At 59.7% G+C, this 230,686-nt stretch carries 227 protein-coding genes, 3 tRNA genes and 1 pseudogene (1 of these 231 cut by a window edge); 60 read left to right on the top strand and 171 right to left on the bottom strand.

Annotated features, from left to right (window positions below):
• From truB to rimP, 6 genes are all read right to left on the bottom strand, one after another.
• Positions 1-753, bottom strand: partial view of a tRNA pseudouridine(55) synthase TruB gene (gene truB, locus Q8M73_07615; GenBank protein MDP2288419.1) — the 5' portion only. The gene continues 138 nt to the left of window position 1, outside the view; 753 of the gene's 891 nt are visible here — the first part of the coding sequence; its start codon is at positions 751-753; its stop codon lies off the left edge, out of view.
• Positions 750-1,187, bottom strand: a complete 438-nt coding sequence (gene rbfA / locus Q8M73_07610) for a 30S ribosome-binding factor RbfA (GenBank protein MDP2288418.1) — start codon at positions 1,185-1,187, stop codon at positions 750-752. Before rbfA ends, truB begins: the two co-directional genes overlap by 4 nt.
• Positions 1,184-4,015 carry a translation initiation factor IF-2 gene (gene infB / locus Q8M73_07605; protein MDP2288417.1) on the bottom strand — a complete coding sequence of 944 codons (2,832 nt, stop codon included), beginning with the start codon at positions 4,013-4,015 and terminating at the stop codon, positions 1,184-1,186. Before infB ends, rbfA begins: the two co-directional genes overlap by 4 nt.
• 153 nt (positions 4,016-4,168) lie before the next feature.
• Positions 4,169-4,447: a YlxR family protein gene (locus Q8M73_07600; protein ID MDP2288416.1), complete on the bottom strand. Its 279-nt coding sequence runs from the start codon at positions 4,445-4,447 to the stop codon at positions 4,169-4,171.
• Entirely contained in the window at positions 4,444-5,439 is a 996-nt protein-coding gene (nusA, locus tag Q8M73_07595; GenBank protein ID MDP2288415.1) for a transcription termination factor NusA, read from the bottom strand. Before nusA ends, Q8M73_07600 begins: the two co-directional genes overlap by 4 nt.
• A complete protein-coding gene (rimP, locus tag Q8M73_07590) occupies positions 5,429-5,929 on the bottom strand; it encodes a ribosome maturation factor RimP (GenBank protein ID MDP2288414.1) in 501 nt (166 codons plus the stop codon). Before rimP ends, nusA begins: the two co-directional genes overlap by 11 nt.
• A gap of 100 nt (positions 5,930-6,029) precedes the next feature.
• Between rimP and Q8M73_07585 the strand changes: the two genes are divergently transcribed.
• The gene (locus Q8M73_07585) at positions 6,030-6,569 is read left to right on the top strand and encodes a DUF4439 domain-containing protein (protein MDP2288413.1); all 540 of its coding nucleotides are present in this window, start codon (positions 6,030-6,032) and stop codon (positions 6,567-6,569) included.
• Positions 6,570-6,572: 3 nt separating this feature from the next.
• Here Q8M73_07585 and Q8M73_07580 read toward each other — a convergent pair whose 3' ends face one another.
• The 12 genes from Q8M73_07580 to Q8M73_07525 form a co-directional block, all read right to left on the bottom strand.
• Positions 6,573-8,333 (bottom strand): proline--tRNA ligase, encoded by a 1,761-nt coding sequence (locus Q8M73_07580; GenBank protein ID MDP2288412.1) that lies wholly within the window; start codon positions 8,331-8,333, stop codon positions 6,573-6,575.
• Positions 8,334-8,370: 37 nt separating this feature from the next.
• On the bottom strand, positions 8,371-9,204 hold the full coding sequence (locus Q8M73_07575) for a DUF4081 domain-containing protein (GenBank protein ID MDP2288411.1): 834 nt from the start codon (positions 9,202-9,204) through the stop codon (positions 8,371-8,373).
• Positions 9,205-9,228: 24 nt separating this feature from the next.
• Complete coding sequence (ispG, locus tag Q8M73_07570) at positions 9,229-10,383, bottom strand: flavodoxin-dependent (E)-4-hydroxy-3-methylbut-2-enyl-diphosphate synthase (protein MDP2288410.1); 1,155 nt, start codon at positions 10,381-10,383, stop codon at positions 9,229-9,231.
• 33 nt (positions 10,384-10,416) lie between these two features.
• Complete coding sequence (locus Q8M73_07565) at positions 10,417-11,736, bottom strand: site-2 protease family protein (GenBank protein MDP2288409.1); 1,320 nt, start codon at positions 11,734-11,736, stop codon at positions 10,417-10,419.
• The gene (gene dxr / locus Q8M73_07560) at positions 11,736-12,962 is read right to left on the bottom strand and encodes a 1-deoxy-D-xylulose-5-phosphate reductoisomerase (GenBank protein MDP2288408.1); all 1,227 of its coding nucleotides are present in this window, start codon (positions 12,960-12,962) and stop codon (positions 11,736-11,738) included. The genes Q8M73_07565 and dxr overlap by 1 nt, the downstream gene beginning before the upstream one ends.
• A gap of 21 nt (positions 12,963-12,983) precedes the next feature.
• Positions 12,984-14,438, bottom strand: coding sequence for an aldehyde dehydrogenase family protein (locus tag Q8M73_07555; GenBank protein MDP2288407.1), 1,455 nt, complete (start codon positions 14,436-14,438; stop codon positions 12,984-12,986).
• A 3-nt stretch (positions 14,439-14,441) separates the two neighbouring features.
• Positions 14,442-15,647 carry a saccharopine dehydrogenase NADP-binding domain-containing protein gene (locus tag Q8M73_07550; GenBank protein ID MDP2288406.1) on the bottom strand — a complete coding sequence of 402 codons (1,206 nt, stop codon included), beginning with the start codon at positions 15,645-15,647 and terminating at the stop codon, positions 14,442-14,444.
• Between the two features lie 14 nt (positions 15,648-15,661).
• A complete protein-coding gene (locus Q8M73_07545) occupies positions 15,662-16,459 on the bottom strand; it encodes an ABC transporter permease (GenBank protein MDP2288405.1) in 798 nt (265 codons plus the stop codon).
• Complete coding sequence (locus Q8M73_07540) at positions 16,459-17,355, bottom strand: ABC transporter permease (protein ID MDP2288404.1); 897 nt, start codon at positions 17,353-17,355, stop codon at positions 16,459-16,461. The genes Q8M73_07545 and Q8M73_07540 overlap by 1 nt, the downstream gene beginning before the upstream one ends.
• Before the next feature lie 3 nt (positions 17,356-17,358).
• Entirely contained in the window at positions 17,359-18,531 is a 1,173-nt protein-coding gene (locus Q8M73_07535) for an ABC transporter ATP-binding protein (GenBank protein ID MDP2288403.1), read from the bottom strand.
• Between the two features lies 1 nt (position 18,532).
• The gene (locus Q8M73_07530; GenBank protein ID MDP2288402.1) at positions 18,533-19,750 is read right to left on the bottom strand and encodes a spermidine/putrescine ABC transporter substrate-binding protein; all 1,218 of its coding nucleotides are present in this window, start codon (positions 19,748-19,750) and stop codon (positions 18,533-18,535) included.
• 130 nt (positions 19,751-19,880) lie between these two features.
• On the bottom strand, positions 19,881-21,323 hold the full coding sequence (locus tag Q8M73_07525; GenBank protein ID MDP2288401.1) for an aminobutyraldehyde dehydrogenase: 1,443 nt from the start codon (positions 21,321-21,323) through the stop codon (positions 19,881-19,883).
• A 143-nt stretch (positions 21,324-21,466) separates the two neighbouring features.
• Here Q8M73_07525 and Q8M73_07520 point away from each other — a divergent pair, with 143 nt between their 5' ends.
• Positions 21,467-21,934 carry an Lrp/AsnC family transcriptional regulator gene (locus Q8M73_07520; GenBank protein ID MDP2288400.1) on the top strand — a complete coding sequence of 156 codons (468 nt, stop codon included), beginning with the start codon at positions 21,467-21,469 and terminating at the stop codon, positions 21,932-21,934.
• Positions 21,931-23,322: an aspartate aminotransferase family protein gene (locus Q8M73_07515; GenBank protein ID MDP2288399.1), complete on the top strand. Its 1,392-nt coding sequence runs from the start codon at positions 21,931-21,933 to the stop codon at positions 23,320-23,322. The genes Q8M73_07520 and Q8M73_07515 overlap by 4 nt, the downstream gene beginning before the upstream one ends.
• On the opposite strand, the gene Q8M73_07510 is transcribed toward Q8M73_07515, so the two are convergent.
• The 8 genes from Q8M73_07510 to rpsB all read right to left on the bottom strand — a co-directional run bounded on the left by Q8M73_07510 (position 23,323) and on the right by rpsB (position 31,041).
• Positions 23,323-25,209, bottom strand: coding sequence for a propionyl-CoA synthetase (locus Q8M73_07510; protein MDP2288398.1), 1,887 nt, complete (start codon positions 25,207-25,209; stop codon positions 23,323-23,325).
• A 9-nt stretch (positions 25,210-25,218) separates the two neighbouring features.
• Positions 25,219-25,800 carry a potassium channel family protein gene (locus Q8M73_07505; GenBank protein MDP2288397.1) on the bottom strand — a complete coding sequence of 194 codons (582 nt, stop codon included), beginning with the start codon at positions 25,798-25,800 and terminating at the stop codon, positions 25,219-25,221.
• 47 nt (positions 25,801-25,847) lie between these two features.
• Positions 25,848-26,960 (bottom strand): 23S rRNA (adenine(2503)-C(2))-methyltransferase RlmN, encoded by a 1,113-nt coding sequence (gene rlmN, locus Q8M73_07500; GenBank protein ID MDP2288396.1) that lies wholly within the window; start codon positions 26,958-26,960, stop codon positions 25,848-25,850.
• Positions 26,957-27,799, bottom strand: coding sequence for a phosphatidate cytidylyltransferase (locus tag Q8M73_07495; protein MDP2288395.1), 843 nt, complete (start codon positions 27,797-27,799; stop codon positions 26,957-26,959). The genes rlmN and Q8M73_07495 overlap by 4 nt, the downstream gene beginning before the upstream one ends.
• Before the next feature lie 2 nt (positions 27,800-27,801).
• Entirely contained in the window at positions 27,802-28,368 is a 567-nt protein-coding gene (gene frr, locus Q8M73_07490; GenBank protein ID MDP2288394.1) for a ribosome recycling factor, read from the bottom strand.
• Between the two features lie 84 nt (positions 28,369-28,452).
• Positions 28,453-29,241 (bottom strand): UMP kinase, encoded by a 789-nt coding sequence (gene pyrH / locus Q8M73_07485; GenBank protein ID MDP2288393.1) that lies wholly within the window; start codon positions 29,239-29,241, stop codon positions 28,453-28,455.
• Positions 29,242-29,281: 40 nt separating this feature from the next.
• Positions 29,282-30,097, bottom strand: coding sequence for a translation elongation factor Ts (gene tsf / locus Q8M73_07480; protein ID MDP2288392.1), 816 nt, complete (start codon positions 30,095-30,097; stop codon positions 29,282-29,284).
• 92 nt (positions 30,098-30,189) lie between these two features.
• A complete protein-coding gene (gene rpsB, locus Q8M73_07475; GenBank protein MDP2288391.1) occupies positions 30,190-31,041 on the bottom strand; it encodes a 30S ribosomal protein S2 in 852 nt (283 codons plus the stop codon).
• Between the two features lie 290 nt (positions 31,042-31,331).
• Here rpsB and Q8M73_07470 point away from each other — a divergent pair, with 290 nt between their 5' ends.
• Complete coding sequence (locus tag Q8M73_07470; GenBank protein MDP2288390.1) at positions 31,332-31,778, top strand: M23 family metallopeptidase; 447 nt, start codon at positions 31,332-31,334, stop codon at positions 31,776-31,778.
• Here the strand turns inward: Q8M73_07470 and Q8M73_07465 are convergent.
• The 8 genes from Q8M73_07465 to rplS all read right to left on the bottom strand — a co-directional run bounded on the left by Q8M73_07465 (position 31,775) and on the right by rplS (position 38,248).
• On the bottom strand, positions 31,775-32,710 hold the full coding sequence (locus Q8M73_07465) for a tyrosine recombinase XerC (GenBank protein ID MDP2288389.1): 936 nt from the start codon (positions 32,708-32,710) through the stop codon (positions 31,775-31,777). The two genes, Q8M73_07470 and Q8M73_07465, sit on opposite strands and share 4 nt — an antisense overlap.
• 37 nt (positions 32,711-32,747) lie before the next feature.
• Complete coding sequence (dprA, locus tag Q8M73_07460; protein ID MDP2288388.1) at positions 32,748-33,851, bottom strand: DNA-processing protein DprA; 1,104 nt, start codon at positions 33,849-33,851, stop codon at positions 32,748-32,750.
• Complete coding sequence (locus Q8M73_07455) at positions 33,848-35,368, bottom strand: YifB family Mg chelatase-like AAA ATPase (GenBank protein ID MDP2288387.1); 1,521 nt, start codon at positions 35,366-35,368, stop codon at positions 33,848-33,850. The genes dprA and Q8M73_07455 overlap by 4 nt, the downstream gene beginning before the upstream one ends.
• Positions 35,365-35,724 (bottom strand): YraN family protein, encoded by a 360-nt coding sequence (locus tag Q8M73_07450; protein ID MDP2288386.1) that lies wholly within the window; start codon positions 35,722-35,724, stop codon positions 35,365-35,367. The genes Q8M73_07455 and Q8M73_07450 overlap by 4 nt, the downstream gene beginning before the upstream one ends.
• 103 nt (positions 35,725-35,827) lie before the next feature.
• Positions 35,828-36,487, bottom strand: coding sequence for a ribonuclease HII (locus Q8M73_07445; GenBank protein ID MDP2288385.1), 660 nt, complete (start codon positions 36,485-36,487; stop codon positions 35,828-35,830).
• Positions 36,484-37,215, bottom strand: coding sequence for a signal peptidase I (gene lepB, locus Q8M73_07440; GenBank protein ID MDP2288384.1), 732 nt, complete (start codon positions 37,213-37,215; stop codon positions 36,484-36,486). Before lepB (Q8M73_07440) ends, Q8M73_07445 begins: the two co-directional genes overlap by 4 nt.
• Complete coding sequence (gene lepB / locus Q8M73_07435; GenBank protein MDP2288383.1) at positions 37,215-37,868, bottom strand: signal peptidase I; 654 nt, start codon at positions 37,866-37,868, stop codon at positions 37,215-37,217. The genes lepB (Q8M73_07440) and lepB (Q8M73_07435) overlap by 1 nt, the downstream gene beginning before the upstream one ends.
• 11 nt (positions 37,869-37,879) lie before the next feature.
• Entirely contained in the window at positions 37,880-38,248 is a 369-nt protein-coding gene (gene rplS / locus Q8M73_07430; protein ID MDP2288382.1) for a 50S ribosomal protein L19, read from the bottom strand.
• A gap of 198 nt (positions 38,249-38,446) precedes the next feature.
• Here rplS and pgm point away from each other — a divergent pair, with 198 nt between their 5' ends.
• Positions 38,447-40,105, top strand: coding sequence for a phosphoglucomutase (alpha-D-glucose-1,6-bisphosphate-dependent) (pgm, locus tag Q8M73_07425; GenBank protein MDP2288381.1), 1,659 nt, complete (start codon positions 38,447-38,449; stop codon positions 40,103-40,105).
• On the opposite strand, the gene trmD is transcribed toward pgm, so the two are convergent.
• The 12 genes from trmD to Q8M73_07365 all read right to left on the bottom strand — a co-directional run bounded on the left by trmD (position 40,091) and on the right by Q8M73_07365 (position 54,060).
• The gene (gene trmD, locus Q8M73_07420; protein MDP2288380.1) at positions 40,091-40,795 is read right to left on the bottom strand and encodes a tRNA (guanosine(37)-N1)-methyltransferase TrmD; all 705 of its coding nucleotides are present in this window, start codon (positions 40,793-40,795) and stop codon (positions 40,091-40,093) included. The two genes, pgm and trmD, sit on opposite strands and share 15 nt — an antisense overlap.
• Before the next feature lie 13 nt (positions 40,796-40,808).
• The gene (gene rimM / locus Q8M73_07415; protein ID MDP2288379.1) at positions 40,809-41,354 is read right to left on the bottom strand and encodes a ribosome maturation factor RimM; all 546 of its coding nucleotides are present in this window, start codon (positions 41,352-41,354) and stop codon (positions 40,809-40,811) included.
• Between the two features lie 6 nt (positions 41,355-41,360).
• The gene (locus Q8M73_07410) at positions 41,361-41,600 is read right to left on the bottom strand and encodes an RNA-binding protein (protein ID MDP2288378.1); all 240 of its coding nucleotides are present in this window, start codon (positions 41,598-41,600) and stop codon (positions 41,361-41,363) included.
• The gene (gene rpsP / locus Q8M73_07405; GenBank protein MDP2288377.1) at positions 41,600-42,163 is read right to left on the bottom strand and encodes a 30S ribosomal protein S16; all 564 of its coding nucleotides are present in this window, start codon (positions 42,161-42,163) and stop codon (positions 41,600-41,602) included. Before rpsP ends, Q8M73_07410 begins: the two co-directional genes overlap by 1 nt.
• 178 nt (positions 42,164-42,341) lie before the next feature.
• Complete coding sequence (gene ffh / locus Q8M73_07400; protein MDP2288376.1) at positions 42,342-43,859, bottom strand: signal recognition particle protein; 1,518 nt, start codon at positions 43,857-43,859, stop codon at positions 42,342-42,344.
• Between the two features lie 5 nt (positions 43,860-43,864).
• Positions 43,865-46,186, bottom strand: coding sequence for a [protein-PII] uridylyltransferase (locus tag Q8M73_07395; protein ID MDP2288375.1), 2,322 nt, complete (start codon positions 46,184-46,186; stop codon positions 43,865-43,867).
• Positions 46,187-46,202: 16 nt separating this feature from the next.
• Positions 46,203-46,541 (bottom strand): P-II family nitrogen regulator, encoded by a 339-nt coding sequence (locus tag Q8M73_07390; protein ID MDP2288374.1) that lies wholly within the window; start codon positions 46,539-46,541, stop codon positions 46,203-46,205.
• Positions 46,538-47,860, bottom strand: a complete 1,323-nt coding sequence (locus tag Q8M73_07385) for an ammonium transporter (GenBank protein ID MDP2288373.1) — start codon at positions 47,858-47,860, stop codon at positions 46,538-46,540. The genes Q8M73_07390 and Q8M73_07385 overlap by 4 nt, the downstream gene beginning before the upstream one ends.
• A gap of 157 nt (positions 47,861-48,017) precedes the next feature.
• Entirely contained in the window at positions 48,018-48,623 is a 606-nt protein-coding gene (locus Q8M73_07380) for a TetR/AcrR family transcriptional regulator (GenBank protein ID MDP2288372.1), read from the bottom strand.
• Positions 48,616-49,800, bottom strand: a complete 1,185-nt coding sequence (ftsY, locus tag Q8M73_07375) for a signal recognition particle-docking protein FtsY (GenBank protein MDP2288371.1) — start codon at positions 49,798-49,800, stop codon at positions 48,616-48,618. Before ftsY ends, Q8M73_07380 begins: the two co-directional genes overlap by 8 nt.
• On the bottom strand, positions 49,797-53,366 hold the full coding sequence (gene smc / locus Q8M73_07370) for a chromosome segregation protein SMC (protein MDP2288370.1): 3,570 nt from the start codon (positions 53,364-53,366) through the stop codon (positions 49,797-49,799). Before smc ends, ftsY begins: the two co-directional genes overlap by 4 nt.
• A 67-nt stretch (positions 53,367-53,433) precedes the next feature.
• The gene (locus Q8M73_07365; GenBank protein ID MDP2288369.1) at positions 53,434-54,060 is read right to left on the bottom strand and encodes a TetR/AcrR family transcriptional regulator; all 627 of its coding nucleotides are present in this window, start codon (positions 54,058-54,060) and stop codon (positions 53,434-53,436) included.
• 88 nt (positions 54,061-54,148) lie between these two features.
• Here Q8M73_07365 and Q8M73_07360 point away from each other — a divergent pair, with 88 nt between their 5' ends.
• Positions 54,149-55,723 (top strand): DHA2 family efflux MFS transporter permease subunit, encoded by a 1,575-nt coding sequence (locus Q8M73_07360; GenBank protein ID MDP2288368.1) that lies wholly within the window; start codon positions 54,149-54,151, stop codon positions 55,721-55,723.
• Here the strand turns inward: Q8M73_07360 and mutM are convergent.
• The 10 genes from mutM to recG all read right to left on the bottom strand — a co-directional run bounded on the left by mutM (position 55,688) and on the right by recG (position 63,246).
• Entirely contained in the window at positions 55,688-56,533 is an 846-nt protein-coding gene (mutM, locus tag Q8M73_07355) for a bifunctional DNA-formamidopyrimidine glycosylase/DNA-(apurinic or apyrimidinic site) lyase (protein ID MDP2288367.1), read from the bottom strand. The genes Q8M73_07360 and mutM overlap by 36 nt on opposite strands.
• Positions 56,526-57,185, bottom strand: coding sequence for a ribonuclease III (gene rnc, locus Q8M73_07350; protein MDP2288366.1), 660 nt, complete (start codon positions 57,183-57,185; stop codon positions 56,526-56,528). The genes mutM and rnc overlap by 8 nt, the downstream gene beginning before the upstream one ends.
• A 47-nt stretch (positions 57,186-57,232) precedes the next feature.
• Positions 57,233-57,454: a phosphopantetheine-binding protein gene (locus Q8M73_07345; GenBank protein ID MDP2288365.1), complete on the bottom strand. Its 222-nt coding sequence runs from the start codon at positions 57,452-57,454 to the stop codon at positions 57,233-57,235.
• Positions 57,451-58,449: a phosphate acyltransferase PlsX gene (locus Q8M73_07340; protein ID MDP2288364.1), complete on the bottom strand. Its 999-nt coding sequence runs from the start codon at positions 58,447-58,449 to the stop codon at positions 57,451-57,453. Before Q8M73_07340 ends, Q8M73_07345 begins: the two co-directional genes overlap by 4 nt.
• Positions 58,450-58,456: 7 nt before the next feature.
• Positions 58,457-58,630, bottom strand: coding sequence for a 50S ribosomal protein L32 (rpmF, locus tag Q8M73_07335; GenBank protein ID MDP2288363.1), 174 nt, complete (start codon positions 58,628-58,630; stop codon positions 58,457-58,459).
• Positions 58,631-58,642: 12 nt separating this feature from the next.
• Complete coding sequence (locus Q8M73_07330; GenBank protein MDP2288362.1) at positions 58,643-59,254, bottom strand: YceD family protein; 612 nt, start codon at positions 59,252-59,254, stop codon at positions 58,643-58,645.
• Positions 59,255-59,368: 114 nt separating this feature from the next.
• On the bottom strand, positions 59,369-59,884 hold the full coding sequence (locus Q8M73_07325; protein ID MDP2288361.1) for a hypothetical protein: 516 nt from the start codon (positions 59,882-59,884) through the stop codon (positions 59,369-59,371).
• A gap of 87 nt (positions 59,885-59,971) precedes the next feature.
• A complete protein-coding gene (gene coaD, locus Q8M73_07320; protein MDP2288360.1) occupies positions 59,972-60,457 on the bottom strand; it encodes a pantetheine-phosphate adenylyltransferase in 486 nt (161 codons plus the stop codon).
• 3 nt (positions 60,458-60,460) lie between these two features.
• Positions 60,461-61,045 (bottom strand): 16S rRNA (guanine(966)-N(2))-methyltransferase RsmD, encoded by a 585-nt coding sequence (rsmD, locus tag Q8M73_07315; protein ID MDP2288359.1) that lies wholly within the window; start codon positions 61,043-61,045, stop codon positions 60,461-60,463.
• Entirely contained in the window at positions 61,042-63,246 is a 2,205-nt protein-coding gene (gene recG, locus Q8M73_07310) for an ATP-dependent DNA helicase RecG (GenBank protein ID MDP2288358.1), read from the bottom strand. Before recG ends, rsmD begins: the two co-directional genes overlap by 4 nt.
• A gap of 178 nt (positions 63,247-63,424) precedes the next feature.
• On the opposite strand from recG, the gene rpmB reads away from it, so the two are divergent.
• A complete protein-coding gene (rpmB, locus tag Q8M73_07305; protein ID MDP2288357.1) occupies positions 63,425-63,613 on the top strand; it encodes a 50S ribosomal protein L28 in 189 nt (62 codons plus the stop codon).
• A 49-nt stretch (positions 63,614-63,662) separates the two neighbouring features.
• Here the strand turns inward: rpmB and Q8M73_07300 are convergent, their stop codons facing one another.
• From Q8M73_07300 to Q8M73_07290, 3 genes are read right to left on the bottom strand one after another with little or no spacing between them, the layout of a single operon-like run.
• Positions 63,663-64,634: a thiamine-phosphate kinase gene (locus Q8M73_07300; protein MDP2288356.1), complete on the bottom strand. Its 972-nt coding sequence runs from the start codon at positions 64,632-64,634 to the stop codon at positions 63,663-63,665.
• Positions 64,631-65,707, bottom strand: coding sequence for a D-alanine--D-alanine ligase family protein (locus Q8M73_07295; protein MDP2288355.1), 1,077 nt, complete (start codon positions 65,705-65,707; stop codon positions 64,631-64,633). The genes Q8M73_07300 and Q8M73_07295 overlap by 4 nt, the downstream gene beginning before the upstream one ends.
• Positions 65,704-66,729, bottom strand: a complete 1,026-nt coding sequence (locus tag Q8M73_07290) for an NAD(P)H-dependent glycerol-3-phosphate dehydrogenase (GenBank protein ID MDP2288354.1) — start codon at positions 66,727-66,729, stop codon at positions 65,704-65,706. The genes Q8M73_07295 and Q8M73_07290 overlap by 4 nt, the downstream gene beginning before the upstream one ends.
• 52 nt (positions 66,730-66,781) lie before the next feature.
• Here Q8M73_07290 and cofC point away from each other — a divergent pair, with 52 nt between their 5' ends.
• On the top strand, positions 66,782-67,420 hold the full coding sequence (gene cofC, locus Q8M73_07285) for a 2-phospho-L-lactate guanylyltransferase (protein MDP2288353.1): 639 nt from the start codon (positions 66,782-66,784) through the stop codon (positions 67,418-67,420).
• Between the two features lie 42 nt (positions 67,421-67,462).
• Here the strand turns inward: cofC and Q8M73_07280 are convergent, their stop codons facing one another.
• The 3 genes from Q8M73_07280 to leuC all read right to left on the bottom strand — a co-directional run bounded on the left by Q8M73_07280 (position 67,463) and on the right by leuC (position 70,048).
• Positions 67,463-67,840 carry an HU family DNA-binding protein gene (locus Q8M73_07280; GenBank protein ID MDP2288352.1) on the bottom strand — a complete coding sequence of 126 codons (378 nt, stop codon included), beginning with the start codon at positions 67,838-67,840 and terminating at the stop codon, positions 67,463-67,465.
• A gap of 187 nt (positions 67,841-68,027) precedes the next feature.
• On the bottom strand, positions 68,028-68,618 hold the full coding sequence (leuD, locus tag Q8M73_07275; protein MDP2288351.1) for a 3-isopropylmalate dehydratase small subunit: 591 nt from the start codon (positions 68,616-68,618) through the stop codon (positions 68,028-68,030).
• A 32-nt stretch (positions 68,619-68,650) separates the two neighbouring features.
• Entirely contained in the window at positions 68,651-70,048 is a 1,398-nt protein-coding gene (gene leuC, locus Q8M73_07270; protein ID MDP2288350.1) for a 3-isopropylmalate dehydratase large subunit, read from the bottom strand.
• Positions 70,049-70,122: 74 nt separating this feature from the next.
• Here leuC and Q8M73_07265 point away from each other — a divergent pair, with 74 nt between their 5' ends.
• A complete protein-coding gene (locus Q8M73_07265; protein ID MDP2288349.1) occupies positions 70,123-70,824 on the top strand; it encodes an IclR family transcriptional regulator C-terminal domain-containing protein in 702 nt (233 codons plus the stop codon).
• Between the two features lie 47 nt (positions 70,825-70,871).
• On the opposite strand, the gene Q8M73_07260 is transcribed toward Q8M73_07265, so the two are convergent.
• Together Q8M73_07260 and Q8M73_07255 are read right to left on the bottom strand one after the other, a co-directional pair.
• Positions 70,872-70,947 (bottom strand) — tRNA-Glu (locus Q8M73_07260).
• Between the two features lie 59 nt (positions 70,948-71,006).
• Positions 71,007-71,078, bottom strand: a tRNA-Gln gene (locus Q8M73_07255).
• Between the two features lie 130 nt (positions 71,079-71,208).
• On the opposite strand from Q8M73_07255, the gene Q8M73_07250 reads away from it, so the two are divergent.
• On the top strand, positions 71,209-72,009 hold the full coding sequence (locus Q8M73_07250) for a hypothetical protein (protein MDP2288348.1): 801 nt from the start codon (positions 71,209-71,211) through the stop codon (positions 72,007-72,009).
• Here the strand turns inward: Q8M73_07250 and gltX are convergent.
• The 5 genes from gltX to Q8M73_07225 form a co-directional block, all read right to left on the bottom strand.
• A complete protein-coding gene (gltX, locus tag Q8M73_07245) occupies positions 71,974-73,452 on the bottom strand; it encodes a glutamate--tRNA ligase (protein ID MDP2288347.1) in 1,479 nt (492 codons plus the stop codon). The genes Q8M73_07250 and gltX overlap by 36 nt on opposite strands.
• Positions 73,445-74,239 (bottom strand): fumarylacetoacetate hydrolase family protein, encoded by a 795-nt coding sequence (locus Q8M73_07240; GenBank protein MDP2288346.1) that lies wholly within the window; start codon positions 74,237-74,239, stop codon positions 73,445-73,447. The genes gltX and Q8M73_07240 overlap by 8 nt, the downstream gene beginning before the upstream one ends.
• 30 nt (positions 74,240-74,269) lie before the next feature.
• Complete coding sequence (gene cimA / locus Q8M73_07235) at positions 74,270-75,859, bottom strand: citramalate synthase (protein MDP2288345.1); 1,590 nt, start codon at positions 75,857-75,859, stop codon at positions 74,270-74,272.
• 170 nt (positions 75,860-76,029) lie between these two features.
• Positions 76,030-77,157, bottom strand: coding sequence for a branched-chain amino acid aminotransferase (locus Q8M73_07230; protein MDP2288344.1), 1,128 nt, complete (start codon positions 77,155-77,157; stop codon positions 76,030-76,032).
• A gap of 43 nt (positions 77,158-77,200) precedes the next feature.
• On the bottom strand, positions 77,201-78,256 hold the full coding sequence (locus Q8M73_07225) for a 3-isopropylmalate dehydrogenase (GenBank protein ID MDP2288343.1): 1,056 nt from the start codon (positions 78,254-78,256) through the stop codon (positions 77,201-77,203).
• A 154-nt stretch (positions 78,257-78,410) separates the two neighbouring features.
• Here Q8M73_07225 and leuA point away from each other — a divergent pair, with 154 nt between their 5' ends.
• Positions 78,411-80,141 carry a 2-isopropylmalate synthase gene (gene leuA / locus Q8M73_07220; GenBank protein MDP2288342.1) on the top strand — a complete coding sequence of 577 codons (1,731 nt, stop codon included), beginning with the start codon at positions 78,411-78,413 and terminating at the stop codon, positions 80,139-80,141.
• Positions 80,142-80,211: 70 nt separating this feature from the next.
• Here the strand turns inward: leuA and serA are convergent, their stop codons facing one another.
• The 8 genes from serA to Q8M73_07180 form a co-directional block, all read right to left on the bottom strand.
• Positions 80,212-81,795: a phosphoglycerate dehydrogenase gene (gene serA / locus Q8M73_07215; protein ID MDP2288341.1), complete on the bottom strand. Its 1,584-nt coding sequence runs from the start codon at positions 81,793-81,795 to the stop codon at positions 80,212-80,214.
• Between the two features lie 62 nt (positions 81,796-81,857).
• Positions 81,858-82,346, bottom strand: a complete 489-nt coding sequence (locus Q8M73_07210; protein MDP2288340.1) for an A24 family peptidase — start codon at positions 82,344-82,346, stop codon at positions 81,858-81,860.
• Positions 82,347-82,471: 125 nt separating this feature from the next.
• Positions 82,472-83,503: a ketol-acid reductoisomerase gene (ilvC, locus tag Q8M73_07205; protein MDP2288339.1), complete on the bottom strand. Its 1,032-nt coding sequence runs from the start codon at positions 83,501-83,503 to the stop codon at positions 82,472-82,474.
• 48 nt (positions 83,504-83,551) lie between these two features.
• Entirely contained in the window at positions 83,552-84,088 is a 537-nt protein-coding gene (ilvN, locus tag Q8M73_07200) for an acetolactate synthase small subunit (protein MDP2288338.1), read from the bottom strand.
• On the bottom strand, positions 84,088-85,827 hold the full coding sequence (locus tag Q8M73_07195; protein ID MDP2288337.1) for an acetolactate synthase large subunit: 1,740 nt from the start codon (positions 85,825-85,827) through the stop codon (positions 84,088-84,090). The genes ilvN and Q8M73_07195 overlap by 1 nt, the downstream gene beginning before the upstream one ends.
• A 262-nt stretch (positions 85,828-86,089) precedes the next feature.
• Positions 86,090-86,719, bottom strand: a complete 630-nt coding sequence (locus Q8M73_07190; protein MDP2288336.1) for a class I SAM-dependent methyltransferase — start codon at positions 86,717-86,719, stop codon at positions 86,090-86,092.
• 64 nt (positions 86,720-86,783) lie between these two features.
• Positions 86,784-87,692 carry a DUF2510 domain-containing protein gene (locus Q8M73_07185; protein MDP2288335.1) on the bottom strand — a complete coding sequence of 303 codons (909 nt, stop codon included), beginning with the start codon at positions 87,690-87,692 and terminating at the stop codon, positions 86,784-86,786.
• A gap of 107 nt (positions 87,693-87,799) precedes the next feature.
• On the bottom strand, positions 87,800-89,431 hold the full coding sequence (locus tag Q8M73_07180; GenBank protein MDP2288334.1) for an FAD-dependent oxidoreductase: 1,632 nt from the start codon (positions 89,429-89,431) through the stop codon (positions 87,800-87,802).
• A 286-nt stretch (positions 89,432-89,717) separates the two neighbouring features.
• On the opposite strand from Q8M73_07180, the gene Q8M73_07175 reads away from it, so the two are divergent.
• Positions 89,718-90,371: a class I SAM-dependent methyltransferase gene (locus Q8M73_07175; protein MDP2288333.1), complete on the top strand. Its 654-nt coding sequence runs from the start codon at positions 89,718-89,720 to the stop codon at positions 90,369-90,371.
• Here Q8M73_07175 and Q8M73_07170 read toward each other — a convergent pair.
• Positions 90,366-90,755: a DUF302 domain-containing protein gene (locus Q8M73_07170; protein ID MDP2288332.1), complete on the bottom strand. Its 390-nt coding sequence runs from the start codon at positions 90,753-90,755 to the stop codon at positions 90,366-90,368. The genes Q8M73_07175 and Q8M73_07170 overlap by 6 nt on opposite strands.
• Positions 90,756-90,919: 164 nt before the next feature.
• Between Q8M73_07170 and Q8M73_07165 the strand changes: the two genes are divergently transcribed.
• Complete coding sequence (locus Q8M73_07165) at positions 90,920-91,123, top strand: DUF2892 domain-containing protein (GenBank protein ID MDP2288331.1); 204 nt, start codon at positions 90,920-90,922, stop codon at positions 91,121-91,123.
• 97 nt (positions 91,124-91,220) lie between these two features.
• Here the strand turns inward: Q8M73_07165 and Q8M73_07160 are convergent, their stop codons facing one another.
• Positions 91,221-91,889 carry a PIG-L deacetylase family protein gene (locus tag Q8M73_07160; protein ID MDP2288330.1) on the bottom strand — a complete coding sequence of 223 codons (669 nt, stop codon included), beginning with the start codon at positions 91,887-91,889 and terminating at the stop codon, positions 91,221-91,223.
• A 192-nt stretch (positions 91,890-92,081) separates the two neighbouring features.
• Between Q8M73_07160 and trxA the strand changes: the two genes are divergently transcribed.
• The 3 genes from trxA (at position 92,082) to Q8M73_07145 (ending at position 94,459) form a co-directional block, all read left to right on the top strand.
• The gene (gene trxA, locus Q8M73_07155) at positions 92,082-92,450 is read left to right on the top strand and encodes a thioredoxin (GenBank protein MDP2288329.1); all 369 of its coding nucleotides are present in this window, start codon (positions 92,082-92,084) and stop codon (positions 92,448-92,450) included.
• A 50-nt stretch (positions 92,451-92,500) separates the two neighbouring features.
• Positions 92,501-93,958: an FAD-dependent oxidoreductase gene (locus Q8M73_07150; GenBank protein MDP2288328.1), complete on the top strand. Its 1,458-nt coding sequence runs from the start codon at positions 92,501-92,503 to the stop codon at positions 93,956-93,958.
• A gap of 240 nt (positions 93,959-94,198) precedes the next feature.
• A complete protein-coding gene (locus Q8M73_07145) occupies positions 94,199-94,459 on the top strand; it encodes a metal-sensitive transcriptional regulator (protein ID MDP2288327.1) in 261 nt (86 codons plus the stop codon).
• Position 94,460: 1 nt separating this feature from the next.
• On the opposite strand, the gene ilvD is transcribed toward Q8M73_07145, so the two are convergent.
• The 9 genes from ilvD to Q8M73_07100 all read right to left on the bottom strand — a co-directional run bounded on the left by ilvD (position 94,461) and on the right by Q8M73_07100 (position 105,969).
• Positions 94,461-96,308, bottom strand: a complete 1,848-nt coding sequence (gene ilvD / locus Q8M73_07140) for a dihydroxy-acid dehydratase (GenBank protein ID MDP2288326.1) — start codon at positions 96,306-96,308, stop codon at positions 94,461-94,463.
• Positions 96,309-96,383: 75 nt separating this feature from the next.
• Positions 96,384-97,904, bottom strand: a complete 1,521-nt coding sequence (gatB, locus tag Q8M73_07135; protein MDP2288325.1) for an Asp-tRNA(Asn)/Glu-tRNA(Gln) amidotransferase subunit GatB — start codon at positions 97,902-97,904, stop codon at positions 96,384-96,386.
• A complete protein-coding gene (gene gatA / locus Q8M73_07130; protein MDP2288324.1) occupies positions 97,901-99,394 on the bottom strand; it encodes an Asp-tRNA(Asn)/Glu-tRNA(Gln) amidotransferase subunit GatA in 1,494 nt (497 codons plus the stop codon). The genes gatB and gatA overlap by 4 nt, the downstream gene beginning before the upstream one ends.
• Before the next feature lie 2 nt (positions 99,395-99,396).
• Positions 99,397-99,690: an Asp-tRNA(Asn)/Glu-tRNA(Gln) amidotransferase subunit GatC gene (gene gatC, locus Q8M73_07125; GenBank protein MDP2288323.1), complete on the bottom strand. Its 294-nt coding sequence runs from the start codon at positions 99,688-99,690 to the stop codon at positions 99,397-99,399.
• 23 nt (positions 99,691-99,713) lie between these two features.
• Complete coding sequence (gene ligA, locus Q8M73_07120; protein MDP2288322.1) at positions 99,714-101,888, bottom strand: NAD-dependent DNA ligase LigA; 2,175 nt, start codon at positions 101,886-101,888, stop codon at positions 99,714-99,716.
• Positions 101,881-102,903 carry a methionine synthase gene (locus Q8M73_07115; protein MDP2288321.1) on the bottom strand — a complete coding sequence of 341 codons (1,023 nt, stop codon included), beginning with the start codon at positions 102,901-102,903 and terminating at the stop codon, positions 101,881-101,883. The genes ligA and Q8M73_07115 overlap by 8 nt, the downstream gene beginning before the upstream one ends.
• On the bottom strand, positions 102,900-103,985 hold the full coding sequence (gene mnmA, locus Q8M73_07110) for a tRNA 2-thiouridine(34) synthase MnmA (protein ID MDP2288320.1): 1,086 nt from the start codon (positions 103,983-103,985) through the stop codon (positions 102,900-102,902). Before mnmA ends, Q8M73_07115 begins: the two co-directional genes overlap by 4 nt.
• Entirely contained in the window at positions 103,982-105,166 is a 1,185-nt protein-coding gene (locus Q8M73_07105; protein MDP2288319.1) for a cysteine desulfurase family protein, read from the bottom strand. The genes mnmA and Q8M73_07105 overlap by 4 nt, the downstream gene beginning before the upstream one ends.
• A gap of 23 nt (positions 105,167-105,189) precedes the next feature.
• Positions 105,190-105,969, bottom strand: coding sequence for an enoyl-CoA hydratase-related protein (locus Q8M73_07100; protein ID MDP2288318.1), 780 nt, complete (start codon positions 105,967-105,969; stop codon positions 105,190-105,192).
• 80 nt (positions 105,970-106,049) lie between these two features.
• Here Q8M73_07100 and glgX point away from each other — a divergent pair, with 80 nt between their 5' ends.
• Positions 106,050-108,155: a glycogen debranching protein GlgX gene (gene glgX / locus Q8M73_07095; GenBank protein MDP2288317.1), complete on the top strand. Its 2,106-nt coding sequence runs from the start codon at positions 106,050-106,052 to the stop codon at positions 108,153-108,155.
• 2 nt (positions 108,156-108,157) lie between these two features.
• Here the strand turns inward: glgX and glgP are convergent, their stop codons facing one another.
• A complete protein-coding gene (gene glgP / locus Q8M73_07090; GenBank protein ID MDP2288316.1) occupies positions 108,158-110,779 on the bottom strand; it encodes an alpha-glucan family phosphorylase in 2,622 nt (873 codons plus the stop codon).
• 189 nt (positions 110,780-110,968) lie between these two features.
• Between glgP and Q8M73_07085 the strand changes: the two genes are divergently transcribed.
• Both Q8M73_07085 and glgB read left to right on the top strand, forming a co-directional pair.
• On the top strand, positions 110,969-112,984 hold the full coding sequence (locus tag Q8M73_07085; protein MDP2288315.1) for a DUF3416 domain-containing protein: 2,016 nt from the start codon (positions 110,969-110,971) through the stop codon (positions 112,982-112,984).
• Positions 112,974-115,166: a 1,4-alpha-glucan branching protein GlgB gene (gene glgB / locus Q8M73_07080; GenBank protein MDP2288314.1), complete on the top strand. Its 2,193-nt coding sequence runs from the start codon at positions 112,974-112,976 to the stop codon at positions 115,164-115,166. Before Q8M73_07085 ends, glgB begins: the two co-directional genes overlap by 11 nt.
• Before the next feature lie 3 nt (positions 115,167-115,169).
• On the opposite strand, the gene Q8M73_07075 is transcribed toward glgB, so the two are convergent.
• The 4 genes from Q8M73_07075 to Q8M73_07060 form a co-directional block, all read right to left on the bottom strand.
• Positions 115,170-116,072 carry a tetratricopeptide repeat protein gene (locus Q8M73_07075; protein MDP2288313.1) on the bottom strand — a complete coding sequence of 301 codons (903 nt, stop codon included), beginning with the start codon at positions 116,070-116,072 and terminating at the stop codon, positions 115,170-115,172.
• 35 nt (positions 116,073-116,107) lie between these two features.
• Positions 116,108-116,992: an ABC transporter permease gene (locus Q8M73_07070; protein MDP2288312.1), complete on the bottom strand. Its 885-nt coding sequence runs from the start codon at positions 116,990-116,992 to the stop codon at positions 116,108-116,110.
• Positions 116,982-117,737, bottom strand: coding sequence for an ABC transporter ATP-binding protein (locus Q8M73_07065; protein ID MDP2288311.1), 756 nt, complete (start codon positions 117,735-117,737; stop codon positions 116,982-116,984). The genes Q8M73_07070 and Q8M73_07065 overlap by 11 nt, the downstream gene beginning before the upstream one ends.
• An 80-nt stretch (positions 117,738-117,817) precedes the next feature.
• Positions 117,818-118,921, bottom strand: a complete 1,104-nt coding sequence (locus Q8M73_07060) for an ABC transporter substrate-binding protein (GenBank protein ID MDP2288310.1) — start codon at positions 118,919-118,921, stop codon at positions 117,818-117,820.
• A 163-nt stretch (positions 118,922-119,084) separates the two neighbouring features.
• Here Q8M73_07060 and Q8M73_07055 point away from each other — a divergent pair, with 163 nt between their 5' ends.
• The 4 genes from Q8M73_07055 to Q8M73_07040 are packed head-to-tail and all read left to right on the top strand — an operon-like array spanning position 119,085 to position 122,118.
• Complete coding sequence (locus tag Q8M73_07055; protein MDP2288309.1) at positions 119,085-119,558, top strand: Rrf2 family transcriptional regulator; 474 nt, start codon at positions 119,085-119,087, stop codon at positions 119,556-119,558.
• Positions 119,559-119,564: 6 nt separating this feature from the next.
• On the top strand, positions 119,565-120,005 hold the full coding sequence (mce, locus tag Q8M73_07050) for a methylmalonyl-CoA epimerase (GenBank protein ID MDP2288308.1): 441 nt from the start codon (positions 119,565-119,567) through the stop codon (positions 120,003-120,005).
• Between the two features lie 19 nt (positions 120,006-120,024).
• Entirely contained in the window at positions 120,025-120,243 is a 219-nt protein-coding gene (locus Q8M73_07045) for a hypothetical protein (protein MDP2288307.1), read from the top strand.
• Positions 120,244-120,246: 3 nt separating this feature from the next.
• Complete coding sequence (locus Q8M73_07040; protein ID MDP2288306.1) at positions 120,247-122,118, top strand: acyltransferase family protein; 1,872 nt, start codon at positions 120,247-120,249, stop codon at positions 122,116-122,118.
• 3 nt (positions 122,119-122,121) lie between these two features.
• Here Q8M73_07040 and Q8M73_07035 read toward each other — a convergent pair whose 3' ends face one another.
• The gene (locus Q8M73_07035; protein ID MDP2288305.1) at positions 122,122-122,448 is read right to left on the bottom strand and encodes a DUF4235 domain-containing protein; all 327 of its coding nucleotides are present in this window, start codon (positions 122,446-122,448) and stop codon (positions 122,122-122,124) included.
• Positions 122,449-122,450: 2 nt separating this feature from the next.
• Positions 122,451-122,729, bottom strand: a complete 279-nt coding sequence (locus Q8M73_07030; GenBank protein MDP2288304.1) for a hypothetical protein — start codon at positions 122,727-122,729, stop codon at positions 122,451-122,453.
• A gap of 90 nt (positions 122,730-122,819) precedes the next feature.
• On the opposite strand from Q8M73_07030, the gene Q8M73_07025 reads away from it, so the two are divergent.
• Both Q8M73_07025 and Q8M73_07020 read left to right on the top strand, forming a co-directional pair.
• A complete protein-coding gene (locus tag Q8M73_07025; GenBank protein MDP2288303.1) occupies positions 122,820-123,914 on the top strand; it encodes a YihY/virulence factor BrkB family protein in 1,095 nt (364 codons plus the stop codon).
• Between the two features lie 106 nt (positions 123,915-124,020).
• Positions 124,021-124,287: a hypothetical protein gene (locus tag Q8M73_07020; GenBank protein MDP2288302.1), complete on the top strand. Its 267-nt coding sequence runs from the start codon at positions 124,021-124,023 to the stop codon at positions 124,285-124,287.
• A 224-nt stretch (positions 124,288-124,511) separates the two neighbouring features.
• Here Q8M73_07020 and Q8M73_07015 read toward each other — a convergent pair whose 3' ends face one another.
• The 4 genes from Q8M73_07015 to nucS form a co-directional block, all read right to left on the bottom strand.
• Positions 124,512-125,315, bottom strand: a complete 804-nt coding sequence (locus Q8M73_07015; GenBank protein MDP2288301.1) for a GGDEF domain-containing protein — start codon at positions 125,313-125,315, stop codon at positions 124,512-124,514.
• A gap of 73 nt (positions 125,316-125,388) precedes the next feature.
• Positions 125,389-126,153, bottom strand: a complete 765-nt coding sequence (locus tag Q8M73_07010) for an alpha/beta hydrolase (GenBank protein MDP2288300.1) — start codon at positions 126,151-126,153, stop codon at positions 125,389-125,391.
• A gap of 1 nt (position 126,154) precedes the next feature.
• The gene (locus tag Q8M73_07005; protein ID MDP2288299.1) at positions 126,155-126,397 is read right to left on the bottom strand and encodes a hypothetical protein; all 243 of its coding nucleotides are present in this window, start codon (positions 126,395-126,397) and stop codon (positions 126,155-126,157) included.
• An 84-nt stretch (positions 126,398-126,481) separates the two neighbouring features.
• Positions 126,482-127,156 (bottom strand): endonuclease NucS, encoded by a 675-nt coding sequence (gene nucS / locus Q8M73_07000; GenBank protein MDP2288298.1) that lies wholly within the window; start codon positions 127,154-127,156, stop codon positions 126,482-126,484.
• A 53-nt stretch (positions 127,157-127,209) separates the two neighbouring features.
• Here nucS and Q8M73_06995 point away from each other — a divergent pair, with 53 nt between their 5' ends.
• Positions 127,210-127,539 (top strand): hypothetical protein, encoded by a 330-nt coding sequence (locus Q8M73_06995; GenBank protein ID MDP2288297.1) that lies wholly within the window; start codon positions 127,210-127,212, stop codon positions 127,537-127,539.
• Here Q8M73_06995 and murA read toward each other — a convergent pair.
• Positions 127,520-128,797: a UDP-N-acetylglucosamine 1-carboxyvinyltransferase gene (murA, locus tag Q8M73_06990; GenBank protein ID MDP2288296.1), complete on the bottom strand. Its 1,278-nt coding sequence runs from the start codon at positions 128,795-128,797 to the stop codon at positions 127,520-127,522. The genes Q8M73_06995 and murA overlap by 20 nt on opposite strands.
• 101 nt (positions 128,798-128,898) lie before the next feature.
• Here murA and Q8M73_06985 point away from each other — a divergent pair, with 101 nt between their 5' ends.
• Genes Q8M73_06985 through Q8M73_06975 form a run of 3 tightly spaced genes read left to right on the top strand, consistent with a single transcriptional unit; the run spans position 128,899 to position 131,563 of the window.
• Positions 128,899-129,240, top strand: coding sequence for a metalloregulator ArsR/SmtB family transcription factor (locus Q8M73_06985; GenBank protein ID MDP2288295.1), 342 nt, complete (start codon positions 128,899-128,901; stop codon positions 129,238-129,240).
• Entirely contained in the window at positions 129,237-130,946 is a 1,710-nt protein-coding gene (locus tag Q8M73_06980; protein ID MDP2288294.1) for a SulP family inorganic anion transporter, read from the top strand. The genes Q8M73_06985 and Q8M73_06980 overlap by 4 nt, the downstream gene beginning before the upstream one ends.
• A gap of 32 nt (positions 130,947-130,978) precedes the next feature.
• A complete protein-coding gene (locus tag Q8M73_06975; protein MDP2288293.1) occupies positions 130,979-131,563 on the top strand; it encodes a cob(I)yrinic acid a,c-diamide adenosyltransferase in 585 nt (194 codons plus the stop codon).
• 51 nt (positions 131,564-131,614) lie between these two features.
• On the opposite strand, the gene Q8M73_06970 is transcribed toward Q8M73_06975, so the two are convergent.
• From Q8M73_06970 to Q8M73_06875, 20 genes are all read right to left on the bottom strand, one after another.
• Positions 131,615-132,013, bottom strand: a complete 399-nt coding sequence (locus Q8M73_06970; GenBank protein ID MDP2288292.1) for a F0F1 ATP synthase subunit epsilon — start codon at positions 132,011-132,013, stop codon at positions 131,615-131,617.
• Positions 132,014-132,016: 3 nt separating this feature from the next.
• Positions 132,017-133,465: a F0F1 ATP synthase subunit beta gene (gene atpD / locus Q8M73_06965; protein MDP2288291.1), complete on the bottom strand. Its 1,449-nt coding sequence runs from the start codon at positions 133,463-133,465 to the stop codon at positions 132,017-132,019.
• 14 nt (positions 133,466-133,479) lie between these two features.
• Positions 133,480-134,382 carry a F0F1 ATP synthase subunit gamma gene (locus Q8M73_06960; GenBank protein MDP2288290.1) on the bottom strand — a complete coding sequence of 301 codons (903 nt, stop codon included), beginning with the start codon at positions 134,380-134,382 and terminating at the stop codon, positions 133,480-133,482.
• Positions 134,383-134,387: 5 nt separating this feature from the next.
• Positions 134,388-136,022: a F0F1 ATP synthase subunit alpha gene (atpA, locus tag Q8M73_06955; GenBank protein ID MDP2288289.1), complete on the bottom strand. Its 1,635-nt coding sequence runs from the start codon at positions 136,020-136,022 to the stop codon at positions 134,388-134,390.
• A gap of 64 nt (positions 136,023-136,086) precedes the next feature.
• Positions 136,087-136,896 carry a F0F1 ATP synthase subunit delta gene (locus Q8M73_06950; GenBank protein ID MDP2288288.1) on the bottom strand — a complete coding sequence of 270 codons (810 nt, stop codon included), beginning with the start codon at positions 136,894-136,896 and terminating at the stop codon, positions 136,087-136,089.
• Entirely contained in the window at positions 136,896-137,441 is a 546-nt protein-coding gene (locus Q8M73_06945) for a F0F1 ATP synthase subunit B (GenBank protein ID MDP2288287.1), read from the bottom strand. Before Q8M73_06945 ends, Q8M73_06950 begins: the two co-directional genes overlap by 1 nt.
• Positions 137,442-137,496: 55 nt before the next feature.
• Positions 137,497-137,724 carry an ATP synthase F0 subunit C gene (gene atpE / locus Q8M73_06940; GenBank protein MDP2288286.1) on the bottom strand — a complete coding sequence of 76 codons (228 nt, stop codon included), beginning with the start codon at positions 137,722-137,724 and terminating at the stop codon, positions 137,497-137,499.
• Positions 137,725-137,827: 103 nt separating this feature from the next.
• Positions 137,828-138,655, bottom strand: a complete 828-nt coding sequence (gene atpB, locus Q8M73_06935; GenBank protein ID MDP2288285.1) for a F0F1 ATP synthase subunit A — start codon at positions 138,653-138,655, stop codon at positions 137,828-137,830.
• Positions 138,656-138,673: 18 nt separating this feature from the next.
• The gene (locus Q8M73_06930; protein MDP2288284.1) at positions 138,674-138,895 is read right to left on the bottom strand and encodes a hypothetical protein; all 222 of its coding nucleotides are present in this window, start codon (positions 138,893-138,895) and stop codon (positions 138,674-138,676) included.
• 134 nt (positions 138,896-139,029) lie between these two features.
• Positions 139,030-139,437, bottom strand: coding sequence for a hypothetical protein (locus tag Q8M73_06925; GenBank protein ID MDP2288283.1), 408 nt, complete (start codon positions 139,435-139,437; stop codon positions 139,030-139,032).
• Between the two features lie 10 nt (positions 139,438-139,447).
• Positions 139,448-140,569, bottom strand: coding sequence for an MraY family glycosyltransferase (locus Q8M73_06920; GenBank protein ID MDP2288282.1), 1,122 nt, complete (start codon positions 140,567-140,569; stop codon positions 139,448-139,450).
• A 1-nt stretch (position 140,570) separates the two neighbouring features.
• Positions 140,571-141,839 carry a serine hydroxymethyltransferase gene (gene glyA / locus Q8M73_06915; protein MDP2288281.1) on the bottom strand — a complete coding sequence of 423 codons (1,269 nt, stop codon included), beginning with the start codon at positions 141,837-141,839 and terminating at the stop codon, positions 140,571-140,573.
• A gap of 81 nt (positions 141,840-141,920) precedes the next feature.
• The gene (locus Q8M73_06910) at positions 141,921-142,568 is read right to left on the bottom strand and encodes an L-threonylcarbamoyladenylate synthase (GenBank protein ID MDP2288280.1); all 648 of its coding nucleotides are present in this window, start codon (positions 142,566-142,568) and stop codon (positions 141,921-141,923) included.
• Positions 142,569-142,570: 2 nt separating this feature from the next.
• Positions 142,571-143,557 (bottom strand): HemK/PrmC family methyltransferase, encoded by a 987-nt coding sequence (locus tag Q8M73_06905; GenBank protein MDP2288279.1) that lies wholly within the window; start codon positions 143,555-143,557, stop codon positions 142,571-142,573.
• Positions 143,554-144,630 (bottom strand): peptide chain release factor 1, encoded by a 1,077-nt coding sequence (gene prfA / locus Q8M73_06900; protein ID MDP2288278.1) that lies wholly within the window; start codon positions 144,628-144,630, stop codon positions 143,554-143,556. Before prfA ends, Q8M73_06905 begins: the two co-directional genes overlap by 4 nt.
• 108 nt (positions 144,631-144,738) lie before the next feature.
• Entirely contained in the window at positions 144,739-144,957 is a 219-nt protein-coding gene (rpmE, locus tag Q8M73_06895; protein ID MDP2288277.1) for a 50S ribosomal protein L31, read from the bottom strand.
• Between the two features lie 119 nt (positions 144,958-145,076).
• Positions 145,077-146,831, bottom strand: coding sequence for a transcription termination factor Rho (gene rho, locus Q8M73_06890; GenBank protein ID MDP2288276.1), 1,755 nt, complete (start codon positions 146,829-146,831; stop codon positions 145,077-145,079).
• Between the two features lie 154 nt (positions 146,832-146,985).
• Complete coding sequence (gene thrB / locus Q8M73_06885; protein ID MDP2288275.1) at positions 146,986-147,903, bottom strand: homoserine kinase; 918 nt, start codon at positions 147,901-147,903, stop codon at positions 146,986-146,988.
• On the bottom strand, positions 147,903-148,964 hold the full coding sequence (thrC, locus tag Q8M73_06880; protein MDP2288274.1) for a threonine synthase: 1,062 nt from the start codon (positions 148,962-148,964) through the stop codon (positions 147,903-147,905). The genes thrB and thrC overlap by 1 nt, the downstream gene beginning before the upstream one ends.
• Positions 148,965-148,966: 2 nt before the next feature.
• Positions 148,967-150,271, bottom strand: a complete 1,305-nt coding sequence (locus Q8M73_06875) for a homoserine dehydrogenase (GenBank protein MDP2288273.1) — start codon at positions 150,269-150,271, stop codon at positions 148,967-148,969.
• Between the two features lie 187 nt (positions 150,272-150,458).
• On the opposite strand from Q8M73_06875, the gene Q8M73_06870 reads away from it, so the two are divergent.
• Positions 150,459-151,205, top strand: coding sequence for an aquaporin (locus Q8M73_06870; protein MDP2288272.1), 747 nt, complete (start codon positions 150,459-150,461; stop codon positions 151,203-151,205).
• Between the two features lie 19 nt (positions 151,206-151,224).
• On the opposite strand, the gene lysA is transcribed toward Q8M73_06870, so the two are convergent.
• The 4 genes from lysA to Q8M73_06850 form a co-directional block, all read right to left on the bottom strand.
• A complete protein-coding gene (lysA, locus tag Q8M73_06865; protein MDP2288271.1) occupies positions 151,225-152,562 on the bottom strand; it encodes a diaminopimelate decarboxylase in 1,338 nt (445 codons plus the stop codon).
• Between the two features lie 31 nt (positions 152,563-152,593).
• Complete coding sequence (gene argS / locus Q8M73_06860; GenBank protein ID MDP2288270.1) at positions 152,594-154,249, bottom strand: arginine--tRNA ligase; 1,656 nt, start codon at positions 154,247-154,249, stop codon at positions 152,594-152,596.
• Between the two features lie 156 nt (positions 154,250-154,405).
• Entirely contained in the window at positions 154,406-155,311 is a 906-nt protein-coding gene (locus Q8M73_06855) for a polyphosphate kinase 2 family protein (protein ID MDP2288269.1), read from the bottom strand.
• A complete protein-coding gene (locus Q8M73_06850; GenBank protein MDP2288268.1) occupies positions 155,304-156,158 on the bottom strand; it encodes a YihY/virulence factor BrkB family protein in 855 nt (284 codons plus the stop codon). Before Q8M73_06850 ends, Q8M73_06855 begins: the two co-directional genes overlap by 8 nt.
• A gap of 49 nt (positions 156,159-156,207) precedes the next feature.
• Between Q8M73_06850 and Q8M73_06845 the strand changes: the two genes are divergently transcribed.
• Positions 156,208-156,280 (top strand) — tRNA-Arg (locus Q8M73_06845).
• A 2-nt stretch (positions 156,281-156,282) separates the two neighbouring features.
• Complete coding sequence (locus Q8M73_06840) at positions 156,283-156,984, top strand: queuosine precursor transporter (GenBank protein MDP2288267.1); 702 nt, start codon at positions 156,283-156,285, stop codon at positions 156,982-156,984.
• Here the strand turns inward: Q8M73_06840 and tgt are convergent.
• The gene (gene tgt, locus Q8M73_06835; protein MDP2288266.1) at positions 156,960-158,192 is read right to left on the bottom strand and encodes a tRNA guanosine(34) transglycosylase Tgt; all 1,233 of its coding nucleotides are present in this window, start codon (positions 158,190-158,192) and stop codon (positions 156,960-156,962) included. The genes Q8M73_06840 and tgt overlap by 25 nt on opposite strands.
• 75 nt (positions 158,193-158,267) lie before the next feature.
• Between tgt and Q8M73_06830 the strand changes: the two genes are divergently transcribed.
• Positions 158,268-159,743 (top strand): alpha/beta hydrolase, encoded by a 1,476-nt coding sequence (locus tag Q8M73_06830; GenBank protein MDP2288265.1) that lies wholly within the window; start codon positions 158,268-158,270, stop codon positions 159,741-159,743.
• Here the strand turns inward: Q8M73_06830 and Q8M73_06825 are convergent.
• Positions 159,740-160,651 carry a PAC2 family protein gene (locus Q8M73_06825; protein ID MDP2288264.1) on the bottom strand — a complete coding sequence of 304 codons (912 nt, stop codon included), beginning with the start codon at positions 160,649-160,651 and terminating at the stop codon, positions 159,740-159,742. The genes Q8M73_06830 and Q8M73_06825 overlap by 4 nt on opposite strands.
• 35 nt (positions 160,652-160,686) lie before the next feature.
• Positions 160,687-161,871, bottom strand: coding sequence for a DUF697 domain-containing protein (locus Q8M73_06820; protein MDP2288263.1), 1,185 nt, complete (start codon positions 161,869-161,871; stop codon positions 160,687-160,689).
• A gap of 47 nt (positions 161,872-161,918) precedes the next feature.
• Here Q8M73_06820 and Q8M73_06815 point away from each other — a divergent pair, with 47 nt between their 5' ends.
• Positions 161,919-162,467 carry a lytic transglycosylase domain-containing protein gene (locus tag Q8M73_06815; protein ID MDP2288262.1) on the top strand — a complete coding sequence of 183 codons (549 nt, stop codon included), beginning with the start codon at positions 161,919-161,921 and terminating at the stop codon, positions 162,465-162,467.
• Here Q8M73_06815 and Q8M73_06810 read toward each other — a convergent pair.
• Together Q8M73_06810 and Q8M73_06805 are read right to left on the bottom strand one after the other, a co-directional pair.
• Positions 162,457-164,541 carry an alpha/beta-hydrolase family protein gene (locus Q8M73_06810; protein ID MDP2288261.1) on the bottom strand — a complete coding sequence of 695 codons (2,085 nt, stop codon included), beginning with the start codon at positions 164,539-164,541 and terminating at the stop codon, positions 162,457-162,459. The genes Q8M73_06815 and Q8M73_06810 overlap by 11 nt on opposite strands.
• A gap of 25 nt (positions 164,542-164,566) precedes the next feature.
• Positions 164,567-165,937, bottom strand: a complete 1,371-nt coding sequence (locus Q8M73_06805; protein MDP2288260.1) for a L,D-transpeptidase family protein — start codon at positions 165,935-165,937, stop codon at positions 164,567-164,569.
• Between the two features lie 213 nt (positions 165,938-166,150).
• Between Q8M73_06805 and Q8M73_06800 the strand changes: the two genes are divergently transcribed.
• Both Q8M73_06800 and Q8M73_06795 read left to right on the top strand, forming a co-directional pair.
• Positions 166,151-169,828, top strand: a complete 3,678-nt coding sequence (locus tag Q8M73_06800) for a multifunctional oxoglutarate decarboxylase/oxoglutarate dehydrogenase thiamine pyrophosphate-binding subunit/dihydrolipoyllysine-residue succinyltransferase subunit (GenBank protein ID MDP2288259.1) — start codon at positions 166,151-166,153, stop codon at positions 169,826-169,828.
• A gap of 2 nt (positions 169,829-169,830) precedes the next feature.
• Positions 169,831-170,013, top strand: a complete 183-nt coding sequence (locus Q8M73_06795; GenBank protein ID MDP2288258.1) for a DUF6104 family protein — start codon at positions 169,831-169,833, stop codon at positions 170,011-170,013.
• Between the two features lie 5 nt (positions 170,014-170,018).
• Here the strand turns inward: Q8M73_06795 and Q8M73_06790 are convergent, their stop codons facing one another.
• Positions 170,019-170,993 carry a zinc-binding dehydrogenase gene (locus tag Q8M73_06790; GenBank protein ID MDP2288257.1) on the bottom strand — a complete coding sequence of 325 codons (975 nt, stop codon included), beginning with the start codon at positions 170,991-170,993 and terminating at the stop codon, positions 170,019-170,021.
• Positions 170,994-171,036: 43 nt separating this feature from the next.
• Positions 171,037-171,348, bottom strand: coding sequence for a nickel-type superoxide dismutase maturation protease (sodX, locus tag Q8M73_06785; GenBank protein ID MDP2288256.1), 312 nt, complete (start codon positions 171,346-171,348; stop codon positions 171,037-171,039).
• Between the two features lie 79 nt (positions 171,349-171,427).
• Here sodX and sodN point away from each other — a divergent pair, with 79 nt between their 5' ends.
• The 3 genes from sodN to Q8M73_06770 all read left to right on the top strand — a co-directional run bounded on the left by sodN (position 171,428) and on the right by Q8M73_06770 (position 173,017).
• Positions 171,428-171,829, top strand: a complete 402-nt coding sequence (gene sodN, locus Q8M73_06780; GenBank protein ID MDP2288255.1) for a superoxide dismutase, Ni — start codon at positions 171,428-171,430, stop codon at positions 171,827-171,829.
• Positions 171,830-171,965: 136 nt separating this feature from the next.
• Entirely contained in the window at positions 171,966-172,340 is a 375-nt protein-coding gene (locus Q8M73_06775; protein MDP2288254.1) for an anti-sigma regulatory factor, read from the top strand.
• A 17-nt stretch (positions 172,341-172,357) separates the two neighbouring features.
• Positions 172,358-173,017 carry a sigma-70 family RNA polymerase sigma factor gene (locus Q8M73_06770; protein MDP2288253.1) on the top strand — a complete coding sequence of 220 codons (660 nt, stop codon included), beginning with the start codon at positions 172,358-172,360 and terminating at the stop codon, positions 173,015-173,017.
• Here the strand turns inward: Q8M73_06770 and Q8M73_06765 are convergent.
• The gene (locus Q8M73_06765; GenBank protein MDP2288252.1) at positions 173,003-173,428 is read right to left on the bottom strand and encodes a hypothetical protein; all 426 of its coding nucleotides are present in this window, start codon (positions 173,426-173,428) and stop codon (positions 173,003-173,005) included. The two genes, Q8M73_06770 and Q8M73_06765, sit on opposite strands and share 15 nt — an antisense overlap.
• Positions 173,429-173,480: 52 nt before the next feature.
• Here Q8M73_06765 and Q8M73_06760 point away from each other — a divergent pair, with 52 nt between their 5' ends.
• The gene (locus Q8M73_06760) at positions 173,481-174,398 is read left to right on the top strand and encodes a diacylglycerol kinase family protein (protein ID MDP2288251.1); all 918 of its coding nucleotides are present in this window, start codon (positions 173,481-173,483) and stop codon (positions 174,396-174,398) included.
• Between the two features lie 264 nt (positions 174,399-174,662).
• Positions 174,663-174,917, top strand: coding sequence for a WhiB family transcriptional regulator (locus tag Q8M73_06755; protein ID MDP2288250.1), 255 nt, complete (start codon positions 174,663-174,665; stop codon positions 174,915-174,917).
• On the opposite strand, the gene Q8M73_06750 is transcribed toward Q8M73_06755, so the two are convergent.
• Both Q8M73_06750 and Q8M73_06745 read right to left on the bottom strand, forming a co-directional pair.
• Positions 174,909-176,345, bottom strand: coding sequence for a histidine kinase N-terminal domain-containing protein (locus Q8M73_06750; GenBank protein MDP2288249.1), 1,437 nt, complete (start codon positions 176,343-176,345; stop codon positions 174,909-174,911). The two genes, Q8M73_06755 and Q8M73_06750, sit on opposite strands and share 9 nt — an antisense overlap.
• 314 nt (positions 176,346-176,659) lie before the next feature.
• Positions 176,660-177,241, bottom strand: coding sequence for a sigma-70 family RNA polymerase sigma factor (locus Q8M73_06745; protein ID MDP2288248.1), 582 nt, complete (start codon positions 177,239-177,241; stop codon positions 176,660-176,662).
• A gap of 167 nt (positions 177,242-177,408) precedes the next feature.
• Here Q8M73_06745 and aroA point away from each other — a divergent pair, with 167 nt between their 5' ends.
• Positions 177,409-178,701, top strand: a complete 1,293-nt coding sequence (aroA, locus tag Q8M73_06740) for a 3-phosphoshikimate 1-carboxyvinyltransferase (GenBank protein MDP2288247.1) — start codon at positions 177,409-177,411, stop codon at positions 178,699-178,701.
• Between the two features lie 5 nt (positions 178,702-178,706).
• The gene (gene rsgA, locus Q8M73_06735) at positions 178,707-179,735 is read left to right on the top strand and encodes a ribosome small subunit-dependent GTPase A (GenBank protein MDP2288246.1); all 1,029 of its coding nucleotides are present in this window, start codon (positions 178,707-178,709) and stop codon (positions 179,733-179,735) included.
• Here the strand turns inward: rsgA and Q8M73_06730 are convergent.
• Positions 179,729-180,238 carry a hypothetical protein gene (locus Q8M73_06730; GenBank protein MDP2288245.1) on the bottom strand — a complete coding sequence of 170 codons (510 nt, stop codon included), beginning with the start codon at positions 180,236-180,238 and terminating at the stop codon, positions 179,729-179,731. The genes rsgA and Q8M73_06730 overlap by 7 nt on opposite strands.
• Here Q8M73_06730 and Q8M73_06725 point away from each other — a divergent pair.
• On the top strand, positions 180,237-181,034 hold the full coding sequence (locus Q8M73_06725; GenBank protein ID MDP2288244.1) for an inositol monophosphatase family protein: 798 nt from the start codon (positions 180,237-180,239) through the stop codon (positions 181,032-181,034). The two genes, Q8M73_06730 and Q8M73_06725, sit on opposite strands and share 2 nt — an antisense overlap.
• A 57-nt stretch (positions 181,035-181,091) precedes the next feature.
• Entirely contained in the window at positions 181,092-181,526 is a 435-nt protein-coding gene (locus Q8M73_06720; protein ID MDP2288243.1) for a CBS domain-containing protein, read from the top strand.
• Here Q8M73_06720 and Q8M73_06715 read toward each other — a convergent pair.
• Genes Q8M73_06715 through Q8M73_06700 form a run of 4 tightly spaced genes read right to left on the bottom strand, consistent with a single transcriptional unit; the run spans position 181,523 to position 186,973 of the window.
• Positions 181,523-182,887: a cytochrome P450 gene (locus Q8M73_06715; GenBank protein ID MDP2288242.1), complete on the bottom strand. Its 1,365-nt coding sequence runs from the start codon at positions 182,885-182,887 to the stop codon at positions 181,523-181,525. The two genes, Q8M73_06720 and Q8M73_06715, sit on opposite strands and share 4 nt — an antisense overlap.
• A gap of 6 nt (positions 182,888-182,893) precedes the next feature.
• Positions 182,894-185,194, bottom strand: a complete 2,301-nt coding sequence (gene cofH, locus Q8M73_06710) for a 5-amino-6-(D-ribitylamino)uracil--L-tyrosine 4-hydroxyphenyl transferase CofH (GenBank protein ID MDP2288241.1) — start codon at positions 185,192-185,194, stop codon at positions 182,894-182,896.
• Positions 185,187-186,107: a cation diffusion facilitator family transporter gene (locus Q8M73_06705; protein MDP2288240.1), complete on the bottom strand. Its 921-nt coding sequence runs from the start codon at positions 186,105-186,107 to the stop codon at positions 185,187-185,189. Before Q8M73_06705 ends, cofH begins: the two co-directional genes overlap by 8 nt.
• Positions 186,108-186,121: 14 nt before the next feature.
• A complete protein-coding gene (locus Q8M73_06700; GenBank protein ID MDP2288239.1) occupies positions 186,122-186,973 on the bottom strand; it encodes a class III extradiol ring-cleavage dioxygenase in 852 nt (283 codons plus the stop codon).
• Between the two features lie 101 nt (positions 186,974-187,074).
• Here Q8M73_06700 and Q8M73_06695 point away from each other — a divergent pair, with 101 nt between their 5' ends.
• The gene (locus tag Q8M73_06695; protein MDP2288238.1) at positions 187,075-188,394 is read left to right on the top strand and encodes an MFS transporter; all 1,320 of its coding nucleotides are present in this window, start codon (positions 187,075-187,077) and stop codon (positions 188,392-188,394) included.
• Here the strand turns inward: Q8M73_06695 and cysE are convergent.
• Together cysE and cysK are read right to left on the bottom strand one after the other, a co-directional pair.
• On the bottom strand, positions 188,346-189,074 hold the full coding sequence (gene cysE, locus Q8M73_06690; protein MDP2288237.1) for a serine O-acetyltransferase: 729 nt from the start codon (positions 189,072-189,074) through the stop codon (positions 188,346-188,348). The genes Q8M73_06695 and cysE overlap by 49 nt on opposite strands.
• A 17-nt stretch (positions 189,075-189,091) precedes the next feature.
• On the bottom strand, positions 189,092-190,024 hold the full coding sequence (gene cysK / locus Q8M73_06685) for a cysteine synthase A (GenBank protein ID MDP2288236.1): 933 nt from the start codon (positions 190,022-190,024) through the stop codon (positions 189,092-189,094).
• An 88-nt stretch (positions 190,025-190,112) separates the two neighbouring features.
• On the opposite strand from cysK, the gene Q8M73_06680 reads away from it, so the two are divergent.
• Entirely contained in the window at positions 190,113-191,576 is a 1,464-nt protein-coding gene (locus Q8M73_06680; GenBank protein MDP2288235.1) for a DUF2252 domain-containing protein, read from the top strand.
• Between the two features lie 5 nt (positions 191,577-191,581).
• On the opposite strand, the gene Q8M73_06675 is transcribed toward Q8M73_06680, so the two are convergent.
• Positions 191,582-193,207 (bottom strand): MFS transporter, encoded by a 1,626-nt coding sequence (locus tag Q8M73_06675; GenBank protein MDP2288234.1) that lies wholly within the window; start codon positions 193,205-193,207, stop codon positions 191,582-191,584.
• A 99-nt stretch (positions 193,208-193,306) separates the two neighbouring features.
• Here Q8M73_06675 and Q8M73_06670 point away from each other — a divergent pair, with 99 nt between their 5' ends.
• Together Q8M73_06670 and Q8M73_06665 are read left to right on the top strand one after the other, a co-directional pair.
• Entirely contained in the window at positions 193,307-193,969 is a 663-nt protein-coding gene (locus tag Q8M73_06670) for a hypothetical protein (protein MDP2288233.1), read from the top strand.
• Between the two features lie 17 nt (positions 193,970-193,986).
• A complete protein-coding gene (locus tag Q8M73_06665) occupies positions 193,987-195,030 on the top strand; it encodes a cation diffusion facilitator family transporter (protein MDP2288232.1) in 1,044 nt (347 codons plus the stop codon).
• A 15-nt stretch (positions 195,031-195,045) separates the two neighbouring features.
• Here Q8M73_06665 and Q8M73_06660 read toward each other — a convergent pair whose 3' ends face one another.
• Genes Q8M73_06660 through Q8M73_06650 form a run of 3 tightly spaced genes read right to left on the bottom strand, consistent with a single transcriptional unit; the run spans position 195,046 to position 197,500 of the window.
• Positions 195,046-196,335 carry a chloride channel protein gene (locus Q8M73_06660; protein MDP2288231.1) on the bottom strand — a complete coding sequence of 430 codons (1,290 nt, stop codon included), beginning with the start codon at positions 196,333-196,335 and terminating at the stop codon, positions 195,046-195,048.
• 48 nt (positions 196,336-196,383) lie between these two features.
• The gene (locus tag Q8M73_06655) at positions 196,384-196,845 is read right to left on the bottom strand and encodes a DUF1801 domain-containing protein (protein ID MDP2288230.1); all 462 of its coding nucleotides are present in this window, start codon (positions 196,843-196,845) and stop codon (positions 196,384-196,386) included.
• A 43-nt stretch (positions 196,846-196,888) separates the two neighbouring features.
• Complete coding sequence (locus Q8M73_06650; protein MDP2288229.1) at positions 196,889-197,500, bottom strand: malonic semialdehyde reductase; 612 nt, start codon at positions 197,498-197,500, stop codon at positions 196,889-196,891.
• 95 nt (positions 197,501-197,595) lie between these two features.
• Here Q8M73_06650 and Q8M73_06645 point away from each other — a divergent pair, with 95 nt between their 5' ends.
• Both Q8M73_06645 and Q8M73_06640 read left to right on the top strand, forming a co-directional pair.
• Positions 197,596-197,955 carry a GNAT family N-acetyltransferase gene (locus Q8M73_06645; protein ID MDP2288228.1) on the top strand — a complete coding sequence of 120 codons (360 nt, stop codon included), beginning with the start codon at positions 197,596-197,598 and terminating at the stop codon, positions 197,953-197,955.
• Positions 197,952-198,863 (top strand): hypothetical protein, encoded by a 912-nt coding sequence (locus Q8M73_06640; GenBank protein ID MDP2288227.1) that lies wholly within the window; start codon positions 197,952-197,954, stop codon positions 198,861-198,863. The genes Q8M73_06645 and Q8M73_06640 overlap by 4 nt, the downstream gene beginning before the upstream one ends.
• Here Q8M73_06640 and Q8M73_06635 read toward each other — a convergent pair.
• From Q8M73_06635 to Q8M73_06610, 6 genes are all read right to left on the bottom strand, one after another.
• Complete coding sequence (locus Q8M73_06635) at positions 198,860-199,474, bottom strand: heme-binding beta-barrel domain-containing protein (GenBank protein ID MDP2288226.1); 615 nt, start codon at positions 199,472-199,474, stop codon at positions 198,860-198,862. The two genes, Q8M73_06640 and Q8M73_06635, sit on opposite strands and share 4 nt — an antisense overlap.
• A 29-nt stretch (positions 199,475-199,503) precedes the next feature.
• Positions 199,504-200,391, bottom strand: coding sequence for a fructose bisphosphate aldolase (locus Q8M73_06630; protein MDP2288225.1), 888 nt, complete (start codon positions 200,389-200,391; stop codon positions 199,504-199,506).
• A 10-nt stretch (positions 200,392-200,401) separates the two neighbouring features.
• The gene (locus tag Q8M73_06625; protein ID MDP2288224.1) at positions 200,402-201,622 is read right to left on the bottom strand and encodes an FAD-dependent oxidoreductase; all 1,221 of its coding nucleotides are present in this window, start codon (positions 201,620-201,622) and stop codon (positions 200,402-200,404) included.
• Positions 201,623-201,717: 95 nt separating this feature from the next.
• The gene (locus Q8M73_06620; GenBank protein MDP2288223.1) at positions 201,718-202,731 is read right to left on the bottom strand and encodes an NAD(P)/FAD-dependent oxidoreductase; all 1,014 of its coding nucleotides are present in this window, start codon (positions 202,729-202,731) and stop codon (positions 201,718-201,720) included.
• Complete coding sequence (locus tag Q8M73_06615; protein MDP2288222.1) at positions 202,728-203,258, bottom strand: isoprenylcysteine carboxylmethyltransferase family protein; 531 nt, start codon at positions 203,256-203,258, stop codon at positions 202,728-202,730. Before Q8M73_06615 ends, Q8M73_06620 begins: the two co-directional genes overlap by 4 nt.
• A gap of 4 nt (positions 203,259-203,262) precedes the next feature.
• Positions 203,263-204,336, bottom strand: coding sequence for a type III polyketide synthase (locus tag Q8M73_06610; protein ID MDP2288221.1), 1,074 nt, complete (start codon positions 204,334-204,336; stop codon positions 203,263-203,265).
• Positions 204,337-204,434: 98 nt separating this feature from the next.
• On the opposite strand from Q8M73_06610, the gene Q8M73_06605 reads away from it, so the two are divergent.
• Positions 204,435-206,180, top strand: coding sequence for a DUF2207 domain-containing protein (locus Q8M73_06605; GenBank protein MDP2288220.1), 1,746 nt, complete (start codon positions 204,435-204,437; stop codon positions 206,178-206,180).
• On the opposite strand, the gene Q8M73_06600 is transcribed toward Q8M73_06605, so the two are convergent.
• Positions 206,181-206,651, bottom strand: coding sequence for a MarR family transcriptional regulator (locus tag Q8M73_06600; GenBank protein ID MDP2288219.1), 471 nt, complete (start codon positions 206,649-206,651; stop codon positions 206,181-206,183).
• Positions 206,648-207,148, bottom strand: coding sequence for a glutathione peroxidase (locus Q8M73_06595; protein ID MDP2288218.1), 501 nt, complete (start codon positions 207,146-207,148; stop codon positions 206,648-206,650). Before Q8M73_06595 ends, Q8M73_06600 begins: the two co-directional genes overlap by 4 nt.
• 194 nt (positions 207,149-207,342) lie before the next feature.
• On the opposite strand from Q8M73_06595, the gene Q8M73_06590 reads away from it, so the two are divergent.
• The 4 genes from Q8M73_06590 to Q8M73_06575 all read left to right on the top strand — a co-directional run bounded on the left by Q8M73_06590 (position 207,343) and on the right by Q8M73_06575 (position 211,982).
• On the top strand, positions 207,343-208,602 hold the full coding sequence (locus Q8M73_06590; GenBank protein MDP2288217.1) for an ABC transporter substrate-binding protein: 1,260 nt from the start codon (positions 207,343-207,345) through the stop codon (positions 208,600-208,602).
• Positions 208,603-208,730: 128 nt separating this feature from the next.
• Complete coding sequence (locus Q8M73_06585; protein ID MDP2288216.1) at positions 208,731-209,690, top strand: SDR family NAD(P)-dependent oxidoreductase; 960 nt, start codon at positions 208,731-208,733, stop codon at positions 209,688-209,690.
• A 174-nt stretch (positions 209,691-209,864) separates the two neighbouring features.
• A complete protein-coding gene (locus Q8M73_06580) occupies positions 209,865-211,082 on the top strand; it encodes an amidohydrolase family protein (GenBank protein ID MDP2288215.1) in 1,218 nt (405 codons plus the stop codon).
• Between the two features lie 45 nt (positions 211,083-211,127).
• A complete protein-coding gene (locus Q8M73_06575) occupies positions 211,128-211,982 on the top strand; it encodes a thioesterase family protein (protein ID MDP2288214.1) in 855 nt (284 codons plus the stop codon).
• Between the two features lie 12 nt (positions 211,983-211,994).
• Here the strand turns inward: Q8M73_06575 and Q8M73_06570 are convergent, their stop codons facing one another.
• The gene (locus Q8M73_06570) at positions 211,995-212,603 is read right to left on the bottom strand and encodes a class I SAM-dependent methyltransferase (protein MDP2288213.1); all 609 of its coding nucleotides are present in this window, start codon (positions 212,601-212,603) and stop codon (positions 211,995-211,997) included.
• 151 nt (positions 212,604-212,754) lie between these two features.
• Here Q8M73_06570 and Q8M73_06565 point away from each other — a divergent pair, with 151 nt between their 5' ends.
• Positions 212,755-213,300, top strand: a complete 546-nt coding sequence (locus tag Q8M73_06565; protein ID MDP2288212.1) for a flavodoxin domain-containing protein — start codon at positions 212,755-212,757, stop codon at positions 213,298-213,300.
• A gap of 31 nt (positions 213,301-213,331) precedes the next feature.
• Here Q8M73_06565 and Q8M73_06560 read toward each other — a convergent pair whose 3' ends face one another.
• From Q8M73_06560 to Q8M73_06545, 4 genes are all read right to left on the bottom strand, one after another.
• Positions 213,332-214,195, bottom strand: a complete 864-nt coding sequence (locus Q8M73_06560; protein ID MDP2288211.1) for a TIGR03560 family F420-dependent LLM class oxidoreductase — start codon at positions 214,193-214,195, stop codon at positions 213,332-213,334.
• A 4-nt stretch (positions 214,196-214,199) separates the two neighbouring features.
• Complete coding sequence (locus Q8M73_06555) at positions 214,200-215,090, bottom strand: alpha/beta hydrolase (protein MDP2288210.1); 891 nt, start codon at positions 215,088-215,090, stop codon at positions 214,200-214,202.
• Between the two features lie 72 nt (positions 215,091-215,162).
• Positions 215,163-215,327, bottom strand: coding sequence for a hypothetical protein (locus Q8M73_06550; GenBank protein ID MDP2288209.1), 165 nt, complete (start codon positions 215,325-215,327; stop codon positions 215,163-215,165).
• Positions 215,328-215,380: 53 nt separating this feature from the next.
• Positions 215,381-215,872: a MarR family transcriptional regulator gene (locus tag Q8M73_06545; protein ID MDP2288208.1), complete on the bottom strand. Its 492-nt coding sequence runs from the start codon at positions 215,870-215,872 to the stop codon at positions 215,381-215,383.
• 63 nt (positions 215,873-215,935) lie between these two features.
• On the opposite strand from Q8M73_06545, the gene Q8M73_06540 reads away from it, so the two are divergent.
• Entirely contained in the window at positions 215,936-218,017 is a 2,082-nt protein-coding gene (locus Q8M73_06540; GenBank protein MDP2288207.1) for an MMPL family transporter, read from the top strand.
• Between the two features lie 7 nt (positions 218,018-218,024).
• Here the strand turns inward: Q8M73_06540 and Q8M73_06535 are convergent, their stop codons facing one another.
• The 9 genes from Q8M73_06535 to Q8M73_06495 all read right to left on the bottom strand — a co-directional run bounded on the left by Q8M73_06535 (position 218,025) and on the right by Q8M73_06495 (position 226,344).
• A complete protein-coding gene (locus tag Q8M73_06535; GenBank protein ID MDP2288206.1) occupies positions 218,025-219,020 on the bottom strand; it encodes an LLM class flavin-dependent oxidoreductase in 996 nt (331 codons plus the stop codon).
• Positions 219,017-219,439: a hypothetical protein gene (locus Q8M73_06530; GenBank protein ID MDP2288205.1), complete on the bottom strand. Its 423-nt coding sequence runs from the start codon at positions 219,437-219,439 to the stop codon at positions 219,017-219,019. The genes Q8M73_06535 and Q8M73_06530 overlap by 4 nt, the downstream gene beginning before the upstream one ends.
• Before the next feature lie 62 nt (positions 219,440-219,501).
• Positions 219,502-221,103 (bottom strand): CocE/NonD family hydrolase, encoded by a 1,602-nt coding sequence (locus tag Q8M73_06525; protein ID MDP2288204.1) that lies wholly within the window; start codon positions 221,101-221,103, stop codon positions 219,502-219,504.
• Positions 221,104-221,190: 87 nt separating this feature from the next.
• Positions 221,191-221,616, bottom strand: a complete 426-nt coding sequence (locus tag Q8M73_06520) for an MscL family protein (protein ID MDP2288203.1) — start codon at positions 221,614-221,616, stop codon at positions 221,191-221,193.
• 245 nt (positions 221,617-221,861) lie between these two features.
• Positions 221,862-222,590, bottom strand: a complete 729-nt coding sequence (locus tag Q8M73_06515) for a DNA repair exonuclease (protein MDP2288202.1) — start codon at positions 222,588-222,590, stop codon at positions 221,862-221,864.
• A gap of 130 nt (positions 222,591-222,720) precedes the next feature.
• Entirely contained in the window at positions 222,721-223,548 is an 828-nt protein-coding gene (locus tag Q8M73_06510; GenBank protein ID MDP2288201.1) for an SDR family oxidoreductase, read from the bottom strand.
• Positions 223,548-224,114 carry a hypothetical protein gene (locus Q8M73_06505; protein MDP2288200.1) on the bottom strand — a complete coding sequence of 189 codons (567 nt, stop codon included), beginning with the start codon at positions 224,112-224,114 and terminating at the stop codon, positions 223,548-223,550. The genes Q8M73_06510 and Q8M73_06505 overlap by 1 nt, the downstream gene beginning before the upstream one ends.
• 99 nt (positions 224,115-224,213) lie before the next feature.
• Positions 224,214-225,566: a HAMP domain-containing sensor histidine kinase gene (locus tag Q8M73_06500; protein MDP2288199.1), complete on the bottom strand. Its 1,353-nt coding sequence runs from the start codon at positions 225,564-225,566 to the stop codon at positions 224,214-224,216.
• Positions 225,559-226,344, bottom strand: coding sequence for a response regulator transcription factor (locus tag Q8M73_06495; protein ID MDP2288198.1), 786 nt, complete (start codon positions 226,342-226,344; stop codon positions 225,559-225,561). Before Q8M73_06495 ends, Q8M73_06500 begins: the two co-directional genes overlap by 8 nt.
• A gap of 71 nt (positions 226,345-226,415) precedes the next feature.
• Here Q8M73_06495 and Q8M73_06490 point away from each other — a divergent pair, with 71 nt between their 5' ends.
• Entirely contained in the window at positions 226,416-227,087 is a 672-nt protein-coding gene (locus Q8M73_06490) for a DUF2202 domain-containing protein (GenBank protein ID MDP2288197.1), read from the top strand.
• A 46-nt stretch (positions 227,088-227,133) separates the two neighbouring features.
• On the opposite strand, the gene Q8M73_06485 is transcribed toward Q8M73_06490, so the two are convergent.
• Together Q8M73_06485 and Q8M73_06480 are read right to left on the bottom strand one after the other, a co-directional pair.
• Positions 227,134-227,871: an SDR family oxidoreductase gene (locus Q8M73_06485; GenBank protein ID MDP2288196.1), complete on the bottom strand. Its 738-nt coding sequence runs from the start codon at positions 227,869-227,871 to the stop codon at positions 227,134-227,136.
• 148 nt (positions 227,872-228,019) lie between these two features.
• Positions 228,020-228,577 (bottom strand): annotated as a pseudogene (locus Q8M73_06480) (TMEM165/GDT1 family protein).
• 178 nt (positions 228,578-228,755) lie between these two features.
• Between Q8M73_06480 and Q8M73_06475 the strand changes: the two are divergent.
• Complete coding sequence (locus Q8M73_06475) at positions 228,756-229,442, top strand: Type 1 glutamine amidotransferase-like domain-containing protein (protein ID MDP2288195.1); 687 nt, start codon at positions 228,756-228,758, stop codon at positions 229,440-229,442.
• 40 nt (positions 229,443-229,482) lie between these two features.
• Here the strand turns inward: Q8M73_06475 and Q8M73_06470 are convergent, their stop codons facing one another.
• Together Q8M73_06470 and Q8M73_06465 are read right to left on the bottom strand one after the other, a co-directional pair.
• Complete coding sequence (locus Q8M73_06470; GenBank protein ID MDP2288194.1) at positions 229,483-229,956, bottom strand: isoprenylcysteine carboxylmethyltransferase family protein; 474 nt, start codon at positions 229,954-229,956, stop codon at positions 229,483-229,485.
• A complete protein-coding gene (locus Q8M73_06465; protein MDP2288193.1) occupies positions 229,956-230,195 on the bottom strand; it encodes a MarR family transcriptional regulator in 240 nt (79 codons plus the stop codon). Before Q8M73_06465 ends, Q8M73_06470 begins: the two co-directional genes overlap by 1 nt.
• Positions 230,196-230,686: the final 491 nt, after the last annotated feature.

Below are 230,686 nucleotides of genomic sequence, written 5' to 3'. Positions count from 1 at the left end.
CACCATGAGCGAGTCGGGATCCGACACGACCCATCGGGGAAACACGCGTGCGGCCGCATCCTCCAAGGAGATCAATGACTCCTCTGAGATTGCTCCCGAAGCAAGATCTTCGGCTGATATCGCCTCGCTTTGATCCCAGGGACCAAGTCGGGTTCGCCGAAGCGCGGTGAGGTGGCCGCCCAAACTGAGTTCATTGCCAAGATCGCGGGCAAGTGCGCGGATGTACGTGCCGGAACTGCACGTCACCTGTACCTGAAGGTCCAGCCAGAATTCGCCGAACTGATGATCCAGCAGCGCGAATTCGCTGACCTCGACTCTTCGCGGAGGCAATACGACATCTTCGCCAGCGCGCACCCGTGCATATGCCCGCTTGCCATCGACTTTGATGGCGCTGACCGAACTCGGAACTTGCATGATCGTTCCGGTGAGCAAGGCGATGCCTTCCTCGACTGACGAGAGATGCAGCGCAGCCAATGCATCCGAGGATGCCTGGCCGATGAACTCGCCTTCAGCATCATCGGTGCTCGTGCTCTGCCCCAGGCGGATCGTGGCCGTGTAGGTCTTGTCAGCTCCAGAGATGTATCCGAGCAGTCGCGTGGCGCGTCCGACGCCCAGAATCAGGACTCCGGTAGCCATGGGATCCAAGGTGCCGGCGTGGCCGACCTTGCGGGTGCCAAGGATGCGTCGCACCCGACCGACGACATCATGCGAAGTCCAGTCGCTGGGCTTGTCGAGTACGAGCAGCCCGTTCACTCTTCCTCGCCGTCAACCTCACGGGGATGCCGATAGGGGTCGATGTCGCCGGCGTACTTCGCGCTTGTTGCCTGCTCATGCACCCGGGCATCGTCCTCCTGCGCCTTGCGCAGGAGATCTTCAACGTGGCGAGCATTCTCAGGCATCGCGTCAGCGAAGAAGGCGAGCGACGGGGTGAACTTGATCCCGGTCTGCTTGCCAACCTCACTGCGCAACAAGCCTTTCGCAGACTCCAGAGCGATAGCCGTTGCATCGACAGATTCGGCATCGCCAAACACCGTGTAGAAGATCGATGCCTCGCGAAGATCAGGAGTCATGCGTACATCAGTGATCGTGATGAATCCCAGCCTGGGATCCTTCACTCGCTTTTCGAGAGTCTCGGCAACGATGACCCGAACGCGATCCTCCAGCTTGTGCTGGCGCGCCTTGGTCATGACTTCCGCGGAATCTCGCGCATCTCGAAGGTCTCGATGATGTCGTCAACCTTGACGTCTTGGAAGTTGCCCAGATTGATACCGCACTCGAAGCCCTCGCGAACCTCTGTCACATCGTCCTTGAATCGACGCAGGCCAGCCACCGCAACGCTGTCGGCGACCACTGCCCCATCGCGCACAAGGCGAGCCTTGGAGTTGCGCTTGATCTCACCCGTCTGCACAACACAGCCGGCGATGGTGCCGAACTTGGAGGACTTGAAGACCTCACGCACCTCGGCGGTACCCAGCTGCACTTCCTCGTAGATCGGCTTGAGCATGCCGCGAAGGGCCTGCTCGACATCGTCGATGGCGGCGTAGATCACGCTGTAGAAGCGCACATCGACACCCTCATGAGTCGCCAATTCGGCAACCTTGCCCTCAGGTCGAACGTTGAACCCGATGATCACAGCCTTGGAGGCTGCGGCCAGGGTCACATCGTTCTTGGTGATCGCACCGACGCCACGGTGAATGACACGCATCGAGACTTCATCGCCGACATCGATCTTGACCAATGCCTCTTCAAGAGCCTCGACCGAACCGGACACGTCGCCCTTGATGATGAGATTGAGTTCTGCAACCTCACCCTTCTCAATGGACTCAAGGAAGTCCTCAAGTGAACGCTTGACGCGGTTTTTTGCCAGCAGGGCATTGCGCTCACGGGCTTGACGCGTCTGGGCGATCTGTCGGGCGATGCGGTCCTCGGAGACCACGAGGAAACTGTCACCGGCGCCGGGCACGGACGTGAGACCGAGCACCTGAACAGGGAACGAGGGCCCAGCGACCTCAACGACATTGCCCTCGTCATCGTGCATTGCACGAACACGACCAAAGGCATCGCCGGCCACGATGGAGTCACCAGCGCGAAGTGTTCCGCGTTGGACCAACACTGTTGCCACCGGTCCGCGACCACGATCCAGGTGCGCTTCGATCGCCACACCCTGGGCATCCTGATTCGGATTGGCGCGAAGGTCCAGTGCCGCATCAGCAGTCAGGAGCACGGCATCCAGCAAGGCGGGGATACCGATGCCACTGAGAGCTGACACGTCGATGAACATGGTGTCGCCACCGAATTCTTCAGCAACCAAGCCGTATTCCGTGAGTTGACCGCGAACCTTCATCGGGTCCGCACCCTCTTTGTCGACCTTGTTCACGGCCACCACGATCGGCACGCCTGCGGCCTGTACGTGGTTCAGTGCTTCAATCGTCTGAGGCTTCACACCGTCATCGGCCGCGACCACGAGAATCGCAATATCGGTGACCTGCGCGCCACGGGCACGCATGGCTGTGAAGGCCTCGTGTCCGGGGGTGTCAATGAAGGTGATCTTGCGCTCACCGGTCGCAGTCATCGCAGCAACTTGGTAGGCACCGATGTGCTGAGTGATGCCACCAGCTTCTCCGCCGATGACATTGGTCTTGCGGATCGAGTCCAGAAGACGTGTCTTGCCGTGATCGACGTGACCCATGACGGTCACCACAGGCGGACGAGTGATGAGGTCGACTTCGCCGCCTTCATCTTCACCAAACTCAAGGTCATAGGACTCAAGGAGCTCACGATCCTCATCTTCAGGTGAAACGACCTCAACGACGTAGTTGAGCTCCTCACCGAGCAGACGCAGGGTGTCATCGTCAATGGACTGAGTGGTGGTCACCATCTCGCCGAGTTCAATCAGCACCTTGACCAGATCTGCTGGCATGGCGCCGATCTTGTCTGCGAAATCCGACACGCTTGCGCCACGAGGAAGGCGAATGGATTCGCCGCTGCCCCGCGTGATGCGCACGCCAGTCAGTGACGGCGCCTGCATGTTGTCGAACTCTTGACGCTTGGCTCGCTTGGACTTGCGTCCGCGTGAAGGACGACCCCCGGGACGACCAAAGGCGCCTGCGGTCGTGCCACGGCCACCTGCACCGGGGCGACCTGGGAATCCACCGGGACCGCCGGGGGCACCGGTGCCGCCGCCTGGGCCTGCCGGGCGACCAGCGAATCCTCCACCACCGCCACCGGGACGGCCAGCGCCACCAGGACCGGCTGGACCGCGATTTTGGAATCCACCGGGACCTGCCGGACGTTGACCCGGGCCACCGGGCCCACTTGGACGTCCGGGACCACCTGGGCCACCAGGACGCTGTCCGGGACCGCTGGGACGCTGACCTGGGCTGGCTGGGGCACCAGGACGCGCTTGGCGCATCGCGGGCATCATGCCTGGATTGGGACGAGGCGCGCCTGGCACCGCTGGAGCACTCGGGGTTGCCGGACGAGCCATGCCCGTGGAACCACCGAAGGGATTGTTACCCGGACGAGGAGCTGCCGGACGACCCATGCCCGTGGAACCACCGAAGGGATTGTTACCCGGACGGGGACCAGCTGGGCGAGGAGCATCTGGACGGGGAGCTGTCGGAGCTACGGGCGCGGACTCTGTCGCGGCGGCTGCCGGCGCTACGGGCGCCGGTGCTACCGGCGCCGGCGCCACAGGCGCAGGTGCTACGGGCGCAGCTGGCACGGGCGCGGGAGCTGCAGCTGGCGTTGGAGCAGCAGGTGCCACGGACTCAATTGGAGCTACTGGCACAGGGGCGACGGCTGCCTCAGCAGGCTTGGCGGCCGCCTTCTTTGCGGCTGGCTTTGCAGGGGCGGCCACTGCTGGCATCGCCTCTTTGAGCTTGCGCGCGACCGGCGGTTCAACCGTGGACGACGCAGACTTCACAAACTCCCCTAGCTCAGCGAGCTTGGCGAGTACATCTTTGCTTGTGACCCCTAGCTCTTTTGCGAGCTCATGGACCCGGACCTTTGACACGTTTCTCCTGTCTTTGGCCCGGGTTATCCAACCCGAACCGTCAGTGCGAACGACGCATGACTAACCCTGCTCGTTCATCGGGTGGATGACCTCATGTGAGCTCCCGACGCTTAGGCGGATGGATCTGTGCGCGTGTGCACACAGCGGCGATAACTATAGCGCGGATGCCTGCGGTCCCTGACCTTCGAGGTGACAGGCAAGCGCCGTGCTGTCCAGTGGGCCGGCGATTCCAAGGGCACGCCCGAAGGCCGACCTGCGCTCAGCCAGTCCGAAACACTGCAAAGTCGGGTGCAACCAGGCTCCCCTGCCAGCAGCCTCTCGTCCGATTCGAAGGGCGCCGCCTTCCTGAGCCACTCGGATCAGTTGCCCTTGCGGAGCGCGCTTGCGACAACCCACGCAGGTGCGTACTGGCCCCAGAACATCGGGGCTCATGCAGGTTCAGGTTCAGCCGATTCGCCTTCGGCCGTGTCGGGTCGGATGTCAATACGCCAGCCCGTCATCCGTGCTGCCAGACGAGCATTCTGGCCTTCCTTGCCAATGGCCAAGGAGAGTTGGTAGTCCGGCACTGTCACTCGCGCGGCACGCGCAACCGGATCCACGATGATCACCGAAGTCACCTGCGCTGGCGACAGGGCATGCGCGATCAGCTCGGCGGGATCATCGCTGAAATCCACGATGTCGATCTTCTCGCCATGCAGTTCAGCCATCACTTGGCGCACTCGCTGTCCCATCGGCCCGATGCATGCCCCTTTGGCGTTGACTCCCGACACAGTGGAGCGAACTGCGATCTTGGTTCGGTGCCCCGCTTCGCGCGAGAGCGCACCGATTTCAACAGTGCCGTCTGCTATTTCCGGCACTTCCAGCGCAAAGAGGGCACGCACCAAATTGGGATGAGAGCGCGAAACCGTGACGACTGGCCCCTTGAAGCCCTTGCGGACTCCGACGACCAGGCACTTCAGTCGACTGCCGTGCCGATAATCCTCACCGGGTACCTGCTCCTCAGGCGGCAGATTCGCCTCGATCTTTCCAATGTCAACTCGAATCATTCGTGGATTGGACGTCTGCTGCACCAGCCCGGAGACGAGATCGCCTTCCCGCCCAGTGAACTCCACCAGCGTCGCATCGCCCTCGGCTTCTCGCAGGCGTCCAAGGAACACCTGGCTCGCTGTCGTGGCAGCGATACGTCCAAAGCCATCAGGGGTGTCATCGAACTCACGAATGGTCACCCCTTCTTCGTCAAGTTCGGCCGCCCAGACCACAACGTGCCCGCTCTTGCGATCGAGTTCGACTCGAGCGCGTTCCGATGAACCTGGGCTACGGTGGTAGGCGACAAGCAGAGCCTGCTCGATTGAGTCAACGAGGAGCTCCAAGGAGAGACCTTTTTCACGTACGAGGGCTTTGAGAGCCCCCACATCAATGTCCATCTTTGGCTCCTTCAGTCGTCATGCGATTGAACTCAATTTGCACTCGGCCAAGTTCAACCAAGGACAGCGGAATAGGGGTGCTGACAGTCGTCTTGCCCTCAGCAACATCAAGAGTGACGACATCACCGTCGACCGCGGTAATGCGACCAAGGACGACGGTTCCATCGAGCAATTGCACTTCAACCAAACGCTCAACGGCGCGACGCCAGTGCTTGAGTTCGGTCAATGGCCTGTCGACACCTGGTGAGGTCACTTCAAGCACATAGGTGCCGTCGAAATGACTGCTGAGCGGTTCGGCATCCAGCACTGCCGACACCTGCCGGCTGATTTCGGAGACCAAGTCAAGATCGACGCCGCCATCGCGGTCAACGACCAGTCGAACGATTTCGCGGCGCCCGGCCTGCTGAACTTGCAGATCCTCAAGATCCACGCCAGCTGCCATCAGTAGTGGCGCAATGCCTTCACGGACGGATTTCACCGAAGCAGCCATGGCGCCTCCTAGCAATTCAGTTGTCGTGACTTCACCACCACCGGCTCAGGTGAGGTGCAGCCTTGGCAAGCAATATACCGGGCCATGCGATTCTTGGGCTGTGCCCGTTCCACAAATCCCATTCCCTCATGGCGGCATCTCACTGTTGTGCGCGCTGAGCGTCATCGCTGTAACTGCAGTGGGCTGCGCATCGCCGGCGGCGGACAATCCAGCGAGCAGTTCACCACCTGACTCGGCCTCCACCTCGGCACTGGGGGCTCAGGCATCGACTGCCCTTCGCCAGACCATCGCCGGAATCGATGCCGCTGTGTACGCATATGGCGTGGTGGGAGCCCATTTGACTGGTGCGGCTCAACGTCAAGCACTGCGAGCCATCACCACCTTGGACAAGCAGCGAGCGGGGTTCGAATTGGCATTGGGCACCCCTGTCGATGAGGCCGCAGTTGCCTACGCTTTGCCTGAGCCCATCACAGATGCCACAGATGCTCGAGCGCTGGCCGAACTACTCGAAATGAAGTTGATTCCGCTGTTTGATCAAGTCGCTACAACCACCACCGGCGCGACCCGCGCTCTCGCAGTCAACGCCTCACGCAAGGCTGGGCAACGTGCACAGAACTGGCAGCTCACACCTGCGCAATAGCACCTATCTCGCGCACACCTCAACCAAGTCAGACACGAGATTGCCAACAGCGTGGTCCTGGCGATCGCCGCTGCGACGGTCCTTCACTTCAACGAATCCCTCTGCCAATTTCTTTCCCACGATGACGATCGTGGGAATGCCGATGAGTTCGGAGTCATTGAATTTCACACCCGGGGATACGCCAATTCTGTCGTCATAGAGCACGCGAATTCCCCTGGCTTCCAACTCGGCTGCAATTCGCTCGGCTTCGGCGTAGATCGTCTCCTCTTTGCCCGCAGCAATCAGATGGACATCGGCCGGAGCAACTTCACGTGGCCAGATAAGTCCCTTGTCATCGTGTGACTGCTCGGCAATAGCGCCGACTGCCCGCGAGACGCCAATGCCATAGGAACCCATCGTCACAGTGATGAGCTCACCGTTCTCATCGAGGACTTTCAGACCCATGGCATCGGCGTATTTGCGACCAAGTTGGAAGATGTGACCGATCTCGATGCCACGTTCCATCTCAAGTGCACTGCCACAGCTCGGACAGGTATCACCCGCGCGCACTTCAGCGACGTCAATCACCCCGTCCGGCGTGAAGTCGCGGCCGACCACGTAGTCATAGAAATGCCGCGCTGCCTGATTTGCTCCTGTGATCCACCGCGAGCCCTCGACTACCCGCGGGTCAACGAGATACCGAATACCCGAGTCCTTGTCCTTGCCCAGGACGCTGGGACCGATGTAACCCTTGACCAGACTCGTGTAGCGCTCGAAGTCCGCCTCTTCAAATGGCTTTGCCTCACTTGGCTGCAATACGGCTTCAAGACGCTTCACATCGATCTCGCGATCACCAGGGACTCCGATGGCCAAGGCGGAGGTCTGGCCCGAAGGATCAGTGACCAGGAACAGCACATTCTTCAGTGTGTCCGCTCCGCTCCACGGGCGATCCTGACGAGCGAAATCTCGATTCGAGAAACTCACCAAGGCTTCGATGGTGCCCGAACTTGGCGTCTGCTCGATGTGCGCAGCAGCAATCTGACTTGCATCGGGACTCGCGGGCACAACCGTGGTCACGGCCTCGACATTTGCCGCATAGTCACAGGAGGGACAGCGCACAAAACTGTCCTCGCCCACAGGCGTAGGGGCGAGAAACTCCTCGCTGGCCGAGCCGCCCATGGCTCCCGACATAGCCGAGACAATGACGAACTCAAGGCCAAGTCGAGTGAAGGTGGAAACATACGCGTCACGGTGACGGTCATAGGAACGTTGGAGTCCGGCCTCGTCAACATCGAAGGAGTAGGAATCCTTCATCACAAATTCGCGGCCGCGAAGGATGCCTGCGCGTGGCCGTGCTTCATCGCGATACTTCGCCTGAATCTGGTAGAGGCTGACCGGCAGGTCCTTGTACGAGGAGTACTCGCCCTTCACCATCAGCGTGAACATCTCTTCATGGGTCGGGCCAAGGAGATAGTCAGCGCCCTTGCGATCCTTCAGTCGAAATAGTCCGTCGCCATACTCGGTCCATCGGTGGGTCAACTCATATGGCTCGCGCGGAAGCAGCGCAGGAAAATGCACTTCTTGAAATCCAGCTGCATCCATCTCTGCGCGCACGATGTGCTCCACATTGCGATAGACCAGATAGCCCAGCGGGAGCCAACTGAAGATGCCTGGGGCAACGCGTCGGACATATCCCGCTCGGACCAGAAGCCGATGGCTCGGGAGCTCCGCATCAGCGGGATCCTCGCGGAGGGTGCGTAGAAACAAGGTCGACATTCGCAGCATCGGGGCAGCCTATCTATGCCACTCAGCTACTAATTCTCTAAAACAGCACGGTGGCGAACGTCCCGACCTGCTCAAAGCCCACTGCAAGATAGGCCTTGCGGGCCGGAGTGTTGAAGTCATTGACATAGAGCGAGACCGTCGGACTGAAGCGTGCCCTGGCAGCAGCGACCACCGCAGCCATGCCCGGGATCGAGATGCCTTGACCTCGCAATCTGCGGTCAACCCACACGCCTTGCACTTGACAGACAAATGGGCTGACGGAACCAACCTCGGCCTTGAATTCCACCAGGCCATCTCGCACGCGTCCGAAACTTCGTCCGGCGCGGATCAGATCAGCACACCGGCTGCGATAGGCCAAAGTGTTGCCACCGGCAACGGGAGAAACCCCGATCTCCTCGGTGAACATGTCGATAGCGGCTGGCAGGTACGCATCGAGTTCATCAAGGCGAATACATCGAACATCAGGATCTGGCTCGATGGGCCCATTTGAGCTGATGGCCATCAGCGGCTGCACCTCGCGAATTGCGCGCGCTGTCCCCCAGGCAGGCTCCAGCAAGCGCCACAGGTCCAGCACTTCCACTGCCCGCCCGAGCATCGATGAGGACCGGCGAAGTCGCGGGCGCAGGTAATCAGCGAAGGCCGCGATGGCCGCGGGGGTTGCTTCGATGGGCACGAGATTTGCTCCGGAGTACAGAGCCGATACAAGCTGATCGTCTTTGTAGTAGCCCAGAATCTCACCCCCGAGCTTCCATGGATCCACGCCGCCAACCTGTACCCGGGATTCGACAAAGCAATGCGTCACTGGATCGCGCGCAAACAGCCGGAGCAGCTGCTCCAGGTCCTCTGCCGCAATTGGGTGCACGTTTCCCACGGGGCGACGATAGGCCCAAGGGCTCTAGTGAGCCATGACCTCCGGCGTGCCGCTTTCGGTCATCGATTCTGCGAGCTTCAACGCTTCTTCAATCAGCGTCTCAACGATCATCGACTCGGGCACAGTCTTGATGACCTCGCCCTTGACGAAGATCTGGCCCTTGCCGTTGCCCGATGCCACGCCGAGGTCGGCTTCACGAGCCTCGCCGGGACCATTGACGACACAACCCATCACTGCAACACGCAGCGGGACGTCAAGGCCCTCCAGGCCAGCAGTGACCTGCTCGGCAAGGGTGTAGACGTCCACCTGAGCCCGTCCACAGGAAGGACAGGACACGATTTCCAGCCCGCGCTGACGAAGATTGAGGGACTCAAGAATCTGATTTCCGACCTTGATCTCTTCAACTGGCGGAGCCGACAGCGAGACACGAATGGTGTCACCAATGCCTCGACTGAGAAGCGCTCCAAATGCGACGGCCGATTTCACCGTGCCTTGGAACGCAGGGCCCGCCTCAGTCACGCCGAGGTGCAATGGATAGTCGCATTGCTCTGCGAGCTGGATGTATGCCTCAACCATGATCACCGGATCGTGGTGCTTGACCGAGATCTTGATATCGCGAAAGTCATGCTCTTCAAAGAGGGAGGCCTCCCAGAGCGCGGATTCCACCAGCGCCTCTGGCGTTGCCTTGCCGTACTTCTGCAAGAGTCGCGGATCAAGTGATCCGGCATTCACGCCGATGCGAATCGGAGTGCCAGCATCGCGCGCGGCGCGAGAGATTGCTGCGATCTGATCGTCGAACTTCTTGATGTTGCCAGGATTGACTCGCACGCCGGCGCAACCGGCATCGATTGCGGCAAAGACGTACTTCGGCTGAAAGTGGATATCGGCAATAACCGGAATGCCCGCCTTGCGAGCGATCTGTGGCAAGGCGTCAGCGTCGTCCTGGCTTGGGCAGGCCACTCGCACAATCTGACAACCCGCTGCGGTGAGCTCAGCGATCTGTTGCAAGGTCGCGTTGACGTCTGAGGTCAAGGTCGTGCACATCGACTGCACGCTGATCGGGGCATCTCCGCCAACAGTGACCGGATGAGTCGGATGCTTGAGGATCAATGGACGCGACTTGCGGCGACTGGAGATGACACGAGGTGCGGGTGCTGGCATGCCCAATTGAATAGTCACGTCTTCATTATCCCTTTTCGCCTGTTGCGCTTGTCACCCCAGTGAGATGGGCTTGACCAAGTCCGCCCAGATGACCAAGGCTCCCATGCTCACCAGAACTATCGCCACGATGTAGGCCACAGGAAGCAAGCGTGCTACGTCGACCGGGCCAGGATCTGGGCGTCCTCTGATTTTTGCAATGGACCGCCGGATGGCCTCATAGAGCGCTCCAGCGATGTGCCCACCGTCCAGCGGTGGGATGGGGAGCAGATTGAACAGGAACAGGAACAGATTCAAGGAGGCCGCCAGCCCCAGGAAGGTGGCGATCTTGCCAACCATCGGCTCATCCATAGCGGCAATATCGCCACCAATGCGGCTGACCCCCACCACGCTCACTGGGCCATCGATCGCTCGCTCCTGGCCACCTATCAGCGTCTGGGTCACCAGCTCATACAGACGCACTGGCAAGCTGATGAGCGCACCGATTGAAGCCGTGGTGAGATTCCACATGAAGGCGGGAACTTCAGTCACGCTCTGCCGAACGTAGTCAAGGCCAGGGCTGACGCCGACGAATCCGCCAGCCACCGTTGCCCCAGTGGCCTCACCGTATTCGTCATATTGAGGTCGATCGATCAAGGCGACGGCAACGGGAACAGCCACTGGTTGACCATCGCGCATCAGATCCAAGGTGACGGTCTTGCCGCCCGAAGCCCGCAGAGAGGTGCTGACTGCATTCCAATCCTGAGCCGTTTTGCCGTTCAAGCCCACGATCACATCACCAGGCTGGACCCCAGCGGCCTTCGCTGGCGTTTGGGTTGTACCCGAGGGACAGTTGCCTGACGGCAGAGGGGCACCACTTGGATGGTCCACACTTGGCGTGCACGCCACAACTGAATTCACTGTCAGCGAAGGTTGGGGCAGCCCAATGCCGATCAGCACAATCGAGAACAGCACGGTAGCGAAGATCAGATTCATCGTGGGACCGCCGAGCATGACCAGCACTCGCTTGCGCACCGGCAATCGGTAGAAGACGCGATTGTGATCGTCAGGACCGACTTCTTCCAATGACTGCTGTCGAGCATCGGCAATCATCGTTGCGAAGCGTCCCGTGTTCGCCGGCGCAGCCTCCTGATCGACCTGTTTGACGGGTGGCAGCATGCCGATCATCCGGACATAGCCGCCAAGTGGCACAGCCTTGAATCCGTAGCGAGTCTCGCCCTTGACCCGAGTCCAGATCGCCGGACCAAATCCGATCATGAACTCAGTGACTTTGACGCCGAATTTCTTGGCGGGCAGGAAGTGCCCAAATTCGTGCAGGCCAATGGACATCGCGATAAGCAGGACAAAGATCAGGATGCCAATGAGCTGCAGCACTAGCGCACTCCTTCCGCGAATACCAACGCTACTTCGAGAGCTCGCTTGCGAGCCCAGGCGTCCGCCTGTTCGACGTCGTGCAAAGTCAAGTCGTTCCCCATGACATGCGCCGAACCAGCCTGCCCATCGCCGCCACCCAAGTGCTCGGCCAGCACTTCGCCAACAGTGCGCACGATCTGGGGAAAGGCAATCGTGCGATCCAGAAAGGCAGCCACGCAGGCTTCATCAGCAGCGTTGAACACTGCCGTGGCTGTGCCGCCAGCCAGGCCGGCCGTTCGAGCCAGGTCAATGGCCGGAAAAGCCGCGGCATCCACCGGGAAGAACTCCCAGGTGGCGGCCTGAGTCCAATCGCAGCCGGGGATCGCACCTGGAACTCGATCCGGCCACGACATGCCAAGTGCGATGGGCAGCCGCATGTCCGGTGGGCTCGCCTGCGCGAGCGTGGATCCATCCACAAACTCCACCATCGAATGCACGATCGATTGCGGATGGATCACCACATCGATCTGATCGAAGGCAATGTCAAAGAGCAGATGGGCTTCGATGACTTCCAAGCCCTTGTTCATGAGGGTTGCCGAGTTGATAGTGACCAGAGGACCCATCGTCCATGTCGGATGCCTCAACGCCTGTTCTGGTGTAACTGACTCAAGTGCCTGCGGCGACCAGCCACGAAAGGGGCCCCCAGATGCGGTGAGGAGCAGTCGACGTACCTCGCTGCGTGCTCCGCCGAGCAAGGCCTGGGCCAGCGCCGAGTGCTCGGAATCCACTGGCACGATCTGACCGGGCTTGGCGATGGCGCGCACAAGGTCGCCGCCGATGATCAGCGACTCCTTGTTGGCCAGTGCCAATGTCCGACCCGCGTTCAGCGCTGCCAGCGTCGGGACAAGACCTGCGGCACCAGCGAGTCCATTGAGCACGACATCGCACTGCCAGGCCGCGAGCTCGGCCTGAGCGCCTTGCCCATAGATCACAGCGATGGGGCGCATCTTGGTGCCAAGGCGACTGGAAGCCAGCGCGAACGCCGCCAGGAAGTCATCTGGATTCGCGGCTTCAGTCAGCGCGACAACTTCAACGTGAAATCTGACCGCCTGCTCAGCGATGAGTTCAAGGCTTCGGCCACTCGCACCGAGCCCGACGATCCGAAAGAGCTCGCTGTTTCGGCTTGCCACATCCAGTGCTTGGGTTCCGATCGAACCCGTTGAGCCGAGGATGACAACCGAACGCATGTGATCAGGGTACGACGAGCGCTACAGATCCAAATCCGACAGTACGAGGACTCGCTCATAGGTGAGGTCCTCCATGGCTGCCCGAAGGCCCTCGCGGCCAGATCCAGAGTCCTTCACTCCGCCATAGGGCATCTGGTCGGATCGGAAGCTCGGCACATCGCCGATGATCACCCCACCAACTTCCAGATCACGATGGGCTCTGAATGCCGCCTGGATGTCATGGGTGAATACACCAGTCTGCAGGCCAAAACGAGAGCTGTTCACACGGGTAATGGCGTCGTGGAGTCCATCGATGACCTGCACGCAGACAACTGGGCCGAACACTTCCTGGGTTGCCACGCGCGATTGCGGATCAACATCAATGAGCAGTGTGGGCTCAACGGACGTACCCGATCGGCCACCACCGACCAGCACTCGAGCCCCGGCCGCCACTGCTTCGTGGATCCACAATTCAACGCGCTCGGCCGCAGCTTCGCTGATGAGCGGACCGACAACAGTGGCGTCATCCCAAGGAGATCCAGTGGCGAGTCCTTCGACTCTTGCCACCAAGCGTGGAAGCAGAGCCTCCAGCACATGCTCGTCGATCATCACCTGTTGAACAGCGACGCACGACTGGCCGGCTTGGTAGTAGCCAAAAGTGGCAATGCGCGACGCGGCCCATTCCAGATCAGCCTCACTCGAATAATCCGCGAGCACGATTGCAGCAGCATTGCCGCCAAGTTCCAAGGTGACGTGCTTGCGTGGAACAGACTCCTGAATGGCAAAGCCGACCACATCAGAACCCGTGAAGGAAATGACAGGCAGTCGTGGATCCTGCACCAGCGAAGGGGCCATGTCATTGCCGACCGGCAGCACTGACCACATACCAGCCGGCAGATCGGTCTCAGCGAGCAACTCCCCCAGCAGCAAGGCGCCAAGTGGGGTGGCAGGGGCTGGCTTCAGAATGATCGGCGCACCCACGGCAAGAGCAGGTGCGAGTTTGTGCGCAACGAGATTGATGGGGAAGTTGAAGGGCGAGATGCCCAGCACTGGCCCATAAGGAAATCTGCGAATGATTGCTGCTCTGCCCTTGGTCGCTGCCTCCGTGTCGAGTCGTTGCAGTTCGCCTCCGAAGCGCCTTGCTTCCTCGGCCGCCCATCGAAAAGTGGCAACCGCGCGTTGTGCCTCAGCGCGGGCCCACATCAGGGGCTTGCCGTTCTCGGCTGTGATGAGCGCAGCAACTTCTTCAACTCGCGATTCAAGTCCGCGACTGACATGCATCAGTGCGGCTGCCCGTTGTGCCGCAGTCGTTGCTCGCGCAGAGTCCTTCACCTGGGCCGCGGCCCCGATTGCTAGCTCAACTTCCGCCGATGTAGGGCTGACATAACTCCCCACAACTGCCCCGTCACCTGGGTGATGCACGTCAACGACCGTGCCCTGATCAATGGCTCGACCCGCAACCCACGCTGGCCACAAGCGGGCTGGAGATGCGCTCATGACTCAGCCTCGCAATCCGAAGGTCTGGCCATAGCCCGCGCTCATGAGATCAAGGAATGGCACTGAGTCGAATGCTTCTGGGCCTAGCACCCCGGCGCCCTCCCAAGCCTTGGTGGCCAACAACTCCAGCGCGATGACGGGATTCATAGCGGTCTGCCATACCACCGCCTGTACTCCGTATTCCTTCATTGTCCATGCGTTGTCAGCCACGTGATACAGATACACCTCTTTGGGCAAGCCGTCCTTTCCAAGGCCTGTCACCCAGGTGCCAGCGCAAGTCTTGCCATGCATCAAATGGCCAATTGCGGCCGGATCAGGAAGAACAGCCGCTACAACGTCGCGCGGGCTCACCATCACCCCCTTGACGCTGATCGGCTCAGTTCGATCCAGTCCAAGCTGATGCAGAGTCTTGAGTACATCAATGAATTCAGTGCCGAGGCCGTACTTGAAAGTGACCCGCTTGCAGTTGATCCAGCGCGGGACCAGCACCACCTCTTCGTGCTCAACGTTGACACATTCAACCGCACCAATACCGTCGGGAAAGTCGAAGACCTCCCCTTCGCTGAAGGGCTCAGTGGTGAACCAGCCACGATCCTTCTCCCAGATCAGTGGCGGATTGAGGCACTCCTCGATCGTGGTCCAGATCGAAAAACTCGGGGCAAAGTCATATCCGTCAACGGTGAGGTTGGCTCCGTCGCGTATACCGATCTCATCAATCTCACTGAAGAGATGGTCAGCTGCGTAGCGCGCGAATACATCTGCCAGACCGGGTTCGACACCCATCCCGCACAAGGCCAGCTGGCCTCGCTCGTGCCAGGCATCACTTTGCTCAAACTGGGCATCGCCCAGTTTGATTCCCGGTTCCGCGAAGGGCCGCTGGGGATGAGGTCGCGACAGGCTCATTGCGGTATCGAGGTAGTTCGCCCCGGTTGCTGCGCAGGCGTTGAAGATCGGCAGCACAAATCGTGGGTCCACCACGTTGAGCACGTGCGTGATGTCATGGGCGCGAATGAGCGCAGCCACGGCTTCGGTATCGGACGCGTCGACCTGCTCCCCACTGAATCGTTCATCGGCCACGCGGCTGACCAGAGCAGTCACGCGCTCCAGGTCATAGTCAGCGACCAGCCATGACTGGAAATAGTCGCGCCGCCTGGCGATCAAGGCCGCGGCCGTACCCACGCCGCCGGCTCCAATCGCAAGAACTCGCATCAGTGCTCCTTTGGTCAATGTGCGGCAAGTGCTCGACGTCGACGCCAGCTGTACAGCTGCGCACCTAGGACTATTGCAAGTGCCGAGAGGAACACCAAGGATGCCAGCGCATTGACCTGTGGTGGGATACCGCGCTGCGCCGCGCCCCAGATGTAGATCGGGAAGGTGACAAGAGTGCCGGCATTGAAGAAGCTGATGATGAAGTCGTCGAAGGAAAGCGAGAAGCCCAGCAAGGCGGCACCGATGATGCCGGGCAGGACCAGGGGAAAGGTGACATACCGAAACGTTGCAGAGGGACCGGCGTACAGATCACGGGCAGCTTCCTCGAGCTTTGGATCCATGCCCTGCAATCGAGCCTTCACGGCCACAACAACGAAGGAGATGATGAACATGATGTGAGCGATCATCACCGTCACCGTGCCCAGCGGAAATCGAAGGTTCAAGAACAAGGCGAGCAAGCTGGCGCCCATGACAACTTCGGGTGTGGCCATCGGCATGAAGATCAGAAGATTGGTCGAACTTCGTCCACGGAATCGATAGCGAACCAGAGCAAAGGCAATCATCGTTCCCAGCACGGTGGCAATGAGCGTGGTGATGAGGCCAATCTGGACACTGGTCAAGAATGAATCGCACACACCAGGCACACCACAAATCTGAGTCCATGCATCAAGTGAGAACTCATTCCAGGTGAGATTGAACTTGCTCTCTGGTTTGTTGAAACTGAATGCGATGACGACTGCGATGGGAATGAACAGATATACGAGGACGAGGATTGCAATCGCCCCGATGATGTTTCTTCGGATCCAGCGCATCAGACGAGGTCCTCAGTCCCTGAACGACGAATGTAGCCAAAGACAAGGATCAAGATGGCCGCCATGAGCGCGAACGAGAGCGCGCTCGCGGTGGGGTAGTCACGGAACTCAATGAAGTTCGTCTGAATGACATTGCCGATCATTCGATCCTTGGCCGAGCCCAGCAGTTCCGCGTTGATGAAATCTCCGGCAGCCGGAATGAATGTGAGCAGAGTCCCCGCAACGACACCGGGCATCGACAAGGGCCAGGTGACGCGCCAGAAGACCTTGACCGGTGACGCATACAGATCACTTCCGGCCTCAATCAGTCGGTAGTCAATGCGATCAAGAGAGGCAAACAGCGGCAGAATCATGAAGGGCAGGAAGTTGTATGTGAGACCTGCGACGACAGCTATACCGGTGTTCAGGATTCGCCCATCGGGCAGTAGATGCAGACTGTTCAGAGTCGAAGTCACGAATCCGTCGTCTGCGAGGATTGTCTTCCATGCGTAGGTCCTCAGCAGGAATGACGCGAAGGCCGGGGCCACTACCAGCACCAGCATCAGTGACCGCCAGTTGCCAGCCTTGAAAGCGATGAAGTAGGCAAGCGGGTAGGCAATGGCAAGAGCCAGGAGCGTCGCAAGTCCGGCGTAGATGAAGGAGCGCAGGAACTGCGGCCAGTATTCGACCAGCGCGTCTACATAGTTGCTGACCTGAAGGCCAAAGACATAAGTGCCCGGCTTGGTTGCCGACTCTTTTTGCAGACTGGTCGTGAACAGCGTGAACAGCGGGATCAGGAAGAAGACCGCAAGCCAGGCAAGGCCCGGAATCAGCAGAATGTAGACCGAACGAGAAGAGCGCTTCGGTGCAGGCGTGCCCGCCGGCGCGACCGAGGCAACAGGAACTACCGATGCCATGACCTAGGCGTCCGCATTGCTTTCGAGCGCTAAGACAGCCGGATCAATCCCTGAAGACAGCCCCTCTGCGGGGTCCAGACCAAAGGTGTGCTCTGGCGCCCAATGCAGGACGACCGGGTCCCCAACCGCACATCGATCGCCAACGATCGAGTTCTGCTCGAAGGCGACGATCTGCTGCCCCCAAGCTGTCTCCACCAGGTACTGCGTCGAGACACCCGTATACGAGACATCAGTGACCCTGCCATGCAGAGTGTTCTGACCAGCCTGGATCTTGGACTCATCCTCAAGATCGAGCACAGTGATCTTCTCCGGGCGAACACCTACGACGACGTCACGGGACGGCGCGAAGTTTCTTGCATTCGGCATGAGGAATGCCACCCCATGTGAGCTCGCGCCCGTGACTTCACCGTCCTGAAACTTCTCGCCGACAATCAGATTCGACTGGCCCAGGAAGTTTGCGACGAACACTGTCTGAGGAGTTTCGTACACGTCGGCCGGGTGACCTAGTTGCTCAATGCGTCCGGCATTCATCACTGCCACGGTATCGGCCATCACCATGGCTTCTTCCTGATCATGGGTGACATGCACAAACGTGGTGCCGACCTCCGATTGAATCCGCTTCAATTCAATTTGCATCTGGCGACGCAGTTTGAGATCCAATGCCCCAAGTGGTTCATCGAGCAGAAGGACATCAGGTTCGTTGATGAGGGCTCTCGCTACGGCGACACGCTGTTGCTGGCCGCCAGAGAGCTGACTGGGCTTACGACGAGCCATAGCGCTCAGTTCCACAAGTTCGAGCATCTGATTCACCGCAGCATCGACATGCTTAATCCCGCGGCGACGAAGGCCGAAAGCCACATTCTCAAAGATGTCCAGATGCGGAAAGAGAGCGTAGGACTGAAAGACCGTGTTCACGGGGCGCTGATGTGCCCGCAGGTCAGTGATGTCCTGCTCACCGATGAACACCTGTCCACTCGTTGGCTCCTCGAGCCCGGCAATCATGCGCAATGTTGTGGTCTTGCCGCACCCCGAGGCTCCAAGCAGGGCGAAGAAGGAACCAGCCGCGATGGTGATGCTGAGGTCATCAACGGCCCGCTGATCGCCGAACTGCTTGGTGAGATTTGCCAGGCGAAGATCCTCAACGCGTCTGTTGACCCCGGCGCTGCGGCCGGGCACCTCAGTTACCGATCGCCTTCTGAAATGCCCGCTGGTAGGTCAGATCCTGCTCAGCAGTCAGTTCCATGAATACATAGGAGCGGTCAAGGGTTTCTGAAGTCGGAAAAATCCACTCGTTGTCAACGAGCGAGGGATCGACTTTCGCCATCGCTTCCTGCGCACCTTGCACAGGAGAGATGTACTGCACGTAGGCGGCAACCTTGGCTGCCACTTCTGGATCGTAGTAGTAGTTCATGATGAGTTCGGCGTTCTTCTTATGAGCCGCCAGCGGCGGAATGAGCATGTTGTCGGTCCACAAGGTGCCGCCGGATTCGGGAAGAGCCACGCCAAATTTTGGGCCGAGTTGGATGACATCGCCAGACCAGCCAATCACCGCAACAACATTGCCGCTTTCCATATCACCCATGTACGAGTTGCCCTCGACACTTCGGATGTGTCCGTTGTCGATCTGGGCGCGCAGCGCGTCAATGCCTTGCATGAACTGGTCCTCGGTGAAGTTGGACGGGTCATTGCCCTGCCACGCCATGATGATGCCCATGGTGTCGCGCATTTCAGACAGCACGGTGACGCGCCCCTTCAGTGCGGGATTGAACAGCTGATCAACTGAAGTCAATTGATCGGTGCCAATCAGCTCCTTCAACTTGGCCTTGTTCCAACCGAACAGTCCGAAGCCAGACTGCCAGGGAAGGGTGTACTCGCGACCTGGATCGAAAGCGACGTTGGCCAATTTCGGAATGACGTTGACGGCATTGGGCATGATCGACTTATCGAGCTTCTGCGCATAGCCGTTGGTGATCCACAGTGCGGCCATCCAGTCGGTCAGGACGACAAGATCGCGGTCGATCGACTGACCTTGTTCGAGCTGCGTGCGCACCTTGGCGAAGAACTCATTGTTGTCGTTGATGTCTTCGGTGTAGGTGACGTTGATACCGGTCTGCTTTGAGAAGGCATCCAGGGTAGGGCGAGAACCCGACTCCTCATCAGTATCCATATAGCCCGGCCAGGTAGACCAGAGCAATGTCTTCTCAGAATCGGAGAGGTCTTCAGCTGAAGGCGCGGCAGAAGCGGTCGCTGAACCATCGTCTCCGCTTGCCCCGCACGCAGCTGCCACCACTGCTACCGAGCCAAGCCCCGCAGCCTGCAGAATGCGCCGGCGCGAGAGCGACGAGCGCACGAGATCGAGCATTTCGCGAGCGGCGACATCACGGTTCTCAGTCAACGGATCTCCTTCTGAAGGAATTTCAAACCAACAGTGAGCGTGCGTAAGAGCAATAACCTAGTGCCCGCGAAACTCAAATTGAACAGGACCTGCCCTCGTAAATCTGCGTGTCGACATGCGTGTGATTGAACTAGCTGTCCAGACTGGCCATCACGTGCTTGATGCGGGTGTAATCCTCAAAGCCGTACATCGACAGATCCTTGCCATAGCCAGAGTGCTTGAAGCCTCCGTGTGGCATCTCAGCAACCAGTGGGATGTGGGTGTTGATCCAGACTGTGCCAAAGTCCAGGTACTTGGACATGCGCAGCGACCGACCAAGGTCGCGGGTCCACACGCTGGCCGCGAGGCCAAACTCGACATCATTTGCCATCTGAAGAGCTTCAGCTTCATCGGAGAAGCGCTGCGCTGTGATCACTGGACCAAAGATCTCTTCTTGGATCATTTCGTCCTGCTGCTCAAGATTGGCGATGATCGTCGGCTCGATGAAGTAGCCGCGGTCGCCCAGACGCGAACCTCCCAGAAGGATCTCGGCGTGGCGTGGCTTGCGATCAATGAACCCGAGTACTCGCTCGCATTGAGCAGCGTTGTTCACGGGTGGGACAAAACCTTCGCCACCGGGGCCGTCGGCAAAGGTCGTCTGCATCGCGCGTGCCTGATCCGTCAGCGCGGACATGAACTCGTCGTAGATGGCATCAGCGACAAGCAGTCGCGTCGCCGCTGTGCAGTCCTGCCCGGCATTGAAGTAGCCAGCCACAGCAATCCATTCTGCTGCGGCCTGCACGTCAGCATCCTGGAATACCACCACGGGTGCCTTGCCCCCCAATTCGAGATGACTGCGCTTGAGGTCACGAGCGGCTGACTCGGCAACGTTCATGCCTGCCCGCACGGAACCCGTGATTGACACCATGCTCGGTGTTGGATGCTCAACAATTGAACGGCCGGTATCTCGATCACCGCACACCACATTGAAGACTCCCGGCGGCAAGGCTCCAGCCTCAGCAATGAGCTCTGCGATCCGAAGTGTGGTGACAGGTGTGGTGTCGCTTGGCTTCAGCACGACCGTATTGCCTGCCGCAATAGCCGGCGCAAACTTCCAGACCGCCATCATCATCGGGTAATTCCAGGGGGTGACCTGGCCGATCACGCCAACGGGCTCGCGTCGAATGATTGAGGTGAATCCGGCCATGTATTCGCCAGCGGAGCGACCCTCGAGCATTCGAGCGGCCCCGGCGAAGAATCGAAGCTGATCAATCATCGGCGGCAATTCCTCAGTCATCGTGACAGGGATCGGCTTGCCAGTGTTCTGGCTCTCAAGTGCAACGAGCTCCTCACCGTGGGCCTCCAGCACGTCAGCAATAGCCAGGAGGGCCTTCTGCCGAACAGCCGGCGTGGCATCTCGCCACGCTGGAAAGGCCGCCGCTGCGGCTTGATAGGCCGAATCAACCTCTGCTGGGGAACTGTTGGGAGCCAGGGCGAACACCTCGCCGCTGCTGGGATTGATCAGTGCTGTCGGGTCGCCTGAGGACGACACCGGTTCACCGTTGACGACATTTCGGAGCGTGCGCTGGGTCATCTCGCCTCCATCTCTGGGGCCAGCATAAATCCGAATGCGTAATGGGCCGCAATAGACGCATTCAATTGCGTATTTCGTGGTGAAAGTTGCGTATACCTACGGATTCGCTTGCCAAGTGGATCAATTCACCACACCATTGAGCCATGGATCGCAAGGGCAGAACAGTGGTGGTCGACGATGTCAGCCGCTCGATCATCGAGCAGTTGCAAGAAGATGGGCGTCGCCCCTATGCCTCGATCGGCAAGGCTGTGGGCCTGTCAGAGGCAGCGGTGCGCCAGCGCGTACAGCGGCTGACCGAGGCCGGGGTGATGCAGATCGTCGCAGTGGCTGATCCCGCTGCTCTGGGATTCTCGCGTTCGGCGATGGTAGGCATCAAGGTGCACGGCGATATCGAAGCAGTCGCCGACGATCTGGATGCCATGCCCGAAATTGACTACCTCGTCGTGTGCGCAGGTTCCTATGACCTGCTTGCCGAGCTCGTCGTGAACGACGACGAGGAGCTCCTGGATCTCATCAACGGAAGAATCCGCGCGGTTCCAGGCGTGCAATCGACTGAGACTTTCGTCTATCTCAAACTTCGAAAGCAGATCTACACCTGGGGAACGCGATGAACACACAAGCAGACAGCCAAGGCCAGGAGTCATACGCCGACCGTGCTCGCAAGCACCTATGGATGCACTTCACGCGACACGCACCCGTCCTCGGTGGCGAAGAACTGCCGATCATCGTCAAGGGCGATGGCTGCTACATCTGGGACGATCAAGGTCGGCGCTACCTCGATGGCATCTCGAGCTTGTTCAATGTCCAAGTGGGGCATGGTCGAACAGAACTTGCCGAAGCCGCGGCGCGACAGGCTTCGGAATTGGCGTTCTTTCCGATCTGGGGGCTTGCGCATCCGCGAGCCATTGAACTGGCAGAACGCCTTGCCTATCTGGCACCAGGAGACCTCAATCGCATCTTCTTCACGGCCAGTGGCGGTGAGGCAGTTGAGTCGGCTTGGAAACTTGCAAAGCAATTCTTCAAATTGACCGGCAAGCCCGGCAAGCACAAGGTGATCAGCCGGGCGGTCGCCTATCACGGCACTCCCCATGGCGCACTGTCGCTGACTGGCATCCCCGCTGCCAAGGTGCCATTCGAACCACTGGTTCCCAGCACCATCCGCGTGCCGAACACCAACTTCTATCGCGCGCCGGAACATCTGCGTGATGACCTTTTTGCCTTCGGGCAATGGGCAGCCAACCGCATTGCCGAGGCGATCGAATTCGAGGGACCTGACACTGTGGCCGCAGTGATCTTGGAGCCCGTGCAGAACTCAGGCGGCTGCTTCACACCACCACCGGGGTACTTGGAGCGCGTGCGAGAAATCTGCGATCAGTACGACGTGCTGTTGATCGCCGATGAGACCATCACATCCTTTGGTCGAATTGGCTCGACCTTTGCCATGGAACGATTCGGCGTCACTCCCGACATCATCACCTGTGCCAAAGGCCTGACTTCTGGTTACGCGCCGCTTGGCGCGATGATCGCAAGCGAGAGACTGTTTGAGCCTTTCACCCATGGCACCAACACCTTCCTGCATGGCTTCACGTGGGGCGGGCATCCCGTATCAGCTGCAATCGCCTTGGCCAATCTGGACATCTTCGATCGCGAGGGCCTCAACCAGCGGGTGTTGGACCACGAGGAGCTCTTCGCCAAGAAGCTCAATGAACTGCGCGATCTTCCGATCGTTGGCGATGTTCGCGGCACGGGGTACTTCTACGGGATAGAACTCGTGAAGGACAAGACCACTCGCGAGACCTTCACCGATGAGGAGTCCGAGCGTCTCCTTCGCGGCTACGTGTCCAAGGCAATGTTCAGCAAAGGCCTGTACTGCAGATCTGATGATCGAGGCGATCCCGTTGTCCAAGTTGCGCCACCATTGATCGCCGGCGAAGCGCAGTTCGACGAGATGGCTCAGATTCTTCGAGAGGTACTGACGCAAGCGTGGAACATCATCTGATCAGTTCTGCACACTGCCTGTCAGCAGAGGTGTGATCGCTTCAAGCACGCGAATATCCTCGATGGTGCCAGGCACTGTCTCGGGTCGGCCATCAGCAATGCCTCGCATCGTGCGTCGAAGGATCTTTCCTGAGCGAGTCTTCGGCAGCGCCGGAACCACCACAACTTCCTTGAGCGCCGCAACCGCGCCGATCTCATGCCGGATCGACGCCACAATTTCAGCCTGGAGCGCCGCAGTCTCAATCTGGGCTCCCGCCTTCAGCACGACAAAGGCCCGAGGAATCTGACCCTTGAGTTGATCGTGCACACCGATGACGGCACATTCAGCCACCATGGGGTGCGACGCGACCACAGCCTCCATTGAACCTGTCGAGAGTCGGTGGCCAGCCACGTTGATCACGTCATCAGTGCGGCCCATGACATAGATGTAGCCATCTGAATCGACCAGCCCACCGTCACCTGTGGTGTAGAAACCCGGGAAGGTCGTCAGATACGAGTCGATGTACCACTGGTCGTTGCCCCACAAGGTCGGCAAGGTTCCTGGTGGCATTGGGAGTTTCAGCACGATTGAGCCCTCAGCGCCAGCGTGCACGCGATTGCCATCAGCGTCAAGCACCTGCACATCGAAGCCGGGGACCGCCACAGTGGGTGAGCCCGGCTTCACCGGCATTGGCTCCAGCCCACGAAGATTGGCAGCGATCGGCCAGCCTGTCTCGGTCTGCCACCAGTTATCGATGACTGGAACACCGAGATGCTGTGCAGCCCAGTGGTAGGTGTCCGGGTCAAGCCGCTCTCCCGCCTGGAACAGGTTGCGCAGGGAGCTGATGTCGTACTCCGCGAGCAGGAGCGCTTCGGGATCCTCCTTCTTCACCGCCCGGATAGCCGTGGGCGCCGTGAACAATCCGTTGACTCCGTAGTCCTGGATGACTCGCCAGAATGCACCGGCATCTGGCGTTCCGACCGGCTTGCCTTCGAAGATGACAGTCGTGGCTCCAACCATCAATGGCGCATACACGATGTAGGAATGTCCTACGACCCAGCCGACATCCGAGGCGGCCCACCACACATCATCTGGTCCGATGTCATAGATGTTGGCCATGGACCAGGTCATCGCAACCGCGTGGCCACCATTGTCGCGAACGACACCTTTGGGCTTGCCCGTTGTGCCAGAGGTATAGAGGATGTACAGCGGATCGGTCGCGGCAACGGGCACGCACGCATGTGGCACGGCAGTGCTCATGAGTTCTCGCCAATCATGATCGGCTTCGCCCAATTCAGCGCTCACCTGCGCACGCTGAAGAATCACAGTTGCCTCGGGAGGGCGCTTGCTCATGGCAATCGCCTCGTCCAGCATGGGCTTGTAGGCAATCACTCGACTCGGTTCAATGCCACACGACGCCGACACGATCACACGCGGTGACGCATCATCGATGCGTGCCGCCAACTCAGCAGGCGCGAATCCGCCGAAGACGACCGAATGGACAGCACCAAGCCGGGCACATGCCAGCATCGCCACCACTGATTCGGGAATCATCGGCATGTAGATCACGACTCGATCTCCGCGTACTACGCCAAGAGAGGCGAGCACACCAGCGAATTTGCTGACTTCCCCCAGTAAATCGGCATAGCTGTGCGTGCTCTTGGACTGCGCCAAGGGACTGTCGTATATGAGCGCGGCATGATTGCCACGTCCCGCCTCCACATGCCGATCGAGGGCGTTGTAACAGCTATTGAGCACCCCGTCTGGAAACCATCGATACAGCGGCGCCGAATCGGAATCCAAGGCAAGGCTCGGCTCATGATTCCAACTCACACCCTTTGCAGCTGCGAGCCAGAATGCTTCGGGATCATTCATGCTGAGGTCATATGCCGAGCTGTACGCACCCATGCTTGGACTCTAGAGGTCAGCGGCGATCGAGTTGGTCTTCCCTTCGGCTGCGCGAGCTTTGTAGGCCGATGAATTCTGGGCGGCGCTGCTGACTGCTCGAATCAACACCGCGATGAAGACGATGTCGATCCCCATCTGCACCATGCAGACCAGCCGAGCATTACCTTGCACCGGAGTGATGTCACCGAAGCCGACCGTCGCCAGCACGGTGAGGGCAAAGTAAAAGGCGCTGAAATGGTCCAGCGGTTCGGTGAATGAAGATGGGTCCGAGGCGGACATCATCACGTAGATCGCGGCAAAGAAGGCCAGGAACATTGCTGCGACAAGGATGAGCGTCTCGAAAGCGCTGACCGCAGGAAAGCGGGAGTTCGATACCCGACGCAATTGGCGCGTGAAGAAGAAGATGTACATCGTGACGCCGAACACCACGATCAGGATCGGGCGCCACAGGGTGTAATCAGGAGTCTCGGGTACCAGCGACAGCGCCCACATGATGGCAATGAACCCAACTGCCGTGCGCAGAATCGAAGCTGCGATGACTTTGAAGAACTCCCAATTGAACTTCGGGCGAGGAACATCAAGTACAGGCATGGCCCAAAGTTTGGCAGAGCGGCAAGTCGAAAACTGGTAGGCAAGCCTCAGGAAGTGGTGGCGGCCAGCTGCCCGCAAGCCCCATCGATCTCACGCCCGCGCGTGTCGCGCACGGTTACCTGCACTCCACGATTGCGAAGGATGCGAACAAAGGCTGCCTCATCGCGCGGCAAGGAGGCAGTCCACTTTGAACCAGGTGTCGGGTTCAAGGGAATGAGATTGACGTGCACTAACTCGCCTTCAAGCAGTCGGGCAAGTTTTTCAGCGCGGAAGGCTTGGTCATTGATGCCCTTGATCAGGGCGTACTCGATGCTGACCCGTCTATGAGTCTTGTCGGCGTACTCCCATGCCGCATCGAGTACCTCGCGAACGGGGTAGCGCGTGTTGATCGGCACAAGAGTGTCGCGGAGCTCATCATCGGGCGCATGCAAGGAGACAGCCAAGGTAACTGGCAAACCTTCGTCGGCGAGCTGGCGCATACGCGGCACGAGTCCAACGGTTGACAAGGTGATGCCGCGTGCACCGATGCCCATGCCACCTGGCGAAGGATCATTGATGCGGTGAATGGCGGCGATCACCGACTTGTAGTTGGCCATCGGCTCCCCCATGCCCATGAAGACAATGTTGGAGACTCGTCCAGGACCTCCGGCAATCTCATCACGCTCAAGCGAGCGCGCTCCGGCGAGCACCTGCTCAACGATCTCAGCCGTGGACATATTGCGCTGCAGCCCGCCTTGTCCGGTTGCGCAGAAAGGACAGTTCATGCCGCAGCCAGCCTGACTGGAGATGCACATCGTGACGCGATCGGGATAGCGCATCAGAACGCTCTCAACGAGCGCTCCATCGTGCAGGCGCCAGACCGTCTTGACCGTCTGCCCGGCATCACACGAGATCACGCGAATCGCAGTCAGCACATTGGGCAGCAAGGAGTCCTTGATGGCGGTGCGCGCAGCCACCGGGACATCGGTCCAGGAATCAGGATCATCGGAGAGCCGCGTGAGCCACTGACGCGAGACCTGATCGGCGCGAAATGCAGGCAGCCCGAGTTCGGTGACTGCAGCACGACGTTCAGCGGTATCGAGATCCAGCAGGTGCGTAGGTGGCTTGCCGCGCCTGGGTGCCTCCATCACCAATTCTCCGGGGAGCTGTGCGGAACTCATGCTGAGCCCAGGAACATCGTGTACAGGGCCCAACTGGTGAACGCGTTGGGAATAAGCGAATCCAAGCGATCCATTACTCCACCATGCCCTGGCAACAACTTGCCCATGTCCTTGATCCCCAAATCACGCTTTACTGCTGATTCAGCAAAGTCTCCTGCAGTTGCGGTGAAGCACAAAACGATGCCCGCCACGGCTCCTTGCCAGGCAGGCGCATCGAGCAAGATCACAAAGCTGCCGATGCCCACAGCGGTCTGCAGCGCCAGCGAGCCTGCCAAGCCTTCCCAGGACTTCTTGGGGCTGATCGATGGAGCGATCGGATGCTTCCCAAAGAGCACTCCGGCGGCATATCCGCCAATGTCATTGCCGGCGGTGAGCAAGACAAACACAAGAACTCGCATAGGCCCGTTGTCGGTGGCCAGGGTCAGCATCAAGAAGCTGGCCATGAAGGGCAGATAGGCCATCACAAAGATGCTCGATGTGACGTCCTTCAGGTAGCCATCGGCACCACGTGGAATACGCCAGAAGATGACCGTCAGAACCGCGAAGCCCATTACCACCAGCTGACCGGTGACTCCGTACCAGAATGCCGCCAACGGCATCACCGCTGCTGCGAGCACGACCGGAATGCGCGTCAGTGCAATCCCATGCTGCCTGAACGCGTTGCTGAATTCCCAGACCGCGATCACCATGGCAATGGCGACAACCACGGCGAATGTCCACTTGTACGTGAACAGCGTGATCAGACACAGCAGGAGCAGGCCGACGCCGGTGGCAATCGCAGCGGGCAGGTTGCGACCAGCCCGCGAATTGCGTGCAGCAGTTGGCGAGCCAGGCTCCACCACTAGACCTCGAGCAGTTCTGCTTCTTTATGCTTCAGCACTTCGTCGATGTGCTCTACATGCTTGTGGGTGAATTCGTCGAGCGCCTTTTCGGCGCGGCGCACATCATCCTCTCCCGCGTCGCCATCCTTTTGGAGCTTGTCCAAGCCGTCCTTGGCATGGCGGCGGATGTTGCGGATGGAAATGCGCGCGTCCTCGGCCTTTGTCTTGGCTACCTTGATGAACTCCCGGCGGCGCTCTTCAGTCAACTGCGGCAGCACAATGCGAATGACGCTGCCATCTGAGGTCGGGTTGATGCCGAGATCACTGTCGCGCAGTGCCTTCTCAATGCCAGCAAAAGCACCCTTGTCGTAGGGCGAGATGATGATCATTCGGGCTTCAGGAGTCTGGAATGACGCCAACTGATTCAACGGGGTGTAGGCCCCGTAGTAGTCGACGACAATCTTGTTGAACATCGCAGGAGTAGCGCGGCCGGTGCGAATGGTGGCGAAATCTTCACGAGCCACCGCGATGGCCTTGTCCATGCGATCCTCCGCGTCAAGGAGGATCTCGTCGATTTCGTCACTCATCTTGTACTCCTTGATTGCTTGTGGGGCAATTGCTGTGCTGACCACTGCTCTTGCGCCAATCTTGCATTGCAGGACACCGCTCGTTCAAAAACTCGACACTAAGGTACCGATGGTCTCGCCTCGGACAGCGCGCGCAATATTGCCGTCAACGAGCAAGTTGAACACCACCAGCGGCAGGGCATTGTCGCGACAAAGACTGATGGCCGTGGCGTCAGCCACCTTGAGGTTGCGAGCCAGTACTTCATCGTGGGTCAGCGTCGTGAATCGGGTGGCATCAGGATTTGTGCGCGGATCAGCGTCATAGACCCCATCGACGCCCTTGGCCATGAGCACGACCTCAGCGCCGATTTCAAGAGCCCGCTGAGCAGCGGTGGTGTCGGTGGAGAAGTAGGGCTGGCCAAGGCCAGCACCGAAGATCACCACCCGGCCTTTGTCGAGATGACGCATGGCCTTGCGTGGGATGTATGGCTCGGCGACCTGCCCCATGGTGATGGCGGTCTGGACGCGAGTTTCCACTCCAGCCTTTTCGCAGAAATCCTGCAGAGCCAGGCAGTTCATCACGGTGCCGAGCATGCCCATGTAGTCGGCACGCGCGCGATCCATGCCTCGTTCGGACAATTCGGCGCCCCGGAAGTAGTTGCCGCCACCGATGACCACAGCAACTTCGGTACCGCCGTGGACGACATCAGCGATCTGCCTGGCAATCGAGGCCACGACGTCAGGATCAACGCCGAGCCCCCCACCTCCGGCAAAGGCCTCTCCGGACAATTTCAGCAACACCCGCTGCCAACCGCCCTGCGGCACTGCTGGCCAAGTTGAAATCGTGCCTTCGAGAGATTCTTGGATGGCCCCGGTGCCTGCTGTGTGTGCCATCTGCCATCCCCTCGGTTGCTCGATTAGACCTTAGTGGGAGTTACTGACCAATCTCGAAACGCACGAATGCCGAAACTTCGGTGTTCGCTGAGGCGAGCACCTGAGCAACGGACTGCTTCTGCTCCACGACGCTGGCCTGCTCCAAGAGCACGTTGTCCTTGAAGAAGGAGTTCACGCGGCCCTCGATGATCTTGGACATCGCAGCCTCAGGCTTGCCCTCCTCCTTGGCAGTTGCCTCGGCGATGCGTCGCTCACTTTCGACAACTTCGGCTGGAACCTCGTCGCGGGTGAGGAACTGCGGACGCATGGCAGCGATCTGCATGGCAGCGCCACGAGCAGCGTCCTCTTGGCCTGTGTAGGCCACCATGACGCCGACCTGAGCGGGCAGGTCTGAGGAGCGTCGGTGCAGGTAGACCGTGACCGGGGCTGGGAGCACGGCAACGCGCCCGATGGTGATGACCTCACCAATCACGCCGGCCATCTCGGCAATGGCACCTGCTGCCGTACGACCATCAGCAAGGGTGGCAGCGTTGGCAGCCTCTGCGTCAGCGAACTGTCCCTCGGCGACAGCCAGCACGATTGCATCGGCCAGGGCCTGGAAATCGGCATTCTTGGCGACGAAATCAGTCTCGCAGAGCAATTCGACAAGCGCATTGCCACTTGCGGCGACAAGTCCGTTGGAGGCCTCGCGCTCGGCGCCGCGCTTGGCAGCCTTGGCGGCTCCGGAGATGCGCAGGAGTTCGACGGCCTTGTCGAAGTCGCCATCAGATTCTTCGAGGGCGCGCTTGCATTCCATCATGCCCGCGGCGGTGTAGTCGCGGAGCTTCTTGACTTCGGCGGCAGTGATATTCGCCATGGCGATGTATTCCTTTGCTGACGTAATGAGTGAGGCCTGGGGATGACATGGAACCGGTGGCCGTCTGTGCTACAGACGGCCACCGGGGAGAACTAGACGATCGGGATTTGATCCGCGACTGGCGCTTCTTCTGCAACTGCTGCCGGCTCAACGACAACCTCTGCGGCAACTGCCGCGTCCGCGCCTTCGAGCAACTCGCGCTCCCACTCGGCCAATGGCTCCGGTGCTGGCTCTGAAAGCCCTGACGCGCGACTGGCGCGGGCCATCAAGCCCTCAGCAACGGCATCTGCAATCACACGGGTCAGCAGCGCGACGGAGCGAATTGCATCGTCGTTGCCTGGGATTGGGAAGTCGACCTCGTCGGGATCACAGTTGGTGTCGAGCACTGCGATCACGGGAATGCCGAGCTTGTGCGCCTCGCCGACGGCGATGTGCTCCTTCTTGGTGTCAACGATCCAAAGGGCGCTGGGGACCTTGCCCATTTCACGAATACCACCGAGAACCTTGGAGAGCTTGTCCTTCTCACGACGCATCATGAGGAGTTCCTTCTTGGTGAAACCGGATCCGGCAACGTTGACCAGATCCATGTTCTCCAGCTCCTTCAGGCGCGAGATGCGCTTGGAGACGGTCTGGAAATTGGTCAGCATTCCGCCGAGCCAACGCTCGTTGACATATGGCATGCCAACGCGGGTGGCCTGCTCAGCGATCGCGTCATGGCCCTGCTTCTTGGTGCCAACGAACATGATGGTGCCGCCGTGGGCGACGGTCTCCTTCACGTACTCGTAGGCACTGTCGATGAATGCAAGGGACTGCTGCAGATCGATGATGTAGATGCCATTGCGCTCGGTGAGGATGAAGCGCTTCATCTTGGGATTCCAACGACGGGTCTGATGCCCGAAATGCACACCGCTATCGAGTAGCTGGCGCATGGTGACAACTGCCATGACGGCACTCCTTCTACGCGTCATTGCTGACGCTTCGGTTCTTTGGACCAGATCGGCTGACCTGATCCCCTGATGAACCACCGACTCACACCCGCATGAAGCGGGACCGAGCAAGTCGTCTCAACCAGTGGGCTGAGCACGGGATCATGCGAATTCCTCATTTCTGAGGTGGCTGAAGTCTAGGGCAACCCCCACACTGCTGTGTCCACAGGCCGGTAAGCGCGAAATCTGCTCCACGATGGGCATCTTGGGACTCGCGGCAGCAGCGCCTACCCCCTCACAGTCACCAGATGATCCTGTTCGCCCTCGTCACGATCCTGAGCCAGTGGCTGGCACCAATTCCCGGTGCAGAGGTACTGCTGGACTTTGCGCCTGCCCAACAGCGCTGGTCGGCGGGACACCGTGGAGTGGATTTCGCTGCTGAAACCGGCACAAGCGTGGCTGCGATCGGACCGGGAACGGTCGTCTTCGCGGGCATAATCGCCGGAAAACCGGTCATCAGCATCGAGCACCCGGAGTTGGGCTTGAGATCCACCTACGAGCCAGTAACCGGAGTGGTGCGCCCAGGCGATGTGGTGAGGGGCGGTCAGTTGATCGGCTCAATCGCGCGGGTCGGGGGCCATTGCGCGGATCGCTGCCTCCATCTTGGGCTCAAAGACCCAAGGCACGGCCAGTACCGCGATCCCTTGGCCCTATGGGACTCGCGATACGCGGTATTGAAGCCTTTGTCCGACTAGTCGTGGGCGGCTCGCGGATGAGCCTGATCAAAGGCTGACCGCAGCCGCTCCACTGAAACGTGGGTGTACTGCTGAGTTGTGGCAAGGGAAGCGTGGCCCAGGAGTTCTTGAACAGCCCGCAGATCGGCCCCACCTTCGAGCACATGAGTGGCCGCTGAATGTCGCAGGCCATGGGGGGCAAGCCGGGGCAGATGCGCTTGCTGAGTAAGGGTGACGACGACGGTTCGCGCGGCCCGAGGATCCAGTCGATTGCCGCGCACGCCAAGGAAGACCGCAGGCGGCGAGCTCGGTCTGGCCAAGGCCTCGCGCAGGCGAAGCCAAGACTGCAGGGCTCGCTCGGCCGGAATGCCATAGGGCACGACCCGTTCCTTGCGACCCTTGCCCAGCACACGAACCGTGCGCGAATCCCACGCGATATCTGCAAGATCCAGTAGACAGAGCTCAGAGACACGCACCCCCGTGCCATAGAGCAGCTCCACAAGAGCGCGATCGCGCGCAGCTACCGGGTCTTCATCGAGCGCGCGCTCGGCAGCGAGATCCATCAACTGCGCTGCCTCAGCCACATCGAGGACGATTGGCAGCTTGTGTGGCACCCGCGGGCTCTTCAAACGGCGACTTGGATCCGAAGCAATCAGCCCTCGCCGCTCACACCAAGCCGTGAAGGCACGAACGGAGGCTGCGCGACGGGCAATCGTGCTTCGCGAATGTCCCGCTTGGTGCTGCTCACCCAACCAATCGCGCAGGAGTCCGAGATCGATGTGTGCGAGCTGATCGCAGTTCCTTGCGCTGGCAAAGATCAGCAGCGCAGTGACGTCTGATGTGTACGCGCGAACAGTGTGCACGCTTCGATTGCGTTCAAGTGTCAGATGTCGCTCGAAGCCCGAGAGTGCATCCGCGAACGCGGGTGCTAATTCAACAGGTGAACTGACCACGCCGCTATGGTCGCAAACGAAGGTTGAAACTGAATGCTCAGGCGCGCACTATTCGCCAGCCATCATTTGAACGCACGACGAAGTTGAGCATTTCCAGGGTTCCAAGCGCGCCGAGTAAGGCGTGAGTACCCACGCCTGACTCGATCAGCAGCTGCTGCAGATCGATTGGGCGTGATCCAGGGAAGGCATCCAATACGCGCGCCTGGATTTCATTCAGAACATCTGTTGGCCGACTGTGTGCAGCCAAGCGCTTGGAGTCAGCACTTGCCGACTCCAGACTCCCAGCACCCAGGAATTCAAGAATGTCTGACCATCCCGCTGCGAGGGTGGCTGCGTGTTCACGGATCAGGTGATGACACCCAGCTGACATTGGCGAGGTGGTTGGCCCTGGGACGGCAAGCACTGGGCGGTTGAGAGTGAAGGCGCTGTTGGCAGTGGAAGTGGTGCCTGAACGAAGCGCTGCCTCCACCACGACGGTGGCTCTCGTCAGCGCTGCAATCACCCTGTTGCGGGTGAGAAATCGCTGTCGTCGCGCTTGCACGCCCAATGGTGACTCAGAGATGAGAAGTCCGCTGTCCGCAATACGCGCCAGTAGTTCTTCGTGTGCCCTGGGATACGCCACATCGATCCCGGTAGCCAGCACGCACGCCGTGAGTCCGCCTGCGGCAAGAGCCCCTCTGTGCACAGCGGCGTCAATGCCATAGGCACCGCCAGACACCACGAGCCATCCCAGATCGCTGAGCTGACCGCTCCATTCGCGGGCAATACGCTCCCCGTAGGGAGTTGACGCGCGAGCTCCAATCATCGCCACAGATTTCAGTGCCGCAAGGCGCAGATTTGGGCTGCCGAGCACCCACAGGACGTATGGGCGGGCAGCACCAAGATCGTCGAGTTGCGATGGCCATTCGGCATCACCACGCATCACAAGGCGCACACCTCGCTCGTCAGCCTTCTTTCGAACGTCATCGAGATCAACCAATGACAGGCGCGCTCGCAAAGCATCCTCGTGACGACTGTGAATTGAACCGTCTCGAATGCGGGCAACGACTTCAACCGCACCCAGATCTTCCACAAGCGCTCCGATGCGCTGGTCTCCGGGCTCTACGACATGAGCAAGAGTCAGCAAGGCATCTGCGGTCATTGCCCTTGCTCCTGATTGCGAAGGGCCAGAGCCATGGACACTTGCTCGCGTCCGGGCCGGTCTGCTGCCGCAAGATCAGCAAGTGTCCATGCCAAGCGCAGCACTCGATCGCTGCCGCGCGGATTGAGTCCGCGCCGCTCTGCGTCCATGAGCAGCGAGATCCCATCGTCACGTGGCGAGAATTCTCTACGGAGACGACGCCCAGATGCCTGCGCATTGCATCGCCAGTCGTGCAGACGAAATCTGTGCAGCGCACGGTCACGGGCTTGGGCCACCCGCTGTGCGATCACTGCACTCGATTCCGCCAGATCCGCGCGCATCTGCGATACAGGTGGTCCGGACACTGTGCATCGAATATCGACCCGATCAAGCAGTGGCCCTGATAGTCGCTCTGAATATCGGCGCTTGGCCATAGGTGTGCACCTGCAGGCTTCGGCCCGATCGGTGGCCATTCCACATGGGCATGGGTTGGCTGCGATGACCAATTGAAATCTGGCAGGAGCTGACAAGCCTCGCTCAACGCGCATCAATGACAGCGCGCCCTGCTCCAAAGGCTGGCGCAAGCCTTCCAGGCATGGGCGCGCAAATTCGGGAGCTTCATCCAGGAACAAGACTCCCCCGTGCGCGAGCGTCACAGCCCCGGGCACGAGCTTGCCGGATCGAACAGCTCCAAGCATCGCTCCTACCGAGATTGAGTGGTGGGGTGCGATAAACGGTGGCCTGGACATCAGCCCGTGATCTGTGCTCAAGGTGCCGGCCAGGGCATGGATCGCGGTCACTTCCAAGGACAGAGCTGAGCTGAGTGGCGGAAGAATGCCCGGCAGTCGTTGAGCCAGCATGGTCTTGCCAACGCCAGGCGGACCCACCATGGCCATGTGATGGCCACCAGCAGCTGCCACTTCGAGCGCAAGCCGAGCGAATTCGTGACCACGCACGTCCGCAAAGTCTGGCGAGTCATCGAACGAAACTTCGTCTGCACAGAGCATCGGGCGAGGCTCTTGTTGCTCGGACCCTGAGAGCACCCCAACCAGTTGCGAAAGCTTGCTGATGATCACCGGCTCCAACCCTGGAATGGCCATGACGGCCCGAGCGTTGCCGGGACACACCACCACCCGCGTGAAGCCTTCGCGGGCGGCAGCGATGGCTGCGGCCAGCGCGCCCGGCACAGGTCGCACCCCGCCATCAAGGCCAAGTTCGCCGATGAAGGTCATGCCGGATTCAGTGGCGCCCACCTGCTGGGTTGCCTGCAGGATTCCCACGGCAATCGGAAGATCCAAACTGGTGCCCGTCTTGGGTAGATCGGCGGGCCAAAGCCCAATGGTGATTCGAGAATTCGGCCAGACCAATGAGGAATTGATGATCGCCGAACGCACTCGCCATCGCGATTCGTTGACAGATGTCTGGGCTAGCCCAACAACGCCGACGCTGGGCAGTCCTTGAGACACATCGACTTCGACCTTCACCAGAATTGCACTGATGCCTGCCGGAGCAACACCCCAGACCTGCGCCAGTGTCATGCGCCCACTGCTCGAAGATGCTCAATCTCGGCTGCCCCCCAGGCTGGTTGAACGATGCAGACGACGTCGATACGAACTTCTGGTACGTGCGCCTGATGCGCCTCAAGCCAACGGAAGGCCAGATGCCGAAGACGCCGTAGTTTTCGCACAGTGATGGCTTCTGCTGGAGATCCAAGTTGGTGTGAGCTTCGAGTCTTGACCTCACAAATGACAAGCGCATGTCCGTCTCGGGCAACGATGTCGATTTCACCAACATCACACCGCCAATTGCGATCAAGAATCTCCAGACCTTGCTGCTTCAGGAATTCTTCGGCAAGGTCTTCACCGTACTTTCCAAGTGCCTGACTGCTTCGCATGTGAAACCTCCAGCACGGATGTTGCCTGCTGATTGGTGTCCGAGCACGAGGCGCAAAGGGCCCTGTGTGGCTTGCCCAAGGTGACCAGCGTTGGGGATATCGACTAGAGCCCTGGCAGCTTCCACGAACGTCGATGCTGGGCGCAGGCGCCAAACTCACCTAACGCGGCAATATGTGAGACCGAGGCGTAGCCCTTGTTGTCCTGCCACTGATACGGCGGGTAATCGCGGGCGAGCCTGGTCATCAGTTCATCTCGCTCGACTTTGGCAAGCACACTTGCCGCCGCGACACTTGCGCACGACTGATCGGCTTTCACCTTCGTGACAACGGGGGGCACTGAGTCCAACAGGCCTGCTGCCAACTCGACAAAGGACACCTGATCCGGTGGGGTGAACCAGTCATGGCTGCCGTCCAGCAGCACGACATCTGGCAGTTCGCGCAGCGAGCGCAAGGCTCGATGACCGGCAATCCGCAAGGCGCCAATGATGCCGACTTCGTCGATTTCATCCGGGCTGGCGTGGCCTACGGCGAAATCACCAGCCCAGGTCTTGATCTTGGGCACAAGCGCATTGCGTGCATTTGGAGTGAGGTCCTTGCTGTCGCGCACGCCAAGGAGCACTTCGCGGATGCCGCTATGAACAACGACGACTCCGACACTCACGGGACCAGCAAGTGCACCACGCCCAACCTCGTCGATCCCGGCAACAGTCGAGTGTCCAGCCTTGATGAGACCGTGCTCAACACGCAGAGTTGGAGCGATCACGAGCCTGGCGTAGCGCTCTGATTCTGCAAGGCAGGGTCGGCAAAGATGTCGGGAATCGAAAGTGTGGTGAATCGTGCCAGCGGCCACACGACAACGAAGGCTCTCCCGACAATGTTGTCAAGCGGCACTCCCCCGCTGTTGACATCCAGGTGATAGCGCGAATCTCGTGAGTTTCCTCGGTTGTCACCCATCATAAATATTGAGTCCGCTGGCACGGTGATGTCGAACTTCACCTGATTTGTCGGCTGGATGATGTAACTCTCGTTCAATGCAACGCCGTTGAGCACGATGCGCTGCTCCGAGTCGCAGCACACGACGCGGTCACCGGCAATGCCGATAGCTCGCTTGACGAGATCGCTGCCGCTGTCGCTTGGCAGCAATCCGATGAAGGTCAACCCGTTGTGCAGCGCGCCGCGAATGCCTTCGGCGGAAGGACTGGGCGGCCCAAGCCAGCCACCAGGATCCTTGAAGACCACTACCTCACCACGCGAGACACCACCGAAGTGTGTAGTGATCTTGGAGGCAATGATCCGGTCGTTGGGAAGCAGTGTGTTTTCCATCGATTCGCTTGGCACATAGAAGGCCTGAACCAGGAATGCGCGAACAAGCGCCGACAGCACTAGGGCGACGATAATGATCGTGACGAACTCACGGACTCCGGCCAGGAATCCGGTGGATTTCCTCGGCTTCGACTGAGCAGCAGAAGGCTCGAGTTGTTGGTCGTTCACTACGACACCTTGTCATAACTGTCGGGAGCAGCAACTGCACCCCAGCGGGCAGGTGGCCAGATGACGGCCATCACTCGCCCAATCACCTTTGACTCCGGCACCATTCCGCCGCCCGGGTCGCCCAGATGGGCACGCGAATCAGCGCTCTGTGATCGGTGATCGCCCATGACCCAGAGCTTTCCGTCAGGCACGATCACGTTGAACGCAACCGAGCTCGGCTGATCTCCATCGAAGATGTACGACTCAACCAGCGGTGTGCCATTGACGAGCAATCGGCCCTGCGTATCGCAACACTGCACGCGATCACCGGGCAGCCCAATGACTCTCTTGACGAAGTCGTTGCCATCCGGAGCGAAGAGGCCAAAGGACTGACCAACTGACGTCAAGAGTCCAGTGATCGGGTCGCGTTTGGCGACCGACTCCTGAGCGACAAAGGAATCAGTGCCGTCAAAGACCACAACGTCACCACGCTCGATGGGTCGAAGGTTGTAGACGACGCGATTGACCAACACTCGATCGCCGACCTGCAAGGTGCTCTCCATCGAGCCCGAAGGGATCGAGAAGGGCTTTGCTACGAACGCAGTCAATCCAAGAACCACGAGCACGGCAACCAGCAAGATCAGCGGGATTTCCCACCGAGAGTGCCCGCGCACTGAAGAGGCGACTAGCCCTCTGACTTGCTTGGTGCGTTGTCGCGCTTCTCGCGAATCTTGGCCTTCTTGCCACGCAGATCGCGGAGGTAGTAGAGCTTGGCGCGACGCACATCTCCACGCATGACCAACTCGACCTTCTCGATGATCGGGGTATGCAGCGGGAACTTGCGCTCAACACCGGTGCCATAGGAGACCTTGCGGACCGTGAAGGTCTCGCCGATGCCTGAGCCGGAGATGCCGATGACCACGCCCTGGAATACCTGCACTCGAGTCTTATTGCCTTCCACAACCTTCACGTGCACCTTCACGGTGTCGCCGGCGCGGAAATCTGGCAGATCGGTCCGCAACGAGGCGGCGTCTACTGCATCAAGGGTCTTCATGATCATCGCTTCCTGCAAGCGCCACAGGCCGCCCACACATGGTTAAGAGGAGAATTGCACCCAAGAACCGAATCCCCTGTGGCAGAGCACCGGCGAGCTGGGCTGGTGAAGTGTGCCATATCGGGCTGCGCTCCCCCAAACTCGCCTCACCGGCCCCGAACTGCAAGCATGTCCTCAGGTGCAACAGGAGGGGCTTTCATGAGCACACACCCACGAGCTGGGCAGGTGGCGCTGAATGAGGACCTCGTGCTCATCCCCAATCTGATCACCGCCTACTACAGCCTGCATCCAGACCCCAAGGATCCATCGCAGCGGGTCAGCTTCGGCACTTCGGGGCATCGGGGCAGCGCCCTGACTCAGTCCTTCAATGAGGACCACATTGCTGCCACCTCCCAAGCGATCTGCGACCACAGAGACTCCGCTGGCATCTCGGGGCCCTTGTTCATGGGCAGCGACACCCATGCGCTGAGCGCACCCGCCTGGGCAACGGCACTTGAGGTCTTTGCCGCCAACGCTGTGCGGGTACAGGTCGACGCCGAATTCAACATCGGCAAGGGCCACACCCCAACACCAGCCGTTTCGGTAGCCATCCTCATGCACAATCGCCAGTTGCCAGCATCCAGCCCTCGCCGTGCCGACGGAGTGGTGATCACGCCTTCACACAACCCGCCGAAGGATGGCGGCTTCAAGTACAACCCACCTCATGGCGGACCGGCTGGTTCGGACATCACCGCCGACATTCAGGCGCGAGCCAATGCCTACCTTGCCGCCGGACTCGTCGGTGTCCGGCGAGTGCCCTTGCAGGCTGCGATGTCGGCGAGCACCACCTCGCTCTATGACTTCCGAGCCAACTATGTGGCCGAACTCGACAAGGTCATCAACCTTGAAGCCATTCGAGGCGCCGACATCCGGATCGGTGCGGATCCCCTGGGTGGGGCAAGCGTGGACTACTGGCCGGCGATTGCCGAGAGGTACCAGTTGAACCTCACGGTTGTGCATCCGTTCGTGGACCCCACATGGGCCTTCATGACTTTGGACTGGGACGGACAGATTCGGATGGACTGTTCATCGCCCTATGCAATGGCCTCGCTCATTGAGAACCGAGCGCACTATGACATTGCAACCGGCAACGATGCGGATTCTGACCGACACGGGATCGTGACCCCTGACGGACTGATGAATCCCAACCACTATCTCGCCGTGAGCATTGACTATCTGTTCAAGCACCGTGAGCACTGGGCAGCGGGTGCTGGCGTCGGCAAGACGGTGGTGAGTTCATGCATGATCGATCGCGTGGCTGCTTCACTTGGAAGGTCCCTGCTTGAAGTGCCCGTTGGATTCAAGTGGTTCGTGCCAGGACTCATCGACGCAAGCTTGGGCTTCGGCGGCGAAGAAAGCGCAGGGTCTTCCTTCTTGCGCCTTGATGGCTCGGTGTGGTCAACCGACAAGGACGGAATCATCGCCGCACTGCTGGCTTCAGAAATGCTGGCTACCACCGGGATCTCGCCTTCGGTGCGCTATCGAGAATTGACTGCCGAGTTCGGCGACCCGGTCTACGAACGGATCGATGCGCCTGCGACGCGTGAGCAGAAGGCTGTGCTGGGCGCCCTGTCTGCCTCAGCCATCACGGCCACCGAACTTGCAGGCGAGTCGATCACCAGCATCCTCACAGCGGCACCGGGCAATGGTGCAGCAATCGGCGGGCTCAAGGTGACGACCGAACATGGCTGGTTTGCGGCGCGGCCCTCTGGTACTGAGGATGTCTACAAGATCTACGCGGAATCCTTCACCGGCACCGAGCATCTGGCGCAGATTCAAACTGAGGCTCAGACGCTTGTGGACTCAACTATCAACTGAACGCATCAGCTCAGTACGAGCACGCGATTGCTCTGCGCGCCACTGCTCAATGCGCTCATGGTGACCACTGAGCAGAACCTCAGGCACCTCTAGGTCACGCCATGACTGCGGTCTGGTGAATACCGGGCCTTCCACCATCTGGCCTGACTCATCGATGCTGAATGAATCGTCTACTGCACTGCTCTCATTGCCAAGCACGCCAGGCAGCAAGCGACCTACGGCCTCGATCATGACCATTGCGGCCACTTCTCCGCCAGCCAGAACGTAATCTCCGAGGCTGACTTCCGCCACGCCATCCCAATGCTCGTCACTGCCGTAGAACTGCGCCAAGCGCGCATCAATGCCTTCGTAGCGACCACAGGCAAACACCAACCACGGATGCTCACTCCACTGCTGCGCGGTGGCCTGTGCGAACCTGGCACCTGAAGGCGTAGGGATGACGAGCCTTGGCTTGTTCAGCTCACTTCCGCGAATGTCATCAAGGGCCTTGCCCCAAGGCTCCGGGCTCATGACCATCCCGGGTCCACCTCCATACGGAGTGTCATCGACGGTGCGATGCCGATCCGTGGTCCAGTCGCGCAGATCATGAAGCCGAAGGTCAATGGTGCCCGCGTCGATGGCCTTGCCGATGAGCGAGAGTCGCAGCGGGCTCAGGTATTCGGGAAAGATCGAAACAATGTCGATTCGCATCAACGCACCGGAATCACTGCTGATCAGGCGTGGCAGCGTCAGCATCGGGGGCGTCGAGTTCGAGGAGTCCCGATGGCGGGTCGATCACGATGCGACGTGAAGCGATGTCAACAGTCGGAACGAACTGATGAATGAATGGCACCAGCACCTCCGCCAGTTCAGGTCGCGTGATAGCCAGGAGATCTTGACTGGGAAGGTGGACGACTTCGCGAACAGTCCCCACGCGCTCACCAGTCATGAGTTCGACAATGCAACCCTCGAGCGTGTCGTCGTAGAACTCCTCGGGATCCTCGGGCACTTCGTCAACTGGGCGATCGATCTCCAGCAAGGTCCCGCGCAGTGCTTCGGCTGCCTCCCGATCATTGACACCCTCAAAGGTGAGCAGCAGCCGGCCGGAATGCCAATGGGTCTGCTCCACCTTCAACAGGCGGGCAGACCCATCAACAACAAATTCAGCGCCAGTTGTGAACCGACGATCGGGCTCATCTGTGCGAGGCTCGACCGTCACGACCCCGCGCACACCGTGCGGCTTACCTATGCGGCCTACAACGACGCGCATCTTCAGTTAGCGCTCGGCAACATCGAGGAAATCGATGCGCACGCCGCGACCACCATTGAGTGCAGCCAGAACATTGCGCAGTGCCGTTGCGGTGCGTCCACCGCGACCGATGACACGACCCATGTCTTCAGGATTCACACTCACATTGAGCGTGGCACCACGACGCTGGGACTTTTCAGAGACATTGACGTCTTCAGGATGGTCGACGATGCCGCGCACCAAATGGCCCAGAGCCTCTTCGAGCATCAGGATGTGGTCTCTTCTGCTGCAACTTCCTCAGCGACAACTGCCTCAGCGACAACTGCCTCGGCAACTTCAGCGTCGACCACTGCGTCGATGACCGCTTCGACAGCGGCTTCCTCAGCAATGGTCTCAACAACGGCTTCGGCGGCAACTTCTTCAACTACAACGGCAGCTGCCGGAGCAGCGACGTCGAGCTTTGGCTTCTTGGTGATCTTGGGCTCGTTGGCGGCATCGGCAACAGCTGCTTCGAATACGAGCACCTTGGACACCTTGGGCTCGGCAACCTGCAGCGTGCCTTCGGCACCTGGAAGGCCCTTGAACTTCTGCCAGTCACCAGTGACCTTCAGGATCGCAGCAACGGCTTCTGTTGGCAGTGCGCCAACTCCGAGCCAGTACTGCACGCGCTCGGAGTCAACCTTGATCAGACTCGGGTTCTGCAGGGGCTGGTAGATACCGATCTCTTCGATAGCACGGCCATTGCGAGCGGTGCGCGCATCAGCAACGACGATTCGGTACTGCGGTGCATGGGTCTTGCCAAGGCGCTTGAGCTTGATCTTTACGGCCACGGTGGGCTTGTCTCCTGTTAGGTGAGGCGGTGCGAGCTCACTCCTGAGTGGGGACACAGAAGCGGGCTAAAACCTTGCGGGCTGTCGAGTCAGCAGATGAGAGGGTCGGCTGGCTCGGCAATTGCCCGCTTATTCTGCCAGATGCCCTGTGCATCTGCGACCACACCTGTCCGCGCAGCTATTGACCGAGCATCTTCTTCAGATCAGGGGGCAAACTGCCCAGATTCGGCGGGGCTCCTGCCGTTGCCGGATCACCACCGAGCGCCCGCTTTGCTGGGTTGCCGCTTCGGCCCTTTGCTCCCTTAGCCGGTCGCTCCTGCTTGGCCATCCGACCCTTGGACTTCTTTCCAGCGCCAGCGCCAAAGCCAGGCATCCCGGGCATCGTTGGCATGCCGCCCTTGCCCGCCTGTTTCATCATGACCTGAGCCTGAGCAAAGCGCTCCATGAGGCTGTTGATCTCGCTGACCTGCGTACCTGAGCCCTTGGCGATGCGCACCCGCCGGGAGGCATTCAGCAGTTTGGGATCCTTGCGCTCCGCGGGGGTCATCGACTGGATGATCGCCGCGACACGATCCAGATCGCGATCGTCGATCTGGTCAAGCTGGGCCTTCATATTGCCCATGCCAGGCAGCATGCCAAGCACACTGGAGAGCGAGCCCATCTTCTTGACGGCCTGCATCTGCTCCAGGAAGTCATCAAGGGTGAAGTCCTCACCCTTGGCGACCTTGGCCGAGAGTCGCTCTGCCTGCTCGGAGTCGAATGCCCGCTCAGCCTGCTCAATCAGCGTGAGGACATCGCCCATGTCCAGGATGCGGCTGGCCATCCGCTCAGGGTGGAAGACCTCGAAGTCCTCAAGCTTCTCACCGGTGGACGCGAACATGATCGGAGCCCCAGTGACGCTCTTCACCGAGAGCGCAGCTCCACCACGAGCGTCGCCATCGAGCTTGGTGAGCACGACACCGTCAAAGCCGACGTTCTTCATGAACTCTTCGGCGGTGCGCACCGCATCCTGTCCGATCATCGCGTCAACGACGAACAGCACCTCATCTGGTGAAGCGGCATCGCGCACCTTGCGCAACTGCTCCATCAGTTCGGCGTCGATGGCCAACCGGCCGGCCGTGTCCACGATCACCGTGTCGTAGAGCTTTGCTTCAGCGAACTCCCGAGCATCGAGGGTGACCTTGACCGGATCGCCAATACCGCTGCCGGGCTCGGGGGCGAAAACTGCAACACCAGCGCGTTGCGCCACCACTTTCAGCTGGTCAACCGCATTTGGACGCTGAAGGTCCGCGGCGACCAGCAGCGGCGTGTGCCCCTCGCGCTTCAGGGCTACGGCGAGCTTGCCGGCCAGGGTCGTCTTGCCGGCGCCCTGCAGGCCAGCAAGCAAGATGACCGTGGGTGGCTTCTTTGCATATCGGATGGTCCGGGTTTCGCCGCCCAGGATGACCACCAGCTCCTCGTGGACGATCTTGACGACCTGCTGGGCCGGGTTCAGCCCACCAGAGGCCGTGACTTCCAAAGCTCGAGTCTTGACGGTGGCACAGAACTCGCGCACGACCGGCAATGCAACATCGGCCTCGAGGAGTGCGATCCGGATCTCACGAACTGTGGCATCGACATCGGCTTCAGAGAGCCGTCCCTTGCCTCGAAGTCCCTTGAAGGTCGCCGACAGGCGATCAGAGAGGTTGCCAAACACAGGGTTCAGGGTAATGGCTGCAGAAGTTCACCCAGCACAGTCACCTTCACTGCGGCTGCGTGCTGATCGCTCAGCGCCTTGCCATGACGATCAACGAGGAAGAACACGTCAACGGCGTCCGATCCCAGAGTCTGCACTCGGGCACCTGTGATCGCGGCATCAGTTGACGCAATCGCACGGGTGATGCGGTACAGCAATCCGGGTGCATCGTGGGCCCGCACTTCCAGCACAGTTGAACGCTCAGACGCCGTCTCGATCACCTCAATGCGCGGCGCAGCAACTTTCGCATTCGCGCTGTAGGCCTCATCACGTTTGCGCAGACGTTCGGCGACATCGAAGGAGCCGTCAATGGCTCTGCGCAATTCTTCACTCAACAATTCGATGCCGGGCGGATCGCCGAAGATTGGCTGCACATTCCATACCTGCACCGCTCGCTGCCCATCTGTCATCACCTGAGCGGATCGCACTTGAAGACGGTGAACGGCCAGCACCCCAGCCACCGTCGCCAGCAGTCCGATGCGATCGGGAGCAGCCAGAGTCAGCTCATAGCCGTCGTCGGTATCTGCCATCACCACCCAGATGCCTTCGTGCGCGATAGCAAGCTGCTGATCCTCAGTGAGGTGCGGCAATTGTGGAAGAGGCCGACCCGCGATCGCTTCGTGGGTTCGTCGCACAAGTTCGTCAACGAGATTTCGACGCCAGGCGGTCCACATTGAGGGGCCAGTTGCGATGGCATCGGCCTGTGTCAACGCGGCAAGCAGGTCAAGGATCTGCGGATCTGGTATGCGCTCAGCCACGTAGGCCACGGTGGCTGGATCATCGAGATCTCGTCGAGTGGCGATCTCGGAAAGCATCAAGTGATGCAGCACGAGCAGCGAGACCGTGCCGATGTCAGCGGCGCTGTAACCCATGGATTTCATAACACTCGCCACCAGAGTCGCACCAAGTTCACTGTGGTCTCCCGCGCGAGCCTTGCCAAAGTCATGGAAGAGCGCGCCGAGCAGAAGGAGATCCGGTCGATCAACATTGCGCGTCAAGGCACTGGCCTGCACCACGCATTCGATGAGGTGGCGATCGACTGTGTATTTGTGGAGGGCATTGCGTTGGGGAGCAGCTCGCACCACATCCCATCCAGGGATCAGTCGGGAGATCACGCCTGCTTGATCAAGTGCCTCCCATACCTGAACGGTTGGCATGCCGGCGCCGAGCAGGGACAAGAACGCGTCGCGTGCTGCCTGTGTCCAAGGATCGGGAAGTGGAGCACTTTCCTGCGCCAGACGTGTGACGGTGTGGGGGGCCAATGGAATCCCCGCTTGAGCAGCCGCGGCCGCCGCTCTGAGGATGAGCACCGGGTCCTTCTCAGGACGAGCATCAATCGCCAGCACCGCCTCGCCAGACTGCACGACAACACCGTCTGTCAATGGCACGCGCTCGGGGCTTCCCTTGCGAACCGGCCTCATGCTGAAGCGGGTGGAACGCACGGTGAGCCGATCAACGCGATGCCACGTTGTGTCAGATGAGTACGCAATTGCTCTTGCAGCGGTGTACACCCCGCGCAGGAGATCGTCCGCATCGCCGACCCCCAAGGCCTGTGCCACTGCATCCTGCTCCTGCAGCAACAGTCGGTCGCTGCTGCGATGACTGACCTGATGCAGCGCATCACGCACATCAAGCAGGTAGTCCACGCCTTCTTGCCAATGTGAATGCGTGATGTCAGTGATCCATGATGCTGCGATCGCACGGAGCACGGTGGCCTCGCGCAGGCCGCCGTACGCCTCCTTGATGTCTGGCTCAAGCATGGTGTTGAGCTCGCCGAAGAGCTCCTTGCGCTGATCGACAAGGGCGCGAAGGTCACCAATGCGCTTGGGTGCCGTGGCTCGCCAGTCGGCATATATCGCCTTGCGCAACTGCTCACCGATGGTCACATCACCAGCGATCACGCGAAGATCGAGCAGACCAAGAATGACCTTGATGTCCTCGCTGGCCAGGCGGCGAGCTTCGGCAACGGTACGCACGCTGTGATCCAGCGCAATACCGGCATCCCAGATCGGGTACCAGAGCTCTTGAGCAATGGCGGCAGCTCTTCGGGGATCAATGCGATGAAGAAGGACAAGATCTACGTCACTGCCAGGCGCAAGCTCTTGGCGCCCATGCCCTCCCACAGCGACCAGACACACGCCGTCGGCCAATGGATGGGAGGCCTTGAACACCTCAGCCAGCCAGGCATCAGTGTGTTCTGTCAAAGCAGTGCGGCGTCCTGGACCAAATGGCCCAGGACGCCGCACGATGGCTTCACGTGCGCTGATGAACTCAGCATCGGCGCGCATCAGTAGCCCGTTGAAATTACAGTGCGTCCGCGCCGCGCTCGCCGGTACGAACCCGAACGACAGCTTCGACTGAGGAGACCCAGACCTTGCCGTCGCCGATGCGCCCGGTCTGGGCGGCACCAACAATTGCGTCGACTACGCGGTCAGCATCAACATCGTCAACGACGACCTCGACACGAACCTTGGGCACCAGATCAACCGTGTATTCAGCTCCACGGTAGACCTCGGTGTGTCCACGCTGCCGGCCGAAGCCGGAGGCCTCAGACACAGTCAGGCCGTGGATGCCCGCAGCCTCCAGTGCACCCTTGACATCCTCAAGCTTGAACGGCTTGATGATTGCGGTGATCAACTTCATGACGAACCTTCCTCTGAGTGCGATGCTGCGTGTCCCATGCCGGCGAAGACGCCGCCGCCACCTGAATCACCAAGCTCGTAGCCAGTTTCTGCGTGCTCAGCGACATCGATTCCGGAGATTTCCTGCTCTTCGGTGACCCGAATGCCCATGACCAGCTTCAGGATGACAGCGATGATCAGGGTAATGACCAGGGAGTAGCCCAGTACAGCACCAGCACCAACTGCCTGCTTGCCAAGCTGATCGATGCCGCCTCCGTAGAACAGTCCGTTGATGCCCGTCGGAGAAGCATCCGTAGCCAGGAAGCCGATGAGCAAGGTGCCGACGAGGCCACCGACCAAGTGGACACCAACGACGTCCAACGAGTCATCGAACTTGAAGACGTACTTCAAGCCCACTGCCAGTGCACAGAGCACACCCGCGATGAGGCCCAGCAGCAGTGCGCCGACCGGGCTCACTGCGGCACACGCTGGAGTGATCGCAACCAGTCCGGCCACAACACCCGAGGCCGCACCCAACGAAGTGGCATGTCCATCGCGAATCTTCTCAGTGATGAGCCAGCCGATCGCTGCGGCGCAGGTCGCGGCGAATGTGTTGATAAACGCCTGAGCTGCAAAGTCATCTGCTGCAGTCGAAGAACCTGCGTTGAAGCCGAACCATCCGAACCACAGCAGCGCGGCACCGATCATCACCAAGGTGAGGTTGTGCGGTCGCATTGGCGACCTTGGCCAACCAAGACGCTTGCCAAGGACGATGCAGAGTGCAAGACCGGCAACACCGGCATTGATATGGACGGCCGTACCACCGGCGAAGTCGATGACGCCGTACTTGAAGATCCAGCCGCCAGTCTCAGAATTGAGATTGAAGACCCAGTGCGCAACCGGGAAGTAGACCAAGGTGGCCCAGATGCCCGCGAATACCAGCCATGCGGAGAACTTCATGCGATCGGCTACTGCGCCGGCGATGAGACCGACAGTCAGACAGGCGAACATGGCCTGGAAGGCGACGAAAGCCAGCGGCGGATAGCCATAGCCTTCAACCGGCGCAGCTCCTTGAAGCTGTCCGAGCCCAGCGAACTCGGTGATGTTACCGAGCAGACCGGTCGAGCCATAGGAGGCGCCGAAGGCCATTGAGTAGCCGTAGAGCACCCACAGAACACCGACGATGAACAGTGCACCCATAACCATCATGAGCATGTTGAGGACGGACTTCATACGGACCATGCCGCCGTAGAAGAAGGCCAGCCCGGGGATCATGAGCAACACCAGCGCAGCGCTGGTGAGCAGCCAGGCAGTGTTGCCTGTATTCAAAGCCGATTCCATTCCAGTCTCCTTTCGAACCACAAGTGTTCGGTCGCGTAATCGACAAGCGGAGGTTCGCGGGTGGAGGTTTCCCTTTGCTGCGCAGATGATTACCGTCCTGTCACAAAATCAGTGACTAAGTAACGGGTGTGTTAACACAAGGGATTAAGGCGGGCGTCTATTCGGTGAATTTGGCCAAGGTGGCCAACATCATCGTGGACCACATTTCAGCGAGACTGTCGCGCTTTTCGTCCGAAAGTTCCTGATATGACATCGCGGTCACACCGAGCACCAGACCCAGAGCTATGACCGACATGGTTGCTGCTTCATCACGAGTGAACACTGCACCCTTGAAGGACATCAAGACGTTGGCGTATTCCTCAACGAGCTCAGTGCGGATCTTTTCAATGCGACGGGCGACTCCTGGATTGATGCGCGCGTGCGAAAGCGCCTCCAAACGTGCCCATCTGATGTCGTCGCGCTCACGACTGAAGATTTGGCGAGCCTGATTTCGGATTGCAGCGCGCAGTTCATCGGGCTCGGTTGGGAAATTGGCCAGACCTGCGAGATCTTCGGTTACCAGACCGCGGTAGATGCGTCCGTAGCCCTCGGCGATCAGATCCTCGCGGTCATCGAAGTACTTGTAGATGAGAGCCGCACTGACCTTGGCCTCTTTGCAGATTTCGGCGACACGAATCTCTCGACCCGCTCTCAAGGCCCTTTCCGTTGCCAAGAGGAGTCGTTCGCGACCATTGGGGCCCTCAACAAGCACAGGTTCACCCATTGACTATCGCCTCCACGAACGCAACTGCATCAAAGGGTGCCAGGTCATCGGGACCCTCGCCGAGTCCCACGAGTTTCACCGGCACACCCAACTCACGTTGAACAGCGATGACAATACCGCCGCGGGCCGTTCCGTCGAGCTTTGTCAGTACTACTCCGGTGATGTCTACCACGTCTGCAAAGACCCTGGCCTGCACCAATCCGTTCTGTCCTGTGGTGGCATCAAGAACCAGCAGAACCTCATCGACCGGAGACTGCTTCTCAATGACACGCTTGACCTTGCCAAGTTCATCCATCAAGCCGGTCTTGGTGTGCAGACGACCAGCAGTGTCGATCACAGCAGTGTCGATGTCCGCGGCCGTCGCCGTGGATACCGCATCGAATGCAACAGCAGCAGGATCGCCACCCTCGGGCCCGCGAACCACCGCGGCTCCGACGCGATCACCCCAGGTCTGAAGTTGTTCAGCTGCTGCGGCTCGGAATGTGTCCGCCGCGCCCAACAACACTGTCTGATCCTGTGCAATCAGCAAGCGGGCCAATTTGCCAGTCGTAGTGGTCTTGCCTGTGCCGTTGACTCCCACGACGAGCACCACTGCCGGTCTACCCGCAACTTTGGTGTTCAAGCGACGGTCCAATGCAGGATCAACGAGCTCAAGCAGACCTTCGCGCAGCAATTGAGTCAGCCGCTCCGAACTGCGCCCACCTTCGACTTGCACATCTCTGCGGAGTCGGGTCATCAGCTCAGTGGTGGGTCCGATGCCAAGGTCCGCAGCGAGCAGAGTCTCTTCAACTGCATCCCAGGTTTCGGCGTCCAACTGATCACGACTGAGCAGTGCCAGCAATCCCTTGCCGATCGCCGAATTGGATCCGGCAAGTCGCGCACGCAGTCGTTGCATCCGACCAATTGCGGAGTCGGGTACCTCAAAGCCAAAGGATTCCAATTCCTCACTGGGAACCGGCTCTTCATATCCGGGTTCGGTCCACGAGGAGCTGTCATCTGGGACAGTCCCAGAGCCCGTGATCGGGATTGGCTCATCAACGTCGCTTGGCCCGCGGCCAAAGGCGCGCAGCTCCTCTGCGTTCTCGCGCGATCGGCGCGTGAGGACTGCGTAGACCAGTGCGACCATCACGAGAACGACGACAAGGACGGTAAGTGCTACCCACAGCTGAGTGTTCATGAAGCAGTAGCCGCTTCGCGCAGTCGTTGCCCGATGACCTGAGTCACGCCATCTCCACGCATCGAAACACCATAGAGCGCATCTGCGATTTCCATCGTGCGCTTCTGGTGGGTGATCACGATCAACTGAGAACCCGTGCGGAGTTCATCAATGATGTCAATGAGTCGCCCGAGGTTGACATCATCCAGCGCTGCCTCGACTTCATCGAGCACGTAGAAGGGGCTTGGACGGGCCTTGAAGAGGGCAACCAGGAATGCGACCGCAGTCAGCGATCGCTCGCCACCGGAGAGAAGTGAAAGACGCTTGACCTTCTTGCCCGGAGGTCGCGCTTCGACGTCCACACCTGTGGTGAGCATGTTGCTTGGGTCGGTGAGGATGAGTCGACCTTCGCCGCCAGGGAAGAGACGGCTGAAGACACCTTCAAACTCCCGCTCAATCTCGGTATATGCCTCTGTGAACACCTGTTCCACACGAGCGTCGACCTCTTTGATGATGTCGAGCAAGTCATCGCGCGTTCGGCGCAAATCATCAAGTTGCTCGGAAAGGAACTGATGGCGCTCTTCCATCGCCGTGAATTCTTCGAGCGCGAGTGGATTCACGCGACCAAGCAGCGCCAGTCCGCGCTCTGCAGAACGCAGGCGTTTCTCCTGCTCGGCTCGGACATAGGGATAGGGCTGAGGCTCGGGAGCATCGGCCGGAATCTCGTCGCCTGGGACCACAGGACTTGGTGGCACAAGCTGGTCGGGACCGTACTCACCCAGCAGGACTTCGGCTTCGATTCCGAACTCTTCCATTGCCCGGTCGGTCACTTGTTCAATGCGCATCCGCTGTTCTGCGCGAGTGACTTCATCACGATGAACACTGTCCTTGAGGAGATCGAATTCGACAGCGAGCTCACGAATGCGCCCGCGGACACCAGACAGCGTCTCGTCGCGGCTCTTGCGCAGACGTTCGGACGCGGAGCGCTCATTGCTCGCGATCGCCACTGATGCCTCTGTTCGCGACAAAGCAGCACGCGCGCCATTGAGCACCGCCACAGCCACGGTGAGATCGCGTGCCCGCTGCTCTCTTCGCTGAACAGCGGCAACCCGAGCCTCTCGCTCGGCAGCCGCCGCCCGCTCCAGTTGATCAGCACGAATGCCAACTGCTGCAAGCCGCTCCTCACCAGTGCGCAGTGAAAGCCGGGCCTCAACTTCGAACTGGCGTGCGGTGACCGCCTGTTGACCCAACTCGGCGCGCTGGTCGGGTCCGACGTCGGTATCTGGCTCGCTCTGTGCGGCTGCCAGTCGACTCACAAGTTCCTGATGATGCCCATGGTCCGCCGCGCTGGCGATTTCGCCGGCTGCCAGGGCAGCATTCAAGCGCTCAGCCTCGGCGCTGGCGGAGCGGGCAATCTGCCCGAGTTGACCAAGTTGCTCAGCGACAGCTGCCATGCGCGCGTCTGACTCGTGCAAGCTGGCCAGGGTTGCCTCAACTTGGGCTGCGGCTTGCGCCTGCGCCTGGCGTGCGGCGACCATGTCAAAGCGAGCGCGCTCTGACGCATGCACCGCCTGCTGCAAGGCTGTAGATGTCTCGTCGTAAGCCGCTTGGACTTCAAGGAGACTCAATGTGCTTTGGGAACCGCCATGCACGACATCGCGAGCAAAAATATCGCCGACAGGCGTGACAAAGGTGAGTTCAGGATGCTGCTGCGATTGCACAGCCGCTTGCTCGACGTCCTCAACCAGCACAACGCCTCGCAGGACGCGATCCAGAGTTGCTCTCAGGGCGTCTTCGCACGTGACCTGCTCACGAAGCCACTGTCCACTCGGAGCGGAATCGGCGTGATTGGGCAGGTCCGTTGCACCCGATGAGGCAATGACAAGCGCGGCTCGACCTGCGTCGCGCTCCTTCAGAAGGACCAAGGAACTGATGGCCGCATCAACGCCTCTGACAACTATGGCGTCAGCCAGGTCTCCGAGGATCGCAGCAACAGCTGCCTGGGCGCCGGACTCGATATGCAGCTGCGAAGCCAGAGTTCCGACAATTCCCGGGAGTCGATCACCTTCTGACACCAGAACGCCGCCGGCGTCCTTGCGCATCAATGACATGGACAGTGCTTCGAGTCGCGCTGACAGGGCCGCGCGTTCGCGTTCACTGCGAGCTTCGACACCACGGAGTCGCTCTACTTCGGCGTCGGCATTTGCCAGTGCCGACTCAGCGTCCTCGTGCCGAGCATCAAGACCCAGTTCACCCTCGTCGAGCCCGGCTACCTGAACCTCGATTGCCTGAAACTGCGACATTGCCTTGTCGCTGCGAGCTGAGGCTTCCTGGATCGCTCCGCGCAGGCGTTCAAGCTCATGGGCCCGTGCCTCGACTCGAGAGTGAGCCGCATTGACTTGCCCCGTGAGACGGACCAGACCCTCACGTCGATCAGCTGCCGCACGGTCCGCTGCGCTCACCCGGCGTTCTTCGGCCGCCAAGGCATCCTCTGCGCTTTGCCGGGCTGCCATGGCGCCGGACAGACCATCGCGTGCGGCTTCGACCTCTCGACCCAGGTCAAATTCCTGTGAGCGAAGCCCTCGTGCTTCGGCATCGAGTTGCTCAGGATCGCGACCGGGATTCTCGTCTAGGGGCTCAGGCTGCAGGTTGCGCACCCGCTCAGCTGCCAACTGCACCAAGCCATGAAAACGCTCGCGCAGTCCGCTGAGCGCAAACCAGGTCTCCTGAGCTGCCTCAAGTCGTGGGGCGTCAGCGAGGGCCGCTTGTTCAGCTTCGCTCTCCTGCGCGCGCAATTGCGTCAACTGGGACTCAACAGCGGTCTGACGCTCGCGCAGAGCTGACTCGTCAGCGACTTCTGCGGCCAGCGCCTCGCGCATCTGGACGAGATCATCCGCCATGATCCGCAGGCGAGCATCACGGACATCGGTCTGAATCACGACTGCGCGGCGGGCGACCTCAGCCTGACGTCCCAGTGGCTTGAGCTGTCGGCGCAGTTCGGTCGTGAGGTCCTGCAAGCGCGTGAGGTTGGCCTCCATGGAATCAAGTTTGCGCAGAGCCTTTTCCTTGCGCTTGCGGTGCTTGAGCACTCCGGCGGCCTCTTCGATGAATCCTCGACGATCCTCAGGAGTCGCCTGCAGGATCGTGTCGAGCTGACCCTGACCCACGATGACATGCATTTCGCGGCCGATGCCTGAATCACTGAGCAGTTCCTGCACATCAAGCAGGCGGCATGGCTGACCGTTGATTGCGTACTCAGAGCCACCGTTGCGGAACAAGATGCGCGAGATCGTCACCTCGGTGTATTCGATCGGAAGCGCGCCATCGGAGTTGTCGATGGTGAGGGAGACCTCGGCTCGGCCTAGTGGGGCGCGACCGGAGGTTCCGGAGAAGATGACGTCTTCCATCTTTCCGCCACGCAGCGACTTGGCACCCTGCTCGCCCATGACCCACGCGAGGGCGTCAACGACATTGGACTTGCCCGAGCCATTTGGACCCACCACACAGGTCACCCCTGGCTCAAAATGCAGGGTCGTTGACGAGGCGAAGGACTTGAAGCCCTTGAGGGTCAGCGTCTTGAGATGCACTTCGCTCCGGGTCGCTGGGGCGCGGGGAAGGCCGCCATGGACGTTTCACCTCAGCCTATCGCTCGGCCTAGACCAAGGAATCCCTTGACGCTCCCATGCCCACGAAGAGGTTCACCAGCATCGCGCCATAACTCGCTGACCGATCCTGAGCGAAGTGCACATTTGCAATCTCCAGGCTGACTGCACCATGCATCGCGCTCCAGATCAACTGCGCCTGCTCGACGAAATCACCCTGCGCGAACTCCCCCGGCCCGAGTTCGCCAGCGACCACCGCATCGGCTACCCGAGTGACCAGACAGTCAAAGGAGCCCTTGGCCACCAAGAGTGCCTCATCAGAGAGATCCAGCGCCATCATCTGCTCGAACATCAATCGATAGAGCTGTGGCTGAGCCAGCGCGAACTCGCGATAACGCTGACATCCATCAAGAAGGCGGTAGATCGCGGTCGGTCCAGTTGCCCGCAGGATCTCATCATTGAGTCCGGTGAATCCTGCCGTGAACAGCGCCTCCAGCAGTCCGTCCTTGCTGCCAAAGCGCGAGTAGACGCCCATGGGGGCGACACGCGCGGTCAAGGCCACCCCCCGCACAGTCAAGCCACTGGTACCCACCTCTTCAAGCAGGTCAAGTGCGGCCTGAAGAAGGGAGTCGGAGATATCTGCACTGGGCGTGCGCGAACGGGGCACTTGACCAGTCATGTTCTCAACTATAGGTTACCGTTCCATAGATATAGAACACTGTTCTATAAGTCCCAAACGCATGCAGTCGTTTCGACAAGGAGCCCCGATGAGCGCATCGACTCGCACTACCCGACCTTGGCTGGTCTTGGCCATTCTTTGCCTGAGCCTGCTGCTCGCCGTCGTGGACAACACGATTGTGAATGTCGCGCTACCTACGTTGAGCACTGAGCTCCCCGCAAGCACCACGCAATTGCAGTGGATCGTGGACGTATACACGCTCGTGTTCGCTGCACTGCTGCTGCCAATGGGGCACTTCGGCGATCGCTTCGGACGCAGGAAGGCGCTGCTGATCGGGCTTGGGCTGTTTGCTGCAACTTCAGCGCTTGCAGCAAGCTCGACTACCGCCGCGCAACTCATCGGCAGCCGCGCACTCATGGGAGTCGGTGCGGCCCTGCTGTTTCCGGCAACTCTGGCGATATTGGTCAACGTCTTCACTGACACCAAGCAACGCGCTGCAGCGATCGGCATATGGACGGCGTGCACCGGCCTTGCCGTCGCGATCGGACCGGTCACTGGTGGCTTCCTTCTTGAGCACTTCTCATGGGGATCGATATTCATGGTGAATCTTCCGGTATGTGCGCTGGCCATAGTGCTCGGTTTCGTCTTTGTTCCAGAATCCATGGACAGCGCTATCGGACGAATGGACTTTCCCGGGCTCGTCCTGTCGATCGCAGGTGTGGGTCTGTTGATCTGGTCCATTATTGAAGGGCCATCCTGGGGCTGGACCTCACCGACAATTCTTGCGGCGATGCTCGGCGGTATCTCGGTGCTCGTGACATTCGTGATCGTGGAGAGCCGCACCGCTCACCCATTGCTGGACATCAGGCTCTTCCAGAACATGCGATTCAGTGCCGCAGCAATCTCGATCATGGCCGCTTTCTTCGCGCTGTTCGGCTTCATCTTCCTGATCACCCAGTTCTTCCAGTTGATCCAGGGATACAGCCCACTCGAGGCTGGGCTTCGCACTTTGCCCTTTGCCGTAGCTACCGGGATCATGTCGCCAATCGCGATCGTCCTGATGCATCGCTTCGGATCAAAACTTGTGGTCGCCGCCGGCTTGCTCGTGATGTCCACAGGATTCCTCATGGCCTCCACAGTGGAGACGGACAGCCCATACTTCGGCATCGTCGTGCTGTCGATGATCACCATGGCTGTGGGTCTGGCGCTGACCACGAGTCCGGCAACAGAGTCCATCATGGGAGCCCTCCCTGCTGAAAAGGCTGGCGTGGGCTCGGCTGTCAATGACACCACTCGTGAATTCGGCGGAACTTTGGGCGTAGCGATCATCGGTTCGGTATTCGCCAGCATCTACAGCTCACAGATCGCCGATTCGCTCAGGGACTTGAACATCCCTGCTGCCGCCAGCTCGGCAATTGAGTCATCTGTCGGTGCCGGCATGAGCATCGCCGCACAACTGCCCCCAGCGATTGGCGCGCAATTGCAGGCGGCGGTTCAGGAATCCTTCATCAGCGGAATGTCGCGTGGATCCATCGTGGCCGCCGGGATCGCCTTGCTTGGGGGTCTGGTCGTGCTGCGCTACCTGCCTCCTCGCTCCAAGGAATTGGAGGTTGAATATGAGCAGTCCTCACATCCTCTGACAACGAGGGCAGTAGAAGCTTGAGCGATTCATGAAGCGGGCGCGCCGGATGGGCGTCCCACATCGCGGACACGGCGCCCCTTCGCGGCCATAGGCATTCAGCGATCGACTGAAATAGCCCGACTCGCCATTGACGTTGACGTATAGCGAATCGAAGCTGGTGCCACCTTGCGCCAGCGCTTCCGACATCACAGCGCGAATATCAGCCAGCAGTTGCCTGGCCTTGGCCCTGCTGATACTCGACCCAGCACGCGTAGCGTGGATCCGGGCACGCCATAAGGATTCGTCAGCGTAGATGTTGCCGATTCCTGAGATCAGAGTCTGGTCGAGCAGGAGCCTTTTGATCTCAGAGTGCTTCGTACCCAGCCGTTCAAGGAAATGCTCATCGTCAAAGTCAGGATCCAGCGGATCGCGCGCAATATGTCGGATCGACTCGGGTATCCGACCGCTTCGGCTGTCAAAGACCAGAGCATCAGACATGACCGAACCAAAGGTGCGCTGGTCCACAAAGCGCAATTGCGGTCCACCGTCAGCAAAGGCAAAACGGATGCGCAGATGTCTCTCATCGGCTTGGCTAGCGGCCTGTATCAACAGCTGGCCGCTCATGCCCAGATGGACCACGAGACATTGATCGGCGTCATCGATCGGCAGCCACAGGTACTTCCCTCGTCGACTCGCATCAGAGAAACTTCTGCCCACCACGACTGACGCCAATTCGACATCCTGACGGCGGACAGCCCTCGGATGATGGACTTCGACGCGGTCAATCACTCGATGCGTAGCCCACTGGGCCACCCCGCGTCGAACGACTTCTACTTCTGGCAGTTCAGGCATCAGAAGTCAGCGCGCGATATGCCATTTCTGCTGCCTGTTGCTCTGCGATCTTCTTTGAGCGCCCATCACCAGTACCCAGCACAATGTCAGCAACCAAGACCTCAGCATGAAACTCCTTGGCATGGTCGGGCCCGGAATCCTGGACCGCGTAGATGGGCGCGCCCCGCTCCTGGGATGCACACACCTCCTGTAGTGAAGTCTTCCAATCCAGTCCCGCACCAAGATCAGCCGACGCGATGATCATGGGATCGAAGATTCGATGGATGAATTTGCCAACTCCATCCAGACCGCTCGTCAGGTAGATAGCACCAATCACAGCTTCGGTGCTGTCGGCCAGGATCGATGACTTGTCATCACCGCCCGTGCCTATCTCTCCGCGGCCCAGTAGGAGATATGAGCCGAGATCCAATGAGCGCGCAACCTGTGCCAAGGCGCGGGCATTGACCACTGCCGCGCGAATCTTCGCCAGCTGCCCTTCTGCCAAGTCGGGAAAACGGCGATACAACTCGTCTGTGACGAGAATCCCCAGAACGGAGTCGCCAAGGAACTCCAGGCGCTCGTTGTCTGGGATTCCGCCGTGTTCGTAGGCATATGAGCGATGGGTCAGCGCAAGATCAAGCAGGTCTTCGGTGACATCCACATCCAGCTGCATGCGAAGACTCGCGAGTTGCTGTCTGCGAGCGGAGTTTCGAGAACCGCTCATGGACGCGCGGATTCCAGTGCGACGGCCAGTTCGCCGGCCGTCTGTACGTCCTGAAGTTGACGATCGCTGAGGGAGATTCCTGTTGATTCACGTAGTGCGCGAGCAACGAGTACGGCAATCAAGGGCCAGTGGCCCAGATTCTCCAATGGAGTGTCCGCGCGCAGTGTCACAGGATGCCCCAGCACGCGTGTCAGTGCCAGCTCGACTTCGTCAATCACGGCTGACCTGCCAAGGCCGCCCGCACATTCCCAACCAGATCCTGCTCAACTGCTCGCTGAGCCAGCTCAACGCAGCCGATGACCTGTGCCGCCGTACCTGCGCCGTGCCCGACCACCGTCACTCCCTCCACGCCTAACACCAATCCGCCGGCGAAGGATCCGGACGCCGCTCGCCGAACAACGCCTCGGGCCGGCCCTGGATCGCCATAGGCCTGCCCGATGCGATGAGCGGACCAGGCTGCAGCACCTTCAATGCTCTTCAACACCACGTTTCCAGTGAAGCCATCAGTCACGATGACTTGGGCGATCGAGCCCCTGGTGATGTCAAAGCCCTCGACAGGGCCAACGTAATTCAGCCCGGCAGCCCCAAGTTCTGACTCCAATGCTGCATCAGCCTCGATGCGCAGCTCATCGCCCTTGCCCGATTCAGAGCCGATCGTCAGCAATCCGATAGCTGGGGACTCAACCCCAACAGCGCGAGCAAAAGCTGCACCCGCGAAGGCGAACTGAGTGAGCGCGGCAACTGATGCGCTCGTGGTGGCCCCCACATCGAGCAAGACGACGGGTCGAGCCAAGGCGGGAACGACAACGGCCAGTGCTGGCTTCTGCATGCCGCTGATACGCCCCAAGGTCAATACGGCCGCAGCAACAGAAGCACCTGTGTGGCCAACAGATACCCAGGCATCCGCGATGTCGTCACGGACCGCCCGTGCCGCCACGACGACGGTCGTCTCGGCTTCTTCGCGCTGGGCGTCGGCACGAACGACTTCCAATGGGTGGGAGTCCATGGACACCCCGCACGGCGCTGGGAGCAAAGTGACACGATCAAGATCGACACCGCGCGCTACGAGCTGCTTGCGAGCGACATCGACGGGACCAACGAGAACCAGCCGGAGGCCCTGATGCCCGGCCCCCGATAACAAGGTGGCCGCCGCATCAGCGACAACTCCCGGCGCCCCGTCTCCCCCGAGCAAGTCGAGGGCAACCGTGGTCATGTGGTGACTAGACGTCCAGAACGCGACGCTTGGCGTAGGTGCCGCAGGTCGGGCAGGCCGTGTGCGCAAGACGCTTGGACTGGCAGCGAGTGCATGTCACCAGGTTGGGGACAGTGGTCTTCCACTGTGAACGTCGGTGACGGGTGTTGGAGCGCGACGTCTTCCGCTTTGGTACTGGCACGGTCTTCCTCTTTCAGCTATTGCGTTGTTCGGGCAGGGCTTCGGCGGTCGCCTTGCCCGGTTCTAGTTTCGCGAGTTCGGCCAAGGCCGCCCAGCGCGGGTCAACGATCTGATGCTCGTGACCTGGGTGATCATCGAGCCGAACTCCACATTCGGAGCAAAGACCCGCACAATCCTCCCGACACAAGGGCGCCATGGGCAGCGCCAGCACTACAGAGTCCCGCAATGTCGGCTCGAGATTGATGAGATCGCCCTCGAGAGACGGCAGCGGGTCCTGGTCATCCTCAGGCTCCTCGACAATCGCCCCACGAGAATCCGTGGCGGGATAGGCGAACAGCTCGCTGATGTCGACCGCTTCCTCCCAGGTCAACGGCTCCAGGCAACGCGCACATTCCGCGCTGACCTGTAGTTCCGCATCCCCACTGACCAGCACCCCTTCCATCACTGACTCGAGTCGAAGTGCAAACTCAATCGGTGAGTCGGGAAGGACTCTGGCCAAAGCGATGCCCATATCACCTGGTGCTGGCGCCGACCGGTTCACTGTGATCATTGATCCTGGCCTGCGTTGCAGGCCCAGCGCGTGCGTGTCGAGCACGAGCGCACTTCGTGGATCGAGGCTGTTCACAGCTCCCCTTTTGGAAATTCCAGCGGTATGCACCGAGGTAGACCCAGACCTCGCGAGAGGCTGACAGGCAAGAGTACCCGGTTTGCACCACGGACCCAAAGTGGCCCGCAGGACCTAACTCTGGTCGTCGTAGAAGCCGCCGCCGAAGTCGGCATCGGCTTCAGCCGTGGGGGCAAGCTCTTGGTACATCTGACTGCGCAGGCGCTCACGCCCGCGATCAACAGTCTGCAGGGTCTTTTGGAGAGTGATCTCGAAGGTGGCCAGCTTGGCATCGATGTAGTCGTCCGTCTCGGTGCGCATCCGGCTGGTCTCGTCGTCGACCGCACTTCTCAACGCCTCAGCCTCGGCAACCGCCGCGAGGTAGACCTCATGCTGGGCAACCATGCGATCAGCTTCGCCGCGAGCACGCTCTAAAATGCGATCCGCCTCGCGTCGGCCATCTTGCACCACAGACTCTCGATCGGCGAGCAACTCGTCTGCCCGATAGACCGACTCTGGGAGCAATTGCCGAACCTCTTCGATCAGATCGAGCACCTGCTGCCGGTTGACGATGCAGGAAGCCGACAACGGCATGGCCTTGGCATCTTCAATGACAACGGCGAGTTCCTCTAACCGGTCCTGCAAATCCACAACCACTCCTTACCGAATTCCCGGCTTTACCCGGCGCATCAATCGCTACCAGATGCCTACCGTCTCATGGATCGGTTGAAAGTCAGGCTATTGCTTGCCCTCAGCGATGCGAGCCAGGAGCCGAGCCTGCACTGGATCAGGCAGCAGACCATCAATATCGCCACCGAAGTTGGCCACCTCTTTGATCAAACTCGAGGACAGATAGCTGTAGATCGGATTTGTCGACACGAACAGCGTCTCGATTCCGGTCAGTCGGTAGTTCATCTGGGCCATCTGCAGCTCGTAGTCGAAATCGGTGACGGCTCGCAGTCCCTTCACAATCGCCTGTACTTCATTGGCCTTGCAATAGTCGACAAGGAGTCCCATGAAGGAATCAACCACGATGTTCGGATAGGGAGCCACAACTTCACGGAGCATGTCCATGCGTTCTTCAATGGTGAAGGTGCCGGCCTTGTTCTTGTTGATCGCCACCAGAATCACCACCTCGTCGGCGAGATGTGCCGCCCGAGCAAAGACGTCAAGGTGTCCGTTGGTCACTGGATCAAAGGACCCTGGACAGACTGCTTTACGCACCGATCATTCTCCTGACGTGGCTGTTGGGCGACCGTACCAAAGCACGGTGTCCCCGTATCTGCGTTGGTCAAACTCATACCAACTCTGCGGAAATGGAGGCTGTCGATCATGTGCTGGTCGTTCAACGACCACGCAGGCATCCTTGGCGATCCAGCCAGCCTCAACGAGCGCGGCAAGGTTCTTTGCCAGCCGCTCGACGGTAACGTCGTACGGCGGATCGGCGAACACCAACTCATGAGCGTGTGACGCTGACCGCTGACTCAATGCCTCCACGGTCGTCTGCACGAGGGCGACCCCGTCGAGTCCGACTGCAGCAATGTTGGCACGAATCACTTCAGCGCAGGTATGGGTCTTCTCCACCAGGATCACACGCTCGGCGCCGCGGCTGGCCGCCTCCAGCCCCAGAGCGCCGCTGCCGGCATAAAGATCCAGCACCTGCAGATCGGCCCAAGACAGGCCTGCCCCAAGAAGGATGCTGGTGAGCGTGGAGAACATGGATTCGCGCACGCGATCAGTTGTGGGACGCGTTCCGTGCGCCGGGACGGCCAGCCGCCTGCCACGCTCGCTGCCAGCGATGATCCGGGTCACGCCTTCTCCATGTAGTCCGCCTGGTCTTCGGCAATCAATTCCGACAGTGCAGTGCGCAAAGCCGGCTGACCTGCCAGCGAGGGATCCGATGCGACCAGACTCATAGCGCTGGCTCGAGCTTGTTCTATGACCTCAATATCGCTGACGACCTGCAGCAGCTTCAGCGAGGAGCGCCGGCCAGCCTGAGCGGCGCCGAGTACATCGCCCTCGCGACGCTGCAGCAAATCCAATCGAGCCAATGCGAAGCCATCCGTCGTCGAGGCGACCGCATCCAAGCGTTCCCGCGCTGGCGATCCTTGCGGAGCTTCAGTCACCAGCAGGCACAGGCCGGGATAGCTTCCGCGCCCAATGCGCCCGCGCAGTTGGTGTAGTTGCGAGATCCCGAAGCGATCAGCATTCAGCACCACCATCACTGTCGCGTTAGGAACATCGACGCCGACTTCCACAACTGTCGTGGCCACCATCACGTCAATGTCCTCCCGCCCACCGGGGTGCGCAAACGCCGACATGACTGCTGCCTTTTCTTCGGCCGACATTCGTCCGTGCAGAATGCCAATTCGAAGATCCCTGAGTGGTCCTGCAGCAAGAAAGGCAGCGGTTTCCAGTACTCCGGCAGGCTTCAATGACGAGTCACCCTCGGCATCGGCGAGTTCCAGCGCCAACTCCTCCTCGTCCTCAAGGCCAATGCGAGCACACACCACAAAAGCTCGATGACCGGCCGTGACTTCCTCTCGCACCCGCTCCCAGGCGCGCTCCACAAATGCCGGACGCTCATTGGCAGCCACGACATGAGTCGTCACGCCCGCCCGCCCCTCAGGCAGGCCGTCCAGCAGCGATACGTCCAGATCACCGAACACGGTCATCGCCACGGTCCGCGGAATTGGCGTTGCAGTCATCACCAGCACATGCGGACGCGTGCCGTCTGCGGCTTTGGCGGCCAAGGCCGCGCGCTGCTCAACCCCGAATCGATGTTGCTCATCAATCACGACAAGCCCAAGATCGCGGAATTGGACCGTGTCGGTCAACAGCGCATGCGTCCCGATCACGATCCCGACATCGCCAGAAATGATCTTCAACGAGTCCTTGCGGCGCTGGGCGACCTTCATCGAGCCCGTGACGAGGGCCACTTGAGTGCCAGAGTCATGACCGCCGAGCATTCCGCCTTGGGCTATGGGCCCGAGCAGAGCGGTGATGGACTGGAAGTGCTGCGCGGCGAGCACTTCAGTCGGCGCAAGGAGTGCGGCCTGTCCGCCGGAATCCACCACGCTCAACATCGCTCGTAGCGCCACCAAGGTCTTGCCCGAGCCCACTTCTCCTTGAAGGAGTCGATGCATGGGATGCAGCCCGGCCAGATCATCGGCAATCTGCGCACCCACCAGTTCCTGGCCTGGGGTGAGCGTGAACGGCAGTTGCGCATCGAATTCCCGCAAGAGCGGGCCGTCGCGGTTGACCCGGGCGCGAGCCGGCAATTGCGCGAGCTCGGCCCGACGTTGAGCAAGCACCACCTGCAGTAGGAAGGCCTCCTCAAACTTCAGACGCGATCGCGCCTGGTCGATCTCAGCTTGACTCTCAGGTCGATGGACGGCCAACAGCGCGGTTCGCAGGTCCATCAGGCCCAGCTCGACGCGTATCTCCTCAGGAATCGGGTCAGGCATCAGCGGCAAGGTGTCCAAAATGACGCCGATTGCCCGCGCGATCTGCATTGAGCTGAGCGCCACTGTTGCCGGATACACCGGGATGTAGGCCCCGGCAAACATGGCGATTCGCTCCTCGTCCTCATCGACATCGTCAGCGAAGAGCTCGAAAGTCGGGTGAGTGAGCTGCCTTTTGCCTCGGTAGGTCGTCACCTCGCCAGCGAACAGGCCTCGGCGCCCAGTGCGAAAGATCGCCTCGCGCCAACGCTGATTGAAGAAGGTGAGGCTGATGCGCTCAATTCCATCACTGACGATCACCTCAACGAGGGTGCCCCGTCGCTGCCGCATGGGGCGACTGGTCACGCTGACCACTTCAGCCAGCAGGGTCACTGCCTCACCGTCAACGAGAGTCCGCATCTCCGTGAGTTCACCGCGAGCCACGTAGCGCCGTGGATAGTGACGCAGCAGTTCATTGACGTTGGAGTAGCCAAAGGCCTTGGTCAAGGCTGTGGCCGTCTTGCCCCCCAGCACCCGATCAAGCCGGGTTGAGGCTTCCTCCACGCTGATGACTCTCCTCCTGGAAATGTCGGATTTTCACCCGGTTTTGTAAGCGGCGTCCGACTCGGGTAACCTAGGCCGGCTGCGAGATCGAGTCCTGCTTGTCTGACAGCATCCAACACCAGGTGTGAACCGGTCACGCGCTGCGGCGCGAACGGGATCTGCCCGAACACGATAGGAGTGCACGGTGTCTGCTAACTGCGACGTCTGCGGTAAGGGCCCAGGCTTCGGGCACAGCATCTCTCACTCACACCGACGCACCAAGCGTCGTTGGAACCCGAACATCCAGCGCGTTCGCACGCTCGTGGGCAAGACCCCCAAGCGTCAGAATGTCTGCACCTCTTGCCTGAAGGCTGGCAAGGTCGTCCGCGGATAGTTCGCCACATTCTTATCAGGCGCAGTCATTGACTGCGCCTGATTTGTTTTTAGCCCCGAAAGTGCTCGTGCCCACCGGCGCCAGTGACAAAGTGGCCATCGACACTCACTCCGGGGCCAGCTGCAGCACTTGCTCGGACTTCACCGATCAGCACGAAGCTCGACGGAATCTTCACCCTCGCCGGGAAAGTCGCAAGCAGTGCGTGGTCGTCCCCGCCGGTCAGCATCCACTCCCGAGGATCCATGTTGTACGCCGAGGCGGCGGAAGCCAATTCCTGTGGCACCTCGATCAGCGAGCTGTCGATGGCCAGGAGGACATCAGATGCCAGAGCCAGATGACGAGCATCAGCGATCAGCCCATCGCTGACGTCAATCATTGAAGTGGCGCCCATCTGTGCGGCCAGTAGACCAGCTTCGTATGGCGGCAAGGGAAAGCGATGTGCATCGACAAGTTTCTTGGGTGATCGAAATCCCCGCGAAAGCACCGCGAGGCCAGCTGCTGCCCAACCATGCCGTCCGGCAATGGCAATTCGATCACCGATCTGAGCGCCAGACCGAAGCACTGGCTCGCGGCCTTCAAGATCGCCGATGGCGGTCACTGTGATCATGACGCTGTCAGCTGAGGTGACGTCACCTCCCACCAGCGCGACATTGAGCGCATCCAGTTCAGCACGCAGACCTGCCGTGCACGACAGCGCCCAAGCCGACGGCAGATCTGGCGGGCCAGCGAAGGCCACGACGACCGCGCTTGGCCGAGCTCCCATGGCCACGATGTCCGAGAGACTCGCCGCGGCGGCCTTGCGACCGATATCGATTGGCGTTGACCAGTCACGCCGAAAATGACGGCCTTCGATCAACACATCAGTGCTGATGACCACCGCGCCGGCGGGAGCGCGCACCACAGCAGCGTCATCGCCAGGACCGACCAAAACCTGCGAATGCGCAGGCAGACCTTCGGTCACTTTCGCGATCAGCGCGAACTCGCCAAGTTCGCCCAGACTGCCCGGCTGGGGTGCAGTCACCGCAGACCGGTACCACGACGCACGGCATCTGCCACAAGCGCGTCAAGAATCTCTGGGTAGCTCAGTCCGGACGCCTGCCACATCCGGGGAAACATCGAGATCGGGGTAAAACCTGGCATGGTGTTGACTTCATTGATCAGTATTTCGCCATCTGGTGCGATGAAGAAGTCAACCCGAGCTAGACCCTCGCACCCCAATGCCTCAAAGGCCTCGATGGCCAAGGACTGGATCCGCTTTTCAACTGCGGGATCCAAAGCGGCCGGGACGATCAACTCAGCCGAATCCTCGAGGTACTTGGCCTCGAAGTCATAGAACTCATGCTGGCCCCCCACCACGATCTCAGCGCAGCGGCTGGCACTGACTGCGCCCTCGGCCAACACGAGCACGCCGCACTCAATCTCACGGCCGGCTTGAACACCGGCTTCAACGATGACCCGAGGATCGTGGGATCGCGCCTGGTCGATCGCGTCGGCGAGCTGTGCCAACTGCTTCACCTTTGAAATGCCGCGCGAGGACCCGGCACGTGCGGGCTTGACGAACATTGGCAATCCGAGTTGCGAGGCGCGAACGAGCGCGTCCTTGGCGTTGGCCGTCCATTGCCGATCGGTGATGCCGACAAATGGCCCGACGGGCAGGCCTGCGTGCGCCAGCAGAACCTTCATCGTGATCTTGTCCATGCCTGCGGCCGAGGCAAGGACGCCAGATCCCACATACGGCACTGCGCTGAGTTCGAGCAGCCCTTGTACCGTTCCGTCCTCGCCCCACGGACCGTGCAGAACTGGAAACACGACGTCGATGTCGCCCAGTTGAGCGCGCAGTTGAGCTGGATCGGGACTCAACGCAGCACAGTCACCTTGTTCTGGCACGTGCGGCAGCGATATGCCATCGAGACTGAAATCCGCGGTGGGGTCCACTCGCAACCATCGTCCATCAGTTGTGATGCCGATAGCCATGACGTCGTACTTCTGTGGATCCAAGGCGCGCAGGACCCCCGATGCGCTGATGCACGAGATGCTGTGTTCACTGCTTCGCCCCCCGAACAGCACAGCGACGCGCAATCGGCTCGAACTCACCCGCCGGCCCCAAGAACGGCACCTTCGTGTTCGGGCTTGGTATCGCGAGCCATAAATGCTGCTGCCATCGTGTGGGGCGCTGCCCCGTAGTGCAGCACATTGACCACCTGCTCAGTGATGGGCATGTCGACGTGATGAGCTCGGGCCAAGGCCAGGATTGGCTCGCAACTGCGATAGGCCTCGCACGTCTGACGCGTCCGCTGGATTGTCTCGGCAACGCTCAGGCCGCTGCCAATGTTCTCACCAAAAGTCCGGTTGCGTGACAGGGGTGACTGGCAGGTCGCTACGAGATCGCCTACACCGGCAAGGCCCTGAAAGGTCAATGGATCGGCGCCGAGCGCGACCCCCAAGCGAGCGATTTCGGCAAGTCCTCTGGTCATCAATGATGCCTGCGAGTTCTCCCCCAAGCCCATGCCGGCTGCGATCCCGTTGGCTACCGCGATGACATTCTTCACGGCGCCACCGAGCTCGGTGCCGATCACGTCAGTGGTCCAGTAGGGGCGGAAGTAGTCGGTCGTGCATGCGTCTTGGAGCAGTTGGGCACTTGCTTCATCCACACATGCAACTGTCGTCGCCGACGGCTGGCGCATCGCAATCTCGCGCGCCAGATTGGGGCCAGACACGACGACGATTCGTTCCGGCTCTGCACCGGTCTCCTCGGCGATGACTTCGCTCATCCGACGCATCGTGCCGAGCTCGATTCCCTTGATCAGACTGACCAGAATCGCATCCGCCGGGATGAACGCAGCCCACTCGGCCAAATTCGCCCGCAAGACCTGCGCTGGCAGGGCAATGACCACGATGTCCGCGCCTGCGAGCGCATCTGCTGCGTCTGTCGTCGCGTGCACGGAATCGGGAAGCACGAGCCCTGGGTGGTATTGCGCATTGCTGTGCAAAGCGTTGATCTCGCCAGCGACTGCCGCATCGCGTGACCACATCACGACATCGCTGCCAGCATCGGCCATCACCATGGAGAAGACGGTGCCCCAGGAACCTGAGCCCAACGTCGCCACTCGGCTCATGGATGAACCTCAGCGAGACCGGCGGTGAACACTGGCCCAGACTAATGCCCCCATGCGGTTGGATGCGGGGATGCTCTGGACCGCGCTTGTGCCGGTGAAGTCTTCTGCCTTCGCCAAGAGTCGCCTTGATCATGACCCCATGACAAGGGCAGGGCTCTCGGCGGCATTCCTTGCCGACGTTTTGGCCGCGCTGGCTCAGACATCGAGTATCGGAGAGATCCTTGTGGTGACTGATGATGCGGAGTTGCATCTGCGAGTGGACTCGTCAGTACGCATTCACCGCACCATCGCCAGGGGTCTGAATCCCGAATTGGCAGAAGGACTAGTACTCATCGGGAAGTCACCTGTTGCCATCGTCGCTGCTGATCTGCCTTGCCTGACCAAGGAGGCCTTGACCGCCACCCTGCGCATCGCCCAGGAGTTCGATCGCAGTTTTGTGACTGACGTCCAAGGACTCGGCACCACGATGCTGCTAGCAAAGGATGCCCAGGAATGTGTGCCCATGTTCGGTCGCCGATCGCATGCGCGCCATGCGCAGGCCGGCTACCACGAAATCCAAGCCGACTCCCCTGCCATCGCTGCCCACATGGCCAGGGTGCGTCGGGACGTCGACACTGCCTTGGATCTGTGGGACGCCATTCGCATAGGAGTCGGTCCGTCCACCACTGAGGCACTGGCCGAAAACAAGTGATGGGCTCCGCCAAGTGGCGGAGCCCATCACTCAATGCGAGATCTAGCGGCGAACGGCCTTCTTGGCGGGAGCCTTCTTGGCCACTGCCTTCTTGGCAGGTGCAGCCTTCTTGGCGGGAGCCTTCTTGGCAGGAGCAGCCTTCTTCGTGCCAGCAACTACCGCCTTGAACTCAGCAGCAGCGCGGAACTTAGGGAGCTTGGTGGCCTTGATCTTCACGGTCTCGCCCGTGCGCGGGTTGCGGCCCAAACGAGCATTGCGAGCAGCGCGCTCGAAGATGCCGAAGCCACTCACCGCAACGCGCTCGCCCTTGGCGACAGCACGCTTGGTCTCGTCCAGGAATGCGTCGATGATGTCAGTCACGTCACGCTTGCTGTGGCCCAGTGTGCCAGCAACAGCGTCAATCAGTTCAGCCTTGTTCACAGAAAAACCCCTCCGGAGGGTAGAGGACGACCTTTTGTCGACCTCCCATATTTACGCACGACATCGCAACATGATGACACCGACGCGCCGATCAAAACATGTTGGAATTGCTAGTGATTTTCGACACGACCAATGAGAAGTCGCCAAACTCGGCAACATCAGTCACTTGCGCCACTTGGCGCAGCGCTCATCCGATGGTGCTTGGCATGAAACTGGGACGCTTGGCTTCGAAGTCACTGATGACCTCGCCCTGCTTCATCGTGATGCCAATGTCGTCCAGCCCCTCCATCAGACGCCAGCGCACATAGTCATCGACCTCGAATCCTGCGGTGATCTGACCAGCTGTGATCTGGCGCGCCTCAAGATTGACAGTGACGGGCAGGGCCGGATTGGCTTCGACAGCTTCCCACAGGCGCTCGACGTCGTCTTGGGACAGTTGCGCAGTCAACAGTCCTCCCTTGCCCGAATTGCCGCGAAATATGTCGGCAAACCTGGAGGACAGGACCACCCGGAAGCCAAAGTCCTGCAAGGCCCACACTGCGTGCTCGCGAGAGGAACCCGTGCCAAAATCCGGACCGGCGATCAGGATTGAGACGCCCTGATATGCCGGTTGGTTGAGCAGGAACTCTGGATCCTTGCGCCAGGCAGCGAAGAGCCCATCTTCGAAGCCATGTCGCGTGATGCGCTTCAAGTATTCGGCGGGGATGATCTGATCAGTGTCGACGTTGCTGCGGCGCAGGGGCGCGGCAGTTCCGGTGAAGGTGGTGAACTTTTCCATGGTGTCTCCTGCTTTCTTAACGTCTCGTCGAATTACAGATCGGCCGGAGCAGCTAAATGACCGGCGATAGCTGTCGCCGCAGCAACTGCTGGAGAGACCAGGTGCGTGCGACCACCAGGCCCCTGACGGCCCTCAAAGTTGCGGTTCGAGGTTGAGGCACTGCGCTCGCCCGGTGCAAGCTTGTCTGGATTCATCGCCAGACACATCGAGCATCCTGCTTCGCGCCACTCAGCTCCCGAAGCCTTGATCACCACGTCCAGGCCTTCAGCCTCTGCCTGGTTCTTGACTCGGACCGAGCCGGGCACGACGAGCATCCGCACTTGCGAATTCACCTGACGACCGTTGAGGACGTCAGCAACCATCCGCAGGTCCTCGATGCGCCCATTGGTGCACGACCCGACAAAGACGGTGTCAACCTTGATATCGCGCAGAGGCATGCCCGCGGTAAGTCCCATGTAGTCCAGCGCGCTTTGGATGGCGACGCGGTCCACCTCATCCTTGGCGTCCGACGGCGAGGGGACTGAGCCTGACAAAGGCAGCCCCTGCCCTGGGTTGGTACCCCAGGTGACGAACGGGGTGAGCTTGCTTGCGTCCAAGAGCACCTCGGCGTCAAACACGGCATCGGCATCGGTTGGCAAAGTCGACCAATAGGCAACCGCAGCATCCCAATCTGCGCCCTTGGGTGCGTGTTCGCGACCCTTCAAATACTCAAAGGTGGTCTCGTCAGGAGCGACCATTCCCGCGCGGGCCCCGGCTTCAATTGACATATTGCACACAGTCATGCGCCCTTCCATCGAGAGCGCACGAATTGCCGAGCCGCGATACTCCAGCACGTAGCCCTGCCCGCCACCGGTGCCGATCTGGGCGATGACTGCCAGAGTCAGATCCTTGGCTGAGACACCCGCCGGCAGGTCTCCTTCGATAGTCACGGCCATCGTCTTGAATGGCTTCAGCGGCAGGGTCTGGGTAGCGAGCACGTGCTCAACCTCGCTGGTGCCGATGCCGAAGGCCAGTGCGCCGAAGGCTCCGTGCGTGGAGGTGTGTGAGTCGCCGCAGACCACCGTCATGCCAGGTTGCGTCAGGCCCAACTGAGGACCCACAACGTGAACGATGCCCTGTTCGATATTGCCCAGTGAGTACAGCGGCACGCCGAACTCGGCACAGTTGTTGCGCAAGGCATCGACCTGAGCACGCGAGATCGGATCAGCAATCGGCGCCAGGATGTCGATCGTCGGGACATTGTGATCCTCGGTCGCCAAGGTCAGATCTGGGCGGCGAACCTTGCGGTCAGTTGCCCGCAAGCCATCAAAGGCCTGCGGGCTGGTGACCTCATGCACCAGATGCAGATCGATGTACAGCAGGTCTGGTTCACCGGCAGCCTGACGCACCACGTGCGCGGCCCACACCTTCTCGGCCAAAGTCTTTGCCATCGTGCACTCCTTCGTTCAGACTTGCGATTCGTCCAGACTTGCTATCTCAGCATATGAGATGTCAATATCACTATATGAATAACCGTAGCGGAGTTGGCGTCATTGACAAAGTCGCGGCCATCCTTGGCGCACTTGCCCAAGAGCCGCGCTCACTTCCGGGCTTGGCCGCTGCCACCTCACTCCCCCGACCAACCGCACACCGACTGGCTGTCGCCCTGGAGTTTCACGGCCTGGTCGCTCGCTCGGCGACCGGGCAGTTCATCCTCGGCGAGCAGATTCACCAGTGGGCCAACCCGCATCTGACCTGGGAGGCTGCAGCTGACATGGTCGCCCGTGAGCTGCGCGATGCCACAGGTGTCAGCGCGCAGGTCTACCGACGAGCGGGTGAGCAGCGCCTGTGCATCGCAGCTGCCGAACCACTGCGAGGCCTGCGCGACACCGTGCCGGTTGGTGCACTGCTGACAATGAAGGCCGGCTCGGCAGCGCAGGTGCTGTCGGCATGGGAAGCAGATGACGACCGTCGTGCGCTGCTGAAAGGCGCCGCCTTCACCGAGGCGATGCTTGCTACTGTGCGCAAGCGCGGCTGGGCCCAATCGGTGGCCCAGCGAGAGCCTGGTGTTGCCTCAGCTGCCGCTCCGGTTCGTGATGTCAGCGGCAGTGTGATTGGGGCGATCTCGATTTCTGGCCCAGCCGACCCGTTGGCCAAACCAAGCAAGTCGCAAATCTCTGCTCTCCTGGCCGCAGCACAGCAGCTGGAATCGGCGATCGCCACCTGAAATCGCCCAGAAATGACTTCAGGCCCCCTCCGCATGCGGAGGGGGCCTGGTAGCCCCGACGGGATTCGAACCCGCGCTACCGCCTTGAGAGGGCGGCGTGCTAGGCCACTACACAACGGGGCCAAATTGATGGAGTCGCCTCCAACAATCACACGTGGCGATCGAGAAAATCGCAACGTTCGCTGGGGTACCAGGACTCGAACCTAGACTAACTGAACCAGAATCAGTTGGGCTGCCAATTACCCCATACCCCATGGGACGTGCTGTGACCGACTGGAAGATATTAGGGGTTCGCCGAGCAAGGCCCTAATTCACCCCTCCCGATCGGCCCGACACCAATGCCCAAGTTCCACATGCACGCTCAAGTGCGGGCATGCTTGGCAAATGCGTGAATGGGTGCTGGGCTCATACCCGGTTGCAGTATTTCGACGATTCTTTGAACTGCAGCTGCTGGATCGATCATTCGGACTGGCAGCACAGGCATTCGTCGCGCTGCTGCCTTTGGTCATAGTCATCGTGGCTGTGGTAGCCGACAGCGACGGAACTATCGTGGCGAATCAGATCAACAGCCGATTTGGACTCGAAGGCGCTGCGCAGGATGCAGTGCGTGCATTGTTCACATCTGGCTCAGCAACCTTCGCCCTCTCGTGGACTGCGCTGCTGTTGACCGTCTATTCAGCGTTCTCACTGTCGCGTCGGCTTTCTCGAACCTATGGACAGATCTTCGAACTCCCATCGCTACTGCCAAGTCAACTCTGGCGTGGAGTGGCCTGGGTGGTCCTGGAAGTTGTCCTCCTGTCACTCAGTTCTGGGCTGCGCACGGTTGTCAGGGAACACGGATGGGCCTTCAGTCTGCTGGCGATCATTGGCCTGCTGCTGATCTGGTTTGTGTTTGATGCCCTCGGCGTCAAACTGCTCGTGCCGTCAATTAAGTACGAATTGCTCGTGCCCACGGCGGTACTAGGTGGAGTCAGCAGACTGTTTCTGGTGTTCTGGAGTTCGGCGTACATGCCACCTACTCTCCAACAGCAAGCTGAGCAGTTCGGCCCAATCGGGGTGACCTTCTCGCTGTTCTCGCTCATCTTGGTGGGTGTGGTGGCAATGCTGATCGCGCCCCTGCTTGTCGCAGTATGGGATCAGCGGCGAAACTCAGTTGCTGCTGAGAGCACTCCGCAGTCGTACTAGACACAGATCGCGGCCCAGGATCTCCATGGATTCAAACAGTGGTGGCGAAATCCGGCGGCCTGTGATGGCCACACGAATTGGACCGAAGGCGAACTTTGGCTTCAAGCCGAGGCCTTCAACGAGTGACTCCCGCAAGGCAGCCTGGATTGCGTCTGTCGTCCACTGAGGAATCTCCGAGAGCGCGTCCAGTGCAGCCTGGACGGTTGGCTCTGCTTGTGCACCGAGCGAGGCAGTTGCATCTGCCTCGTCCACGACAAAATTGGCCTGACCGACAAGCAGAAATCCAAGCATGGCCGGAGCCTGCATCAGGGTGTCCATGCGTTCTTGGATGAGCGGGACTGCCTCGGCGAGCACTGCTCGGTGCTCAACGCTCACGGGCTCGCTCACAAGGCCTTCAGCAAGCAGAAGTGGCATCAGTCGCTCAGTGAGCTCATCGACCGGCAGGGCACGGATCCAATCTCCATTGATGGCTGTGCATTTCTTCAGATCAAAACGGGCCGGATTGGCACTCACCCGATCCAGGCTGAAGGCCTGCGCCATCTGTTCCAGGCTGAAGAACTCCTGGTCATCACCCATGGACCAGCCAAGGAGAGCCAGATAGTTGAGCAAGGCTTCCGGAAGGAAACCGTTGTCGCGGTACATCTGAAGCGAGGATTCAGGATCCCTCTTGGACAGCTTCTTGTTGCCTTCTCCCATCACATAGGGCAGATGACCGAAGGCGGGAATGCTGCCGTCGCTGACGCCAATCGCCGCCAATGCCTCATAGAGTGCCAGCTGCCGCGGCGTCGATGACAACAGATCCTCGCCACGCAAGACGTGAGTGATGCGCATGCTCGCGTCATCAACCGGATTGACAAGGGTGTACAGCGGCTCCCCGTTGGCACGCACAAGCACGAAGTCCGGCACATGCTCAGCGCCAAAGGTGATCGGCCCGCGAACCAAGTCATCCCAGGTGTGATCGCGATCGGGCATGCGAAAGCGGATGACCGGCAAGCGACCTTCGGCGACGAATGCCGCAATCTGGCTCGGGCTCAGCTCTCGACAGGTTCCCTCGTATCCAGGGGCGCGGTTCTCCTGCTTGGCCAGTTCGCGCTGGGCTTCAAGTTCTTCTGCTGAGCAGTAGCAGGGGTAGGCAAAACCGCCCTCGATCAGTCGCTTGGCGACCTCGGCGTACAAGTCCAGCCGTTGGGACTGACGGTATGGCCCATAGGGACCGCCCACTTCTGGTCCTTCGTCCCAAGTCAGCCCAAGCCAGCGAAGGGCGCCAAGGAGCGCTTCATAGGACTCCTCTGAATCGCGAGCACTATCGGTGTCCTCAATGCGAAAGACGAAGGTTCCACCGGTATTGCGCGCAAAGGCCCAGTTGAACAGCGCGGTGCGAATCATCCCGACATGCGGGTTGCCGGTTGGTGACGGGCAGAAGCGAACGCGAACGTCAGGCACGATCGGTGACCGGGTTGGTCAAAGCGCCGATGCCATCGATGCGCACGGTGACAGAGTCGCCAGCCTTGATCGGCTTGGTACCACTTGGCGAGCCAGTGAGGATGACATCGCCGGGCAGCAGAGTCATGACCGCCGTGACTGCTTCAACAAGAGTGGCAATGTCGAACAGCATGTCGGAGGTGTTGCCATCTTGCCGAAGATCGCCATTGACGTGGCACTGGATCGAGGTGTGCTCCCAGTTGAAGTCTGTTTCGATCCAAGGTCCAAGTGGGCAGAAGGTGTCAAAACTCTTCGAGCGCGTCCATTGTCCGTCACGATTCTGGAGATCACGAGCAGTCACATCGTTGGCGCACGTGAATCCAAGGATCACGTCCTGCGCGCGTTCCCGCGGTACCTCTCGGCAGACACGTCCAATGACGATGGCCAGTTCAGCTTCATGCTCGACGTGCTCGGACTGCCACGGCAATTCGATCATCTCGCCAGGCCCGATGACCGCGGTACTCGGCTTGAGAAACATCAGTGGCTCGGCGGGGGCTTCGCCCAGGCCGGTTTCCAGGATGTGATCCAGATAGTTCTTGCCGATCGCCACAACCTTGCTGGGAAGCACGGGAGCGACCAGTCGAGCATCTGCGTAACGCACGAGCCTGCCGTCTGGGATCAACTCACCGAAGGGGTGTCCATCGAGCAGCGCAATGACCGTGCCCGGACCTGGGTCGCCATTGGCGTCCAGCCCCTCAAGGACCCCAAAGAACAACTCATCATCAACGGCAACTCGGCAGATTCGCACCATCGGAGCCTACCGACCAGCCAATTCGCACTACTGCCCAGCAAGCACCTTGCTGGCGCGCAGCAGTCCAAAGCGCACCGCGTCGTCCAAGGCCTTCCAGGAAGCGGCAATGACGTTCTCGTGAACGCCGACCGTCGTCCAGTCCGCCTCACCGTCTGTGGTCTCGATCAGGACCCTGGTCACTGCATTGGTTCCACTGCCGCCATCCAGGATCCGCACCTTGTAATCGGTCAGTCGCAGGTTTTCCAACTCTGGATAGGCCTGGATGAGCGCTGCGCGCAAGGCATTGTCAAGAGCATTGACAGGCCCATTGCCCTCGGCTGTTGAGATCACGCGATCACCATTGGCATGCACCTTGACCGTAGCCTCGGATGCCACGGTGCCATCGGCGCCCTGCTCGACGATCGTGCGCCATGACTCCACTTCAAAGCCACGCTCACGGCCATCTTCTGCGAGCATCAAGAGCTCGAAGGAGGCATCGGCCGCCTCGAAGGACCAACCCTGCGATTCCAATTCCTTGACTCTGCTCACCACGCGCGTGACGAGATCAGGGTTGGTCGACAGGTCGTAGCCAAGTTCGGTGCCCTTCAACTCAACCGATGCGCGTCCGGCCATTTCAGTGACCAGCACCCGCTGGACATGTCCGACCTGAGCTGGATCGATGTGGTTGTAGAGCTCAGCGTTGATCTTGAGCGCAGAGGCGTGCAAGCCAGCCTTGTGCGCAAAGGAGGAGGAGCCTGCATATGGCTGGTGCATGTCCGGAGCGATGTTGGCGATTTCGGCAATGGCCTTGGAAATGTGGACAGTCTGGCGAAGACTGTTCTCCGGCAGCGCGTCGATTCCCATCTTCAACTGCAGGTTCGCCACTACGGAGAACAAGTCGGCATTGCCGGTGCGCTCCCCATAGCCATTGGCGGTGCACTGCACGTGCGTCGCGCCAGCTGAAACGGCCGTCACCGTATTGGCAACTGCGCACGCCGTGTCGTCCTGGCAATGGATGCCAAGGCGCACACCCGACCTCTTGGCAACATCCGTCACAGTCTCGTAAATTCCTACCGGCAGCATTCCGCCGTTGGTGTCACACATGACACCGACACTGGCACCCGCTTCGGCCGCAGCTACCAGCAGGCGCACTCCGTAGTCGGAGTCATGCTTGTAGCCGTCAAAGAAATGCTCCATATCCAGGAACACCCGGCGTCCCTCACCCACGAGAAATTCCACGGTGTCAACGATCATGCGTTCGTTCTCGTCAAGGTCGGTCCGCAGCGCTTCGACCACGTGTCGAACGTCTGACTTCGCGACCAAGGTGATGACCGGCGCCTGCGAGTCGAGCAGCGCTTGCACCTGACCATCTTCATGAGCCTTCTTGCCGGCCTTGCGCGTAGAACCGAAGGCCACGAGTTGGGCGTGCTTGAGGTCCAGTTCAGTGCGCGCACGCTCAAAGAACTCGGTGTCCTTGGGAAGGGCGCCCGGCCAGCCACCCTCAATGAAGCCGACTCCATACTCGTCGAGCAAGCGCGCCACGGCGATCTTGTCATTCACTGAGTACGAAATGCCCTCACGTTGAGCGCCATCGCGCAGCGTGGTGTCATAGACATGGAAGGCGTCGGAGCGGGTCATGGTGCTTCCTTCAGATTGAGCGAATCGGCTCCATCAACGAAAAAACCCCCCGCAGGGTGCGAGAGGCAGCGCGTTGATGTGTGTCAACGCGCTAGTTAATGATGATGCCGTGGTGCAGCATCCCGCAATCATGCCATAAGCCCCACGATGTGGGAATGCCAATCGGCCAATCAGCAGACGGTGTGCATCCAGCCATGCGTGTCCGGCGCCTGGCCGGTTTGAATATCCAGCAAGGCTGCGCGCAGCTGAGTGGTGATCGGACCCGGCTGACCACCGTTGATGTCGAATGAGAAGTACTTGCGGCTCTTCACCGTGCCCACAGGCGTGATCACTGCAGCGGTACCGCAGGCGAAGACCTCAGAAATCGCACCCGATTCGACTCCTTGACGCCATTCATCCACGCTGATCTGTCCCTCCTCTGAGGTGTAGCCCAGATCGTTGGCAACTGTCAGCAGTGAGTCACGAGTGATACCCGGCAGCAGGGATCCGGTGAGTGAAGGCGTGACCAGGCGCGCATCCGGACCATGTCCGTACACGAAGTACAGATTCATCCCCCCCATCTCTTCAATCCATTTGCGTTCGACAGCATCCAGCCACACCACCTGTTCGCAACCCTCGGCTGCAGCTTCAGCTTGGGCAATCAAGGATGCCGCGTAGTTGCCGGCGCACTTGGCTTCGCCTGTGCCGCCCGGAGCAGCGCGCACGTAATCCTCGGAGATCCACACGCTCACTGGCTTGACACCTTGCGGGAAATAGGCGCCGGCCGGGGAGGCAATCAACAAGTATTGGTAAGCATTTGCAGGTCGCACGCCAAGACCGACTTCGGTCGCGATCATGAACGGGCGCAGATAGAGCGACTGGTCGACTCCCCCCGGAACCCACGCGCGGTCCTGACTCACCAAGGCCTCGACAGAGGAGAGGAACAGTTCGGTAGGAAGCTCAGCCATCGCCAGTCGTCGAGCTGAACGTTGAAAGCGCTCGGCATTGGCGACTGGCCTGAAGGTCTTGATGCTGCCATCAGCATGCTTGTATGCCTTGAGACCTTCAAAGATGGCCTGGCCGTAATGCATGAAGTTCGTTGCTGGATCCAGGCTCAACGGGCCGTAGGGAATGAGCTCTGCGTCATGCCAGCCGGCTTCCACACTCCACCGGACCGAGACCATGTGGTCAGAGAAATATCTGCCGAAACCAGGGTCAGCCAAGATCGCATCTCGCTGCGCGACAGGCAACGGATGCTCGGTCGGCTTCAGCGCAATTGGCCACGTTGCGGTGGCAATCTGCTGGCTGGTGGTGGTCATGCAACTCCTATCAACTGCAAGAGACTAAGGCTACCCATGGGTCCTAGACGGCCTTGGCCGCCGCTCCTGCCGCCAATGCATCGCCGATCTCGGATGTCGATCGCTCAGAGGTTCCGCGCGAGGCGAGATCATCGGACACCGCCGACTCGACCCACACTGCAGCATCGGGGTAGCCCACGTGATCCAGGAGCATCGAAAGCGACAGCACCGTGGCAGTCGGATCTGCTTTGCCTTGACCAGCAATGTCAGGCGCAGAACCATGCACAGGCTCAAACATGCTCGGATTGGTCCGGGTCGGATCGATATTGCCGCTCGCCGCAAGGCCGATTCCGCCAACGATGGCGGCACCGATATCCGTGAGGATGTCACCGAACAGATTGTCAGTCACGACAACATCGAAGCGCTCCGGCTGCGTGAGAAAGAACATGGCGGCCGCATCAACGTGGCAGTAGTCAGTCTCGACATTCGGGTAATCGGCGGCGACATCGTTGAAGGCGCGAGTCCACGTATTGCCGGCGTACACCAGCACATTGGTCTTGTGTACCAGCGTCACCTTGTTGCGACGCTTGATTGCTCGCTCAAAGGCATCACGAATGATGCGGACAGCACCAAAATACGTATTCAGACTTACTTCAGTGGACACCTCATGCGGAGTGCCTTCTCGCAGTGCTCCACCGGCACCTACATAGGGCCCCTCTGTTCCTTCGCGGCACACCACAAAATCGATGTCCTTGGTGGTCTTGCCCGCGAGTGGTCCCACCACGCCCGGGTACAGACGAACCGGACGCAGGTTCACATGGTGATCCATCAAGAAACGCAGGGGCAGCAGGACACCACGCTCCAGGATTCCCGGCTTCACCGATGGATCACCGATAGCACCCAAAAGGATCGCGTCATAGCCACGGAGCTCGGCAACAACGGACTCAGGAAGTAATTCACCTGTGGCGTTGTAGCGGCGAGCACCGAGGTCGTACTCAGTGGTCTGGACGGCGATGCCAGCCGCCGGCGCTACGACCTGCAGCACTTTCACGGCCTCTGCCACAACTTCAGTGCCAATGCCATCGCCAGGGATGAGTGCCAGATTGAGTGTCGTCGACATGAGGCAGAACACTACTGATCTGCGCCCTGCTACAATTTTCAGGCTATGAACCGCGCGCTGCTCCTTCGCCGCCGCGACGAGGCCTGACCAACCGGCCCCTCGTCGCGGGATTCGCGTTTGCCGGTAGGCCATTCGAATCAACTAGGAGCCCGCGATGACATTTCAAGCCAACGACACACAGCAGCCTTCAGGCATGCCCTTCACTCGCTATATCCCCTTCACCCCTCCCTCGCTGCCTGACCGCACCTGGCCACAGGTCCGCATCGACAAAGCACCTCGCTGGTGCGCTGTTGATCTGCGCGACGGCAATCAGGCTCTCATCGATCCGATGACCCCCGACCGCAAATTGCGCATGTTCAAGTTGTTGGTCGCAATGGGTTACAAGGAGATTGAGGTCGGCTTTCCGTCTGCGTCACAGACAGACTTCGACTTCGTGCGTCAGTTGATCGAAGACGAGCTGATACCTGACGACGTGACCATCCAGGTGCTCGTGCAGTCCCGCGAAAGCCTGATCGAGCGGACCTTTGAGTCCATTCGCGGGGCCAAGCAGGCCGTGGTCCACGTGTACAACTCGACTTCAACCTTGCAGCGACGAGTGGTGTTCGGGCTGGACAAGCCCGGGATCATGGACATCGCGGTGCATGGTGCGCAACTGGTCATGAAGTACGCAGAGCAGATCAAGGATGAGACCGAGGTCTACTTCGAGTACTCCCCTGAGTCCTTCACCGGCACAGAATTGGAATTCGCCGTTGACGTCTGCAATGCCGTCACCGATGTTTGGGGTCCAACCCCTGATCGCAAGGTCATCATCAATCTGCCTGCGACCGTTGAGATGACAACGCCGAATCTCTACGCGGACTCAATTGAGTGGATGCATCGCAACCTCAAGCGACGCGATTCGATCATCTTGTCCCTGCACCCGCACAACGACCGCGGAACTGCGGTTGCTGCAGCTGAATTGGGATACATGGCCGGTGCCGATCGCATCGAAGGCTGCCTGTTCGGCAATGGCGAGCGCACTGGCAATGTCTGCCTGGTGACACTGGGTCTGAACTTGTTCAGCCAAGGGATCGACCCACAGATCAACTTCAGCGATATCGATGAGATCCGTCGCACAGTTGAGTACTGCAATCAGATTCCGGTTCACGAACGTCACCCATATGGCGGCGATTTGGTCTACACCGCATTCAGCGGCTCACATCAGGACGCCATCAACAAGGGCCTGCGCACGATGGAAGCTGAAGCAGCAGACTTGGGCATCCCCGTTGGCGAGCACCGCTGGGAGGTCCCCTACCTGCCTATCGACCCCAAGGATGTCGGTCGCACATACGAAGCCGTGATTCGCGTGAACTCGCAGTCGGGCAAAGGCGGTGTTGCATACATTATGCGCACTGAGCACAAGCTGGAATTGCCGCGTCGGCTGCAAATCGAGTTCTCCAAGGTGGTGCAGAACGTCACCGACTCCGAAGGTGGAGAAGTGCAACCTGGCGAGATGTGGGGCTTCTTCTCGGCGGAGTACCTCCCCGATCCCGCAGCCCCGTGGGGTCGATTCGCTTTGAAATCAGTGAAGCAGGAGTCCGCCGTCGACGGTGACACCAGTGTCGAGGTCACCATCACTGACAACGGCGTTGAAGTTCCGCTGAAGGGCACAGGCAATGGACCCATTGCCGCCTTCTGCGATGCCTTGTCCTCACATGGAGTCGAAGTTCGCGTGCTGGACTACGCAGAGCACGCAATGAGTTCAGGGGGCGACGCGAAGGCTGCGGCGTATCTGGAGTGTGCCATTGACAGCAAGGTCATCTGGGGAGTGGGCATTGATCCATCGATCACGAACTCCTCATTGAAAGCGATCATCAGCGCCGTGAACCGCGCGGTCCGCGAGTAGTTGAAGTAGAGCTGTAATGGATGAAGGCCGGAGCATTGCTCCGGCCTTCATCCATTGGAAATCCGAAAGCTCAGGCCAAACTCACAGCGCGGCCGGAGTGCGCACCGATCTCGACCACGATCGTGGCCAGCGCATCTGCGGGAATCGGCTGATCCACAGTAAGCGCGATCAGGGCATGCCCAGTGTCATTGCGTGACACCTGCATATTGGCGATGTTGATGCCGGTCTCGCCGAGCACGCGGCCAACCACGCCTACCACCCCTGGCTTGTCGTGGTAGCGCAGGAAGGCCAGGTAGTCGCTGATCTGCACATCGATGTCATAGCCGTCGAGTTCAACGAGCTTTCCGATGTTTCGGGGACCAGAGGAAGTTCCAGCTACCACAACGTTCGTGCCGTTGGTGAGCGTGAGGCGCACGCGCACCAAGGAGCGGTGATCGCCACTGTCCTCGTCTGTCGTGAGCGCGACTTCAACGCCACGCTGCTCAGCCAGAACCGGCGCATTCACGAAGGAAACGGGATCATGCACGAGGTTCTGGAAGACTCCCTTGAGTGCGCTCAGCTCGAGAACACGCACATCATGCTCGATGACCTCGCCTCGCACCTCGACGTCGACACGCTCAACGGCGTCTTCGGCCAGACTGCAGGCGATGAGGCCGAGCTGCTCGGCAAGCATCACCAAGGGCTTGACGGCATCAGCCATCTGTCCGCCTTGCACATTGACAGCATCAGGAACCAGTTCGCCGGCCAAGGCCAGCCGAACTGAGCGGGCCACTGAGATGCCGGCCTTCTCCTGAGCCTCATCAGTGGAGGCACCAAGGTGCGGCGTCGCAACGACTGACTCAAGAGTGAACAGCGGGGAGTCCGTGCATGGCTCCTTGTTGTACACATCTACACCTGCACCTGCAACGCGACCATCAACAATGGCCTCGTACAAGGCCTGCTCATCAACGATGCCACCGCGAGCGGCATTGATGATGCGCACTGTGGGCTTGACCTTGTGGAGTTCGGCATCGCCGATGAGTCCAACAGTCTCGGGCGTCTTGGGAAGGTGAACCGTGATGAAGTCACTTTCAGCAAGGACGTCATCAAGTGTGGCCATGCGAATGCCAAGCTGTGCGGCCCGAGCTGGCTGGACGTACGGGTCGTAGGCGATCAGCTTCACACCAAATGCACTGAGACGCTGCGCAACGAGCATTCCGATGCGGCCAAGTCCAACCACACCCACCACCTTGTCCGCAAGCTCAACACCGGTGTACTTGGAGCGCTTCCACTCCCCGCGACTGAGAGCAGCGTTGGCAGGAACGATGTTGCGTGCACTTGCAAGCAGCAAAGCCACAGCCAGCTCGGCAGCACTGACGATGTTTGAGGTCGGGGCGTTCACGACCATCACACCTGCTTGAGTCGCTGCCTTCACATCCACGTTGTCCAGACCGACGCCGGCTCGGGCAACGACCTTGAGCTTCTTGGCCACAGCCAGCGCCTCGGCATCGATCATGGTGGCCGAACGCACGAGAATGGCGTCGACGTCGACAATGGCTGCCAGCAGCGCCACTCGGTCAGCACCATCACATTCCACGATCTCAAAATCAGGGCCCAGGGCCTCAACAGTGGCGGGGGAAAGTTCTTCAGCAATGAGTACGCGCGGCTTAGTCACCGGGGGAGTCTAGCGAGGGCCCAAGGCCAACTCGCCGCCCTCAGCGCCCGCTGAGTCGCAATTCACAAACCCAGTGCCGAGGCTCCCGAACTTGTGCCAAGGGCAATCCCAGCAAGCAGCCCAAGGAACATGAATGGGCCAAATGCGATGGCATCGCGCTTGCTGACCCGGTGGGTGGCCAACAGGGTCAACGCCCACATGCCACCCAGAATCCAGCAACTCATCAGACCCAGGAGCGCAGCATCAAAGCTGACCCAGCCCAAGGAGGCCCCCAGCAAAGGCGCCAGTTTCACGTCGCCGAATCCCATCGCCCGCCCAGACGTCATCAACCAGACCGAGCCGATGGCTGCCAGCCAGAGTCCAGCGCCGCCGAGGGACCGCAGTAAAGGCCACTGCCCAGTGAGCAATCCGGTGAGCGCCAGAACGCCAGCAAGCACGGGGTACATGGGAAGCACGATTCGATCGGGCAGCCGATGTTCACGTATGTCGATGACTGACAGCGCGGCACCGGCACACAGCCAAACCACGCACAACGGAGCAAGAGCGAGCACCGGTTGAGTATGCGGCGATTAACCGTCGGGAGCGAAGAGCCACGACTTGCTGTGGACAACTCTGATGGAAATGGCAGAAGGGGTCGACTCCCGAAGGAATCGACCCCATCTGAAGTGCGATGCGCTCAGCGAGCAGCAGTGCCCTCGACGTAGTCGTCACCGCGATTGTCCACCCAGCTCATCAAGCCACGAAGCTCGCGACCGACCGATTCAATCGGGTGCGCCTCACCCTTTGCGCGCAGCTCCTTGAACTCCGGGCCACCTGCGAGTTGGTCGGCCATGAAGCGATTGGCGAAGTTGCCATTTTGGATGTCCGCGAGGACAGCCTTCATGTTCTCCTTCACGTGTGGATCGATCACTCGAGGACCAGAGACGTAGTCGCCGTACTCGGCAGTATCAGAGACGCTCCAACGCTGCTTGGCGATGCCACCTTCGTACATCAAGTCAACAATCAGTTTGAGCTCATGCAGGCACTCGAAGTAGGCAACCTCTGGCTGGTAACCGGCCTCGGTCAAGACCTCGAAGCCGTACATCACCAGTTGGGACGCCCCGCCGCACAACACTGACTGCTCACCGAACAGGTCCGTCTCGGTCTCTTCTGTGAACGTGGTCTTGATTCCACCGGCGCGAAGTGAGCCGATGGCCTTGGCGTAGCTGAGCGCGAGTGCCCAAGCGTTGCCCGTCGCATCCTGCTCGACGGCCACGATTGCGGGGACGCCTCGACCAGCAACGTACTCACGGCGTACGAGGTGACCTGGACCCTTTGGAGCCACCATGGCCACGTCGACAGTGGAAGGAGGCGTGATGAAGCCATAGCGGATGTTGAATCCGTGCGCGAAGAACAGGGCATCACCGGGTTGAAGGTTCGGCTCAATCGCCGTGGCATACAGCGCGGACTGCACTGGGTCTGGAACCAGCACCATGATCAAGTCGGCCTCGGCACATGCGGTAGCGGGATCCACGACGCGCAGACCAGCTTCTTCAGCCTTGGCGCGGCTCTTTGAGCCCTCGGCCAGACCAACGCGAACATCTACGCCTGAGTCACGAAGGGACATTGCGTGGGCGTGACCCTGGCTACCGAAGCCAAGGACTGCGACTACGCGATTCTGGATGATCGACAGATCCGCGTCATCGTCATAAAACAGTTCAGCTGCCACCGGAGGTTCTCCTTATTGAATGGGAATTGCGATGTTGCGCCCGACAGATTACGCCGTGCGTTCGCCTGCCTTGTCTGCAGGCCGAGTGGACCGATCAGAGATGGAGCGCGATCCACGGCCTACTGCAACCATGCCCGACTTCACCAATTCTTTGATGCCAAATGGCTCCATGACCTTCAGGAAGTCAGCAAGCTTCTCCGGATTGCCCGTGATCTCAATGGTCAAGGCCTCTGGCGCGACGTCCACCACCTTGGCCTTGAACAACTGGACCACTTCAATGACCTTGCTGCGCGAATCGATATCGGCTCGAACTTTCACGAGCATGATCTCTCGCGCAACAGCAGCCCCTTGATCCAACTCAACGATCTTGAGCACGTTGACCAACTTGTTGAGTTGCTTGGTCACCTGCTCCAAAGGCAGGCTCTCGACATTGACGACGATGGTCATGCGCGAGACATCGGGGACCTCGGTCGGGCCGACGGCCAGCGACTCAATATTGAATCCACGTCTGGCGAAAAGGCTCGAAACACGTGCGAGCACGCCAGGTTTGTTCTCAACGAGTACTGAGAGCGTGTGTCGAGTCATCAGTCGTCTGACCCCCATTCTGGAGCCATGGATCGGGCGACCATGATCTCGTCGTTACTCATACCGGCGGCGACCATCGGCCACACCATTGCATCCTTGTGCACCACGAAGTCGATCACCACGGGTGCGTCGTTCAAGCTCATCGCCTTCTCGATCGTTGCATCGACCTCATCGGGATTCTCGCAACGAAGGCCATGGCAGCCATAGGCATCGGCAAGCTTGACGAAGTCAGGAAGTCGGTGCGAGTGCAGATCGGTGTTCGAGTAGCGCTCGTTGTAGAACAACGTCTGCCACTGACGAACCATGCCCAGGCTGCTGTTGTTGATCAGCGCAACCTTGATCGGAATCTCATTGATCGTGCATGTGACGAGCTCTTGGTTGGTCATCTGGAAGCAGCCATCGCCGTCAACAGCCCACACAGTTTTGTCTGGAGCTGCAACCTTGGCACCCATTGCTGCTGGCACCGCGAAGCCCATCGTGCCAAGTCCACCCGAGTTGATCCAGGTGCGCGGCTTGTTGTACTTGATGAACTGCGCTGCCCACATCTGATGCTGGCCCACGCCTGCGGTGTAGATCGAGTTCTCGCCGGAGATGATGCCCAGGCGCTCGATTACATACTGCGGAGACAGGCCCTCCTCCGACAAGTCGTAGCCCAAGGGATAGGTCTGGCGCATGTGACTGAGCTGACTCCACCAGCCTTCGTAATCGCCCTGACGACCAGCTGCATGCTCAGCCTCGATAGCAGCGATCAGCTCAGGAATGATCTCGAGCAAATCGCCGACAATCGGCACTTCGGCGAAGCGATTCTTGCCGATCTCAGCCGGGTCAATGTCTGCGTGAATCACTGTGGCGTTTGGAGCAAAGCTGCTGAGCTTGCCAGTGACTCGATCATCGAAACGGGCACCCAAAGTGATGAGCAGATCGGACTTCTGAAGAGCTCCGACAGCAGCAACCGTGCCGTGCATGCCGGGCATACCCAACTGCAGTGCATGATCGTCGGGGAATGCCCCACGTGCCATAAGAGTGGTCACCACTGGAATGCCAGTGAGTTCGGCCAGTCGCAATAGAGCAGCTGATGCATTGGCGCGGATGACTCCCCCACCGACGTACAGCACAGGTTGACGCGCCTCAACCATCAGGCGAGCTGCCTCGCGCACCTGCTTTGCATGCGGGCGAGTCACCGGGTGGTAGCCGGGAAGGTTGATCGTCGGGGGCCAGTCAAATGAGGTCAGGGCCTGCAGGGCGTCCTTTGACACGTCAACGAGCACTGGGCCCGGGCGGCCAGTTGCTGCCAAGTGAAATGCCTCGGCAATGGTTTGGGGAATGTCATCAGGATTGGTCACCAAGAAGTTGTGCTTGGTGATTGGCATCGTGATGCCACGAATATCTGCCTCTTGGAATGCATCGGTGCCGATCGATGCGCTGGCAACCTGTCCGGTAACTGCCACCATGGGTACCGAGTCCATGTGGGCATCCGCAATAGGCGTGACCAGATTTGTGGCCCCCGGACCACTGGTCGCCATGCAGACACCAACACGACCAGAAGCCGCCGCGTACCCCTCAGCGGCGTGGCCGGCGCCCTGCTCATGTCGGACCAGGATGTGGCGGATCTGCCGAGAATCCATGAGTGGGTCATACAGGGGAAGAATCGCCCCACCTGGAATCCCGAAAACGTCGGTTACCCCGGCCGCCTCTAGGGACAGCACCAGGCTCTGCGCTCCCGTGACCTGCTCGCTCATTACTGCCTTCTTCTCTTGGGTCGTATCTGTCCGGTCACACTGCCCACTCAATAAGAAACCCTCCGACCCTTTCGGGAAGCGGAGGGAGCGCGCTGACTGAAGTTCAGCCGGCGCGCCTGATAACTACGAGAGCAGTTGACACAAGCAGCAACTTTACTCCTGCTATGGCACAAATGTCACCACATTTGGTGAGTGACGAGGGCCACGTCGCAAATCGCGCTGTTCCAGGCTCCATTTGGACACTGGAACAACCCACTCCCCCCTACTTGCTTTCCCCAAGCCGCTGGGCCACCACCCACAAGAACGCCTGCGACGCCCCAGCCGGCGTCACATGAGACTCGTATTCGTGCTCCAGAATTGCAAATGAGGGCCCCATGACTGCCGCAAGCTCCTCAATGTCGTACCTGCGCACGGGCAGCCCAGAGCATGTCTGCGGACCGTCATGGGCAAATACTCCGATGACAACATGCCCGCCTGGTGTGAGATGGCCAGACGCGATGTCCCAATAGCGATGTTGGTCGCTCACTTCGGTCAGGAAATGAAATGTGGCCCGGTCGTGCCAGAGCACAAACTGTCGCTTCGGCTGCCACTGCCGAACATCAGCAGCAATCCACTCGATGCCTGAATTTCCCACCCGCGCCTTGGACTCCTCCAGAGCCTGAACGCTGAGATCCACCACTGTGAGATCTGCGAAACCAAGCTCACAGAGCCGATCCACGAGCAATGAAGCCCCGCCACCAACGTCAACGATGGGATCAGTGAGCAGCAAGTCCAAGGAGCCAATGAGGCGGATCGACATCAGCGGCTCTGCCTGAAACCAAGACACGTCGGTCGAGCCAATCTTGCGATAGCGCTCGTCCCAATGCTCGCTCAGCCCTCGTGCTTTGCTCACTCCTGAACTGTGGCATACGAATTCGGAGCCTTCCAAATGTCAAGCAAAAAGATCCACTCCTGCGCTATTGGCTGGCCGCCTGATCACGAGTCTGCACGACGGGCAGTTGCCGTACCGCCTGTGAGATGCCCGCACTGGCTGACTTCAGCGCCGCACTTGAGCAGGGACTGTCAACCGAGGGGCAGGCCTGAATCTTGGCGGCCAACTTGGCAACTTGGTCAGCAAGTGCGGCGAAGGCAGTTGCATAGGACTGATAAAGGACGAGATCAATCCCCTCAACTTCGGTGGCCTCGCCTTCTTTCCTGGGATAGCCAGCAACATCGGACGACAGATTGCTGCTTGCCTCGGCAAAGGCCGGGCTCGAAGCGATGACGACATCGGGAGTGAGGGCCGTCAGACTTTCGTTGGAGAACTGCTGGACCAAACTGGTGCTGCTCTGATACGAGAGCTGAACCTTCACGGCGTTGAACGTCTTGACTGAGAACCCAAGACCGATGAGCAGGCTGAGAAGGAAGCCAACTCCGCACAGAAACAGCATCCGCCCTGGCTCGCGCTTGTAAGGCGCACGCAGTTCCGCAGTCCATGCTGTGCCGTCCCAGTACCGCTGACTGCCCTTGCGAATCGGGTCCTCATAGAAGCCAGGTTCCAGGCGAATAGGCGCGGCCTTGAGCTTTCCGCGACGCATCGACCTTCGAATGAACACCGGCATCAAGGAGCCGAGGCCGAATTTCAGGATCGTGAGAATAAGAAGCAGGAGATAGCCGCTGATTGCTCGACCGGCGATATCAAAGTCGAAATCAGCCCTGAATGTGATCAGGATGGCCACGATGACGTCTGGAGTCGCGAGCATGAGCCCGACGATGAACCAGACGTCAAACCAGATCGGACGGTCGTACAGGCGGATTGGGTCCTGCGCCGTCCCCGATGCTTTAGCCCGGTTCTTCTCGAGCTTTGCCTTCGTCTTGGCCTTCACTGAACCTCACTCTAGCGTGTTGGGCAATGATCCGCGGGTCAGCGGCGCTGAGCATCGTGCCAGTTATGACTGCCATGCGAGGGCGTGATTCAGTAAATTTCGCGGTTCTACTTACGCGCCGCCGGAGAATGGCTCCAGGTTTCGAAGCCGCCGTCGAGGTTCATCGACGCAACACCACACTCACGCAGCAGATTGGCCGCAGTGTGGCCGCGCTGCCCAACCTTGCAGTAGACGATGACATTCTGCTTTGGCAGCTGCTGACATCTGTCGCGAAGGTCATCGACGGGGATGTTGATCGCCTCTGGGATATGTCCCTGCCGAAATTCTTCAGGAGTGCGCACATCCACCAGCACTGCCCCATGTTGCATCTGCGAGGCCAGTTCGTTCCATTGCACGGTCTGCGTCAAGCCACTGAGCACGTTGTCGGCCATGTAGCCAAGCATGTTCACGGGATCCTTGGCCGACCCAAAGGGTGGCGCATATGCAAGCTCAAGATCGGCAAGCTCCGGTGCAGTGATGCCCGCGCGCATTGCCGTGGCCAGCACATCGATGCGCTTGTCGACGCCCTGGCGTCCCACGCCTTGCGCGCCGAGTATTTGGCCAGTCACTGGATCCACGACCATCTTCAGCATCATTGATTCCGAACCGGGGTAATAGCCAGCATGCGAACCCGGATGCGAGTGCAGCACGACGCAAGCCCGACCTTGGGCGCGCAGGCGCTTCTCACTCCAACCCGTCGTTGCCACCGCCAAGTCGAAGACCTTCACGATTGCGGTGCCGATCGTGGGAACTTCGCGAACCGGACGACCCATGATGTGGTCGGCCACCATCCGTCCCTGTCGATTGGCAATGTTGGCAAGTGGCACGAGCACAGCCTCCCCATCCAGGGCATCGGTCTTCTCGACTGCGTCACCAACGGCATAAATCGACGGATCACTTGTGCGGTTGAAGGCGTCGACGACTATGCCGCCCCGTGGCCCGACCTCCAGACCCGCGGCACTGGCCAAGGCTGTGTCGGGACGAACACCGATTGCCAGAATCACCAGATCGGCATCAATCCGCGATTCGTCAGCAAGGACGACTCCCTGCTCATCAATAGCTGACAGCCCTGATCCAAGCCGCACGGAAATCCCATGTGCGCTCAACTCGTCGGCAACTGGCTTTGCCATTTCGGGGTCGAGCGGTGCAAGCACCTGGTCCATTGCCTCGACAAGGGTGGTCGAGATTCCACGGTGCACGAGATTCTCGGCAGTCTCCACGCCGATGAACCCGCCTCCGATCACCACAGCGTGGCGCGGGCTGCTGGAGACGGCCTGGGAAAGCCGGGTGACGTCTTCAATCGTGCGCAGGGTCAGTGCCCGTTCGATACCGGGCAGATTTGGCACGATTGCCTGCGCCCCCGGGCTCATGATCAAGTAGTCGTAGGGCAGTTCGTAGATGCTTGCATCGGCGAGATTTCGCACAGTCACTGTCTTTGCAGTGCGATCGATGTCCGCCACTTCAGTGAGCACTCGAACATCGAGTCGGAATCGAGCATGCAGACTCTCTGGCGTCTGCAGAAGCAGGTCGCCTCGATTGGCGATCACTCCACCCATGAAGTAGGGCAGACCGCAGTTTGCATAGGAGACATATCCGCTTCGTTCCACAACGATGATCGATGCGCTCGGATCCAGCCTGCGAAGACGCGTCGCCGCGGACATTCCACCGGCAACGCCACCAATGATCACTACCTGCTTCATCTCAGCCTCCAAACAGACGTGACAGGAATCCGCCCTGCTTCTTGGCTGCATTCTTCTCTGCTGCTGTGCACGTGCATCGTTGCGCCTTTGGTACTCCTCGCATCACCTGATCAACATGCTGGCCGCAGCCAGCCCATGAGGTCTTACCGCAGTTCTGGCAGCTTGCTTGTCGGCACATGAAGATCCATTTCGGTCGTGGGAGCATTGATTCTAGTGCCAAGAGCATACCCCCCGGGGTATGCTCTTGGCAACTCAATCATCGAGGGCCAAGACAGGGGCAGGACCTATGAGTCAGCACGCAGAAGGTTCCTGGGATGCTCGTTATGCCAAGGATGGCTATCTGTTTGGGACCGACCCCAATGCCTTTCTCGTACGCCAGGCTCACCACATCCCACGCTCTGGCCTGGTGTTGGCCGTCGCAGACGGCGAGGGCCGCAATGGTGTGTGGCTGGCCCAGCAGGGATATGGCGTGCATGCAATCGAAGCATCGATGGTGGCGATTGAGAAGGCCACATCACTGGCCGTCTCGCGGGGCGTAGCCGTCGTAGAGGACTTCACATCGATTCAACCGGGCTGCATCTATTTCGAGCAAGTAGATGTGCTGAATTGGACTTGGCCTTTCGAGCAGTACGACGCCGTTGTCGCGATCTTCATTCAGTTCGCAACTCCAACGCAGCGCCGCAAACTATTTGGAGAATTGAGTGCAGCAATAAAGCGAAATGGAGTCCTGCTCATGGAGGGCTACCACCAGCGCCAACTTGGCTTTGGAACGGGAGGTCCTTCCGTCCTGGAACAGTTGTACGACGCAGAGCTGCTGCGCGAATCCTTCGCCGATCTGGATCTGATCTTGCTGCTCGACTACGACCAGGAGATTGACGAGGGGCAGGGCCATAGGGGCAGGTCGGCATTGACCGATCTCGTGGCGCGAAAATCGCTATGACTGGATGCTGGATAGTGCAGATGAGAGCTTCTCTGCGACTTCAGCCGCGATCGACTGCATATCCGGATTCGCTGCAAGCTCGCTCATGATCGCTGGATCGATGAAGTCGACCGTAGTTCCGTCCGGAATCGATCGAATCACCACATTGCACGGAAGCAGCAGGCCGACTTCGGGCTCGACTTGGAGAGCTCGGAAGGCGATGGCTGGATTGCAGGCGCCCAGGATCAGATAGCGATCAATTTCTGCACCGACCTTGGCCTTCAAGGTGGCCTGCATGTCAATCTCTGTGATCACACCGAAGCCCTGATCGGCAAGAGCAACGCCGACCTGGCTCCTGACCAGATCAAAATCCCGATCGAAAGTCCGACTCATTGAGTACGACATCGCGCATTCCTCACTGTTGAGAATCTGGATATTCACACGCCATGCGGGCAAGTGAAAGTCTTTCGTTCTGTCGGCAGACTCGAACTCCCCCAGTATACCCACAGGGGTATGCTGAAGACGTTCAGTCAGTCACACCTGACTCGCCCCTTCGAGAGGAACCCACCATGCGCACCAACGAGAGCACCGTCGATCGCGTCATCCGCGTCGCACTGGCCACAGTTGCGGTCGTGGTGGCGCTGCTTGTCGGCGCTGGCACCGCGCTTGGCATCATCTTGTTCGTCGTTGCGGCGATCCTGCTCATCACTGCTGCTGTTGGCTTCTGCCCCCTCTACCGAATTCTTGGTTTGCGGACCAACAGGTCCACATGACCAAAGGCGTCTGACGGATAGCAAGGTTCGATTGCAAATGCGACGGCCAGCACGACGTGCTTCCGGTGCCGGTCCGTGGCATTGCGCATCATGAGTCTTATGCGAGCCAGCGCAAGTGTTCACGATCTCCCAACAATGCCAGCCGCCTCCACAGTGCGCTACCGGGCACAGCCTGACTGGGGTGGCATTGCACAGCCTTCAGTTGAGTTCCACGATCCACGTCAATGACGACATCCACCTCTTGCACCTGGTGCCCTTTGAACGGCACCTTGAATTCTTCGGCAAGCGTCGCGGCCACATCTGCTGGCAAAGTCCAAGCAAGGACGCCCAAGCCCTGCTCTTGCGCTGCCTGCAAAGCAGCCTGGGTTGCAGCTTGGTGATCCGGATGCGACGTGACACCTGAGGGGTCGAACACCAGGAGCCCATCGACAGCAAAATCGCGCACCGCGGTCAAGATATCGGCTCGCAGCCTCGCCTGATTCGCACTTGCAAGGTCCCCGTCTGCGTAGGACAGGAGCCGCACGTTCGTCAGACCAAGTTCAATTCCAGCAGAACGCAGTTCAGCCTCTCGCACCTGCGCCAGTTCGCCTTCGACTCCGTGAAGAGTCGATGCCTCTCCGTGGGTAAAGCACAGAACCGAGGTACTGCCTCCCGCATTGACAAAGCTCGATAGCACCGCGCCAAGGCCGAAGGATTCATCATCCGGATGAGCCACCACCGCCAGTACCGACTTCCATGGCGGCAAGCTGCGTGAATTCGGATCCATGTGCATCTCCTTCAGTTCGACTTGCTAAGTGTATACCCCCGGGGGTATAGTTTTCCTACCGTCTCTTATTGGAGGTTTCATGTGTAGTCCCGCTGTCTGCAGAAGCTGCGGCAAGACCACCTACTCGGGATGCGGTATGCATGTCGACCAGGTGATGGCAACCGTTCCACCAGAGAATCGGTGCACGTGCAGATGAGCACCGTGACGATGACCATCGACAACTTCGAGACTTCAATTGCGAACTCCGAAATCGTGCTCGTAGATTTCTGGGCATCCTGGTGCGGCCCCTGCCGGAAGTTCGCACCGATCTTCGAGCGAGCCGCCCAGACTCATCCGGACATCACCTTCGGCAAGATCGACACTGAATCCGAACAGGTGCTTGCCGCTTCGGCACACATCACATCCATCCCCACGCTGATGGCCTTCCGGGACGGGATTCTCGTGTACCGGGAGGCAGGAGCACTTCCGGCTCAAGAACTTGAGCGATTGATCAGTTCAATCCGCGCGCTTGACATGGAAGACATTCGCAGCCAGTTGGCTGCGGCGCCAAAGCCTGCCTGATCTCGAACCCACGTCCGGCTCGACTTCAGTGCTCACGTCAGGAGATTCCTATGACTCGCACCGTCATTCTTGGGGCCGGCATTGCCGGGCACACTGCTGCCCTGCACCTTCGTCGGCAGCTGGGCAAGGAGCACGAGGTCATTGTCGTGTCTCCCAATTCACAGTGGAACTGGATTCCGTCGAACATCTGGGTGGGCGTCGGACAGATGTCTGTCAAGCAGGTGACCTTCCCACTTGCGCCTGTTTACGAACGCAAGGGCATTGATTTTCATCAGGCATTCGCGATCGAATTGCATGGCGAAGGCGACGCTGCGCACATGCGTCCCTATGTGACCGTGCGGTATACCGACTCTGCCCGCGAAGGACAGACAGGCGAGCTCGAATACGACTTCCTCATCAACGCGACTGGTCCCAAGCTCAACTTCGCCGCAACACCGGGACTCGGGCCAGATCAGCACACCTGGTCGGTGTGCACTGCAGACCACGCGAGCAAGACCGCCAAGGAGTTCACCCAGGTAGTGCATCGCCTCAAGTCAGGCCAACGCCAGACTCTGCTCATCGGAATGGGGCACGGCACGTGTACCTGCCAAGGGGCAGCTTTCGAATACACATTCAACGTTGAACGCGAGTTAGTGAAGGAGGGCGTCCGCGACTTAGCCGAGGTCATCTACATCACCAACGAGGAACACCTTGGTGACTTCGGCATGGATGGCATGAACTTCGGGCACAAGGGAGACGTGATCTCAAGTCAGTCCTTCACCGAGTCCATCTTCAGGGAACGCGGCGTGAAGGCAATCATGTCGGCGCATATTGATTACATTGAAGCTGGCCTTGCGCATTACGAACTCGTGGATGGCACAAAGGGTGCCCAGTCGTTCGACTTTGCCATGCTATTGCCGCCATTTCGGGGCGCCGATATGAAGGCCTTCGATCGCCAAGGCCGCGACATCACGTCTGAGATCTTTGCTCCCAGTGGATTCATGAAGGTCGATGCGGACTACTCCCCCAAGCCCTACGAGGAGTGGCTGCCTGGCGACTGGCCAAGCACCTACCAATCAGTGCAATACGACAATGTCTGGGCGGCCGGAATCGCTTTCGCACCACCGCACCAGATGTCGCGACCACGAAGCAGTCCAAATGGGACAGTGATCGCGCCGGCTCCACCACGCACCGGAATGCCCTCGGGAACCATTGGGAAAGCCGTTGCGATGAGCATTGCTGAGCGCATCAAGCATGGCGAGCGGGCGAAGGTTCACACGGCTTCGATGGCGCAGATGGGCGCAGCCTGCATTGCATCGGCAGGCAAGGGCTGGCGAACCGGCACGGCCGCTGCGATGACAGTGTTCCCGATCATTCCCGACAAGCAGAAGTACGGAAGCCTGGGGCGAGATACCCAGCAGACCTATGGAGAAATCGGGCTCAGCGCACACTGGATGAAGGTGATGCTGCACTACCTGTTCATCTACAAGGCAAAGGCACGACCGTTCTGGTACCTCATTCCCGAATAGTGATTGGAGACCGATGAACACCATCGTCCAGTTCTCAGATGCAGGCGTGCCTTCGGCGAGGGAAGTCCGGGCACGAGGCAATCTGGTGCTCCAACTGTGGAGATTCGCTCGTCTCAATCTGAAGATGCTGAGGATGATCACCCGTGGACACCACTGAACGCCGCATCTTTGGCGATTCACTTGCCGCAGTGACGCCATACGTTTCTAATACCCCTACGGGTATGGCTTTATAGTGATGCCATGGAAATCGACAACGAATTGCGGAAAGACGTGATGAATCGCCTCAAGCGCGCACGCGGACAGATCGACGGAGTCATCAACATGATGGAGGAGGGCCGCTCCTGCTCCGACGTCGTGACACAGATCGCTGCCGTCTCAAAGGCACTCGAGCGAGTCGGATTCAAGATCATCGCGACCGAGCTCAAGCAGTGCATTGAAGCGGGTGGCGACGTTCAGAAGGCTCAGGCCGACCTGGAGAAGCTCTTCTTGTCGCTGGCCTGAGCTAGCCCAGCAGGCTCACATCGCGAACAGCGCCGGTATCAGCTGACGTCACCATCGCGGCATACACCTGCAGGGCCGGTGAGACCACACGATCCCTGCCGATGGGCTTGAAGGCCTGCTTACCCTTGGCCTCCATTGCCGCGCGCCGCGTGGCAAGCTCCTCATCGTCAATATCGACATTGATCGTGCGGTTGGGAATATCGATGACGATCCGATCGCCTTCTTCGATCAGGGCAATCGCCCCGCCTGAAGCCGCTTCTGGCGAGACATGGCCGATGGACAGTCCCGAAGTGCCGCCGGAGAATCGACCATCAGTGATCAGTGCACACTGCTTGCCCAAGCCTCTGGACTTCAAGAAGGAGGTCGGGTACAGCATTTCCTGCATGCCTGGCCCGCCTCGAGGCCCTTCGTAGCGAATGACCACGGCATCGCCAGCGACGATCTGCTTGTTCAGGATCGCCTCGACTGCATCGTCCTGACTGTGGAAGATTCGGGCAGGACCAGCGAAGGTCAGCAATTCCTCATCGACACCCGCAGTCTTCACGATGCAGCCATCAGGCGCGATGTTGCCATGCAACACTGCGAGCCCGCCGTCTTGGGAAAATGCATGCTCACGATCGCGAATGACACCCTCGGAGCGATCCAGATCCAGGGAGTCATAGCGACGGTCCTGGGAGAAGGCAGTCTGAGTCGGAATGCCGCCTGGTGCAGCGCGGTAGAACTCAAGTACCGATTCATCCTTCGTCTGCGCGATATCCCACTTTGCCAGAGCCATCGCCATCGTTGGCTCATGCACTGTCGGCAATTCGGTATGCAATACGCCTGCGCGATCCAGCTCACCCAAGATCGCCATCACTCCACCCGCGCGGTGCACGTCTTCCATGTGCACGAGCTGCGAAGCCGGGGCGATCTTTGAAAGGTTTGGCACCTTGTGTGACATTCGATCGATGTCCTTCATCGTGAATGGCACACCTGCTTCACTCGCTGCAGCAAGCAGATGCAGCACTGTGTTCGTTGATCCCCCCATGGCGATGTCGAGCGCAATGGCATTCTCAAACGCTTTGAAGTTGGCAATGGACCTCGGCAGCAGCGTCTCATCATCTTCTTCGTAGTAGCGCTTGGTGATCTCGACGATCAAGCGACCGGCACGCAAGAAGAGTTCTTTTCGATCTGCGTGGGTAGCCAGCACCGAGCCATTACCCGGAAGAGAGAGGCCGAGCGCTTCGGTCAGGCAGTTCATCGAGTTAGCGGTGAACATGCCCGAGCAGGAGCCGCAGGTTGGGCACGCCGAGCGCTCCATTGCCTCGACTTCCTCATCCGAATTCTTCTCATCGCCCGCCTCGACCATTGCATCGATCAGGTCGACCTTGCGAGTGATCCCGTGCCAGGTGACCTTGCCGGCTTCCATCGGTCCGCCCGAGACAAAGACCACAGGCACGTTCAGGCGCATCGCAGCAATCAGCATTCCGGGAGTGATCTTGTCGCAGTTGGAGATGCACACCATGGCGTCAGCAGTGTGAGCATTGACCATGTATTCGACTGAGTCGGCAATGAGATCGCGACTCGGGAGCGAATACAGCATTCCCGCGTGACCCATCGCGATGCCATCGTCGATGGCAATCGTGTTGAATTCCTTGGCGATTCCGCCAGCAGCCTCGATCTCGCGAGCAACGAGCTGACCGAGGTCCTTCAGGTGCACATGTCCGGGCACGAACTGCGTGAAGGAGTTGACCACAGCGATGATCGGCTTGCCGAAATCTCCATCTTTCATGCCTGTGGCGCGCCAGAGCGCGCGGGCACCGGCCATATTGCGGCCGTGGGTGGACGTTCGAGAGCGATACATCGGCATGGCAGACCTCACAGAACAGTAGGGCTAACGGATCAAAGACTACCCCGCGCGACAAGAGCTCCTATCGAATCGAAACTAGTCGCTGACGCCGAGCCTCTCGAGCAGCAAGGCACGCACTTTGGCCGCATCGGCCTGACCGCGTGTTGCCTTCATTACTGCACCAACGATGGCGCCAGCCGCCTGAATCTTTCCGCTCTTGATCTTCTCGGCGACATCGGGCTGAGCAGCCAGCGCATCGTCAATGGCTGCAAGCAGAGCTCCGTCATCACTGACAACGGCAAGGCCGCGACTTTGCACGATGACATCGACGGTTCCTTCCCCAGCAATCAGTCCCTCAAATACCTGGCGAGCCAACTTGTCGTTGAGCGCGCCGCTGTCGATCAATGCTTCGACCTCCTGAATGTCGTGCGGAGTGACACTGATCTGATCGAGTTCAACGCCTTGCTCATTGGCTACCCGTAGCAATTCGCCAGTCCACCATTTGCGCGCTGCGCTGGAGTCGACGCCAATAGCGATTGTGGCTTCGACGAGTTCGATAGCGCCAGAGTTGGCAAGGGTCTGCAATTCGAACTCGCTGATGCCCCATTCGACCATCAGCCGCGCTCGCTTGACTGAGGGCATCTCGGGCAATCCGGCTCGCAGTTCTTCTATCCACTCGCGACTGGGAGCCATCGGAAGCAGATCAGGCTCGGGGAAGTACCGGTAATCCTCGGCTTCCTCTTTGGAACGGCCACTTGTGGACCGACCAGTGTCCTCATTGAAGTGTCGAGTCTCCTGAATGACTCGTCCGCCGGAATCCAGCAGTGCGGCTTGACGCTCGATCTCACTGCGCACAGCACGTTCAACTGAACGCAGGGAGTTCACGTTCTTGGTCTCACTTCGCGTACCCCAGCCGTCACCAGGCCTGTTCAGGGAGAGGTTGACATCGCATCGCATGGATCCTTCCTCCATGCGCACATCAGAGACTTTCAGGGCGCGCATGACATCACGCAACTCGGTCACATAGGCCCTGGCTACTTCGGGAGCCAATTTGCCGGTGCCAATCACTGTCTTTGTGACGATTTCAATCAGCGGGATGCCTGCGCGGTTGTAGTCCACGAGGGAGTAGTCGGCGCCATGAATGCGTCCGGTGCTGCCACCTGTATGCGTCAACTTGCCGGTGTCTTCCTCCATGTGCACGCGCTCGATCTCCACGCGCACGACCTGAGGACCGTTGTCCGTTGCGACCGTGACATCCAGATACCCGTCAAAGCACATGGGTTCGTCGTACTGACTGATCTGGTAGTCCTTGGGCATATCGGGGTAGAAGTAGTTCTTACGAGAAAAGCGACACCAATCAGCAATCGTGCAGTTGAGTGCAAGACCGATACGGATGGTGGATTCGATCGCCTGACGATTGACGACCGGCATGGAGCCAGGCAGACCCAAGCACACCGGACATACATGCGTGTTGGCTTCTGCCCCGAATGCCGTCGAACATCCGCACCACATCTTGGAATTCGTACCAAGCTCTACGTGCGTCTCAATGCCGATGATCGGCTCGTAGCGACTGATCGCTTCGTCGTAAGGAAGATAAACGTCCGTGGGCGTGGTCACAGTGCTGGTGCCTCCTCAATCAACAGATGTCCCCACTTGTCGGTGAGCGCGGCCTCGAGGGCTCCCCCGGCCAGATAGAGCCGATCGTCGGCCATAGCCGGCGCCATGATCTGGAAGCCAACCGGCAGACCATCTTCTGGTGCAAGTCCGATTGGCAGCGACATCGCGCAGATGCCGGCTAGGTTCACCGGGATCGTTGCCACGTCGTTGAGGTACATGGCAATCGGGTCGTCGAGTTTCTCTCCCAATTTGAATGCTGTCGTGGGTGCGGTCGGTGAGACAAGCACATCGACTTTCTCGAATGCGGAATTGAAATCGCGCGTGATGAGTGTGCGCACGCGCTGTGCCTGGGCGTAGTAGGCGTCGTAGTAGCCACTGGACAAGGCGTAGGTACCAAGGATGATGCGCCGCTTCACCTCGGGGCCAAACCCGGCCTCACGCGTGATCGCCATCACCTGCTCCACTGAATTCGAGCCGTCGTCGCCAGCACGAAGTCCGTAGCGCATGCCATCAAAGCGAGCAAGATTGCTCGAGGCTTCAGAAGGCAGGATCAGGTAGTAGGCCCCCAGCGCGTATTCCATATGCGGGCATGAGACTTCGACGATCTCTGCACCTAATCCCGCGAGAATATTCAGTGCCTCGGCGTAACGCTGAGCAACGCCGGTCTGGTAACCATCGCCGCCCAGTTCCTTCACCACGCCGATGCGCATACCGCGCACATCAGCCCTGAGAGCTGCTCCGACGAAATCAGGAGCCTCGGCATTGATCGATGTTGAATCCATCGGATCATGCCCGGCGATCGCCGCGTGCAGCAAGGCGGTATCAAGCACCGATCTGGCGCATGGTCCCGGCTGATCCAGCGATGAGGCAAGAGCGATTTGCCCGTAGCGGGAGACGCCGCCATATGTCGGCTTCACTCCCACCGTGCCAGTCACCGAAGCGGGTTGGCGAATCGAGCCGCCCGTGTCAGTTCCGATGGCCAACGGAGCTTCAAATGCGGCAAGAGCCGCGGCCGAGCCTCCGCCTGACCCGCCCGGAATGCGATCAAGATCCCAAGGATTGTGCGTCGGCCCAAAGGCCGAATGCTCAGTCGAGGAGCCCATGGCGAATTCATCCATGTTGGTCTTGCCCAAGATGACGATGTCTGCGGCTCGCAGGCGTTGCACCACAGTTGAGTCATATGGCGGTCGCCAGCCCTCCAGGATTCGCGACCCAGCCGTTGTCGGCTCACCCTTCATGGCCAGGACATCCTTCAGCGCAAGAGGAACACCTGCCAAGGGTCCGAGTCGCTCGCCCGCGGCTATCCGCACATCGACGCTCTTGGCCTGCGCAAGCGCCGACTCACTGGTCAGGTGCAAGAAGGCGTGCACTTTGTCGTCGACGGCAGCAATGCGATCAAGGTGCACCTGTGTTACCTCAACTGCAGAGGTCTGTCTGCTTGAGATAGCAGCAGCCAACGTGGCTGCGGACTGCCGGATGAGATCACTCACAGTTATTCCTCATCCAGAATTCTGGGAACGCGGAAGCGGTCATCCTGAGCTGACGGAGCCCCAGAGAGCGCTTCATCTCGACTCAGGCTCGGCTTCACGACGTCGTCGCGAAAGACATTGACCATTGGGATCGGATGCGACATCGGCGGAATATCGTCGGCCGTGACTTCAGAGATACGAGCCACCGAGTGCAGGATCACATCGAGTTGCTCCGCATAGTGATCGAGTTCGGCTTCAGTGAGCTCAAGTCTGGCGAGTTTGCCCAAATGTGCGACATCGGCCCTGCTGATAGACATGACGCCATCCTATGAACCTCGCTTCATGAACGAAGTGCGGCTGCCAATCCATCGGCAAGGAGTACTGCAAATCGCTCAGGACTGACGACTGGAACGCCTAGCGCTTCGGCCTTGTCGAGTTTGGATCCAGCATTCTCGCCAGCAACCAGCACATCGGTCTTCTTTGAGACTGATCCCAGGACCTTGCCTCCTGCATCAAGGACGGCTTGGCCGGCTGAATCTCGAGTGAAGCCTTCAATCGAACCGGTGATGACCACGCTCACCCCGGTGAGTGGGCCCTGAGCTTTCTCCTTCTTGTCCTGTGTGAGTTGCATGCCGCCTTGACGCCACTTGTCGATGATGTCGCGATGCCAGTCGACGGCGAACCACTCAGCAACTGCCTCGGCGATCACTCCCCCGACCCCTTCGACAGCCGACAGAGCTTCTGGGGACGAGCCAGCAATCGCGTCGACGGAGCCGAACTCGTCGGCAAGTGCCTGCGCCGCAGATGGACCAACATGACGAATGGACAAAGCCACCAGCATTCGCCACAGCGGACGGGTCCGAGCCACCTCAAGCTGATCCAGAATGATCTTTGCGTTCTCGCTGAGTTGCACAGATCCGTCGCCGGTGTCAGCAGCTTTGACGAAGAACTCGCATGAAGCGAGCAGCTCGTCGTTCAGGAGGAAGACATCGCCGATGTCGCTGACGACTCCGCAATCAAGCATCGCCGCTGCCGCTTTGGCACCCAAACCCTCAATGTCCAATGCTCCACGCGAGGCGATGTGAATCAGACGTTCGCGAAGTTGCGCCGGACAGGACCGTGAGTTCAGGCAACGCAGATCCTTGTCTCCTTCCTTCTCTGGGGCCAGCATCGTTCCGCACTCAGGACAGTGCGTTGGCATCCGGAATTCGCGCTCTTGGCCCGTCCGTAATTCGATCACTGGACCAAGCACCTCTGGTATGACGTCGCCGGCTTTGCGCAGGAAGACCATGTCACCGATGAGCACGCCCTTGCGGGAGACCTCAAAGCCGTTATGCAAAGTGGCCATGGCAACAGTCGAGCCGGCGACCTTCACTGGCTCCATCACCGCAAATGGGGTGACCCGACCTGTGCGTCCCACGTTCACCTGGATATCAAGCAGACGTGTGCGAACAACTTCAGGTGGGTACTTGTAGGCAATGGCCCATCGAGGTGCTCGTGAGGTCTCGCCGAGCATGCGCTGCATCGCAAGGTCATCCACCTTGATGACGATGCCGTCAATCTCGTGGGCTACGTCGTGACGGTGTTCGCCATAGAAGCGCACGTACTCCAGGACTCCAGTTTCGTCCGCATGAATGGCGATGCGATCACTGGTCGGCAGCCCCAGCGCAGAGAGCAGCTCATAGGCCTGACTCTGGCGGGTGATGGCCAAGCCATCGACAACGCCGACACCATGCAAAGTCAGGCCCAGTCGGGCCAGTCGATTGGTCGCATGGTCAACCTCGGCCTGCAGCCGATCCACCCGCGCCAACTGTCGATCAGTCCTGGCTTTGCGCCGAGCCTCTTCAAGCTCGTCCTGCCGCTTGTCCACTCGCTGACGCAGACTGCCGGCAGCGGCATTGCGAGGATTGGCGAGCGGAGCCTGGCCCTGGTCGAGCAGTTCGGCGTTCAGGGAGTCAAAGGCCGCGATAGACAAGAACACCTCTCCACGCACTTCAATGAGCGCGGGCAGTTCGAATCCTGGCTGTGGGGTGAGTACCTGTGGAATGGCGGGCACGAACTGGGCATTGAATGTGACGTCCTCGCCGACGCGCCCATCACCTCGGGTGGCCAAGCTGCGCAGTCGGCCAAGCTCGTAGACCGCATCGATGGCCAGCCCGTCGATCTTGAGTTCACACAACAGCGATGGCAGGCCATTTGCCGACTTGGCTAAGCGCTCGAGCCAGGTCTGAAGCTCGACCTCATCGAATACGTTGTCCAGGGAATACATGCGCTGAAGATGCTCAACCGGCGAGAACAGCGAGCTGGCTGCACCTCCGACATCCGTGGTCGGCGAATCCTGGCCTTGAAGAATGGGCCACTGCGTCTCGAGCTCCACCAGCTCGGCAAACAGGCGGTCGTACTCAGCATCATCAATGGCCGGGTTGTCACGCAGGTAATAGGCATCGCGTGCCTGCTCGATCTTCTCAACCAGCGCAAGCCAGTGCGACCGCACTGCATCTGGAAGCTCAGCCACTGGGCTCCTCCTGTCTCAACACCCGCCCGGCGCGTACACAAGCACTGTATGCAGCGCGCACCTGCGCCCATTGCGCACCTGCGCACCCACACGTAGGGGTGATGACCACATTCGCCATGTGTGCAGCATCATCCATCCCCAGGTGATGGGCGAGAGTGCGCATCGGCGCACTGACCAGTGCATCGCTCCTGCGTGGATCAATATGCGCGAGTGGACTGACACTGCCTGCCCAGATGCCAAGGCCAGACTCCCAAGCTTCACCGATGGCGTCTTCGTCTATGCCCGCAAGCGTGAGATCGAAGCTCACGAACTTCGCATCGGCATTGGTCAGCACTCGAATGGGCGGAGCTGTCGCGCAGCAATGCACACCGCTCATGAGTTCTGGCACTGCTGTCAACACTTCACGCAATGCGTCCTGCGCAAGTGGCGGATCGACCGGGTCGAACCGCGATAGACCACTGACACTGCCAATGCTTCCCTCCAGCACAGCATTCAAGCCGGGTTCGTCGACCTGTAACACAATGGTGGCTCCCGGGAATCTGCGCTGCAGATCTGCCACATGAACCCGAACGGCCTCAGCCAATGCACCAGCCAAGTCGCGACAGGCTCCCGCGTCCTTCAATATCCGTTCGCCACCTGCGAGTTCGATGCTCGCCGCCATGGTCCATGGGCCAACAATCTGTGCCTTCAACGGACCGCTGTAGTCCTGCCCAAATTCCTCCAGCCCGTCCAGATCCTCGCCCACCCACGAGATCGCTCTTCGCATGAGTCGACTCTTGCCATCAGTGATACGCCAGCCATCCGCAGTGGTTTCCAGACCGAAATCCGCACCTACGGCATGCAGGAGAGCCCCCGTGCGACCAATGAAGTCACCGCCAGGCCCGCGGTTGGGCAATTCTGGAACATGAAGAAAGTCGGGCAGCTCCCCAACGACGATTCGTGCGGCATCGCGGGAATCCTCGCCCGGAAGAGAACCGATTCCTGTCGCCGCCGCTGGCTCCCAGGGGAAACTCAATTCTTGACGACCCGTCGAGTGCGCTCAACTGTTGCCGAGCCCATCACGCGTGTCCCGTCGTAGAGCACGACCGCCTGACCCGTGGCGAGCCCGCGAATACTCTCCTGCAAATCGACGATGAGCTCTTCGCCTACCAATCGAGCTGTGGCTTCAACAGGATCGCCATGCGCCCGGACTTGTGCGGTACATGCATGCGGTTCGGCGTTGAGAGGCTCATTTGTCCAAGTCGGTCGAATCCCTGAGATCTGATCAATGTCGAGCAGGGTAGGCGGGCCGACGAAAACCTTGTGTGATTGCACATCGATGTCCACGACGTACCGGGGCTTGCCATCCGCGGCCGGCACGCGCAGATCAAGGCCACGTCGCTGACCGATCGTGAATCCGAAGGCGCCATCGTGTTCGGCGACGATCTCTCCGGAGGTCACATCGATGACTTCTCCTGGCTGGTCTCCTAGCTTCCGACGCAGGAATGCCGCGGTGTCACCATCTGGGATGAAACAGATGTCATGGCTGTCTGGCTTGCGTGCCGTCAGGAGTCCGCGCCACTCAGCCTCAACGCGGACCTGCTCCTTGAAATCGCCGCCGAGCGGAAACAGCGAGTGCTGGAGTTGCCAGCCTTCAAGCACGCCAAGGACATAGGACTGATCCTTTTCCGGATCCACTGCCCGATGGAGTTCTTTGCCGTGCGGACCATCGCTGACCACCGCATAGTGACCTGTCGCCACTGCATCAAAACCGAGTGCGAGTGCTCGATCCAGGAGCGCAAGGAACTTGATGCGCTCATTGCATCGAAGGCAAGGGTTCGGCGTGTTCCCGTGCTGATACTCGTCCAGGAAGTTCTCCATGACATCAACTGCGAACTGCTCCGACAGGTCCCAGACATAGAAGGGAATATCGAGTCGGTCAGCCACGCGTCTGGCATCGCGCGCATCATCCAGAGTGCAACAGCCACGAGATCCCGGCACACTCGCCGATTTTGATAGCGCCAAATGCACGCCGGTGACCTCATGGCCAGCGTCGACCATCCGAGCAGCAGCAACGGATGAGTCAACTCCCCCAGACATCGCCGTCAGAACCTTCATGCCCGACTCCGAACCGAACCGGCGCGGGTGGCGCGCTCCACAGCACCGGGGAGCACGCCAAGCAGTCGATCGATGTCCGCCGTGGTGGTTTCGCGGCCGAGACTGAATCTCAGTGATCCACGGGATGCCTGCGCCTGGGCACCCATGGCCAGGAGAACATGGCTGGGCTCGGGAATCCCCGCGGTGCAGGCCGAACCGGTGGAGCAATCAACGCCGGCGGCATCCAGCAGCAGCAGCAGTGCATCGCCTTCGCAGCCATCAAAGGTGAAGTGCGCGTTCGCCGGAAGCCGACCATTGCCATGTAAGTCTGGGTCACCATTGAGGTGCGCCCCAGGAACCGCTTCAAGCACCCGCCTCACTAGTTCATTGCGTACGACGCGCACGCGTGAAGCGAAGTTCACTTGATTCATCACACTCTCGTGCACGGCAACCGCGAAGGCAGAGATGCCGGCTGCGTCCAAGGTGCCCGATCGAATCTCGCGCTCATGGCCGCCCCCATGCATGACAGGTATCGGCTTGACGTCTGGATCCAGGATGAGCGCTCCAACCCCGAAGGGTCCACCAACCTTGTGTCCGGAGATCGTCACAGCGGTGGCCCCCAGCTCGCTGACATCCATGTGCAGCTGCCCGAGCACTTGCACTGCGTCGGTGTGAAACGGCACGCCATAGGACTTGCACATGGCGGCAAGTTCGTACACCGGCTGCACTGTGCCAACCTCGTTGTTCGCCCACATCACTGTGCAGAGTGCAATGTCACCTGCGGCCAAGCTGTCTTCAATGGGGCCCAGCTCCACGCGGCCAAGTGCGTCCACCGGTGCCCACATCACCTTCGCCGACTCATGTTGCGCGAGCCAGGCAACTGGATCAAGGACTGCGTGATGCTCGATCGCAGACGAAATCACTCCGCTCCGGCCAACTGCTTCTCCCATCCAGAACAGGCCCTTGACAGCCAAGTTGTCTGCCTCGGTGCCCCCGCTGGTGAAGATCACAGCGCTGGGACGCGTGTACAGATCGGCGGCGATGCTCTCGCGAGCCTCTTCGACGATTCGTCGCACACGGCGACCCGAATCATGCAGCGAAGAGGGATTGCCGACCAAGGCGCTGACTTCCAACCAACGCTGTTGCACAGCAGGCAGCATCCGGGTCGTTGCAGCGTGGTCCAGATAGCTGCGGTCAGTCACAAATAAACATGGTAGTGCCCGCCTCAGCGGCCGGTGAACGTCGCTTTGCCCGGACCGTTCTCGATGAATGACTGCATCCCGTTGACACGATCCTCCGTGGCAAACAATGAGGAGAAGGCCGCCCGCTCGAGTTCCAGCCCGGTTTCCAGATCAACATCCAGTCCGCGGTCGATTACTCGCTTTGCCGCCTGCATGGCGATTCGTGGACCAGCGGCAAGCTGCGCTGCCCACTCCATTGCCCGCGCGAGAACCTGATCGGAAGGAACGACGACATCAACAAGCCCGATGGCCAGCGCTTCCTGCGCTTCCACGAAGCGACCGGAAAAGATCAACTCCTTGGCCTTGGACACGCCAATGAGTCGAGGCAGTCGCTGAGTGCCACCGGCACCGGGGATCAATCCCAGCAGTATTTCTGGCTGGCCGAGGCGGGCATTGTCGCCTGCAACGCGGAAGTCACACGCCAATGCCAATTCGCATCCTCCACCCAGCGCGAATCCAGTGATTGCTGCAATGCTTGGCTGCGGCAGTCTGGATACCGCAGAGAAAGCCTCTTCAAGTCGCAGCGAAACACCGATCATTGCCTGATAGTCCATATCGGCCATCTCTTTGACATCGGCGCCAGCTGCGAACAGTCGCTCGCCACCATGCAGAACAACAGCACGAACATCCTCGCGACGAGCGAGCTCGCTTGCGATTTGGAAGATCTCTGACTGCACCTGAACTGACAAGGCATTCATCGGCGGACGTTGCAAAGTCACGACAGCAATGGCGTCGGCGACTTCGAGATTGATGAACTCAGGCATGTCTTCTCCACTGAAATGGGGCGTTTCAAGCGAGCCTATCGGCGGACGTTGCGGAGGGCCGCCCTAGTAGCGTGTATCCAATGGCCCACACTCACGTCCGTCCCGGTTGGGATCCTCTCGGCGTCACCTCCGATGGGCAAGGCGGAGTCAACGTGGCGCTCTGGGCCGAAGGCGCTGAGCTGATTCAACTGTGCTTGTTCGACGAGGACGGAACCGAGCGCCGGATCGACATCTCGCACCGTGTCTTCAACATCTTCCACGGCCACGTGCACAACGTGCCAGTGGGCACGCGTTACGGATTTCGAGTGCACGGTCCTTGGGATCCAAATTCAGGACATCGCTGGAATCCCAACAAGCTGCTCATCGATCCATACGCGCGCGCCATCGAGGGCGAGCTTCTACTGGACCCTTCGATCTTTGGTCATGTGGGCACCGACGACTTGGCTTTCAACGCTGCGGATTCTGCCGACTCTGTGCCGCGCTCCATAGTGGTCAACAGCGAATTCGATTGGGGCAGCGACAAGTTTCACCATGTGCCGTGGGGTGACACCGTCATCTATGAGGCCCATGTCAAAGGTCTGACCAAGCTGCACCCGGGCATTCCTGAGCATCAACGCGGTACCTATGCAGGCGTTGCGCATCCGCTGGTCATCGAGCATTTGAAGTCTCTCGGTGTCACCGCGGTGGAGCTCATGCCAGTCCACCATTTCGTCAATGAGATCCACCTGCTTGAGACCGGGCTCACGAACTACTGGGGCTACAACTCCATCGGCTACTTCGCCCCGCATGCCGCCTATTCATCTGCAGGGACTCGCGGCGAGCAGGTCAATGAGTTCAAGCAGATGGTCAAGGACCTCCATGCAGCTGGGCTGGAAGTCATCCTCGATGTTGTGTACAACCACACGGCCGAGGGCAACGAGATGGGGCCAACGCTGAGCTTCCGAGGTATCGACAATGACGACTACTACCGGCTTCGCGACGGTGGACGCCACTACACCGACTACACCGGCACCGGCAACACTTTGGATATCTCCAAGCCGCATGTTCTCCAACTCGTGATGGATTCATTGCGCTACTGGGTCACTGAAATGCATGTCGATGGCTTCCGCTTCGATCTTGCTTCTGCACTCGCCCGTTCGCTGCACGACGTCGACATGCTTGGCACCTTCATGTCCACGATTCACCAGGACCCAGTGCTCCGCCGAGTCAAACTCATCGCTGAACCATGGGATATCGGCCCGGGTGGCTATCAGGTTGGCGAGTTTCCGTCACTGTGGACTGAATGGAACGGCAAGTACCGCGACTGCATCCGAGATTTTTGGCGCGGGTCATCGGGCATCGGCGAAGTGGGTTGGCGACTCACTGGTTCCGCAGATCTCTATGCCTCTGAAGGCCGTCGACCTTTCGCCTCAATCAATTTCATCACCGCACACGATGGATTCACGATGAATGATCTCGTGAGTTATGAGAGCAAGCACAACGAAGCCAATCTTGAAAACAACCGCGACGGCACCAACGACAATCGCTCTCGCAACTATGGCGTCGAGGGGCCAACAACAGATCCGGAGATCAACAGAGTCCGCAAGCGGCAGATGCGCAATCTGTTCACCACTCTTGCGCTATCCACCGGCGTGCCGATGTTCACGGCAGGCGACGAATTCGGACGGACCCAACAGGGCAACAACAACGCCTACTGCCAGGACAACGAGACCTCATGGATCGAGTGGCAGCTCACGCAGGAACAGCAGGATCTGCTGACCTTCAACCAGCACGTCATGCAGATCCGCAAGGCGCATCGGGCATTTCGTCAGCGCTACTTCTTTGACGGTCGCCCGATGACCGAAGGCGGACCCAAGGACTTGGCATGGATCGCAGCCGATGGGCATGAGGTGCCCGAAAGCGCCTGGCACGACGGGGGGCAGCGGACCCTTGGCATGTACATCGCTGGCGATCTGCAAGACCGACCTGACGGCCCACCCGTCAGCGACGATTCATTTCTGCTGATCATTCACGCAGGCGAAGATCCACATGAGTTCACCCTGCCCGGACAGCCATACGGCGCAAGCTACCTGCGCATTCTTGACACTGACGCCGATCTATCGGTGCCGGCGCTGGCCAATGAACCTGCAGGCGGAACGCTCACCTTGGCTCCCAGGAGTTTGGTGCTCTTCCGCGTCAGCGACTAGTCCTAGCCGGTGAACTGCACGGGCGCTTCGCCTACTTCCTGCTCGGCAACAACGATCGGCAGGGTTTCCAGTCCCATCTCGAACGATGAGGTCAAGCCTCGATGCGAAGGCAGGATCCGCACGGTATAGCCGAAGGGACCGTTCTGTTCGAGTTCGAGTTTGAGGGTGTACAGCCAACGATTGCCCTCGTAGCCCTCAGTCGCGGTCATCACCGGCGACTGTGAGTTGACGATGCGGTCATTGGAATCTACGCGACCGTGCACCACCTGCACGATGACATCGTCAGGAGTCAGGTCGCCCAACGCGACATTTGCGCGGATCTCAACCTCGGTGCCCAGATTGACGATGTCACCAATGCCCTGAATCTCAACATGCTCAACTGAGGCAGACGGCCAAGCAGCCCGCACTCGTGACTTCCAGTATGAAAGCTCGCGAGCAACCTCGTAGTTGTTCTCACAGGCTTTTCGTCCAGCCTCAGCCGCCGGCAAGTACAAGGTGTTGACGTAGTCGCTGACCATCCGACTTGCCAGGACCTTTGGACCGAGGGTACGCAGCGTGTGCCGCACCATGCCTATCCAGCGGGCTGGCAGACCGGACTCGTTGTTCTCGTAGAAAGTCGGCGCGACGGTGCGACCCATCAGGTCGTACAGGCCGGCTGCTTCGAGGTCATCGCGCCGATCAGGATCATCAACACCATCAGCAGTAGGAATTGCCCAGCCGTTCTGACCGTCAAACCACTCATCCCACCAGCCATCAAGAATGGACAGGTTGAGTGCTCCGTTGAGTGCAGCCTTCATGCCCGATGTGCCACTGGCTTCCAGGGGACGGATCGGATTGTTCAGCCACACGTCGCAGCCGGGGTACAAGATCGTGGCCATTGCCATGTCGTAGTTCGGCAAGAAGACAATGCGGTGACGGACGTCTTCACTGTCGGCAAACTGCACGAGCTCTTGAATGAGTCGCTTGCCGCCTTCATCGGCAGGGTGCGACTTGCCAGCAACAACCATTTGTATTGGCCGGCTCTCATCCAGCAGCAATGCACGCAATCGCGCCTTGTCACGCAGCATCAGTGTCAAGCGCTTGTACGAGGGCACCCGGCGGGCAAAGCCAATAGTGAGCACATCGGGATCAAGGACTGAGTCGATCCACTTGAGCTCGGTCTCGGTTGCTCCACGGGCTAGCCAGGACTCCTTCAACATCGAACGCGTCATTGCAATGAGCTCTTGGCGAAGCTCACGCTTGACCGCCCACAGTCGATCATCGGGCGCATCGGAAATCATGCGCCAGCCATCGGCATCATTGAGCATCTCAGCTCGGTCTGAGCCAAGTGCAAGGTCTCGAATCTGGCGAGCAGTCCACGTTGGGGCGTGGACGCCGTTGGTGATCGAGGTGATCGGTACATCCTCGTTGTCGAACTCCGGCCAAAGTCCGGCAAACATGCCGCGCGAGACTTGACCATGCAGAAGGCTCACGCCATTTGCACGTCCGGCGATACGCAGACCCATGACTGCCATATTGAAGACGTTTGGATCTCCGCCCGCGTAATCCTCAGCACCAAGGGCCAGGATCCGCTCGACCGGAACGCCGGCCTCGGCATTGTCGCCGCCAAAGGTGCGTGCAACGAGCTCACGTGGAAAACGGTCGATGCCTGCGGGCACCGGAGTATGGGTCGTGAATACCGTGCTGGCACGCACGGCCTCAAAGGCCTCGTCGTAGCTGAGTTTGACGTCAGACTGCACGAGTTCACGGATGCGCTCGAGGCCAAGGAATCCCGCGTGACCCTCGTTGGTGTGGAAGACCTCAGGTTCGGGCGCCCCTGTGATGCGGCAATAGGCACGCAGCGCGCGCACCCCGCCAATGCCAAGCAGCATCTCCTGCAGCAGACGGTGCTCACCACCTCCGCCGTAGAGACGATCGGTGACATCACGTTCGGCCTGACCGTTCTCCTCAACATCTGAATCAAGCATCAGCAGCGGGATACGACCAACCCGGGCAATCCAGACATGCGCATGGATGGCCCGCCCACCTGGAAGTCCAACTTCGATGCTTGCTGCGGTGCCATCTGCCTCGCGCAGCAAGGTGACCGGGCTGCCGTCGGGATCGCAGACGGGGTAGCGCTCAAGTTGCCAGCCATCTCGTGACAGCGACTGCTTGAAGTAGCCGGCTCGGTAGAACAGGCCAAGCCCGATGATCGGCACGCCGAGATCGCTAGCGGTCTTCAAGTGATCGCCCGCCAGAATGCCCAGGCCACCGGAGTACTGCGGAAGAGCCGCTGTCACGCCAAATTCAGGCGAGAAGTAGGCGATCCCCTTGGCGGCACCCTCGCCAAGTGACTGGTACCAACGATCGCTTGCGAGATAATCACTGAGATTCTCAGCCCGGTGGTTGATCCATTGGACAAAACCGTCATCTGCTGCCAAGCCTTCAAGACGCTCGGCGGAGACCTCGCCCAGCAGACGCACTGGATCCTCTTCAACAGCCAGCCACAGTTCTGGGTCAATGGACTTGAACAGGTCCCGAGTCTCTGGATCCCACGACCAGCGCAGATTCAGCGCCAGATCTTCTAGGGCAGCCAGTCGCTGCGGAAGGACCGTACGGACAGTGAATCGTCTGATTGCTCTCACTGGACCACAGTAGTCGATATGATAGCGCTTACATGAGCACCCAGATCACAGCCATGTGAATTTCACGCAACATCTGGGTGCCAGAACATTGAGCGCCCTTGGTGAGGAGTCAGCAGCCGTGAATACCGAGCCCACGCAGGTACGGTCTGCTGCATGGTCGACGCCATCAACAGCCGCAAAGCCAGCACCATGAATGCCGCCGCCCATCCTTGGCTGCCGCCGAACACGACTGTTCCCGCCGAGCTCTCCGGCCGATTTCAGATCACTGAGGTCAGCCCAACAGTGCTGGGCGGGCGCCGACCAGCAGCTGCAGTTGTCGGCGAGTCAATCGAGGTGCGCTGCGCAAGTTTTCGCGAGGGCCATGACGCGCTGGGGCTGCACCTGGTGCTGCGCGATCCATCAGGAGTTGAGCGTTCACGCACGCGCATGACCCCGCTCAACGACGGACTGGATACATGGGTCGGATCCTTTCGGCCCGACGCGATGGGCCTTTGGCATTTCGATATCGAAGCCTGGGGCGATCCATGGGCAACATGGGTGGCTCGCGCTCAGATCAAGATTCCAGCGGGTGTCGACGTTGAACTGGAGTGCGAAGAGGGTGCGCGCATTCTTGAACACGCACTCGTCCAAGCATCCTTCCCCCGCAACTCTGCGATCGAAGTAGCACTTCAGGCCTTGCGATCAGGCCTATCGCCCAAGGTTCGTCTGGCTTCTGCCGTTGACCCTGGCGTGGCCGACGCGATGTACACCTCGCCCATTCGACAGACCGTGACATCTAGCGGACCTTGGCCAGTGCAAGTGCAGCGCAGACGAGCGCTCTTTGGGTCCTGGTACGAACTCTTCCCACGCAGCGAAGGCGCAGATGTGGCGAAGAAGAAGTCCGGAACTCTCCGCACGGCGATGTTGCGTTTGCCGGCAATCGCCGAGATGGGCTTTGACGTGGTCTACGTGCCGCCCGTCCACCCAGTAGGCGAGGTCAACCGCAAGGGACCCAACAACATATTGACTCCCAAGGCTGGCGACCCTGGTTCACCGTGGGCTATTGGGTCCGCAGCTGGCGGGCACGACGCGATTCACCCAGACCTTGGCACCCTGAAGGACTTCACCGCCTTTGTCGCTCGCGTGGATGAGTTGGGCATGGAGCTCGCCTTGGACCTCGCGCTCCAGACAGCGCCCGACCATCCCTGGGTCACCAGCAATCCAGAGTGGTTCACCACGCGCGCTGACGGCACGATCGCGTACGCGGAGAATCCCCCAAAGAAGTACCAGGACATCTACCCATTGAACTTCGATCTGGATCCCGAGGGTCTCTACCTGGAGATCGAGCGGATCGTTCGTCTTTGGGTGGCCAGAGGTGTGCGCATATTCCGAGTGGACAACCCGCACACCAAGCCGCTGTGGGTGTGGGAACGATTGATCGCAGCAATCAATGCGACCGATCCGGAGGTGCTGTTCCTCGCTGAAGCCTTCACTCGACCGACGATGATGCGCGCGCTCGCGCAGATCGGCTTTCAGCAGAGCTACACCTACTTCACTTGGCGCAATTCCAGAGGCGAGCTCGAGGACTACCTGCGGGAACTCTCGGGTTCCTCGGCCGCACAGATGCGTCCGAACCTATTCACCAACACTCCTGACATTCTCACGGAGTACTTGCAGCACGGAGGGCCGCACGCATTCGAGATTCGAGCGATTCTCGCCGCGACCCTTTCGCCCAGCTACGGGGTCTACAGCGGCTTTGAGCTCTTCGAGCACGTAGCACTACGTCCAGGCAGCGAGGAGTATCTTGACAGTGAGAAATTTCAGTACCGGCCGCGCGACTGGAAAGCGGCTGAAGTACAAGGACTTTCCCTCGCTCCACTGCTGACGCAACTCAATGCCATTCGACGAGCACATCCGGCTTTGCAGGATCTTCGCTCACTTCGATTCCATCAGAGCAGCAACCCCAACATCATTGCCTTCTCCAAGGTCGATCAAGGCGACATCATGCTCGTTGTCTGCACCCTTGACTCCTATCAAGCGCAGCAGGGAATCGTCTCCTGGGACATGGCAGCACTTGGTCTGGATTGGGAGCAACGATTCATTGCCGATGACCTGTTGCACGACCACTCTTGGACCTGGAGTCGCGAGGCGTATGTTCGCCTTGCACCTTGGGAGCAAGTAGCCCACGTCATCCATGTACCAAGGGAGGTTGCTGATGGCAACTAGCCCGATCGCGCGAGTCGAAGCAAGTCTCGCCGAACTGGACCGCATTGTTGATGGCTGGCATCACAATCCGCACTCAATCCTTGGGCCACATCTGAACGACACGTCAGTGACGATTCGCGTCCTGCGTCCCACTGCTGACGCGGTGACTGTGGTGACCCCAGAAGCTCGAATACCGATGACGCATGAGCATCGAGGCATCTGGTTTGCAATTCTCCCTGGCGCCCAAGTGCCGAACTACGTCATCGATGCCACCTACGACGGCGTAGTGATCCCCGGAGACGACCCCTTCAGATTTCTGCCCACACTTGGCGAGATCGATCTTCATCTGATTTCCGAGGGGCGCCACGAGCAGCTCTGGCAGGTCCTGGGAGCGCATGTTCGCCAGTACGACACGCCATTTGGGCTGGTCACCGGCGTTTCCTTCGCTGTGTGGGCTCCCAGCGCACAGGGAGTGCGCGTCAGTGGCGACTTCAACTATTGGGATGGGGTCGCGCATCCGATGCGCTCACTGGGATCAACCGGTGTGTGGGAATTGTTCGTGCCAAGTATCGGCGACGGAACCATCTACAAATTCAATGTCCTGGGCAAGGACGGGGTCTGGCGCGAAAAGGCTGACCCAATGGCCTATGCCACTGAAGTGCCCCCAGCCACCAGTTCGATCGTCTACACCTCCCACCACAAGTGGGCTGATCAGGAATGGATCCAAGAACGGGCAACAGCTGACCCGCATCGCCTGCCGCTCAGTATCTACGAAGTCCACCTCGGGTCCTGGCGACCGCACTTGGACTACCGCGGCCTGGCAACCGAGCTCGTGGAGTACGTGCAGGAAGCCGGATTCACGCACATCGAATTCATGCCATTGGCTGAGCACCCATACGCGCCATCGTGGGGGTACCACGTCACTTCCTACTTCGCGCCTTCTGCGCGCTTCGGTTCACCTGATGAACTGCGGTACCTGATTGATTCCCTGCATCAGGCGGGTATCGGCGTGCTCGTCGACTGGGTGCCCGCGCACTTCGCCACCGACCCATGGGCCTTGGTTCGCTTCGATGGCACGGCCCTCTACGAGCATCCAGATCCGCAACGTGGTGAGCACCCTGACTGGGGTTCCTACATCTTCAACTACGGACGCACTGAGGTCCGCAACTTCTTGGTGGCCAACGCCATCTACTGGATCGAGGAATTTCACATCGACGGACTTCGAGTCGATGGCGTGGCATCCATGCTGTATCTGGACTACTCGCGCGAGGACGGCCAATGGGCGCCGAATCAATTCGGTGGCCGCGAGAATCTCGAAGCCGTCTCCTTCTTGCAGGAGATGAATGCCACGGTGTACAAGCGAGTCCCAGGTGTGATGACGATCGCCGAGGAATCAACTGCTTGGCCGGGAGTCACTCAGCCAACATTCAATGGCGGTCTGGGCTTCGGTCTCAAGTGGAACATGGGTTGGATGCACGACTCCTTGAACTACGTCAGCCATGAACCCATCCACCGGCAGTACCACCATAATTCGATGACCTTTTCGATGATGTACGCCTACAGCGAGAGATTCGTGCTGCCGATTTCGCACGATGAGGTTGTCCATGGCAAGGGTTCGTTGATCGGAAAGATGCCAGGTGATCGCTGGCAGCAATTGGCAAACCTGCGCGCCTATTTCGGGTTCATGTGGGGTCACCCTGGAAAGAAGCTCATATTCATGGGCTCTGAGTTCGCCCAATCACACGAGTGGAACAGTGAGAAGGGCTTGGAATGGTGGCTCTTGGAGTTCGCCGAACACGCCGGCATGCTCGCGACCGTGCGCGATCTCAATAGCGTGTATCGCGAGCATCCCGCGCTCTGGCAGCGCGATGACTCCCCGCAAGGCTTTGAATGGCTCGATGCCAATGACTCGGCCTCGAACATCTTCAGCTGGCTGCGCTGGGATGATGCGGGCAGTTGTGTGGCAGTGGCGGTGAACATGTCACCCGTTCCGCGCACGACTTATCGAATGGCCCTGCCATTTGCCGGTGAGTGGACTGAGCTGATCAACACTGACGCGGCGGCCTACGGCGGCTCGGGGCTCGGCAATCTCGGCTTGGTGACGGCGTACCCGCAAGCATGGAATGGCAGGCCCGCATCGGCGGATATCGTGCTGCCACCGCTCTCAGCTGTGTACCTTGCCTTTACCCGCGCCCGCCAATAAGCACTAGAACAAAGCGCTTGCCAGAGCAGTCCTCGCAGGCGCAACCGCAGGATCATCATCGGCGATGACGAACAGCTCTAACAGTCGAGCACGAGCGCGATTGCGCTCTTCGCCTGAGGTTGCCTTTACTGTTGCGATCAACCGCGTGAAGGCAGCCGACCAATCACTGTTCAAAGCGTCTGCATCAGCAAGATCCAGCTGCGCCTCAACGTCTGCGGCATCAGCATCGTGAACGAGAGTCGCATGCTCACTGCGGTGGTAGAGCCCGACCATTGCCAGTCCGGCCAGCGCTTCTGCGTCGCTGGGCGCCTGGAGCAACACCTCGCGGTAGGCGGCTTCAGCGGCAGCCCAATCCCCGGCTTCAACCGCGTCAAAGGCAGCAGCGAATCGCGGGTCAATCGGCTCTTCGACTTCAACCTCTGCAACAGGTGCCACCTGCCCGAAGACGCCCGTTACACCTTGCTCAGCGGCGACCTTCAACAACTCGGCCAACACCTGCTTGATCTGGGCTTCGGGGTAGGCGCCCTGGAAAAGTGGCAGCACCTGACCTTTGACTACAGCGAAGACCGAAGGGATCGACTGCACCTGGAAGGCCTGCGCGATGCGGGGCTCGGCGTCGACATCAACCTTTGCCAGAATCCACTTTCCACCGGCTTCGGCAGCAAGCTTCTCCAAGACTGGTGACAGTTGCTTGCACGGTTCACACCATGTCGCCCAGAGATCGATGACGATCGGCACGTGACTGGATTGGTCCAGGATGCGAGTCTGGAACTCAGCCTCAGTGACGTCGAAGATCACCCCAGCAGGAGCGCTGGCTTTGGCGGTTTCGGCTGCCTGCTGCTGCTTGCGGGTATTGGCAAGGGCGCCGAGATCGATCGCGCCCCGGGCTGCAAATGGTGTCGACACAGGACACATTCTTGCCTATGCCCTGAGCAACCCCGCTAGCGGAGCAAGCCTCGGTTGGTCAGCGTGCGACGACGCAATGGCGCAAAGACGATGCGCTCCACCAGAACCCCAACAGCCAGGATCATGAAGATCGAACCAATGATCAACGCCATATTGCCCAGGGACCGTCCGTTGTCGAGCATCTGACCCAGGCCTGGTCCAAGGGCTGGCGATACCGCGATCAATTCAGCTGCCATGAGCGAACGCCAGGCAAAGGCCCAACCCTGTTCGAGGCCAGCGAGATATCCCGGCCATGCTGCCGGCAGCACAATGCGCCGTACTCGGTCAAAGCCCTTGGCACCCATGACCTGACCTGCACGCAAGATGATTGAGGGAATCTGATCGATGCCGGCAATGAGGCCATTGGCGATTGACGGCACCGCACCCAGCAGCACGACGGTGTAGATGGTGGCGTCCGACAGACCAAACCAGATGATCGCGGCCGGCACCCAGGCAACGGACGGCAATTGCTGCAAGCCGGTGAGGATCGGGCCGAAGATGGAGCGAAGGGTCTTGTTCAATCCGAGGGCCACACCGATAGGCGTAGCGATGATCAAGGCGAGCACGAATCCCTTGGCAGCCCGTTGAATGCTGTTGAAGGTCGCCTGCCACAGGATGTCGGCTTTGGCCTGCTCCCCCAAGGCTGTCCAGACTTCACTGGGCGCTGGAATGATGTAGTTGGGCTGCCACTGCAGCCAGATGATGATCTGCCAGATGATCAGAATCGCAGCGATGGCAATCAGTGGCGAGACAAGAGTGAACAGAAATGCCCCGATGCTGCGCTTCTCAGAACGCGGAGTCTCCAGCGCATCAAGGCCCGATTCAAGTCGCTTGAGATCTGTGGCTCCGCTCGTACTCTGGAACTCAGTTTCAGACGGCATGACGGACGATCTCCTCGCGCAGGTTGTTGGTGATTTCGTTGGCAAGCTCGGATACGTAACTGGAGTACGTGGAGTCAGTGCGCCAAGGCTCTTCGGCGCCGATCTCCCATTCGCGGATGATTCGGCCTGGGCGTGAAGACATCAGCAGCACTCGCTGACTCAGACGCACTGCCTCACGAACGTTGTGCGTGACAAAAATGATCGTGATGCCAGTTTCCTTCCAGATGCGCGTGATCTCCTCGTGCAGGAAGTCGCGCGTGATGGCATCAAGAGCCGCGAACGGCTCGTCCATGAGCAGCACTGAACGTCCTTGCGCGAGGGCGCGCGCAATGGCCACTCGCTGACGCATCCCGCCGGAGAGTTCATGCGGACGCTGCTTGTACGAGCGCTCAAGGTGGACCAGTTCCAGGAGCTCCTGCGCACGAGCCTTGCGGTCCTTGCGAGGAATCCCACTCAACTCAAGTGCGAGTTCGATGTTCTTGCCCGCTGTCAGCCAGGGCATCAGCGCTGGCTCCTGAAACATGAGCGTGGGCGGACCCGAGAGCTCAACCTGGCCCGTGGTTGTGGTTTCAAGGCCAGCAATGATGTTGAGCAGGGTCGATTTGCCACAGCCGGATGCCCCGACGAGCGAGACGAACTCCCCCGGCTGCACCGAAAGGCTGACGTTATCCAGAATGATCGGTCCGTCGGCAGTGAAGCGCTTCACGATGTCTGTGAGCTCCACTGCTCCTTGAGCAACGGTCATGAACTATTCCCCGCTTTCATTGGCTAGTTGTCCGAACCGCGCCGGTGTGGGAGCCCGCCCGGCACCGGCGCTTTCCACCCCTACTGCAGGCCGAGTCCGCCCGCAGAGACTGACTTCGCCTTGGCTGCCTTGAGCACGCTGTTCAGTAGTCGGAGGTCATAGATGCCATTGAGGGCACCAGATTTCAGATTCAACAGACCAGCGGTGACCGCGTCATCTGCACTCTTCTTCAGGGTTGCTGGCAGCGGATCCCACGTGAAGCGCAGGTTGCCCCATGCCCGGTTGATGACGGGATCAGCCAGCTGGCTGCCAGTCCACTTCTTGACCTGAACCTGCACGACGTCTTTGGCAGGCAGGAGGTTATTGGCGATCCATTTGATCGCGCTGTTGTTGGCTTGCAGCACTGAACGAATCGTTCCTGGGTAGGCACTCAGGAACTTCTGGGAAGCGATGATGTTCGTTGTCACGAACTGCCCACCGGGCCAGATGTCCTTCTCGTCGAGCAGCACCTTTGCACCTGACTCAAGTACTAGACGTGATGCCCAAGGCTCTGGCAGCCAACCGCCGTCGACGTCCCCACGCTTGAACAAAGCCAAGATGGTTGAGTTGTCAGTGGGGATGATCCCGACATCGCCACCACCGGCCGAGTTGAAGGTCAGACCCTTCTCTTTCAGGTACGCACGAAGTGCGACGTCCTGGGTGTTGCCCAGCTGCGGTGTCGCGATCTTCTTGCCTTTGAGATCAGAAATGCTGTTGATCCCAGGGCGAACCACCAGCTGGGCTCCACCTGAGGTTGCACCAGAAACAATCTTCAGCAAGCTGCCATTGGTCGTAGTGAAACCAGAAACTGAGGGATTGGGCCCTATGTAGGCGACGTCGATCGCGCCACCCTTCATAGCCTCGATCAGAGCTGGGCCAGCGTTGAACACCGTGTATTCAACTTTGGTTCCTTCCGCGGCAAGCTGCTTCTCAAACAGTCCCAGCTGGACAGCCACGAGCGCTGGAGCATGGGTCACGTTGGCCAAGAAGCCAAGCCGGACAACCGGTGCCGTGGCCAGCTTCGGCAATTCCGATGTGGCCGAGGCCTTGGGGGTTGGCGTGGGAGCCGCATGCGCCGTAATAGGCAGCACAGCAACGCTGAGTGCTGTCGCGGCCAAGATTGCCCGCTTGGTGAACGTGTGCATCAATCCCTCTCGAAATGGAGTGTCTCTACTGCAGGAACCTTGATTTCCCTAGTTAGTTGATGGGAAAGATAACTATTGTTGGAAAAGAAGGCAAGTCAGACACACCGGCGCACGCGTCGATGCTTGGCAACCATTCCCCGCGAAAAGCAGGACAATGCACACCGTGCATATCTCCGCGAAGGCCGACTACGGCATGCGAGCGCTCCTTGAGCTGACCGCCGCCCACGGCGAGAACCCCAAGCAATTGGTCAAAGGTGAGGCCATCAGCAAGGCCCAAGGAGTCCCGGTGAAATTTCTGGAAGGCATCCTTCGCCAGCTGCGGCAGTCGGGGATCGTGGCCAGCCAGCGCGGAGCCGAGGGTGGGTACCGCCTTGACCGCTCCCCCGACGATGTCACCATCGCCGATGTCGTGCGTGCTCTTGATGGTCCGCTGGCAGCGGTTCGCGGCCAACGACCTGAGGATGTCGTCTATTCGGGGCCCTCTGAGCACCTTCGAGAGGTCTGGATTGCGGTGCGCGCTGCCATGCGGGACGTCTTGGAGCACATCACCTTGACTGATGTCGCGTCCAACAATCTGCCTGTCACCGTGGCTGCTCTGCTAGATGAGCCAGGTGCATGGCAGCGACGTTCCTCTTAGGGCAAGATGAGCGCTATGGATCCCATCTTCAAGCGCGTTGACCATGTCGGAATTGCAGTCGCAGACCTCGATGTGGCAATGAAGTTCTACTCCGAGGTATTCGGCATGACCGTGCTGCACGAGGAGGTGAACGAGGAGCAGGGTGTTCGCGAGGCCATGGTTGGCATTGATGGCAGTGGCGCGCAACTGCAGCTGCTCGCCCCCACCGGCCCAGAGTCCACGATCGCCAAGTTCCTTGATCGCAATGGCCCAGGGATCCAGCAGATGGCATACACCGTTGAGAACGTGGATGCCGCATCTGATGAGTTGCGCGCACGGGGCATTCGCATGCTCTATGACACTCCCAAGCGCGGCACAGGTGGCTCACGCATCAACTTCGCCCACCCCAAGGACTGCGGCGGCGTGCTGGTTGAGCTGGTCGAACCCCCCGCAAACGCTGCTCACTGATCCTCAGCGTCTCCGGCTGATGCCTGATCTCAGCCTTGTCTGGCAGCAACATCAAAGCGAAATCATCGCCGTGCTCGCCGGAGCACTTGGAGCAATGGCGTTTCTTGCATTGATTCGCAAGGCGATCAAGTGGTTCGTGGTCTTCCTTGTGCTCGCGTCAATTACTACCGCGGTATGGCTGACTCATGAACAAGATCTATTTCGGGGTACGAGCGGATTCATCGACCTCCTACGATGAACTGTGGCTGAAACCAGCGTGACGGATTCGCCGGCGAGCCCATCGGCTCGCAAGGGGCCTTCGTCACCGTGGCACCTGGATCGCGGCCGCAAGGCTGGCGAGATGGGCTACATCCCGGGCCTGGATGGCATCCGCGCAATCGCTGTCATGGGCGTGCTGCTCTATCACGCAGATCTTGAGTTCATCCCTGGTGGCTTTCTTGGCGTCGATGTCTTCTTCGTGCTGAGCGGCTTTCTGATCACCTCGCTGCTTCTCGAGCAATATCAACGATCGGGCAGCATCAACTTCAAGGTCTTCTATCTCGGCCGAGTGCGAAGGCTCTTCCCCGCCTTGATTGCACTCTTGCTCGTTGTCGGTATCGCCAGCGCCTTCTTCTACAAGGATGCAGCTGGACGCTCACTCAGCGACATCGTTGCCTCGTTCTTCTACGTCAACAACTGGTGGTACGTCGTCGGCGATCAGTCGTATTTCGACTTCATCGCACGCCCACCGATGCTCAAGCATCTTTGGTCACTTGCCATTGAAGAGCAGTTCTATTTCATTTGGCCGGCCGTTGCGTTTGTGATCATGCGCAAATGGCAACGACGCGGAGTCCTGCTGTTCTCTCTTGCTCTCGCATTCGCATCAACGGCATGGATGTTCTACCTGGCCAATGCCAATGGCTATCCAGAGCTTGCCGACCCCAGTCGCGTGTACTTCGGAACTGACTCGCACGCCATGGGACTGCTGATCGGAGCAGCACTCGCAGCTGTGTGGAGACCAGGGCAGATGCAGACCGGGATCAGTCCTGCTGCACGCAAGCTGCTGAATCTGACCGGGGCGCTGGCTCTTGCTGGGCTGCTCGGCTTCTATGTGTTTGTCAGCGAATTCACCCCTTGGCTGTATCGCGGTGGCTTTCTGATTCTGGCGGCCATAGTTGCCTTGCTCATCGCCATCACCAGCCATCCGGCATGTGCCATTGGGCCATTGCTTGGCAGACAGCCCTTGCGCTACATCGGTCAACGCTCCTACGGGCTGTACCTATGGCATTGGCCCATCTACGCCGTCACGCGCCCTGACCTGGATCTGGGTCTGGATGGCATGTCACTCCTGATTCTGCGACTGGCTCTGACCTTCGGTGCGGCAGAGTTGAGCTACCGCTATCTCGAGATGCCGATCCGACGGGGAGCTTTCGGAAAACTGAAGAAGAGATGGGAACACGGCACCACGGCAACTCGCTCAAAGATGCGGTGGCAGGTCCTTGGCATCATGCTTGCTTCGCTACTGGCGCTCATCACTGTCTCCACGGCGTTAGTCGCTTCAGCCAAGAACACCTCAACCGCTTCTGATGTGCTCGTGGCCATTGGGGACAAGCCCTCAGTGACGATCGACACTGTGCCAGCTGTTACACAATCGTTTAGTGCGATGGGCGATTCAGTGATGCTTGGTGCTCGCAAGTCCCTGCAAAGTGCCATGCCTGGCATTTCGATCGATGCCGCCGTGTCTCGCTATCCCGGGGCCTTCATCGGACCACTCAAGCGATACCAAGCCGCAGACAAACTCGGGTCAACCGTCATCGTGCATCCCGGCACCAACGGAGTGCTCCCAGAATCAATGCTTCGTCAGATGCTCGACATCTTGAAACCGCATGCACGAGTTGTGCTCGTCAACGACAACATGCCGCGCACATGGCGCAAGCCCAACAACAGTGTCATTGATGAAGTTGCGAAAGACTACCCGAATGTGGTGCTCGTGGATTGGTACGCCGCATCCAAGGGGCACCGTGAGTACTTCGCCTCAGACGGCGTGCATCTGACGACCAAGGGCGCTGCCATTTACGCGCAACTCATCAAGAAAGCGGCTGAAACTCCCCCTGCCACTGCGACGCCGAGTTGAGGCTTACGCAGCGACAACTTTCGAGCCAGACTTCTGAATTCCTCGAACCACAGCCACGTGTACAGCAGTGGCGATCACGGCAGTTGCGGTGGACCACAGCAGGGTTCGCGCAAAGGTCACGCGCATGTCCTTGGGGTCAGGTACAGGACTATCCGACATCTTGCGATAGCGGCTATTGAGCACTTTACGGACCGCGATGGTCGCCGCAATTGCTGCCAGCGGAGCCGCGAGCCGTGCAACGGCATTGACGTGCACTTCTGCCCCGCCAGCAGCCCGACGCTGAATGTGACTACGCGGGTCAGTGACCGACTCCCGCTTCGTTCTGCTCAAACTCAGCTGCCCGACTTCTTCTGCTTGGTGACTTCTTCCACAGTTCCCGTGGCCTTGTCCGCAGCTGTGTCAATGAGATCGCCGGCAGCATCCGTCGCAGTTCGCGCCACATCCACGGTTCGATCCGCTAGGCGAGAACCAAACTCAGGCACGCCTGCTTGCTGGGCAAACTGGCTCATGTGGCTCATGATCGCTTCGTAACGCTCGCGACCTGCCGCTGCTCCAGCCAGATAGCCAACAGCCGCGCCGGCAACAAAATAGATGGTTCGTTGGATCTTCATACCCAATGGTGAGCCCCTTCAGGCACGACAGGAACCACGACAGGGCATCTGACAGTCACTTAGGAGATAAAAAAGGCAGACTGGGATGCGATGCACTCGCAGTGCAATCCCAAGACCGTCGCAACACGATTGCACGCTCAAGCACTGCTCGTTGCGGTCGTACTGTTCAGTATGGGTGATTCCTCCGAAACTGAAATGCAAGCGATCGATGAGTTGCCCGGTCCATTGAGAAAGCTTGATTCGTACCAGCAAAAGCACCCCTCTCTGAGTGTCCCCATAGCGGTGTTCAAGAAGTTCGGTGACGATGAGGCGGGCAAGCTCGCTGCACTGATTTCATATTTCGCATTTCTGTCGGTTTTTCCCCTGCTCATCGTGTTCGCCACGATCTTGTCGCATGCTCTCGCAGGGCAAACGGAATTGGCGGGCAGCATTCTTTCCACTGCTGCTGGCAGCTTTCTGTCCATCGGATCAACCGACGTCATTGAGCCTCTGGATGTGTCGGGCCCTGCCTTGGTGATCGGGGTGCTCGTTGGGCTTTGGGCTGGGCTGGCCGTCGCCAATGCCATGCAGGACGCAATGAACACCATCTACGAAGTGCCCAAGAATCGACGGGCTGGCTTCTTCCCGTTCCTTCTGCGCAGTCTCACCTTGCTTCTGCTCGTGGGAATCGGCCTGCCAACAGTCACTCTCCTGCAGGCAATTGCGATTGAAGGAGTCAACGCATCGATCGCGACGGTCGCGATACTCATTGTCGCGGCACTCCTCAACACAGCGATCATCGCCGCCTCATTTAGACGTGCAACAGTGGCGAAGACCACTTGGCTTGGGGTGCTTCCCGGTGCCGCGATCGCAGCGATCGCCTGGGCCGTCATGCAGGCTCTGGCAACCAGCCTGCTCACGCGCCAGATCACCCATGCAGAAGCGAACTACGGCTCATTTGCTGCCGTAATCGGCTTGCTGTTCTGGTTCTTCCTCCTTGCGCAGGTCACCATCTACTGCGCCGAATTGAACGTTGTCGTGTCATATCGACTCTGGCCTCGAGGACTCAAGAGCATATTCAAAGGTGTTGCCGACACTGAGGCGGACATACGCGCGTACTCGCACTACCCAAAGCGAGAATTGCAGGTGCTCAATATGCAGGTCAACGTGGAGGTCGTTGAGGGCAAGGCAGATCCTGTCGAGTGAGTGAGACGTGACTGTGACCCTTGTGACCAAGTCGCGACAGGAAACGTCTTGCTCTTGGCTTCTGCACGTTCGATGCTTCATCAACACCGACCGAAAGGCCGAGATCATGACCAGCATCATTGAACTTGAATACCGACAGATCGCACTCCTTGAGCGCCTTGACATTGCAGGCGCCTGCGTTAGGCAGAGCGTTGACACACCCGCAGAGTTCGTTCAAGGCCCCCGTTTTGTGATGTGGGAACTGCGAGGGCACCGCATTGATGTCCCAGCCCTGGACCCCCTGCAACTGGGTCGAGTGGCCACCATGCTGATCGAGGCGGAAGGAAAACTAGACGAACTCAGCCCGATTTTCACAGATGGGACACGCAACTAGTTCTCGCGATTGACCTCTTCAATGCGCGGCAGGCTCCGGTGCCCCTGCGTCGTTCAACTTCTTGCACCAGTCTTCAACCGTCGCACTCTGATCCCACACGAATTCCTGTGAATACACCGTCGTAGTTGCCATGAGGACTTCTCCAGTTCCTCTTGAGTCATTGGCAGATGGGGTGGGAACCGAAGCGAGGTCGTCGCAATCGGTCCTCAGCTGAGCTGAAGTCCCTACGAAACTGAATCGGCTGCAGACTTTTGCTCGTACATGCAGGCATCGGCTCGCTCAATGAGTTCAGTCAGTTCCTCGCCGGGCTGTAGCTGGACAAGACCACAGGTGGCCAAGCCAAGCGATTTCTGCGGATCCTTGCCAAAGTGCACAAATCGCCTTGTGGCTTCATCCAGATCCACTCCCAACAGTCCGCAAACGAATTCATCGCCGCCGAAGCGAAGGATGACGTCTTCCTCACGCACGACTGCACGGATGGCATCAGCAACTCGGCGAAGCATCAGATCCCCGGCCTTGTGACCAGCTGAATCATTGACTGCCTTGAGCCCGTCCACGTCAATGAACGCCAGAACAAAAGGTTCTTCACTTCTGGCAGCGCTGACGAGTTCTCGCTCAAGTTCAGCGAGGCCAACCTCTCGGCGATATACCCCCGTCAGTTCATCCAAAACCAGACTCGCTCGATGTACCGCAGAAAGCTGGCGGTCCACGTCGGCGGCATCTCTGTCTGCTTCAGCTTGGCGTCGATCAGCGGCAGCGCCTTTGCGATCCCTACGCGCCCCGGCACGATCCGACGCAGCTTCAATATCAACGGTGCCTTCACGCTCATCTCGGGCTTCAGCGCGAGAATCGCGATCCTCGGAGCGAAGATCGCGCGTCATGGCGATCTCGTCCAACGCTTCAGCTGTCCGATCACGATCAACCGCTGTCCGATCACGATCGTCCATAGAGTCGGTGTTATCCACAACAGCGTGAGTGGTGTTTGGTGAGGGCTCCAAGACATCCATTCGCAGAATGATGCCACTCATCTCTCCAACGAAACAACCCTCTAAGGAAGCAGACTCACGTTGTTTGAAGGCTTATCCCTCGCCATTGACTTGTTCAGTTGGTCGTCTTGTCAAGATCGTTCCAGCGCTCCATGGGCCCATCCCACTCGCGAGGCAGTGGCGAAAGCTGTGGAGCAACCGCCGCAACGATCAAATTCAGCGCTACTGAAACAGCCTTCTCGCCGACCCACAGATGCTTGGCACCGGCAACACCAATCACCTGTGCCTGAGGAACTCGCGAGAATCGCTGAAGTGCCTCCGGAGGTTGCAAGTAGTCGTCGAGTTCGGGCACGAGCGCCAAGAGCGGCAACTGCGATGCGGCCCAATTGTCCAGATCGGACTCCTGCGAGAAGCGCAATGGAGGTGACAGCAGAATCGCTCCTTGGATGCCTTGCTCGGTTCGGGCGCGCAGCGCATGTTTCAAGATGACATCCGTGCCAAAGGACCAGCCCAGCACCCAAGGCTGGGGCAATTGCGAATCCCGGACGAACTGCAGCGCTGCCGCAAGGTCCAGGCCCTCGGCCTCACCCTCATCAAAAGCACCTTCACTTGTGCCCGCTGCACTTGACGTGCCTCGAGTGTTGAATCTCAGTATCGCCATGTGAGCAAGAGCTGGCAGCCGCCAGGCCATTTTGCGCAACACATGGCTGTCCATCATTCCCGCGGCAGTGGGTAGCGGATGCACGCACACAATGGTGGCCAGGGGCGGCCGATCCAGCGGCTTGGCCAGTTCGCCGACGAGAGTCAGCCCATCAGATGTCTGCAGGGTGATGGGACGCCGAAGTGCCGGAAGCACTGAGTTTGCAACGATTTCAGGCATCTCAGTAGCGCGAGCCTCGTTGATGCCGCGGACCACGCGTATGTCGCGATGACCAGCAGGGCTTGTGCCAGTGTCGGCGCGCTTCGACTCCGCCCAGACCATCAGCGGGATAGGCCACGACATGTGGGGTCCCTGGATGAATTTCGTGATCGCAACCGGGGCAGCGATAGGGCTTGGTTGCAGCAGCTCCAGTAATGGTCTGCACGATCCAGTCTTCGCCGCCGTAGTCCTCAACACTGCGCAGGCCATAGGAGGCTGGCTGTGCTTGCGAGACGGGGTCAACTTGACGACGATTCTTCCGGCCCACGAACTCAGTCTCCCATGCTCGTCAGAACAGACGCAGGCTCGGATCCTCAGTGCCCTTGAGAGTGTCGTAATCCAGAACCACACAGCGAATGCCGCGATCCTCAGCAAGGGTGCGTGCCTGTGGCTTGATCTCTTGCGCGGCGAAGATTCCGGTGACCGGCGCAAGAAGCGGATCCCGATTCAGAAGCTCCAGGTATCGCGTGAGCTGTTCGACTCCGTCGATCTCGCCACGTCGCTTGATCTCCACTGCTACCGATGCGCCACCGGCGTCGCGACACATCAAATCAACAGGGCCGATAGGCGTAGGGAACTCCCGTCGCACCAGGCTCCATCCCTCGCCCAAGATGTTGACGTGGGTGGCGAGCAAGACCTGAAGGTGGGCTTCGACGCCGTCCTTCTGCAAGCCTGGGTCCAAGCCGAGCTCATGCGAGGAGTCGTGATCGACCTGGTGCAAGGTGATGCGCAACTGCTCCCCTGCCTTGTTCTCAACCAGCCACAGCAGTTCGCCGGAGTCCAAGCCTGACTCACGCAGAGAGCAGGGCGGGCTCATCCAGTTGAGGGGTTTGTATGAGCCTCCGTCTGCGTGCACGAGCACTGAGCCGTCCGCCTTGACCATGATCACACGCTGCGCTGACGGCAGATGCGCAGTGAGCCTGCCCACATAATCGACAGTGCAGGTAGCCACCAGAATTCGCACCTCGCAACCGTACCCATGCGCCAATTCCATTCAATCGGGTGCAGGATTAGCAGGTGCCATCGTGGAACTCCTTCTCCTACTTCTACGGGCCCTTGTGCGCCCTGCTCGGGGTGGGGGTCCTGATCCTCATTCTGCGATGGACGTATGCGCGCGGAAAGTCTGTCGTCGCTGCGCCCCCGAGACTGGGAACCAGCGACCAATATGGACTGCTCGTCCCGGTCGCCAGCCCCGGCACGTACATCGAAGGCGAGATCCTGCGCCGAAAGTTGGAAGCCGCTGGCATTCGCGCCAATCTCGCCGACACCCTCGATGGTCCTCGAGTCATGGTCTGGCCCGTTGATCTGGAGCGCGCCGCGGCTTTGGTCAGGAATCCTCGCCCGTGACGGTTACCCGGCTGATATTGGCGCCCAGTCGCATCAAGTCTGGGACAAAGCCCGCATAGCCGCGATCGATATGTGAGACGCCATAGATAGTTGTTTCACCTTCAGCGACAAGCCCGGCCAGCACCAAGCCGGCACCTGCACGAATATCGGTGGCATCAACAGGTGCGCCGGACAACTGCGGTCTGCCACGCACAAGCGCGTGATGCCCATCGATTCGAACGTCGGCTCCCAATCGACCCAGTTCTTGGACAAATCTGAAGCGCGCTTCAAAGAGGTTCTCAGTTACCAGCGCCGCCCCTTCGGCAACTGAATTCAAGGCAATGAACTGTGGTTGCAGATCAGTGGGAAACCCTGGGTAGGGCAGGGTGACGATGTCGACTGCTTTGGGTCGGTCGTGCATCACCACGCGAAAACCGTCGTCGAGTTCAGTGATGTCAGCGCCAGAGATCAGCAGTTTCTCCAATGCAATCTGCAGGTGACCCGTCTGCGCATTGCGCACGGTGATGTCGCCTTGGGTGATGGCGGCCGCCACTGCCCAGGTGCCCGCCACGATGCGATCCGGAACTGCGCGATGCGTCACGGGGCTGAGCTCATCCACGCCGAACACGGTCAGGGTGGATGAGCCAACACCTTCGATATTTGCGCCCATCGCGATGAGCATCTGACAGATGTCAATGATCTCCGGCTCACGAGCAACGTTGTCGATGACGGTCTCGCCCTTGGCTGTGACCGCCGCCATCAGGATCGTCTCCGTTGCACCGACGCTTGGAAAGTCCAAGTAGATCGATGCCCCTTGCAGTCGGCCGTGGGAGGACGCGATCAGATAGCCGTGCTCATTGACAGCGGTCGCGCCGAGGCGGATCAGTCCTTCGACATGCATATTCAGCCCACGCGAGCCGATGTTGTCGCCACCTGGCAGGGCGACGTCGGCAACTCCGCAACGCGCCAACAAGGGGCCAAGCACACAGATGGAGGCACGCATGCGGCGCACCAAGTCGTAGTCGGCGCGATGCTCAAGAACCGCTGGAACGCTGATCGTCACTGATTGCGCTTCGCGTTCGTGCTCCACCGAACAGCCGAGCCGGCGTAGGAGTTCGGCCATGATCTCGACATCAAGGATGTCGGGCACATCAAGCACGGTTGTGGTGCCTTCGGCCAGCAGGGCTGCTGCCATCAGCTTCAGCACAGAATTCTTTGCCCCGGTAACACGGACTTCCCCCTCCAGGCGATGCCCGCCTGTCACCTTGAGGAGATCCACGGCCTCATCGTAGGAGTTCGGACAACTCGTCGATTTCCTGCCAGCGCATTACTTGAAGATATATTCAAGTGCTAAAGTCTTCAAGGAAAGGGGTCGAAATAATGACCAAGCCCTTGTATGAGGCCAAGGCGGAGTTCTTCCGAACTCTCGGCCATCCCGCGCGGATCCGCGTGCTGGAACTGCTGAGCGAGCGCGACTATGCCGTGCACGAGCTTCTCCAGCGAATCGAGATTGGTGCGAGCAACCTCTCCCACCAGTTGGCCGTACTGCGTCGCAATGGACTCATAGAGCAGTCACGGCGCGACGGTGAAGTGCGCTATGGCATTGCCGTTCCAGAGATTCGCGATCTGCTCATGGCTGCTCGCCTCATTCTTCTGGACGTTCTGATAGATCAGGACTCTCTCAAGCGCGATCTTCGTTCCAAACAGCCAAACCTGTCATGAGCTTGCCCCAGCGGCACGCGGCCAAGGACGGCGATGGGCCGAATGCAGTTCGAACAGGGCTCGCGCGACTTCGCGAGTTGCTTCCGATCCGCAAGGACTATGCGGATATGCGGCGTGATCCCAAACGCGATGTCATTGCTGGAGTCACCGTGGCCTTCGTTGCGCTGCCCCTGGCCCTGGCCTTCGGTCTCTCGTCTGGCATGGGTGCCGCAGCTGGCCTCACGACGGCCATTGTCGCCGGAATCGTGGCAGCCATCTTCGGCGGAAGCAACCTTCAGGTCAGTGGTCCGACTGGCGCCATGACCGTGGTGCTGATCCCGATCTTCACGGAGTTCGGTGCATCCGGAGTGCTCGTGGTCGGCATGCTCGCGGGCCTTGTACTGATCGTGCTGGCCTTTGTCCGCGCCGGACGAGCCATGCAGTACATCCCCTTGCCCGTAGTTGAGGGCTTCACTTTGGGAATTGCTGTCATCATCGCGCTGCAACAGATTCCTTCGGCACTTGGCACCACCGGTCAGGGCGAAAAGGTCTTCTCGGTGGCGGCCTCCTCAATTCAGACCTGGTTCGCGCATCCCAATTGGGCGCCAGTAGCAATCACTTTTGCTGTCGCAGGCACCATTTTGCTGCTACTTCGCTTGCGACCTGGCCTGCCATCCGCCTTGCCCGCTGTCATTGGTGCGACTGTCGTTGCCTCGCTGATGGAGCTGCCAGTGAGCGTCATCGGAGCACTTCCCGACACTATGCCGATCCCGTCACTGCCGACCGTGTCCATCGACATGTACTCAGCGCTCCTGCTTCCTGCAATCGCAGTCGCAGCGCTCGCTGCCTTGGAGAGCCTCCTGTCGGCGACAGTCGCAGATGGCATGAGCGTCGGAGAGCACCACAACTCCAATCGCGAGCTCTTCGGGCAAGGCATGGCCAATCTCGCTGCTCCCCTGTTCGGTGGGGTTCCCGCAACCGCAGCCATCGCACGCACAGCTGTCAATGTGCGCACCGGCGCCCGATCGCGACTGGCTGCCATCACCCAGTCGGCGGCTCTGCTTCTCGTGATCGTCATCGCCTCCCAATGGGTATCAAAGATTCCGATGGCCGCGCTCGCAGGAGTCCTGCTGGCAACCTGCGTCCAGATGGTCGAAGTCTCAAATCTGCGAAGCCTTATGCGCTCAACGCGTGGAGATGCAGCGATCCTGCTCGCCACAGCCTTGGCGACCATCGTGTTCGACCTCGTGACGGCAGTCGTCATCGGCATGGTCGTTGCCGGCATCTATGCACTGCGGCAGGTGGCCCGGTCCGCGAACGTTGACCGGACCGAAGTTACGACTGAGGACCATTCAGTGGAAGAACAGGCGCTGCTGCGCGAGCATGTCGTCGCGTTTCGACTCGACGGACCGCTCTTCTTCGGTGCTGCACACAAATTCCTGCTCGAGATAGCGGAGATCAGCGATGTGCGGGTCGTCATCCTGCGGCTCTCTCGCGTACACACCCTTGATGCCACTGGAGCAACTGTGCTCGGCGACACGATCAAGTCCTTGGAGCATCGCGGCATTACGGTGCTCCTTTCCGGCGTCAGCAAGGAGCACGACAGCATCTTCCGGGTGCTGGGAATCTACGAGCATCTCGCTGACGAACGGCACCTATTTGCCACAACTCCTGAGGCCATCGAGCACGCACGACGGCACATTGCGCATCAGGATCACACCAACTGAGCCCCGCTCATGGCGTGGCGTATGGTCAAACCATGGTGAATCTCACTCGAATCTACACGCGCACAGGCGACGACGGGACGACATCCCTTGGCGATATGAGCCGGACCGGGAAGAACGATCCACGCCTGAAGGCCTATGCCGATGTCGACGAGGGCAACAGCGCGATTGGCGTGGTGGTGGCCATGAACGAACTCCCAGATGACGTCAGCGCGCTTCTCGTGCGCATCCAGAACGATCTCTTCGATGTCGGTGCCGATCTGTGCACTCCGGTAGTTGACGAGCCCAAGCACGAACCGCTGCGCGTGACCCAGCCATACATAGATTTCTTGGAGCACGCATGCGATGAGTACAACGGGCGTTTGCAACCCTTGCGATCCTTTGTCCTGCCAGGTGGCACACCTGCCGCCGCTGGCCTGCACGTGGCGCGAACCGTGATCCGGCGGTCTGAGCGCAGCACTTGGGCAGCATTGGACACCTACCACGGCGGGATGAATCCGCTCACGGCTACGTATCTGAATCGCTTGAGCGACCTGCTGTTCATCTTGTCCCGACTGGCCAATCTCTCAGCTGGTGGAGACGTGCTGTGGGAGCCCGGCCGGCACAGCAAACAGTCCTGAATAGGAAAGGAGGGGCCAGAAGATTCCGGCCCCTCCTTTCCTATGCTCGGGTCAGCGAGTAGTGCTCGCTGCTGCAGCCACCGAAATGCGCGTCTCGGCACGACGAGCTGCCAGACTCTCTTCATCCTCACCCGCGCTTGCAGCCTGCGCACGGGCAAGCGCCTCTTTGGCGCGTTCAAGATTGATGTCCGAAGCCAGTTCGGCGACCTCTGCGATGACCTGAACCTCGTTATTGGCCATCGAGAAGAATCCGCCGTGCACAGCAACGAGCAGCTTGGTGCCATCGAGTTGCTCGATGCGCAGAGGTCCCTCGACGAGCAGTGCAAGCACCGGCTCATGACCGGCGAGGATGCCGATCTCGCCCTCTGGAGTCTTGGCCACGACCGACTTGGCTGGACCACTCCACAGAGCACGTTCAGCCGAGACGACGTTGACAGTCAGTTCTGCCATGAGCTAGCTCTTCACCAACTCTGCGGCCTTCTTCTCCACGTCTTCAATGCCACCAGCCATGAAGAAGGCCTGCTCTGGGAGGTGGTCGTAGACACCCTCCGTGAGGGCCTTGAAGGAGGAGATGGTCTCCTCTACAGGAACGAATGATCCTGGCTGCCCGGTGAAGGCCTCTGCCACGAACATGTTCTGCGAGAGGAAGCGCTGGATGCGACGGGCCCGGCCCACGATGATCTTGTCTTCCTCAGACAGTTCATCGATGCCGAGGATGGCGATGATGTCCTGCAGATCCTTGTACTTCTGCAGAATCTCCTTCACACGGGCGGCAACTGCGTAGTGCTCGTCACCGACGTAGCGCGGATCAAGGATGCGCGAGCTTGAGTCGAGCGGATCCACGGCCGGGTAGATGCCCAGTTCGGAGATCGGACGGCTCAGGGTCGTGGTTGCGTCCAAGTGCGCGAAGGTGGTGGCGGGCGCCGGGTCGGTCAAGTCGTCTGCGGGCACATAAATGGCCTGCAGCGAAGTGATCGAGTGACCACGAGTTGAGGTGATGCGCTCCTGCAACTGGCCCATTTCGTCAGCAAGAGTCGGCTGGTAGCCCACCGCTGATGGCATACGACCCAGCAGCGTGGATACCTCAGAACCTGCCTGAGTGAAACGGAAGATGTTGTCAACGAAGAGCAGCACGTCCTGCTTCTGCACATCGCGGAAGTACTCCGCCATCGTCAATGCGGTCAGAGCCACGCGCAAGCGCGTGCCCGGTGGCTCATCCATCTGACCGAACACCAGTGCGGTCTTCTCAAGAACACCTGACTCGCTCATTTCCAGGAAGAGGTCGTTGCCCTCACGGGTGCGCTCGCCGACACCGGCGAACACCGACACACCACTGAAGTTCTCAGCAACTCGGTAGATCATCTCCTGGATCAGCACGGTCTTGCCGACACCGGCACCACCGAACAGGCCGATCTTGCCGCCCTTGACGTACGGGGTGAGCAGGTCGATGACCTTGATGCCGGTCCAGAAGACCTCAGTCTTGGACTCCAGCTGATCGAACGCTGGTGCATTGCGGTGGATGCTCCAACGCTCCTTGATCTCAAGGGAGTCAGCGGGCACGTCGAGCGGGATGCCCAGCGTGTTCCACACGTGACCCTTGGTCACATCGCCGACCGGGACCAGGATGCCGTCGCCGGTGTCGGTGACAGGTGCGCCACGGACCAGGCCGTCGGTTGCCTGCATGGAGATGGCGCGCACCATGTTGTCGCCGATGTGCTGTGCAACTTCAAGGGTCAGCAGGCGCTCAGTTGCGCCTTCCTCACCTGAGTTGAAGGACACCGTGACGTGCAGGGCGTTGTACAACGCCGGCATGGCCTCGACGGGGAACTCCACGTCGACGACCGGTCCGGTGACGCGAGCAACGCGGCCCACGCCGGCGGAAGTCTGGGTCGTTTCGGTCATGGCGATTCCTTCTCCTAGCTCGAGGCGAGCGCGTCTGCGCCGCCAACGATCTCGCTGATTTCTTGGGTGATCTCGGCCTGACGGGCCTGGTTTGCCTGACGAGTCAACGTGCGAATGAGTTCCTCGGCATTATCCGTTGCGGACTTCATTGCACGACGACGCGCGGCATGTTCTGAGGCTGCGGCAAGCAGCAGCGCGGTGTAGACCGAATGCTGGATGTACTGCGGAAGCAATCCGTCAAGCACAGTCTCGGCATCGGGTTCGAATTCATAGAGCGGGAATGGCAGGGCCGAATCCTTCTCAATGACCTCATCGACGACCTCAAGGGGAAGCACACGCAGGATGCGCACATCCTGAGTGCCCATGTTGATGAAATGCGTGTAGACGATGTGAATCTCATCGACACCGCCTTCTTCAACGGGCGTGAGGAACGCGTTGAGGAGATCCTCACCGATGCGCTTGGCATCAGCGTAGGTGGGCTGATCAGTGAAGCCGGTGTACTCCCCACCCATCGCACGCTCGCGGAAGCGGTAGTACGACACTCCCTTGCGACCGACCACGAATGGGATCGAGGTGACACCGTTCTCGCGAAGGTTCGTGTACAGCGCCTCAGCTTCACGCAGGGTGTTGGCTGAATATGCTCCAGCAAGCCCGCGGTCAGCAGTGACGACCAACACCGCGGCCTTCGTACGATTTTCCGGATTGGCCATCAGCGGATGCTTGGCCACATCTGACGCACCCGTTGCGGCTGCACTGATTGCGGCAAGCAACTGCTTGAGGTACGGCAATGCAGCATCAAGGCGCTGCTGCGCCTTCACGATGCGCGATGAAGCAATGAGCTCCATCGCCTTCGTGATCTTCTTGGTCGCGCTGACGGAACGAATCCGTCGGCGGAAGACCCTCTGCTGTGCACCCATGTGTATTAGCCCCGAACAGTCCGGGTGACCTTGGCGTGGTCGATTTCTTCATCGGCCACAGCGCCAACTGGCTCATCGTTGACCAAGAGGTGACCCGCATGCGTGGTGAACTCACGCTTGAAGGCCGCCATCGCGGTTTCCAGAACCGAAACCGTGTCGTCCGAGAGATCAGTGGTGGTCCGAATGGCATCGAACACACCTGGCTGCGCACGGTCGATGTACTCCAGGAACTCCTTGTCGAAGCGGCGAATGTCCTCGACAGGAACCTCATCGAGCTGGCCCGTGGTGCCGGCCCATACGGACACGACTTCGCGCTCCATCGACTGCGGTGCGTACTGCGGCTGCTTGAGCAGTTCGACCAAGCGTGATCCGCGACCAAGCTGGGCCTTTGACGTGGCGTCAAGGTCGGAGCCGAAAGCGGCGAAGGCCTCAAGCTCACGGAACTGAGCCAGATCCAGACGAAGACGACCGGCAACCTTGCGCATCGCCTTGGGCTGAGCTGAGCCGCCCACGCGCGACACCGAGATGCCGACGTTGATTGCCGGACGAACACCGGAGTTGAAGAGGTCAGACTCCAAGAAGCACTGACCATCGGTGATCGAGATGACGTTGGTCGGGATATAGGCCGAGACGTCATTTGCCTTGGTCTCGATGATCGGAAGACCAGTCATCGAGCCGCCACCGAGCTCTTCGGACAGCTTGGCGCAGCGCTCAAGGAGACGGCTGTGCAAGTAGAAGACGTCACCGGGGTACGCCTCGCGGCCCGGTGGGCGACGAAGGAGCAGGGAAACGGCGCGGTAGGCCTCAGCCTGCTTGGAGAGGTCATCAAAGACGATGAGGACGTTCTTGCCCTGGTACATCCAGTGCTGGCCGATCGCCGAACCGGTGTACGGAGCCAGGTACTTGAAGCCGGCAGGGTCAGAGGCTGGTGAGGCGACGATCGTTGTGTACTCAAGAGCGCCGTACTCCTCAAGAGCGCCCTTGACCGAGGCGATGGTGGAGCCCTTCTGGCCGATCGCCACGTAGATGCACCGCACCTGCTTCTTGGGATCTCCGGTCAGCCAGGCCTCACGCTGATTCAAGATGGTGTCCAGGCAGACCGCCGTCTTGCCGGTCTGGCGGTCACCGATGATCAGCTGACGCTGGCCGCGGCCAATGGCGGTCATGGCATCGATTGCCTTGATGCCAGTGAGCAGCGGCTCCTTCACCGGCTGGCGCTGCACAACCGAGGGTGCCTGAATCTCCAGGGCACGACGGCCTTCAGCTTCGATCGGGCCAAGGCCATCGATCGGCATGCCAAGGGGATCGACAACGCGACCCATGAAGCCATCACCGATCGGCACGGACAGCACTTCGCCGGTGCGGCGCACTGCTTGACCTTCTTCGATCTTGGAGCCATCACCCAGCAGCACCACACCGATTTCACGAATGTCCAGGTTCAAGGCCAGACCAAGAAGGCCGCCCTCGAACTCCAACAACTCGTTGGTCATCGCTGAGTGGAGACCCTCCACGCGTGCGATGCCGTCACCAGTTTCGATGACACGACCAACTTCTTCTCGGGCGGTTGCGGGCGAGTACGCCGCGACGTTCCGCTCGATCGCATCCCGGATTTCTTCCGGTCGGATCGTCAGCTCCGTCATGGTGACCTTTCTTTCTCGCACCCACGTGTGTGGGAGGCGCCTTGAACTGCTTGGTTTTGGTCTGTTATCCGAGTACGACTCGGCGGGCTTGCTCGAGCTTGGCTGCGATGGTGCCATCAATGACCTCATCGCCAACCTTGACGTACACGCCGCCGAGGACCGAGGGGTCCACAGCGACATTGAGTCGAACTGTGCGTCCATTGATGCGGCTCAGCGCATCGGCAAGACGACGGGTGTGATCAGCATCCAGCGGACGGGCAACGCGCACCTCAGCGACAACGCGATCGCGCTGACGAGCAGCCAGATCGCAGAGGTGCTCGATGACCGAATCGATGCGTCGACCGTGCAGGTGGCCAACCGTGTAGGCCAGCACCTGCTCGGTGGCCGCGGTGGCGCGGCCAGCAAGGAGATCGCGCACGATGGATGCCTTGGTATCTGCAGGTGACGACGGATCAGTCAGTGCCATCTGCAGAGTTGAGGACTCATCGATAGCGCGTCCGAACAGGAAGATCTCCTCTTCGGTGGCATCAAGTTGGCCGTTGGTGTCGGCGACGCCAAATGCCGCCTGCGTGGCGAGTTCCTCGATTGCCAGTACCAGATCCTGGTCGGTCGACCAGCGGTCGCCAATGATCTGGATGAGGACTTCGGTTGCCAGTGCGCTCACGCGGGAGGAGAAGACCTCAGTCGCCAAGGCAACTCGAGACTGCTCCGACTGACCGGAGTCAGCCAACGCATTGCGCAGCAGCTTCTCGCGTCCAAGCAGGTCAGCAACGGAGAACAACTCCTGTGCCAAGAGGTCAAAGCCCGGGCTTGTGCGCCGTGCTTCAAGGACCTCAACCTGATGGCTCATCGAGCCGCGACTGGCACCAAGCATCAGCGTGCCGCCTGCTGCTCGAGGTCAGCGATGAAGTCTTCGACAGTCTGGCGAACGCGGGCATCCTCATCCAAGGATGTGCCCACGACCTTGCCAGCCAGTCCGACGGCGAGCTCGCCAACCTGACGTGTCAGTGACGCGGTTGCCTGAGCGCGCTCGGCAGCGATCTGTGCCTCAGCATTTGCTGTGACAGTTGCTGCGGCCGTGCGAGCCTCATTGCGAGCCTCTTCGATGATCGCGGTGCGGTCAGCCTGTGCCTGGGTGCGAATGGCCGAGGCCTCTTCGCGGGCCGAGGCAAGATGCTCCTTGTATTCCTCAAGGACAGTGGCTGCCTGCGCCTGTGCCTCTTCAGCGCGAAGAATGCCGCCTTCGATGGTGTCGCTGCGCTCGTCGAGCATCTTCTTGATGGAAGGAAGAGCCAGCTTGGCCAGCACACCGAACACGACGAAGAAGGCGATGAGCCCAATGATGAGTTCATCAATAGGCACCGCCAGCACAGACGGCATCTCTTCACCCTCGGTTGCGGCGAGGACTGCAGCAAAGATGTGTGTCACGAGTTAACCCCTTCAGGTTCCTGCACGTGAATCGCGGAGACTGGGATTAGACGCCGTAGACGAACGGAGCCACGAAGCCGATCAGGGCAAGTGCCTCAGCAAGGGCGAAGCCCAAGATCATGTTCTGACGAATGACGCCATAGGCCTCAGGCTGGCGGGCAATTGCCTGCACACCTTGACCGAAGATGATGCCAATGCCAACGCCTGGGCCAATGGCTGCGAGGCCATAGCCGATCGAACCGATGGAGCCGGTGACTTCCGCGAGAAGCGACATGTCGTTTCCTTTACTTTGCCTGGCCGACGGTCGTTCCGCCGGTCTGGGGTCTGGGGTAGTAGGGCATCTTCAGTTGTAGTCGAGCAAATATCTGTCGTGCGTCTCAGTGCTCAGCACGCAAGGCGCCGCTGATGTAGACCGCGGTGAGTAGCGTGAAGATATATGCCTGCAGCCCTTGGATCAGCGCTTCGAAGGCAGTCAGGGCGATGGCGACAACAAATGACGCTGCCGAACCAAGGATGCCCACCACGCTCGCGCTGATCAGATAGAAGGCAGCGATGCTGAAGGTGGCGATCAGAAGGTGGCCAGCGAACATGTTGGCAAACAGACGGATGGCGTGTGTGGCGGGACGGACGAGGATGTTGGAGAGAAACTCCAGCGGAGCCAGCAGTACGTACATGGCCTTGGGCACGCCCGGCGGGAACATCATGGCCTTGAAGAAGCCGACGAAGCCCTGGCGGTAGATGCCCAGTGGCACCCAGGTCAGGTACACGATGATGGCGAAGGCCACTGGAATGGCGAAGGTTGAGGTGGCCGGAATCTGAAGGAACGGAACGATGCCCGCGAAGTTCAGCATCCAGATGAAGAAGAAGAGCGTGAACAGGAAGGGCACGAACTTGTCGCCCTCCTTGCCCATGGTCTCGCGGGCAATGCCATCACGAATGAAGGTGTAGCCGAGCTCGCCGACATTCTGGGCGCCACGCGGCACCAACTTGGGCTTGCGGAAGGCGTAGGTGAAGAAGCCCATCACAACGATTGCCATGATGGCGATGACGATGCTCACCTTGCTGATGTTCACTTCCAAGGCACCGATGCTGAATGTCAGCACAGCATCGAACTGGAAGATCTCTGCACCAGGCGCGGGGAAACCACACCCGGACATCAAGTGACAATCAAGACCACCAGAGGCGATCACGACTTCAGCTGACAAGGAATTCCTCCAAGAAGGTCACGATGATGACTTCCGCTTCATTTCTTCGGAAATCTTTTTGTTCTCCGCTTTCAATCCACCAAAGATGAGAACGAAGGACAAACCAAGCCCGAGCAAGGCCCCGGTTGCCATGAGCAAGGGCGCATGTCCGATCCACAGGGACAACAACCAGCCCAAACCGGTATACAGAAGCAGGCCGGAGGCGATGCGACTGGTGATTGTCCATGCAGTATCGGCCATATCTCTTGACTCGTCCAACGAGACAGACCGGTTTCTAGCGGTCGAACCGTACCATCCATTTGACGGTGGAAACCGTCTGGGGGCAGAGGTTAATTTCGCGACTTCATCTTGACTTGCGAAGCCTGATTCTGAGCTCATGGGCCAGTCCCGGGCTCGACGTACAAAACCCTCGAGCGTGACCACAGCACAACCTCGGCCAGGGTCCAGGTGATCGTGCAGATCACGACAACAAGGGCGAAGACCTTGGTATTGAACAAGGTGGTGTTCGCGAAGGCGATGATCAGCACAAACAGGACGCCGATCTTCACTACGTAAGTCAACAAGGCGATCGACAGGGCGATCTGAGGATGGGCGCGCAGGGCCCAGTTCAGGACAAGATTGCCAATTCCGAAGAACAACAGCACCAGGACCGTGGCCACGAGGGCACCGATGAGGCCATCCTTGCCACGGAAGATGCCGGCCAAGACGATCGAAACAAGGCCGACGACCAAGGTTGCCAATCCGGCTGTGCGCAGCACAGGAACTTCGCTGGCAGACGGCACGCAGTGGACGCTAGCGCAAAGTTCCAGTCCGTAGTTGGTTCGAGGAGGTGGCTTTGCTCACGCTTGGACGCTTGACCGCCCAGATCAGCAGGCCCAGACCCAGTGCGCCGCCCGCCAAGGCATAGCCAACTGGGACAAATGCGACAGCCACCGCGGTTCCGGCGATCAGACCGGTCCATGCGTACATCAGCAGCACCGCCCGCTGCTGGGAGTGCCCCATCTCCAGGAGTCGATGGTGCAGGTGCTGCTTGTCCGGAGCAAAGGGGTTGCGCCCGGCCCGAGTGCGTCGGATGACGGCCATTACAAGGTCGACCAGCGGGATGGCCATGACGGCCAAGGGAATGAGCAGCGGCAGCAAAGTGGGCAGCAGCGCTGGTCCGGCCACCACGCTCGGGTCGATCTGACCGGTCAGGGTGATGGTTGCCGCCGCCAACAGCAGACCCAGCAGCATCGAACCGGTATCGCCCATGAAAATGCGTGCTCGGAAGGTGTTGTGCGGCAGGAAGCCCACGCACATGCCGACCAAGAGGACCGAGACGAGGGTGGCCAAGGTTGCCCTGGCGATGCCAAGCTCGACAGATAGCAAGTATGAGTAGGCAAAGAACGCTCCAGCTGCCACCGCGACAATGCCAGCAGCCAGGCCGTCAAGTCCATCAACGAAATTGATGGCATTGATACTGACCAACACGATGAGCACGGTGAGCAGCACGCTGGTCACCGGATCCACGACGAAGGTTCCGCCAAAGGGAAGCCAGATCACTGAAATGCCCTGAAGTGCCATCAAGCCAGCTGCGAGCACTTGTCCGGCCAGTTTGATTGGCGCGTCCAGGCCCCATTTGTCATCCACGATTCCCAGCAGCACGATCACCGTCGCGGCTGAAAGCAGAGCAAATGGTGTGTCGGCCTGACCGAAGACCGAACCCATCTTGGGCAGCTTGCTGGCAAGAAGCAGGCCAGTCATCAAGCCCAGGAACATGGCCAAACCACCGAGCCGTGGCGTGGACTCAGCGTGCACATCGCGATCCCGTACCTCAGCTATCACCTTGAATCGCACTGCGATCCGCTCGACCACTGGGGTGGTCAAGTACGTCACCGCGGCGGCGGCGAGCAGGCACAGGAGGTATTCGCGCAAGTTATGGCCGCGGGTAGGCCGGGAACTTGGCGACCAGCTCGGACACCTGCGCCGCGATGTCAGCAGTCTTGAGCCCGTCGACATCGCGAACTACCTGTCCGATGACGGATGCAATGACTTCCATCTCGGGAACACCCATGCCTTGAGTGGTGACCGCCGGTGTGCCTACTCGGATTCCGGAGGCAACAGCTGGCGGCTGGGGGTCATAGGGAATCGCGTTCTTGTTCAAGGTGATGCGGGCCGCGTCGCAGCGCGTCTCAGCATCGGCACCCGTGACATCCAGGCCTTGAAGATCGATGAGCGCCAGATGGGTGTCGGTACCACCACTGACAGGACGCATCCCTTCATCTGCCAGGCCCGCCGCAAGTGCCTGAGCATTCGCGATGACCTGCTTGGCGTATGCGGCGTACTCCGGTGTAGCCGCCTCTTTCAGCGCTACTGCCTTGCCGGCGACGGCGTGCATCAAGGGGCCGCCTTGCATCATCGGGAAGACGGCCTTGTCGATCGCGGCAGCGTGCTCAGCCCGGCAAAGGATCATGCCGCCGCGGGGTCCGCGCAGCACCTTGTGCGTGGTGAAGGTCACGACGTCTGCGAAGGGCACCGGACTTGGAATCGCCTTGCCGGCGACCAGTCCGATGAAGTGCGCCGCATCGACCATGAGGATCGCGCCAACCTCGTCAGCTATGGATCGGAACGCTTCGAAGTCGATGAGGCGCGGGTAGGCCGTTGCGCCGCAGATGATCATGCGGGGCTTGTGCTGAATGGCCAGCGCACGCACCTCGTCGTAGTCAATGACTTCAGTGTCCTGACGGACGCCATAGGAGACGATGTTGAACCACTTGCCGGAGAAATTGACCTTTGAGCCGTGAGTCAGGTGCCCGCCGTGCGGCAGGCTCATCGCCAGCACAGTGTCGCCGGGCTTGGCGAACGCGCCATAGACAGCGATATTTGCGCTGGCACCACTGTGCGGCTGCAAGTTCGCGTGATCAGCGCCGAACAGCTCCTTGGCACGGGCGATGCCGATGTTCTCGGCAACATCAACCTCTGCGCAGCCGCCGTAGTAGCGCTTGCCTGGGTAGCCCTCTGCATACTTGTTGCTCAGAGTTGAGCCGAGCGCAGCCAAGACTGCAGGAGAGGTGAAGTTCTCACTCGCGATGAGCTGCAATCCGCCACGCAGACGCTCCAGCTCGGCCAACAGCACATGGGCGATCTCGGGATCCTCAGCCGCGAGTGCGTTGAAATCTGGGCCCCAGAAGGGTGTGGTGGTCATGAAACTCCTCGTGAAGATGAAAGTCCCACTCTACGCAAAGCCAGACCAGAGGCTGCCCAGGAACATCAGCCAAATCAGCCGCTAGTGCGGTTCGGCAGGGATTCCGGGGGCGACTTGCTGGAGCTGGACGATGCTCAGTGAGCCTTGGCGCACCACTTTTGGATCCAAGCCAGACATATCGAGCACGGTGCTGGGCAAGTCCGCGGCTTGGAGCTCACCGGCATCCACTGCAAGTGCGGCACATTCGCCCAATTGCTCCATCACGGCTTCGACGCTGAGCGGGGCGGGCAGACCTGGCGTATTCGCTGTTGTCACGACCAACGGACCACATCTGACAAGTACCGCCAGGATCACTGGGTGCAAGGGCATACGGACAGCGATTGGAAGATCCGGCGAGAGATCCCAGGCCAAGGTCGGCTGCGGTCTCAGCAGCAAAGTCAACGGACCTGGCCAGAAGGCCTGCATCAGTGCATTGACCGGCGGTGTGACACCAGCGGCAATCCCCGCGACAGTCGCCGCGCTTGGGACCATCAAGGACAGCGGCGAATCATGGGACTGCCCCTTGGCTGCGCGCAAGGCTGCAACACCTCGAGACGAAAAGGGATCCGTCACCAGCGCGTAAGCCGACTCCGTGGGAAGCAGTACAAGATCCCCACGCTTCACCGCGCTGACCGCTGCATTGATTGCTCGCACGCGATCTGGTCCCGTGGCGCTGGCAAGGATGAGCATGGCTACTTGGCTCGTCGAGCAATCGTGAATCTGGGCAGCCCATTGAGATCGATGCGATCTGAAACGTCAGTCCACACCGGAGTTCCCAATGCGAGCCCCGTGATTGCAGCCACTTCATAGTCAGCAGCCATTGCCTTTGCCACACCGGGCACTCCTCGCAGACCCGCGTCAGCTCCCTGCACGTCGGCATGCTCGATCACCAGCAGTCCGCCAGGTGACAAGAGCATTGCTGCGGTCTTCAGCACATCTCGAACGACGTTCAAACCATCTTCGCCGCCGTAGAGCGCAATCTTCGGCTCGTGATCTCGCACTTCAATCTCACGCGGAATCATGGAGTCGGGGATATATGGAGGATTGCTGACGACTACTGCAACCTGCCCGAGCAGTCGAGCAAGCGGTCGTTCGCGATCGGCCACGGTCGCTGCGTCATCTTGAATGACCTCAACCCTTGAGCCGTTGGCTGCGAGGGCATCGACATAGGCGTCCACATTGCGCCGAGTCCACACCAGAGCATCACTGGAGAGTTCAACTGCATGCACCCGCGAATTGTCGACTTCCATGCCAAGTGAGATCGCGATAGCCCCGCTGCCGCTGCAAAGGTCGACCGCTATGCGCGAGCCGATGGGTTGGCTCTGCAATTCACGAATCGCAGCTTCGGTCACGAGCTCTGTTTCGGGCCGCGGAATGAACACGCCAGGACCTACCGCGACTTCGATGCGACGAAACCCCGTTGAGCCGAGCAGGTGCTGCAAAGGCACCCGAGACAGTCGCTGAGTCATCAGCTTCTCGATCTGCACCCGCTGGTCAGAATCCACTGAGTCCTGCAGGATCAGGCGATTGCGCTGAATACCCAAGGCGAAGGCGACAATCTGCCCAGCGTCGACTGAGGGTGATGGAACTCCAGCGGCGGTGAGCCGTCGTTCTGCGTCAAAGAGCACGTCGCGAATTGACTCGCGACCCCCGGTTGTGTGAACCGAGTCGAAACTCACTTGCCGCCGCCTATTGCCAACTTCGCTGCATTGTCGGCGTCGATGCAGGCCTGAATCACGGCGTCGATATCTCCGTCAAGAATCTGATCCAGGTTGTGAGACTTGAATCCGACGCGGTGGTCGTTCAATCGATTCTCGGGGTAGTTATAGGTGCGGATGCGCTCACTGCGATCAACGGTGCGGACCTGTGAACGACGAACGTCGGATGCATCCTTGGCAGCAGCCTCTTCCGCGGCAGCCAGCAGGCGTGCTCGCAGAATGCGCATAGCCGACTCCTTGTTCTGCAGCTGACTCTTCTCGTTCTGACAGGAGACCACAACCCCCGTCGGAAGGTGGGTAATGCGCACGGCGCTGTCGGTCGTGTTGACGCTCTGCCCACCCGGGCCTGAGGAGCGATACACATCGATGCGCAGATCACTCGCGTCAATCTCAACTTCCACATCTTCAGCTTCAGGCAGCACGAGCACTCCCGCGGCCGAGGTATGGATGCGTCCCTGAGACTCTGTTGCCGGAACCCGCTGCACGCGGTGAACGCCACCTTCGAACTTCAGACGGGCAAAAGGCGCCTCACCCGGCTGGGGAATGCCGCGGGTCTTTACTGCGATGGCAACATCCTTGTAACCACCAAGATCTGACTCGACGGCTTCGATGACCTCAGTGGCCCAACCTCGACGCTCGGCATAGCGCAGATACATGCGGGCCAGATCTCCAGCGAACAATGCGGATTCCTCGCCGCCCTCCCCCGACTTGATCTCAAGGATGACGTCCTTGTCATCCATCGGGTCCCGCGGAAGCAGCAAGGTGGTCAGGTACTCCGCAGCCACCTGCTCACTTGCCAGCAATTGCGGCAGTTCAAGAGCAAAGGCCTCGTCATCGGCTGCCAGTTCTGTGGCAGCCACGACATCATCATGCAGGGCAGACCAGTCTCGATATGCAGCAACGACGGGTCCGAGCTCGGCAAAACGCCGGCCAAGATTTCGGGCCAGGGTTTGATCACCATGGACCGCTGGATCAGACAGCCGTAGTTCGAGCTCGCCGTACTCCTTCACGAGCTCGGCACAGGCTTCAAACACGACGGCGTCCTCCAAGTAGCGGTAAATGAATCCGGGCGCCGGTCTGGGGTCGACCGCGCGACGGGGGAGACACGCGGTCGACCCCAGGCCGGCGCCCGGGGTCGAAAACTAGTTGCTCTCGTCCTTCTTGCCGAAGCGCTTCTCGAAGCGAGCCACTCGGCCGCCAGTGTCGAGGATCTTCTGCTTTCCGGTGTAGAAGGGATGGCACTGCGAGCAGACGTCTGCGTGAATCTGGCCGCTCTTGGCCGTACTGCGGGTGACGAAGGTCTCGCCGCAGGTGCAGGTCACGGTCGTGACGACGTACTCGGGGTGAACGTCAGGCTTCATGGAGCTCTCCTTGTGATGTCCCGGGTCGGCACCCACGATGGCGGGGCCGTGAACCGGGTCGATGAAATTATGCCATTGGCTCCGCTGTTCAGGAAATTGCCGAACGCCGGGCTCTAGGGCTAGTCGTCCTCGCCGGCCAATCCGCCCGAGCCAGGTGTGGTCTTTTGAATCTGCATCATGAACTCGTAGTTCGTCTTGTTCTCACGCAGCTTGGAGAGCAGGAGCTCAATTGACTGCTGCTGATCAAGGGCATGAAGAACGCGGCGAAGCTTCCAGACAACCTTGAGCTCATCTGGCGCCATGAGCAGCTCTTCCTTGCGGGTACCCGAAGCGTCAACATCGACTGCAGGGAAAACGCGCTTGTCAGCCAGGCGGCGATCCAGCTTGAGCTCCATGTTGCCGGTGCCCTTGAACTCTTCGAAGATGACCTCGTCCATTCGCGAGCCGGTCTCAACGAGCGCCGTTGCCAAGATGGTGAGCGAGCCGCCATTCTCGACGTTGCGTGCTGCGCCGAAGAACTTCTTGGGCGGGTAGAGCGCTGTGGAATCCACACCACCAGAAAGGATTCGGCCCGAGGCTGGCGCTGACAGGTTGTACGCGCGTCCAAGACGGGTCATGGAGTCCAGCAGCACGACGACGTCGTGACCGAGTTCGACCAAACGCTTGGCTCTTTCGATTGCGAGCTCAGCGATGATCGTGTGGTCCTCGGCTGGTCGGTCGAAGGTGGAGGCGATCACCTCACCCTTGATCGAGCGCTGCATGTCGGTGACTTCTTCAGGACGCTCATCAACCAGCACAACCATCAGGTGTACCTCAGGATTGTTCTCAGTGATGGAGTTCGCGATCGATTGCAGCACCATCGTCTTGCCGGCCTTGGGGGGCGACACGATGAGTCCGCGCTGGCCTTTGCCGATCGGCGCGACGAGATCGATGACGCGTGCCGTGAGGTTTGAGGCGTCGGTCTCAAGTCGCAGCCGCTCCTGGGGGTACAGGGGGGTCAGTTTGGAGAATTCTGGACGGTTCTTAAGAGAATCCAGATCGCCGCCATTGACGGTGTCGATACGCACGAGCGGGTTGAACTTCTCGCGACGATCACCTTCGCGGGGCTGCTTGGTTGCGCCGGTGAGGGCATCACCCTTGCGCAGGCCGTGCTTGCGCACCATCGAAAGAGAGACGTAGAGATCGTTCGGGCCGGGGAGATAGCCGCCAGTGCGAAGGAAGGCATAGTTCTCAAGGACGTCCAGAATGCCGGCTACTGGTACGAGCACATCGTCTTCGCCGACCTCAATGTCAGCTTCGCTGTAGCCGTTGCGGCGATCAGCATTGTTGCTATTGCTGTTGTTGCCGTTGTTACCGCCACCGTTGTTGTTGCGTGGGCGATCACGGAAGCGCTCGCGGCCGCGTCGGCGGTTGCGTGAGCCATCAGCATCCCGGTCACCGCCACGGTCATTGTCCTCACGGGGACGATCCTCGCGGGGGGCGCGATCTTCACGCGGACGGTCCTGACGGGGCGCGCGATCTTCACGCGGACGGTCATTGCGAGGCTCTCGATCACGCTGTTCACGTGGCTCACGTGGCTCACGTGGCTCGCGGGGCTCGCGGTCGTCACGGGGCTCACGCGATTCGCGCGGAGTCTCCTCGGTGGGGCGATCAGAGTCGCCGTTCTTGGAGCTTTGGGTGGGCTGGCTTGCCTGCTCACTAGAGCGGCGGTTGGCGCCTTGGCGATCGGCGATCGCAGCGACGAGGTCGCCCTTTCGCATGCCACTGGCTCCGGAGATGCCCATTTGGTTGGCCATTGCCTTGAGTTCTGGCAAGAGCATTGAAGAGAGGCTGTCTCCACGCGGCTTGCGCGTGGTTGCCGTTGTTTCAGTCACGAATTGAAATTCCTTTGACTCGTAAGAAACCCCAGTTATGACCCGTACAGGTAGTTGTCCGGATTCACAGGTAAGAAGCGTTGCGCTGTGCGGGGAAAACGTCAGCTGACTTCTGCGACGCTGGAGTTGAATCCGAGTGTAGCACTCATGCGCCTCAGGCTTGCTTCGCTGGGTCCACATGCGCGCCGAGTGCTGCGACCGGCTGCCGATCCACTCGCCAATTGTCGCCTGCGGCAAGCCGCACTGCATCGAGCTGGTCTGCGCTTGCAAGTACCAGCACCGTCGGTCCGGCGCCCGAGATGACCGCGGCCAGGCCATCAGCGCGCAGCCGGTCGATCAAGTCCATGGAGGGCTCATACATCGAACGCCGGGACTCCTGATGAAGTCGATCCGCAGTGGCTTCCAGCAACAGACGTGGATCGGTGGTGATCGCCTGAACAAACAAGGCGGCGCGGGCAATATTGAATGAGGCATCGACGCGAGAAACCATTGCAGGCAAAGCACTTCTCGCTTCGGACGTCGGAACTTTGAAGTCAGGGACAGCGATGATCGGCTGGATGCTCGGGTGTGCGTCTCGACGAACAAACTGAGCAATGCCGTCGCTCATCCAGGCAGTAGTGAACCCGCCGAACAGTGCGGCCGCCAGATTGTCCGGGTGGGGTTCAAGTTCCAGCGCCAGTTGCAAGAGGTCGTGATCGGTCAGCAACGACTCCCCTGCGGAGTGCAGTCCCCGAGCCATCACCAAGCCACCGATGATGGCTGCAGCCGAAGATCCCAGGCCGCGGCCATGCGGGATGACATTGGTGCAGCGCAGAACAAATCCGGTGGGGCGGGCATCCATGGCGGCAAATCCCAGTGCCATCGCCCGTGCGACCAGGTGCGAGGAGTCCAAGGCGACCTCGCCCAGGCCTTCTCCTTCGACCTCGATGAGGACGCCCTTGTCCTCAGAGACCATTGCTGTCAGGGAGTCATACAGACCCAGAGCAAGTCCAAGGCTGTCAAAGCCCGGCCCAAGATTGGCCGAGGTCGCTGGGACTCGGACCCGAACCGGACCACTTCGCCAGGCACTCATCAGTCAACCAAGCCCAGCGCCTGCGCAGCAGCCTGGGCATTTGCTGGCACCACGACGGGATCCTTTGCGCCTTGCATAGCCCAATGCGGATCCTTCAGCCCATTGCCAGTGAGGGTGCAGACGATCAATTGCCCTGCATCGAGCAAGCCCGCGGCGTGCATCTTGATCAGACCGGCGACACTGGCCGCACTGGCTGGCTCACAGAACAAGCCTTCCTTGCTTGCGAGCAGGTGGTAGGCCGACAGGATTTCTTCGTCAGTGACCGAGTCGATGACTCCCCCAGACTCATCACGTGCAGCGATGGCATGCTGCCACGAAGCCGGGTTGCCGATGCGAATAGCCGTGGCAATCGTTTCAGGATGCAAGATGGGCATGCCCAGAACAAGTGGAGCGGCCCCGGCGGCCTGGAATCCCCACATGCGAGGGGTGGCCGAGGCGATGCCGTCCTTCGCGTACTCGCAGTAGCCCTTCCAATATGCCGTGATGTTGCCCGCGTTGCCCACCGGCAGGCAGTGGATGTCAGGAGCACGCTCAAGCAGATCGACAATTTCAAATGCAGCGGTCTTCTGACCCTCAATGCGCGCCGGGTTGACGCTGTTGACGAGCGCCACCGGGTAGTTGTCCGAAAGCGAACGCGCCAGAGTCAGGCAGTCATCGAAGTTGCCCTCGACTTGCAGCAGGGTCGCACCGTGCACGATCGCCTGTGCGAGCTTGCCCATGGCAATCTTGCCTTCGGGCACCAGCACAGCACAGGCCATGCCGGCTTTCACCGCATACGCGGTCGCACTGGCACTCGTGTTGCCCGTGGAAGCGCAGATGACCGCTTTGGCGCCCTCTTCTGCAGCCTTGGAGATCGCCACGGTCATGCCGCGGTCCTTGAACGATCCAGTGGGATTGGCTCCCTCGTACTTCAACCAGACATCGCAGCCCAGAAGCTCGCTCAATACGCCCGCCTGCACTAGTGGGGTGCCGCCCTCGCGCAAAGTGATGACTGGGGTGTTCGCCGTGACCGGCAATCGGTCGCGATATTCCTCGATGAGTCCTCGCCATTGATGTGCCACGGCTATGCCCCCGCCTCGCCCTCGACGCGCATCACGCCGACCACGGCCGTGACCATGGAGAGTTTGCGCAGCCGATCAACAGTGTCCTGCAAGGCGCCATCACTTGAGCGATGCGTGCGCACGATCAAACCAGCTCCGTCACCATGACCGTCCTGGCGCACCACCTGAATGCTGACACCGCTGTCGGCAAAGGCCTTGGCAATGCTCGCAAGCGCCCCGGGTTGGTCAGCCACGACCAGGTTGACGTAGTAGCACGTCAACGCCTCACTGATCGGAAGCACGGGCAATTGCACATCAGCGCTCTCGCCCCAGCCAGTTGAGCCAGTGAGTCGATTGCGCGCCGCAACCACAACGTCGCCAAGAACTGCCGATGCGGTTGGGGCTCCCCCGGCTCCTCGGCCGTAGAACATCAGCTCACCTGCAGCCTCAGCCTCGATGAACACTGCATTGAACGCTTCGCGCACACTGGCGAGCGGATGTTCACGAGGGACCATTGTCGGATGCACACGCACGATGACACCGCGATCATCATCGACTCGCTCAGCAACAGCCAACAACTTGATGACACATCCCAAGCTCTTGGCCGCACGGATGTCAGTGGTGGAGATGTGCGTGATGCCCTCGCAATGCACGTCTTCTCGCGTGACATGGGTGTGGAAGGCAAGCTCAGCGAGGATTGCAGCCTTCGATGCGGCGTCGTGGCCTTCAACATCGGCTGTCGGATCTGCTTCTGCGTATCCAAGGGCTTGTGCCTCAGCGAGTGCGTCTTCGAATGATGCATCGTCCTCATCCATGCGAGTCAGGATGTAATTCGTCGTGCCGTTGACGATTCCCATGATCTTGGTGACGTGATCGCCCGAAAGCGACTCTTGCAGCAGGCGCACGATCGGGATCGCTCCGGCAACTGATGCTTCAAAGAAGATGTCAACGCCTTCGGCTTCAGCAGCCGCGTAGAGCGAGGCACCATCGGAAGCCAGCAGCGCTTTGTTTGCCGTCACGATGCTCGAGCCGGACTTGATCGCAGCCAAGATGAGTGACTTGGCTGGCTCGATGCCGCCCATCAACTCAACGACGATGTCGGCACCAGACGTGGCCACCGCCATTGCGTCATCGGACAGGAAAGCAGCCGGAATTTCGCGCTTCTTGGACAAATCGCGGACGGCGACCTTGGTCAATTTCAAGGAGGTGCCCATGCGGATATGCAGATCGGTATCCCGGTCGGTGAGCAGACGGGCAACTTGGGCTCCGACGGTGCCGCCGCCGAGCAATGCCACCGTGACGGGGCGCGCGGGTTCAGCCGGTGACATGAGTACTCCTGGTGAGGCGGTTGTGACCCCCTAGCCTGTCAGGTCTGGTGCCGAGGCCTCGCATTGGCACAATGCCAGGCGCGCGATCCCACCAATTGGGGACATCAGTGCCCTGCGCGCATCCCACAGTCTCCTGTTCGGAACTCCTAACCTGAGCCCACCACGTTCATTCTGACAAGGAGTCTGTATGAATCTCATGACCAGAAAACTCATTGCCGAAGCAGTGGGCACCTTCCTCTTGGTCTTCCTTGCTGTGGGTGCTGCGGTCTTTGGCATCTCGGCAAAAGTCGGCATCGGCGTTGGCGGTCCCGGCAACGGCGTTGTCGGTGTCGCGCTGGCATTCGGCCTTGTGCTGCTCGGCATTGCCTACGCCTTCGGGCCAGTCTCGGGAGCGCATGTCAACCCTGCGGTCACCTTGGGCATGCTCTTGGGTCGACGGATGGCCGCCGGTGAGGCAATGGCCTACTGGGTCGCTCAGTTCGCCGGAGCCATCGCTGCTGGCGCAGTCCTGAAACTGTTCGTCTCATCCTTTGGAGTCACCGACTACACGGGTGGCCTTGGCACCAACAGCTACGACAACGGCAACATCGACATGGGTGGAGCATTTCTACTTGAGGTCATCTTGACCGCGGCCTTCGTACTCGTGATCTTGCTGGTCACGGAACGGGTTGCGGCTCCTGGCTTTGCCGGCATCGCAATCGGGCTCACGCTCACACTTGTGCACTTGGTGGGGATCCCACTCGATGGCACTTCCGTCAACCCGGCTCGCTCCTTCGGACCGGCACTCTTCGCGGGAGGCGAGGCTCTGAGTCAGGTGTGGCTGTTCATCGTCGCGCCACTTGTGGGCTCAGTTGTCGCGGTGATCATCTGGCTGATCACGCGTACGACAAGTCCAGAACCTGAGTTGCTCGTTGCGGGCTCCGAGCGCGAGTAACGCGCACCTTCAGGCACTACTACTGGCGTTGGAATCCCGAATCAGCCCCGGGATCCAGCGCCAGTAGGTCTTCAAGAGTCTCTCGGCGCAAGATCACTGTCGACACCCCTGCCTTGACGCCGATCACTGCTGGGCGAGGCAGGTAGTTGTAGTTGGACGCCATCGATCGGCAATACGCCCCCGTTGCCGCGACTGCGAGCAGGTCGCCAGGAACCAGATCACTGGGTAGCCAGGCCTCGCGGATCAGGATGTCACCAGATTCACAATGCTTGCCAACGACTCTGACCAGCATGAGTTCGGCGTCGGAAGTGCGGGAGGCAAGGGCGACGGTGTACTCCGCGTCATAGAGCGCGGTGCGGATGTTGTCACTCATGCCACCGTCGACCGAAATATAGGTACGCACGCCATCATCGGTCTGCACTGCCTTCACTGTGCCAATCTCGTAAAGCGTGACTCCAGGCGGGCCGATAATTGCGCGCCCCGGTTCAAAGGCCAATGCTGGCACTGCCAGCCCGATGGCCTGGCAATCGCTGGCAACCGCAAGTGCAACTTGTGAAGCGAGTTCATCAATGCTCAGCGGATCATCGGACTCGAGGTAGGCGATGCCCATGCCACCCCCAAGGTCCAGTTCTGCACAGCTGATGCCGAACTCAGTCGACATCTGACCCATGAACGCCACAATGCGCACGGCCGCCTCTTGGAAGCCATGAGCATCAAAGATCTGGGATCCGATGTGCGAGTGCAGTCCACGGAATTCAAGACTGGGCAACATCACGATCCGGCGCAGGGCCTCCTGCGCCGCGCCTGAGGCAACGGAGAAGCCAAATTTCTGATCCTCATGGGCGGTGGCGATGAATTCGTGAGTGTGCGCCTGCACGCCGATCGTCAGGCGCACCAGCACGGGTTGCACGACACCGAACCGGCTTGCCGCGTCGGCGACACGGACGATCTCTTCAAATGAGTCAAGGACAATGCGCCCGACGCCAGCTTCAATAGCTGCTTCAATCTCGGCCATCGACTTGTTGTTGCCGTGGAGCAGGAGATCTCTGCCTGGCACCCCCGCTCGAAGAGCCACCGCGAGTTCGCCGCCGGACGCTACGTCGATGCCAAGGCCTTCTTCCACGACCCACCGAGCAACTGTTGTCGAGAGAAAGGCCTTGGCGGCGTAGTAGACCTGACGAGCCCCAACCTGGCTCGCCGCCTGGCGGTACTCGCGTGCTCGCGATCGGACTTCTTGCTCATCAAGGATGAACACCGGCGTGCCGAATTGTGCTGCGGTATCGCGAACATCGACACCGCCAATGCTGAGTGCACCAGTGGAGTCTCGAGAAGCCGAAGCCGGCCACACATTGGACACCTGCGAAGGCTAGGGCATGCAGACGGACTGATTACATGCGCTCCGGTGAGCTCACTCCAAGCAAAGTCAGGCCATTGGCCAGGGTCTGCCGGGTGGCCGCACACAGCCAAAGCCGGGCGACATGTTCTGGCGTGGTGTCTTCGTCGCCCCGCGGCAGCACTCGACAAGCGTCGTAGAAGCGGTGGTAAGTCGTCGCGAGTTCTTCGAGATACCGCGCAACGCGGTGCGGTTCACGCAATTCGGCAGCAGTAGCCACGATCCGAGGAAACTCGCCAAGAGAGCCCAGCAACTCATTCTCACGCTCGTGCGCGAGCACACCTGGATCGAAGTCGGCCGCAGCCCAGTCGATACCAAGATCTGCAGCATTGCGCAGCACCGACGCGATACGCGCATGCGCGTACTGGACGTAGTACACGGGATTGTCATTGGTGTGGCGGGCGATGGCCTCAAGATCCAAGGTCAATGGTGAATCAACGGGATGACGAATGAGCGAGTAGCGGGCGGCATCCACGCCGACTTCCTCGACGAGATCCTCCAGGGTCACTATGGTGCCGGCACGCTTGGAGAGCTTGACCTCTTCGCCACCCTTGGTGATCTTCACGAGCTGGCCAATCAGCACCTCGGCCGCCGCCGCCGGATCTCCGTAGCACTGCGCCACTGCCTTCAAGCGATTGACGTACCCATGGTGGTCGGCCCCAAGCAGATAGATGCAAGTGCTGAATCCGCGCTCACGCTTGTTCACGTAGTACGCCGTGTCAGAGGCGAAGTAGGTCAACTCACCATCGGCCTTCACCAGTACCCGGTCCTTGTCGTCTCCGAAGTCTGTCGTGCGCAGCCACGTTGCGCCGTCGAGCTCGAATACGTGGCCTTGCTCGCGAAGCCGCTCAAAGGCCAACTCGACGGCATGGGTGTCATGCAGATCGCGCTCGGAGGACCAGACATCAAAATGCGTGCGGAACAGCTCAAGGACATGTCGCTGCTGCGCAAGCTGAATTCGGTAGGCGGCCTCGCGAAATCCTGCCGCGCGTGCTTCCTCTGCTAGTTGGATGAGTGCTGGCTGCGTCGCCAGAACCTCAGCGGCCAGATCCACGATGTAGGCGCCGTGATAGCCACCGTCCGGAACTGCCTGGCCCTGAGCTGCAGCAAGCACCGAGAGTCCGAATTTGTCCATCTGGACACCACGATCATTGATGTAGAACTCAGACGTGACGTCCGCGCCGGCGGCGGCGAGCACTTGAGCCAATGCGCTGCCGACTGCGGCCCATCGCGTATGCCCAAGGTGCAAGGGTCCGGTGGGATTGGCCGAGATGAACTCCACATTGATGGTCTGCCCTGCGAGTGCAGCACCACGCCCAAAATTGGATCCCTGCTGCACGATGCTGCGGGCCAGCTCACCCTGTGCAGCGCTGTCCAGCCGGATATTGATGAATCCCGGGCCAGCGATATCGGCGCTGCTGACTCCATCGACCAGAACGATTCGGTCCACGATCGCCTGCGCCAGGATTCTGGGCGCAACGCCGGCGGCCTTGGCCAGAGTCAGCGCGACATTGGTCGCATAGTCGCCATGCTCTCGGGATCTCGGACGCTCAACGTGCACGGAATCTGGCAGTTGGATAGCAATGGAGTCCTCGGCCTGAACCTCTCGCAGCACCAGCAGTAGGGCAGCGGCAAGGGCATCGGGAGTCACCGCGAGAGCGTACCGACCAGGCTGATGGACGAAGGACTCCCACCACACGGGTGGGAGTCCTTCTGTTTCGACCCTTATCCCCCGATTCGAGTCCCTTCAATCTTCACTCGAGGCGGTCGAGGGCGCCAGCCGCATCACGAACCCTGTGGATAGGTGCTACTCGGACTCAAGATGCCTGCGAGCCTCTTGCAGCTCCTTCAGCGTCTGGTCATCGACTTTCGGGTACTGCGGGTCAATGTCCTGCAAGGTGTGCAGAACGATCGCGCTCGTGATCAGACGAGTCACCCATTTGTGATCCGCAGGCACGACGTACCAAGGAGCCCACTTCGTGCTGGTGTTGCTGACCATCGCCGAAAAGGACTTGCGGTACGCATCCCAATACTCGCGCTCATGCAAATCTGTCGGAGAGAACTTCCAATTCTTTTCGGGCTCATCGATGCGCTCCAAGAAGCGCTTGCGCTGCACATCCTTGGAAAGGTTCAAGAAGATCTTGACGATTCGAGTGCCACTGTCCACGAGATGGCGCTCCCACTCATTGATGGCGTGATAGCGACGCTTCCAGAGCGCTTCAAGGTCGTTGATCCGATCGGCGGGCGGCCAGATCAATTCGGGATGCACTTGTGTGACGAGCACATTCTCATAATGCGAGCGGTTGAAGATGGCGATCCGTCCAAGCTCTGGCAGGACGAGTTGATGGCGCCAGAGAAAATCGTGTGCGCGCTCCTCAACGGAGGGCGCCTTGAAGGAATGAACCTCAACACCTTCTGGGTTCAGACCGCTCATCACATGCTTGATGGTGCCGTCCTTGCCAGCCGCGTCTGTAGCTTGGAAGACGATGAGCATCGCATTGGAGTTCGCTGCGTAGAAACGATCCTGCAATGCCGTCATTTCCTCCAGTACAGCCTCATGCGCCTGCTCACTGGTGATCTTGTCGAAGTGCTTCGGCATCATCGCGGGGTCAAAGTCGGCGTCAAGTTCGACCTTGCGTCCTGGCTCCACCTGGCATTGGTGCACTACGGCGCGCCACTCGTCCTTCGTCAGCGATCCTGGCGAGTCACTCATGTGTGGTTGACCTCTCCTTCGTCAGATACATCTGCATCTCAGCGCCGAGTAGCAATCCCATGAACGACAGGTACAGCCACAGCAATACCACCATAGGTGCTCCGAAGGCCGCTATTGCGGCTCCAATCGTTGTCGACAGTCCTACGTAGACACCGACACCAGCACTGACTCCGACGAACCACACTGCGATGCCGATTGCTGCCGGCGACCTCCACGAAATCGGTGCAGCCCTACTGGGACCCCACCGGAATATGCCAAGAACGAGAAGCCAGGCAAGGATCGCGAACAGCACCCAGTCGATCCAGCCAACCCCAGTGCCGAAGTGCACCTCGGGGAATCCCAAAGCACGCGATATTCGGGGCAGCAGGGTCAACGCAAGCACCGATGCGATCAAGATCAGCAGGCCCACAAGAGTGATCACTGCATCGCGAACCCGACCCAGAAGGCCTGGTCGGTGGCGGATGAATCCGAAGGCTCGGTCCAGTGCCATGCGCATGGCGGTTATGGCTTTGGAAGCAGCATAGATCGCAATCATCAGACCAATGAGGGAAGCAAGAGTCAATGCGCTTGCTGATGAACTGGCCACGAGGTTGACGATGGAATTGGTGACCTCCTGCAACTGAGTATCAGCGTCCGGAAGCCGGCTCAGGATCGATTCAATCGCCGCTTTGGTGTTCTCAGGTCCAATAATCGCCCCGGCGACCGCGCCAACCGTCACTGCGGCCGGCGCGATGGCCAGCAGCACGAAGTAGGCCATGCCACCCGCGGCAAGAGATCCCTGATGAGCCGAGTATTCGCGAAATATCGAACTGCCAGCTGTTCTCATCGAGATCAGTTGGCTGCGCACCTGCCTATCGTGTCAGTCAAGCACCTCGCTGCTAGCCTGACCCACGTTTGCCTCCGTAGCTCAGGGGATAGAGCAGTGGTTTCCGGTACCGAAGGTCGCAGGTTCGATTCCTGCCGGGGGCGCAATGAACATCAATGACGCAACGATGAAGGTGAAGTCGCACGAGGGGGTGCACTTCGCCTCAGTCACTCACAGCTACTACCCGCTTATCCTCGGCATCTTCGTTGGCATCTTGATCATCTCGAATATTGCTGCGACGAAACTGATCGTGTTTGGTCCGGCGATCCTCGACGGTGGCGCGTTCCTGTTTCCACTCGCATACATCATCGGCGACATCCTGAGCGAGGTCTACGGATTCCGCGCAGCACGGCGGGCGATCCTGTTGGGGTTCGCAATGGCGATCCTTGCGGCAGTGACGTTCTACGTCGTTCAAATCTCCCCTTCGCCCGAGGCCTACACCAACCAAGAGGCCTACGAGGCTGTCCTTGGCTTTGTTCCGCGCATCGTGCTGGCCAGCGTCTGCGGCTATCTCGCAGGCCAACTACTGAATTCCTACGTGCTGGTCAAGATCAAGGAGCGAACCAAGGAGAAGCATCTGTGGGCCCGATTGATCGGATCTACAGTCGTCGGCGAACTGGCCGACACAGTCGTCTTCTGCACTGTCGCCTTCTACGGCATCATCACCGGAGCCGAGTTCGCCAACTACGTCATCGTGGGCTACTTCTACAAGACCCTTCTTGAGGTTGTGCTGCTGCCGATCACCTACCCGCTGATCGGCTTCATCAAGAAGCGCGAACCGACCTACGAACTGGCTTCGGCACGCTGAGCACCTGACCCGAATCTGCCAAGAAACTCCTCGCGAAAGGCCTGAAACTCACCCCGGGGAATGCTCGCTCGAATCTGATCGAGCAGCGCAATGACAAAGCGTTCGTTGTGAATGGTCGTCAAGGTTGCTGAGAGTCGCTCCTTGGCCTTGAAGAGATGGTGGAGATAGGCCCGCGAATAGTTCCTGCAGGTGTAGCAGTCGCAATTCTCGTCGATCGGCTTGAAATCCGTCTTGAATCTGGCGTTGGTGACATGGAATCGGCCATCGGGATGCAGCACCGTGCCATTGCGGGCCATCCGGGACGGGGCCACGCAATCAAAGGTGTCCGCCCCGTTCTCGACCGCCGTGAAGAAGTCGACTGGGTCACCAATGCCGAGCAGATGCCGAGGCTTGTCCTCGGGCAGCTCTTCATTTACCCATCGGATGATGGTTCCAAGATTGGCCTTCTCCAAGGCTCCCCCAATGCCGAATCCATCGAAGTCCAAGGCGCCAAGTTCTCGGGCTGCTGTTCTGCGCAGATCTTCATACTGCGCGCCTTGAATGACGCCAAAGAGGGCTTGATACGGCCGGTGAGTGCGCACCAGTGTCAGTCGTTGATGCTCCGCAATGCAGCGCTGCGCCCAGTCATGGGTGCGACGAAGCGACCGCTCTTGATACTCCCGCGTGTTCAGCAAGGTCGTGCATTCATCGAAAGCAAAGATGATGTCCGCGCCAATCGCATGCTGAACTTGCATAGAGGTCTCAGGCGTGAAGCGATGCATGGTTCCATCGATATGTGACTTGAAGGTGACTCCGTCATCGTCCACATGTGCCAGTCGATCTTTGCCCGGCGCGATGACATCATCCGAGCGCACCGTCTTGGAATCCATCGCGAGGATCTTCTTGAAGCCGACACCGAGCGAGAGCACCTGAAATCCGCCACTGTCGGTGAATGTGGGGCCATCCCAATGCATGAATGCGCCCAGGCCACCAGCAGCGTCGATCACTTCTGCCCCTGGTTGCAGATAGAGGTGATAGGCGTTGGCCAGCAGAGCCTGCGAGCCAAGCTCCTGCATCGACTCCGGCAGGACACCTTTGACCGTCGCCATGGTGCCGACTGGGATGAAGGCTGGCGTATGGATCTGCCCATGTGGCGTGGAAATGACTCCAGTGCGACCCAGTGCTGCAGATTCATGATGGTCTGCGAGTCGAGATTTCAGTTCAAACATCGGCGCGACCATCCGGTCATCTAAGCAAATGGATTGCTGAGCAGATCGCGGGCAGCGATGACGTACCGTGGTGCGGTGAAACGCATCGGCATCGGCATCGCGGCGGCGGTGTTAGTGATGGCCGCACCTCTGTCAGCGAGCGCGGCTCCCAGCGGGCTGAACTCCTACTACTCGCAAACCCTTGACTGGCACTCATGCTCAGCTGGGCAATGTGCGCAATTGCGGGTGCCGCTGGATTACTCGGATCTCAGCAAGGGCGACATCTCAATTGCGGTGAGCAGAATCGTGCATTCGGGGGCCACCTCTCAAGGCTCGATCGTCATCAACCCGGGTGGACCGGGAGAATCGGGTTTGGGATTCGCCTGGTACGCCGCGAAGTTTCTGGCACCGGCTGTGGCCAAGGAGTTCGACTTCATCGGTTTTGATCCGCGTGGAGTCGGGAAGTCTGCGCCTGTCACCTGCATGACGCCAAAGCAGACCGCATCCTGGCTGGCTATGGACTCCACTCCGGACAATCCCAAGGAAATCGATGAGGTGATGCGAGCGGCAGCAAGGATCAGCAAAGGATGCTTGAAATTCAGTCCGCGCATCAGCCCCTTTGTCGGTACACCTTCAACAGCCCAGGATCTGGATCTCCTTCGATCGGCTCTCGGCGAAGACAAGCTCAACTGGCTGGGCTTCTCGTACGGCACAGCGCTTGGCACGACCTACCTCGAGACATTTCCTGATCGCGTGGGGCGCTTTGTGTTGGATGGTGCGCTTAATCCAGAGCTGAACTCCATGCAGATTTCTGCGGGGCAGTCCGTTGGCTTCCAGCGCGCCTTCCAGAACTTCGCAGCAGACTGCGCCAACCGCAAGAACTGCAGTCTTGGCCAGACTCCTGCGGTGGTCACGGCCAAAGTCAACGCGCTCTTGGCTCGCCTTGACCAGCACCCGCTGCGCACCGACCAAGGACCGCAACTGACTCAGGCCCTGGGCATGGGCGGCATGCTGACAGCGATGTATACCCAAGATCTGTGGCAACCGCTGAGCCAAGCCATCGAGCAAGCTCTCGCTGGCAACGGCACCGGGCTATTGGAATTGGCCTGGAGTGGCGCTGAGCAGATCGGCCCTACCAAGTTCACATCGAACGTTCAGTCCGCCTACTACGCAATTGACTGCTGGGACAACCCCAAGCCGCCTGGCGCAGCCGGATTCAGTGCGGCCGCCAAACGATGGTCAGCAAACGCACCTGTACCTGAGTTTGCAAAGTCCATCGCTTGGAGCAATGCCCCATGCACAGCGTGGTTTGACCACAATCCGCAAGCCCCGGCGCCGGCTGCCACCTCGACCAAGGCTCCAATATTGGTGATCGGCACTCGCTTTGATCCAGCGACCCCATACGAGTGGTCGCGGGCCCTCAGTTCGCAACTGCCTACCAGCACCCTGCTCACCTATGAAGGCAATGGCCACACTGCCTATGGTTCAGGTTCGAACTGCATCGACGATCTGGTTGATCAGTACCTGTTGCGAGGAACGCTCCCGGCAAAGTCAACGAGCTGTCCGGCCTAGTTATCGCTCTTTCCGTCGCCGGCATCCAGATCACGCAAGAAGGACTCCAGTTGTGCGGCGATCTCATCGCCGGTGGGCACTGGTTCGTCGGACATCAAACTGCCCGGTGGCGCGCCGATGGTTTGGTCGTATTGATGCTCCAGCGCTGTCACAACCGTGGCGAACTCATCGTTGCCGGCTAGCTGATCAGCGATCTCTCGCGTGGCTTGGGCCGCCAGCGGAGTCAAGCCGTCCACTGGAAGCTCGAGCCCGGTGACGCGGCTCAATCCGTTGATCAAGGTTTGCGCACCCTGGGGATACTGGAACTGGCTGAGGTAGTGCGGAACCTGCGCTGTGATGCCCATGGAATCAAACCCGTCCTGTGCCAGGTGGTACTCCAACATCGCGCCCATGTGTCCAGGTACGTCCACCTCCCCGACGACCGATCGGAATCCGCGCACAAGCTCTGGGTCAGATCCATGCACCGTGATGCCCAGTGGACGGGTATGTGGCGCAGGCCAAGGAATGCCGGACACCGCAACAGCCAGGCGAATACCGAGGCGGTGGCCAAGCCCTGAAACGGCGGCGATGAAACGCATCCACTGGTAGTCCGGCTCAGGGCCAGCCAGCAAGAGGAAGGAGGCACCATTGGTGTCCGTGACTTCATGCAACTGAATTGTCGGAATATCCACACCAGTGAAGTGATCGACGGAGTACGAAAGGACTGGGCGACGCGCGCGATAGTCCATGACTGCATCGACATCAAAACTTGCGATGAGTTCGTGCTCGCAGTGCTCCAAGAGGTGATCAATCGTCATCCGCACCGCGCCGCCTGCATCGACGTATCCGGTAAATGCGTGGATGAGCACAGGTGGCTCATTGAACCGCGGCATCTGGTGGATGACGTACATATCTTCCGGCGACTGCACGGATCCTCCTTGGGTGTGGTGCGTACTGGCTTAGATTATGCGCGCTTGGTGAGCCGCTGCATCATCCTTGCCCCTGAACCCGAGTTCTGCTTAAAGAAAACAATGAATTGCTCAGCAACGGCACCGCTGCTCCAAAATCGGTCACGCGCATCGTCGTCCATTGCCAGCGCGAGTTCGCATACACGCGCCCATGCGAGTCCGACTGCCTTGGTCATGGAGGCGGCAATCGTCGCTGAGATCGCTGACCCCGCCACTGCTCCGCCCGGAACAAACTTCAGCAGATTGGTCACGGCATAACGACCTGCCAGAGTCGCTCCGCCCGTCAAGACAATTGAACCGGCCAAGGACATTGCACGTGCGCGACTGGGCGGCAGCCCATAAGCGGCTGTGATGCGAGCGATCATGGTGATCTGATTTGGCACAAGGAGTGCAGCATCTGCGAATGGGATCGGTGTCGCGCCGATACCTGCGGCCACCGCGGACGCCTGATTAATGATGGCGTCTACTGCTTTTTTTTTACGTCCGATATCAATCTTCTGCGCGGCTGTAAGTGCCTTCTCGGCAGCGTCGGGCACGACAAGGTACGTGGCATCGAGCAGATCCTGAACGCCAAATACTGGTGCGCCACTGAAAGCATCAGCGAGCGCATTAGTGAGAACAGTGGAGCCAGCAATCGGCAATGAGAGACCATCGATGTATTCAGCGAATTCCAGAGCTTCCGGGTGAATCTCTCCGGCTCTGGTCGGTACCTGCGTCATGACGATGATGACCGGCAGTCCAAGTCGGGCCAGTTCGCGCACAAAGTCCACTTGCGCCTGTTCGAATCTGCGGTCCGACCATCGAACGAGATACCACGCTGCATGAATGCGTTGTTCTGCTGGTTGCCTGGCGTTCTGCGCAACGACGGAACGCAAGCCGTCAAGAATCACATTGCCAGCGACACCGGTTTCAAATCCCTCGGCGTCATACAGGCCAAGGAATCCGTCCGGCAGTCGATAGTGCGTGAGTCCTTTGGTTACCGGCTCGCCTACGCCTGTGCGAGCAACTTCGCTGCCAAACATCGTATTGACGAGGGTGGATTTGCCCACGCCCGTCTTGCCGACAACGAGCAGGTTGAACAGCCCAAGCGCGGCGAAGGCTTCGGCCAGTCGCTTTTCGAACATCGACTCAACTTGTGGGCGCGTGAGGTCTGGGACCCTTGCGCTCGCATCATCTGCCACGAGGCCACGGTACGCGGTCAAGCCCGCAAAGGAGTTACCGTGTACGAATGCGAACGACTCATCGACTGAGGTCGATCGCAATTCTGGGCCTGGTACTCGTCCTCGCTGTGGGTGCTGTGATGCTGGGCATCTCCACGGCCAAGAGATATGGCCTCATGGGGCCCGTGCAGGTGCCCAGCGAGTATCGCGCGCTGGTACTGAGTGCCGCCGAACGCTGCCCGCGCATTCCTGCCGAAGTGTTCGCCGCCCAAATTGCAGCCGAAAGCAGTTGGAATGCCAGGGCCACGAGTCCAGCGGGCGCTCGGGGTATCGCGCAGTTCATGCCTGCCGTCTGGGAGCAATACGGCTTGGACGCCAATGGCGATGGTCAAATCAGTGTCTGGGATCCCGAAGATGCCATTCCCTCAGCCGCTGAGCTGAACTGCAAGAACCGTCAATTGACAAAAGGGGTACCCGGCAATCGCCTTGCGAACACCTTGGCCGCCTACAACGCCGGATATTCGGCTGTGCGGCGTTACGAAGGGGTGCCACCGTTTCCCGAGACGCAGGCCTATGTGCGAAAAATCCTTGAAAATGCGAAATCAATCAACTGGTAGGTGCCTGCGATTGTGTCGATGCACCACTGGAAAACTCCCCTTGAGCTGAACCGACAAACTCTGCCCATACTTCGTCTGTCATTGACTCCGAGTCATTGGATGTGCCCCAGGTCTTCATCTCTCTGATGAGCGCTTCCTTCGCACGGGCCACTTGCTCGGTCACCACCCGCCGTTGAGCCCACTGGAGTTCCCGCGTGCGAAGTGCGGTTTCGATGCTGAGTAGCTGCTCTGGCGTGCAGGGCAGGTCATAGACAGACGACACAAACCTGGCAATGTCCTCGCGATAGTCATGGCCGCGGCGACCAAAGGTCCCCGGCACGACATCCATAGCATTGATGAGGTCTATGGCGGTCAAGACGAATGTGGTGCCAGGGCGCCAACGCGAAGACTTCGGGACGCCGACCGGGCGTGCGTCCTGCGGGCCAAGCCACCAAGGCTGACGCAGCAGCAAATTGGTGCCGAATTTCGGAATCGGATCGTCATAGTGGCTCAACAAGAGATGCCGAACCTTGTCGCGCTGTTCGGCCGGCAAATCGAGGTACTCGCCGTAGTTGTCGAGTTCGACCATCAGGCCCTCCGGGTCGACCCTGGTCCTATCCAGGCGCCAGGCCTTCGCGAACTCCGTTGCCGAGGGGGTGCCCAAGAAAATCGAAGAGTGGATGAAATCTCGTTCGATGGCTTCAACCGTGCGGTGCTTCCAGATATCTTGAGTGGTGAGCGCTCCCAGGCTCTCACCAAACAGCACGAACTTGGGTCGCCTTTCAGGGGCTAAGCCACGCAGATAGCCCGTGATGCCGTACATCACTGCGCGGTTCTGCTCGACGGCAAGTCCGGTACGTGTCAGCGACATGGACGATGGCAGCATCGAGTACTGCATTGTGCAGATAGCGCTGTTGCCGCGAGTCAGATACTCAAGAGTCTCGGCCAGGACATAGTTGATGTAGCCCGAACCTGTTGGCGAGGCAAAGACCAGCACCTCTCGGTCGAAGGCCTTGGTGCGCACCAGCTCGTCGAGCAGGGTCTCGACTCGATCCTCGATGACGCTGGCTGAATCCAGACCAACGAACAGCCGGATGGGATCGGCCACTGCTGGCTGACCCATGACGTCTTGGATTTCAGTCGGAGTGAGCACCATGTTCGTGAAGCGACGGCCCTCGCGAGAAAGGCTCTGGAAGGAGACCAGACTGTCAGGACTTCCGGACACATATGGACTGGACGGCGGGGTTTCGTATGCCGGCTCAATGGCCGCGCCGCCTTGCTCAACTCGCCGAGTGAGATATTCGTATCCTCCGCCGAGCAGACCGCCAAGCAAGCCCAGCGCGACCAGGTGGCCAACCGGGTTTGCAACTTCGTCGTAGCTCGGCGCAATCCTGGTCAGGCCTCGCGAGACCTGGGTGGCCATAAGACGCTCGCCGGCTTGCAGAGTGATCACGCCCGCGCCGACTCCCAGAGCGATCAAGACCGAATTGCGAGTGGAGACTTTGGCAATCGTGGCATCTCCGTGTTCCGCGGCACGGCGGTGTACGCGACGAATTTCAAAGGCTGAAGCACCAACGCCCGCAGCCAGCGGAATGGGCAGCATCCTTGTCCAGCCCATGCGTGGGGATTTCTGTGCCAGCAGGTCCAGTGATCCGATGATGGCGCTGAGTGCGGCACCTGCAAGAGCCACACGAGAAGATCGCTGCGCGGCCACGCGAGCCAGACCTCGTCGAAGCTTCTCGTCCTCGTGTGGGGGCAAAAGACGGGACAGGCCTTCGGTCAGACCTGCCACCGCGAGATTTGTGCCAACGGTGAATGCCAGACGGGAAGCCGAAGCGCTGCCATCAGAGGCCTCCGCGCGATTGCGCGTGAGACGGTTGCCGAGAGATTCGATGGTGCTCTCCGCGGCCGTTACCAAGGAAAGCGTGGTTGCTGAGATCACTCCTGTGGCAATTGCCTGATCAATGGTCTTGCGAGGCTGGAGCCCGGGTTCAAATGAGGGGCCGACCGCTGCTGCTGCAGCGAATAATGCAACACGTTCTGCGAGCGGTCGATTGTGGCCCAGCGACAACACGACCCTATTGATGGTCACCATGGCGCAATCCTGCCAGTAGGAAGGTCTAGGTGCTCACAGTTGTCGGAGTAGGCGTGGGCACAGCCGTCACCGTGGGTGAAGGCACCGGAGTTGGCACCGGGACCGGCGGCGGCATGGTCGGAGTTGCAACATGGGTCTTCAGGGCAGACTTCTTCAGCCAGTTGGCCCACGCGACATTCCACAGCCCACCTGGCCCATTGCCTGGCTCTGCCAGATTGCCGAGAGTGTTCGAGTAGATGAAGACGTCGCCAGGGATCGTGTTCTCGTAGATCCACTTGGCATCTGATTCGAACATATTCGTGCAGCCGTGCGAGCCGTTGTATCGACCCAAGCGTCCAGTAGCCCACGGCGCAGCATGGATGAACTCCCCTGACGGTGTCACGCGTGTATTCCACCGAGCATCGAGCGAGTACTGCTCCGATGGGTCGGTGATCCCAAGCGAGGTGCTGCGGTACGTCTTGAATGGCTCTTTCTGGGTGCTGACCACCTTGACTCCATTACGCGTACGCCAGTTTGGTCCGCCAAGTGAGATCTTGAAGGTCTTCACTTTCACGCCATCGATGTACACCGTCATCAAAGTCGAGGCTCCATTGACTCGTCCAATGAAGGAGCGAGCCGTCTTGAAGGAGTACGTAGTTCCCAGCGAAGAGGTGCCGACCAAGGTCGCGCCACCAGAGATGCCCAGATTCGCCGAGTCCAGCGAGGAAGTGATGGTGATCGTTGCATGCCCTGGCCAAAAAGTAGTAGGGCGGAACATGACCGAACGATTGCTCTGCCAAGCCCAAGCACCCGGAACAACCTGCGTCAGCCCAGTCGAGTCGGATTTGGCCGACACCGTCAGGTGCCGCTCAACGACTGCCTTGTTGGGAATGTCTCGGCTGAAGGTCAACTTCGGCAGGGTGCCGATACCAACGCGGGTGTCAGATGCATCGACGCCAAGGTTGTTGGCCGCCCCATCAAACTTCCCGGTGATCATGATTCGAGACTTGGGCAGCTTGGTCAGCTTGTCGGTATCAAGGGCGATCGGCAAGGTAGGCACGCCCGAGCCGAGCGCACTCATCGGCCCGGCACCGACCTCATTGACCGCGCGCAAGGCGACGATGTACTTCACGCCATCAGTGAGTCCACTCACCACGCACAAGCCCAAGGTCTGGCCGCACGCGCTCCAGGTATTGCCTCCATTGGACGTGACCTGCACTTCTGTCACGGGCGGGACCGCGGCACTCAACTGCAGGACATAGGCAATCTGCAGTGATCCGCTGCCAACAGAAGTGACCGAGGCAATGCTCGGAGCATCGGGGAACGGAGGGGCAGCCTGGGCCGGCACGCCGATCGCCAAAAAGCCCGCGGCCAGCACGGAGGCCAGACCGAGTCGACCAGAGCGTGGGAGCAGCACTCCCTCACTGTAAGTCGCGCAGCAGCGCGATCCAAAACTGGGCTGGATTGAGACGCGGATTACGTCCTATATATGTGGGCACCTGAGCCCAGAGCGACTACTCTTGCGAAGGCGCTTCTGCGTTGGTGCGCGCAACAAAACAGTCTGCATGCATCATCTATTCGACGAAACGAGCACTTCGGTGCGAGAGGATCTTCAGTGGCCACGGAATCCATGGACACCTTTGGCGCCAACGAGTGGCTCGTAGATGAGCTCTACGACCTGTATCGACAGGACAAAAGCAAAGTCGATCCGATCTGGTGGGAGTTCTTTCAGGACTACTCCCCCGGGGCCCCCGGTGAACCACCGACGCTGAACGCCGCTTCCACAGGTTTCCAGCCAGCGCCCGAAAGCGTGAGCCCTGAGACAGATCCCGCGCTCGTTGCGCCAGTGGTGGCCCCGCCAGTTGCAGTTCCGCCGAGTGCCTCGTCTGCGACCTATCCGACTGCGTCATCACCCGCCACAGTGCCGAAGATTGAAGTAGCGGGTGAATCCGCCACCGCTGTCCTCAAGGGTCCAGCCGCACGAGTCGTCACAAATATGGAAGCCAGCCTTGCGGTGCCCACTGCTACGAGCGTTCGCGCCGTGCCTGCTCGACTACTCCAGGACAACCGCACTGTCATCAACAACCATCTGGCGCGCACGCGCGGTGGCAAAGTGTCCTTCACCCACCTGATCGGCTACGCCGTGGTGCGTGCCGTTGCTGACATCCCAGCGATGAATGGGCATTTCACTGAGGTAGATGGCAAGCCCGCGCTCGTGTCCAGCTCAGCGATCAACCTCGGTCTTGCAATTGACCAGACCAAAGCAGATGGCTCCCGGCAGTTGCTCGTGCCCAGCATCAAGGGTGCGCAGGACATGGACTTCTCGCAGTTCCATGCGGCTTACGAAGAGATCGTCCGCAAGGCTCGCAACAACAAGTTGACTGTCGACGATTTCGCTGGCACGACCTTGTCACTGACCAACCCAGGCGGTATCGGCACCAACTTGTCAGTACCGCGGCTCATGGCGGGTCAGGGATGCATCGTTGGCGTCGGTTCACTCGAATACCCGGCCGAATGGGAAGGCGCCTCCGAGGAGTCGATCGCCCGCAATGCGGTCTCGAAGATCTTGACTCTCACCTCCACCTACGACCACCGCATCATTCAGGGTGCCCAGTCCGGTGAATTCCTGCGTCGCATTCATCAGTTGATCCTGGGCGAAGATGGCTTCTACGACGAGATCTTCCGGGCATTGCGGATTCCCTATGAGCCCATTCGTTGGGCCAAGGATATTTCTGCCAACCATGAGTCGGATCTGAGCAAGGCCACGCGTGTACAGGAGATCATCCACGCCTACCGCGTGCGGGGACATCTGCTGGCCGACACTGATCCCCTCGAAGCTCGTCAGCCATCTCATCCAGACCTGGACACGATGTCGCACAGCTTGACCCTGTGGGATCTGGATCGGGTATTCCCCACGGGTGGCTTCGGTGGTCGGCCATTGATGAAACTGCGCGAGATCCTGAAAGTGCTGCGCGACTCGTACACGCGCACGATGGGCATCGAATACATGCACATCCAGGATCCAGAGCAGCGCACCTGGATCCAGAGCCAGATCGAGGGGCCACACGTGCGCCCGGATCGCGAAGAGCAACTGCGCATCCTTCACAAGCTCAATGAGGCTGAAGCTCTGGAGTCCTTCCTTCAGACCAAATACGTGGGTCAAAAGCGCTTCAGTCTGGAAGGTGGCGATTCCCTCATTCCGCTGCTCGATGCGATCCTGATCGGGGCTGCCGATGAGCACCTGCTCGAAGTCGCAATCGGGATGCCGCACCGCGGCCGTCTGAATGTGCTCACCAACATTGCCGGAAAGTCCTACGCACAGATCTTCCGCGAATTCGAGGGTGATTTCGGCCCGGAGTCGGTGCAAGGCTCCGGCGATGTGAAGTACCACCTCGGCACCACCGGACAGTTCACCGCACCCAGCGGGGCAACAACTGACGTTTATCTCGCGGCCAATCCCTCGCACCTTGAGGCAGTCAACCCAGTGCTCGAGGGCATCGTGCGGGCAAAGCAGGATCGTCTTCCACGCGATGAGACAAGTCGGATCCTGCCGATCCTGATGCACGGCGATGCCGCCTTCGCAGGTCAAGGCGTAGTTGCCGAGACCCTGCAGATGTCACAGATTCAGGGCTATCGGACTGAGGGCACGATTCACATCGTGGTGAACAACCAAGTGGGCTTCACGACGAGCCCGCGCTACAGCCGGTCTTCGGTCTACTCCACCGATGTGGCGCGCACCATTCAGGCGCCGATCTTCCACGTCAATGGCGATGATCCGGAAGCCGTCGTACGCATCGCGCGCCTTGCCTACGACTTCCGTCAGAAGTTCCACAAGGATGTTGTCATCGATCTGGTGTGCTACCGACGCCGCGGTCACAACGAGGCTGATGACCCATCACTGACACAGCCGCTGATGTACAAGATCATCGATAACAAGCGCTCGGTGCGCAAGCACTACACCGAGTCATTGATCGGTCGCGGCGACATCTCCGTGGAAGAGGCCGAAGAAGCCCTGAAGCACTTCCAGGGTGAACTTGAGCGGATCTTCCAGGAGACGCACAGCGATCCAGGCAAGGCATTCAGCGAATCCGAACAGGACATTGTCGAAACCGGCAGTCGCCAGTTGGTGCGCCAACGACCTGCGTATGAAGTTGACACCTCGATCACTCAAGAGCAGATCGACACGGTCATCGCCTCGCAGCTGCAGATGCCTGAGAACTTTTCAGTGCACCCACGCTTGCAGCCGCAACTGGCACGACGTGAGCAGATGGTTGCTGACGACGCGATCGACTGGGGCATGGGAGAGGCCTTGGCCTTCGGTTCGCTGCTCATGGACGGTCGAACGATTCGCCTTGCTGGGCAGGACTCACGTCGCGGCACCTTTGGTCATCGCCATGGCGTGATCGTGGACAGCCAATCAGGTTGGCAGTACAAGCCACTGAAGCAGTGCTACCGCGGCGACGCAAAGCTCTACATCTACGACTCACTCCTCAGTGAGTTCGCGGCCATGGGCTTCGAATACGGCTACTCAGTTGCTCGTCCAGATGCGCTGGTGCTGTGGGAGGCGCAGTTCGGTGACTTCGCCAATGGCGCGCAGACCATCATCGACGAATTCATCTCTTCCGGCGAACAGAAATGGGGGCAGAAGTCCTCGCTCACCTTGCTCTTGCCGCACGGATTCGAGGGTCAGGGACCTGACCACTCGTCGGCACGCATCGAGCGATTCCTGCAGATGTGCGCACAGGACAACATGACCGTTGCGATGCCTACGACGCCTGCCTCGTACTTCCATCTCCTGCGTTGGAAGGTGGCCAGCGAACTCACCCGTCCATTGGTGGTATTCACGCCCAAATCTCTGTTGCGCGCCAAGCATGCAGTCTCGAGCAAGGCCGACTTCCTGAATGGGCACTTCCGCGCAGTGATCGGTGACGACAAGGTCAACCGAGCTGATGCAAAGACTGTGCTGCTGTGCAGTGGCAAGGTCTACTACGACCTGGTGGCACACCGCGAGAAGATCGGCGCTACCGACGTGGCGATCGTCCGCATGGAGCGCTTGTACCCACTGCCACGCAAAACACTTCCTCTGGCTCTTGAGGGCATGGAGGGTGCAGATCTTCGGTGGGTGCAGGAAGAGCCGGCCAATCAAGGAGCATGGAGCTTCATGAACTTGAACTTGCCTGCGATGCTGAACCGGACGATTGCTGGAGTAACCCGTCCGGCCTCGTCCTCACCTGCAGTGGGCACTCATGCTCGTCATGAGCTCGAGCAACGCGCCCTCATCGAGCAGGCCTTCGCTCCCCGGAGCTAGGCATGTACTTCACTGATCGCGGAATAGAAGAACTCCTTACCCGCCGAGGCGAGGAGCAGATCAGTGTTGAGTGGCTGGCAGAACGCATGAGTGAGTTCGTCAACATGCACCCCGAGCACGAGGTCCCTATCGAACGCTTGGCAACCTGGCTGGCACGGCTTGATGACGATCCGGATGACGACTGATCCGATTACTCCCCGACTGTCAGCACAATCTTTCCGCGAACCTCACCGTTGTTCATCACAGCAAACGCCTCAGCGGCTTCACTGATGGGCAGGACGCGATCGATGACCGGGCGCGCGCCAGACGACACCAGCAGCTCTACCAGCCCGCGCAGCTCCTCGGCTGTGCCCATCGTGGAGCCTTCCACCTTCAGTTGAAGGAAGAACACCCGATTCAGATCGGCGTTGGCAGCCCCGCCAGAGGTTGCTCCACACGTAACGATGGTGCCGCCCGGGCGTAGCGAGCGCAGTGAATGCGACCAGGTGGCCTCGCCCACTGACTCGACAACTGCGTCTACCTTCTCAGGCAGCCGAGCCCCAGTCTCGAAGGCCTCTTCAGCTCCCAGGTTCTTGGCCCAGGCGCGCTTGTCCTCGTCGCGCGATGTCACCCAGATGCGCAGGCCAAGTGCCTTGCCCAAGACGATTGCCGCGGTAGCCACGCCGCCGGCGGCTCCCTGCACGAGAACGAGATCACCCTTCTGCGCACCTGACTTCGTCACGAGCATGCGGTAGGCCGTCAACCAAGCTGTCGGAAGGCATGCTGCTTCTTCCCAACTGATCTCAGCAGGCTTGTCGATGAGATTGCGTGCAGGCACACGCACTTGCGCCGCCATCGTGCCTGGGTAGATCTCGCTGAGAAGTGAGCGTTTGGGATCCAAGGTCTCATCGCCTCGGCCCTTGGCAGGGTCTCCAATGACGCCATGAACAATCACCTCGCGCCCATCTTCGGTGATGCCGGCCGCATCGGTGCCAAGAATCATCGGCGCTTGGTCGGCTGTCAGCGCGGTACCCCGAAGGGCCCATAGATCATGATGATTGACGCTGACGGCTTTCACGTTGACCGTGACCCAGTCTTCCGGGGTCGGTGGTGCCTGAAACTCACCGAGAGACAGGCAGGACAGGGGATCCTCGGCATTCACGCCGGACGCATAGACAGCAAACATGCCGCGAGCGTATCGGCGCAGTAGCCATCAGATCCGGTCAACCTCAGGTTCGAGCCAAGGCCGCCATCGGTCGGTAGCGCAGAACCAGGTAACCGACCACTCGCTGTGGATCAACAGCACCGAAGAATCGACTGTCATCGCTGGCAGCAGGATTGTCGCCGACTACCCACCAACCGGCTGCCTGGCGATGGTCTACGCGCTTCACGGTGAGCAGATCAACGCGGAGGGGATGCCAGAACACAATCATCTGACCAGGTCGAACATTCTTGGTACGACGCACGAGCCACCACTGTCCAGAGCGAAGTGCGGGCTCCATCGAAGCGCCGGCGATCGCAATTGCTGTGAACCCAAGCATTGCCCCATCCTTCCTCAACTCAGGTGCGACATCCGCACTAGGCTGAGGAAGGATTTCTCCCCAACGAAAGGGACGGTTGATGTTTACCCGAGTATTCACACCCCACCAGACGGCATACGCACACTGCGACCTGCCATGTGGCATCTATGACCCAGCACAAGCGCGACTTGAAGCCGAATCTGTCAAAGCCTGCATTCAGAAGTACCACGGCTCTGAGGATCCAGACTTCAAGGCGCGTGCAATCCGCATCAAGGACGACCGTTCCACCATGGTCAAGGAGCACCTCTGGGTGCTGTGGACCGACTACTTCAAGGCACCGCACTTTGAGAAGTACCCGAACTTGAACGAATTGTTCAACCAGGCCACCAAGCTTGCCGGCGCAGGCGGAACCAAGGGATCAACCGATGTTGCTGTAGCCGACGAACTGCTCGCAAAGATCGACGAGATCGCCGTCATCTTCTGGGAGACCAAGGCCGCATAGTGACCTTCGAATCGGGCTCGAGGCGGATTCACGCCTCGAGCCCGATTCTTTTGCAGCTTCCGACACGGCTGGCCAATGATTCCCTGCCTCAAGAACGCGATCTACGCTTTGAGCAAAGCCATCTCGGGGAGTCACGATGACGGTACTGATCAATCTTCCTGCCGCAGCCAGTTACGCGGGCGTGCTGAGGACCACTGCGGCAGCCATGGCGGCACGTTGTGATCTCAGTTACGACCGCCTCGAGGATGCGCGCTTGGCGATCGACGAGGCTTTCGCTCAGGTCGTCTCCTATTCCCAGGTCGATGCAACGATTGAATGCGCATTCAGTGAAGCTCCAAACGATCTTCGCTTCGTGCTTTCTGGCCCCACAGTCCTGGACACCCAGCTGCCAACCGACTCTTTTTCGTGGACTGTTCTCAGCGCACTCGCCGATGAACTGCAAGCAGAGGTGAGCGATGGTCGACTCAGCATCCATGTGCGAGTCAAAGAATCCCAAGAGGTCAGTGTCTAGATCGCATTCCTTTCGACATGGATGCCCGCGAGCAGCAGATAGCCGAGCACCTGGGACTTGTGCATCATGTTGCCAGCCGTTTTCGATCCGCAGCTGACTACGAGGATCTCGTGCAGGTGGGGACCGTCGGACTCATCCGTGCCGTTGACAATTTCGACGCAGGCCTAGGCAACTCATTCAGCAGTTACGCCGTACCTTCGATCGCTGGGGCGATTCGTCACTACCTGCGAGATCAATCCACAAGTGTCAAAGTGCCCGGTCGACTTCAAGAATCTTCGGCTCGAGTCGCTCGCGCCGTTGACCGATTGACACAGTCACTCGGGCATTCGCCCACCATTGCCGAGATCGCTCGCGAACTGGGCTCCAGCCAGGATTATGTGTTGGAGGCCATCGAGGCCAATCACGCGCATGTGTCGCTGAGTTTGGACTCCGAGGATTCCTCACTGGGTGAACTTGGCAGTCTCGATGAGGATCTGGAACAGGTGGAGACTCGAATGGCCGTGCGCCAAGCGCTGGCCACACTTCCCGCCCTTGACCGACTGGTAATTGAGCAACGCTTCTATCGCGGGCGCTCACAAACTCAGATAGCTCAGGATCTGCAGATATCTCAGATGCAGGTCTCACGGATCATCACACGGGCAACCGCACAGCTACGTGGACCGCTAGTCGACGTCTGAGCCTGGACGTGTGTATGAGGCCGAATACGTCTGCAAAACCACGGGACTGAAGGACAGAACCAGGCCAAGCACCGACGGAATCGCAAGCACCAACCCAGGAACTACCTGCTCTGAAGCTCCGCTGAAGATAAAACTGATGCCGGCCATTAGCCCTATCAATTGCGCCATGATGAATGGGCCCCGCGCCCAGCGACTCATGCGAATCCAGCCATGGGCGACTTTCAGCAGTCCCAATCCGAGCACCGTGAATATGGAAATCTCGATGATCATTGCTGAAGTCGAGTTGCCGATCACCCCATAGCTACTCCCGGACACCGCATTGATCGCCACGATGACGGCGTAGGCAAGAAGAGCCAGGCCCTCAAGCGCGGCAAGCGCGCCCAGGAGGAGGAAAGGGCGAGGGGCGGACACGGGCTCACTCTACGGTTCAGCGCGCTGGCGTCGGCCTCGCTAGGGTGCCCACGTGCGCGCGCTGCTGATCGTCAATCCGCAGGCAACTACGACTTCACGCCGGATGACCGATCTGGTGATCCATGCCTTTGCCGACGCCTTGCAACTTGAAGTGGCGACCACCGAGCATCGCGGCCACGGAATCGAGCTGGGAAGGCAGGCACGCGAGGCAGATCTGGATGTGGTGATCACCGTCGGTGGCGACGGAATCATCAACGAAGTGGTCAATGGACTGATCACCGGCGGCGCCGCTCCGCGAACGCAACTTGCCACCCTTCCTGGTGGCAGCGCCAATGTGTTTGCCCGCGCCCTGGGCATCCCCAATGACCTTGTCGAAGCTGGCGCACATCTGCTGGAGGGCATCAAGCAGGGTCGTAAGCGCACTATTGGCCTTGGGCGGGCCAATGATCGTTGGTTCACCGTCAATGCTGGTGTCGGTCTTGATGCCGAGGTGATCGCGGCGATGGAGCACAAGCGCCGGCGAGGGCGCAAGGCGTCCCCGTCTCGCTATCTCACGACGATGGCCGCCACCATGATCAAATCAGCCCGAAATCGAGTGCCGCAACTGACCCTGACCCGAGGCGAGCTCGTGGTCCAAGACGTGTACCTGAGCTTGGTCCAGAACACCGCCCCGTGGACGTACTTGGGCAATTGGCCCATCCAGATGTGTCCCGCAGCGGACTTCAATGGCGGACTCGACCTGTTCGCATTGCGCAAGATCGACGTGCCCACCGCCTTGCAGAGCACCAGAAGGCTGCTCGTCCAGCGCACTCCCAGCGCCCTGTCGTCAGTAATTGCCTGGCACGACGAGCAGGAATTCCGCATCAGTGCCCTGAAACCGATGGCATTTCAAATCGACGGTGAGGGGATGGGGGAGGTCACTGAAGTCAGATTCTCCTCAGAACCGGCAGCGCTGACGGTCGTTGTCTAGGAAAATTCCCCTCAAAGCGGAATAAAGCCGCGTCTGTGATGAAGGTGACAGCCTGGGAGCGGCGATTTTTGGGCGCGCCCCTTGCGCGGCTAGCCCACCCATGTAACCCTTTACTTCGCCCGTTGCTGATCGGCACCGGCCGCCTTCCTCCAAGGGACGACCAGGAGACCCCAGGGTCGCCCCCTTCCGATGGCCGGGGTACGTGAAAGCAATCACGAGCACTGGTGACCCCAGTGCCCTTTTTGATGATGGAGTTGAGTGCGCATGGACTGGCGACACGAGTCAGCCTGCCGAGACGAAGATCCAGAGCTGTTCTTCCCGATTGGAAACACCGGACCCGCGTTGGTTCAAATCGAGGAAGCCAAAGCAGTCTGCCGTCGTTGTTCCGTCGTCGATGAATGCCTTCGATGGGCCCTTGAGACAGGCCAGGATGCTGGCGTCTGGGGCGGCCTCAGCGAGGATGAGCGACGCGCGCTCAAGCGTCGCAATGCCCGACTTCGCGCACGAGGCTCAATCTAGATTCTCCCCTTCGATCGGCACTGTGATCTTTACAGAGGTTCCGGACTCCACGGAAATCTGAACAGAGCCGTCGAGCTCGGCTACCAGCGAGTGCACAATCTGCAGGCCCAGTCCGCCGGCTCCGTCTTCGTTTGCAGCCAACTGTGCTGGCATGCCCACGCCGTTGTCACACACACAGGCGATCAGTGCATCCGGCTCACGGCTGACCCGCACCTCGATTTGCGAAGCCTGCGCATGTTCGACAGCGTTCTGGAGCAATTCAGACACGCACATCGCCAGAGGCATCGCCACCTCAGCGCCGAGCAGGCCCGCTGAGCCGACTCGCTCAATCCTTGGCGCCTTAGAACTGCCCAATGCCGGAGCCAGATCGCGGACGAGCTGAACGATCCGATCAGTCACTTCATCGAACTCCACGGCTTCATCGATCTGCCGCGAGAGGGTTTCATGGACCACAGCAATGGCAGCCACCCGCAACTCAGCCTCACCCAAAGCCAATCGAGCTTCATCACTTTGGGCCCTACGGCCCTGCATTCGCAGGAGCGCTGCCACCGTTTGCAGGTTGTTCTTCACCCTGTGGTGGATTTCTCTGATAGTGGTGTCCGCCGACATCAGCGCGCGCTCACGTCGACGTACGTCCGTGATGTCGCGAACAAGGATGAGCGCTCCGGATTCGCGCCCAGGGGCTCCAAGGGGAATGCCATGTACCAGCGCAACTGCTCGGGCATTCTCCACTTCAGATTGGCCGGCTATCCGGCCACTGGCGATAAGAGCCAGGTTTTGATCCATCGGACCGTGCCGATGGGAAAGCCGAACGAGCAAGGTGGCCAGATCCACGCCAACCAGCTCAGCCGCCAAGCCAAGTCGACGAAGCACGCTCATGGCGTTGGGGCTGGCATAGGTCACGGTCCCGTCACCATCCAGACGCAATAGACCGTCCCCGACCCGAGGCGAATCGCTGGTCTCCCCTGCGAACTCAGGCGGCGGAAAATCACCGGCCACCAACATGTGCAGGAGATCCTCGGAGCAGCGCAGATAGACCTCTTCAAGATGACCGGCCACGCGCGAGGCTGGGGACGAGGAGCGCACCACGATTCCGATGACGCGGGCACCAGGCTCTTGTGAGGACTTGATTGGAAAGGCATTGCCGACTGCGCGACCAAAGTGCAGCGCCTGATCGATCTCAGGCAGGCGTCCTCTCGGAACGAATCGACCCACAAGATCCTCTTCAACCGTTGTGCTGGCCGTTGTTGGACGAACGAGAGCGGCCGCCAATGCGCCTGCGTTGTTCCACGTGGGCACCCACAGCACGAGATCGCTCAACGAGAGGTCCGCGATGAGGCCCCAGGCGCCCACGACTTGCTGCAGACGCTCGACTTCTTCAGCGTGAAGATCGGTGCGTTCCTCGGCTAGTTCCTGGACGGTGCCCACAGCCGTTGAGCGTACGCGGAGATTATTAAGGGAGTGTGAAACGACGCGGCGACAAGCTCAGTTTGAACGCAAACTCGCCTGAATCTCACTGGCGATTCGGGAGCGAAGATCTTGAGGCGTTTCAGCTTCTGTGCAACAACGACGAATACGAGCTTGCACAAGCTGCTCGGCTGTGAAGTGGTCAGCGCATGGCGGGCACTCTTGCAAGTGCACAGTGACCTCAATGCGGTGACCATCGTCAATCTCGTTGTCAATGTAGACCCACATCAATGACAAGACCTCTACGCACGGCACGTCGTGATGATTTCCGCAGCTCATGAACTCACCTCCTGTGCCACGAAGCCGCGCTCGGCAGCGTACTCGCGCAACAGTTCACGCAGAAGCTTGCGACCGCGACTCAATCGCGACATCACCGTGCCAACAGGAGTCTCCATGATTTCGGCGATCTCCTTGTAGGCGAAGCCTTCGACATCGGCCAAGTACACAGCCATTCGAAAATCATCGGGAAGCGCGGCGAGCGCATCAACGATCTCTGCGTCAGCGAGATGATCCAGAGCCTCGGCTTCTGCCGAGCGCATGCCCAGGTGCTCACCGACTTCATTGAGTTCTCCATCAGTCAGCTCGTCGGCGCTCGTCTGGAAAGGCTGACGCTGCTTCTTGCGGTACTGATTGATATAGCTATTCGTAAGAATCCGAAAGAGCCAAGCACGCAGGTTGGTGCCTTCGGTGAATGAGTCAAAGGCCGAGAATGCCTTTAGCGTGGTCTCTTGAACAAGATCCTCAGCATCAGCGGGATTGCGAGTCATGCGCAGCGCCGCTCCGTAGAGAGAATCAAGGAAGGGCATCACATCACGCTCGAAGCGCGCAGCCTTTTCGTCCTTGCTTTCACTCGTCATCGCGATAGAGCCTACGACACTGGGATCCAACTTGACGTAACCCAGCACACTCAGCACCCCAGTACCCGACACATCCATATGAACGCCTACTCAACTGATGGTATTCCCGGCCTCGAGGGCGCCCATGAGCCAAGTTGAGCACTACCCTTGAGGCGATGACTGCTTCTATGACGCCGAATTGGGCAGCGCCGCGCGCCATCGCGCCCATTCACGCGACAGTTCGAGTTCCCGGATCAAAATCGGCCACCAACCGCGCGCTCATTCTGGCCGCTCTAGCCGACCGTCCAAGCACGATTCTCCAAGCATTGGACGCTCGTGACACCCGGCTGATGATCGCAGCGCTTCAAGGGCTCGGCGTGGGCATTCAGATAGTCGAGCGCTCCGAGGTGGGCAACACGAATCTGAGGATCACCCCCGCTCCCCTGCACGGCCCGGCAGCCATCGATGTCGGCCTGGCGGGCACCGTTATGAGATTTGTGCCGGCGGTTGCGTCATTGGCGCACGGTGACATCCACTTTGACGGCGACGAGGGCGCACGCCGCCGGCCAATGGCCACCACGCTAGACGCCCTTCGTTCACTGGGTGTCACCATCGATGGTGACGACTCACTGCCATTCACCGTGCATGGCCAAGGTCGACTGCACGGCGGAGAGATCACCATTGACGCGTCGGCTTCGAGCCAATTCGTCTCTGCCCTCCTGCTCGTAGGCGCCTGCTTCGACACCGGCGTGCGCATCCGTCATGTGGGCGATCCCGTGCCAAGTCAGCCACACATCGAGATGACCATCGCCATGCTTGCCGAGCACGGGGTCATCGTTCAGCGCGAGGGCGCCAACACCTGGCAGGTCCCGCCGCAACCGATTCTTGCGGTGGATCGCACCATCGAACCCGATCTCTCCAATGCGGCACCATTTCTCGCAGCTGCACTTGTCACCAAAGGCGCGGTCACCGTTCCTGATTGGCCAACGCACACCACGCAGGCTGGTGACGCTTTGCGAGATCTGCTCGGAGCGATGGGTGCGACCATTACGCATAGATCAGGAGCGCTCACTGCTTCCATGTCAGATGACATTCATGGCATTGACGTCAACCTGAACGAGGTAGGTGAATTGACTCCGACTCTTGCGGCACTTGCCTCGCTCGCTACAAGCGAAAGTCGCTTCAGCGGCATTGGGCATCTGCGCGGGCATGAAACTGATCGACTGGCGGCTTTGACACGCGAGATCAACCATCTCGGCGGCGATGTTGTGGAGACTGCGGACGGACTGCATATTCGCCCGAGCTTCCTGCATGCCGGGCGTTTTGCCACCTACCACGACCATCGGATGGCCACTGCCGGCGCCATCATCGGATTGCATGTTGGCGGCGTTGAAGTGGAAGACATCGAGACCACAGACAAGACCTTGCCCGGCTTTGCTCGGCGTTGGCAGTCCATGGCCCAAGGTTCCGCGTCTCCGTGACAAGCATGAAGACCCACGAGCGCTGGGACGAAGACGACGTGCGCATAAGGCCTGGACGCACAAAGTCGCGGCCTCGAACCAAAGAACGACCTGCACACCTTGAAGCTGAGACCGGCATGGTCATCGCTGTCGATCGAGGCCGTTTCACCGTCGCCTTGAGCTCGGCCGACAATGAGATCGCCATGGGCAAGCAGATCTTTGCCATCAAGTCTCGCGAACTTGGTCGCAAGGGCATTGTCGTGGGCGATCTCGTGGATCTCATCGGCTCTGATACATCCGGGACTGATGACCTCGCTCGGATCGTGCGGCGGCAGGAGCGCAGCTCAAATCTGCGCAGAACGGCCGACGACGTTGATCCGGTCGAGCGCATCATTGTTGCCAATGCGTCCCAGATGGCCATCGTGACATCCACCGCGGATCCCGAACCTTCATTCGGCCTGATCGATCGAGCTCTTGTTGCCGCCTTCGACGCAGGAATTCAGCCCGTCCTCATCATCACCAAGACTGACTTGGCGAGCGCCGATGCGCTGTACTCGATGTACGGCCCACTCGACCTGCCGGTGTTCACCGTGACAAGCCGGATCCCTCCCGTTGAATTGCATGAGGCCTTGACCAATGAAGTCACTGTTGTGCTCGGTCATTCCGGCGTCGGCAAGTCGACGCTCGTCAATGCCATCGTTCCGGGCTCAGCCCGAAGTACAGGACACGTCAATACCGTGACAGGCAAGGGTCGGCACACTTCTACCAGTGCGCTTGCGCTTCCACTCATTGGTGGCGGATGGATTATCGATACTCCTGGTATTCGATCCTTTGGGCTCGCGCACGTGGATGTCGAGCAGTTCATCAAGGCCTTTCCTGACCTCGAAGCCGGCATCGCCAACTGTCCACGCGCCTGTTCACATGACGAGCCCGACTGTGGTCTCAATGTCTGGATCGAACAGCAGCCGGTGAACGTGCAAGAACGACTGCTATCGCTGAGACGCCTATTGACTCAACCCACGCAGACTCCAACAGAGTCGACTGGCGCCTACTGAAGCAGCGGAGCCCATACAGATTCAGAACCACTGTGCCCGGCTCCGAGCACCTGAATGAGCGCAATGACTCCGAGCAGCACCATGACCCCAGCAAAGACATGGACCCACACTGGGCGCGATCGATTCGCCGGAATGCCGCGGTCAACGAGCCAAAAGGCGATGACGGCAATGCTGAACGCCCCGATCCACCACGGAGCGCGTCCGCCCCACGCAAGGTGATCTGCACTGACGCCCACGACAGGAGCCAACTGCTCGCCCGTCTGCCGCGCCACGATTGCCCCCACGAGTCCCAGCGCCGCACCGATGGCGATAAGTGGGCCAAAACGTCGCGAGAATCTCGGCCAGACAGCCATCAGGAAGGCACCCGCAAAGGTCATCGGCACCACGACGACAACAAGATGCACAACAAGGGGGTGCAGAGGCAGGCCACCGATGGTGAACAGATCCGACATACCGACGCAGCCTACGAGGCCATGGCCGCTGAGCACTACATTCAGACTCATGGCGACACCAACTTCTGCGGAAGCCCAGGTGAACATCGCCAAGGATCTCGCTCTTGCTTTGACGATGGCAGATGCTGCGGATGCGATCACGATGGATCGTTTTGGCTCGGCATCACTGCACGTCGACACCAAAGCGGATCTCACTCCCGTGACGGATGCGGATCGCTCAACGGAGCAGGCAATGCGTGCGATGTTGCTCGAACACCGCCCCGCGGACGCCATTCTTGGTGAGGAGTTCGGGTCAACAGATTCTTCAAACGCGCGCCAATGGATCGTGGATCCCATCGATGGAACCAAGAATTACCTGCGCGGTGTGCCCGTCTGGGCGACTCTGATCGCACTGAGCATTGACGGAGTTCCCTGTCTCGGTGTCGTGTCAGCTCCTGCGCTCGCGCGACGATGGTGGGCCGCCACCGGCAGTGGAGCCTGGCGAAGTTTTGGCTCCCAAGGGCCCACGCCAATCCGGGTGAGCCAGATCGACTCATTGTCGTCGGCATCGTTCTCCTTCTCGGATTCCACTGGATGGCCCGACCGGCAACTCGATCTGCTGCTCCAATCCACGGGGCGCCAACGGGCGTACGGTGATTTCTGGTCACACATGCTTGTCGCTGAAGGCGCAGTCGATATTGCCGCCGAGCCCGCGCTTGGCACCTGGGACATGGCAGCGCTCATAGCGATTGTTCGCGAAGCCGGTGGCCAGGCGACCGCGCTCGATGGTGGCGACGCAATCGCGAGTGGGTCACTCGTGACGAGCAATGGCCTGCTCCATGAAGTGGTGATGGAACTTCTTCACTAGTGACTTTCCAGGCATAAGGGAGGAGCATGCAGATATCCCGCTGCGGATTGGAGTCACATGCAACTCTCCTCGATACTCAATAACAAGGGCACTCAGGTGGTGACTATTCGCCCCGGAGCCATGGCGCTGGGCCTGGCGAGTGTGCTGGCGGAGAACAACATCGGCGCTGCCGTGGTTTCAGAAGATGGCACACGCATTCTGGGCATTGCATCAGAGCGCGATGTCGTGAGGGCAATAGCCGATCGACTCGACCTGGCCCAAACACCCGTCGCCGATGTCATGAGCGATGAGGTCTGCGCGCTGCTGGCGAGCGACTCAGTCGAGCATGCAATGGAGGTGATGACCAATCAACGGGTCAGACACCTGCCAATCGTGGACGAATCGCTTGCACTCATCGGCATCGTGAGTATTGGAGATCTGGTGAAGTTGCGACTGGATCAACTTGAGACCGAGCGATCTGCACTGATGGAGTACATCACCAAAGGTGGCTAGCTGGTAGGAGTCAGTTGCAGCACCAAGCCACCGATTGGACGCATGGTCACGCCCGGATCAAAGCCGGGAAAGCGGACGCCGGTCGGGAACGCAAATGTGAAATGGACGATCAGGCGGGCGAGCAACGCCACAGCTTCGGCGTATGCAAAATCACGGCCTATACACAGCCGCGGGCCGGCACCGAACGGAATGAAGGCGCTTCGGTCGAACTGGCCCAACATGAAGCGTTCCGGATCAAAGGATTCTGGACGGGGCCAGTACTGCGGATGGCGGTGCACGAGATAGGGACTCATGATCACCAGAGACCCAGCTGGAATTGCAGCCTGCGCCAGTTCGTCGTCGACCAATGACTTGCGCGTGATCAACCAGGCGGGTGGATACATGCGCATCGCCTCATCGATAACTGCTCGTGCGTAAGGCAGCCGGGCGATTTCAGACATGCCTATGGGCCCATCGGAGACGACTGAGTCCGCTTCACTGCGCAGTCGCTGTTGAATTTCAGGATTCACCGCAAGCAGCGCAAAGCACCAGGTCATCGCCGAAGCCACGGTTTCGTGACCGGCCACGATCATCGTGACAATTTCATCGCGTATCTGACGTGGCGAAAGGCCCTGCCCAGATTCATCCCGAGCCTGCATGAGCAAATCCAGGGCGTCGGTTGTGCCTGTCGGCTCTGAATTCCGTGCGCGCAGCAAGTTGACCACCGTGCGATCAAGTTCCTCATTGGCGCGCGCCAGCTGGCGATTGCGTGGGCTTGGAACCCAAGAGGGAGGCGATATGGGAGTGCGCGCACGTGCGATCACCACATCAAGGCCGTCCAATGTGGCGGCAACCAATTTCTCGGCATCCTCAGACAGATCCTGACCAAAGAGCGCATGCCCGACGGTCTGTAGAGCAACGGTGGCCATGGCGTGCTCGACATCGACCATTGCCCCGCTCGGCAATCGCTGCCACTGCGCCGCAAGCTCACGACCCGAGTGATCCACGTGCGCGACCAAGGGCTCCAAGCCCTGGTGATGGAAGGCTGGCTGCAGGATCTTGCGTTGCTCGCGTGGATTCTGGCTTGCCAAGAGTCCTTGCCCAGTAACTAGCGCGAGTGAGCGGTACTGCAATGTGTCCTTGGTGTAATCGCGGGCGCGATCAACGAGAACGCGTCGAATCGCAGCCGGGTCGTTGATCAGGTAACTGGGTGGACGCGGGATTGGGAACTGTGCCACGTCTCCATATGTGCGCCAGACTCCGTACAGATACTCCAGCGGATTTCTGCGAATACGCAGCATCGCAGGAAGCATCTGCGGTCCCGAAGGACCCGGGGCCGTCGCCGCAGTGCCGAGGTAGGAGCGCTTGGGAACTTCGAGCACTGGGGTTCAGCCCAGCAGCGAGGCGCCGAGTGGCGCGTACAGAGTTGAGCGCTCCTGAACCGTGCGCCCGATCGGCTCAGCGATCGCCGCGAAGTCTTCAACGCTGATCCCCTGACCGTGCGTTGCACCGGCGGCTCGAGAGATGTTCTCATCCATCAAGGTTCCACCGAGGTCATTGACACCAGCGCGCAACAACTGCTGAGCACCGCTTGTGCCCAGCTTCACCCACGAGGCCTGCACATTGTCGATCCAGCCGTGATAGGCGATTCGCCCGACTGCATGCATCAGCACGGTTTCACGCCAGGTTGGACCACGACGCGCGCCCTTCTTCAAGTAGATCGGTGCGGCCATATGCACAAACGGCAGTGGGACGAACTCCGTAAAGCCAGCTGTGCGAGATTGCAGCTCGCGAGTGCGAATCAGGTGACGTGCCCAATGAACGGGTCGCTCAACTGAGCCGAACATGATCGTGACATTTGAGCGGAGCCCGACTTCGTGTGCAGTCTCGTGCACTTCCAGCCATTGGGCCGTATTGACCTTGTCTGGGCAGATGATCGCGCGAATCTCATCATCGAGGATCTCAGCAGCAGTACCGGGCAAGGACTTCAGGCCTGCTTCACGCAAGGAGGTGAGGAACTCCCGCAGTGGAATACCAAGCCGTCTGGCTCCTTCCCACACTTCAAGAGCAGAGAAGGCGTGCAAGTGCAGGCTCGGAGCTGCGTCGCGCACTCCCGCCAGAATGTCCAGATAGGTCTGCCCGTTGAAGTCCGGATGGATGCCGCCCTGCAGACACACTTCAGTGGCACCAAGCTCAACGGCCTCCACTGCACGAGCAACGACGTCGCCTGTGGTGAGCAGGTACGGGGCACCACGCAGGTTCAGCGTTGCCGGCCCTTTCGAGAACGCACAGAAGGTGCACTTGAAGGTGCACACGTTCGTGTAGTTGATGTTTCGATTGCGCACATAGGTCACCACATCCCCGGAGACTGCTGATCTCAATTCATCAGCGAGGCCAGCAACCGCAAGTACCTCGGCTCCGCGCGATTCGAACAAGGCAACGAGTTGGGCCTCATCTGGAACCTGGCCGGCGCGCACCCCAGCCAGGACCTCGCCCACAGCTCCGCCGACATCAGGAGCAGGGTTGTCTGCAATCAGGATGCCGGGCACCTGGTCTGAGCCTGAGTACCACGGAGTCGACCGACGACCGATCTGCACGACCTCTGGTCCGGTTCCGACATTGACTGCTTGGGCATAGCGTTCAGGAAAGAATGCGCCGGCATCGTCGCGGCCCAAGGCCTCAGCATCACCACGGTCCTGCACCGCGAAGTGCAGATCCGGATCGATCCACCGATCGGGATTGCGAGCGAACTCGGGGTGAATCGTCAGGCGTGGAACCAGCGCGCGGCCCGTGGCCTCAACGATCGTCCGCAGGTCCTGGATGTGCGGCCAAGGTCTTTCAGGATTCACGTGATCGGCAGTGATCGGTGAGATGCCGCCGAAATCATCGATGCCAGCCTCAAGCAGCGCGCCAGCATCTTCGACAAGGTTCGGCGGTGCCTGCACGTGCACGTCGGGCGGCAGGATCGCCCGGGCCAGCTCTATCGCGTCCAGGTGGTCTGCCTCAGGGCAGGCTGGCCACAGGCGCATGACAGTGTCTGACTTTGGCATGAAGTTCTGGACGATGACTTCCTGAACGTGTCCGTGCCGTTGGTGCGCGGCCGCAATCGCCTCAAGGGCTTCGATGCGATCCGCACGTGTCTCGCCAATGCCGACCAGGATGCCCGTTGTGAATGGAATCTGCAGTTCACCAGCGAACTCCAGGGTTGCCAGGCGTCGCTCTGGCGTCTTGTCAGGTGCACCTCGATGCGCGGCAAGGTCTCCGCGCAGAGTTTCAATCATCATGCCTTGACTTGGGGCAACCTTGCGAAGCCGCGCCAGGTCTTCGCGGGAGATAGCGCCGGCATTGGCGTGCGGCAGGAGGCCTGTCTCGTCAAGTACTGCTCGGCAGGCGGCTACGAGATAGTCGATGGTCGATGTGTATCCGTGTTCTTCAAGCCAAGCCTGGGCTACCGGATAGCGATCCTCAGGCGCCTCCCCCAGGGTGAACAAGGCTTCATGACATCCAACCTCGGCCCCTGCGCGAGCAATTTCCACCACCTGCTCGATCGTCAGATAAGGCGCGACATGTGCCGGCGATTGGGCAAAGGTGCAGTACCCGCAGCGATCACGACACAAGGTCGTCAACGGAATGAACACCTTGGGCGAATAGGTGACCCTCGTGGAACCCAAGAGCAGGCCGCTATTCATGTACTGCCGATGGTGGATGCACAAAGCCCTCCGGCTCAATCTGCAAGGTCGAATGAGCAATGTTGAAGTGCCCAACCAGGCACGACTGCAGGTCATTCAACAGGATGCCGGTATCGCATGCTGGCTGCTGGGTGCGCACGACCACGTGCGCACTCATGACCTCCTTGCCCGAAGTGATGGTCCAGGCATGCATGTCATGGACATCAACAACATTGGGTTGACCAAGAAGATGGGTGCGCACCTCACTGAGATCCAGATTGCGAGGCGTAGTCTCCAGCAGGATGTCCAGAGTCTCCTTCAGCAAGAGCCAGGCTCTGGGAACGATCATCAGGGCAACTGCAACAGAGGCCAGTGGATCGATCCGATCCCATCCCGTCAGCCAGATCACCACAGCTGCAACGATCACTGCGATCGACCCCAACAGGTCACCCATCATCTCAAGGTAGGCACCTTTGAGGTTCAGGTTCTGCTTCGCGCCAGCGCTCAATAGGCGCATGCCGACAATGTTGGCGATGAGTCCGATGGTCGCAAAGCCCAACATCAGTGGTCCATCAACGGATGACGGCTCCTGCCAGCGCTGCCAAGCCTCAAAGGTGATCCACCCGGCAACAAGGAAGAGCAGGAGCGAATTTGCGGCTGCTGCCAGGATCTCAAGGCGCTGCAAGCCGAAAGTGCGTTGCAGGGTGGCCGGACGCACTGCTAGCGAAAGGGCGATCAAAGAGATCAGCAGGCCTGTGACATCGGTGAGCATGTGACCGGCGTCGGCCAGCAGTGCCAAGGATCCCGAGACCAGCCCGCCGACAATAGAGATCACCAGAACACTTGCCGAAAGCAACAGTGCGTAGACCAGACGGCGACGCATCTGCCCCGTAGACATCCGTGGCACGCCAGAGGCGTGATGATGCGCGGTCACCTGTGAAGTATGGCTTAGGCGAAGGACAGGCTGCGCTTGGAAAGACCCCAGAAGAAACCGTCGATCTGCGTCGTGCCCGAAGTCGGATCATCGGCAGCACCCAAGGAGACGAATAGCGGGACGAAATGCTCCACAGTGGGATGGGCATACGGCAAGCCCGGTGCCTGCTGGAGGTATCCGGCCAGGGTGTCCAGATCGCCAGCCTGCAGAGCTGTCTGGACCCATGAATCAAAGTCGGAAGACCAGGATGGGACCGCTCCACTGATCATGCTGGCGTCGATGTACGGAAGTCCGTGCGTCATGAAGCCTGAACCGATGATCAGCACGCCTTCGCTGCGCAGAGCCTTCAACCGCTCTCCAACATTCAGAAGCAGGGACGGATCATGCGTGGGAAGACTGACTTGGACCACAGGCACATCAGCCAGCGGATACATCACCTTCAGTGGTACCCACGTGCCGTGGTCAATGCCGCGGCTGCTCTGGCGGACTGCCCCAAGCCCTGACAGCTCGTCCACTACCCGCTTGGTCAATCTCGCAGCATCGGGAGTTGCGTACTTCATCTTGTAGAAGCGCGGATGAAAACCTCCGAAGTCATACACCAAAGGAGTGCTCGGACCTGCTGCCGTCACGGCGATGGGTCGCGCCTCCCAGTGGGCGCTGACGCTCACAATTCCGGTCGGCTTAGGCATGCGCAAGGCCCAAGCATGCAATTGGCTCATCCAGAGTGGGTCATCGAACAGCGGAGGGGCTCCATGGCTCAAGAACACGCTCGGCAATGCACCGTCCACCCAAGCCGATTGCTCGGAACTTGCGAGCAATGCGTCCGCCTCAAAGAGGTCAAATGCCTCGCCGCCCTCACTTGCCATGATGCCTCCCGAAATACTTTCGATAACCCGTCCAACAGCGTGGCTGTCCAGTATGTTCCATGAGAATGCAGCCCTTCAGGTGGGCGACTAGAGAGGATTCAATGGAAGACGAAGGCGCGCCTGGCTGGCAGCGCAATAACTACGCCTCCATGTTCGCGGTATTCCTTCTGTGCATCACCTTTTCTTTCACCATCCCATTCCTGCCGCTCTACATTCAGGATCTGGATCCCACCCTCACCGGCGAGGAAGCTGCCTTGTGGGCAGGCATCGCCACCGCTCTGGGCGGTGTTGGGGCCTTTGTGTCCGGACCAATCTGGGGAATCCTGGGTGATCGGTACGGACGCAAGCCCATGCTTATTCGCGCCTGCTTCGGAGGTGCAATCGGCCTCACGTTGTTCGGATTTGCCACCAACATCTGGCAGGTCGTAGCTATCCGCACCTTCATCGGAGTGATGGCCGGCGCCCCCGCGGCGGCAATGGCGCTCATCGCTGCCGGCACTCCAGCCGCGCGACTGCCCAAAGCTTTGGGCCAGTTCCAGGGCGCAACCCTGGGCGGCATCGCTCTTGGACCAGTCATTGCCGCCGTGTTCATCGCCGGATTCGGCTATCGGCCAACCTTTGTCGTAGCCGGCATCCTGATGTTCTCTGGGGCACTCGTGACCGTCTTCATGATCAAGGAGCCAACTCGCGCCCTGGCAGCCAAGCCTGGGTCGGGAGGCAAGAGCTTGCGCACAGTGCTGCATTCGCCGCTTGCCTGGGCCGCACTGATGCTGGTGTTGCTGCTCAGTTTCGCTGCGCCCATGGTCCAGCCAGTACTGCCAACCTACGTCCTTTCCATCCTGCCCTCAGGCGCCAATGGCACAGTGATCATTGGCTGGATTTTCTTTGGCATGTCGGCGGCCAGCGCCATTGCAGCCGTATACGCAGGTCGCCTCATCTCGCGTGCCGGGCTTCAACGGATACTGTTGATCTCAGCTGTAGGCATCGCCGTGTTCCTTATTCCGATGGCCTTCGTCAACACCGTGCTCGCGCTGGCGCTGTTTGCCATCTGCATGTCGCTCTTCCAGGGCTTGCTCACCACCAGCGCTGTCTCGCTATTGCCGACCGTTGTCACTGCTGCTGCACTCAGTTCGATGTTTGGGCTGTACCAGAGTGTGCAGGCACTCTCGTCCCAGCTAGGGCCGGCTCTGGGTGGGGTCATTGCTGTGCAATACGGCTACCAAGCCGTGTTCATCATTGCAGCCGCGGCGCTCCTGCTGCTCGGCCTTCCGATGTTCCTGGTCTTCAAGAAGGTCGCAGCGAAATACCCACTCGAAGTCGAACCCGAAGAAATCCATCAGATCGAGCCGCACCTTGAAGCTGCGGACCAGACTCAGATTGAGAAGTCGGTCGACTCCCAAACTCCATCAACAGGTCGATAAATACCCAGCGGCGAGGCATGCCCGTTGACTTCAGTCTCGAGTATCTGAACCCGAGCTAGGAGCTCTTGCACGGCACTGCCAACCGGGTCAGGTGCATTGCGGTCCTGCGCATCGAATCTGGGTCGAGCGGTGTGCACCCCAGCGCGCGCAACTACCTGCCCGGGAACACCGACCACCACTGAATCGTGATCAACGGATCGCACAAGTACTGCGTTGGCGCCAATCCGCGAATCCGATCCGACCTCAATATCGCCAAGAATCTTGGCACCGGCTCCAATCGTCACGCGATCACCGACGGTTGGGTGTCGTTTGCCGTGATTCAAGCTCGTACCACCGAGAGTGACGCCGTGATAGATCGTCACGTCAGCACCGACGATCGCAGTTTCTCCGATGACAACGCCAGCCCCATGGTCGATGAATACCCGAGGCCCCAGAGTCGCACCCGGATGAATCTCGATGCCTGTCAGCGCGCGAGCCGCTTGCGAGACTGCTCGTGCTGGCAGGAACGCACCGGCACTCCATAGGTGATTGCTCACTCGATGCGCCCACACTGCATGGACGCCTGGATACAGGAGCGCCACCTCTGCGGCTGAACGCGCGGCGGGATCTCGTTCGAGAACTGATTGGACGTCCTCGCGAGCTTGCTCGAGAAAGTTCAGGACACTCTGGGGAAGTCGCACTGAGGTTCGCTTGCTGTTCAGTCGCCGAGGCCGGCGAACAGTGCCGTGGACAAGTAGCGCTCACCGAACGACGGAATGATCACCACGATCAGCTTGCCGGCGTTTTCGCGTCGCCTGGCAACCTCGGCAGCAGCCCACAGCGCAGCACCCGATGAGATGCCAACGAGCAGCCCTTCTTCGGTTGCTGCTCGGCGGGCTGTCATCAGGGCATCATCTGCCGACACCTGCACCACCTCGTCGTAGACATCGGTGTCCAGGATCTCTGGGACAAAGCCCGCGCCAATGCCCTGGATGGGATGCGGCCCTTTTTGGCCTCCGGACAGCACTGGAGATGCCGCGGGTTCCACAGCAATGACTTGCACTTCTGGTCGGCGCTCCTTGAGCACCTGACCGACGCCTGTGATCGTTCCGCCAGTCCCGACGCCAGCGATCAGGATGTCGACCTGACCATCTGTGTCATTCCAGATTTCTTCCGCGGTCGTTGCGCGGTGGATCGCCGGGTTGGCGGGATTCTGGAACTGCTGCGGCATGAAGTACTTGGGATCTGAGTCGGCCAGCTCCTTGGCGCGAGCAATAGCGCCACCCATGCCCTCAGGTCCTGGAGTCAGAATCAATTCAGCGCCATAGCCGCGAAGCAGCATCCGACGTTCAATGCTCATGGTCTCCGGCATGGTCAGCACGATCTTGATGCCACGTGCTGCACACACCATCGCCAAGGCGATACCGGTGTTGCCGCTGGTGGGTTCAACAATCACGGTGTCGGGACCAATCAAGCCAGCGGCCTGGGCGGCATCGATCATGGAAAGCCCGATGCGGTCCTTCACCGAGTTGGCAGGGTTGAAGAACTCCAGCTTCGCAGCAACGGTTGCCTCAGCCCCATCGGTGATGTTCCGAATTCTCACAAGCGGGGTGTTGCCGATCAGTTCTGTGATGTCATTGGCGATTCGCATGGCCAAATCATGCACGCTTGGCGATCGCTATGACAGCGGACCCCGTGAACTCGGGCAAAAATCTATGCGGCCGACCATAATTGGCGATATGACTGAGTCCAGCGACACCACTTTGAGCTCACATGTGCGCACTGAATCTGTTGCTGATCGAGTCGAGGCCGGAAAGCGAGCGCGCAAGGAGCATCCGCGCAGCACGATCGGAAATTGGCAGCCGGCCGCAAACAGACCAGACCCGGTGCAGTTGCTGCGCGAGCAGGAAGCCAATCGTGTGCCCGAACTCATCCCCATCCGACATGCCCGCATGGCAGTCAGCCCTTTTACCTTCTACCGAGGCACTGCCGCAGTCATGGCCTACGACCTGGGGACCTACCCCAATTCAGGCTTGACAACCCAATTGTGTGGAGATGCCCACCTGTCCAATTTCGGGGTCTTCGGCAGTCCGGATCGATCAGTGCTTTTTGACATCAATGACTTTGACGAGACGCATCCGGGCAGCTTCGACTGGGACGTGGCTCGCATGGTTGCCTCCTTCTACATTGCCGCTACTGACAATCAGTTCAGCATCGCCGACCGCCGAACGGCCACACTCACCGCCGCCACTTCATACCGGCTCGCGATGGCGCAGTACGCCGGCATGAATGACCTCGACATGTGGTACTCGCGAGTTGATGCGGAATTTCTGCTCAACCTCGCGCAGACACAAGGCGGCAACAAGGCAGCAAAGAACATGGATCGCACTCTGGCGAAGGCCCGCAGTCGCGACCGGTGGTCAGCAATCAACAAACTCACTGTCGAAGTCGATGGCGTGCGCCAGTTTGTCAATGACCCACCCCTCCTCGTGCGCCTGCCCATGGATGGCGCAATGTGGGATGTCATCAATGGCGTCTTCGATCAATACCGTCTGACCCTGCACGACGACCGACGCGAACTCTTGCGCAGATACCGAATCATAGATTTCGCGCACAAGGTCGTCGGCGTGGGCAGCGTGGGACTTCGTGCATTTGTCGTACTGCTGCAGGGCCGCGACCCACAGGATCTCCTCGTGCTTCAGGTAAAGGAGGCCGTCAACAGTGTGCTTGAGCCGTACGCGGCACACTCGCTCTTCAAGGATCAAGGACACCGCGTCGTGGCTGGTCAGCGACTAATGCAGGCAGCCAGCGATGTGTTTCTTGGCTGGCTCGTTGGCCCTGGTGGTCGGCACTTCTACGTGCGCCAACTGCGAGACATGAAGTGGTCACCGGAGATCGCCAACCTCAATCCCCGCACACTGGCCGGCTACGCACAAATCTGCGGCAAGACCCTCGCGCGTGGGCATGCCCGCACAGGCGACTCAATAAAGATCGCCTCGTATCTGGGCACCAGTGACGTCTTTGATCAGTCGATGCTCGCATTCTCAGAAAACTACGCTTTGCAAGTCGAAGCTGACTTCACAGGATTCAAGTCCGCTCTTGAAGACGGCACAATGGCGAATTCTTCAGACGAGAACGCCTCAGTGCAAGAAAGCCTGATGCATGGAGCCGGCATCATGCGTGAGCAAGCGCCCCAAGGCTAGGACCACTACGCAGCCACGGGCTTGACCTGCGAACTCCCAGGCTGCACCTCGGGGATGCGCGAGGTGAACACCAAGGATGCCATCGCAAGGATGGCCAGCACGCCCAGCGCGGCATCCAGCCCTTGCACCCGGGCTGCTTGATTCTCCATAACGACGGCGTCTGTTACTTCAGGGCTTGCGCCGGCTTCCAACATCGCGGCCTCCAACTGAGTGTCAGAAAGGAACGGCACGCCGCTTGCGAGTTCAACGCCTGCCTGCTGTTGCACGCTCTCGGGAACCTGCTCGTTTGACTGGATGCCCGCGATCAGCGAGCCAGTAAGCACAGCAATCAGTATCGAACCGGCCAATGCGGTTCCAAGTGAAGCTCCCAGATTCGTTGCAGTGTTCTGCAATCCCCCGACCTCACCACTGCGCTCATCGGACACACCCGAGACCGTCACGCTGCCCAGCTGCGAGGCCAACGAGCCCATGCCCAAACCCAAGAGGGTCAATGGCAACGCGACAACGGCCGCTGTGGAGTTGATGTCAATTCCGGCAAGCAGCGCCAAGATGCCCAGCAACATCAAGGTCACACCTATACGAACAACTCGACGAGGCGAAACCATCGGCCACAATTTCGGTATTGCCACTGCTGCCAACAGCAAGGAAATGGACAGGGGCATGAGTCGAATGCCCGTGTCGATCGCCGAGAGTTCCAAGACCACTGACAGGTACAGCGGGATGACGAAGAACACTCCGGACTGCAACAGAAATTGAAAGAAGAACATGATGAGACCGCCATTGAGCTGCCTGGAGGCAAAGATGTCGGCGCGCACCAAGGGCTCTCGTCCCGCGGCGAGTACTCGATGCTCCCATTGGAAGAACAGCCAGACAATCATTGACCCGACGAGGATCAACCAAAAGCTGGGCGACAGGCCAGCAATCGATGGGCCGTCAGCCTTGGGATTAATCCATCCCCATTCGCTGGTACGCAGCACTCCGTACACGGCAAGTCCCAGCCCTGCCACCGAAAGCAGGGTGCCAATGAAGTCCAAGGGCTTCTTGGATTCAACGGGCGCGTCCGCAATCCGCCGGGAAAGCAGCAAGATGACGGCAACGATGATGCTCTCACTGAAGAACACCCATCTCCACGACAAGTACGTCGTCGCGGCGCCACCGATCAGCGGTCCCAGCGCTACGGCGATTGCTCCCGCTGCAGCAATCAGGCCGTAGGCACGCGGCCGTTCCTTTGCCTGAAAATTCGTTGCTACGAGGCCAACGATGGCGGGCATGATCAGTGCTGCGCCGATTCCTTCGAGCAAAGACCAGCCGATGAGCAATGTCGTGAGGTTCTGCGAAAGACCTGTGATGAAGGATCCAATGGCGTAAATCACGCAGCCAATAGCGAAGGCATTTCGCCTGCCGATATTGCTGCCAATCTTTCCTCCTGTGATCATCAGGCTCGCCATCACAAGCGTGTACATGGTGATGGCTGTTTGGATGCCGGTGATTGATGTGCCCAGGTCTTCGGCCACTGTTGCCATGGACACATTCATCACTGAACTGTCCAATGTCATCAGGAATTGGCCGGCTCCCAGAGTGAGCAACACCAATCCCGAAGCAGCACCAACTGCCGCCCTGCGTGTGGACATCCTGCCCCCTTGACAATTCGACCGTGAACAAGAGGAACCCTATTGATCTGTACGTGAGTCGCGGCTGATTTGCTGGCTTGCACTCATAGAGTCGCAGCTGTGAATAACGCGCCGTCGCGAGAGATAGGTGAACGCCGACTCCCAATGGCGCTAGCAGTTCTGGCCGTCGGCGGTCTTGTGTTGATAGTTCCCGAAGAATTCCGGCTTTCCAACGCCCTGCACTACGCATACTGCGGACTGCTGATCATCATGCTTCTCGTACTCGTCATCGGCGACCCCGGTCGAATCGACAAGGATCACCGATGGTTGCGCATAGTCAGCGGAGCGCTCATTGCGCTGATCACAGTCCTCACTGTGCTCTCAGCGGGGCGCTTAGTCCTGGGAATCCTGCAACACGCCGACTTCGCCACGCCAGCTCAGCTCCTGATCATTGGTGGCGCGATCTGGACTATCAACGTGATCGCATTTGCCCTCTGGTACTGGCACCTCGATTCCGGCGGTCCGGCAGCCCGTGCGCGAGGCGAACTGAGTACACAACCGGCTTTCATCTTTCCTGAGCAGAGCATTCCACGCCTGATATCCCAAGGCTGGTATCCCAAGTTCGTTGACTACCTGGCGCTCTCCTTCAATACGGCACTGGCCTTCAGCCCCACTGATGTCGCAGCCATTCGGCATTGGCCAAAGCTGTGCATGATTCTTGAGTCGCTGATCTCACTCATCCTCGTCGCACTTGTGCTCGCAAGGGCTGTCAACGTTCTGTAGCCAATAGAGTGACAAGCATGGCGTCCGAACACCAGGACCATGCAGACGAGCATGACCATGCACATGGCCACGAACATTCGACTTCACTGCTTGCCCGGATCCGCAGCCTGTTCGTTGGCCACAGCCACGATGCTGCTGACTCCTTCGACTCCGCGCTTGATTCCAGCGCAGCTGGCATTCGCGCCGTCAAACTCAGCCTGCTTGCATTGCTGGTCACCGCATCCATTCAAGCATCGGTCGTCGTGCTCACCAGCTCAGTGGCCTTGCTTGCCGACACGATCCACAACCTCTCCGACGCGCTGACCGCCATCCCGCTGTGGATCGCCTTCTCACTCAGTCGGCGACCGGCCACTCGTCGCTACACCTACGGATTTGGCCGCGCCGAGGATCTCGCCGGAATCTTCATCTTCTTGATGATCGCGCTTTCTGCCGCAATCGCCGGCTATGAATCGATCCGCCGGTTGATGAACCCCCAAGAGGTGTCCTACCTCGGGGCATTGATAGCCGCTGGCCTTATTGGCTTTGCAGGCAATGAACTGGTGGCCATCTATCGGATCCGCGTTGGTCGACGGATCGGCTCGGCCGCGTTGGTGGCTGACGGCCTGCATGCTCGAACGGATGCGCTCACATCACTGGCAGTGGTAGTCGGTGCACTCGGGGTGCTGCTCGGCTTCCCTGCGGCCGATCCGATTGTCGGCCTCGTCGTGACGGCCGCAATTCTGGTGGTGCTCTGGCAAGCCATGCGCGACATCTACCGACGACTCATGGATGCAACCGACCCTGAGTTGATTGGGGAGGTGGAGCAGATCCTGGCGAAGACTCCCGGGATCATCGGCGTCGACAAAGTCCAAATGCGGTGGATTGGTCATCGTCTGCACATGGAGATTGCCATCACCGCGGATCCCAATCTCAGCCTGATAGCAGCTCATCACATTGCGCATGAAGCCGAGCATGCATTGCTCCACAGCATTGCGCGCATCGATGAGGTTCAGGTGCACGTTGGCCCGCTCGAGGTCGATGGACCTCAATTCCACTCCGGCATCGAGCATCACAGAAACTGACGCACAGCGATGGGACTAGGCCGTTGAGACTTGCTCCTGCGGATTGTCCCCAAGGCCCGGTGCAACCTTGTTCAACTGGGCATCAACGGCCACCCGGATGAGGTAGCCGATAACAGCGCCAATGATCGCAAACGGTGCGATTGCTGCTCCGGCACCGCCGACAAGGAGCGCACCGAGCAGGGCCGCGGTCGCCGGTAGTCGAAGCATGGCCGCAGCAGTGGCCCCAATGCCGGCGGCAGCCATGGCGCTGACAGAGTGCGAGGGAAGTATGAGTACCGCGAGAACTCCCACAGCCACACCCAAGAACGTGGCTGGGAAGATCGGACCTCCGCGAAAGCCGCCACCCAAGGCAACTGCATAGGCAAGGGCCTTGCCCAGCAGAATGACAATCACCGCCACTATTGATGTCTCCTGAACCAACTGCGCCATGCCGGTGTTTCCGCTGAACAGGATCTGATCTTGGGCAATATCAAAGCCCTCTTGTGCAATCAACAGCACGATCGCAGTGACAGCAGTTGCGACATATAGGCCCAACGCAACTTTCTTGGATGAGAACTTCTCGAATCTCAATGCGCCTTGCCGCACTGCAATCGCGATGAGTCCGCCAACGATCGCAACCAGAATCGCCACAACAATGTCCCACGGCTGCACACTCGTGTACGCCGGCATTCCCGGAACCGACAAGCCATGCTCCCCAAGACCGGGGATGTTCCAGATGCCGATTTGGACCAAGTAGGAGCAGGCCAGTGCCAGCATTGCCGGTGCGATGAGAAGAGCCGGCACCATCCCCATCGCAGCGAATTCAAGAATCATGAATCCGGCCACAAAGGGATTGCCAAGCACCGCACCAAGCGCAGCTGCGCCGCCAAGGAACATCATGGCCATTCGGGCTTCAGGCGCCGCCTTGCGCCCAAGAATTGCGCCGATCGCGCTGCCAAGCACGATAAGCGGAGCTTCAGGACCCAGGACGAAGCCGAAGACCAGCGTTGCCACTGCAGCCAAGATCACCGACGGCACCATGCTGAGTGGGTCGTCGAAATGAAATCCGGTGAGCGGCCCTGTCCCTGTTGACCCGGGTAGCCGCTTGGCCAGCGCCACAAGGCTTGCGCCTACGAACAACAGCGCAGCAGCCAGCCACCACGGTGCCGAATCCATTCCCATGGAATCAGGCAGTTCTACAAAGAACCACTCCTGACCCTGATCAACAACCCACAGCAGTGCTGAGCCGGCTATGGCAGCCAGCACGCCTAGAACGACGGCAAGACTGAGGAGTCGGATGACTTGAGATTGTGAAGGAGTGTCCATGCGGCCGCTTTCGTGTGTCGAGGCAGCACGACCCTACTTGCCGATGCGCTACTTCTTGCGCGACTTGCGCAGGTTTTGGCTGCGCTCATGCATGTCGAGATATGCGTCAAGGCTCACCGCCGCAATAGCTTCGGCAACAACATCAAGGGGAAGATCCTCAAGAGTGCGGAAGCGAACGCACGATTTGCCCATATCCAAGCGCTTGCCTGATGCGCGATATGCAGATTCAAACTTCTTGCTCAAATCTTCACTGCCGTAGACAGACATCAAGTACAAGGCGCAGTACTGCTTCTGCGAAGCCAATCCTGCGTACGACAGTGGCTGGCCGTTGTAGGTATCGGGCACAGTGGACAGTGGTATCTCGTAGCTGATCATTCCCCAGTTCATTGTCTCCACAATGCCATCGGGAAGATTCGCAAGCACCACTGCACGAACCGCTGCAATAACGTCGCGTCGATCAGTTGGAAGCTCGCTGATGTACTGATCGACCGAAGTGGCTTCACTGCGCATTTGCTCAGGCTACTGGCGAATGCAGCGATTGCGTCCGCGGAACCTAGAGGCTTGTCACTGCTTCGTGATGTTCCAAACGAGGATTGCGCGGGAAGGTACCGGTCTGCGACACATGCCCAAGATTGACGATCAGGAAGGACTTCTGCGCAGTCCCGTTGAAGAACTCTGCATCCACACCGGCCGAATCGAATCCACCCATAGGTCCGACATCAAGCCCAACGGTCCGTGCAGCCAGGATGAAATAGCCCGCCTGAATGTTGGCATTGAAGGTGGCTGCCTTGGCACGAGCGTCTGCGTCTTCAAAGCGAGCTTTGGCGTCCGGGCTCTGCGGGAGCAGCCGCGGCAGATGCTCATGGAAGTCAGTGTCGGCAGCCAGGATGGCAACCACTGGAGCCGAAAGCGACTTCGGCCGGTTCGCTTCGTACAAATGCGGGATCAGGCGAGACTTTGCCTCGTCTGATCGCAAGTAGGTGATGCGAAGAGGCTGCGAGTTCATCGCTGTAGGGGCGTGTCGCACCAAGTCATAGATCTCAGCAAGCTCAGCATCGCTCACGAGATCGGGGGTGAAGTGGTAGGCGGTGTGGGCTCGGCGAAACAGACGTTCGGATGCGGACTGGCTCACAGGGTTGGTCTCAAGGCTGACAATGGTGCTCATGGCGTTCTCCTTGCTTTGGCGGACTTGTGGACCGCGTCGAGATCAACTGGTAGTTGAGACTTCAACTATACAATGCAGTTGAATGTTCAAGCAAATTGGAGACGACCATCGACAGCGGAACGGACAAGGAGGCAGACATGGCTATCGAGGTGCGCGACAACCCGGACGAGGCCAGATTTGAGATCTATGCGCAAGGAGTGCGTGCGGGCCTGGTTGACTACACGATTTCCGGTGACCGCATCACATTGACGCACACCGAGACCTCCCCCGAATTCGCCGGGCGCGGTTTGGCCAAACAACTCATCACCTTTGCCCTGGACCAAGCGCGCGAGCGCCGGCTCCAAGTGCTGCCGATCTGCCCGTATGCACTTCGCGTCATCACTGAGAATCAGGATGCGTATCTGCATCTTGTGCCGGCTGACGCCCGCGCTCAGTTCGAGCTGCCGGACCGTTGACCGGCATCCACTTGGGGCTCACGGCCACCGTTGCTCTCGCGACTTGTGAGGCATACCCCGAACTCGACATCGATGACCAGTTGCTGCTTGCACCCCTGCGCGAACTCGGTGTCGAACCGATCATCGCGGTGTGGAATGACACCGAAGTCGACTGGGCGCAATTCGATCTGGTCCTCATCCGCTCGACTTGGGACTACACGCAGCACCACACCGAGTTCTTGCGCTGGGCGCTGAGAGTCGAATCAGTTTCGACACTCCTGAACCCGGTGCCAGTGATTGCCTGGAGTTCGGACAAGACCTACCTCCGCGACCTGGAGCGGGCAGGAGTTCCGATTGTCCCGACCACGTTCGTCACCCCTGGGCAGACGTGGAGATTTCCAACCGGTGAGTTCGTCGTGAAACCAACAATTTCGGCAGGGTCACGCAACACCCTTCGATTGAGCAGCACGAACTCCGCTGCCGGTGACGAAGCCATTGCCGCGCTGCACGCCCAAAATCGGATCGCGATGATTCAGCCGTACTTCCACAGCGTTGACGTGGAAGCCGAGACCGCAATCATCTTCTTTGAAGGTGAGTTCTCGCACGCGATCAGCAAGGCGGCATTGCTGCCCCTGGACGAGTCCTCGCAGGTGTTCGAACGTGGACTGTTTCTCCAGGAGAAGATTGCCACGCGCGCTGCTCGCGCCGACCAGTTGTCGGTGGCCAAGGCCGCACTTGCATGCGCGCCCCAAGGATGGCTCTACGCCCGGGTGGATCTCATCGACGACCAAGCGGGTAATCCTGCGGTGCTCGAACTGGAGATGGTCGAACCCTCGCTCTTTCTCGGAATCCATGAGCAACTGACCTCGAGTCCATCCCAGAGTCTGGCCCGCCACCTCGTCGCGCGGATGACATCTGCTGTGCTTTAGGCAAGCGAGAGCGGATTCGGAGTCGGCGGCTCGATGAGGAACAAGGTGTTGCGGTCAGTGTGCTCAAAGCCAACGGTGCGATCCGGCAACTTCAAGGTTGCGCACTCGTCATAACTCCACGATCCGTCGTGATTGGCTGTCACCGTCATTCGGAAGTCCGTGGTGGTGAAGTTGTCGTCCAGAAATGGGCTCGAGGCAATGCCATACGTCATTGATCCGCGACTGGCCTGAATCTTGAAAACTCGCGCATCTGTGTCACACCGGCCACTGGCGAGCAGCACTTGAGCCCGGGGGATCGCCAAGGTCATGGTGACGGTGTGAGTAGCGGGCTCCCAGAGCCAGTAACCCACTTGTTCGTGGAACATCGCCACATCCCCGGTCTTTCGGATGTGCGAGTGATACCTCAGCCCATACAGGAGCTGCGGTCCGTTGGTTTGAAAATCTATGGGTTGTGCCTCGTAGCGCTCAACATAGAGTTCCGTTTCCGGACCATCGGCAACGGGATGTACATCATGACCTCGAACTCCTTCCCAGACACCGGCGAGCGCGCGAAGAGGGCCCAAATTGGCAAGAGTGTCCGGACTGCCTTCGGGTTCGGTGTAAATGTCCATAGTCCAATTGTCTCTTGGACCAAGCGCCTCTAGGTGATGGAAGCCGCGTAGATGCTGGCAATAGTTGCATCCAAGGTCTGATCGAATTCAGCCTGTGTCTGTTGCGCGGACAAGCCTTCCGTCAGCGCCCGCGAGAAACTGGCGATGACGCCATGGTTGCTCGTCAGCTTGGCATCCGCCTCTTCTCGTGTGTAGCCGCCCGACAAGGCAACTACCCGCAGCACTCTTGGATGATTAACCAGCGAAGTGTAGAAATCGGCCTCATCTGGCAGGGTCAACTTGAGCATGACTGACTGATCTGCTGGTAGCGCATCAAGGTGCTGGGTCAGGGCAGCGAGCAGCTGGACTTCAGCAGCGCCCTTTTCTGCACTGTGAATATCGACTTCCGGCTCGATGATTGGCACTAGGCCTGCGCGAAGAATCTGCGCTCCAATCTCAAACTGCTGTTCAACAAGGGACTGAATCCCCGCATCATTTGCGAGCTTGATCACCGAACGCATCTTGGTGCCAAAGACACCATGACCCACAGCGCGGTCCAGTAGCGGGCCAAGATCGGGCATGGGCTTCATGAGTTGAACGCCATCGGCATCGTCGGCAAGACCCTTGTCTACTTTCAAGAACGGCACCACCTGCTTGACTCCCCACAGATACTCGGCTGTGCCCTGGCCATCGATCTGACGATCCATCGTCATCTCAAAGAGGATCGCACCGAGGATCCGATCACCACCGAATGAAGGGCTGGTGATGATGCGACTGCGCATCTGATGGATGCAGTCGTACATCTCCGCGTCATTTGAGTACGCCGAGGAATCCAGGCCATAGAGCGAAAGGGCCTTGGGCGTGCTACCACCGCTTTGATCGAGCGCGGCAATGAAACCCTTGCCCGACTTCATCTTCTCGAATTGAGCTTGATTCACAATCGTCTCCTCATAATGATCCGAGTTCGACATTCTCGTCGCCCAAGGCCACGCTATCGACCGGAGTGCCCCGGTGAATCAGTTCGCGAATCGGATCCACAACATCCCAGATGTTCGCGTTCATCCCTGCCTGGACTTTTCCTTCGCGAAGCCAGAAGGCAATGAAGGCGCCAGCATTCAAGTCTCCTCGAATGACGACCTCGTCGAAGTCTCCAGGAGCGGTATAGCCCACATACTCCAGCCCGAGGTCATATTGATCGCTGTAGAAATACGGGAGACGGTCGTACACCGCAACTTGACCCATCATCCCCTTCACAGCGACTGCCGGCATATTCAAGGCGTTGGCCCAATGCTCGACTCGGATATGCGAACCGATACGTGGGTTGAACGCATTGGCCACATCCCCTGCTGCATAGATGTCTGGGTCACTCGTGCGTAGATGCTCGTCGACGACAATGCCATTGTCGACTTCAAGCCCAGCGGATTCAGCAAGCGCTACGGCGGGTGTGATGCCGACGCCGACAATCACCATGTCGGCCGCGATCAGGCTGCCATCGCCCAGGCGCACTCCGGTGACTCGACCATCGATTCCAACGATCTCATCCACAATGACGTTGAGGCGAAGGTCAACTCCGTTCTTGCGCTGCACGTCGGCAAAGACCTGACCCACTTGCTCTCCAACGATGCCGACCAGCGGCAATGAGGCCGACTCAAGAATGGTCACATCCAGCCCGGCGGCACGAGCTGCTGCTGCCGTCTCAAGCCCGATCCACCCGGCACCGATGACGACCACACTCTTGGACAAGGCAAAGGCCGACTTGATGGCCTCGCTGTCTTCGATCTCTCGCAGATAGAACACTCCTGAGAGTTCAGCCCCCGGGATGCTCAACTTCCTGGGGAAGGATCCGGTGGCGAGCAGGAGCTTGTCGTAGGGCAGCGTGGTTCCGTCACTCATGGTGACGATGCGCGATGCCTTGTCAACGGCCACCGCTTCTGAATCTCGCTTCAACTCAACAGAGTGCTCGGCGTACCACTCCAGGGGATGCACGAAGACGCTCTCCCGCGCATCCTTGCCCATCAAGAAGCCCTTGGACAGTGGCGGACGCTCGTACGGCAGGTGCGATTCCTTGGTCACAATGGTGATCGAGCCTTCGAAGCCATTGGCGCGCAGCGCTTCGGCAGCTTTGGCCCCAGCCAGACCGCCTCCGACAATTACAAAATTGGAAGTCATCCAGCTATCGAACCACAGTCATGCTGCCCGGTTCACTAGTACGAGCGACGCCCGGGCAGGTATCGACCCCAAGACGCCAAGGCGAGGTCTCGAATTCACAGAAGATTCACCATGTGCGTGAACGCCCGCGGCGCCGTCTGCGCAGTGGGCACGATTGCACTTCGCAAAGAGTTGCGCTTCGCAGCGAACAACAAGGACGACGTCATTACTCGGTACGAACGCGTGATGCGCTGCCAATCACGTTCATACTGGCCAAGATCGTGTGCAAGCACGCGGGAAACCGCAGCATGCGCTTGTTCAAATCCAATCCGAAGACCCTCGCCAGTGAGCGCATCGACGTACCCCGCTGCATCGCCAATCAAGATGGCGCGACCAGCGCGCCGCTGGCCAACCCGCACGTTCATGGGCCCGGCACCACGAGCGCTGCTCGTCCGAGGTGCGTTCTTCAATCGCCAAGCCAGCGAAGGAACTTGCGAGATCGTGAAGTCGAGATCCAAAGGCGCAGAACCAAGTACTGCCACACCAACAGTGGCCTCATCAATCGGTGTCACATACAGCTCGGCATGTGGCAGCCAATAGACCTCAACGACCTTCGTCCACGGTGCAACTTCAAAGTGCTGACGAATGCCGAAGCGATGCCAATTGCCGGTGACCGCAGGGATCTTCAATGCCGAGCGGACCTGCGAGTGCAAGCCGTCGGCGCCAACCAGATACCTCGCAGTCCACCTGCCTGCCCGAATACTGTCCGACTCCTGCACAACTTCGGTGATGCGGTCTTCGGCGAACTGGACACCCAGATCTCTGGCCCGGCCCTGCATGAGTGTCTGCAAGATGGTTCTGCGTACTCCCCGGCCCGGGCCGGCACTGAAGTGGGCAAGGGCTGAGTGACCCGGAGAGATGTATCGGATACCGGTGAACTCCAGCCCTGGAGGATCCACACCCATTTCGGCCAACCGCGCAACGGCGCTAGGCATCAATCCCTCGCCGCATGCTTTGTCGACTGGTGACGCGCGAGGGTCCAGCACCTGTACTTCCAGTCCCTTTTGAGCCGCATCAATAGCAAAGGCAAGCCCCACCGGCCCAGCACCGGCTACGAGAACGTCGATCATGCGGCACTCGCCGGTAGAGTCGCCAGCGCGTGATTCTCAACTCGCAGCCGAACCATGAGCAGCGGCACATTCAGCAAGGTGAAAATGGCAGCCGTCACCCAGGCAAAGCCCACGAGCGGAAGAGCGATCCCCTCAATCACCACAGCGACGTAATTGGGATGGCTCAGAAACCGGTAGGGCCCACTCGTGACGCGCGGAAGCCCAGGAACGATGACAACCAACGTGTTCCAACGTTTGCCGAGAGTCGCGATGCACCACCAGCGCAGACCCTGCGCCGCGAGTACGACGGCGAACATCGCCCACGAAAGTGCAGCAATCAGCGGCTTTTGCCAGATCCATACTTCAAGGAGTGCGCCGACGAGAAGAAATACATGGAGGGCGACCATGAATGGATAGTGCGATCTGCCGAATTCAATTCCACCGCGAGCGAAACTCCATTGCAGGTTGCGTTTGGACACTCGCAACTCGATGATCCGCTCTACCGAAACCAGCACGATCAAGAGCGTGAAAGCCCAGTAGCCGAGCACTACTTCACCACTCCAACAACACGAGTTCGGCACAGAATCCGGGCCCCATGGCCATGACCACACCTGGCGTTCGGCTCGGCGGCTGCTCCATGCCACACCCGTGCATGGTGTCGCGAAGCACATGCAGCACTGAAGCGGAAGACAGATTGCCGATTGCCGCAAGCGAACGCCACGTGACGTCAAGCTGACTTGCGTCAAGCTCGAGGCTTGATTCAATGGCTTGCAGCACGCGAGGCCCTCCCGGATGACATACCCAGCGCGTCACATCGCCGAGCGCACGACCCTGACTCGTCAGGAAAGCATCTACGTCCTCTCGCAGGTATTGGCTGATCACATCGCCCACCCCCGCTGAGAGCACGACTCGAAAGCCGCGCTCACTTATATCCCACCCCATGGTTCGCTCGGTCCGGGGATACAGCCGACTGCGTGACGCAAGTACCCGTGGACCTGTCAGCCCCAGCTCCTTCGCGCGATCGGCACCAACCATGATCACTGCGGCCGCCCCGTCGCCGAAGAGTCCGCTGGCGACGATATTCGGCATCGAATAGTCATCACGTTGAACCGTGAGAGAGCAGAGCTCAACTGACAGCAGCAACGCAATGTCGTGTGGGTGACCAAGGAGATAGTCGTGTATTCGAGCAATGCCAGCCGCCCCGGCGACACACCCGAGACCAAAAATTGGGAGGCGCTTGATGTCCTCGCGAAAGCCCACTCGAGCGACAAGTTGGGCATCCAGGGACGGTGTGGCAATGCCCGTAACTGAGGTGGACATAACGAGGTCAATATCGCGAGCGTCGAGCCCCACCTCCTGAAGTGCCCCGTTGATTGCTGCTTCCCCAAGGTCCAGAGCCACCCGAATGAATGCATCATTGGCTTCACCGAAGCCAGAAAGCTGCGCATATTCATCGAGCGGGATAGCCAGATTGCGAAATTCAATTCCCGTGGCAAGGTGAATTCGTTCAATGAGCGGCCGGTGCTCGCCCGTGGGTGACACCACTTCAGCAAAAGCCGCTGTGATCTCCGCCTGTGGATACCGATGAGGAGCCAACTGGCCGTGAACTGCCGCAATGACACTCAACACAGACATCCCTGAAAACTTGGCATACCTGAGCGTATGGCTTTGGCAGACCGGCGGGCTAATACCGCTAATGATTGGACACTGCCACAATCACCCGCATGAAGAGGATGCGCGCGTGGATCACTGGGGCCTTGCTTGCAATCTCGATGGGCGTCGGACTTGCCGGCGCTGCCCAAGCGGCTGAGTCGATCAGTTCCTACGACGTCGTGGCCACTGTGCAAGCCAACAGCGTCGTGGACTTCAAGGAAACCATCACCTACGACTTCTCCGACACTCCAAACAAGCACGGGATCTATCGCGATCTCGTTCTGGCAGACAACGACAGCGCTGGGCGGACTCGGCTCTACGAAGTCAATGTCCAGAGCGTCAGCGTTGATGGCTTCATCGCCGACTACACAACCAGCGAAGAGTCCAACCTGCTGCGGGTTCGAATAGGCGATCCAGATACGACAGTCAGCGGCAAGCACACGTACGTGATCACGTACTCAGTCGCCAACGCACTGAGAGTGATCAACGCGTCTGATGTCGCTGATCCGCAAGCTCCAGAAGGTCTCGCCGTTGGCGATGTCGAATTCTTCTGGGATCTTGTTGCCAACACTTTTGATGTACCGATCATTTCGGCCAAGGCCAGTGTCAATGGTCCCGCCGAGCCCATCGCCGCACGATGTCTCCTTGGCTCCTTTGGATCGACCCAGACGTGCCCGCTCCAGATCCAAGGTTCGACTGTCGGCCTGGGCCCGAGCGCCGTAGCAGCAGGTGAATACCTCACCACAGCAATCGACTACCCCGCTGGAGCCTTCACAGTGAAGCCGGTGGAGGTGTTCGAACCTGAACAGCCGATTGTGCTTGGCGTGATCATCGGCGGGCTGCTGTTCTGGGGCCTGCTCGTCGTGCCGATCGTGCTCGCCAGCATTTGGCGTCGCAAGGACAAGGGTGTCGCTGTCACGGCAACGCCCGTCCAGTTCGAGCCGCCAGATCGCTTGAGCGCTGTGGAGATGGCTGCTGCATGGAAGGGCGACAACACCAGCATGCGACCCAGAGCCATGGTTGCGGCGCTCACCGATCTTGCAGCGCGCGGACAGCTGGTCATCGCAGACGCTGACGATCTGACAGTTGAGCTTGTGCCACAGGCCAACGTCAAGGTGCAGGCTTGGGAGGCAAAGCTGCTGGATCAGATCTTCGCGGCAGGCTCACCTGCAAGTCTGGGCCAGTACAACGCTCAGTTGGCAGGCGTGTGGGGTTCGGAGTACTCCAATCTCGTGGACGTCGCCGAAGCTGCAGGTCGGCGCAACGAGCAGGGCGGCGCTCCTGATCGCCGTTGGAACTGGATGTTCCTCATTGCCGCCATAGGTGTCGTCGTCTTCATCGCATCAATCGTTCTGGATTCGCCCCCCGGCGTCATCGTTGCTGTGGGCATCTTCGTCGGTGCAGTGCTTGGCGGCGTGATTGCCCGGATCATCACACCTCGTCGGGAGACCGATGAGTCCGCTCGCTTCCTCATGCTCACCCTTGGTTTTCGACGTCTGCTTGAGACAGATGCCTCCGTGGCGCGACGCGAATTTGCTCAACGATTGGGCCTTCCAGCCGCTGCAATCCTGGCCACCATGCTCCCCTACGCGGTGGTCTTCTCGTTGGAGGAGTCGTGGGTCGGTGCCTTCCCAGACCTGACACCTGAAGAACTTCGCGCATCGGGTTTCAACGTCGTCACTATCGCGGCGCTGAGCACCATGGTGGGCAATGCCTCGCATTCTGCTTCAAGTTCGCTCACTGCACCCAGCAGTGGTTCGGGATCAGGCGGAAGCGCAGGCGGCGGAGGAGGCGGTGGCGGCGGTGGCTCCTGGTAGTCAGCCGACCAGGTCTGCAGCGTTTGCTTCTTCAACTCGCTGAAGCAGTCCCGAGAGTTGATGCCGCAATGCCCAGTACTCGTCTGCGCTCGTGGCAAAGCACTCGCCGACCGCGGGAGGCACTGCAAGCGCCCGTTTGCGCAGAGCCCGGCCACGAGCAGTCAAAGAGATCTCAACGGAGCGCTCATCGACTTTCGAGCGCTGGCGCCGAATCAGTTCGCCCGATTCCAGTCTCTTGAGCAGAGGCGAAACGGTGCCGCTGTCCAAACTGAGCCGCTCCCCCAACTCGCTCACTGTGAGCCTCTTGGACTCCCACAGGGCAAGCATCACCAGGTACTGGGGGTAGGTGAGGCCAAGCTCGCCGAGAATAGGGCGATAGCGATCAGTGATGCTGCGCTGCAGGCGGTACACCAAGAAACACAGCTGATTGTCGAGCAGCAGAGTTGGATCGGGATCAGTGGGCGTGGTCACGAGGACGATTCTGACAGCATTGCTTCCACATCTGCGCGAATGGCGTCAGGAGTCGTCTTGGGCGCAAAGCGCTTGATTTCGCTCGCGTCTGGCGAAACCAGGAATTTCGTGAAGTTCCATTTAATCGAAGAACCAAACACGCCACCGGCATGCTGCTTAAGAAACGCAAAGACCGGATGAGTGTTCTTGCCGTTGACGTCGACCTTGCTTGAGAGCGGAAAGCTGACTCCGTAGTTGAGCTGGCAGAACTCCTCGATCTGGGCGTCGTCGCCTGGCTCCTGATGCGCAAACTGATCGCACGGGAATCCGATGACAATTAGCCCCTGGTCCGAGAAATCCTCGTAGAGCTTCTGGATGCCTTCCAGCTGTGGCGTAAGTCCACACTTGCTGGCGGTGTTGACGATCAGCATCGGGCGGCCAGCGAAGTCTGACAGCGGAACTACTGTGCCATGGTTATCAACGAATGAGAGATCGAGCAGGGCCTTTGCATTTTCCATAATTAGATTGTGCACAATCTAATTGGCTGCGTCAATACCGCCTCACTGACTCCTCACAGACAACTCACAAATGTCGAGTTGATAACGATCATGTCGCAGACCCATTCACTCGTTGACTTCGTCTGACCACCAGCGCATTCTCGAAATGAATTCGAATACGAGTTCATTTTGAACGTCGCGAAAGGGGCACCCCCGTGAACGTATCCACTCGCAAGCGGAACACCAAGACAGCAGCGCTCATTGCTGGATTGAGTGCTGCAATGCTGCTTGCTGCCTGCAGTAGCTCTGACCCATCGGCTGGCGACTCCACCGAGAGTCCAAGTGGCCTTGATTGCGCGGCTGTTCCCGGCATCAGTGCTACGCAAGTCAAAGTGGGCATCGTCTTTCCCAAGACTGGTCCTGCAGCGGCGACTTTCGCCGAATTCGACAAGGCTGCCCAATTGCGCTTTGAGCAAGAGAACGCGAATGGTGGCGTCAACGGGCGCACAATCGTGACAACTGTGTACGACGATATGAGTGACGGCTCCCGTCAAAGCACGGTCTCGGCCAAGGCAATTGATCAGGACAAGGTGTACGGACTGCTGCATGCATCACAAGCCGACACGATGTTCAGCAAACTACGCCAGCAGAACGTACCTGTCACTGGTCTGGCAATTCAGCCTTCCTATGCCGTGGACGCCAACGTCTTTGGCGTCTTCGGTGCTTACAACTCAGGCTTCGCTTCGACCAGCACTCCACTTCGCATGAAGGAAGCTGGCAGCACAAGCGTGGCGATTGTCGGACATAACTCACCAGGTGCCACCGCATCGGCCAAGGGCATGGAAGCCGCTGTGCCTGCCGTTGGCATGAAAGTGGGAACCACCATCTTGGACATGCCGCTTGGAGCATTCGATGCAACATCGATGGCTCTGAAAATCAAGAACTCCGGAGCTGATGGCGTCAATTCGATCTCGCTGGTCGATTCTGCCATCTCCCTCTTGCAGGCCCTTGATCAACAGGGAGTGCCGATGAAGGCCAAGATGATGTCGTTGATCGTGCCGCCGGATGTTGTCGCAAAGACGGGTGACATCCTCGAAGGCGCGCTTGCCGCGACCTCGGGCACCAAGCCGCTGAGTCTGGATGATCCAGCAGTCACTGCTTACGTGGATGCCATGAATGCAGCTGGCCTGAATACCGAAACCTCGTTCGCGTCCGTTGGCTACGTTGCTGCTGACCTGTTCATTCGAGGCCTGAAGGAAGCGGGTCCGTGCGCAAGCCGCAGTGACTTCGTCACCAATCTGCGCGCGGTGACGGACTACGACGGAGCGGGACTCAGCATTGCTCCTGTGTCGTTCGCCCCCGGATTGACACCCAATGGCGATCCGTCAAGGTGCCAATGGTTCCTTGAGGTCAAGGACGGCAAGTTCGTGCCTGACTCTGCCGCCACCTGCGGCGATCTGCTCCCGCTGTCCTAAGAAGGATTTCTTCGCACTTCCCCTCAAGAGATCCCAGAACGGCCATAAACTGAGGCAGCCCCAGATTTCTGGGGCTGCCTCAGTTTTCAGGTTCAACCATTGCGTGTTCTCCCTTGGAAGGCTCCTACATGACTTCAGCATTCTCAGCCACATCAACAACCGACGAAGTCTTGAACGGAGTTGATCTCACCGGTAAGCGCTTTCTTGTCACGGGAGTCTCGGCTGGACTAGGCGTTGAAACAACGCGGACTCTGCTTGCGCACGGGGCGTCCGTCGTTGGCACCGCACGCGATTTGGCCAAGGCCGACCGTGCCCTTGAGTCCGTCCGCGCCTTCATTGCACCCGGTGCATCCCTGGAAGTGATTGAGGTTGACCTCGCATCGCTGGCGAGTGTCAGACGCGGCGCCGATGAGCTTCTTGCGCAAGGCGACACATTTGATGTGGTGATCGCAAACGCCGGAGTGATGGCCTGTCCCCAAGGCACTACCGAGGATGGCTTCGAGACACAGTTCGGGACAAACCACCTCGGGCACTTCGTCTTCGTCAACCGAGTCGTTCCGCTCATCAAATCGCCAGGCCGCATCGTCTTGCTCTCTTCTGCAGCACACCGTCGCTCGGACGTGAACTTGGACGATCCAGGGTTTGCCACGACTGCCTACGATCCTTGGGTTGCCTACGGCCGCTCCAAGACAGCCAATGTCCTCTTTGGAGTCGCCCTGGACCGCCGCCTGAGCGCTCAGGGCATCCGAGCCACGGCATTGCACCCAGGCGGCATTCAAACCGAGCTCGCTCGGCACGTCACCCCTGACCTCATCGCCAAGATGCGCGCTGCGGCCACTCCTGCCGGCGCACCACAGATGCAGTTCAAGAGCATCCCGCAAGGCGCTGCTACAACCGTCTGGGCTGCCTGTGTGGCATCGCCGGACGAAATCGGCGGCAAGTTCCTTGAGGACTGCGATGTTGCCAGCATCAACCAGACTGACGCTTTAGGCGGCGTTAAGGCCTATGCGCTTGACGCCGACACTGCCGAAGCCCTGTGGACACTGAGCGAGCAACTGGTTGACGAGAGCTTCGCCTTCAACGTCTGACAGGTAGGCGCGGCCGCCACTTGGACACAAGCACACCCGAACAACTCACTCCATTGCTTTGCATATTTTGCCAAGCGTGATGGAGCCTCCACATAACGTGGGCGCCGATCCATTGACGTCGCATGCATCCGCACCTAGTTTGCGATGCAAATCTCGGCTAGATGAGGAGTCCACATGTCGCAATTCGTCGGCGCGCCCATTTTCGATGCGGACCAACACATGTACGAGAGCGCTGACGCGCTCACCCGCTATCTGCCTGCGAAATACGAATCCGCCGTGCAATTCGTTCAGATTGGGCGGCACACGCGCATCGCCGTCAATGGACGGATCACTGAGTACATCCCCAACCCGACATTTGATCGTGTGGCTCGCCCAGGTGCGCACGAGGCCTACTTCGCGGGACAGAACGCTGATGGCCTGTCGCTCAAGGAACTCACTGGACGAGGCATCGATGCCATCCCGGCATTTCGCAATCCCGAGGCTCGATTGCCACTGCTTGATGAACAGGGCGTGACTGAGGCATTCATGTTTCCCACGCTCGCCAACCTGGTCGAGCACAGCGCTGCAGAAGACTACGAACTGACGGGAGCGATCATTCATGCATTGAATCAATGGATGCTCGACACGTGGACCTTCGACTATCAAAGTCGAATTTTCGCCACACCCGTCATCACGTGCGGAACCGTGGACAATGCCCGCCGGGAATTTGAGTACGCGGCAAGCAACGGAGCCAAGATCGTGCTGATGAAGCCAGCCCCCGTCTGCGGCCCAAACGGCTGGCGCTCCCCCGCCCTGCCCGAATTCGACGATCTCTGGAGAGACATCGAAGCTGCCGGCATTCCGGTAGCCCTGCACGCCAGCCAGCCCCCGTTGGATTCATACATCAATCAGTGGGAGTCCGCACGATCGAACAATTTCATGACCCAAAGTGCCTTCCGCAATGTGGTGCTAGGCCATCGCGAGATCTCCGACATGGTCACGAGCCTGATCTGCCACGGCACACTCACCCGCTTCCCGGACCTGCGCATCATGAGCGTTGAGAACGGCAGCGACTGGATCCGGCCACTCTTCAATGACTTCACCACCTGGTACAAGAAGATGCCCCAAGCGTTCCAAGAGCATCCCCACGACGTGTTCAGACGCAATCTGTACGTGAGCCCGTTTTGGGAAGGATCCGTGCATGACCTCACGGATCTGGTCGGCTGGGATCGCGTGCTCTTTGGTTCTGACTATCCACACCCCGAAGGGCTGACTGAGCCGGTTGCCTACTACAACTACTCCGAACCTATGGAAGAGAAGTTGACTTTCGATTTCATGGGTGACAACGCGCGTCGAATGATGCGGATGCCGACATTGAATCCGGAGACTGAGGCGCTAGCCAAGTCCGCATAGGTCTGGCAGCATCCACACCCACCCAGTGATCGCGTGAGGAGCGACATGCCCGACTCTCTTGAACTTCTAGAGCTGACCCAGGTAGGCGAAGGGCGCTACTTGGCGCCGATGCCTGCCGGTTCACAAGAGGGCCGAGATGTGATCTTCGGCGGACAACTTCTGGCTCAGATGATCATGGCGGCGAGCATTGATCCAGATGATCCCAAGCACGTCAACTCCATTCACACCATCTTTGCTCGCGCTGGAACCTACGAGCAGCCGCTACATCTTCTCGTCGAGGATGTCCACAACGGGCGTACGTACGGCAGCAAGATCGTCACAGCAGTACAGGGAGAACGCCTGCTGTCGAAGTCGATGATCCTGATGACCGCCGATGAGCCAGATTTCATTGCTCACCAGCCAACTCTGCCTGCCGGTGTGCTGGGTCCTTCAGCCTTGCCAGAGTCAGAACCTGGAGTGACCTTTCCTGGGGCTGCGCTTCGCTACGCAAGCGCAGAGCACAGTGTGGTCAACGGCGTGCCAGCCAAATCATTCTGGACGCGAATGCCTGCGCCTGTCGGATCATTGGCGGCTAGCCAAGCAGTGATCGCCTGGTCGACCAATGGTTGGTTGATTGGCCTGGCCCTAGAGGCGCACAGTGACGTGGCCACCTTGGCCCAAGCGCACCAATCGATTTCCACTGGCGTCATCGGTCACACAATCAATTTCCATCGCGAGTTCGATGCGGGTGACTGGACGTTGATCAATCAGGAAGCCAGCTTCGCTGGAAAGGGCAGGGTGGCCGGTCACGGCACCATCTTCAACGAGAATCAGCAGCTACTGGCGACCTTCTCCCAGAACAGCATGGTCAAGGGAGTTGATGCTGCGGCTGTGGGCATTGGCACCCGAACTCGCATGTAGCAGGAATCTTGGCTAGATCCGCGCCGCAATCACGACAGCATCAAAGGCCAATCGGGCGCCGTCATCAGTTTGGACTTCCCGTGGTTGCGTCTGCGCGCATTCCACGCGCAGACCCAGTGCTTCCAGTTGGGTGGCTGTCTGGACTGGATTGGACAGCAGATTCGCGTCCTGGGGGCCTCCGATGCCCTCGACGAGATTGCGCTCATCGTGACCGATCAGCATCAATCGACCGCCCGGAGCAACCGCAGACACCGCCAAATTGAGCACCGTATTGCGCTCACCCGGCGGGAGGGGCAGGTACGCGATCAGCACCAGGTCGTAAGCGCGGCCTGTCGGAAGGTACTTGCGAACATCCGCACGGACGACCTCCACCGCGTCAGCCACCTGCAAATCTCGCGAGCATTCACTTGCTCGATCCAAGGCACTCTGCGAGAAGTCGACAACCGTGGCCTGCCAGCCTCGCTGCGCAAGCCAGAGTGCGTTTCTTCCCTCGCCACCAGCGAGATCAAGCATTCGGCCGGGCAGGAGTTCCGCGCAGTGGTGACGCACCCAAGTATTGGGACTGCCAGAGCAGACCATCTCGCTCACTGCATAGGGCTCATCCCATGCGGTGGTCAACACGCCTGCCATCATCGACACAAGCGCCGCTGTTCAATAGAGACTTTCGTCCCGAAAGCAGCAACCGCAGCGCAACGGGACTAATGACTCTTCCCCTGGTGTTGGACCACAGTCAGAATCGGTACGAAAAGAACATTTCAATTCAGGAGTGATCATGCGATCTGTAGTGATCTATGAATCAATGTTCGGGAACAGCCATCGCGTGGCCGATCTCATTGGCAAGACATTGGAAGAGTTCGGCTCCGCCAGCGTGGTGTCGGTTTCCTCTGCCACAGACGAGTTGGTGGCCTCAGCGGACCTTGTTGTTGTGGGAGGCCCCACGCACGCACACACGATGAGCACGCGTACAACGCGTGCGAGCGCTCCTGAGATGGCACAGTCGAGTAGCAAGAAGCACCCGGATGCCCCGTTGAGCATGGACGAGCATTGGCAGGATGCAGGCATTCGCGATTGGCTGCGCACCAGTCAGAAGTCCCAAGGTCAGTTTGCTGCAGCCTTTGACACCCGACTCGATGCACGGGCATTGCTCACTGGTCGGGCATCTCGCGTGATCGCACGCCGTCTTGCTCGACTTGGCTATGAACTGATCGCGGAGCCCGAGAGCTTCCTGGTCGACAGCCAGACTCGACTGCTGGACAGCGAGGCCGAGCGCGCACGGCATTGGGCCAAGGGATTGGCGACATCAGTGGTGCACGCGTAGCTGCCTACTGGGGAGTTGCTCTTCAAGGCACTCAGGAATCGTCGGGAAATACGCGAAGGAGTGCAGCACCGGCCATCTGCAGCGCATCTGCTTCCAACATGCCTTGCACGACAACACCTTGCGCACCCGCTTCTGCGAGGGCTTCGAGTTGTGCTTGGAATTTGGCTGCATCCTTGGAAGGTGGCGCAAACGCCGTGCGGGTGATGTCTGCGTAGTCGCGGCCCACACGTTCGCAGTGCTCGCGCAGCACGTCGAATTTGTGACGCACTGTTTCGGGATCGCCGAACACATTGCATGCATCGGCATATCGGGCGACCAGATCCAAGGTGCGCTTCTCGCCTCCGCCGCCAACGAGGATGGGGATGGAGTCGCGAATCGGGCGCGGAACGTTGTACGCATCAGTGATCGAGTAGTGCTCACCTGCGCAGGTTGACTGCGCTTTGGTCATGAGGGCTGTACAAATCTGGAGTGCCTCATCGAGACGGTCAAAGCGCTCCCCCGTGCCGGGAAACTCAATGTCGTAGGCAGCATGCTCATCGGCATCCCACGCAGCACCGAGCCCAAGGATTGCTCGACCACTGGAGATCACGTCCAGAGTTGTCACTGCCTTCGCCAGCAGTCCAGGATTTCTAAGGGTGACAGGACTGACAAGCGCGTACAACTTCACCGACGAAGTGCGCATGGCAAGTGCTCCGAGCAGCGTGTATGCCTCGAACATTGGCGAGGCGGGTCCGCCGCCGGTGCCATTCTGATGCACATGATCGGGAACTGAGATTGCGTCGAAGCCAGCCTCCTGCGCCAGCACCGCACATGAGACTGCTCGCTCAAACGCTGCTGTGCCGTCATCGACAGTGCCGTAGGAACCCAGATGCAGACCTCGCTTGAACACCGTCATGCGTTCATCTTCGAGGTCGAATCCACAGTTCAAGAGCTGTCGATATACCGGCGATCAACGCCAGCGGCTGATCCAGCATCGGGTGATGCCCGGCCTTGGGCAGTTCGACGAACGGGATCTTGTGACCCACGAGCCCCTGCAACTCCTGTGCCATCTGGGGAGTGACGAGGCCGAACTCAGCACGAAAGCAGACGGTTGGACACTTCAGTGCATTCAGCATGTCGCTCATCGACTTGCCGGGAGTCTGACCAAAGAAGTTCGGGTCGTACTTCCAGGTCCATCCACCTTCGACCTGCTTCAGTGACTGCTCTGCCACGTGCTTGCCAACATATGGCAGCACGACATCCTGCTCAGGAATGGTGCGGAATCGCGCGACGGCACCCTCGAAGGTCTCATGGATGCGAGGAGGTCGCAGTGCTGGTCGCATACCGTCTCGTTCCAAACGACGCGGGTCCAAAGCGGTATCAATCACGATGAGCCCGGCGACGGAGTCCGGGTGTTCGGCGGCGGCAGCCAGGGCGACTCCGCCCCCCATGCTGTGAGCGATGAGAACCGGAGGTCCATCAATCAGCTCAGTGGCGACTGTCATCACTTCATCGGCCCACAAGGACATGCTGTAGCTCTCGCGCCACTCGCTGTCACCATGACCTGACAGATCAACCGCCACGACCCGATTCGCGCGCGCGAGCTGCGGAGCAACGTGATCCCACCAGCCCGAGTGAGCGGATCCGCCATGCAGCAGCATCAGTCCGGGAAGCGAACGATCGCCCCACACCCGGGCGTGCACATTTGCTCCGCGAATCGCAATGTCCACATGCTCAGGCGCATCTGCGATCGCCTCGGTGAACCAGGTCGGAGCCGAGTCAAGCTCGCTGGGGGCAGATTGAACTGTCATGCGTTGGTCATCTCCAATATCTGAGCTAGCGGCCCCACGAATGCGGGGTCCCCTGCGAATTACCCTGCGATCCTAGGCCGCCTTGATCGCCTTGGTGCCAAGACCAACGACAGTTCCCGCGGGCAGATTGGGATGCTTGCCATTGGGCAACTCTGCTCGGCTGACGAAGCCCGGAACATGGATCAATGTATTGGCCCTGGCTTGTGTCGGCGGATTGGCTCCAAGCTGCGCATCCATCAGCGCTTTGAAGTGCCCGTCAACGCAGAAGCCATAAGTCCAGAAGGACGCATCTACAGCAGACTGCGCATGGCATCGGCTGCTCGGTTCAAGAAGGCCTCGACGACTTCACTGTCGCGCTCGGACAGATCCTGCGAGGCTGAAGCCAGAGCTTGGAACATGGGAAGGAGTTCGGCGAACACATCGGCTCGGCCAGACTCCGTCACCACCACTCGCGTTCGTCGCCCGTCCTTGGGATCGGCTTCGCGCACAACATGGCCACGTTCCTGCAGACGATCCACGGCAACAGTTGCTGCCGCCGAAGTAAGCCCAATGCGCCGCGACAACTCCACCGGTCCGATGGGTTCGGCGACCAAGTGCTCGATCGCCAGGAGATCGCCCACGTGCAATTGCAGTCTGTCCGCCACTGCCTGACGAACCCTGGGGGCAAGGGCGAGCAATTCCTGTAGGGCAGTCAGCGGACTGCTTGGCTGCCATTGATCAACCCAGGCGATTGCCTCATGGGAGTCGCCTTGTGTCGCGTCGCTCGTTCCTTTACGATCCATTTCGCTAAATAGTTTACTCACTAATCTAGCGATATTCGAATAGTGATCGCCTAAGGGAGCCCGATGTCGTCTTTTGCCTCGTTCACTGTTCGGCGAGGAATCTCCTGGCTGATCCTCGTACTTGCACTGCTGGTCAGCGCGGTGCTTCTGGCTTTCGGTGGCTCCGCGTCGTCAACAGCCACCGGCGCAACGGCTGCATTGCCCGTCGGGTCGCAATCCACCACCGTGGTCGAACTGCAAAAACGCCTTCCCGCTAGCCAAACCCTTCCGGCGCTGGTCGTCTTCTCCAGTGTCAACGGGTCTGCACTGACTCAAGCTGACATGGCAGCGGTCACAAGCCGAGCCGATGCCCTCAGGCCGCTGGCACTCGGTGGCCAGGTTTCACCCCCAGCCGTTTCGACCGATGGCACTGTTGCGCTCGTCAGCGTTCCACTTGTTGCAAGCAATGACGTATTGGCCACAGCCGACAAGGTTGGTGAGATACGCGCTGTAGTCCAGACTCAACTTCCCGCAGGCATCCAGGCTCAGGTCACTGGTCCCGCTGGCTTCACGGCCGACATCGCCAAGGTCTTTGACGGAGCCAACACGAACCTTCTCCTTGCGACAGTGCTTGTAGTCGCCATTTTGCTCATCGTGACGTATCGCAGCCCTTGGCTTTGGATCGTCCCGCTCGTTGTTGTCGGCCTGGCTGATCGCGTTGCGGCCGTGGCTGCCGGCGGAATGGCCGAGCTCACTGGCATTCCCGTTGATGATGCCGCGCTGGGCATCTTGTCCGTGCTCGTCTTCGGTGCCGGCACCGACTATGCACTCCTGCTCATCTCCCGCTACCGCGACGAGCTTCGCCTGGAGCCCGACCGCTACATAGCCATGCGCCGGGCTCTTGTAGGTGCCGGGGGCGCGATTATCGGCAGTGGCTTCACCGTTGTGCTCGCCCTGCTGACTTTGCTGCTCAGCACGATTCCCACCACACGAGGCCTTGGCCTGGCTTGCGCGGTTGGAATCGTGGTCGCATTGATCTACGCCCTCGTCATGCTGCCCGCGGCTCTCGTCATCTTCGGCCGGCGGCTCTTTTGGCCGTTCGTGCCCAAGGTGGGTGACACTCCCATCACGGAGCGCCACACCGTGTGGTCGCGTATTGGAGCGCAGGTGGCTCGTCGCCCCTTGGCCGTAGTCATCGGCGGCAGCCTTGCATTGGCTGTGCTCGCCCTTCCACTGTTCGGTCTGCGCATTGGGCTGGGTCCCACTGAACAGTTCTTGAGCAAGCCCGAAGCAGTGGCGGGTCAGGAGACCCTCGCGCGCGCATTCCCAGCTGGCGCGATTGATCCGCTGGCCATCATCAGCCCCGAGAGCCAGTCCAGCACAGTCAAGAGCCGGCTCAATTCGATCTCCGGGGTTGCGTCCGCCTCGGCGGGAGCCGCCGGTGATGGCTTGGCTCAAACCGATGTCGTCTTGCTTGATGCGCCGGGCACAGCCGGCGCAGACCAGACCATCCGAGATATCCGGATAGCACTTGCCGACGTGCCTGACACGTTTGTCGGTGGAAGCCAAGCTCAGTCGCTTGACTCTGCCGCAGCGCAAACGCGCGACATGTTCGTGATCGTGCCTCTCATCCTGCTGCTGGTACTTGCGATGCTGGTGGTCCTGCTTCGCGCCCTGGTCGCACCGGTACTGATTGTGTTAACCGTGCTCGGCACATACGCAGCAGCGATGGGCGCATCGTGGTGGTTGTTCACCCACGTATTCAATTTCCCAGCGCTGGACACCGGTGTCGCTCTGCTTTCCTTCCTGTTCCTAGTGGCCCTTGGCGTGGACTACAACATCTTCCTGGTGACGCGCGCCAAGGAGGAGGCGCGAACTCGCGGGAGCAAAGAGGGGATGCTCAGAGCCCTTGCAGCAACGGGCGGGGTCATCACCAGTGCTGGCATCCTGCTTGCCGCCGTCTTTGCCGTGCTTGGCGTGCTTCCTCTGATAGCCCTCGCCCAAATCGGCGTGGTCGTGTGCATCGGTGTGCTGCTTGACACATTGCTTGTGCGTACCGTCATCGTCCCAGCTCTGGCGCTCATCACCGGAGACCGATTCTGGTGGCCCGGCAGCACTGTTGCATCGATAGAAGAGCAGAGCGCGCAGGAAAGCCTCGCCCGGTGACGCCTTGCTAGCTTGAGCTGATTTCCATCGCCTGTGCTAGCAACTCAAGAGAACGCAGTCGGAACTCGGCCGACACAGCTTGGTGCACGGTCATGATCTCGTCAGCTCCCGTGTGGTGCTGGAAATTGTCGATGAATGCTCGAACCTCGTCTGTCGTGCCAAGTGCGGTGTAGGTGAACATCTGATCGAGCATCGCGGACTGCGGAGACATCAGCACCGCGTCCACCTCCTGCTCTGTCAGTGGGGTCCGGCCGCGACTGAACATTGCTCGAACCCAGGCACGACGGCGAAGTTCGAACTGCACCTGTGCCTGCTCACCTGTATCAGCAGCCATCACACTGAGTGCAGCGATGACATAGGACTGTTGGAGTTGCCGCGAGGGCTGAAAGCGATCTCGGTAGATGGCGATTGCCTCGTGCAGTGCTTGTGGCGCGAAATGCGAGGCAAACGCGAAGGGCAAACCCAACTGGGCTGCCAGTTGCGCGCCGAACAACGAGGATCCCAGGATGTACAGCGGAACTTCTGTGCCACGACCAGGAGTCGCATTGACTCCCTCAATCAGGCTGTCGGACGAGAGATAGCCCTGCAGTTCTATGACATCTCTTGGAAAGGTGTCGGCGGCTCGGGGATCCCGGCGAAGCGCAAGCACCGTGGTCTGGTCTGTCCCAGGAGCCCGACCCAGGCCTAAGTCGATGCGGCCCGGATGAAGAGACGCCAAAGTGCCGAACTGTTCTGCGATGACCAGCGGAGAGTGGTTGGGCAGCATGACCCCGCCAGAGCCCAGCCGGATTCGTTCGGTCTTGGCCGCGATGTGGGCGATCAACACTGCAGTCGCCGACGAGGCAATAGTGGCCATGTTGTGATGCTCGGCGTACCAAATGCGGTGATAGCCAAGGGCTTCTGCGCGCTGAGCAAGTAGGACGCTTGCTTGCAGTGCTTCACCGACATCTTGGCCTTCAGAGATCGATGCCAGATCCAGCAGGGAGATTGGAGTCCTGGTCATTGCTGTGCCTGCGCTGGTCGGCGAGATCGAATCATGGCGATCAGCGCCAAGATGAATATGACAGCAGTCAACGGCGCCCACACCATTCGCTCACCGGTCGACGGCGTTGCAAGGTTCAGCACAATTCCCAGACCGAAGTACACAACAGTGACCCATCCGAGCACGGCCAACAGTCGTGGCGCTGCTGACCTCAATGGTCCAGCTCCGACTCGCGCAAGCAGCACAAGGGACATTGCCGCAAGCAGGACAAGTGAAACGCCCGCAATGGCACGTCCTGCAGCAGGCAGGCTCCCTTCATTGGCACCGCCTTGGGTGAACTCACCCCAAGGCGCTCCCAGCACGATGGCCAACTGGAATACGCAGACCAGTCCAATCATTGCTGCCGCTATGCGAGCGGGCACGGAGCCAGGTGCTGTCATATCGCGAGACTAGCTGCAGCCCGACGAACCCAAGGACATGAAAGGCAAAGCGGGGACGGCCACTACGAATGCAGCCTTGGCAACGACAGGACCTCGACTCCCGAGCCGAATTGCAGGGTCAGCGTTGCTGGGTTGGGACGAATCGCCAGGAAGGGGAAATCGCTCGCAGCAATCGCAAGCCTGATGCAGTGGCCAGGCTCAACGTCGAAAGCAACCGGCTGAAGTCGCAGCTCTATGACTTGAGCACTGGCATTGGCGCGCACGCGCAGCTGTCCGGTACCCAGCAGTTGCGAAGCGCCATCTGGCTGGACATCGCTAAGCCGAACGGCCAAGTCGATATCGGCCGGCAAAGGATCTGCGCTCAGCGTGAGCAAGGGCTCGCCCGCAATGACAACTCGCTCCTCAAGCGGAGCACTGGTGAAGACCAGCGCGCCCGCGTCGAAAGGGCGCTGATCTGCAGTGTCCATCGGCGACGGGTTGGGTGCGTCGGGATTGTGCACCAGATCCAGCGAGCTGACAGGGCCGGACTCTGTTGACAGTTCCAGCGAATTATCGGCGTTCACTGCGAGGTGTAGCGCCCATGGTTCGGCTTCGGCAGGGGGCCACGACTGCGACTCAATGACATCTCCCGAACCGGTGAGATGCAGACGAACCGGCGCCTCCTTGTCGACATCATTGTCGACGCCTTTCAGGAATCGGTCGAACCAGCGAATATAGAGATCGGCTACGCCCGCATCGCCTACTTCGCCTGTGATATCAAGCATTCCTGGCACTAAGACCATGCGTTTTGGCGCACGAACACCAGCGAACATCCGAGTCGTTCCACCGATGAAGTGGTCGAAGAACACGCCGGTGGCAAGGGTCGGTGCGGAGATGTTCTCAAGTCGTTCGGTGAAGTCGTAGCGGCTCCAGTAGTCATCGAAATCCTCGTGTCGCGTGCTTGCAGTAGCCCAGTCAAGGTCGAGCATGCTGTTGCCTTCGCGCATGCGTTCATAGAAACGGGCGTAACGCGCCGCGAACACACGCCGCTTGTCTTCATAGCCCTCTGCTTTGGGATGGCCAGGATCCTGTGGCGCCGTTGGACCCTGCATGACCAGGGCCCAACGGACCCGATCCTCGAAACGATAGACACCGCCCGGGAACCACTGGTCGTGATAGAAGTCAACAGCGTGCGCAGAAGCAACGACTGCCTTCAGATGCGGTGGCGCGGTCACCGCCGCAGTCAGAGCGAGCACCCCACTGCCTGAGATCCCCCACAAACCGATATTGCCGTCTGACCACTCCTGCTCCGCCAGCCATTCGATCGTGTCGTACCCGTCAAGCGGGCCGCCATCAACGTTGTAGTAGTCGTAGATCCCCTCGGCATGGCCGGTACCGCGACTGTCCCCCACCACGACTGCATAGCCCTCGTCGATGAGCGGAAGGACATTCATCGCTGGCAGGGCGTTCATCAGCCTCAGCATCACGCTGTTTGACCTGCCCTCTGGGTTCAACATCACCGCCTGAGGCCGCGGCGCGGGCGGCTGCAGATCCGGCGCCGACTTGATGTACGGAGTGCGAATGAGCACGGTTGGGAACGGACCATCTCCGTCCGGCAGGTAGATGTCGACTGGAATGCGGATGCCATCTCGCATGGGGATGAACACATCCATGAGTGAGCGCATCGCCGCATGCTAGTGCGGCATTCGGTGCAGTTCAGTGAAACGGCAGATGGGCGGGCATCACACATACGCGCCTTATGGGGGACGCGACTACGCAGGCGACGGTGATTGCTCAGTGCCGCAGTACTTGCACTTGCTGGCCGCTAGCGGAAGATCATCTGACAGGCAGGCCGGGCAAGTCTTTGCCGGCGCTGGATCGCCGAACGCAGTGATGCCGCGCCGCGCCTGCACGGCCTTGTAGGGAACAACGATGACGAAATAGATGACGGACATGAACACCAAGAAGGTGATGACCGCTGTGATCAGCCCGCCGATGTCAACGAAAGTGTTGGGGTTGCCGGACTTGATGAGCCACCCCAAGCCGATACCGTCGCTTGGTCCGAACGCTGCGAGAATCGGACTGATGATGGCCTTGGTGAAGGCCGCAATCAGGGCCGCGAACGCCAGCGCGATGACCAATGCCACTGCCACCTCGACCACGCTGCCGCGCATCAGGAAGTTCTTGAAGCCCTTCATCTTGCCTCCAATTTCAGACTTGCAGCCACCCATCCACCCGCGCGGACGGCGTCAGCATGGACCCTCTGCCGAATCCTTGTCCATCCAAGTCCCCTTCTCGAGTGAACATGACATGGACCCCGACTGCGGTGTCCCGCGACAAGGCAGTCAGAGGAATGCAATGAGCCACGAGATTGACCGCCCAGGTAAGCGTCAATTGCCGGCGTGAAGCTGGGATCAGGTGAATCAACTCTCAAGAGCCAGCTCTACAGCCAGTCGTCCAGCGACACCCACTCCACAATCGCCCCATCTCCTGGAATGAAGTCCACAACCAGGCAGCCGCTCTTGCCGTGTCCATGCGAGTAGGTGGATCCCGAATAACGTATGGGTGGACTCACGCGAACGACCGTGTGCACATGTATATGCCCTAGAGCCACATAGTCTGCAGTCAAGTCCGCGAGTTCATCAGACCTTATAGGCGAAGACCGCCCTGCCTCAGCGTCCAATAATCCGTGCGCTGCAATCACACTCCAGCGATCACTTTGTCCAACAGGTGCGTTGGCCAAGGGCTGGAAATGCGGAGCATGCTCGACCATCGCACGTCCCCAAATCGCAATGTCCGAACCCGGGAGCTCCACGCGCTTCCCGTCCGGGTCGTCAAGCATGATGAGCCGATCGCACACTGCGCGAAGATCGTGTCGATGGTGCACGGAAGCGTCATCAAGACAGTCGTGATTGCCGACAAGCAGTACAACTGGCCCCGGAAAGCGATTGAACTGAGCAGCAACCCACGACACGATCTCTGGGCCAACCCGACTGTGATCGAACAAGTCTCCAGCGATCAGTAGCACGTCAGCTCGCCGAGCTATGGCCAAAGTGACCACTGCCTCAAAAGCCAGTTGCGCTGGACCACCCTCGTCGCGCGCAAGGTGACAGTCAGATGTGTGCACCAAGGTCGCGGGCCGACGTCGATCAGCGCTGGCTTCGATTGTCATGAGTTGAGCTTTCTCATTCAAGAGATGACCACAATTCGACACACAAATGTGCGCCGTCGATCACGATGCCACAAATTCCAGTCAGCGAAGAGCACATGACCGATCTGTCTGGAGCCGACGGCGTTCCCGGTCAAAGGTGAGCGCTGCCGCCGCCGCCAACCGGGATCGATTGCCCGGTGACCATGCCCGCGCGATCAGAGCACAGGAAGGCCACCAAGTCCGCTATCTCAGAAGGCTCACCGAATCGACCGATGGGGATCCGATCGGTCATGTCCTGCGTTGCTTCCGCGACGGTGATGCCTCGCTCGCGCGCCAGCCATACCCAGTAGGAGCGATTGCGTTCGGTCAGGATGGAGCCAGTGAGAATGTTGTTTACCGTGATGCCGTCTGGCGCCAGCCGAGCCGCAAACAGGCGGTGCATTCCGGCTGTGGATGGCCGCACGACATTGGGAAGCAGGTGCGGAAGAAAGGTGCTTGGCTCGCGTGCAACCCCAGAGCTGATGTTGCAGATGCGACCCCAGCCCGCCTGCCGCATGTCTGGCACACACGCACGTGCCAAGGCCCAGGACGAGATCAGCAACTGCCCGAACTCTTCACGATAACCATCGGTCGACATCGACTCGAAAGTTCCGGCCCCTGGGCCCGAACCCTCCTTCTTCGCATCGATCACATGGCCAATGACGTTACTGATGGCGATACTGATCGGTCCGAAGCGATCACGCGATTCGGCAACAACACGCTCGATGCTGGCCGGGTCAGTCATGCTGGCTGAGATCGCGTGCACATTGCCCGGCGCAAGCTCCTCCAGCTCGGCGAGGGTCTCGTCCAAGTTGGCCTGAGTGCGCGAAGCGATGACGACCTTGGCTCCCTCACTGGCGAGCGCGGCTGCTATCGCGCGGCCGATGCCGCGACTGCCGCCGGACACGATGGCCACCCGGCCCGAGATCCCATAGTCCATTAGAAGATCGCCGATCCGGCGCCACCGTCGACAGTGATGGTGATGCCGCTGAGATATGCCGCACCTTCTGAACACAGAAACGTGACGGCGTTTGCCACGTCTTCGTCTGTTGCCATTCCGCCGCGAAGCACGGCGTTCGCCGTAATTCCGCTGGACCCGACCTCACCGGTCACGACCTTGTGCAGGCCCAACATTCCCAGTGAGGCGATAGCAGCCAACTCGTCAGCCTCGGCGTCAACCGATTTCGCCTGCGCCGACCCGACCCACACAAAGCGACCCCATTTCTGGGCAAGCATCCGAGGCAGCGCGGCGCGATATGCGTCAACCGCGTTGGTCACGTCGTCCCATGCCGCATACAGCTCGTCGGGGTCCGCGATCTCCAGCAAGTCGCTGCCTGGCTGAATTCGGCCCATAGCAATCACGACATCGGCCTGCGCTTCGGCAGAGCCCGGCGGCGATTGCGCAATGACTGCGCCTTCAGCAGCCAGCACTCGACGGCATGCTGCGAGCGTTCCTTCGTCGGGTCCACACACAGACACCACTCGGCCCTTGAGTTGTAGATCCATGCTCGGCGGCCTTTCGAAACATCGCGTGGGTCCAATGTTGCTGGAGCCAGCGAGTCAAGCAGACGGTCAGTTCAGCGTCAACGCCCTGATGGTCACCCGCTACCGATGCAAGAGCGGCAACTTCACCGTGAACGCCGTGCCCGAATGACCGTCGGAGGCGACGTGCACTGTTCCACCATGGGCCACAACGAGTTCACGGACGATGGCAAGACCAATACCCGTCCCCGCCGTTTCATGACCCGACTGACCGCGCCACAGCCGATCGAACACGCGCGGGAGGCTTTCTGGATCAATGCCAGGTCCGCTGTCTGCGACCACGATCACCGCAGAGCCATCGGATGCCAGAACTGACACATCCACGTGATCCCCCGAGTGGCAGTAGTGCGCTGCATTCCCGAGCAGGTTCCCCACGGCCTGGTGCAAACGGTCTGGGTCTGCATCGACTATGACATCTGCGCTCAAATGCGCCGACACAGCGATGCCCTCAGAGTCCAAGGTCGGTCGAGCTGCGTCCACGGCTGCTCGCACAACGTCGGCCAGATTCAAAGGGATGCAATGCAAGGTCAGCGCCGCGGTCTCGGCCGACGACAGATCCGCGAGATCGCCTACAACTCGTCCGAGCCGAACCGACTGTTGATGAAGCGAACTCAGGCGCTCATGGTCAGGTGCCACGAGTCCGTCGCGCAGTTCCTCCAAACCAGCCTGCAATGCGGCGAGCGGCGTTCGCAGCTCATGAGCAACGTCTGCCGACATCTGTCGGCGAGCTTGCTCGGACCGAACAACGGCGTCGGCAGTCTCATCGAAGGCCCGTGCTAAGTCGCCGAGTTCGCCCGGAGCATCAGCGTCGTCGGCCGCAGCGCGCGCTGAGCGGTTGCCCGCCGCGAACAATCGAGCCGAGTCAGACAGTCTCACGAGCGGACGCGCGATGCTGCGATAGACAAACCACGCGACCAAGAGCGCCGTCACGATGGCCGCTGCAGCCGCGATCAGGATCCAGGTCCAGGCGACCGTCTGAATAGTCGATGGCCCCTGGGCGGCACCGAATCCCAGCCGCACCGATCCGACGACTGCGCCGTTGACGACGACATCTGCAACAACACCGCCACGCCCCATCCCTGCAATGTTTTGACCGACGCTTCCCTGCGATGCCAGCACGACCTCACCAGAAGGCTCCCGCACCACCACCTGGGCTCCAGCCGAGGAGGCCATGAGCACGATGGAGTTCAGATCCGCACTGCTCCAATCTCCTGCTGTTGCATATGACTGGGCGGCTTCTTCGGCCACGGCAACGGCGAGCTCCTGCCGCTGGGCATCCTGGCCGGCCGTAATTCCTTGAGAGGTTCCGATGAGCGCCGCCATGGTGAGCACAACGATGGATGAGAGTGCGACGATCATGAACGCGGCCAGGAGTCGGGCACCCAATGGCCCAACGCGGCGGGAGTTATCAGCCATCGCGCGTGACGCCCAAGCGATATCCGTGACCCAACACCGTCTCCACAATGTCCGCGTTGTCGGGCCCAAGCTTGCGGCGCAGATTCTTCACATGCGAGTCGATGATGCGTTCGTATCCGGCGAACTCGTAACCTCGCACACGATTCACCAGAGCCGAGCGGGAGTACACGCGGCCCGGCGAGTCTGCCAGGGCAGTGAGCACCCCCCACTCAGTAGGTGTGAGATCCATCGTCCTTCCATCGATCCAGCCCGCGTGCTGGAGCTCGTCGATGCGCAGGCGGCCGCCCCCATAACTGACCAGACCGGTGGCCCGCTCATGCGCGCCACGGCTGAGTACTGCAGCCACTCGAAGCACCACCTCTCGAGGCGAGAACGGCTTCGTGACGTAGTCATCGGCACCGCGCTCGAGACCGCGAATCCGGTCCTCCACGGAACTGCGCGCAGTAAGGGCAACCACGGGGATGCCTACCTCCGACGCGGCAGACAGGACCTCCAGACCGTCGATGTCGGGGAGTCCAAGGTCTAGGAGAACGAGGTCCGGGGTGGACTCCCGGAGCATCCGCAGCGCCTCCGCACCAGAGCCTGTACTCAGAACTGCGTGATCAGCACGCTCCAGATATCGGCGCAGGAGTTCGCGTATCTCGCGTTCGTCCTCCACGACCAGAACCGTTGCCACAACTCCATCCTGCCCAACTCTGGCCAGCGCATCCCACACATCGGCCGATGTGAGCGGAAATCTCCATGCCATCTCCACATCGACCACACCGGCACTGCGCATCTGCCTGCCACAGTCAAGGAGTCAGGAAGTCCAAGCACCGGAATGAATCCGGGACGAACAAGGAGGACATCATGCCTCGCACACGCACCATTACCGCAATCATCGCTGCCGGACTGGGCGCGCTGGCGATCTCAGTAGCCCCGGCTATCGCCGCTCAGGCTCAGGGACCCGGAGGTGGAACCGCAAGCTGCAACTCTTCGACGATGTCGGCACAAAATGCGCGCGACAACGGCGTTGGCAACTGGGCAGGCCAAGGGCGCCAGGGCCAGGGTCAACGTGCAGGCATGAATGGGAGTCTGGCGAACCTCGAGCAGGGCACGCTGACGGCCGCGCAGAAGGTCAGTCTTGCTGCCATGGCAGAGGAAGAGAAGTTGGCGCACGACGTCTACGTCACGCTGGCGGCGCAATACCCCGACATCTACCAATTCAGCCGGATCGCACCTGCTGAAACCCAGCACCAGAGCCAGATTCAGGCTCTCTTGAGTCGGTATGGACTCAGTGATCCGACGGCAAACCTCGCTGTCGGCCAATTCCAGACTGCCGCAACTGAAGCGCTCTACAACGAACTCGTCGCCAGCGCTACGAGCACTGCAAAGGCCTTGGCGGTTGGCGTCACGATCGAGAAGCTTGATATCGCCGATCTGAAGAAGGCGATCTCAAGCATCACCGCTCCCGATGTGCTGCAGGTCTACACCAATCTCATCAAGGGATCTGAGCGTCACTTGGCTGCCTTCAGCCGTTGAGATCACCAGAGTCGGCCCCGATCGCCTTGCAGCGGTTGGGGTCGACCTAACTTTGCTGATCCATGGACCACAGCGACCAAAGGGTGGTGCGCACCCGTCGAGGCTGCGTGAGCACTGTGGTGATGGCAAAGGCGACGTCCTCTGGACGCATGAAGTGTGCGAGCGCGGGATCTCCGGCAGTGCGACCGTCACCTATTGCGAACTCTGTCTCCACTCCGGCAGGGCAAATTGCGGTGACCCGAACTCCGCTGCTGCGCAATTCACGATCCAGTGCACCTGCGAGCCCGACCTGTGCGAACTTCGTCGCGGCGTATACGGCTTCATCTGCACCACCGCGCAGTCCTGCCACACTGGACACGATCACGACATCACCGCCACCAGTGGTCCGAATCATTTCGGGGATTGCAGCCCGGATACTCCACACCGTTCCAGCGAGGTTGGTGTCCATCATCTCCTGCAGGCGCTCGTCGGTGTTGTCCATGATGCCGCCGTACATTCCGATCCCAGCGTTCGGCACGATCGAGTCCAGACGACCCCAACGCTCCACAGCCGCCGACACCAATCGTGCGTTGTCAGCCGGGATCGTCACGTCGCACACAACTCCCGCGCAGTTTTCCGCGCCCAGCTCAGCAACAAGGTCATCCAGACGATCTGAGCGGCGCCCGCCCAAGGCCACTCGCGCACCGGCCTCAACGAGCAGGCGTGCAGTTGCCGCTCCAATGCCAGATGTCGCACCGGTGATCGCCACAACAGTGTTATGAAGGGAACGGGATTCAGCTGGCATGGTGACTCCTTTGCACGAGCGAACAGTTCACAGGTGAAGGCTCTTCAGTTCGGTCCAAAAGGGCAATAGCGCAGAGTAGGTCGTCACTCCTGCTTTGTGCGTCGACTCCTTGCCGGATTCAGAGCAGGTGCACTGTCTAGCCGCGGATTCCTTCGATGATAAGCCAGGCTCCGAAAAGGAAGAACAGGACTGCTGCGCCGATCTTGATGACCTTCTCCGGCAGTGCCTTGCCCAGAATTGCTCCTACGCCGATGGCCAAGGCGTCTGCAGCGACCATGCCGACTGTTGAGCCGACCCAAGTACCGAACCAGCCCTCGGTCGTCGCCAAAGTGACCGTCGCCAGCATCGTCTTGTCGCCGAGCTCGGCCAGAAAGAACGCGATGGCAACAGCGAAGAAAGCTGAACGGCCAGACCGCGACGCTTTGCTCTGCTCATCCTCGCTGAGCTCGTCACCTCGCAAAGTCCACAAGCCGAAAGCGAGAAACGCGATGCCGGCGACGATGTTGATAGGGCCGGTCGGCAGAGCCAGGCCCACGACATTGCCCAGCGCCACCGAGAAGAGATGCACGACCGCCGTTGCAGCGGTGATCGCTCCGATGACGGTCCAGAAGCGATATCGAGTGGCGAAGGTCATGGCCATCAACTGGGACTTGTCGCCGAGTTCGGCGACAAAGATGACGGCGAAACTGAGCAGGAATGCGCTCATCGGCTGGTCAGCCCTTCGGGTCAGTCTGGCCGGGAAGGGTGGCCAGGGAACCGGCCCTTGCGAGCAGTATGTCGACTCCACGGTTGGGGGCTACTCCCCTTCTCAGGTATGAGCCTACCGTCCGAGGATGGTCGTGGACTTCGTGGCGCGGTGAGGCCCCTCGACCTACCATCGCGACATGGCATCAATGCTGTATTTGAGCTCCAGTGGACTGGGTGACGATCGTGCAGTGCTGGCGGCGACCACCGACAAAGCGCGGGCCTTGGTCGTGCTCAATGCCCTTGACGCGACGAGCACCTCGCGCCAGGACGTGTTCAATCACGAGGCCGCCGGCCTTATTGCACTGGGGTACGCATGCCAGGAACTCGATCTGCGCGATCATTTCGGTGGTCCGGAGAACCTGGCGGCCGCCCTGGCTCAGGCTCAACTCGTCTGGGTGGCGGGCGGCAATACTTTTGTGCTCGCCCGGGCCACCGCGCAAGCAGGGTTTGATGCGGCCCTGGCCCTAGTTCGGGCAGAACAGCACTTGACGTACGGCGGGTACTCAGCTGGCGCCTGCCTCGCCGGCCCCGACCTTGCAGGCATCCACCTGATGGATGACCCTGCAGTGATTCCCGATGGCTATGACGTGGATGCCTCTCCGGTCACCTTGAAGCTCATCAATGAGCGCATCGTGCCGCACTGGAAATCAAAGTCCCCCGAATCAGCTGGAGCCTCGCAGGCCGTGACATTTCTTGAGAAGGCCCACCTGAAATTCCGCTGCCTCAAGGACGGCCAGACCTACGTCGTCGGTGGAGATTTGACGAACTCTGATTCACAGGAGCTGGCACTGCGCATGGCCACCATGCCGCATTTGCACTGCTGAAAACGTCTCCGGCCGGCCGACGAGCAAAGCCAGCTACTACCTACCTGGACCACGCGGGGATGAATCGTGGAGTGCAGGCGGCGTAAGCGGGGTAACCCGGGAATCGCTCGGCAAGGCGCCGTTCCTCCCAGCGAGCTTTGGCATTGATAAGCACGATCAGCGCGGCGCACGCCGCGATGGTCCACGCACTGCCCGAGGCAACCGTGAGAGCGATAGCGAGAAGCAGGAGACCGCTGTAGATCGGATGCCGGACAAACCTGTACAGGCCACCAGTGCGGAGTTCGGCGTGCGAGTTGGGCAAGGGAGCCGCGGTCAGCCCGCGCCCGAGCGCGACACCTGCGATCAGCATCAGAATGATTCCCACGACGGCCGTGACCTGAGTCGCGCGCACCAAGGCCACCGGCAGGGTCCACAGGGTGCCACCAGGCAGCAGCACGATGAGGGCGAGAAGGGTGAGCTGCCCCAGAACAAGCAGCCATGCCGTGCGACGTTGACTGTCCCAAGTCTGCGACATTACGGCGCAGGCGCGAAGATCTGAAGCAGTTCACCAACGCTGTGTCCAGATTCCGCCGGATGACGAAATGGGCGAGCACGATTGACGGTGTACACATTGCGACGGCCCTGCTTGGCTCTAGTCAAGTAACCGGCGCGCTCCAAGTCGGTGACGTTGGCTTGAGTCGAGCGTTCAATGACGGAAGCTTCCTGCGCCAACTCACGAATGCACACGCCAAGCCTTCGCGCAATGAGCAGCATGCGGACTACTTTGCAGGCAATCTGCATCCTGGGTCAACGCCCAACACAGGATATCCATTTTCTGCTGAGAGCAAGCGGGCACTTGGCCCTCCTCGCCGCAGAGCGGGGAGCATTTCTGTTGCTCTCCCAAGGCTCGGCACAGGTCGGCAGGCACTGCACTCTGATCGTTCTCGAACGATGCACGATTGGCTATCGAGAAGGACGAGCAAATCGCGGACCGCACAGTGGCCTTCCCGACAATTGATGAACTGCTGTTCGAGGGGGAAAGTCCCTGGCATGAGCCAACGTGCAGGGCGCATGGCTGCCGAAAACCTCGGTGGGTCGAATTTGCGTGGTGGGTCATTGCATGCTTTCATTCACGCAAACAAGGGGAGTATCCCTTCGCTAGTGATCGTCATCACGGTGCTCCGGCACCCGGTCACTAGGTCGGCCTGAGGCCGGCGGCGAGAGACCTTGTGCCGTGCATTCACGACACAAGGGAAGTACATGGA

Source organism: Actinomycetota bacterium (assembly GCA_030684515.1).
In the GTDB taxonomy this organism is placed as follows: domain Bacteria; phylum Actinomycetota; class Actinomycetes; order S36-B12; family S36-B12; genus UBA11398.
The sequence above is the reverse complement of the archived record's forward strand: the minus strand, read 5'-3'. Positions and strand labels throughout refer to the sequence as shown.

Excerpts from the sequence above, each read along its gene's own strand:
- rbfA (MDP2288418.1), bottom strand. The coding sequence starts at position 1,187 with ATGACCAAGGCGCGCCAGCACAAGCTGGAGGATCGCGTTCGGGTCATC.
- Q8M73_07600 (MDP2288416.1), bottom strand. The coding sequence starts at position 4,447 with ATGAGCCCCGATGTTCTGGGGCCAGTACGCACCTGCGTGGGTTGTCGC.
- nusA (MDP2288415.1), bottom strand. The coding sequence starts at position 5,439 with ATGGACATTGATGTGGGGGCTCTCAAAGCCCTCGTACGTGAAAAAGGT.
- rimP (MDP2288414.1), bottom strand. The coding sequence starts at position 5,929 with ATGGCTGCTTCGGTGAAATCCGTCCGTGAAGGCATTGCGCCACTACTG.
- Q8M73_07580 (MDP2288412.1), bottom strand. The coding sequence starts at position 8,333 with ATGCTGCGAATGTCGACCTTGTTTCTACGCACCCTCCGCGAGGATCCC.
- dxr (MDP2288408.1), bottom strand. The coding sequence starts at position 12,962 with ATGCGTTCGGTTGTCATCCTCGGCTCAACGGGTTCGATCGGAACCCAA.
- Q8M73_07555 (MDP2288407.1), bottom strand. The coding sequence starts at position 14,438 with ATGAGCGCATCTCCAGCCCGCTTGTGGCCAGCGTGGGTTGCGGGTCGA.
- Q8M73_07550 (MDP2288406.1), bottom strand. The coding sequence starts at position 15,647 with ATGCGAGTTCTTGCGATTGGAGCCGGCGGCGTGGGTACGGCCGCGGCC.
- Q8M73_07545 (MDP2288405.1), bottom strand. The coding sequence starts at position 16,459 with ATGCGCTGGATCCGAAGAAACATCATCGGGGCGATTGCAATCCTCGTC.
- Q8M73_07540 (MDP2288404.1), bottom strand. The coding sequence starts at position 17,355 with ATGGCATCGGTAGTTCCTGTTGCCTCGGTCGCGCCGGCGGGCACGCCT.
- Q8M73_07525 (MDP2288401.1), bottom strand. The coding sequence starts at position 21,323 with ATGACCCAGCGCACGCTCCGAAATGTCGTCAACGGTGAACCGGTGTCG.
- Q8M73_07520 (MDP2288400.1), top strand. The coding sequence starts at position 21,467 with ATGGATCGCAAGGGCAGAACAGTGGTGGTCGACGATGTCAGCCGCTCG.
- Q8M73_07515 (MDP2288399.1), top strand. The coding sequence starts at position 21,931 with ATGAACACACAAGCAGACAGCCAAGGCCAGGAGTCATACGCCGACCGT.
- Q8M73_07510 (MDP2288398.1), bottom strand. The coding sequence starts at position 25,209 with ATGGGTGCGTACAGCTCGGCATATGACCTCAGCATGAATGATCCCGAA.
- Q8M73_07505 (MDP2288397.1), bottom strand. The coding sequence starts at position 25,800 with ATGCCTGTACTTGATGTTCCTCGCCCGAAGTTCAATTGGGAGTTCTTC.
- rlmN (MDP2288396.1), bottom strand. The coding sequence starts at position 26,960 with ATGAGTTCCGCACAGCTCCCCGGAGAATTGGTGATGGAGGCACCCAGG.
- frr (MDP2288394.1), bottom strand. The coding sequence starts at position 28,368 with ATGAGTGACGAAATCGACGAGATCCTCCTTGACGCGGAGGATCGCATG.
- pyrH (MDP2288393.1), bottom strand. The coding sequence starts at position 29,241 with ATGGCACACACAGCAGGCACCGGGGCCATCCAAGAATCTCTCGAAGGC.
- tsf (MDP2288392.1), bottom strand. The coding sequence starts at position 30,097 with ATGGCGAATATCACTGCCGCCGAAGTCAAGAAGCTCCGCGACTACACC.
- rpsB (MDP2288391.1), bottom strand. The coding sequence starts at position 31,041 with ATGGCAGTTGTCACCATGCGCCAGCTACTCGATAGCGGTGTGCATTTC.
- Q8M73_07470 (MDP2288390.1), top strand. The coding sequence starts at position 31,332 with ATGATCCTGTTCGCCCTCGTCACGATCCTGAGCCAGTGGCTGGCACCA.
- dprA (MDP2288388.1), bottom strand. The coding sequence starts at position 33,851 with ATGACCGCAGATGCCTTGCTGACTCTTGCTCATGTCGTAGAGCCCGGA.
- Q8M73_07455 (MDP2288387.1), bottom strand. The coding sequence starts at position 35,368 with ATGACACTGGCGCAGGTCTGGGGTGTTGCTCCGGCAGGCATCAGTGCA.
- Q8M73_07450 (MDP2288386.1), bottom strand. The coding sequence starts at position 35,724 with ATGCGAAGCAGTCAGGCACTTGGAAAGTACGGTGAAGACCTTGCCGAA.
- rplS (MDP2288382.1), bottom strand. The coding sequence starts at position 38,248 with ATGAAGACCCTTGATGCAGTAGACGCCGCCTCGTTGCGGACCGATCTG.
- pgm (MDP2288381.1), top strand. The coding sequence starts at position 38,447 with ATGAGCACACACCCACGAGCTGGGCAGGTGGCGCTGAATGAGGACCTC.
- trmD (MDP2288380.1), bottom strand. The coding sequence starts at position 40,795 with ATGCGAATCGACATTGTTTCGATCTTTCCCGAATACCTGAGCCCGCTG.
- rimM (MDP2288379.1), bottom strand. The coding sequence starts at position 41,354 with ATGCGCGTCGTTGTAGGCCGCATAGGTAAGCCGCACGGTGTGCGCGGG.
- Q8M73_07410 (MDP2288378.1), bottom strand. The coding sequence starts at position 41,600 with ATGCTCGAAGAGGCTCTGGGCCATTTGGTGCGCGGCATCGTCGACCAT.
- Q8M73_07395 (MDP2288375.1), bottom strand. The coding sequence starts at position 46,186 with ATGCGCGCCGATGCTGAGTTCATCAGCGCACGTGAAGCCATCGTGCGG.
- Q8M73_07390 (MDP2288374.1), bottom strand. The coding sequence starts at position 46,541 with ATGAAGTTGATCACCGCAATCATCAAGCCGTTCAAGCTTGAGGATGTC.
- Q8M73_07385 (MDP2288373.1), bottom strand. The coding sequence starts at position 47,860 with ATGGAATCGGCTTTGAATACAGGCAACACTGCCTGGCTGCTCACCAGC.
- Q8M73_07380 (MDP2288372.1), bottom strand. The coding sequence starts at position 48,623 with ATGGGTGAACCTGTGCTTGTTGAGGGCCCCAATGGTCGCGAACGACTC.
- ftsY (MDP2288371.1), bottom strand. The coding sequence starts at position 49,800 with ATGAACACTCAGCTGTGGGTAGCACTTACCGTCCTTGTCGTCGTTCTC.
- Q8M73_07365 (MDP2288369.1), bottom strand. The coding sequence starts at position 54,060 with ATGACTGGTCAAGTGCCCCGTTCGCGCACGCCCAGTGCAGATATCTCC.
- Q8M73_07360 (MDP2288368.1), top strand. The coding sequence starts at position 54,149 with ATGAGCGCATCGACTCGCACTACCCGACCTTGGCTGGTCTTGGCCATT.
- mutM (MDP2288367.1), bottom strand. The coding sequence starts at position 56,533 with ATGCCTGAACTGCCAGAAGTAGAAGTCGTTCGACGCGGGGTGGCCCAG.
- rnc (MDP2288366.1), bottom strand. The coding sequence starts at position 57,185 with ATGCAGCTGGATGTGGATGTCACCGAAGACCTGCTTGATCTTGCGCTG.
- Q8M73_07340 (MDP2288364.1), bottom strand. The coding sequence starts at position 58,449 with ATGACCACGGTTGCCCTCGACTTGCTCGGGGGAGACGGGGCGCCGGGA.
- Q8M73_07290 (MDP2288354.1), bottom strand. The coding sequence starts at position 66,729 with ATGAGCCGAGTGGCGACGTTGGGCTCAGGTTCCTGGGGCACCGTCTTC.
- cofC (MDP2288353.1), top strand. The coding sequence starts at position 66,782 with ATGCGGTTGGATGCGGGGATGCTCTGGACCGCGCTTGTGCCGGTGAAG.
- leuD (MDP2288351.1), bottom strand. The coding sequence starts at position 68,618 with ATGGAAAAGTTCACCACCTTCACCGGAACTGCCGCGCCCCTGCGCCGC.
- leuC (MDP2288350.1), bottom strand. The coding sequence starts at position 70,048 with ATGGCAAAGACTTTGGCCGAGAAGGTGTGGGCCGCGCACGTGGTGCGT.
- Q8M73_07265 (MDP2288349.1), top strand. The coding sequence starts at position 70,123 with ATGAATAACCGTAGCGGAGTTGGCGTCATTGACAAAGTCGCGGCCATC.
- Q8M73_07250 (MDP2288348.1), top strand. The coding sequence starts at position 71,209 with ATGCGTGAATGGGTGCTGGGCTCATACCCGGTTGCAGTATTTCGACGA.
- cimA (MDP2288345.1), bottom strand. The coding sequence starts at position 75,859 with ATGACCCGCTCCGACGCCTTCCATGTCTATGACACCACGCTGCGCGAT.
- Q8M73_07230 (MDP2288344.1), bottom strand. The coding sequence starts at position 77,157 with ATGACCACCACCAGCCAGCAGATTGCCACCGCAACGTGGCCAATTGCG.
- Q8M73_07225 (MDP2288343.1), bottom strand. The coding sequence starts at position 78,256 with ATGTCGACGACACTCAATCTGGCACTCATCCCTGGCGATGGCATTGGC.
- leuA (MDP2288342.1), top strand. The coding sequence starts at position 78,411 with ATGACATTTCAAGCCAACGACACACAGCAGCCTTCAGGCATGCCCTTC.
- ilvN (MDP2288338.1), bottom strand. The coding sequence starts at position 84,088 with ATGACTCGACACACGCTCTCAGTACTCGTTGAGAACAAACCTGGCGTG.
- Q8M73_07195 (MDP2288337.1), bottom strand. The coding sequence starts at position 85,827 with ATGAGCGAGCAGGTCACGGGAGCGCAGAGCCTGGTGCTGTCCCTAGAG.
- Q8M73_07180 (MDP2288334.1), bottom strand. The coding sequence starts at position 89,431 with ATGAAGCAGGTAGTGATCATTGGTGGCGTTGCCGGTGGAATGTCCGCG.
- Q8M73_07175 (MDP2288333.1), top strand. The coding sequence starts at position 89,718 with ATGAGTCAGCACGCAGAAGGTTCCTGGGATGCTCGTTATGCCAAGGAT.
- Q8M73_07170 (MDP2288332.1), bottom strand. The coding sequence starts at position 90,755 with ATGTCGTACTCAATGAGTCGGACTTTCGATCGGGATTTTGATCTGGTC.
- Q8M73_07165 (MDP2288331.1), top strand. The coding sequence starts at position 90,920 with ATGCGCACCAACGAGAGCACCGTCGATCGCGTCATCCGCGTCGCACTG.
- Q8M73_07160 (MDP2288330.1), bottom strand. The coding sequence starts at position 91,889 with ATGGATCCGAATTCACGCAGCTTGCCGCCATGGAAGTCGGTACTGGCG.
- trxA (MDP2288329.1), top strand. The coding sequence starts at position 92,082 with ATGAGCACCGTGACGATGACCATCGACAACTTCGAGACTTCAATTGCG.
- Q8M73_07150 (MDP2288328.1), top strand. The coding sequence starts at position 92,501 with ATGACTCGCACCGTCATTCTTGGGGCCGGCATTGCCGGGCACACTGCT.
- Q8M73_07145 (MDP2288327.1), top strand. The coding sequence starts at position 94,199 with ATGGAAATCGACAACGAATTGCGGAAAGACGTGATGAATCGCCTCAAG.
- ilvD (MDP2288326.1), bottom strand. The coding sequence starts at position 96,308 with ATGCCGATGTATCGCTCTCGAACGTCCACCCACGGCCGCAATATGGCC.
- gatC (MDP2288323.1), bottom strand. The coding sequence starts at position 99,690 with ATGTCTATCAGCAGGGCCGATGTCGCACATTTGGGCAAACTCGCCAGA.
- mnmA (MDP2288320.1), bottom strand. The coding sequence starts at position 103,985 with ATGAAGGTTCTGACGGCGATGTCTGGGGGAGTTGACTCATCCGTTGCT.
- Q8M73_07100 (MDP2288318.1), bottom strand. The coding sequence starts at position 105,969 with ATGCCTGAGTTCATCAATCTCGAAGTCGCCGACGCCATTGCTGTCGTG.
- glgX (MDP2288317.1), top strand. The coding sequence starts at position 106,050 with ATGGCCCACACTCACGTCCGTCCCGGTTGGGATCCTCTCGGCGTCACC.
- Q8M73_07085 (MDP2288315.1), top strand. The coding sequence starts at position 110,969 with ATGAATGCCGCCGCCCATCCTTGGCTGCCGCCGAACACGACTGTTCCC.
- glgB (MDP2288314.1), top strand. The coding sequence starts at position 112,974 with ATGGCAACTAGCCCGATCGCGCGAGTCGAAGCAAGTCTCGCCGAACTG.
- Q8M73_07070 (MDP2288312.1), bottom strand. The coding sequence starts at position 116,992 with ATGCCGTCTGAAACTGAGTTCCAGAGTACGAGCGGAGCCACAGATCTC.
- Q8M73_07065 (MDP2288311.1), bottom strand. The coding sequence starts at position 117,737 with ATGACCGTTGCTCAAGGAGCAGTGGAGCTCACAGACATCGTGAAGCGC.
- Q8M73_07060 (MDP2288310.1), bottom strand. The coding sequence starts at position 118,921 with ATGCACACGTTCACCAAGCGGGCAATCTTGGCCGCGACAGCACTCAGC.
- mce (MDP2288308.1), top strand. The coding sequence starts at position 119,565 with ATGAGCGCTATGGATCCCATCTTCAAGCGCGTTGACCATGTCGGAATT.
- Q8M73_07045 (MDP2288307.1), top strand. The coding sequence starts at position 120,025 with ATGCCTGATCTCAGCCTTGTCTGGCAGCAACATCAAAGCGAAATCATC.
- Q8M73_07030 (MDP2288304.1), bottom strand. The coding sequence starts at position 122,729 with ATGAAGATCCAACGAACCATCTATTTTGTTGCCGGCGCGGCTGTTGGC.
- Q8M73_07025 (MDP2288303.1), top strand. The coding sequence starts at position 122,820 with ATGCACTCGCAGTGCAATCCCAAGACCGTCGCAACACGATTGCACGCT.
- Q8M73_07020 (MDP2288302.1), top strand. The coding sequence starts at position 124,021 with ATGACCAGCATCATTGAACTTGAATACCGACAGATCGCACTCCTTGAG.
- Q8M73_07015 (MDP2288301.1), bottom strand. The coding sequence starts at position 125,315 with ATGAGTGGCATCATTCTGCGAATGGATGTCTTGGAGCCCTCACCAAAC.
- Q8M73_07010 (MDP2288300.1), bottom strand. The coding sequence starts at position 126,153 with ATGCCTGAAATCGTTGCAAACTCAGTGCTTCCGGCACTTCGGCGTCCC.
- Q8M73_06985 (MDP2288295.1), top strand. The coding sequence starts at position 128,899 with ATGACCAAGCCCTTGTATGAGGCCAAGGCGGAGTTCTTCCGAACTCTC.
- Q8M73_06980 (MDP2288294.1), top strand. The coding sequence starts at position 129,237 with ATGAGCTTGCCCCAGCGGCACGCGGCCAAGGACGGCGATGGGCCGAAT.
- Q8M73_06975 (MDP2288293.1), top strand. The coding sequence starts at position 130,979 with ATGGTGAATCTCACTCGAATCTACACGCGCACAGGCGACGACGGGACG.
- Q8M73_06970 (MDP2288292.1), bottom strand. The coding sequence starts at position 132,013 with ATGGCAGAACTGACTGTCAACGTCGTCTCGGCTGAACGTGCTCTGTGG.
- atpD (MDP2288291.1), bottom strand. The coding sequence starts at position 133,465 with ATGACCGAAACGACCCAGACTTCCGCCGGCGTGGGCCGCGTTGCTCGC.
- Q8M73_06960 (MDP2288290.1), bottom strand. The coding sequence starts at position 134,382 with ATGGGTGCACAGCAGAGGGTCTTCCGCCGACGGATTCGTTCCGTCAGC.
- atpA (MDP2288289.1), bottom strand. The coding sequence starts at position 136,022 with ATGACGGAGCTGACGATCCGACCGGAAGAAATCCGGGATGCGATCGAG.
- Q8M73_06950 (MDP2288288.1), bottom strand. The coding sequence starts at position 136,896 with ATGCTTGGTGCCAGTCGCGGCTCGATGAGCCATCAGGTTGAGGTCCTT.
- atpE (MDP2288286.1), bottom strand. The coding sequence starts at position 137,724 with ATGTCGCTTCTCGCGGAAGTCACCGGCTCCATCGGTTCGATCGGCTAT.
- Q8M73_06930 (MDP2288284.1), bottom strand. The coding sequence starts at position 138,895 with ATGGCCGATACTGCATGGACAATCACCAGTCGCATCGCCTCCGGCCTG.
- glyA (MDP2288281.1), bottom strand. The coding sequence starts at position 141,839 with ATGACCACCACACCCTTCTGGGGCCCAGATTTCAACGCACTCGCGGCT.
- Q8M73_06910 (MDP2288280.1), bottom strand. The coding sequence starts at position 142,568 with ATGCTCATCCTTGCCAGCGCCACGGGACCAGATCGCGTGCGAGCAATC.
- rpmE (MDP2288277.1), bottom strand. The coding sequence starts at position 144,957 with ATGAAGCCTGACGTTCACCCCGAGTACGTCGTCACGACCGTGACCTGC.
- thrB (MDP2288275.1), bottom strand. The coding sequence starts at position 147,903 with ATGAGTGCCTGGCGAAGTGGTCCGGTTCGGGTCCGAGTCCCAGCGACC.
- Q8M73_06875 (MDP2288273.1), bottom strand. The coding sequence starts at position 150,271 with ATGTCACCGGCTGAACCCGCGCGCCCCGTCACGGTGGCATTGCTCGGC.
- Q8M73_06870 (MDP2288272.1), top strand. The coding sequence starts at position 150,459 with ATGAATCTCATGACCAGAAAACTCATTGCCGAAGCAGTGGGCACCTTC.
- Q8M73_06855 (MDP2288269.1), bottom strand. The coding sequence starts at position 155,311 with ATGAGTGACTCGCCAGGATCGCTGACGAAGGACGAGTGGCGCGCCGTA.
- Q8M73_06840 (MDP2288267.1), top strand. The coding sequence starts at position 156,283 with ATGAACATCAATGACGCAACGATGAAGGTGAAGTCGCACGAGGGGGTG.
- tgt (MDP2288266.1), bottom strand. The coding sequence starts at position 158,192 with ATGTTTGAACTGAAATCTCGACTCGCAGACCATCATGAATCTGCAGCA.
- Q8M73_06815 (MDP2288262.1), top strand. The coding sequence starts at position 161,919 with ATGCGAACGACTCATCGACTGAGGTCGATCGCAATTCTGGGCCTGGTA.
- Q8M73_06810 (MDP2288261.1), bottom strand. The coding sequence starts at position 164,541 with ATGGTGACCATCAATAGGGTCGTGTTGTCGCTGGGCCACAATCGACCG.
- Q8M73_06800 (MDP2288259.1), top strand. The coding sequence starts at position 166,151 with ATGGACACCTTTGGCGCCAACGAGTGGCTCGTAGATGAGCTCTACGAC.
- Q8M73_06795 (MDP2288258.1), top strand. The coding sequence starts at position 169,831 with ATGTACTTCACTGATCGCGGAATAGAAGAACTCCTTACCCGCCGAGGC.
- Q8M73_06790 (MDP2288257.1), bottom strand. The coding sequence starts at position 170,993 with ATGTTTGCTGTCTATGCGTCCGGCGTGAATGCCGAGGATCCCCTGTCC.
- sodX (MDP2288256.1), bottom strand. The coding sequence starts at position 171,348 with ATGCTTGGGTTCACAGCAATTGCGATCGCCGGCGCTTCGATGGAGCCC.
- sodN (MDP2288255.1), top strand. The coding sequence starts at position 171,428 with ATGTTTACCCGAGTATTCACACCCCACCAGACGGCATACGCACACTGC.
- Q8M73_06775 (MDP2288254.1), top strand. The coding sequence starts at position 171,966 with ATGACGGTACTGATCAATCTTCCTGCCGCAGCCAGTTACGCGGGCGTG.
- Q8M73_06770 (MDP2288253.1), top strand. The coding sequence starts at position 172,358 with ATGGATGCCCGCGAGCAGCAGATAGCCGAGCACCTGGGACTTGTGCAT.
- Q8M73_06755 (MDP2288250.1), top strand. The coding sequence starts at position 174,663 with ATGGACTGGCGACACGAGTCAGCCTGCCGAGACGAAGATCCAGAGCTG.
- Q8M73_06745 (MDP2288248.1), bottom strand. The coding sequence starts at position 177,241 with ATGACGAGTGAAAGCAAGGACGAAAAGGCTGCGCGCTTCGAGCGTGAT.
- aroA (MDP2288247.1), top strand. The coding sequence starts at position 177,409 with ATGACGCCGAATTGGGCAGCGCCGCGCGCCATCGCGCCCATTCACGCG.
- rsgA (MDP2288246.1), top strand. The coding sequence starts at position 178,707 with ATGAAGACCCACGAGCGCTGGGACGAAGACGACGTGCGCATAAGGCCT.
- Q8M73_06725 (MDP2288244.1), top strand. The coding sequence starts at position 180,237 with ATGGCGACACCAACTTCTGCGGAAGCCCAGGTGAACATCGCCAAGGAT.
- Q8M73_06730 (MDP2288245.1), bottom strand. The coding sequence starts at position 180,238 with ATGAGTCTGAATGTAGTGCTCAGCGGCCATGGCCTCGTAGGCTGCGTC.
- Q8M73_06720 (MDP2288243.1), top strand. The coding sequence starts at position 181,092 with ATGCAACTCTCCTCGATACTCAATAACAAGGGCACTCAGGTGGTGACT.
- cofH (MDP2288241.1), bottom strand. The coding sequence starts at position 185,194 with ATGAATAGCGGCCTGCTCTTGGGTTCCACGAGGGTCACCTATTCGCCC.
- Q8M73_06700 (MDP2288239.1), bottom strand. The coding sequence starts at position 186,973 with ATGGCAAGTGAGGGCGGCGAGGCATTTGACCTCTTTGAGGCGGACGCA.
- Q8M73_06695 (MDP2288238.1), top strand. The coding sequence starts at position 187,075 with ATGGAAGACGAAGGCGCGCCTGGCTGGCAGCGCAATAACTACGCCTCC.
- cysK (MDP2288236.1), bottom strand. The coding sequence starts at position 190,024 with ATGCGAATCGCCAATGACATCACAGAACTGATCGGCAACACCCCGCTT.
- Q8M73_06680 (MDP2288235.1), top strand. The coding sequence starts at position 190,113 with ATGACTGAGTCCAGCGACACCACTTTGAGCTCACATGTGCGCACTGAA.
- Q8M73_06675 (MDP2288234.1), bottom strand. The coding sequence starts at position 193,207 with ATGTCCACACGCAGGGCGGCAGTTGGTGCTGCTTCGGGATTGGTGTTG.
- Q8M73_06665 (MDP2288232.1), top strand. The coding sequence starts at position 193,987 with ATGGCGTCCGAACACCAGGACCATGCAGACGAGCATGACCATGCACAT.
- Q8M73_06660 (MDP2288231.1), bottom strand. The coding sequence starts at position 196,335 with ATGGACACTCCTTCACAATCTCAAGTCATCCGACTCCTCAGTCTTGCC.
- Q8M73_06655 (MDP2288230.1), bottom strand. The coding sequence starts at position 196,845 with ATGCGCAGTGAAGCCACTTCGGTCGATCAGTACATCAGCGAGCTTCCA.
- Q8M73_06650 (MDP2288229.1), bottom strand. The coding sequence starts at position 197,500 with ATGAGCACCATTGTCAGCCTTGAGACCAACCCTGTGAGCCAGTCCGCA.
- Q8M73_06635 (MDP2288226.1), bottom strand. The coding sequence starts at position 199,474 with ATGGACATTTACACCGAACCCGAAGGCAGTCCGGACACTCTTGCCAAT.
- Q8M73_06625 (MDP2288224.1), bottom strand. The coding sequence starts at position 201,622 with ATGACTTCCAATTTTGTAATTGTCGGAGGCGGTCTGGCTGGGGCCAAA.
- Q8M73_06620 (MDP2288223.1), bottom strand. The coding sequence starts at position 202,731 with ATGATCGACGTTCTCGTAGCCGGTGCTGGGCCGGTGGGGCTTGCCTTT.
- Q8M73_06605 (MDP2288220.1), top strand. The coding sequence starts at position 204,435 with ATGAAGAGGATGCGCGCGTGGATCACTGGGGCCTTGCTTGCAATCTCG.
- Q8M73_06595 (MDP2288218.1), bottom strand. The coding sequence starts at position 207,148 with ATGGAAAATGCAAAGGCCCTGCTCGATCTCTCATTCGTTGATAACCAT.
- Q8M73_06585 (MDP2288216.1), top strand. The coding sequence starts at position 208,731 with ATGACTTCAGCATTCTCAGCCACATCAACAACCGACGAAGTCTTGAAC.
- Q8M73_06580 (MDP2288215.1), top strand. The coding sequence starts at position 209,865 with ATGTCGCAATTCGTCGGCGCGCCCATTTTCGATGCGGACCAACACATG.
- Q8M73_06575 (MDP2288214.1), top strand. The coding sequence starts at position 211,128 with ATGCCCGACTCTCTTGAACTTCTAGAGCTGACCCAGGTAGGCGAAGGG.
- Q8M73_06565 (MDP2288212.1), top strand. The coding sequence starts at position 212,755 with ATGCGATCTGTAGTGATCTATGAATCAATGTTCGGGAACAGCCATCGC.
- Q8M73_06560 (MDP2288211.1), bottom strand. The coding sequence starts at position 214,195 with ATGACGGTGTTCAAGCGAGGTCTGCATCTGGGTTCCTACGGCACTGTC.
- Q8M73_06555 (MDP2288210.1), bottom strand. The coding sequence starts at position 215,090 with ATGACAGTTCAATCTGCCCCCAGCGAGCTTGACTCGGCTCCGACCTGG.
- Q8M73_06550 (MDP2288209.1), bottom strand. The coding sequence starts at position 215,327 with ATGGATGCGCAGCTTGGAGCCAATCCGCCGACACAAGCCAGGGCCAAT.
- Q8M73_06545 (MDP2288208.1), bottom strand. The coding sequence starts at position 215,872 with ATGGATCGTAAAGGAACGAGCGACGCGACACAAGGCGACTCCCATGAG.
- Q8M73_06540 (MDP2288207.1), top strand. The coding sequence starts at position 215,936 with ATGTCGTCTTTTGCCTCGTTCACTGTTCGGCGAGGAATCTCCTGGCTG.
- Q8M73_06535 (MDP2288206.1), bottom strand. The coding sequence starts at position 219,020 with ATGACCAGGACTCCAATCTCCCTGCTGGATCTGGCATCGATCTCTGAA.
- Q8M73_06530 (MDP2288205.1), bottom strand. The coding sequence starts at position 219,439 with ATGACAGCACCTGGCTCCGTGCCCGCTCGCATAGCGGCAGCAATGATT.
- Q8M73_06525 (MDP2288204.1), bottom strand. The coding sequence starts at position 221,103 with ATGCGCTCACTCATGGATGTGTTCATCCCCATGCGAGATGGCATCCGC.
- Q8M73_06520 (MDP2288203.1), bottom strand. The coding sequence starts at position 221,616 with ATGAAGGGCTTCAAGAACTTCCTGATGCGCGGCAGCGTGGTCGAGGTG.
- Q8M73_06515 (MDP2288202.1), bottom strand. The coding sequence starts at position 222,590 with ATGACAATCGAAGCCAGCGCTGATCGACGTCGGCCCGCGACCTTGGTG.
- Q8M73_06510 (MDP2288201.1), bottom strand. The coding sequence starts at position 223,548 with ATGGACTATGGGATCTCGGGCCGGGTGGCCATCGTGTCCGGCGGCAGT.
- Q8M73_06505 (MDP2288200.1), bottom strand. The coding sequence starts at position 224,114 with ATGGATCTACAACTCAAGGGCCGAGTGGTGTCTGTGTGTGGACCCGAC.
- Q8M73_06500 (MDP2288199.1), bottom strand. The coding sequence starts at position 225,566 with ATGGCTGATAACTCCCGCCGCGTTGGGCCATTGGGTGCCCGACTCCTG.
- Q8M73_06495 (MDP2288198.1), bottom strand. The coding sequence starts at position 226,344 with ATGCGCAGTGCCGGTGTGGTCGATGTGGAGATGGCATGGAGATTTCCG.
- Q8M73_06490 (MDP2288197.1), top strand. The coding sequence starts at position 226,416 with ATGCCTCGCACACGCACCATTACCGCAATCATCGCTGCCGGACTGGGC.
- Q8M73_06485 (MDP2288196.1), bottom strand. The coding sequence starts at position 227,871 with ATGCCAGCTGAATCCCGTTCCCTTCATAACACTGTTGTGGCGATCACC.
- Q8M73_06475 (MDP2288195.1), top strand. The coding sequence starts at position 228,756 with ATGGCATCAATGCTGTATTTGAGCTCCAGTGGACTGGGTGACGATCGT.
- Q8M73_06470 (MDP2288194.1), bottom strand. The coding sequence starts at position 229,956 with ATGTCGCAGACTTGGGACAGTCAACGTCGCACGGCATGGCTGCTTGTT.
- Q8M73_06465 (MDP2288193.1), bottom strand. The coding sequence starts at position 230,195 with ATGCTGCTCATTGCGCGAAGGCTTGGCGTGTGCATTCGTGAGTTGGCG.